This is a genomic window from Hydrogenophaga sp. GW823-FHT04C09 (genome assembly GCF_058796355.1).
Genome location: NZ_JBXAIO010000006.1, coordinates 1 through 220841 on the forward strand (window position 1 = coordinate 1; position 220841 = coordinate 220841).

217 protein-coding genes, 5 tRNA genes, 1 other RNA gene and 1 pseudogene are annotated in these 220841 nt (G+C 67.1%); 121 read left to right on the top strand and 103 right to left on the bottom strand.

The window, feature by feature from the left end:
- Positions 1-166 precede the first annotated feature (166 nt).
- A complete protein-coding gene (locus AC1Q9M_RS16995) occupies positions 167-493 on the bottom strand; it encodes a helix-turn-helix domain-containing protein (RefSeq protein WP_492434754.1) in 327 nt (108 codons plus the stop codon).
- A 94-nt stretch (positions 494-587) separates the two neighbouring features.
- On the opposite strand from AC1Q9M_RS16995, the gene AC1Q9M_RS17000 reads away from it, so the two are divergent.
- From AC1Q9M_RS17000 to AC1Q9M_RS17075, 16 genes are all read left to right on the top strand, one after another.
- A complete protein-coding gene (locus tag AC1Q9M_RS17000) occupies positions 588-860 on the top strand; it encodes a hypothetical protein (protein ID WP_492434756.1) in 273 nt (90 codons plus the stop codon).
- 244 nt (positions 861-1104) lie between these two features.
- Positions 1105-3012: a threonine--tRNA ligase gene (thrS, locus tag AC1Q9M_RS17005; protein ID WP_492434758.1), complete on the top strand. Its 1908-nt coding sequence runs from the start codon at positions 1105-1107 to the stop codon at positions 3010-3012.
- Between the two features lie 63 nt (positions 3013-3075).
- Positions 3076-3732, top strand: coding sequence for a translation initiation factor IF-3 (gene infC, locus AC1Q9M_RS17010; protein ID WP_444691250.1), 657 nt, complete (start codon positions 3076-3078; stop codon positions 3730-3732).
- Between the two features lie 185 nt (positions 3733-3917).
- On the top strand, positions 3918-4121 hold the full coding sequence (rpmI, locus tag AC1Q9M_RS17015; RefSeq protein ID WP_159596967.1) for a 50S ribosomal protein L35: 204 nt from the start codon (positions 3918-3920) through the stop codon (positions 4119-4121).
- A gap of 25 nt (positions 4122-4146) precedes the next feature.
- On the top strand, positions 4147-4506 hold the full coding sequence (gene rplT, locus AC1Q9M_RS17020) for a 50S ribosomal protein L20 (protein WP_086120609.1): 360 nt from the start codon (positions 4147-4149) through the stop codon (positions 4504-4506).
- Between the two features lie 121 nt (positions 4507-4627).
- Entirely contained in the window at positions 4628-5680 is a 1053-nt protein-coding gene (pheS, locus tag AC1Q9M_RS17025) for a phenylalanine--tRNA ligase subunit alpha (protein WP_492434760.1), read from the top strand.
- Between the two features lie 9 nt (positions 5681-5689).
- On the top strand, positions 5690-8125 hold the full coding sequence (gene pheT, locus AC1Q9M_RS17030) for a phenylalanine--tRNA ligase subunit beta (RefSeq protein ID WP_492434763.1): 2436 nt from the start codon (positions 5690-5692) through the stop codon (positions 8123-8125).
- Positions 8126-8150: 25 nt separating this feature from the next.
- Entirely contained in the window at positions 8151-8477 is a 327-nt protein-coding gene (locus AC1Q9M_RS17035; RefSeq protein WP_297402608.1) for an integration host factor subunit alpha, read from the top strand.
- Between the two features lie 191 nt (positions 8478-8668).
- Positions 8669-9121, top strand: coding sequence for a MerR family transcriptional regulator (locus AC1Q9M_RS17040; protein WP_291112894.1), 453 nt, complete (start codon positions 8669-8671; stop codon positions 9119-9121).
- A gap of 36 nt (positions 9122-9157) precedes the next feature.
- Positions 9158-9234, top strand: a tRNA-Pro gene (locus AC1Q9M_RS17045).
- 304 nt (positions 9235-9538) lie between these two features.
- Complete coding sequence (locus AC1Q9M_RS17050) at positions 9539-10126, top strand: hypothetical protein (RefSeq protein WP_291112896.1); 588 nt, start codon at positions 9539-9541, stop codon at positions 10124-10126.
- Positions 10123-10416, top strand: a complete 294-nt coding sequence (locus AC1Q9M_RS17055) for an HPr-rel-A system PqqD family peptide chaperone (RefSeq protein ID WP_291112898.1) — start codon at positions 10123-10125, stop codon at positions 10414-10416. The genes AC1Q9M_RS17050 and AC1Q9M_RS17055 overlap by 4 nt, the downstream gene beginning before the upstream one ends.
- Positions 10401-11333 (top strand): HprK-related kinase A, encoded by a 933-nt coding sequence (locus tag AC1Q9M_RS17060; protein ID WP_492434766.1) that lies wholly within the window; start codon positions 10401-10403, stop codon positions 11331-11333. The genes AC1Q9M_RS17055 and AC1Q9M_RS17060 overlap by 16 nt, the downstream gene beginning before the upstream one ends.
- Positions 11330-12436, top strand: a complete 1107-nt coding sequence (locus AC1Q9M_RS17065) for a nucleotidyltransferase domain-containing protein (protein WP_492434768.1) — start codon at positions 11330-11332, stop codon at positions 12434-12436. Before AC1Q9M_RS17060 ends, AC1Q9M_RS17065 begins: the two co-directional genes overlap by 4 nt.
- A 32-nt stretch (positions 12437-12468) precedes the next feature.
- Entirely contained in the window at positions 12469-13194 is a 726-nt protein-coding gene (locus AC1Q9M_RS17070) for a S1C family serine protease (RefSeq protein ID WP_382157355.1), read from the top strand.
- A 9-nt stretch (positions 13195-13203) separates the two neighbouring features.
- Entirely contained in the window at positions 13204-14322 is a 1119-nt protein-coding gene (locus AC1Q9M_RS17075; RefSeq protein WP_382325211.1) for an NAD(P)/FAD-dependent oxidoreductase, read from the top strand.
- Here the strand turns inward: AC1Q9M_RS17075 and AC1Q9M_RS17080 are convergent, their stop codons facing one another.
- Positions 14323-15408, bottom strand: coding sequence for a quinone-dependent dihydroorotate dehydrogenase (locus AC1Q9M_RS17080; RefSeq protein ID WP_382326549.1), 1086 nt, complete (start codon positions 15406-15408; stop codon positions 14323-14325).
- 38 nt (positions 15409-15446) lie between these two features.
- Here AC1Q9M_RS17080 and rpiA point away from each other — a divergent pair, with 38 nt between their 5' ends.
- Positions 15447-16118 carry a ribose-5-phosphate isomerase RpiA gene (rpiA, locus tag AC1Q9M_RS17085; RefSeq protein WP_382325207.1) on the top strand — a complete coding sequence of 224 codons (672 nt, stop codon included), beginning with the start codon at positions 15447-15449 and terminating at the stop codon, positions 16116-16118.
- Between the two features lie 33 nt (positions 16119-16151).
- Here rpiA and AC1Q9M_RS17090 read toward each other — a convergent pair whose 3' ends face one another.
- The 3 genes from AC1Q9M_RS17090 to AC1Q9M_RS17100 form a co-directional block, all read right to left on the bottom strand.
- Positions 16152-16811 (bottom strand): DUF4124 domain-containing protein, encoded by a 660-nt coding sequence (locus tag AC1Q9M_RS17090; RefSeq protein ID WP_492434772.1) that lies wholly within the window; start codon positions 16809-16811, stop codon positions 16152-16154.
- Between the two features lie 31 nt (positions 16812-16842).
- Entirely contained in the window at positions 16843-18924 is a 2082-nt protein-coding gene (locus AC1Q9M_RS17095; RefSeq protein ID WP_492434774.1) for a M3 family metallopeptidase, read from the bottom strand.
- 76 nt (positions 18925-19000) lie between these two features.
- Positions 19001-19477, bottom strand: a complete 477-nt coding sequence (locus AC1Q9M_RS17100) for a YhbY family RNA-binding protein (RefSeq protein WP_291112915.1) — start codon at positions 19475-19477, stop codon at positions 19001-19003.
- 44 nt (positions 19478-19521) lie between these two features.
- Between AC1Q9M_RS17100 and AC1Q9M_RS17105 the strand changes: the two genes are divergently transcribed.
- From AC1Q9M_RS17105 to AC1Q9M_RS17125, 5 genes are all read left to right on the top strand, one after another.
- The gene (locus AC1Q9M_RS17105; RefSeq protein ID WP_444686712.1) at positions 19522-20193 is read left to right on the top strand and encodes an RlmE family RNA methyltransferase; all 672 of its coding nucleotides are present in this window, start codon (positions 19522-19524) and stop codon (positions 20191-20193) included.
- Between the two features lie 144 nt (positions 20194-20337).
- Positions 20338-22257 (top strand): ATP-dependent zinc metalloprotease FtsH, encoded by a 1920-nt coding sequence (gene ftsH, locus AC1Q9M_RS17110; protein ID WP_382157368.1) that lies wholly within the window; start codon positions 20338-20340, stop codon positions 22255-22257.
- Between the two features lie 71 nt (positions 22258-22328).
- Complete coding sequence (folP, locus tag AC1Q9M_RS17115) at positions 22329-23159, top strand: dihydropteroate synthase (protein WP_492434777.1); 831 nt, start codon at positions 22329-22331, stop codon at positions 23157-23159.
- A 66-nt stretch (positions 23160-23225) separates the two neighbouring features.
- Positions 23226-24569 carry a phosphoglucosamine mutase gene (gene glmM, locus AC1Q9M_RS17120; protein WP_382157372.1) on the top strand — a complete coding sequence of 448 codons (1344 nt, stop codon included), beginning with the start codon at positions 23226-23228 and terminating at the stop codon, positions 24567-24569.
- Positions 24566-25057 carry a GNAT family N-acetyltransferase gene (locus tag AC1Q9M_RS17125; protein WP_382325195.1) on the top strand — a complete coding sequence of 164 codons (492 nt, stop codon included), beginning with the start codon at positions 24566-24568 and terminating at the stop codon, positions 25055-25057. The genes glmM and AC1Q9M_RS17125 overlap by 4 nt, the downstream gene beginning before the upstream one ends.
- Before the next feature lie 4 nt (positions 25058-25061).
- Here the strand turns inward: AC1Q9M_RS17125 and AC1Q9M_RS17130 are convergent, their stop codons facing one another.
- Positions 25062-26264, bottom strand: coding sequence for an exo-beta-N-acetylmuramidase NamZ family protein (locus AC1Q9M_RS17130; RefSeq protein WP_492434780.1), 1203 nt, complete (start codon positions 26262-26264; stop codon positions 25062-25064).
- Between the two features lie 11 nt (positions 26265-26275).
- Positions 26276-26848: a DOMON-like domain-containing protein gene (locus tag AC1Q9M_RS17135; RefSeq protein WP_492434782.1), complete on the bottom strand. Its 573-nt coding sequence runs from the start codon at positions 26846-26848 to the stop codon at positions 26276-26278.
- 161 nt (positions 26849-27009) lie between these two features.
- On the opposite strand from AC1Q9M_RS17135, the gene AC1Q9M_RS17140 reads away from it, so the two are divergent.
- The 5 genes from AC1Q9M_RS17140 to AC1Q9M_RS17160 all read left to right on the top strand — a co-directional run bounded on the left by AC1Q9M_RS17140 (position 27010) and on the right by AC1Q9M_RS17160 (position 32577).
- Positions 27010-27852: a GNAT family N-acetyltransferase gene (locus AC1Q9M_RS17140; RefSeq protein ID WP_492434784.1), complete on the top strand. Its 843-nt coding sequence runs from the start codon at positions 27010-27012 to the stop codon at positions 27850-27852.
- 1 nt (position 27853) lies between these two features.
- On the top strand, positions 27854-28789 hold the full coding sequence (locus AC1Q9M_RS17145) for a UDP-2,3-diacylglucosamine diphosphatase (RefSeq protein WP_492434786.1): 936 nt from the start codon (positions 27854-27856) through the stop codon (positions 28787-28789).
- 30 nt (positions 28790-28819) lie between these two features.
- Positions 28820-29920, top strand: a complete 1101-nt coding sequence (locus tag AC1Q9M_RS17150; protein ID WP_382157384.1) for a glycosyltransferase family 4 protein — start codon at positions 28820-28822, stop codon at positions 29918-29920.
- Between the two features lie 76 nt (positions 29921-29996).
- Positions 29997-32075: a polyphosphate kinase 1 gene (gene ppk1, locus AC1Q9M_RS17155; protein WP_382325189.1), complete on the top strand. Its 2079-nt coding sequence runs from the start codon at positions 29997-29999 to the stop codon at positions 32073-32075.
- A 19-nt stretch (positions 32076-32094) separates the two neighbouring features.
- Positions 32095-32577, top strand: a complete 483-nt coding sequence (locus tag AC1Q9M_RS17160) for a SixA phosphatase family protein (RefSeq protein WP_444686707.1) — start codon at positions 32095-32097, stop codon at positions 32575-32577.
- On the opposite strand, the gene AC1Q9M_RS17165 is transcribed toward AC1Q9M_RS17160, so the two are convergent.
- Together AC1Q9M_RS17165 and ppx are read right to left on the bottom strand one after the other, a co-directional pair.
- On the bottom strand, positions 32578-33069 hold the full coding sequence (locus AC1Q9M_RS17165; protein WP_382325186.1) for a hypothetical protein: 492 nt from the start codon (positions 33067-33069) through the stop codon (positions 32578-32580). It lies immediately after the preceding gene.
- A gap of 99 nt (positions 33070-33168) precedes the next feature.
- Positions 33169-34653, bottom strand: coding sequence for an exopolyphosphatase (gene ppx / locus AC1Q9M_RS17170; protein ID WP_382325184.1), 1485 nt, complete (start codon positions 34651-34653; stop codon positions 33169-33171).
- Between the two features lie 210 nt (positions 34654-34863).
- Between ppx and pstS the strand changes: the two genes are divergently transcribed.
- From pstS to phoR, 7 genes are all read left to right on the top strand, one after another.
- On the top strand, positions 34864-35895 hold the full coding sequence (gene pstS, locus AC1Q9M_RS17175) for a phosphate ABC transporter substrate-binding protein PstS (RefSeq protein ID WP_382157395.1): 1032 nt from the start codon (positions 34864-34866) through the stop codon (positions 35893-35895).
- Positions 35896-36003: 108 nt separating this feature from the next.
- Positions 36004-36984: a phosphate ABC transporter permease subunit PstC gene (pstC, locus tag AC1Q9M_RS17180; protein WP_382157397.1), complete on the top strand. Its 981-nt coding sequence runs from the start codon at positions 36004-36006 to the stop codon at positions 36982-36984.
- Positions 36985-36995: 11 nt separating this feature from the next.
- Positions 36996-37850: a phosphate ABC transporter permease PstA gene (gene pstA / locus AC1Q9M_RS17185; RefSeq protein ID WP_382157399.1), complete on the top strand. Its 855-nt coding sequence runs from the start codon at positions 36996-36998 to the stop codon at positions 37848-37850.
- A gap of 42 nt (positions 37851-37892) precedes the next feature.
- Entirely contained in the window at positions 37893-38687 is a 795-nt protein-coding gene (pstB, locus tag AC1Q9M_RS17190) for a phosphate ABC transporter ATP-binding protein PstB (RefSeq protein WP_382157401.1), read from the top strand.
- 33 nt (positions 38688-38720) lie between these two features.
- Entirely contained in the window at positions 38721-39422 is a 702-nt protein-coding gene (gene phoU / locus AC1Q9M_RS17195) for a phosphate signaling complex protein PhoU (RefSeq protein WP_382157403.1), read from the top strand.
- Entirely contained in the window at positions 39419-40150 is a 732-nt protein-coding gene (gene phoB / locus AC1Q9M_RS17200; protein ID WP_382157405.1) for a phosphate regulon transcriptional regulator PhoB, read from the top strand. The genes phoU and phoB overlap by 4 nt, the downstream gene beginning before the upstream one ends.
- Positions 40147-41466, top strand: coding sequence for a phosphate regulon sensor histidine kinase PhoR (gene phoR, locus AC1Q9M_RS17205; protein WP_382326557.1), 1320 nt, complete (start codon positions 40147-40149; stop codon positions 41464-41466). Before phoB ends, phoR begins: the two co-directional genes overlap by 4 nt.
- On the opposite strand, the gene AC1Q9M_RS17210 is transcribed toward phoR, so the two are convergent.
- The 4 genes from AC1Q9M_RS17210 to trxA form a co-directional block, all read right to left on the bottom strand.
- A complete protein-coding gene (locus tag AC1Q9M_RS17210) occupies positions 41456-43189 on the bottom strand; it encodes an ArnT family glycosyltransferase (RefSeq protein WP_492434792.1) in 1734 nt (577 codons plus the stop codon). The two genes, phoR and AC1Q9M_RS17210, sit on opposite strands and share 11 nt — an antisense overlap.
- A 96-nt stretch (positions 43190-43285) precedes the next feature.
- Positions 43286-43540, bottom strand: a complete 255-nt coding sequence (locus AC1Q9M_RS17215) for a type B 50S ribosomal protein L31 (protein ID WP_382157412.1) — start codon at positions 43538-43540, stop codon at positions 43286-43288.
- A gap of 86 nt (positions 43541-43626) precedes the next feature.
- The gene (gene rho / locus AC1Q9M_RS17220) at positions 43627-44889 is read right to left on the bottom strand and encodes a transcription termination factor Rho (protein ID WP_159594444.1); all 1263 of its coding nucleotides are present in this window, start codon (positions 44887-44889) and stop codon (positions 43627-43629) included.
- Between the two features lie 184 nt (positions 44890-45073).
- Positions 45074-45406: a thioredoxin TrxA gene (gene trxA / locus AC1Q9M_RS17225; protein ID WP_291120781.1), complete on the bottom strand. Its 333-nt coding sequence runs from the start codon at positions 45404-45406 to the stop codon at positions 45074-45076.
- Between the two features lie 124 nt (positions 45407-45530).
- Here trxA and AC1Q9M_RS17230 point away from each other — a divergent pair, with 124 nt between their 5' ends.
- Genes AC1Q9M_RS17230 through AC1Q9M_RS17240 form a run of 3 tightly spaced genes read left to right on the top strand, consistent with a single transcriptional unit; the run spans position 45531 to position 52764 of the window.
- On the top strand, positions 45531-48158 hold the full coding sequence (locus tag AC1Q9M_RS17230; protein WP_492434796.1) for a PD-(D/E)XK nuclease family protein: 2628 nt from the start codon (positions 45531-45533) through the stop codon (positions 48156-48158).
- A complete protein-coding gene (locus tag AC1Q9M_RS17235; RefSeq protein ID WP_492434798.1) occupies positions 48155-51505 on the top strand; it encodes a UvrD-helicase domain-containing protein in 3351 nt (1116 codons plus the stop codon). The genes AC1Q9M_RS17230 and AC1Q9M_RS17235 overlap by 4 nt, the downstream gene beginning before the upstream one ends.
- Positions 51502-52764, top strand: coding sequence for a TIGR03862 family flavoprotein (locus AC1Q9M_RS17240; protein ID WP_492434800.1), 1263 nt, complete (start codon positions 51502-51504; stop codon positions 52762-52764). The genes AC1Q9M_RS17235 and AC1Q9M_RS17240 overlap by 4 nt, the downstream gene beginning before the upstream one ends.
- Position 52765: 1 nt before the next feature.
- Here AC1Q9M_RS17240 and AC1Q9M_RS17245 read toward each other — a convergent pair whose 3' ends face one another.
- The 3 genes from AC1Q9M_RS17245 to ffs form a co-directional block, all read right to left on the bottom strand.
- On the bottom strand, positions 52766-53098 hold the full coding sequence (locus tag AC1Q9M_RS17245; protein ID WP_382157421.1) for an SMR family transporter: 333 nt from the start codon (positions 53096-53098) through the stop codon (positions 52766-52768).
- Positions 53099-53108: 10 nt separating this feature from the next.
- Complete coding sequence (locus AC1Q9M_RS17250) at positions 53109-53462, bottom strand: DOPA 4,5-dioxygenase family protein (RefSeq protein WP_382157423.1); 354 nt, start codon at positions 53460-53462, stop codon at positions 53109-53111.
- Positions 53463-53478: 16 nt separating this feature from the next.
- Positions 53479-53575: signal recognition particle sRNA small type (gene ffs / locus AC1Q9M_RS17255), an RNA gene on the bottom strand.
- Positions 53576-53649: 74 nt separating this feature from the next.
- Here ffs and dnaX point away from each other — a divergent pair.
- The 5 genes from dnaX (at position 53650) to AC1Q9M_RS17280 (ending at position 58221) form a co-directional block, all read left to right on the top strand.
- On the top strand, positions 53650-55563 hold the full coding sequence (gene dnaX / locus AC1Q9M_RS17260; RefSeq protein ID WP_444686700.1) for a DNA polymerase III subunit gamma/tau: 1914 nt from the start codon (positions 53650-53652) through the stop codon (positions 55561-55563).
- Positions 55564-55601: 38 nt separating this feature from the next.
- On the top strand, positions 55602-55934 hold the full coding sequence (locus tag AC1Q9M_RS17265) for a YbaB/EbfC family nucleoid-associated protein (protein WP_066266019.1): 333 nt from the start codon (positions 55602-55604) through the stop codon (positions 55932-55934).
- A 30-nt stretch (positions 55935-55964) separates the two neighbouring features.
- Positions 55965-56576, top strand: coding sequence for a recombination mediator RecR (recR, locus tag AC1Q9M_RS17270; RefSeq protein ID WP_291120795.1), 612 nt, complete (start codon positions 55965-55967; stop codon positions 56574-56576).
- A 32-nt stretch (positions 56577-56608) separates the two neighbouring features.
- Positions 56609-57013: an MAPEG family protein gene (locus AC1Q9M_RS17275; protein ID WP_291120797.1), complete on the top strand. Its 405-nt coding sequence runs from the start codon at positions 56609-56611 to the stop codon at positions 57011-57013.
- Between the two features lie 143 nt (positions 57014-57156).
- Complete coding sequence (locus tag AC1Q9M_RS17280; RefSeq protein WP_382157427.1) at positions 57157-58221, top strand: ABC transporter substrate-binding protein; 1065 nt, start codon at positions 57157-57159, stop codon at positions 58219-58221.
- Positions 58222-58244: 23 nt separating this feature from the next.
- On the opposite strand, the gene AC1Q9M_RS17285 is transcribed toward AC1Q9M_RS17280, so the two are convergent.
- Together AC1Q9M_RS17285 and gloB are read right to left on the bottom strand one after the other, a co-directional pair.
- Positions 58245-59912, bottom strand: coding sequence for a transglycosylase SLT domain-containing protein (locus AC1Q9M_RS17285; protein ID WP_492434804.1), 1668 nt, complete (start codon positions 59910-59912; stop codon positions 58245-58247).
- Positions 59909-60682 (bottom strand): hydroxyacylglutathione hydrolase, encoded by a 774-nt coding sequence (gene gloB / locus AC1Q9M_RS17290; RefSeq protein ID WP_492434806.1) that lies wholly within the window; start codon positions 60680-60682, stop codon positions 59909-59911. Before gloB ends, AC1Q9M_RS17285 begins: the two co-directional genes overlap by 4 nt.
- A 102-nt stretch (positions 60683-60784) precedes the next feature.
- Between gloB and AC1Q9M_RS17295 the strand changes: the two genes are divergently transcribed.
- The 4 genes from AC1Q9M_RS17295 (at position 60785) to AC1Q9M_RS17310 (ending at position 66419) form a co-directional block, all read left to right on the top strand.
- Entirely contained in the window at positions 60785-61564 is a 780-nt protein-coding gene (locus tag AC1Q9M_RS17295; protein ID WP_382325162.1) for a class I SAM-dependent methyltransferase, read from the top strand.
- 41 nt (positions 61565-61605) lie between these two features.
- On the top strand, positions 61606-62040 hold the full coding sequence (gene rnhA, locus AC1Q9M_RS17300; protein ID WP_382157435.1) for a ribonuclease HI: 435 nt from the start codon (positions 61606-61608) through the stop codon (positions 62038-62040).
- 115 nt (positions 62041-62155) lie between these two features.
- A complete protein-coding gene (locus AC1Q9M_RS17305) occupies positions 62156-63313 on the top strand; it encodes an efflux RND transporter periplasmic adaptor subunit (protein WP_492434809.1) in 1158 nt (385 codons plus the stop codon).
- 16 nt (positions 63314-63329) lie between these two features.
- Positions 63330-66419 carry an efflux RND transporter permease subunit gene (locus AC1Q9M_RS17310; protein ID WP_492434811.1) on the top strand — a complete coding sequence of 1030 codons (3090 nt, stop codon included), beginning with the start codon at positions 63330-63332 and terminating at the stop codon, positions 66417-66419.
- Positions 66420-66425: 6 nt separating this feature from the next.
- On the opposite strand, the gene moeA is transcribed toward AC1Q9M_RS17310, so the two are convergent.
- The 4 genes from moeA to AC1Q9M_RS17330 form a co-directional block, all read right to left on the bottom strand.
- Positions 66426-67703 (bottom strand): molybdopterin molybdotransferase MoeA, encoded by a 1278-nt coding sequence (gene moeA, locus AC1Q9M_RS17315; RefSeq protein WP_492434813.1) that lies wholly within the window; start codon positions 67701-67703, stop codon positions 66426-66428.
- A 26-nt stretch (positions 67704-67729) separates the two neighbouring features.
- Entirely contained in the window at positions 67730-68353 is a 624-nt protein-coding gene (gene mobA / locus AC1Q9M_RS17320) for a molybdenum cofactor guanylyltransferase MobA (protein WP_492434815.1), read from the bottom strand.
- Between the two features lie 9 nt (positions 68354-68362).
- Positions 68363-69478 (bottom strand): GTP 3',8-cyclase MoaA, encoded by a 1116-nt coding sequence (gene moaA, locus AC1Q9M_RS17325; protein ID WP_382325154.1) that lies wholly within the window; start codon positions 69476-69478, stop codon positions 68363-68365.
- 93 nt (positions 69479-69571) lie between these two features.
- Positions 69572-70402 carry a metal-dependent hydrolase gene (locus AC1Q9M_RS17330; RefSeq protein WP_492434817.1) on the bottom strand — a complete coding sequence of 277 codons (831 nt, stop codon included), beginning with the start codon at positions 70400-70402 and terminating at the stop codon, positions 69572-69574.
- 119 nt (positions 70403-70521) lie between these two features.
- Between AC1Q9M_RS17330 and AC1Q9M_RS17335 the strand changes: the two genes are divergently transcribed.
- Positions 70522-71145, top strand: coding sequence for a TetR/AcrR family transcriptional regulator (locus AC1Q9M_RS17335; RefSeq protein WP_492434819.1), 624 nt, complete (start codon positions 70522-70524; stop codon positions 71143-71145).
- A 16-nt stretch (positions 71146-71161) separates the two neighbouring features.
- Here AC1Q9M_RS17335 and AC1Q9M_RS17340 read toward each other — a convergent pair whose 3' ends face one another.
- Entirely contained in the window at positions 71162-73225 is a 2064-nt protein-coding gene (locus AC1Q9M_RS17340) for a sodium-translocating pyrophosphatase (RefSeq protein ID WP_492434820.1), read from the bottom strand.
- Positions 73226-73527: 302 nt separating this feature from the next.
- Here AC1Q9M_RS17340 and ppa point away from each other — a divergent pair, with 302 nt between their 5' ends.
- A complete protein-coding gene (gene ppa, locus AC1Q9M_RS17345; RefSeq protein ID WP_382157451.1) occupies positions 73528-74067 on the top strand; it encodes an inorganic diphosphatase in 540 nt (179 codons plus the stop codon).
- An 11-nt stretch (positions 74068-74078) separates the two neighbouring features.
- Here ppa and AC1Q9M_RS17350 read toward each other — a convergent pair whose 3' ends face one another.
- Positions 74079-75248, bottom strand: coding sequence for a GNAT family N-acetyltransferase (locus AC1Q9M_RS17350; RefSeq protein ID WP_444686693.1), 1170 nt, complete (start codon positions 75246-75248; stop codon positions 74079-74081).
- Between the two features lie 56 nt (positions 75249-75304).
- Here AC1Q9M_RS17350 and AC1Q9M_RS17355 point away from each other — a divergent pair, with 56 nt between their 5' ends.
- The gene (locus AC1Q9M_RS17355) at positions 75305-76984 is read left to right on the top strand and encodes an NAD+ synthase (protein WP_492434823.1); all 1680 of its coding nucleotides are present in this window, start codon (positions 75305-75307) and stop codon (positions 76982-76984) included.
- On the opposite strand, the gene AC1Q9M_RS17360 is transcribed toward AC1Q9M_RS17355, so the two are convergent.
- Positions 76981-78003, bottom strand: a complete 1023-nt coding sequence (locus AC1Q9M_RS17360) for an asparaginase (protein WP_444686691.1) — start codon at positions 78001-78003, stop codon at positions 76981-76983. The genes AC1Q9M_RS17355 and AC1Q9M_RS17360 overlap by 4 nt on opposite strands.
- 105 nt (positions 78004-78108) lie before the next feature.
- Between AC1Q9M_RS17360 and AC1Q9M_RS17365 the strand changes: the two genes are divergently transcribed.
- Entirely contained in the window at positions 78109-78447 is a 339-nt protein-coding gene (locus AC1Q9M_RS17365; RefSeq protein WP_066265986.1) for a P-II family nitrogen regulator, read from the top strand.
- 18 nt (positions 78448-78465) lie between these two features.
- Here AC1Q9M_RS17365 and AC1Q9M_RS17370 read toward each other — a convergent pair whose 3' ends face one another.
- Genes AC1Q9M_RS17370 through AC1Q9M_RS17380 form a run of 3 tightly spaced genes read right to left on the bottom strand, consistent with a single transcriptional unit; the run spans position 78466 to position 80029 of the window.
- A complete protein-coding gene (locus AC1Q9M_RS17370; protein ID WP_382325142.1) occupies positions 78466-79053 on the bottom strand; it encodes an LOG family protein in 588 nt (195 codons plus the stop codon).
- Between the two features lie 19 nt (positions 79054-79072).
- Positions 79073-79462 (bottom strand): diacylglycerol kinase, encoded by a 390-nt coding sequence (locus AC1Q9M_RS17375; RefSeq protein WP_382157461.1) that lies wholly within the window; start codon positions 79460-79462, stop codon positions 79073-79075.
- Positions 79463-79474: 12 nt separating this feature from the next.
- Positions 79475-80029 (bottom strand): RDD family protein, encoded by a 555-nt coding sequence (locus AC1Q9M_RS17380; RefSeq protein WP_444686690.1) that lies wholly within the window; start codon positions 80027-80029, stop codon positions 79475-79477.
- A gap of 279 nt (positions 80030-80308) precedes the next feature.
- Between AC1Q9M_RS17380 and AC1Q9M_RS17385 the strand changes: the two genes are divergently transcribed.
- The 7 genes from AC1Q9M_RS17385 (at position 80309) to AC1Q9M_RS17415 (ending at position 89617) form a co-directional block, all read left to right on the top strand.
- Positions 80309-82084 (top strand): acetolactate synthase 3 catalytic subunit, encoded by a 1776-nt coding sequence (locus AC1Q9M_RS17385; protein WP_444686689.1) that lies wholly within the window; start codon positions 80309-80311, stop codon positions 82082-82084.
- Positions 82085-82201: 117 nt separating this feature from the next.
- Positions 82202-82693, top strand: coding sequence for an acetolactate synthase small subunit (ilvN, locus tag AC1Q9M_RS17390; RefSeq protein ID WP_291118919.1), 492 nt, complete (start codon positions 82202-82204; stop codon positions 82691-82693).
- Positions 82694-82835: 142 nt separating this feature from the next.
- Positions 82836-83852 carry a ketol-acid reductoisomerase gene (gene ilvC / locus AC1Q9M_RS17395; RefSeq protein ID WP_291118923.1) on the top strand — a complete coding sequence of 339 codons (1017 nt, stop codon included), beginning with the start codon at positions 82836-82838 and terminating at the stop codon, positions 83850-83852.
- Between the two features lie 165 nt (positions 83853-84017).
- Positions 84018-84830 (top strand): CDP-diacylglycerol--serine O-phosphatidyltransferase, encoded by an 813-nt coding sequence (pssA, locus tag AC1Q9M_RS17400; protein ID WP_382157467.1) that lies wholly within the window; start codon positions 84018-84020, stop codon positions 84828-84830.
- 173 nt (positions 84831-85003) lie between these two features.
- Entirely contained in the window at positions 85004-86692 is a 1689-nt protein-coding gene (gene leuA / locus AC1Q9M_RS17405; RefSeq protein ID WP_382325139.1) for a 2-isopropylmalate synthase, read from the top strand.
- Between the two features lie 44 nt (positions 86693-86736).
- Complete coding sequence (locus tag AC1Q9M_RS17410; protein ID WP_382157471.1) at positions 86737-88278, top strand: 2-isopropylmalate synthase; 1542 nt, start codon at positions 86737-86739, stop codon at positions 88276-88278.
- Between the two features lie 178 nt (positions 88279-88456).
- Positions 88457-89617, top strand: coding sequence for a serine hydrolase (locus AC1Q9M_RS17415; protein ID WP_382157473.1), 1161 nt, complete (start codon positions 88457-88459; stop codon positions 89615-89617).
- A 62-nt stretch (positions 89618-89679) separates the two neighbouring features.
- Here the strand turns inward: AC1Q9M_RS17415 and AC1Q9M_RS17420 are convergent, their stop codons facing one another.
- The 4 genes from AC1Q9M_RS17420 to AC1Q9M_RS17435 form a co-directional block, all read right to left on the bottom strand.
- Positions 89680-90480 (bottom strand): IclR family transcriptional regulator, encoded by an 801-nt coding sequence (locus AC1Q9M_RS17420; protein ID WP_382157475.1) that lies wholly within the window; start codon positions 90478-90480, stop codon positions 89680-89682.
- A gap of 103 nt (positions 90481-90583) precedes the next feature.
- Positions 90584-91321: an arginyltransferase gene (locus tag AC1Q9M_RS17425; protein ID WP_382157477.1), complete on the bottom strand. Its 738-nt coding sequence runs from the start codon at positions 91319-91321 to the stop codon at positions 90584-90586.
- Entirely contained in the window at positions 91318-92088 is a 771-nt protein-coding gene (aat, locus tag AC1Q9M_RS17430; protein WP_382325138.1) for a leucyl/phenylalanyl-tRNA--protein transferase, read from the bottom strand. Before aat ends, AC1Q9M_RS17425 begins: the two co-directional genes overlap by 4 nt.
- A 30-nt stretch (positions 92089-92118) precedes the next feature.
- Positions 92119-92475, bottom strand: a complete 357-nt coding sequence (locus AC1Q9M_RS17435) for a VanZ family protein (protein WP_382325136.1) — start codon at positions 92473-92475, stop codon at positions 92119-92121.
- A 38-nt stretch (positions 92476-92513) separates the two neighbouring features.
- Here AC1Q9M_RS17435 and AC1Q9M_RS17440 point away from each other — a divergent pair.
- Positions 92514-92589 (top strand) — tRNA-Asn (locus tag AC1Q9M_RS17440).
- Positions 92590-92669: 80 nt separating this feature from the next.
- Here AC1Q9M_RS17440 and AC1Q9M_RS17445 read toward each other — a convergent pair.
- The 8 genes from AC1Q9M_RS17445 to AC1Q9M_RS17480 form a co-directional block, all read right to left on the bottom strand.
- On the bottom strand, positions 92670-93743 hold the full coding sequence (locus AC1Q9M_RS17445; RefSeq protein ID WP_382325134.1) for an NAD(P)/FAD-dependent oxidoreductase: 1074 nt from the start codon (positions 93741-93743) through the stop codon (positions 92670-92672).
- A gap of 7 nt (positions 93744-93750) precedes the next feature.
- Positions 93751-94080, bottom strand: coding sequence for a ferredoxin FdxA (fdxA, locus tag AC1Q9M_RS17450; protein ID WP_382157485.1), 330 nt, complete (start codon positions 94078-94080; stop codon positions 93751-93753).
- 102 nt (positions 94081-94182) lie between these two features.
- The gene (locus AC1Q9M_RS17455) at positions 94183-95493 is read right to left on the bottom strand and encodes a sulfate adenylyltransferase subunit 1 (RefSeq protein ID WP_492434831.1); all 1311 of its coding nucleotides are present in this window, start codon (positions 95491-95493) and stop codon (positions 94183-94185) included.
- A 112-nt stretch (positions 95494-95605) separates the two neighbouring features.
- Positions 95606-96565: a sulfate adenylyltransferase subunit CysD gene (cysD, locus tag AC1Q9M_RS17460; RefSeq protein WP_382325132.1), complete on the bottom strand. Its 960-nt coding sequence runs from the start codon at positions 96563-96565 to the stop codon at positions 95606-95608.
- The gene (locus AC1Q9M_RS17465; protein ID WP_382325130.1) at positions 96562-97311 is read right to left on the bottom strand and encodes a phosphoadenylyl-sulfate reductase; all 750 of its coding nucleotides are present in this window, start codon (positions 97309-97311) and stop codon (positions 96562-96564) included. Before AC1Q9M_RS17465 ends, cysD begins: the two co-directional genes overlap by 4 nt.
- A 19-nt stretch (positions 97312-97330) precedes the next feature.
- Entirely contained in the window at positions 97331-97723 is a 393-nt protein-coding gene (locus AC1Q9M_RS17470; protein ID WP_444686685.1) for a DUF934 domain-containing protein, read from the bottom strand.
- Positions 97724-97734: 11 nt separating this feature from the next.
- On the bottom strand, positions 97735-99510 hold the full coding sequence (locus AC1Q9M_RS17475; protein WP_444686684.1) for a nitrite/sulfite reductase: 1776 nt from the start codon (positions 99508-99510) through the stop codon (positions 97735-97737).
- Between the two features lie 22 nt (positions 99511-99532).
- Positions 99533-100324, bottom strand: a complete 792-nt coding sequence (locus AC1Q9M_RS17480) for a sulfite exporter TauE/SafE family protein (protein WP_382157497.1) — start codon at positions 100322-100324, stop codon at positions 99533-99535.
- A 166-nt stretch (positions 100325-100490) separates the two neighbouring features.
- Here AC1Q9M_RS17480 and AC1Q9M_RS17485 point away from each other — a divergent pair, with 166 nt between their 5' ends.
- On the top strand, positions 100491-101303 hold the full coding sequence (locus AC1Q9M_RS17485) for a hypothetical protein (protein WP_492434834.1): 813 nt from the start codon (positions 100491-100493) through the stop codon (positions 101301-101303).
- A 1-nt stretch (position 101304) separates the two neighbouring features.
- Here AC1Q9M_RS17485 and AC1Q9M_RS17490 read toward each other — a convergent pair whose 3' ends face one another.
- Both AC1Q9M_RS17490 and AC1Q9M_RS17495 read right to left on the bottom strand, forming a co-directional pair.
- Positions 101305-102465: an FAD-dependent oxidoreductase gene (locus AC1Q9M_RS17490; RefSeq protein ID WP_492434836.1), complete on the bottom strand. Its 1161-nt coding sequence runs from the start codon at positions 102463-102465 to the stop codon at positions 101305-101307.
- Positions 102466-102479: 14 nt separating this feature from the next.
- The gene (locus AC1Q9M_RS17495; RefSeq protein ID WP_291118974.1) at positions 102480-102761 is read right to left on the bottom strand and encodes an oxidative damage protection protein; all 282 of its coding nucleotides are present in this window, start codon (positions 102759-102761) and stop codon (positions 102480-102482) included.
- Between the two features lie 278 nt (positions 102762-103039).
- Between AC1Q9M_RS17495 and AC1Q9M_RS17500 the strand changes: the two genes are divergently transcribed.
- Together AC1Q9M_RS17500 and AC1Q9M_RS17505 are read left to right on the top strand one after the other, a co-directional pair.
- On the top strand, positions 103040-103810 hold the full coding sequence (locus AC1Q9M_RS17500; protein WP_492434839.1) for a ferredoxin--NADP reductase: 771 nt from the start codon (positions 103040-103042) through the stop codon (positions 103808-103810).
- 91 nt (positions 103811-103901) lie between these two features.
- Positions 103902-104417: a disulfide bond formation protein B gene (locus AC1Q9M_RS17505; protein ID WP_492434995.1), complete on the top strand. Its 516-nt coding sequence runs from the start codon at positions 103902-103904 to the stop codon at positions 104415-104417.
- Positions 104418-104441: 24 nt separating this feature from the next.
- On the opposite strand, the gene argA is transcribed toward AC1Q9M_RS17505, so the two are convergent.
- A complete protein-coding gene (gene argA, locus AC1Q9M_RS17510) occupies positions 104442-105782 on the bottom strand; it encodes an amino-acid N-acetyltransferase (RefSeq protein ID WP_492434841.1) in 1341 nt (446 codons plus the stop codon).
- Positions 105783-105802: 20 nt separating this feature from the next.
- Here argA and hrpA point away from each other — a divergent pair, with 20 nt between their 5' ends.
- Positions 105803-109735 carry an ATP-dependent RNA helicase HrpA gene (gene hrpA / locus AC1Q9M_RS17515; protein ID WP_492434843.1) on the top strand — a complete coding sequence of 1311 codons (3933 nt, stop codon included), beginning with the start codon at positions 105803-105805 and terminating at the stop codon, positions 109733-109735.
- 22 nt (positions 109736-109757) lie between these two features.
- On the opposite strand, the gene AC1Q9M_RS17520 is transcribed toward hrpA, so the two are convergent.
- A complete protein-coding gene (locus AC1Q9M_RS17520; RefSeq protein WP_492434845.1) occupies positions 109758-110699 on the bottom strand; it encodes a FecR domain-containing protein in 942 nt (313 codons plus the stop codon).
- Between the two features lie 199 nt (positions 110700-110898).
- On the opposite strand from AC1Q9M_RS17520, the gene AC1Q9M_RS17525 reads away from it, so the two are divergent.
- Complete coding sequence (locus AC1Q9M_RS17525; protein ID WP_492434847.1) at positions 110899-111615, top strand: Rieske (2Fe-2S) protein; 717 nt, start codon at positions 110899-110901, stop codon at positions 111613-111615.
- Positions 111616-111618: 3 nt separating this feature from the next.
- Here AC1Q9M_RS17525 and AC1Q9M_RS17530 read toward each other — a convergent pair whose 3' ends face one another.
- Genes AC1Q9M_RS17530 through lptF form a run of 5 tightly spaced genes read right to left on the bottom strand, consistent with a single transcriptional unit; the run spans position 111619 to position 116350 of the window.
- Complete coding sequence (locus AC1Q9M_RS17530) at positions 111619-112797, bottom strand: pyridoxal phosphate-dependent aminotransferase (protein ID WP_492434849.1); 1179 nt, start codon at positions 112795-112797, stop codon at positions 111619-111621.
- 4 nt (positions 112798-112801) lie between these two features.
- Positions 112802-113746, bottom strand: coding sequence for a CysB family HTH-type transcriptional regulator (locus AC1Q9M_RS17535; RefSeq protein ID WP_204734862.1), 945 nt, complete (start codon positions 113744-113746; stop codon positions 112802-112804).
- Entirely contained in the window at positions 113743-114108 is a 366-nt protein-coding gene (locus tag AC1Q9M_RS17540; protein ID WP_444686679.1) for a sirohydrochlorin chelatase, read from the bottom strand. The genes AC1Q9M_RS17535 and AC1Q9M_RS17540 overlap by 4 nt, the downstream gene beginning before the upstream one ends.
- Before the next feature lie 5 nt (positions 114109-114113).
- A complete protein-coding gene (lptG, locus tag AC1Q9M_RS17545; RefSeq protein WP_382157515.1) occupies positions 114114-115232 on the bottom strand; it encodes an LPS export ABC transporter permease LptG in 1119 nt (372 codons plus the stop codon).
- Complete coding sequence (gene lptF / locus AC1Q9M_RS17550; protein WP_382157517.1) at positions 115229-116350, bottom strand: LPS export ABC transporter permease LptF; 1122 nt, start codon at positions 116348-116350, stop codon at positions 115229-115231. Before lptF ends, lptG begins: the two co-directional genes overlap by 4 nt.
- 25 nt (positions 116351-116375) lie before the next feature.
- Between lptF and AC1Q9M_RS17555 the strand changes: the two genes are divergently transcribed.
- The 6 genes from AC1Q9M_RS17555 to AC1Q9M_RS17580 all read left to right on the top strand — a co-directional run bounded on the left by AC1Q9M_RS17555 (position 116376) and on the right by AC1Q9M_RS17580 (position 121981).
- A complete protein-coding gene (locus AC1Q9M_RS17555) occupies positions 116376-117866 on the top strand; it encodes a leucyl aminopeptidase (protein ID WP_382157519.1) in 1491 nt (496 codons plus the stop codon).
- 14 nt (positions 117867-117880) lie between these two features.
- The gene (locus tag AC1Q9M_RS17560) at positions 117881-118315 is read left to right on the top strand and encodes a DNA polymerase III subunit chi (protein WP_444686676.1); all 435 of its coding nucleotides are present in this window, start codon (positions 117881-117883) and stop codon (positions 118313-118315) included.
- Between the two features lie 200 nt (positions 118316-118515).
- Positions 118516-119700, top strand: coding sequence for a branched-chain amino acid ABC transporter substrate-binding protein (locus AC1Q9M_RS17565; RefSeq protein ID WP_382157523.1), 1185 nt, complete (start codon positions 118516-118518; stop codon positions 119698-119700).
- A 212-nt stretch (positions 119701-119912) separates the two neighbouring features.
- Positions 119913-120179: a hypothetical protein gene (locus tag AC1Q9M_RS17570; protein ID WP_444686675.1), complete on the top strand. Its 267-nt coding sequence runs from the start codon at positions 119913-119915 to the stop codon at positions 120177-120179.
- A 56-nt stretch (positions 120180-120235) separates the two neighbouring features.
- A complete protein-coding gene (locus AC1Q9M_RS17575) occupies positions 120236-120685 on the top strand; it encodes a hemerythrin domain-containing protein (RefSeq protein ID WP_492434854.1) in 450 nt (149 codons plus the stop codon).
- 63 nt (positions 120686-120748) lie between these two features.
- Positions 120749-121981, top strand: a complete 1233-nt coding sequence (locus AC1Q9M_RS17580; RefSeq protein ID WP_492434856.1) for an MFS transporter — start codon at positions 120749-120751, stop codon at positions 121979-121981.
- 7 nt (positions 121982-121988) lie between these two features.
- Here the strand turns inward: AC1Q9M_RS17580 and AC1Q9M_RS17585 are convergent, their stop codons facing one another.
- The 4 genes from AC1Q9M_RS17585 to AC1Q9M_RS17600 form a co-directional block, all read right to left on the bottom strand.
- Positions 121989-122336 (bottom strand): hypothetical protein, encoded by a 348-nt coding sequence (locus AC1Q9M_RS17585; RefSeq protein WP_444686672.1) that lies wholly within the window; start codon positions 122334-122336, stop codon positions 121989-121991.
- Positions 122333-123025 carry a hypothetical protein gene (locus tag AC1Q9M_RS17590; protein WP_492434858.1) on the bottom strand — a complete coding sequence of 231 codons (693 nt, stop codon included), beginning with the start codon at positions 123023-123025 and terminating at the stop codon, positions 122333-122335. Before AC1Q9M_RS17590 ends, AC1Q9M_RS17585 begins: the two co-directional genes overlap by 4 nt.
- 13 nt (positions 123026-123038) lie before the next feature.
- A complete protein-coding gene (locus tag AC1Q9M_RS17595; RefSeq protein ID WP_492434860.1) occupies positions 123039-123176 on the bottom strand; it encodes a hypothetical protein in 138 nt (45 codons plus the stop codon).
- A 437-nt stretch (positions 123177-123613) separates the two neighbouring features.
- Entirely contained in the window at positions 123614-123970 is a 357-nt protein-coding gene (locus AC1Q9M_RS17600) for a putative phage abortive infection protein (RefSeq protein ID WP_492434862.1), read from the bottom strand.
- Here AC1Q9M_RS17600 and AC1Q9M_RS17605 point away from each other — a divergent pair.
- Positions 123952-124209: pseudogene (locus AC1Q9M_RS17605) on the top strand (IS21 family transposase); the annotation flags it as partial. The gene AC1Q9M_RS17600 and the pseudogene AC1Q9M_RS17605 sit on opposite strands and share 19 nt — an antisense overlap.
- A 141-nt stretch (positions 124210-124350) precedes the next feature.
- Here AC1Q9M_RS17605 and AC1Q9M_RS17610 read toward each other — a convergent pair.
- From AC1Q9M_RS17610 to AC1Q9M_RS17625, 4 genes are all read right to left on the bottom strand, one after another.
- A tRNA-Ser gene (locus tag AC1Q9M_RS17610) sits at positions 124351-124440 on the bottom strand.
- A 35-nt stretch (positions 124441-124475) separates the two neighbouring features.
- The gene (locus AC1Q9M_RS17615) at positions 124476-124871 is read right to left on the bottom strand and encodes a DUF2237 family protein (RefSeq protein ID WP_492434864.1); all 396 of its coding nucleotides are present in this window, start codon (positions 124869-124871) and stop codon (positions 124476-124478) included.
- A gap of 32 nt (positions 124872-124903) precedes the next feature.
- A complete protein-coding gene (locus AC1Q9M_RS17620; RefSeq protein ID WP_382157551.1) occupies positions 124904-125821 on the bottom strand; it encodes an SPFH domain-containing protein in 918 nt (305 codons plus the stop codon).
- Between the two features lie 59 nt (positions 125822-125880).
- Positions 125881-126306 (bottom strand): NfeD family protein, encoded by a 426-nt coding sequence (locus AC1Q9M_RS17625; protein ID WP_382325107.1) that lies wholly within the window; start codon positions 126304-126306, stop codon positions 125881-125883.
- Between the two features lie 221 nt (positions 126307-126527).
- Here AC1Q9M_RS17625 and AC1Q9M_RS17630 point away from each other — a divergent pair, with 221 nt between their 5' ends.
- Positions 126528-128804: an Orn/Lys/Arg family decarboxylase gene (locus tag AC1Q9M_RS17630; RefSeq protein ID WP_291115727.1), complete on the top strand. Its 2277-nt coding sequence runs from the start codon at positions 126528-126530 to the stop codon at positions 128802-128804.
- A 64-nt stretch (positions 128805-128868) separates the two neighbouring features.
- Here the strand turns inward: AC1Q9M_RS17630 and fabI are convergent, their stop codons facing one another.
- Entirely contained in the window at positions 128869-129666 is a 798-nt protein-coding gene (gene fabI, locus AC1Q9M_RS17635) for an enoyl-ACP reductase FabI (protein WP_291115724.1), read from the bottom strand.
- A gap of 38 nt (positions 129667-129704) precedes the next feature.
- Between fabI and AC1Q9M_RS17640 the strand changes: the two genes are divergently transcribed.
- The 14 genes from AC1Q9M_RS17640 to AC1Q9M_RS17705 all read left to right on the top strand — a co-directional run bounded on the left by AC1Q9M_RS17640 (position 129705) and on the right by AC1Q9M_RS17705 (position 146850).
- Positions 129705-131540 carry an extracellular solute-binding protein gene (locus tag AC1Q9M_RS17640; protein WP_492434867.1) on the top strand — a complete coding sequence of 612 codons (1836 nt, stop codon included), beginning with the start codon at positions 129705-129707 and terminating at the stop codon, positions 131538-131540.
- A gap of 17 nt (positions 131541-131557) precedes the next feature.
- Positions 131558-132589, top strand: a complete 1032-nt coding sequence (locus AC1Q9M_RS17645) for a microcin C ABC transporter permease YejB (protein WP_382157557.1) — start codon at positions 131558-131560, stop codon at positions 132587-132589.
- Positions 132589-133623 carry an ABC transporter permease gene (locus AC1Q9M_RS17650; protein WP_492434869.1) on the top strand — a complete coding sequence of 345 codons (1035 nt, stop codon included), beginning with the start codon at positions 132589-132591 and terminating at the stop codon, positions 133621-133623. Before AC1Q9M_RS17645 ends, AC1Q9M_RS17650 begins: the two co-directional genes overlap by 1 nt.
- Positions 133620-135227, top strand: a complete 1608-nt coding sequence (locus AC1Q9M_RS17655; RefSeq protein WP_492434871.1) for an ABC transporter ATP-binding protein — start codon at positions 133620-133622, stop codon at positions 135225-135227. The genes AC1Q9M_RS17650 and AC1Q9M_RS17655 overlap by 4 nt, the downstream gene beginning before the upstream one ends.
- A 77-nt stretch (positions 135228-135304) precedes the next feature.
- Positions 135305-136048 (top strand): DUF2189 domain-containing protein, encoded by a 744-nt coding sequence (locus AC1Q9M_RS17660; protein ID WP_444686663.1) that lies wholly within the window; start codon positions 135305-135307, stop codon positions 136046-136048.
- A gap of 3 nt (positions 136049-136051) precedes the next feature.
- Positions 136052-136273 (top strand): DUF2788 domain-containing protein, encoded by a 222-nt coding sequence (locus AC1Q9M_RS17665; RefSeq protein WP_291115707.1) that lies wholly within the window; start codon positions 136052-136054, stop codon positions 136271-136273.
- A 146-nt stretch (positions 136274-136419) separates the two neighbouring features.
- Entirely contained in the window at positions 136420-137019 is a 600-nt protein-coding gene (gene rimP / locus AC1Q9M_RS17670) for a ribosome maturation factor RimP (protein WP_382325096.1), read from the top strand.
- Positions 137020-137070: 51 nt separating this feature from the next.
- Complete coding sequence (gene nusA / locus AC1Q9M_RS17675) at positions 137071-138570, top strand: transcription termination factor NusA (RefSeq protein WP_382157565.1); 1500 nt, start codon at positions 137071-137073, stop codon at positions 138568-138570.
- 31 nt (positions 138571-138601) lie between these two features.
- Positions 138602-141469 carry a translation initiation factor IF-2 gene (infB, locus tag AC1Q9M_RS17680; RefSeq protein ID WP_444686662.1) on the top strand — a complete coding sequence of 956 codons (2868 nt, stop codon included), beginning with the start codon at positions 138602-138604 and terminating at the stop codon, positions 141467-141469.
- 3 nt (positions 141470-141472) lie between these two features.
- Positions 141473-141844 (top strand): 30S ribosome-binding factor RbfA, encoded by a 372-nt coding sequence (rbfA, locus tag AC1Q9M_RS17685; protein ID WP_291115695.1) that lies wholly within the window; start codon positions 141473-141475, stop codon positions 141842-141844.
- 2 nt (positions 141845-141846) lie between these two features.
- On the top strand, positions 141847-142842 hold the full coding sequence (gene truB / locus AC1Q9M_RS17690; protein WP_492434875.1) for a tRNA pseudouridine(55) synthase TruB: 996 nt from the start codon (positions 141847-141849) through the stop codon (positions 142840-142842).
- A complete protein-coding gene (gene typA, locus AC1Q9M_RS17695) occupies positions 142839-144665 on the top strand; it encodes a translational GTPase TypA (RefSeq protein ID WP_382157572.1) in 1827 nt (608 codons plus the stop codon). The genes truB and typA overlap by 4 nt, the downstream gene beginning before the upstream one ends.
- 54 nt (positions 144666-144719) lie before the next feature.
- The gene (locus AC1Q9M_RS17700; RefSeq protein WP_382325088.1) at positions 144720-145727 is read left to right on the top strand and encodes a DMT family transporter; all 1008 of its coding nucleotides are present in this window, start codon (positions 144720-144722) and stop codon (positions 145725-145727) included.
- A 22-nt stretch (positions 145728-145749) separates the two neighbouring features.
- Positions 145750-146850 carry an enoyl-CoA hydratase/isomerase family protein gene (locus AC1Q9M_RS17705; RefSeq protein ID WP_382325086.1) on the top strand — a complete coding sequence of 367 codons (1101 nt, stop codon included), beginning with the start codon at positions 145750-145752 and terminating at the stop codon, positions 146848-146850.
- A gap of 9 nt (positions 146851-146859) precedes the next feature.
- Here the strand turns inward: AC1Q9M_RS17705 and AC1Q9M_RS17710 are convergent, their stop codons facing one another.
- From AC1Q9M_RS17710 to smpB, 4 genes are all read right to left on the bottom strand, one after another.
- The gene (locus AC1Q9M_RS17710) at positions 146860-147675 is read right to left on the bottom strand and encodes an anti-sigma factor family protein (protein WP_444686659.1); all 816 of its coding nucleotides are present in this window, start codon (positions 147673-147675) and stop codon (positions 146860-146862) included.
- Positions 147676-147691: 16 nt separating this feature from the next.
- Positions 147692-148225: a sigma-70 family RNA polymerase sigma factor gene (locus AC1Q9M_RS17715; protein ID WP_382325082.1), complete on the bottom strand. Its 534-nt coding sequence runs from the start codon at positions 148223-148225 to the stop codon at positions 147692-147694.
- Between the two features lie 39 nt (positions 148226-148264).
- Entirely contained in the window at positions 148265-148642 is a 378-nt protein-coding gene (locus AC1Q9M_RS17720) for a COG4315 family predicted lipoprotein (protein ID WP_444686658.1), read from the bottom strand.
- A 90-nt stretch (positions 148643-148732) separates the two neighbouring features.
- Positions 148733-149227, bottom strand: a complete 495-nt coding sequence (gene smpB / locus AC1Q9M_RS17725) for an SsrA-binding protein SmpB (protein WP_291115673.1) — start codon at positions 149225-149227, stop codon at positions 148733-148735.
- Positions 149228-149275: 48 nt separating this feature from the next.
- Here smpB and AC1Q9M_RS17730 point away from each other — a divergent pair, with 48 nt between their 5' ends.
- Positions 149276-149722 carry a type II toxin-antitoxin system RatA family toxin gene (locus AC1Q9M_RS17730; RefSeq protein WP_382325078.1) on the top strand — a complete coding sequence of 149 codons (447 nt, stop codon included), beginning with the start codon at positions 149276-149278 and terminating at the stop codon, positions 149720-149722.
- A gap of 10 nt (positions 149723-149732) precedes the next feature.
- Positions 149733-150062, top strand: coding sequence for an RnfH family protein (locus AC1Q9M_RS17735; RefSeq protein ID WP_382325076.1), 330 nt, complete (start codon positions 149733-149735; stop codon positions 150060-150062).
- On the opposite strand, the gene AC1Q9M_RS17740 is transcribed toward AC1Q9M_RS17735, so the two are convergent.
- Positions 150056-150628, bottom strand: a complete 573-nt coding sequence (locus AC1Q9M_RS17740) for a DUF4124 domain-containing protein (RefSeq protein WP_382325074.1) — start codon at positions 150626-150628, stop codon at positions 150056-150058. The genes AC1Q9M_RS17735 and AC1Q9M_RS17740 overlap by 7 nt on opposite strands.
- Before the next feature lie 172 nt (positions 150629-150800).
- Here AC1Q9M_RS17740 and guaB point away from each other — a divergent pair, with 172 nt between their 5' ends.
- Positions 150801-152270, top strand: coding sequence for an IMP dehydrogenase (gene guaB / locus AC1Q9M_RS17745; protein WP_492434880.1), 1470 nt, complete (start codon positions 150801-150803; stop codon positions 152268-152270).
- A gap of 70 nt (positions 152271-152340) precedes the next feature.
- Entirely contained in the window at positions 152341-153957 is a 1617-nt protein-coding gene (gene guaA, locus AC1Q9M_RS17750) for a glutamine-hydrolyzing GMP synthase (RefSeq protein WP_382157590.1), read from the top strand.
- 54 nt (positions 153958-154011) lie between these two features.
- On the opposite strand, the gene AC1Q9M_RS17755 is transcribed toward guaA, so the two are convergent.
- Positions 154012-155205, bottom strand: coding sequence for an FAD-dependent monooxygenase (locus AC1Q9M_RS17755; protein WP_382325072.1), 1194 nt, complete (start codon positions 155203-155205; stop codon positions 154012-154014).
- 11 nt (positions 155206-155216) lie between these two features.
- Positions 155217-156101 carry a tripartite tricarboxylate transporter substrate binding protein gene (locus AC1Q9M_RS17760; protein ID WP_382157593.1) on the bottom strand — a complete coding sequence of 295 codons (885 nt, stop codon included), beginning with the start codon at positions 156099-156101 and terminating at the stop codon, positions 155217-155219.
- A gap of 217 nt (positions 156102-156318) precedes the next feature.
- Here AC1Q9M_RS17760 and AC1Q9M_RS17765 point away from each other — a divergent pair, with 217 nt between their 5' ends.
- On the top strand, positions 156319-157098 hold the full coding sequence (locus AC1Q9M_RS17765) for an IclR family transcriptional regulator domain-containing protein (RefSeq protein WP_291117224.1): 780 nt from the start codon (positions 156319-156321) through the stop codon (positions 157096-157098).
- Between the two features lie 11 nt (positions 157099-157109).
- Here AC1Q9M_RS17765 and AC1Q9M_RS17770 read toward each other — a convergent pair whose 3' ends face one another.
- The 4 genes from AC1Q9M_RS17770 to AC1Q9M_RS17785 form a co-directional block, all read right to left on the bottom strand.
- On the bottom strand, positions 157110-157670 hold the full coding sequence (locus AC1Q9M_RS17770; protein WP_492434884.1) for a TetR/AcrR family transcriptional regulator: 561 nt from the start codon (positions 157668-157670) through the stop codon (positions 157110-157112).
- Positions 157667-158203 (bottom strand): dihydrofolate reductase family protein, encoded by a 537-nt coding sequence (locus AC1Q9M_RS17775; RefSeq protein WP_444686654.1) that lies wholly within the window; start codon positions 158201-158203, stop codon positions 157667-157669. The genes AC1Q9M_RS17770 and AC1Q9M_RS17775 overlap by 4 nt, the downstream gene beginning before the upstream one ends.
- A 64-nt stretch (positions 158204-158267) precedes the next feature.
- Entirely contained in the window at positions 158268-159557 is a 1290-nt protein-coding gene (locus AC1Q9M_RS17780; RefSeq protein ID WP_492434886.1) for a hypothetical protein, read from the bottom strand.
- On the bottom strand, positions 159554-160540 hold the full coding sequence (locus AC1Q9M_RS17785) for a Bug family tripartite tricarboxylate transporter substrate binding protein (RefSeq protein ID WP_291117212.1): 987 nt from the start codon (positions 160538-160540) through the stop codon (positions 159554-159556). Before AC1Q9M_RS17785 ends, AC1Q9M_RS17780 begins: the two co-directional genes overlap by 4 nt.
- 131 nt (positions 160541-160671) lie before the next feature.
- Between AC1Q9M_RS17785 and AC1Q9M_RS17790 the strand changes: the two genes are divergently transcribed.
- On the top strand, positions 160672-161574 hold the full coding sequence (locus tag AC1Q9M_RS17790; RefSeq protein ID WP_382157604.1) for a LysR substrate-binding domain-containing protein: 903 nt from the start codon (positions 160672-160674) through the stop codon (positions 161572-161574).
- 8 nt (positions 161575-161582) lie between these two features.
- On the opposite strand, the gene AC1Q9M_RS17795 is transcribed toward AC1Q9M_RS17790, so the two are convergent.
- Positions 161583-162629 (bottom strand): LacI family DNA-binding transcriptional regulator, encoded by a 1047-nt coding sequence (locus tag AC1Q9M_RS17795; protein WP_382325062.1) that lies wholly within the window; start codon positions 162627-162629, stop codon positions 161583-161585.
- 49 nt (positions 162630-162678) lie between these two features.
- Here AC1Q9M_RS17795 and AC1Q9M_RS17800 point away from each other — a divergent pair, with 49 nt between their 5' ends.
- From AC1Q9M_RS17800 to AC1Q9M_RS17815, 4 genes are all read left to right on the top strand, one after another.
- Positions 162679-163668 carry a Bug family tripartite tricarboxylate transporter substrate binding protein gene (locus AC1Q9M_RS17800; RefSeq protein WP_382325060.1) on the top strand — a complete coding sequence of 330 codons (990 nt, stop codon included), beginning with the start codon at positions 162679-162681 and terminating at the stop codon, positions 163666-163668.
- Between the two features lie 151 nt (positions 163669-163819).
- Positions 163820-164350: a hypothetical protein gene (locus tag AC1Q9M_RS17805; protein WP_291117183.1), complete on the top strand. Its 531-nt coding sequence runs from the start codon at positions 163820-163822 to the stop codon at positions 164348-164350.
- Between the two features lie 6 nt (positions 164351-164356).
- On the top strand, positions 164357-165406 hold the full coding sequence (locus AC1Q9M_RS17810; RefSeq protein ID WP_444686650.1) for an OmpA family protein: 1050 nt from the start codon (positions 164357-164359) through the stop codon (positions 165404-165406).
- Entirely contained in the window at positions 165403-166161 is a 759-nt protein-coding gene (locus AC1Q9M_RS17815; protein WP_492434890.1) for an FkbM family methyltransferase, read from the top strand. The genes AC1Q9M_RS17810 and AC1Q9M_RS17815 overlap by 4 nt, the downstream gene beginning before the upstream one ends.
- 6 nt (positions 166162-166167) lie before the next feature.
- Here AC1Q9M_RS17815 and AC1Q9M_RS17820 read toward each other — a convergent pair whose 3' ends face one another.
- The 7 genes from AC1Q9M_RS17820 to AC1Q9M_RS17850 form a co-directional block, all read right to left on the bottom strand.
- A complete protein-coding gene (locus tag AC1Q9M_RS17820) occupies positions 166168-167871 on the bottom strand; it encodes a sulfatase-like hydrolase/transferase (protein WP_492434892.1) in 1704 nt (567 codons plus the stop codon).
- Positions 167868-168473 carry a YceI family protein gene (locus AC1Q9M_RS17825; protein ID WP_444686647.1) on the bottom strand — a complete coding sequence of 202 codons (606 nt, stop codon included), beginning with the start codon at positions 168471-168473 and terminating at the stop codon, positions 167868-167870. The genes AC1Q9M_RS17820 and AC1Q9M_RS17825 overlap by 4 nt, the downstream gene beginning before the upstream one ends.
- 3 nt (positions 168474-168476) lie before the next feature.
- Positions 168477-169256: a CDP-alcohol phosphatidyltransferase family protein gene (locus AC1Q9M_RS17830; RefSeq protein ID WP_444686646.1), complete on the bottom strand. Its 780-nt coding sequence runs from the start codon at positions 169254-169256 to the stop codon at positions 168477-168479.
- 84 nt (positions 169257-169340) lie between these two features.
- On the bottom strand, positions 169341-170060 hold the full coding sequence (gene arsH / locus AC1Q9M_RS17835) for an arsenical resistance protein ArsH (protein WP_492434895.1): 720 nt from the start codon (positions 170058-170060) through the stop codon (positions 169341-169343).
- A gap of 16 nt (positions 170061-170076) precedes the next feature.
- Complete coding sequence (locus AC1Q9M_RS17840) at positions 170077-171363, bottom strand: arsenic transporter (protein ID WP_444686644.1); 1287 nt, start codon at positions 171361-171363, stop codon at positions 170077-170079.
- A gap of 6 nt (positions 171364-171369) precedes the next feature.
- Entirely contained in the window at positions 171370-171873 is a 504-nt protein-coding gene (locus AC1Q9M_RS17845; protein ID WP_492434898.1) for an arsenate reductase ArsC, read from the bottom strand.
- A gap of 19 nt (positions 171874-171892) precedes the next feature.
- Positions 171893-172216 (bottom strand): ArsR/SmtB family transcription factor, encoded by a 324-nt coding sequence (locus AC1Q9M_RS17850; protein ID WP_444686642.1) that lies wholly within the window; start codon positions 172214-172216, stop codon positions 171893-171895.
- A gap of 93 nt (positions 172217-172309) precedes the next feature.
- Here AC1Q9M_RS17850 and AC1Q9M_RS17855 point away from each other — a divergent pair, with 93 nt between their 5' ends.
- From AC1Q9M_RS17855 to AC1Q9M_RS17885, 7 genes are all read left to right on the top strand, one after another.
- A complete protein-coding gene (locus AC1Q9M_RS17855; protein WP_492434900.1) occupies positions 172310-173314 on the top strand; it encodes a zinc-dependent alcohol dehydrogenase in 1005 nt (334 codons plus the stop codon).
- A gap of 31 nt (positions 173315-173345) precedes the next feature.
- The gene (locus tag AC1Q9M_RS17860; RefSeq protein WP_492434902.1) at positions 173346-173768 is read left to right on the top strand and encodes a 6-pyruvoyl trahydropterin synthase family protein; all 423 of its coding nucleotides are present in this window, start codon (positions 173346-173348) and stop codon (positions 173766-173768) included.
- 3 nt (positions 173769-173771) lie between these two features.
- Complete coding sequence (locus AC1Q9M_RS17865; protein ID WP_492434904.1) at positions 173772-174827, top strand: glycosyltransferase family 4 protein; 1056 nt, start codon at positions 173772-173774, stop codon at positions 174825-174827.
- Positions 174824-175657, top strand: coding sequence for a class I SAM-dependent methyltransferase (locus AC1Q9M_RS17870; protein WP_492434906.1), 834 nt, complete (start codon positions 174824-174826; stop codon positions 175655-175657). Before AC1Q9M_RS17865 ends, AC1Q9M_RS17870 begins: the two co-directional genes overlap by 4 nt.
- A 193-nt stretch (positions 175658-175850) precedes the next feature.
- Positions 175851-176495 carry a LysE family translocator gene (locus AC1Q9M_RS17875; protein WP_382325038.1) on the top strand — a complete coding sequence of 215 codons (645 nt, stop codon included), beginning with the start codon at positions 175851-175853 and terminating at the stop codon, positions 176493-176495.
- Between the two features lie 19 nt (positions 176496-176514).
- A complete protein-coding gene (locus AC1Q9M_RS17880) occupies positions 176515-176874 on the top strand; it encodes a hypothetical protein (RefSeq protein ID WP_382325036.1) in 360 nt (119 codons plus the stop codon).
- Positions 176871-177164: a hypothetical protein gene (locus tag AC1Q9M_RS17885; RefSeq protein ID WP_382325035.1), complete on the top strand. Its 294-nt coding sequence runs from the start codon at positions 176871-176873 to the stop codon at positions 177162-177164. The genes AC1Q9M_RS17880 and AC1Q9M_RS17885 overlap by 4 nt, the downstream gene beginning before the upstream one ends.
- A 20-nt stretch (positions 177165-177184) precedes the next feature.
- On the opposite strand, the gene AC1Q9M_RS17890 is transcribed toward AC1Q9M_RS17885, so the two are convergent.
- The 14 genes from AC1Q9M_RS17890 to AC1Q9M_RS17955 form a co-directional block, all read right to left on the bottom strand.
- A complete protein-coding gene (locus AC1Q9M_RS17890) occupies positions 177185-177895 on the bottom strand; it encodes an ABC transporter ATP-binding protein (protein WP_382325033.1) in 711 nt (236 codons plus the stop codon).
- Positions 177892-178656, bottom strand: coding sequence for an ABC transporter ATP-binding protein (locus AC1Q9M_RS17895; protein WP_382157653.1), 765 nt, complete (start codon positions 178654-178656; stop codon positions 177892-177894). The genes AC1Q9M_RS17890 and AC1Q9M_RS17895 overlap by 4 nt, the downstream gene beginning before the upstream one ends.
- Positions 178653-179645, bottom strand: a complete 993-nt coding sequence (locus tag AC1Q9M_RS17900; RefSeq protein WP_444686637.1) for a branched-chain amino acid ABC transporter permease — start codon at positions 179643-179645, stop codon at positions 178653-178655. The genes AC1Q9M_RS17895 and AC1Q9M_RS17900 overlap by 4 nt, the downstream gene beginning before the upstream one ends.
- On the bottom strand, positions 179642-180505 hold the full coding sequence (locus AC1Q9M_RS17905; protein WP_382157657.1) for a branched-chain amino acid ABC transporter permease: 864 nt from the start codon (positions 180503-180505) through the stop codon (positions 179642-179644). Before AC1Q9M_RS17905 ends, AC1Q9M_RS17900 begins: the two co-directional genes overlap by 4 nt.
- Positions 180506-180602: 97 nt before the next feature.
- On the bottom strand, positions 180603-181790 hold the full coding sequence (locus tag AC1Q9M_RS17910; RefSeq protein WP_444686636.1) for an ABC transporter substrate-binding protein: 1188 nt from the start codon (positions 181788-181790) through the stop codon (positions 180603-180605).
- Positions 181791-181900: 110 nt separating this feature from the next.
- Positions 181901-182377: a flavodoxin domain-containing protein gene (locus AC1Q9M_RS17915; protein ID WP_382325027.1), complete on the bottom strand. Its 477-nt coding sequence runs from the start codon at positions 182375-182377 to the stop codon at positions 181901-181903.
- A gap of 88 nt (positions 182378-182465) precedes the next feature.
- Positions 182466-182542, bottom strand: a tRNA-Arg gene (locus tag AC1Q9M_RS17920).
- 59 nt (positions 182543-182601) lie between these two features.
- Positions 182602-182678 (bottom strand) — tRNA-Pro (locus tag AC1Q9M_RS17925).
- 47 nt (positions 182679-182725) lie between these two features.
- Positions 182726-183430 (bottom strand): glutathione binding-like protein, encoded by a 705-nt coding sequence (locus AC1Q9M_RS17930; RefSeq protein WP_444686634.1) that lies wholly within the window; start codon positions 183428-183430, stop codon positions 182726-182728.
- Between the two features lie 90 nt (positions 183431-183520).
- On the bottom strand, positions 183521-184780 hold the full coding sequence (locus AC1Q9M_RS17935) for an acyl-CoA dehydrogenase family protein (RefSeq protein WP_382157666.1): 1260 nt from the start codon (positions 184778-184780) through the stop codon (positions 183521-183523).
- A 39-nt stretch (positions 184781-184819) separates the two neighbouring features.
- Positions 184820-185905: a phosphotransferase family protein gene (locus tag AC1Q9M_RS17940; RefSeq protein ID WP_382325025.1), complete on the bottom strand. Its 1086-nt coding sequence runs from the start codon at positions 185903-185905 to the stop codon at positions 184820-184822.
- A gap of 64 nt (positions 185906-185969) precedes the next feature.
- On the bottom strand, positions 185970-186689 hold the full coding sequence (locus AC1Q9M_RS17945) for a Crp/Fnr family transcriptional regulator (RefSeq protein WP_382157670.1): 720 nt from the start codon (positions 186687-186689) through the stop codon (positions 185970-185972).
- Positions 186690-186774: 85 nt separating this feature from the next.
- Positions 186775-187554: an oxepin-CoA hydrolase, alternative type gene (locus tag AC1Q9M_RS17950; RefSeq protein ID WP_382157672.1), complete on the bottom strand. Its 780-nt coding sequence runs from the start codon at positions 187552-187554 to the stop codon at positions 186775-186777.
- Between the two features lie 26 nt (positions 187555-187580).
- Positions 187581-189101, bottom strand: a complete 1521-nt coding sequence (locus tag AC1Q9M_RS17955; RefSeq protein ID WP_444686632.1) for a 3-hydroxyacyl-CoA dehydrogenase — start codon at positions 189099-189101, stop codon at positions 187581-187583.
- Positions 189102-189177: 76 nt separating this feature from the next.
- On the opposite strand from AC1Q9M_RS17955, the gene AC1Q9M_RS17960 reads away from it, so the two are divergent.
- The gene (locus AC1Q9M_RS17960; protein WP_444686631.1) at positions 189178-191301 is read left to right on the top strand and encodes a type IV pilus assembly protein FimV; all 2124 of its coding nucleotides are present in this window, start codon (positions 189178-189180) and stop codon (positions 191299-191301) included.
- Between the two features lie 70 nt (positions 191302-191371).
- On the opposite strand, the gene AC1Q9M_RS17965 is transcribed toward AC1Q9M_RS17960, so the two are convergent.
- From AC1Q9M_RS17965 to lexA, 3 genes are all read right to left on the bottom strand, one after another.
- A complete protein-coding gene (locus AC1Q9M_RS17965) occupies positions 191372-192379 on the bottom strand; it encodes a D-2-hydroxyacid dehydrogenase family protein (protein WP_444686630.1) in 1008 nt (335 codons plus the stop codon).
- 116 nt (positions 192380-192495) lie between these two features.
- Positions 192496-192648 (bottom strand): hypothetical protein, encoded by a 153-nt coding sequence (locus tag AC1Q9M_RS17970; RefSeq protein WP_382325019.1) that lies wholly within the window; start codon positions 192646-192648, stop codon positions 192496-192498.
- 354 nt (positions 192649-193002) lie between these two features.
- Positions 193003-193680 (bottom strand): transcriptional repressor LexA, encoded by a 678-nt coding sequence (lexA, locus tag AC1Q9M_RS17975; protein ID WP_382163966.1) that lies wholly within the window; start codon positions 193678-193680, stop codon positions 193003-193005.
- A 139-nt stretch (positions 193681-193819) separates the two neighbouring features.
- Between lexA and AC1Q9M_RS17980 the strand changes: the two genes are divergently transcribed.
- The 3 genes from AC1Q9M_RS17980 to AC1Q9M_RS17990 are packed head-to-tail and all read left to right on the top strand — an operon-like array spanning position 193820 to position 195702.
- Positions 193820-194782 (top strand): asparaginase, encoded by a 963-nt coding sequence (locus tag AC1Q9M_RS17980; RefSeq protein ID WP_444686629.1) that lies wholly within the window; start codon positions 193820-193822, stop codon positions 194780-194782.
- A gap of 4 nt (positions 194783-194786) precedes the next feature.
- A complete protein-coding gene (locus AC1Q9M_RS17985; RefSeq protein WP_382325015.1) occupies positions 194787-195206 on the top strand; it encodes a hypothetical protein in 420 nt (139 codons plus the stop codon).
- Positions 195207-195222: 16 nt separating this feature from the next.
- On the top strand, positions 195223-195702 hold the full coding sequence (locus AC1Q9M_RS17990) for a DUF6152 family protein (protein ID WP_444686628.1): 480 nt from the start codon (positions 195223-195225) through the stop codon (positions 195700-195702).
- Between the two features lie 61 nt (positions 195703-195763).
- Here the strand turns inward: AC1Q9M_RS17990 and adk are convergent, their stop codons facing one another.
- The 6 genes from adk to AC1Q9M_RS18020 form a co-directional block, all read right to left on the bottom strand.
- On the bottom strand, positions 195764-196420 hold the full coding sequence (gene adk, locus AC1Q9M_RS17995; RefSeq protein ID WP_382157688.1) for an adenylate kinase: 657 nt from the start codon (positions 196418-196420) through the stop codon (positions 195764-195766).
- A 156-nt stretch (positions 196421-196576) separates the two neighbouring features.
- Positions 196577-197362 (bottom strand): 3-deoxy-manno-octulosonate cytidylyltransferase, encoded by a 786-nt coding sequence (gene kdsB / locus AC1Q9M_RS18000; protein WP_444686627.1) that lies wholly within the window; start codon positions 197360-197362, stop codon positions 196577-196579.
- Complete coding sequence (locus AC1Q9M_RS18005) at positions 197359-197565, bottom strand: Trm112 family protein (protein WP_291117088.1); 207 nt, start codon at positions 197563-197565, stop codon at positions 197359-197361. The genes kdsB and AC1Q9M_RS18005 overlap by 4 nt, the downstream gene beginning before the upstream one ends.
- 35 nt (positions 197566-197600) lie before the next feature.
- A complete protein-coding gene (gene lpxK, locus AC1Q9M_RS18010) occupies positions 197601-198671 on the bottom strand; it encodes a tetraacyldisaccharide 4'-kinase (RefSeq protein ID WP_444686626.1) in 1071 nt (356 codons plus the stop codon).
- Positions 198672-198690: 19 nt separating this feature from the next.
- On the bottom strand, positions 198691-199125 hold the full coding sequence (locus AC1Q9M_RS18015; protein WP_291117082.1) for an ExbD/TolR family protein: 435 nt from the start codon (positions 199123-199125) through the stop codon (positions 198691-198693).
- A complete protein-coding gene (locus AC1Q9M_RS18020) occupies positions 199122-199769 on the bottom strand; it encodes a MotA/TolQ/ExbB proton channel family protein (RefSeq protein WP_382157694.1) in 648 nt (215 codons plus the stop codon). The genes AC1Q9M_RS18015 and AC1Q9M_RS18020 overlap by 4 nt, the downstream gene beginning before the upstream one ends.
- Positions 199770-200127: 358 nt before the next feature.
- On the opposite strand from AC1Q9M_RS18020, the gene xseA reads away from it, so the two are divergent.
- From xseA to AC1Q9M_RS18035, 3 genes are all read left to right on the top strand, one after another.
- Positions 200128-201426, top strand: coding sequence for an exodeoxyribonuclease VII large subunit (gene xseA, locus AC1Q9M_RS18025; RefSeq protein WP_444687480.1), 1299 nt, complete (start codon positions 200128-200130; stop codon positions 201424-201426).
- Between the two features lie 134 nt (positions 201427-201560).
- Positions 201561-202142, top strand: coding sequence for a superoxide dismutase (locus tag AC1Q9M_RS18030; RefSeq protein ID WP_291117076.1), 582 nt, complete (start codon positions 201561-201563; stop codon positions 202140-202142).
- Between the two features lie 235 nt (positions 202143-202377).
- Entirely contained in the window at positions 202378-204615 is a 2238-nt protein-coding gene (locus tag AC1Q9M_RS18035; RefSeq protein ID WP_382326604.1) for an NADP-dependent isocitrate dehydrogenase, read from the top strand.
- Between the two features lie 45 nt (positions 204616-204660).
- Here the strand turns inward: AC1Q9M_RS18035 and AC1Q9M_RS18040 are convergent, their stop codons facing one another.
- Positions 204661-205110 carry a DUF192 domain-containing protein gene (locus AC1Q9M_RS18040; protein WP_492434918.1) on the bottom strand — a complete coding sequence of 150 codons (450 nt, stop codon included), beginning with the start codon at positions 205108-205110 and terminating at the stop codon, positions 204661-204663.
- 130 nt (positions 205111-205240) lie between these two features.
- Between AC1Q9M_RS18040 and icd the strand changes: the two genes are divergently transcribed.
- The 3 genes from icd (at position 205241) to clpA (ending at position 209523) form a co-directional block, all read left to right on the top strand.
- Positions 205241-206494, top strand: coding sequence for an NADP-dependent isocitrate dehydrogenase (gene icd, locus AC1Q9M_RS18045; RefSeq protein WP_492434997.1), 1254 nt, complete (start codon positions 205241-205243; stop codon positions 206492-206494).
- Positions 206495-206729: 235 nt separating this feature from the next.
- The gene (clpS, locus tag AC1Q9M_RS18050) at positions 206730-207089 is read left to right on the top strand and encodes an ATP-dependent Clp protease adapter ClpS (RefSeq protein WP_291117066.1); all 360 of its coding nucleotides are present in this window, start codon (positions 206730-206732) and stop codon (positions 207087-207089) included.
- Positions 207090-207186: 97 nt separating this feature from the next.
- Complete coding sequence (clpA, locus tag AC1Q9M_RS18055; protein ID WP_291117064.1) at positions 207187-209523, top strand: ATP-dependent Clp protease ATP-binding subunit ClpA; 2337 nt, start codon at positions 207187-207189, stop codon at positions 209521-209523.
- Between the two features lie 67 nt (positions 209524-209590).
- On the opposite strand, the gene AC1Q9M_RS18060 is transcribed toward clpA, so the two are convergent.
- Positions 209591-211141 carry a helicase HerA-like C-terminal domain-containing protein gene (locus AC1Q9M_RS18060; RefSeq protein ID WP_492434921.1) on the bottom strand — a complete coding sequence of 517 codons (1551 nt, stop codon included), beginning with the start codon at positions 211139-211141 and terminating at the stop codon, positions 209591-209593.
- 91 nt (positions 211142-211232) lie between these two features.
- Here AC1Q9M_RS18060 and AC1Q9M_RS18065 point away from each other — a divergent pair, with 91 nt between their 5' ends.
- Genes AC1Q9M_RS18065 through AC1Q9M_RS18105 form a run of 9 tightly spaced genes read left to right on the top strand, consistent with a single transcriptional unit; the run spans position 211233 to position 218805 of the window.
- A complete protein-coding gene (locus AC1Q9M_RS18065; protein WP_382324995.1) occupies positions 211233-211958 on the top strand; it encodes a YebC/PmpR family DNA-binding transcriptional regulator in 726 nt (241 codons plus the stop codon).
- 12 nt (positions 211959-211970) lie between these two features.
- The gene (gene purD, locus AC1Q9M_RS18070; RefSeq protein WP_382324993.1) at positions 211971-213245 is read left to right on the top strand and encodes a phosphoribosylamine--glycine ligase; all 1275 of its coding nucleotides are present in this window, start codon (positions 211971-211973) and stop codon (positions 213243-213245) included.
- A complete protein-coding gene (locus AC1Q9M_RS18075) occupies positions 213242-213883 on the top strand; it encodes a 1-acyl-sn-glycerol-3-phosphate acyltransferase (protein WP_382326610.1) in 642 nt (213 codons plus the stop codon). Before purD ends, AC1Q9M_RS18075 begins: the two co-directional genes overlap by 4 nt.
- A gap of 2 nt (positions 213884-213885) precedes the next feature.
- A complete protein-coding gene (gene hemF / locus AC1Q9M_RS18080; RefSeq protein ID WP_382325624.1) occupies positions 213886-214803 on the top strand; it encodes an oxygen-dependent coproporphyrinogen oxidase in 918 nt (305 codons plus the stop codon).
- Positions 214803-215447: a nicotinate (nicotinamide) nucleotide adenylyltransferase gene (nadD, locus tag AC1Q9M_RS18085; RefSeq protein ID WP_382157706.1), complete on the top strand. Its 645-nt coding sequence runs from the start codon at positions 214803-214805 to the stop codon at positions 215445-215447. Before hemF ends, nadD begins: the two co-directional genes overlap by 1 nt.
- Positions 215444-216133 carry a ribosome silencing factor gene (rsfS, locus tag AC1Q9M_RS18090; protein WP_444686624.1) on the top strand — a complete coding sequence of 230 codons (690 nt, stop codon included), beginning with the start codon at positions 215444-215446 and terminating at the stop codon, positions 216131-216133. The genes nadD and rsfS overlap by 4 nt, the downstream gene beginning before the upstream one ends.
- Entirely contained in the window at positions 216130-216597 is a 468-nt protein-coding gene (gene rlmH, locus AC1Q9M_RS18095; protein ID WP_291117046.1) for a 23S rRNA (pseudouridine(1915)-N(3))-methyltransferase RlmH, read from the top strand. Before rsfS ends, rlmH begins: the two co-directional genes overlap by 4 nt.
- On the top strand, positions 216594-217211 hold the full coding sequence (locus tag AC1Q9M_RS18100; RefSeq protein ID WP_492434925.1) for a Maf family protein: 618 nt from the start codon (positions 216594-216596) through the stop codon (positions 217209-217211). Before rlmH ends, AC1Q9M_RS18100 begins: the two co-directional genes overlap by 4 nt.
- A 28-nt stretch (positions 217212-217239) precedes the next feature.
- Positions 217240-218805 carry an Rne/Rng family ribonuclease gene (locus AC1Q9M_RS18105; protein WP_492434927.1) on the top strand — a complete coding sequence of 522 codons (1566 nt, stop codon included), beginning with the start codon at positions 217240-217242 and terminating at the stop codon, positions 218803-218805.
- Positions 218806-218909: 104 nt separating this feature from the next.
- Here AC1Q9M_RS18105 and msbA read toward each other — a convergent pair whose 3' ends face one another.
- Positions 218910-220718 (bottom strand): lipid A export permease/ATP-binding protein MsbA, encoded by a 1809-nt coding sequence (gene msbA, locus AC1Q9M_RS18110; protein WP_444687478.1) that lies wholly within the window; start codon positions 220716-220718, stop codon positions 218910-218912.
- Positions 220719-220841: the final 123 nt, after the last annotated feature.

A 220841-nucleotide genomic window follows, 5' to 3' on the forward strand; every position in this document is an offset into this window, starting at 1 on the left:
ATAGGGTTCTTACGTGGGTCAGCTTTAAATGGAAATTGCAGCTCTAACTGGGTCAGTTTTCAGCGGAAGACAACAGGCTCCACTTACGACGTGTTCGCTGGCTGCGCAAGGCCTGCCCAAGTGCCTGATCTGATTCCAATCGGCTGCTCGTGCTGTGACGCTCGGGCTAGACGAGCTCATTTATCCAAGTCGAGATCAGTGTCCCACGTTGCTTTACGGGCACTTTCTTGAGCGCCATCAGCAAGCTCGCTACATCGTTCTCCTCGCAGTAGAGATACGCCAGCGGCACACCGAGCGCCTTCGCGATATTGCGTGCAGTGTCCAACGGGGGCTCATGGTTTCCCAACTCATAGCGGCTGATCCGCGCCCGGCTCGACGACTCGTCGATGCCTATCAGCACACCTAACTTCTCTTGAGACCACCCCAATTCTTCTCGTCGAGAGCGGATGCGCTGCCCGACGAGATTTGTGGTGTGACCAGACTCTGAAACCATGTCACGAGTCTCGTAACTTGGTAATATTCTGTCGTCACGAAAAACGTGACATTTTTATGGCTTTGTTTTTTCCAAAGTGCAAGGGACCTCCAGAATGGCCATCAAACTTTTCCTCCGCAACGCATTCACGCGCCAGCGCAACCGCAAAGACTTTGCTGTTCGCATGTCCGTCCTCGCCTCTCGGGCGCTCGACCGGCTCAATCAGTTTGCCGTCTCGGTGGAGCGCCAAACGGATCAAGAGAAAGGGCTCGCGTTCAGGTCGGAGAGCCCGAAGGCGCTCCGCGACGAGGTGGAGCAGCGGTTCGAGGCGCTTTGCGAGACGCTCGGCGAGCTGCAAGCCGTGGCGAACCAGCACTGCAAGCGCTGAGCCTTGCGCCGCAAGCCTGCTCTGGCGGGCGAGGGCAGACCCTAGCCGGCGTTTTGTGGGAAAATGCCCGTTCTTCTTCTGTATCCACAAGAGCGAGAAAGGCAATCTGGTTATGACACCGCGAACTATGGAGACCACCTCCACGGCCCTCTGAGGCCTGCAGTTCGCGCCTGCCCGATTGATTTCCTTTTCACCCCACACCAGCGCGGCCCCTGCCGCGCTTTTTTGTTTTCTGGACCTCCCCATGTTGCACATCACGCTCCCCGACGGCTCCCAACGCGAATACTCCGGCCCGGTCACGGTCGCCGACGTGGCGGCCTCGATCGGCACCGGCCTGGCCAAGGCCGCCCTGGCCGGCAAGATCGGCGACAAGGTGGTGGACACCAGCTACCTCATCACGCAGGACAGCCCGCTGTCCATCGTCACGGCGAAGGACGCTGATGGCCTGGAGGTGATCCGCCACTCGACGGCGCACTTGCTGGCCTACGCCGTCAAGGAGTTGTTTCCCGATGCGCAGGTGACCATCGGCCCGGTGATCGAGCACGGCTTCTTTTACGACTTCTCGTACAAGCGCCCCTTCACGCCCGAGGATCTGGTGGCGATCGAAAAGCGCATGGCCGAGCTGGCCGCCAAGGATGAGCCAGTGGTGCGCCGCGTGCTGCCGCGCGACGAGGCCGTGGCCTACTTCAAGGGCCTGGGCGAGCACTACAAGGCGGAAATCATCGCCAGCATCCCCAGCAATGAAGACGTGTCGCTGTACCGCGAGGGCGCTTTTGAAGACCTGTGCCGAGGCCCGCACGTGCCCAGCACCGGCAAGCTCAAGCATTTCAAGCTGATGAAGGTGGCGGGCGCCTATTGGCGCGGCGACCACCGCAACGAGATGCTGCAGCGCATCTACGGCACGGCCTGGGCGACCAAGGACGAGCTGCAGCAGTACCTGACCATGCTGGAAGAGGCCGAGAAGCGCGACCACCGCAAGCTGGGCCGCGAGCTGGACCTGTTCCACATCGACGAGCACTCGCCCGGCACCGTGTTCTGGCACCCCAAGGGTTGGACGGTGTGGCAGGAGGTGGAGCAGTACATGCGCCGTGTGTACCGCGAGAACGGCTACCAGGAGGTGAAGGGGCCGCAGATCCTGGATCAGGGCCTGTGGGAGAAAACCGGCCACTGGGACAAGTACCGCGAGAACATGTTTGTCACGGAGTCGGAAAAGCGCGACTACGCGCTCAAGCCGATGAACTGCCCCGGGCACATCCTGATCTTCAAGCAAGGCATCAAGAGCTACCGCGACCTGCCGCTGCGCTTCGGTGAGTTCGGCCAGTGCCACCGCAACGAGCCTTCGGGCGGGCTGCACGGCATCATGCGGGTGCGCGCCTTCACGCAGGACGATGGCCACATCTTCTGCACGGAAGACCAGATCCAGGCGGAGGTGGTGGCCTTCACCACGCTGCTGCAGAAGGTCTACAAGGACTTCGGCTTCACCGACATCATCTACAAGCTCTCCACGCGTCCGGAAAAGCGCATTGGCACGGAAGAGAGCTGGGATCGCGCGGAAAAAGCGCTGGCCGAAGGCCTGCGCACCTCGGGCTGTGATTTCGAGTACCTGCCGGGCGAGGGCGCCTTCTACGGTCCGAAGATCGAATACACCCTCAAGGACGCGCTGGGCCGCCCCTGGCAGTGCGGAACGATGCAGGTCGATCCGAACCTGCCCGAGCGCCTGGGCGCGGAATACGTCGGGGAAGATGGCTCGCGCCACACCCCCATCGTGCTGCACCGCGCCATCGTGGGCAGCCTTGAGCGTTTCATCGGCATCCTGATCGAGCAGCACGCCGGCGCGTTGCCCACCTGGCTGGCGCCGGTGCAGGTGGCGGTGCTCAACATCACCGATTCCCAGGCCGAATACTGTCTGGAAATCGCGAAAACTCTGCAGAATCAAGGGCTTAGGGTGACGACGGACCTGCGCAACGAGAAAATTACGTATAAAATACGGGAGCACGCGTTGCAAAAGCTGCCTTTTATCCTTGTCGTGGGCGACAAAGAGAAAGAAGCTGGTGCCGTGGCTGTGCGGGCGCGAGGGAACAAAGACCTCGGTGTCATGCCGCTGGAAGCCTTTTCCAAATTGATCGCGGCTGACGTTTCATCCAAAGTTTGATTTCAAACATCTGGCTGGATGCCCCTGCTGCCATGGCGCACTTCGTGTGCGTGAGGCGGCCGGGTGGCCGCCAATTCGCCTGAACCGGCCCACACAAAGGAACTCACCATAGCTACCAACTTTCGCGACCGCCGCCAACGTGAAGAGCGCGCACACAGACTGAACCGGGAAATCATGGCCCCTGAGGTTCGCCTCAACGGCCCCGAGAACGAGCCCTTGGGCATCGTCAGTTTGCAGGAAGCGCTGCGCATGGCCGGTGAGCTGGATGTGGACCTGGTCGAAATCGCGGCCACTGCCGTCCCTCCGGTGTGTCGCCTGATGGACTACGGCAAGTTCAAGTACCAGGAGCAGAAGAAGGCGGCGGAAGCCAAGGCCAAGCAGACGGTCATCGAGATCAAGGAAATCAAGTTCCGGCCCGGTACCGACGACGGCGACTACAACATCAAGATGCGCAACATCCGGCGCTTTCTGGACGATGGTGACAAGTGCAAGATCACGCTGCGGTTCCGCGGCCGTGAGATCACCCACCAGGATCTGGGGCTGGCCCTGCTGAACCGCATTCGCGATGAGTTGGCCGATTCGATCGTGGTGGAGCAGTTTCCCAAGCTCGAAGGGCGCCAGATGATCATGATGATCGCGCCCGGCCGCAAGAAGGCCGGTGGAGCGGCCAAACCCGCCGAGGCCGCTGCAGCGCCTGCGGCAAGCCAGTCGGCCGCCTGAGGGCGGTTGGCGGCCAAGAACAGCATTGGACGGGCAGGGTAGTCTCCTGTCGGTCCGAGGCGCTGGCTGAAAAGCCGGACGCCGAATCGGGGAGCCGAAAGGCTGCCCATAAAAGTGGCTCGGGGCCAACAAGTCCGCGGAAGGTTCGCGGCGCCTCACGAGCACAAATGAAAAGGAGCATGAAGATGCCCAAAATGAAGACCAAGAGCAGCGCGAAAAAGCGTTTTCGCGTTCGTCCCGGTGGCACCGTCAAGCGCGGTCAAGCCTTCAAGCGTCACATCCTGACCAAGAAGACCACCAAGAACAAGCGCCACCTGCGTGGAGCAGTCACCGTGCATGAGACCAACATGGGTCACATGGCACAGATGCTGCCCGGCACGGGCATTTGATCAACGACGAACAAGGAGAACACACATGCCTCGCGTCAAACGTGGTGTAACGGCTCGCGCCCGACACAAAAAGGTTCTGGCTCTGGCCAAAGGTTTCCGCGGCCGCCGCGGCAACGTCTTCCGCATCGCCAAACAGGCGGTGATGAAGGCTGGGCAATATGCCTACCGCGATCGCCGCACGAAAAAGCGCGTCTTCCGTCAACTGTGGATCGCCCGTATCAACGCTGGCGCCCGTGCTTGCGGCCTGACGTACAGCCAATTCGCCAACGGCCTGAAGAAGGCTCAGATCGAAATCGACCGCAAGGTGCTGGCCGATCTGGCGGTGAACGATCCGGCTGCCTTTGGCAGCATCGTGGAGCAAGTCAAAGCCAAGCTGGCCGCTTGATTCACGGCAGGAGCGCGCCGCCTCACGGCGGTGTGCCCCGTCGCTCAAAGGGGTTGAGGCTTGAGGGATTCCCTCGCTGGCTTCAACCCCTTTTTTATTTCCCAACGATTCAAGCACACACATGAACGAGTTGGACGCATTGGTCGAGAGCGCCCGTGCCGGGTTTGTTCAAGCCGCCACGCCGGCCGATCTGGAAAACGCCAAGGCCCAGTACCTGGGCAAGTCGGGCCGCATCACCGAGCTGATGAAGGGCCTGGGCGCGCTCTCCGTGGAAGAGAAGAAGACCCGTGGCGCGGCCATCAATCAGGCCAAGCAGGCGATCGAAGGCGCCTTGGCCGAGCGGCGCCAGGCCCTGGCCGATGCCGAGTTGCAGGCGCAACTCAAGGCCGAGGCGCTCGACGTGACCTTGCCCGGTCGCCAGCGCGGCCAGGGGGGCCTTCACCCGGTGAGCCTGACGCTGGAGCGCATCGAAGCGATCTTCGGCTCGATGGGCTTCGAGGTGGCCGATGGCCCCGAGATCGAATCCGACTGGTTCAACTTCACCGCCCTGAACACGCCGGAAGACCATCCCGCGCGTTCGATGCACGACACGTTCTACGTGGAGGGGGGCAGCGAGAAGGCGCCCAACCTCCTGCGCACGCACACCAGCCCGATGCAGATCCGCCACGCGGTGCAGCACGTCAAGCGCCACCGCGCCGACCTGGATGCGGGGCGTTCCATGCCCGAGATCCGCGTGATCGCGCCCGGCCGCACCTACCGGGTGGACAGCGATGCGACGCACTCGCCGATGTTCCACCAGTGCGAAGGCCTGTGGGTCGGTGAGAACGTCAGCTTCAAGGACCTGAAGTACGTCTTCACGGATTTCTGCCGCACCTTCTTCGAGTCCGACGATCTCGTGCTGCGCTTCCGCCCCAGCTTCTTTCCGTTCACCGAGCCCAGCGCCGAGATCGACATCCAATTCCAGCACGGTCCCCTGGCGGGGCGCTGGCTGGAGGTGGCGGGCTCCGGCCAGGTGCACCCGAACGTGGTGCGCAACATGGGCCTGGATCCCGAGCGCTACATCGGCTTCGCTTTCGGCATGGGGCCGGACCGCCTGACCATGCTGCGCTACGGGGTCAACGACCTGCGTCTGTTCTTCGACGGTGACGTCCGTTTTCTCGCCCAGTTCCGCTGAGACCACGACATGCAATTTCCCGAATCCTGGCTGCGTGCCTTCTGCAATCCACCCCTGACCAGCCAGCAACTGGCCGACACCCTGACCATGGCGGGTCTGGAGGTCGAAGAGCTGGAGCCGGTGGCGCCACCGTTCACCAAGGTGGTGGTGGGCGAGATCAAGGACGCCGTGCAACACCCCAATGCCGATCGCCTGCGCGTGTGCCAGGTGGACGTGGGGCAGGGCAGTCTGCTCAACATTGTCTGTGGTGCACCCAATGCCCGCGTGGGCATCAAGGTGCCCTGCGCGCTGGTGGGGGCCGAGCTGCCACCCGGTGAAGACGGCAAGCCGTTCCAGATCAAGCTGGGCAAGCTGCGCGGCGTGGAGAGCCAGGGCATGCTGTGCTCGGCGCGCGAGCTCAAGCTGTCCGAAGACCATGGCGGTCTGCTGGAGCTGCCGGCCGACGCGCCCGTGGGGCGTGACATCCGCGAACAGCTCTCGCTGGACGACATGCTGTTCACGCTCAAGCTCACGCCCAACCTCGCGCATTGCCTGAGCGTGTACGGCATTGCCCGCGAGGTGTCGGCGCTCACCGGCTCGCCTCTGATCGAGCCGGCGTTTCCGGCGGTGGCGGCACCGCTGCAGGATCGCCTGCCGGTGCGCGTGGAAGCCCCCGACCTGTGTGGCCGTTTCACCGGGCGCATCGTGCGTGGCGTGAACACCCGCGCCACCACGCCGGCCTGGATAGTCGAGCGGCTGGCGCGTTGCGGCCAGCGCAGCGTCTCGCCGCTGGTGGACATCTCCAACTACGTGATGTTCGAACTGGGCCGCCCGTCCCACATCTTCGATCTCGACAAGATCCATGGTGGGCTGCAGGTGCGTTGGGGTCGGGAAGGCGAATCGCTCAAGCTGCTCAATGGCAACACGGTCGCGGTGGACGCGCAGGTTGGTGTGATCGCGGACGATCAAAGCGTTGAATCGCTGGCCGGCATCATGGGCGGCGACTCCACGGCGGTGTCGGACGACACGCAGAACATCTACATCGAAGCCGCCTTCTGGTGGCCCAAGTCCATTGCGGGTCGGTCACGCCGCTACAACTTCTCCACCGACGCCGGTCACCGGTTCGAGCGGGGTGTGGACCCGTCCACCACGCGCGAGCACGTGGAGCGCATCACGCAGCTGGTGCTGGACATCTGCGGTGGTCAGGCCGCTGTGCTGGACGACCACGTGGTGCAACTGCCCACGCCGCAACCCGTGAGCCTGCGGGTGGCGCGCGCGGCCAAGGTCATCGGCATGCCGGTCGACCAGGCCCAGTGCGCGGGTGCCCTGCGCCGCCTGGGCTTGCCAGTGGAAGAGGGCGATGGCGTGCTCACGGTCATGCCGCCCGCCTACCGTTTCGACCTGCAGATCGAAGAAGACCTGATCGAAGAGGTCGCCCGCATCGTCGGCTACGAGAAGTTGCCCGACACGCCGCCGCTGGCGCCCATCACGGCCAAGATCCGCACCGAGGCGCGCCGCGGTCCGTTTGCGGTTCGCCGCAGCCTGGCGCAGCTGGGCTATCAGGAAACCATCAATTTCAGCTTCGTGGAAGAGCGTTGGGAGCGCGAACTGGCCGGCAATGCCGATCCGATCCGCCTGCTGAACCCGATCGCCAGCCAGATGAGCGTGATGCGCTCGTCTTTGCTCGGCAGCTTGCTGTCGGTCCTCAAATTCAACCTGGATCGGCGGACCGATCGCGTGCGCCTGTTCGAAGTTGGGCGTGTGTTCTTCAAGGACGCCTCCATCGTCGAGAGCGACACGACCGTGGCCGGCTTCCGCCAGCCCATGCGCGTGGCTGGCCTGGCCTACGGTGCCACCGACACGCTTCAATGGGGCACCGCTGAGCGCGCCGTGGACTTCTTCGATGTGAAGGGCGACGTGCAGGCCTTGCTGGCCCCGCGCCGGCCCGAGTTCAAGGTGGCCGAACACCCGGCGATGCACCCGGGGCGCTGCGCCAGCGTCTGGCTGGACGACCGCTGCATCGGCCATGTCGGTGAACTGCACCCCCGCTGGCGCCAGGGCTACGAGGTGGCGCAGGCCCCGGTGCTGTTCGAGCTGGAGCTCGATGCCGTGCTGGACCGCCCCGTGCCGGCCTACCAGGCGGTGAGCCGCCACCAGGCGGTGGAGCGCGATCTGGCCATCGTGGTCAAGGAGTCGGTGACCCACGCCGCCGTGCTGGAGGCGATCCGCGCGCCGGCGAGCCCCTGGCTGCGCGACGTCGTGCTGTTCGACGTGTACCGGCCCAAGAAGCAGGCGTCGTCCGAGAGCACGCCCCCGGGGTCGTTGGCCGCGGATGAAAAAAGCCTGGCGGTGCGGCTGGTGCTCAACCGCGACGACGCTACACTGACCGAAGAGGACATCGACGCGACCGTCAACGCCGCCGTCGAGGCGGTGGCCCAGCGAGTGGCTGGCCGGTTGCGCGCCTGATACGAACAATATGGAGAATGCCCGCATGGAACTCGCTGTGGAAAGCCTGGAAACGCCTGCCCTGACCAAGGCACAGCTCGCGGAGCTGCTGTTCGACCAGATTGGCCTGAACAAGCGCGAATCCAAGGACATGATCGATGCCTTCTTCGATCTGATCACCGACAGCCTGGTGAACGGCACCGACGTGAAGATTTCCGGTTTCGGCAATTTCCAGATCCGCACCAAGGCGCCCAGGCCCGGGCGCAACCCGAGAACGGGTGAGCCCGTGGCCATCGAAGCGCGCCGCGTGGTGACCTTTCACGCCAGTCCCAAGCTCAAGGAACAGGTGCAGACCGCCATCATTGGTGGTTGAGCGCACCCTGGGACGGCAACGGCCGATCGGCCGCCACTGCGGTCTTCACAACACAAAACGCCCCGATTTGGGGCGTTTTTGTTGGTGGGCGCAGCCGTTGCAACATTTCACACGGAAATGTTCACCATGCCGTGCACACACGCACCAGTTAGAGTAGATTTCAAGGTTCGGTCCGTACCGCCTTGATTTTCATGGAAAAAACGCTTCCACCCATTCCCGCCAAACGCTACTTCACCATTGGTGAAGTGGGCGAGCTGTGTGGCGTCAAGCCGCACGTGCTGCGGTACTGGGAGCAGGAGTTCACGCAGCTCAGGCCCATGAAGCGGCGCGGCAATCGCCGTTATTACCAGCACCATGAGGTGTTGATGATCCGCCGCATCCGCGAGCTTCTGTACGACCAGGGCTTCACCATCAGCGGTGCACGCAACAAGCTGCAGGAAATCGTTCAGGCCGAGCGCGACAAGCGCCGCAACGAGGAAGATGAAGCCATCGATGTGATCGACCTCGATGAAGTCGTTCATGGTGACGTGGTGATCCCCTTGATCGAAGCCGAGTACCCCGTGCACACCGGTTCGGGTGGCCTCCTGCACGACGTTCGGCGTGAACTGCTTGAAATTCGTGAGCTTCTGAGGCACTCTGCCTGATTTGCCCTCATTTGGACGCTATAATTTGAGGCTTGTCGGCGTGTAGCGCAGCCTGGTAGCGCACTTGCATGGGGTGCAAGGGGTCGCGAGTTCGAATCCCGCCACGCCGACCATTTTTACGAAAGCCCGGAATCGAAAGATTCCGGGCTTTTCTGTTTTTTGTTCCTGCGGAAAAACCGAATCCCAAGAAAATCAAAACGCTTTGCGCACTTGTTGAGAAAGTGCTGTCAAATCGTCACACGGGTCTGACAGAATTCTCCCCATTTTGAGGGAGCGCCAAACCGGCAATATGTCCGCTTTTGACCCGTATTTGCTTACTTTTTGTTGCGCGTGGTCTATACTTACGCTACCAAAGGCTCAAGCACCCATTGGGCTTCCATCCGCACCTGGGCCTGTCTTGCAAGAGAGGTAAACAAGATGATCGATTCTTCCACTCCGTCTCAGCAACCCGCTTCTGGCGTGTCGCGTCGCCGTCTGGTGCGCGCAGGCCTGTCGGCTGCTCCTGTGATGGCCGCCTTGAAGAGCAACAGCGTGCTGGCTGGTGACCATACCTGCATCCGCCCGTCGTCGTTCTCGTCGCTGGCCGCCGCGCACATGAAGGTCAGCCAGGGGCGTGCGATCAAGACCGACTACGAATGCAAGTCGCATGGCTACTGGAAGAACAGCGAAGCGGGCCTGGCCACGAAGTTCAAGGAAACCAAGTTCCTGTCCACGACCACGGGCTTCACGCGCGATCCCGGCAACGTCTACGGCAAGATGACGATCCAGGAAGTGCTCGACCAGGGCGGCAACCGCAACAACGCGGCATTGGCGCGCCATGTGGCGGCCGCTTTCCTGACGGCCACCGCATTCAACAACGACTCGACGCGCGTGCTCTTGACCAAGAGCCAGTGCCGCGCGATCTGGAATGGTCAAGGTGTGTGGTCGCCCTTTGCGGGGACGACCTGGACGCTGTCGCAGACGATGGCCTACTTTGACATGATCTACGGTCCAGCCTTCCTGTGACCCTGGCTCAGGCTCAGGTCAACTTCGGTTGTGCCCGGGCCGATCATTTCGCGATTCAGCATTGGCCGGATGGTGTGGTCGTGTACGACGACGCCAGCGGCAGTCTCCACGCGCTGACGCCCATCGCTGGCGAGGCGTTTGGCCTGATCCAGGCTGGGCAGGCCCGCGATGCCCAAAGCCTCGCCCAAGCCATGGGCCTTGTCGAGCCCGCGGCCGAGGAACTGGACATGCTGCAGTCCTTGCTTGTGCAATTCGAGTCCATGGGTCTGGTCGAGTGCACGCAGGGGTAAGGTCCACGCAGGCGCTGGCCGCACTCCCTCCAGCGGAACTGGCGCACCGCCTGCGTTCCGACGGTCTCTTTCTGCGCGTCCCCCCCTTTGTCATGCACATCCGCAGCCCCATTCCGGTGGTCGCGCAGGGCTTGCAGGCGCTCTATCCCGACCATGAGGTGTTGACGGGGGAAGACGTTTTTGCCGACTTCCACGTAAAGGTGAAGCCCAAGCGCCACCTGCTCAAGACGGTCTGTGTGTTCGAGATGGACGGCTTCCAGCCGTTCACGCCCCTGGCGTACGGCGAGGCGTTCGCGTTTCTGGAGTGGGGCATGAACTGGTGCGTGACCAGCTATTGCCACACCTGGATCACGATCCATTCGGCGGTGCTGGAGCGGGGCGGGCGGGTGCTCGTCCTGCCAGCGCCACCGGGCTCGGGCAAGAGCACGCTGTGCGCGGCCCTCATGCTGAGTGGCTGGCGTCTGTTGTCCGACGAAATGGCCTTGCTCGATCCGGTGTCGGGCCTGGTGACTCCGTCGCCGCGCCCGGTGAGCCTGAAGAACGAGTCGATCGAGGTCATCCGGAAACGGGCGCCCAATGCGAACTTCGGCCCCGTGGCCCGGGACACGATGAAGGGCACGGTGGCCCACATGCGCATTTCGCCGGACAGCCTCGCGCGCGCAGACCAGCCGGCCCGGCCGGCCTGGGTGATCTTCCCCCAGTTCAAGCGAGAGGCCCCGCTGACCGTGGAAGCGCGTCCCAAGCCCAGCGCGCTGGTGGAGCTCGCGTCCAACAGTTTCAACCACCACGTGCATGGGCGTGCTGGCTTTCAAGCCTTGGCGGCGCTGGTGGACGAGTGCGGCTGCCATGACTTGCAATACGGCCACCTCGACGAGGCCATCGCCTGGTTCGAGGCCCTCGCCGCCACACCCGCATGACGCTGCCCCGCATCGATACCCTCGTGGCGGCCCTGAAACGGCCGGACAGCCTGGGCGCCTTGGGCCCAGGCGCCTGGGACCTGCTCATTCGTCAGGCCCGTCAGGCCGACGTGCTCGCCCGCATCGGCAGCGGTGCCCAGGCCACGGGCGATTGGGATGGTTTGCCAGCGGCGCCCCGACGGCATCTTGGCTCGGCCATGGCGCTGGCGGCCCGACAGCACACCGAGCTGCGCTACGAGGTGGTCGAGATTGCGCGCGCGCTGGAGCCCATGGGTTTGCCGGCGGTGCTGCTCAAGGGCGCGGCCTACACCATGGCCGGGCTGGATGCCTCGCGGGGCCGCATGGTGTCGGACGTGGACATCCTGGTGCCCAGGCAGCGCCTGGCGGAGGTGGAGTCGGCGCTGATGATGGGTGGATGGGTGTCCATGAACCGAGACGCCTACGACCAGCGCTACTACCGCACCTGGATGCACGAGCTGCCGCCGCTCAAGCACATGAAGCGTGGCACGGTGCTCGATGTCCACCACGCCATCATGCCGCTGACGGCTCGGCTCAAGCCCGACTCCGGCCTTCTGCTGGCCAGTGCCCGGCCGGTGGGTGACGATCCGCGGATCCAGGTGCTGTGCCCGGCCGACATGGTGCTGCACAGCGCGGCGCACCTGTTCCACGAGGGCGATCTGGAGCTGGGTCTTCGGGGTCTGGTCGATCTGGAGGCGTTGCTGCGTGAGTTCGCCGCGAATCCGGACTTCTGGCCCGAATTGCTTGCGCGGGCTCGCGCCTTGCAACTGGAATGGCCGCTGCACCAGGCCTTGCGCTATGTCGGCCTGCTGCTCGATGCGCCCATCCCCCCGGCGGTGACCGAGGCGCTGCGCGCCAGCCCCGGTGTGCGCATGGCGCCCTGGCGCCAGCGCATGATGGATGCGCTCTTCCTGCGCGCCTTGCGCCCCGCCCATGCGTCGGCATCGGATGCATGGACGCCCACCGCCCGGTTCGTCCTGTACCTGCGCGGTCATTGGCTGCGCATGCCGCCGGTCATGTTGATATGGCATCTGTTGCGCAAGCTGGTCAAATCGATGCGGGCCGAGCCCGTGGACGCGAAATGAAACGACGCCTTTTCCATGCTTTGGGCCTCGGGATGATCGCTCTCCTGGGCGGGGCCGGCGCCTGGGCGGGGTTGGCCGACACGGTGGTGCGCGTGAAGCCGTCGGTGGTGCTGGTCGGCACGTTCAGGACCACGGACAACCCGCGGTTTCAACTGCGGGGCGCGGGCTTTCTGGTCGCGCGCGGTGATCTGGTGGTGACCAATGCCCATGTGCTGCCGTCGGAGGCCGACGAGGCGTCGCTGGTGGTCCAGGTGCGCGTGGGGCAAGGCGATTGGCAGATGCGCACGGCCACGGTGCTGGAGACCGATGTGGCGCGCGACCTGACGCTGCTGCGCGTGTCGGGCGCGCCCGGGCCCGCGCTCAAGATCGGCGATTCCCGGCGCGTGAGAGAGGGCGATGACCTGGCCTTCATGGGTTTTCCGATTGGAGGCTCATTGGGGTTCTCGCACGTCACGCACCGCGCGACCGTGTCCACCATCACCTCGGCGGCGTTGCCCAGCCCGTCGGCAGAGCGGCTGCGCGAGCAAGCCATCCGCAGCCTGCGCAATGGCACTTTCGACATCTTCCAGCTCGACGCCACAGCCTACCCGGGCAACAGCGGCGGGCCTTTGTTCGATCCGGACACGGGCGAGGTGATGGGGGTGATGAACATGGTGCTCATCAAGAACACGCGCGAGTCGGCGCTGAGCCAGCCCTCCGGCATCTCGTATGCCATTCCCGCGCGTTATGTGCAGGAACTGGTGGATCGCCACCGCTGAGGCCTTCCCATGAGCGCTGCGATCGAACAGGTCGATGCCCTGGTGGTGGGCGCCGGTGTGGTGGGGCTCGCCGTGGCGCGTGCCCTGGCGCTGGCGGGGCGCGAGGTGATGGTGCTCGAGAGCGAGGCCGACATCGGCACGGGCACGAGTTCGCGCAACAGCGAGGTCATTCACGCCGGTATCTACTACCCGGCGGGCTCGCTCAAGGCGCAACTCTGCGTTCAGGGCAAGCAGGCCCTGTACGCCTATTGCGCGGAGCGGGGCATTGCCCATCAGCGTTGCGGAAAGCTGATCGTGGCCAACACGGCTTCGCAGCTGGCGGCGTTGCCATCGATCATCGAGAAGGCCCGCGCGAACGGGGTGCACGACCTGCGGCTGCTCAACCGCGAGCAGGCGCGTGAACTCGAACCAGAACTGGAGTGCCTGGGCGCGGTGCATTCACCTTCCACGGGCATCGTGGACAGCCATGGCCTCATGCTCTCGCTGCAAGGCGATCTGGAGCACGCGGGCGGCATGGTGGTGTGCCACGCGCAGGTGGATCTCCTTGCCGCGACCGATGTCGGCATCGACGTGCAGACCCGCGACGGCACGCGCCTGCGGGCGCGCACGGTGATCAATGCCGCCGGGCTCGGCGCCTGCGATCTGGCCCTGCGCGTCCGCGGACTGGCGGCCGACCACGTGCCCAGGGCCTGGTTCGCCAAGGGCAACTACTTCACCTTGTCGGGCCGATCCCCTTTTGAGCATCTGATCTACCCCGCGCCCGAGCCGGACAAGCACCTGGCCGGTCTGGGCGTGCACCTCACGCTGGATCTGGGTGGACAGGCCAAGTTCGGGCCGGACGTGCAGTGGGTCGATCGGGCCGACGACCTGCAGGTGGACCCGGCCCGGGGTGAGGCGTTCTATGCGGAGGTCCGCCGCTACTGGCCCGGCCTGCCCGAAGGTGCCTTGCAGCCGGGCTATGCGGGCATGCGGCCCAAGATCAGCGGGCCGCATGAGCCGGCGGCCGACTTCGTGATCCAGGGGCCGGCGGTGCATGGGGTGCCGGGGCTGGTCAACCTGTTCGGCATCGAGTCCCCGGGCCTGACCAGTTGCCTGGCCATCGCGGACCAGGTGGTTGCGTTGGCCTGATCAGCTGTCGGCCAGGGCCTGGATTGCCCGCGCCGATTCCCAGACCAGGGAGGGGCCCTGGTAGATCAGGCCGGTGTAGATCTGCACGATGTTGGCACCCGACTGGATCTTGCTCACCGCATCGTCCGCGCTCATCACGCCGCCCACGCCCACGATGGGAAAGCTCTTGCCCAGGCAGGCGCGCAGCTGGCGGATCACGCGGTTGCTGGCCTGCAGCACGGGGGCGCCCGACAGGCCCCCGGTTTCCTGGGCGTGCGGCAGGCCCGCGACCGCTTCGCGGCTCAATGTGGTGTTGGTCGCGATCACGCCGAAGGCGCTGGTGGCCACGCCATCGCTGTCGGCGCCGTAGCGCATCAGCGTGGTGGCGATGATCTCGACCTGCGTTTCGTCCAGGTCCGGCGCGATCTTCACGAACACCGGGATGCGGCGTCCATGGCGCTGTGCCAGCAGCTCGCGCCGCTCCGCGACGGCGCCGAGCAGGGCGTCCAGGGCCTCATCGCTCTGCAGGCTGCGCAGGTTCTGCGTGTTGGGGCTGGAGATGTTGACGGTGACGTAGTCGGCGTGGGGGTAGACCCCATCGAGGCAGATCAGGTAGTCGTCGATCGCGCGCTCGATCGGCGTGCTGGCGTTCTTGCCGATGTTCAGGCCCAGCAGCATGGGGCTCACGCCCTTCTGTTGGCGAAAGCGCGCCTGTTTCACGTTGGCGATGAACGCGTCCAAGCCTTCGTTGTTGAAACCCAGGCGGTTGATCAGCGCCTGGGCCTTGGGCAGGCGGAACATGCGGGGCTTGGGGTTGCCGGCCTGGGCCTTGGGCGTGACGGTGCCCACCTCCACGAAGCCGAAACCCATGGCGGCCAGGCCGTCGATGCAGCGCGCGTTCTTGTCCAGCCCGGCGGCCAGTCCCACGCGGTTGGGGAACTGCAGACCTGCCAGCGTGTACGGGTCGTGCACCCGAGGTTCGCCATACAGGCAGGTCAGCGGCGAATGCTGCAGCCGGGCGATGGAGCCCAGGGTGAGTTCGTGGGCGGCTTCGGGGTCCAGACCGAACAGAAAGGGGCGTGCGACAGCGTAGGGAAGAAGCGACATTGGATAATCCGACTTGTTGTTCCAACCGATTGTCTCAAATGACCCAAGACGAACTCAAAGCCCTGGTGGGCCAGGCCGCCCTGCAATACGTGACCCCGGGCGACATCGTGGGGGTCGGCACCGGCTCGACCGTCAACAAGTTCATCGACGCGCTGGCCGGCATGAAGGACCAGATCCCGGGCGCCGTGTCGAGCTCGGAGGCGTCCACCGCGCGCCTGAAGGCGCTGGGCATCCCGGTCTTCGAGGCCAATGCCGTGGGCGAACTCTCGGTCTACATCGACGGCGCGGACGAGATCGACGGCCAGGGCCACATGGTCAAAGGCGGCGGCGCCGCGCTCACGCGGGAGAAGATCGTGGCCGCGCAATCGCGCCGCTTCGTCTGCATCGCCGACGACTCCAAGCTGGTGAAGGTGCTGGGCCGCTTCCCCTTGCCGGTGGAGGTGATTCCCATGGCGACGGCCCGGGTGGTGCGCCAGTTCGCGCAGATGAGCGGTACCGCCCAGGTGCGGATGAAGGATGGCGCTCCCCTGGTCACCGACAACGGCCAGCACATCCTGGATGTGACCGGCCTGCAGATCACCGACCCGCTGGCGTTCGAGAGCCAGGTCAACCAATGGCCGGGCGTGGTGACGGTGGGGGTGTTCGCCCACCAGAAGGCAGGCGTGTGCCTGCTGGGCACGCCGGATGGCGTGAAGACGCTGACGTTCTGAGAGAGTGGGCCGCCGCCGAAGGCGGCCCGGTGATCAGAAACGGATGCCGGCGGGGTTCTGCGGGGGCGGCGTCACGGGCACTTCGGCCGGTGCGGAGGGCGCTGCGGGTTGCTCGCGCGTGGCAGAAGACGCACCTGCCGCTTCAGCAGGCCGCGCCGTTGCCACCAGAGGCGTGGCGGCCGGGCGGCGGTAGCTGGAGGGCAGGGCGGATTGCTTGGGGTAACCGGCGGCGTCCAGGAACTGCGACCACTCGGTGTCCGAATAGCCCTTGATCTGCTGGCTGCCGATGGTCAGGAACGGCAGAGAGGCCTCGCCGCTGAGCCGCTTGAGCGCTTCAGCATCCTGTGGCGTCTCGACCGTCTTCTCGCTGTAGGGAATGCCACGCGCATTGAGCAGGTTGCGCCCGCTGTTGCACGGTGCGCAGTCGCGACCGGTGTAGAGCGTGACCGGGTAGCGGCTGCTGGTCTGGCGCAGTTCAAAGGGCAATTGGGCGCTTGCGCCGGCGGAGGCGCCCGCCGCCGTGCCGCCCACGGGCCGTGCCGGGGTGGTCGCCGGCGGTGGTTGGTCGGAGTAGGTGACCTTGCCATCCGGCCCCACGATCCGGTAGACGCCTTGCGCGAGCACGGGTGCGGCGAGCAGGCCGTACAGCACGGCCAGGGCAAGCAGTCGGGGCGCGGGGCAACGGGCGTTCATGGCGGTTCCTATCGGCAGGCCACGGGACAAATCAAGCCATGCCCTGGTGGCGCAGCAGGGCGTCGATGCTCGGCTCGCGGCCTCGGAAGGCCTTGAACGATTCCATGGCCGGGCGGCTGCCGCCGGCTTCCAGGATCGCCTGACGATAGCGGCGCCCCGTGGCGACGTCCAGCGTGCTGTGGCCATTTTGCAGCGCCGCTTCCTCGAAGGCGGCGTAGGCATCGGCCGACAGCACTTCGGCCCATTTGTAGCTGTAGTAGCCCGCGGAGTAACCGCCGGCGAAGATGTGGCTGAAGGTGTGCGGCGTGCGGCTGTAGGCCGGCGGTTGCAGCACGGCCACTTCGTCGCGCACCTGTTGCTGCAGCGCCAGAATGGCCGCACCACTGGCGGCGGGCTCGGGCAGGCTGTGCAGCAGCATGTCGAACAGCGAGAACTCCACCTGGCGCAGCGTCTGCAGGCCGCTCTGGTAGTTCTTGGCGGCCAGCATCTTGTCGAACAGCGCGCGCGGCAGCGGCTCGCCGGTGTCCACGTGGGCCGTCATGTGCTTGAGCACATCCCACTCCCAGCAGAAGTTCTCCATGAACTGGCTGGGCAGCTCGACCGCGTCCCACTCCACGCCGCTGATGCCGGAGACATCGCGCTCGTTCACTTTCGTGAGCATGTGGTGCAGGCCGTGGCCGAACTCGTGGAACAGGGTGATGACGTCGTCGTGCGTGAGCAGCGCAGGCTTGCCGTTCACCCCCTCGGCGAAGTTGCAGACCAGGTGCGCCACCGGCGTTTGCAGCACGCCCGTGTCGGGTCGCAGCCAGCGCGCGCGCACATCGTCCATCCAGGCGCCGCCCCGCTTGCCGGTGCGGGCGGCCGGGTCCAGGTAAAACTGCCCGACCAGCTCGGTGCCCTGAGGCCCCGAGCGCTCGATGCGGTAGAACGCCACGCCCGGGTTCCACACGGGTGCCTGGTCGGGGCGGATCGCCACCTCGAACAGGGTCTCGACGATCTGGAACAGACCGGCCAGCACCTTGGGGGCGGTGAAATAGGGTTTGACTTCCTGCTCGCTGAAGGCGTAGCGCGCTTCCTTCAGCTTCTCGCCGATGTAGGGCCAGTCCCAGGCCTGGGGATCGTTCAGGCCGAGTTCGGTGGCCGCGAATTCGCGCAGGTCGGCCAGGTCTTTCTCGGCGTGGGGCCGGGCCTTGGCGGCCAGGTCGCGCAGGAAGGCGATCACCTGCTCGGGTGATTCGGCCATCTTGGGCACCAGCGACACGTCGGCGTAGTGGCGGTAGCCCAGCAGGCGGGCCTCTTCGTGGCGCAAGGCGAGCAACTCGCCCATGATCGCGGTGTTGTCGAACTTGGTCGCCTCGCCAGCGGCCTGATCGCTGGCGCGGGTGGCGTAGGCGCGGTAGAGCTTCTCGCGCAGCGGGCTGCTGTGGGCGAACTGCATCACCGGCAGGTAGCAGGGCATCTTCAGCGTGAGCTTGTGGCCGGTCTTGCCGTCGGCCTGGGCCGCCGCGGCGGTGGCCTGGAGTACGTCGTCGGGCACGCCGGCCATCTCGTCGGCCGTGGCGATCAGCGAAAAGGCGTCGGTGGCGTCCAATGCGTTTTCGCTGAACTTCTGGGCCAGTTCGGCCTGGCGTTCCTGCAGCCAGGCAAAGCGGGCCTTGGCCTCGCCTTCCAGGGCCGCGCCACCCAGCACGAAACCGCGCATGGCGTTGTGGTGGGCCTGGGCCTGTTCGGCATTGAGCGTGGCGGGGTTCATGGCCTTGTACTTGGCGTACAGGCGCTCGTCGGCACCCAGCCGCGTCCAGAACTCGGTGACCTTGGGCAGCGCCTCGTTGTAGGCCGCGCGCAGCTCGGGGGTGTCGGCCACGCTGTTGAGGTGGCTCACCGCGCCCCAGGCGCGCGACAGGCGCTCCGCAGGCACGTCCAGCGTGAGGGAAATCCGGGCCCAATCGTTGGGAAAACCGGGTGCCGTGACCTCTTCCAGCGCCGTACTCGCGGCCTGCAGCAGCAGGTCCATCGCGGGCCCCACCGCCGCGGGCGTGATCGCATCGAAGCGGGGCAGGTCGCTGAAGTCGAGCAGGGGATTGAGGGTGGCTGGGGCGGTTCGGTCGTTCATGCGTTCTCAGATGTGGCGGTATGAGGGAAGTTCAAGGCGCGGCCCTGCACGAACGGGGAGCCAGAGGCTATCGCGGCTATTGGGATTGCGCGCTCTTCTTCACGCTCTTTTTCATGACCTTGGCGCGCTTGACCTGGCCACCGGGCGTGAGGCGCTGGTTGCCCAGCACGCGCACCACCTTGACCTCGGGGCGCTGGCCGCCGCGCTTGCTGAATTTCAGCACCTTGACGTCGCGCGGGCCCGGCTTGCGGTCCTCGTCGACGACTTTTTCCTTCTCCGGCATGGGGCGCCAGAGCACCAGCAGCTTGCCGATGTGCTGGATCGGCGCAGCGTCCAGCTCGTCGGCCAGGGTCTGGAGCATGGCTTCGCGGGCGGTGCGGTCGTCGTTGAGCACCCGGATCTTGATCAGGCCGTGGGCCTTGAGCGCGGCATCGGCTTCTTTCTTCACCGAGGCGCTCAGACCGTCACCCCCGATGTGGACGACGGGATCGAGGTGGTGGGCCTCGGCTCGGTGGACTTTGCGCTGGGCGGGGGTGAGTGTGATCTGGGGCATGTGACAATTATCGTTTACACAGACCCCAGGCGTCCCTCATGGGCATGAAAGTCAAAACACAGAGCAAGAAGGTCAACAAGGCCTGGCTCAACCAGCACGTCAACGACCCGTACGTGCGCCTGGCGCAGAAGGATGGCTACCGTGCGCGGGCGGCCTACAAGCTGCAGGAAATCGATGAAACGCTGGGGCTGGTGCGGCCCGGACAGGCGGTTGTCGATCTGGGTTCCACGCCCGGGGCCTGGAGCCAGTACCTGCGCCGCCGGCTCAGCCCGAACGGGGCGGCCGTGGGCGAATTGCACGGCACCATCGTCGCGCTGGACATGCTGCCCATGGAGGCGGTGGAAGGCGTGCACTTCATCCAGGGCGATTTTCGCGAGGCGGCGGTGCTGGCTGAGCTGGAGCAGTCCCTGGTGGACCGGGGTGTGCAGCAGGTCGATCTGGTGGTGTCGGACATGGCGCCCAACCTCTCGGGCATCGGCATGACCGACGCCGCCCGGATCTCCGATCTGGTCGAACTCGCGGTGGATTTTGCCGTTCATCACCTCAAACCCGACGGTGCGCTGGTGGTCAAACTGTTCCATGGCGGGGCCTATGACCCCATGGTGGCGCTGTTTCGCGAGACCTTTCGCACGGTCAAGGCGGTCAAACCCAAGGCCTCCCGGGACAAATCCTCGGAAACCTTCCTGGTGGGACTGGGTCTCAAAAAGGTCGGTTGAGGGGCTTGACGCCCTGGCGCCATTGAAAAATGCCAACCCTTTGATTGACATTGCCACGTCATGCCCCAGGGGCATGGGGGCTTGAAAGTCCTAGAATGGGAAACATATGAGCTTGTCAGTCACTATCGTCTCCAGGAGCTGCACTTGAACAACCAGTGGTTTTCGAAAATCGCCGTGTGGATGGTCATCGCCATGGTGCTTTTCACCGTCTTCAAGCAGTTCGACACGCGCTCCGCGGCGGGTTCGGGTTACATGGGGTATTCCGAGTTCCTCGACGAGGTCAAAGCCCAGCGCATCAAGAGCGCCACCATCCAGGAAGGCCAGGGCGGCACCGAAATCGTGGCCATCACGCAGGACGACCGTCGCGTGCGCACCACCGCCACCTACCTCGACCGCGGCCTGGTGGGCGACCTGATCAACAACAACGTCAAGTTCGACGTGCGTCCGCGCGAAGAGAGTTCGCTGCTCATGACCCTGCTGGTCAGCTGGGGACCGATGCTGCTGCTGATCGGCGTCTGGATCTACTTCATGCGACAGATGCAGGGCGGCGGCAAGGGCGGGGCGTTCAGCTTCGGCAAGAGCAAGGCCCGCATGCTCGACGAGAACAACAACACCGTGACCTTCGCCGACGTGGCGGGTTGCGACGAGGCCAAGGAAGAAGTCAAGGAAGTCGTGGACTTCCTGAAAGACCCGGCCAAGTTCCAGAAGCTGGGTGGGCGCATTCCGCGTGGTCTGTTGCTGGTCGGCCCGCCGGGCACCGGCAAGACGCTGCTGGCCAAGGGCATTGCCGGTGAAGCCAAGGTGCCGTTCTTCAGCATCTCGGGTTCCGACTTCGTGGAAATGTTCGTCGGCGTGGGCGCGGCCCGCGTGCGCGACATGTTCGAGAACGCCAAGAAGAACGCGCCCTGCATCATCTTCATCGATGAAATCGACGCCGTGGGCCGCCAGCGTGGCGCGGGCCTGGGCGGTGGCAACGACGAACGCGAACAGACCCTCAACCAGATGCTGGTGGAGATGGACGGTTTCGAGACCAACCTGGGCGTGATCGTGGTCGCCGCGACCAACCGCCCGGACATTCTGGACGCCGCCTTGCTGCGCCCGGGCCGCTTCGACCGCCAGGTCTATGTGACGCTGCCCGACATCCGCGGCCGCGAGCAGATCCTGAACGTGCACATGCGCAAGGTGCCGCTGGGCACCGACGTGAACGCCAGCGTGATCGCGCGTGGCACGCCGGGCATGAGCGGTGCCGATCTGGCCAACCTCTGCAACGAAGCCGCCCTGATGGCCGCGCGCCGCAACGCGCGCGTGGTGGAGATGCAGGACTTCGAGAAGGCCAAGGACAAGATCTTCATGGGCCCCGAGCGCAAGAGCATGGTCATGCCCGAGGAAGAGCGCCGCAACACGGCGTACCACGAGTCGGGCCACGCGCTGATCGGCAAGCTGCTGCCCAAGTGCGACCCGGTGCACAAGGTCACCATCATCCCGCGCGGCCGCGCGCTGGGCGTGACCATGAGCCTGCCCGCGCAGGACCGCTACAGCTACGACAAGGACTACATGCTGAACCAGATCAGCATGCTGTTCGGTGGCCGCATCGCCGAAGAAGTGTTCATGAACCAGATGACCACCGGCGCTTCGAACGACTTCGAGCGCGCGACCACCATCGCCCGCGACATGGTGATGCGCTACGGCATGACCGACGCGCTGGGCCCGATGGTCTACGCCGAGAACGAAGGCGAAGTGTTCCTGGGCCGTTCGGTGACCAAGACCACCAACATGAGCGAGTCCACCATGCAGAAGGTGGACGCCGAGGTGCGCCGCATCATCGACGCCCAGTACAAGCTGGCGCGCGACCTGATCGAGCAGCACAGCGACAAGATGCACGCCATGGCCACCGCGCTGCTGGAATGGGAAACCATCGACGCCGACCAGATCGACGACATCATGGCCGGCAAGCCACCGCGCCCGCCGAAGGACTGGACGCCGCGCAACCCCTCGGTGGGTGGTGGTGGTGGCAGCGGAGGCACCCCGGCGGTGACCACCGACCCCACACCCTCGGCCGCCTGAGCGGCGCGGATTCTTCATGCACATACGGGGCTTCGGCCCCGTTGTCGTTTCTACCGTTCTTTTGTTTTCCCATGCGCTGGCAAACCACCCGTTTCGATATCGACCTCACGAGCCCGCGCGTCATGGGCATCGTCAACGTCACGCCCGATTCGTTTTCCGATGGCGGGCTGCATGCCGGCACAGCCGCTGCGCTGCGGCATTGCGAGCAGTTGCTGAAGGAGGGCGCCCACATCCTGGACATCGGCGGTGAATCGACGCGCCCGGGCAGCCCGGCGGTGCCGCTGGAGGAGGAACTGGCGCGCGTGCTGCCCGTGGTCCGGGAGGCGGTGCGCCTGGACGTGCCGGTCTCGGTGGACACCTACAAGCCCGAGGTGATGCGGGCGGTGCTCGACGCGGGGGCTGACATCGTCAACGACATCTGGGCCCTGCGGCGCGGTGACGCGCTGCAGGCGGTGGCGGCGCACCCGGGATGCGGCGTGTGCCTGATGCACATGCACCGCGATCCCCAGACCATGCAGGTGGCCCCCATGGAAGGCGACGTGTTGCCCGACGTGCTCGCCTTCCTGGCCGAACGAGCCGGCGCGCTGGTGGCGAACGGCGTGGCGCGCGAGCGCATCGTGCTCGACCCCGGCATCGGTTTTGGCAAGACCGTGGCCCAGAACCTGAGCCTGCTGGCCCGCCAGGCGGAGTTGTTGCCCCTGGGTTATGCCCTGCTGGCCGGCTGGTCGCGCAAGTCCACACTGGGTGCGGTCACCGGCCACGAGAGGCCCGCCGACCGCGCGGCGGCCAGTGTGGCGGCGGCCTTGCTGGCGGTGGAGCGCGGTGCGCGCGTGGTGCGTGTGCACGACGTGCGTGACACGGTGGACGCGCTCAAGGTCTGGCAGGCATTGCAAATCAGCTGACCGTCAGGGCCGCCCGCGATAATGGGGGGACCCGAATCCCACAACAAGAGAGAGGACAGGAGCAACATGGCCCGCAAATACTTTGGCACCGACGGCATCCGAGGCACCGTCGGGCAGGCCCCCATCACCCCCGATTTCGTGTTGCGCCTGGCGCATGCCGTGGGACGCGTGTTGCGGCGCACCGAGGCACACCCCACCGTGCTGATCGGCAAGGACACGCGCATTTCCGGCTACATGCTGGAGTCGGCGCTCGAATCGGGTTTCAACTCGGCGGGGGTGGACGTGGTGCTGCTCGGCCCGGTGCCCACGCCCGCGGTGGCTTACCTCACGCGGGCGCAGCGCGCCAGCCTGGGGGTGGTCATTTCGGCCAGCCACAACCCGTTTGCCGACAACGGCATCAAGTTCTTCAGCGCCCAGGGCGCCAAGCTGCCGGACGACTGGGAGCTGGCGGTCGAGGCCGCGCTGGAAGAGCCACCCGTGTGGGTGGAATCGGCCTTGCTGGGCAAGGCGCGCCGGCTGGACGACGCGGCCGGCCGCTACATCGAATTCTGCAAGAGCACCTGCGCCTACCACCTCACGCTCAAGGGCCTGAAGATCGTGGTGGATGGCGCCAATGGGGCGGCTTACCAGATCGCGCCCGCCGTGTTCCACGAGCTGGGTGCCGAGGTCATCAAGATCGGTTGTTCGCCCGATGGCCTGAACATCAACCACCACGTGGGTGCCACCCACCCGCAGGCCTTGCTGGAGGCCGTGAAGGCCCACGGCGCCGACTACGGCATCGCGCTCGATGGCGATGCCGACCGCATCCAGATGGTCGATGCCCAGGGGCGCCTCTACAACGGCGACGAACTGCTGTACCTGATCGTGGCGGACCGCATCGCGCGCGACGAAGACGTGCCGGGTGTGGTGGGCACGCTCATGACCAACATGGCGGTGGAGGTCGCGCTCAAGTCGCGCGGCGTGAAGTTCGTGCGCGCCAAGGTGGGCGACCGGTACGTGCTGGAAGAACTCGAGCGCCATGGCTGGATCCTGGGCGGCGAAGGATCCGGCCACCTGCTGGTGCTGGACCGCCACACCACCGGCGACGGCCTGGTGTCGGCCCTGCAGGTGCTGCACGCCTGCGTCGACAGCGGCAAGACCATGGCCCAGTTGCTGGCCGACGTGACGCTGTTCCCGCAGACCCTGATCAACGTGCGGCTCAAGCCCGGTCAGGACTGGAAGACCAACACCTTCCTGGACGAAGAGACGCGCGCGGTGGAGGCCGAACTGGCCGACAGCGGCCGCGTGCTGATCCGCGCCAGTGGCACCGAGCCCCTGCTGCGCGTGATGGTGGAAGCGCGCGACGCCAAGCAGGCCCAGGCCTGCGCGGAGCGTCTGGCCGCCGCGGTGCAGGCACAGGTGCCGGCGTGACCACGGCCGACATCACCACGCTGCGCGCCGACTACGCCAACCCCGCGCACGCGGCGGCGCTGGTCCTGCTGCTCGATGCCTACGCCAGCGATCCTGCGGGTGGTGGGCAGGGGTTGTCGGCCTTTGCCAAAGCGAACCTGGTGGCCAGCCTGGCGGCGCGGCCGCAGGCCTACAGCGTGCTGGCCTTTGACGGCGGGCAAGCGGTGGGCCTGGTGAATTGCATCGAAGGCTTTTCCACCTTCGCCTGCAAGCCGCTGGTGAACGTGCACGACGTGGCCGTGCTGGCCAGCCACCGGGGTCGCGGCATTGCCGAGCAGATGCTGGCCCAGGCCGAGTTGATCGCGCGCGAGCGCGGCGCGGTGAAGCTCACGCTGGAGGTGCTGTCCGGCAACCAGCCCGCCATGCGCCTCTACGAGCGCATCGGTTTTGCCGGTTACCAGCTCGACCCGGCCATGGGCAGCGCCCAGTTCCTGCAGAAATGGCTCTGAGCGCTCAGTAGAGCAGGTGGGGCCGGCGCGCGTCGGCCCAGGCGGCTTCGTCGGCCGCCGCCGTGGCGTCCAGCACATCGGGCGCTGCCGATACATCGTCCACCCACTCGCGCAACAGCGGCCCGCCGTTGATGAGGTCGATCGCCAGCCGGTCGTGCTCGTACTCGTAGGCGAAATCCCGCCACAGCGGGTAGTCCGGCGCCTGCAGCCGCAAGGCCCGGAACGCCAGCGCCTGCAGGCGCCAGGGCTTGAAGGCCGCGTGGTCGTAGTGAGTCGGGTCCTCCACATGGATCTGCACGCCCGCGCACAGCTGGCCCACGTGCTTGTGGAAGGTGGGCTCGAAGAAACACTCGCGCAAGACGCAGCCCCCGATCCACTGCGGAGCCAGGCCCTGCATGTCGGAGACCAGGCGGCGGGTGTCGATGCCGGGCGCACCGAAGAGCTCCAGGGGTCGCGTGGTGCCCCGGCCCTCGCTGAGCGTGGTGCCTTCGAGCATCACGGTGCCGGCGTAGGCGCGCGCCATCGACAGGTTGGCCGCGTTCGGGCTGGGGTTGACCCAGGTGCGGCCTTCGGGCCAGCCGAACCCCGGTGCCGCCTCGGGCTGCCAGCCGGCCATGGTGATCACGCGGTACTCCAGCTGCAGGCCGAGCGTGGCGATGAACCAGTGGCCCAGCTCGCCCATGGTCATGCCATGGCGCATGGGCATGGGACCGGCGCCCACGAAGCTTTCCCAGCCTTCGCGCAGCGTGAGGCCTTCGATGGGGCGGCCCGCCGGGTTGGGGCGGTCGAGCACCCACACCGCCTTGCCGTGCCGCGCGGCGGCCTCCAGCACATAGCGCAGCGTGGTGATGAAGGTGTAGATGCGGCAGCCGAGGTCCTGCAGGTCGACCAGCAGCACGTCGAAGCTGTCCATCATGGCGTCGGTTGGCCGCCGCACCGTGCCGTAGAGGCTGAACACCGGGATGCCCAGCCGGGGGTCGTTGAAGTCGGGCGACTCGACCATGTTGTCCTGCTTGTCGCCGCGCAGGCCGTGTTGCGGGCCGAAGGCGGCGCTGAGCCGGACGTCGGGCAGGGCGGCCAGGGCGTCCAGCGAATGCGTCAGGTCGCGCGTGACCGAGGCCGGGTGCGCGAGCAGGGCCACGCGCCGGTCTTTCAAGGGGGCGCGCAGGGCAGGGTCTTGCAGGAAACGTTCGATGCCGAATTGCATGGGGTCTTGGGTCAGGGCAGGGGTGCGGCCAGCCGCAGGGCGCGGCCGTCGGGGTGGTGGAAGTCGGGGCGTTCGTTCGGGTGGTGCAGCGCCCAGTAGCTCAGATGGCCATTGCGCTCCTCGATCACGGCGCACAGGCCCAGGCACAGCGCGGAAGGGCTGCGGGGCAGGGCGGCGGCCGGCAGGCGCGCGGTGAGCGTGAGGGCGCGCGGCGTGGTGTGGGCCAGGGGGGGGCGCAGCAACGCGCGGTCGCGGGCTTCGGCCGCCTCATCGCGCTGGCGTTCGGATGAAAACCGGTAGGCGGCCCACTCGCTCGACGGCGAGAAATTGAACTCGCGGTAGGCGGCCTCGCCGTCGGCGGCCACGAAGGCCTCCAGGCAGGTGTGCCGCCACAGGCCGTCGGTGGGCACGGGCGCGGCCGGTGCCGGGATGCGCAACGCCGTGGTGTCCCCCCGCAGCGCGTAGCGCAGCCGCAAGCCATCGGCGTGGACGCGGACCTCCACCGACACCGTCAGCACCACACCACTGGGCGTGGCGGGGTGACAGCGCAGCTGCGCACGGAGGGGGGCGGGGTTGGGATTCACAGCTTCGTATTCTGGCAGGCCCCCTGGGGGTGGGCCGTTGTCACCAAAACTTCATGCGATTGCCATGCGGGAGACACCCGTGGTTCGCACACTGCCTGTTCATGACCACAGCTTCACTCAACTCCGCGCCCCCGGTGGGCGCACTGACCCAGGAGCCCGCCATGAAAGAACTGCCCACCCCCACGCTGGACCTTTCGCCGGTCTCGTTGCCACGGGGGTCACTTCATCCCCGCCCGCTTTTCTCGCCAGCGCCGCAGCCCGTCAGCGGTGGCATCGCCGTCTCCTGGGCGCGGCATCTGGACGAGGTTCGTGAAGCGCAAAGGCTGAGGTTCGACGTGTTCGCCACCGAGATGGGCGCGCGCCTGCCGCAGCAGGTGCCCGGCCACGACGTGGACCTGTTCGACGATTTCTGCGAACACCTGCTGGTGCGCGATGCCACGAGCCAGCGCGTGATCGGCACCTACCGCGTGCTGACCCCGGCCCAGGCCAAGCGCGTGGGCAGCACCTACAGCGACACCGAATTCGACCTGACCCGCCTGCGCGCCGTGCGCGAGCGCATGGTCGAACTGGGCCGCAGCTGCGTGCACCCCGATCACCGCCACGGTGGCGTGATCATGGCGCTGTGGGGCGCGCTGGCCGAGTTCATGGTGCGCAACCAGCTCGACACCATGATCGGCTGCGCCAGCATCCCGATGCAGCACGAAGGCCCGCACGGCATGGTGGGCGGGGGCCATGCGGCGGCCAGCATCTGGCGGCAGGTGAAGGCGACGCACCTGGCCCCCATCGACTGCCACGTGCGGCCCCGCCTGCCACTGCCGATCGAGCAGCTCGACGACACACTCGACGTGGAGCCGCCCGCGCTGATCAAGGGCTACCTGCGCCTGGGCGCCAAGGTGCTGGGCCCTCCAGCCTGGGACCCGGACTTCAACGCGGCCGATCTGCCCATGCTGATGCGCATCTCGGACCTGCCGGCGCGCTACCGCAAGCATTTCCTGGGGGCGTGACATGGCCCCACCCGCTGCGCTTCGCGCGACCCCCCAGGGGGCGGCACTGGCGGCCTGGCAAAGCCAGTTCCGCGGTGCGCTGGCCGATGGAGGCGCTGCGCCGCTGCCCGACGATGAGCCCCACGGCGATGGCAGCGAACGTGCCCGCTATCGGGCCGTTTTCATTTCCGACCTGCACCTGGGCACCGCGGGTTGCCAGGCACGGCCGCTGCTCGATTTCCTGAAGCACTACCCCAGCCACACCCTGTACCTGGTGGGCGACATCATCGACGGCTGGCAACTGCGCCGCAAATGGTATTGGCCGCAGGCGCACAACGACGTGGTGCAGAAGCTGCTGCGGCGCTCGCGCAAGGGCTGCCGGGTGGTGTTCGTGCCGGGCAACCACGACGAATTCGCGCGCCAGTTCGATGGCCACAACTTCGGCGGCATCGAGGTCGCGAACGAGGCGGTGCACACCACGGCCGACGGCCAGCGCCTGTGGGTGGTGCACGGTGACCACTTCGACGGCGTGATCCAGTGCGCCAAGTGGCTGGCCTACCTGGGCGACAACGCCTACGAACTCACGCTGCGCCTGAACCGCCACCTCAATTCGCTGCGCGCGCGCCTGGGCCTGCCCTACTGGTCGCTCTCGCAGTACCTCAAGCACAAGGTCAAGAGCGCGCTGAACTACGTGACCGACTTCGAGCGCGCGGTGGCGGCCGAAGCCCGCTCGCGCGGCTACCAGGGCGTCGTCTGCGGCCACATCCACCGGGCGGAAATGCGGCACATCGACGGCACGCTGTACTGCAACGACGGTGACTGGGTGGAGAGCCTGACCGCGCTGGTGGAGCATCTGGATGGCCGCCTCGAGCTGGTGCACTGGAGCGAGCAGGCCACAACGCCGCTGTCCCACGAGGAGCGGTCGCCAGAACCGCAGACCGAGGGCCAACCGTCCTGAGTCGGCTTGCGCCAGGGGGAGACGCATCGCATGAAAATCCTGATCGTGACCGACGCCTGGCAACCCCAGGTCAACGGCGTGGTGACCACGCTTGTGGAACTGGCGCGGCAGCTGCAGGCCAGCGACCACGAGGTGGTGGTGATCCACCCGGGCCAGTTCCGCACGCGGCCTTGCCCTGGTTATGCAGGCATCGACGTCGCGCTGTTTCCCGGCCGCCGCATGCGCGAATTGATCAACGCGGCCGAACCGGACGCGATCCACATCGCCACCGAAGGCCCGCTGGGCTGGGCCGCGCGGCGCCATTGCCTGCGCCGCAAACTGGCGTTCACCACCGCCTTCCACACCAAGTTTCCCGAGATCCTGCACGCGGCCCTGGGCGTCCCCGTGTCGTGGGGGTACGCGCTGTGTCGCCGCTTTCACCGCCCCAGCAGCGGCGTGATGGTGCCCACGCAGGGCGTGCTCGACATGCTCAAGGCGCGGGGTTTTGGCCAATTGCGCGCCTGGACGCACGGCGTGGACACGCGCCTTTTTTCGCTGACGGACCCTCCCACCAGCTATGCGCCGCTGGGGCCGCTGGCGCACCCCGTCAGCCTGTTCGTGGGCCGCCTGTCCTACGAGAAGAACATCGATGCCTTCCTGCGCATGGACCTGCCGGGCAGCAAGGTGGTGTGCGGTGTGGGGCCGTTGACCTCGGCGTTGCGCCAGCGCTACCCGAATGTGCATTGGCTCGGGGTGCTGCCCCGCCATGAGCTGGCGCAGGTGTACGCCGCGGCGGACGTGTTTGTGTTTCCCAGTCGCAGCGAGACCTTTGGCCTGGTGATGCTCGAGGCCATGGCTTGTGGCGTGCCGGTGGCCGCCTACCCGGTGGACGGCCCCCTGCAGGTGATTGGCAACAGCGGGGCCGGTGCCCTGCGCGACGATCTGCGCGAGGCCTGGAAGGACGCGCTCAAGGTCAAACGCCACGAAGCGCGGGATCGCGCCCTCCAGTTCGGATGGGGGCGGGCGGCGACGCTGTTCGTGTCCCACCTCAGCGTCCTGCCCCGGCCCCGCCGACCGAGGTCCGCGGTTCGCGCCATGAAGGAGGTGGATGGCACGGTACTGTCACACAAACGTCATCCAATCGTTGAATAATCGACACATGGTGCGCCAGGGATCACCGGCCGGGAGCGGCGGGCAGCAGGCGAACCCTTCGATTCCAGCGGCATCCATGAGCGGCAACACCCTGCATCAGAAGCTACCCCTCCTCGATCGCGATCACAGCATCCTCGCCTTCAACGAACGCGTGATGGACTGGGCGCGCCGGGCCGACGTGCCGTTGCTGGAGCGCCTGCGCTACTTGAGCATCGTCTCCAGCAACCTGGACGAGTTCTTCGAAGTCCGCGTGGCGCCCCACCTGACGGCGGCCCGGGCCAACGAACAGCGCGGCCCCTTCACCTCGCTGTCCTACGAACAGCTCTCGGACAAGGTGCATTCGCTGGTCGCCCAGCAATACGCCATCTACAACGACGAGTTGCTGCCGCTGCTGGAGAAGAAGGGCATCAAGCTGATCTCGCACGGCGAGCGCAATCCGCGCCAGCGCCGCTGGGTCAAGGAGTTCTTCATCAAGGAAGTGCAGCCGCTGCTGATGCCGGTGGGGCTGGACCCGGCCCATCCGTTCCCGCAGGTGGCGAACAAGTCGCTCAACTTCATCGTGCGCCTCACGGGCAAGGACGCTTTCGGCCGCGAGAACGAGATCGCCATCGTGAAGGTGCCGCGCATCCTGCCGCGCTTCTTCCGCATGCCTCCGGTCAAGGGCTCCAAGCAGACGCACTTCGTCTCCATCTCCAGCCTGATCCGTTCGCACCTGAACGACCTGTTTCCCGGGCGCCAGGTCACCGAGTTTTCCCAGTTCCGTGTCACCCGCCATTCCGATCTGGCGGTGGACGAGGAAGAAGTGAAGAACCTGCGCACCGCTTTGCGCAAGGGCTTGCAGCAGCGCCACTATGGCCAGGCCCTGCGGCTGGAGGTCTCGGCCGGCTGCTCGATCCACCTCTCCAACTTCCTGCTGGAGCAGTTCGCGCTGACCGAGCGGGCGCTGTACCGCGTGCCCGGCCCGGTCAACCTCGTGCGGCTGAACCAGCTGATCGACCAGGTCGAAGCACCCGCGCTGCGCTTCGAGACCTACAGCGCGGGCTGGCCGGCCCAGCTCACACCCGGGCAGTCGTACTTCGAGCGCCTGCGGCAGGGCGACGTGCTCATCCACCAGCCCTTCGAGAGTTTCGATGCGGTGCTGGGCTTCCTGCGCGAAGCGGTGGAAGACCCCGACGTGCTGGCCATCAAGCAGACCATCTACCGCACGGGCGCCAAGTCGGAGCTGATGAACCTGCTGCGCGAAGCCGTGCGCCGTGGCAAGGAAGTGACGGCGGTGGTGGAACTCAAGGCGCGCTTCGACGAAGAGGCCAACATCAACTACGCCGAACGGCTGGAGTCGGTGGGTGCCCAGGTGGTCTATGGCGTGGTGGGCCTCAAGACGCACGCCAAGATGCTGCTGGTCACGCGCCGCGAGGCCACGGGCCTGCGCCGCTACGCGCACCTGTCCACCGGCAACTACAACCCCGGCACGGCGCGCCTCTACACCGACCTGAGCTACCTCACGGCCGATGACGCGCTCACCGCCGACCTGGAGCAGATCTTTCTGCACCTGGCGAGCCAGAACCGCCTGCCCAAGCTCAACAAGGCCCTGATCGCGCCGTTCCATCTTCACAAGGCCATGCTCGACAAGGTGGAGGCCGCAGGTGCCGCCGCCAAGGCCGGGCAGGACGCGCGCATCGTTCTGAAGATGAACGCCCTGACCGACGAGCCGATGGCGCGTGCGTTGGCCGTGGCCTCCCAGCAGGGTGTGAAGATCGACCTGATCGTGCGCGGCGCCTGCATCCTGCCCGCGCAGGTGCCGGGCTTCACCGACAACGTGCACGTGCGCTCGGTGATCGGGCGCCTGCTGGAGCATTCCCGGGTGTTCTACTTCCGCACCGGCGAGGTGGAGGAGCTCTGGCTCTCCAGCGCCGACTGGATGAACCGCAACATGCTGCGGCGCATCGAACTCGCGTGGCCCGTGACCGACAGCGCGCTGCGCCATCGCATCATCGACGAGTGCCTGCAGGCCTACCTGCACGACACCAAGGACGCGTGGCTGCTGCGGCCGGACGGCAGCTACGTGCCCGCCGGGGCCAACGGCAACGGCCGGGGCCGCATCACCTTGCATTCGGCGCAGGCCAGCCTGATGGCCCTGTATGGCAGCAAAGGCTGACGACATGGAAAACCGGACCATGGACCTGATTCTGTGGCGGCATGCCGAGGCGCACGACCACCCCGAGCCATTGACCGGGCGACCCGGTGATCCCCAGGATCTGGCGCGCCGGCTGACCCCGCGCGGCGAAAAACAGGCCACCCGCATGGCCGCCTGGCTGGATCGGCAACTGCCCGATGGCGCCCGCATCTGGAGCAGCCCGGCGGTGCGCTGTGAAGAGACGGTGCTGGCGCTGGGCCGCAAGTACAAGCTGCGCGACGACCTCTCACCCGACGGCGACCCGCTGGCCTTGCTGGAGCTGGTGCAATGGCCCTACGGCAAGTCGCCGGTGGTGGTGGTCGGCCATCAGCCCACGCTGGGGCGCGTGGTGGCCCGCCTGCTGGGCCTGACCGAAGAGGACTGTTCGGTGAAGAAGGGCGCCGTGTGGTGGCTGCGCCACCGCGAGCGCGATGGCGTGGGCCAGACCGTGGTGGTCACGGTGCAGACGCCCGAGCTGATCTGATCAGACGGCTTTTTTGGCGGGTGCCGCGCGGCGGACCACCGGGCGCTTGACGGCGGCCTTGGGTGCGGGGGCCGATTTTTTTGCGCTTGCTTTCTTGGCCACGGGCTTGGCGGCAGGGGATGCCGCCTTGGCCGCAGGCTGGGCGACAGCGGGTGCGGCCGGCTTGGCAATCGCCTTGGTCGCGGGTTTCGCGGCCTTTTTGGCGGTGGGCTTTGCCGCGGGCTTGGTGGCCGCCGGCTTGTCGGTCACCGTCGGGCGGCCCGTCTTGAGCGTGGGCACGGCAGCGAGGGCCACCTTGTAGGCCGCGTCGTTCAGGCCTTGCAACACCATCAACCCAGCGCGCAGCAGTTCGCTTTTCTTGACGCTGGAGCCCAGTGCGATCGCACGGGTCTTGAGCTGGTCGATGGCGGCGAACTCGGTCTTGGGGATGGTGAAGCTGTCGCGCACCAGCTTGGGTTTCTTGGGGCTGGTTTTGTTGCTCTGACTGGCCATGAATGCACTCCGGGGATGACAAAAGGGGCCGGAGTATAAACCGTATATACCGTTTCCCGTCTACCTCGGAACAGTGACAGCTGTGTGACAGTGTGGGCGCTACCGGATGTCCGCCGTGAACTTCCAGGCCGACTTCTGCCAGGCCACCACCTCTTCCCCCAGCAGCCAGGCCGACTGCGGGTAGCGTTTGGCCCATCCCGGGTTGGTCGAGAGCTTGAAGGCGCGCGACTTGTAGCTCAGCTTGACCGATTGGTACTCCGGCATCTGGCGCGCGTGGCAGAGCAGCACGGCCAGGCGCAGCGCCATGAGCTGCTTGGCGAACAGCTCGTCCATCAGGGCGTCTTCGAGTTTGCGCAGCTTGCCGCGTTGGCCCATCACCAGCTGGCTCATGCGGTGCAGTTCGGGCAGGGAAAAGCCCGGGGCATCCATGTTGTCCAGGATGTACGCGCCGTGGTGGTGGGAGCGTTCGTGCGAGATGTGCGTGCCGATCTCGTGCAGGCGTGCCGCCCACGCCAGTTTCTGCGAGTAGCGCTCGTTCTGTGCGTCGAGCGCCGCGATCTGGGCGAAGAGGGCGGTGCTGACCTCGCTGACCCGCTGGGCCTGCACATCGTCGGCCGAGAAACGGTGGGCCAGCCAGCGCACGGTGCGCTCGCGCACGTCGCCGCCGTCGGTGTCGCGATCAATCAGGTCGTAGAGCGCACCGTGGCGCAGCGCGCCCTGGGCCGGCACCATCTGCTCGATGCCGAACAGGTCGAAGATGGCGCGCAGCACGCTCACGCCGCCACCGATCACCGGGCGGCGGTCGTCTTTCAGGCCCTCCAGGCGCAACTGGTCGGCGCTGCCGGCCTTGATCATCCGCTCGGTCAGCCAGTCCAGCCCGGCGCGCGTGACCACGCCGGAGGCCCAGCCATTGGCCGCGAGCATGTCGGCCACCGCCCCCACGGTGCCCGAGGAGCCGTAGGCGATGGTCCATTCGGGCGGGGGGAATTTGTCCAGCGCCTCGTCGATCACGGCCTTGGCCGCCACTTCAGCGGTCTTGAAGGCCGATGCGGTGAACTGGCCGCGCGGAAAATAACGCGTGGACCAGGCCACGCTGCCCAGCCGGTACGACTCCATGGCGCGCGCCGTGTAGCCCTGGCCCAGGATCATCTCGGTCGAGCGCCCGCCGATGTCCACCACCAGGCGCTTTTCGTCCGAGTGGGGCAGCAGGCGGGACACGCCCTGGTAGATCAGGCGGGCTTCTTCATGGCCCGACACCACGTCGATCGAGAACCCCAGGATGGCCTGGGCGTTGCGCAGGAACTCGTCGCGGTTTTTCGCTTCGCGCAGGGTCTGAGTGGCCACGGCCCGGACCTGCTGTTTCTTGAAGCCGTGCAGCCGCTCGGCGAACCGTGCCAGGCACTCCCAGCCGCGCTCCATGGCGGCCTGGCTGAGGTTCTTTTCCTCGTCCAGCCCGGTGCCCTGGCGCACGGTTTCCTTCAGGTATTCGATGCGCTCGATGTGGCCCGAGTGGTAACGGCCGATCTCCAGCCGGAAACTGTTGGAGCCGAGGTCGATGGCGGCGAGGAGGGTTCCGTTTTGCATGCGAGACGACGGCGCGGGGCCGAGGGGTGGCCCCAGGGGCTGGATTGAGCGGGAAAACCCGGATTGTGACGCATGGCCGTGAAGCGCCGCCTGTCGGTGGTCTCAGGAATGATCGCCTGTTGTGTGACAAGCGTTCGATGTCACATGGATGTCATATTGCCTGCCTAAAGTCCTCCTTGTTCTGAATCCCCAACCGCTAGGAGTCACTTCATGATCAACAAACGAATTTTCCTCAAGACCGTGGCCGCAGCCGCCATGGCGACCGCTGGCATGGGTTCCGCACTGGCCGCCGACATCACCGGCGCAGGCGCTTCTTTCCCCTACCCGATCTATGGCAAGTGGGCTGAGGCCTACAAGAAGGAAACCAACGTTGGCCTGAACTACCAGTCCATCGGTTCTTCGGGTGGCATCCGCCAGATCAAGGCCAAAACTGTGGCCTTTGGTGCTACCGATGCCCCTGTCTCCGGTGAAGACCTCGACAAAGACGGCATGGTGCAATTCCCCGCCATCATTGGTGGCACGGTGCCCGTGATCAACCTCGAAGGCTTCAAGCCGGGCGAACTGCGCGTGACCGGCCCCGTGCTGGCCGACATGTTCCTGGGCACCATCACCAAGTGGAACGACCCCAAGCTGGCCGCCCTGAACCCCGGCAAAGCGCTGCCTGACCAGGCCATCACCGTCATCCACCGCTCGGACGGCTCGGGCACCACCTTCAACTTCACCGACTACCTGTCCACCGTCAGCAAGGACTGGGCCGACAAGGTGGGCAAGGGCGCCGCCGTGAAATGGCCGGCCGCTTCCTCCGTCGGCGGCAAGGGCAACGAAGGCGTGGCCGCCAACGTGACCCGTGTGAAGGGTTCGCTGGGTTACGTGGAATACGCGTACACCAAGAAGAACAACATGCCTTTCCTGCAACTGCAGAACAAGGACGGCAAGTACGTGAGCCCGGACGACAAGTCGTTCGCCGCCGCGGCTGCTGGCGTGAACTGGTTCAGCGTGCCGGGCATGGGCGTGTCCATGGTCGATGCCAAGGGCGCCGACAGCTGGCCCATCAGCACCGCCTCGTTCATCCTGATGTACAAGCAGCCGACCGACAAGGCCCAGTCCGCCGAAGTGCTGAAGTTCTTCGACTGGTCCTTCAAGAGCGGCAAGCAGATGGCCGCCGACCTGGACTACGTGGCCCTGCCCGACAGCCTGACGAACGAGATCCGTTCCAAGGTCTGGTCGCAGATCCAGAAGTAATCAGCAACCGACTTGTCCGATGACATCCGCCGGCTGGAAAGGGCTGGCCGGCGGATCCCGTTGTTCTCAGGATCACAATACGGAGTCAACATGAGCGTGGGAACAACCATGAGTTCGAAATCTGCGCCGGCAGCGTCCGGCAACCCCAGCATGGTGTCGATTGCCAAACGGCAACGCATCGAGGACATCTTCTTTCACCGGGTCACCCAGGGCTTCTCGCTGCTGGTGCTGGTGGCCCTGATGGGCATCATCATTTCCCTGTTTGTCAATGCCTGGCCGGCTTTCCAGAAGTTCGGCCTGGGTTTCGTCTGGCGTGTCGAATGGGACGTCGTCAACGAGGAGTTCGGCGCCGCGATCGCCATCGTGGGCACGCTGGCCAGCGCCGGCATCGCCTTGCTGATTGCCGTTCCCCTGGCCTTCGGCATCGCGCTTTTCCTGACCGAAAACTGCCCCGTCTGGCTGCGCCGCCCCCTGGGTACGGCCGTTGAGTTGCTGGCGGCCGTGCCGTCCATCATCTACGGCATGTTCGGTCTGTTCGTCTTCGCACCCCTGTTCGCCGACTACGTGCAGCCCGGCATGCAAGGCCTGCTGGGCTCGATGCCGCTGATCGGGCCCCTGTTCGGTGGTGCCACCAACGGCATCGGCATCCTGGCCGCCGGCATCGTGCTGGCCTTCATGGTGCTGCCCTTCATTGCCGCGGTGATGCGCGACGTGTTCGAGATCGTGCCGCCCATCCTGCGTGAATCGGCCTATGGCCTGGGTTGCACGACCTGGGAGGTGGTGCGCCGCGTGGTGCTGCCCTACACGCAAAAAGGCGTGATCGGCGGGATCATGCTGGGCCTGGGCCGCGCACTGGGGGAGACCATGGCCGTGACCTTCGTGATCGGCAACGCCAACCGCCTACCGACTTCGCTGTTCTCGCCCGGCACCTCGATCGCCTCGACGCTGGCCAACGAGTTCGGTGAAGCGGCCGACTTCCACCTCTCCACCCTGTTCGCCCTCGGTTTCCTGCTCTTCGTCATCACCTTCATCGTGCTGTCAGCTGCCAAGATCATGCTGCTGCGCGCTGAAAAGGCCAAAGGTCTCTGAGACACCACACCATGGAATTCAACCACCGCCTCTACAAGCGCCGCCAGCGCGCCAATGCCATCGGCCTGACCCTGTCCATGGGCGCCATGGTGCTGGGCCTGTTCGTGCTGCTCTGGATCCTTAGCGTGCTGTTCAGCAACGGCCTGGCCGCGCTGGACTGGAACATGTTCACCCAGTCCACGCCGGCGCCGGGCACGGATGGCGGCGGCCTGGCCAACGCCATCGTCGGCAGCCTGATGATGGTGGGCTTCTCGGTGCTGGTTTCCACGCCCATCGGCATCTTTGCCGGCGTGTACCTGGCCGAGTACGGCGATACCAGCAAGACCGCCGAGCTCACGCGTTTCGTGACCGACATCATGCTGTCGGCCCCTTCCATCGTGCTGGGCTTGTTCGTGTACGCCATCGCCGTGGCCACGCTGGGCAACTTCTCCGGCTGGGCCGGCAGCCTGGCGCTGTCGCTGATCGCGGTGCCTGTGGTGGTTCGCACCACCGAGAACATGCTGCGCCTGGTGCCGGGCAGCCTGCGCGAAGCGGCTTTCGCCCTGGGCGCGCCGCGCTGGAAAGTGGCCACGCTGGTGACGCTGCGCGCGGCCAAGAGCGGCGTGATGACCGGTTTGTTGCTGGCCGTGGCCCGCATCAGCGGCGAAACCGCGCCGCTGCTGTTCACCGCCCTGAACAACCAGTTCTTCAGCACCGATATGGGTGCGCCCATGGCCAACCTGCCAGTGGTGATCTTCCAGTTCGCCCTGAGCCCTTACGACAACTGGATTCGACTGGCCTGGGGGGGCGCGTTGCTGATCACCCTCTCGGTGCTGGCCCTCAACATCGTGGCGCGGGTCTTCCTGCGCGAAAAGAAGGCGGGCTGAGCCCCGTCCCCGCACAACCGAATACCCGACACGGAACCGACCATGCCCAACACCGCCACTGCCTCGGCCGCCACGGCCACCGCCAAGAATGCGCTGGAGCTGCGCAACCTGAACTTCTTCTACGGCAAGTTCCAGGGCCTGAAGAACGTCAACATGAACATCGAGGAGCGCAAGGTCACCGCCTTCATCGGCCCCTCGGGTTGCGGCAAGTCCACGCTGCTGCGCACGCTCAACCGCATGTACAGCCTGTACCCCGGCCAGCGCGCCGAGGGCGAAATCAATTTCTACGGCCAGAACATCCTGGACTCCAAGCAGGACATCAACCTGCTGCGCGCGCGCATCGGCATGGTGTTCCAGAAGCCCACGCCGTTCCCGATGTCGATCTACGACAACATCGCTTTCGGCGTGAAGCTGTACGAAGATCTCAGTCGCGGCGAGATGGACGATCGGGTGGAATGGGCGCTGTCCAAGGCGGCCCTTTGGAACGAGGTCAAGGACAAGCTCAACCAGAGCGGCCTGTCGCTCTCCGGCGGCCAGCAGCAACGCCTGTGCATCGCGCGCAGCGTGGCCGTGAAGCCCTCGGTGCTGCTGCTCGACGAACCCACGTCCGCGCTGGATCCGATCTCCACCGGCAAGGTGGAAGAATTGGTGCACGAGCTCAAGCAGGACTACACCATCGCCATCGTCACGCACAACATGCAGCAGGCTGCCCGCTGCAGCGACTACACCGCCTACATGTACCTGGGCGAGCTGATCGAATTCGGTTCGACCGAGCAGATCTTCTTCAAGCCGAACAAGACGGAGACGGAAGACTACATCACGGGCCGTTTCGGCTGAGCCCGCTCATTCAGCGACCCAAGGAGGCCCTACATGACCGACAAACACATCTCCAGCCAGTTCGACGCCGAGCTGAACTCCATTTCCACGCACGTGCTCGAAATGGGCGGCCTGGTCGAGTCCCAGCTGCACCAGGCGGTCTATGCGCTGATCCACATGAGCCTGGAATCGGCCGAGCAGGTGATGGAGAACGAAAACCGCATCAACCAGATGGAAGTGCAGATCGATCACGAGATCATCTCCACCATCGGCCGTCGCCAGCCCACCGCCCGCGACCTGCGTTTCCTGATGGCCATTTCCCGCACCACGCAGAACCTGGAGCGTGCCGGTGACGAGGTGGCCCGCATCGCCCGCATGGTCAAGTCCATCATCCAGAATGGCTCGCCGCGCAACCTGCCAAGCTCGGAGCTGCGCATGGCCGCCGACCTGGCCGCCGCGCTGCTGCGCAAGTCGCTCGATTCGTTCGCGCGCCTCGACACCGCCATGGCGGTGGCCATCATCAAGGGCGACGACGCGATCGACCACGAGTACAACGGCTTCCTGCGCAAGCTCATCACCTACATGATGGAAGACCCCCGCACCATCTCGCCCAGCCTGGATCTGCTGTTCCTGGCCAAGTCGATCGAGCGTGTGGGCGACCATGCCAAGAACATCGCGGAACAGATCATCTTCATCGTCAAGGGTGAAGACGTGCGGCACGTGCCCATGTCGGCCGTGGAGTCGGTGGTCGGATGAGAAAGCTGCCACGCGTTCTCGTGGTCGAGGACGAACCCTCCATCGCCGAACTGATCGCGGTCAACCTGCGCCACAACGGGTTCGCGCCCACTGTGGTGTTCGATGGCGCCGCTGCCCAGCGCGAGGTGGATGCGGTGCTGCCCGACGTGATCCTGCTCGACTGGATGTTGCCTGGCGAAAGCGGCGCCGTGCTGGCGCGCCAGTGGCGCAAGAACGAACGCACCAAGACCGTGCCCATCCTCATGCTCACCGCGCGCAGCGACGAGAGCGACAAGGTGCAGGGCCTGGATGCCGGTGCCGATGACTACATCACCAAGCCCTTCTCCACCCAGGAGCTGCTCGCGCGCATCCGCGCCGTGCTGCGCCGCCGGGCCCCCGAGATCGTGAACGACTCGGTGCAGGTGGGTGAACTGGCGCTGGATGCCGCCACCTACCGCGTGACCTTCCGGGGTGTGGAACTCAAGGTCGGGCCCACGGAATTCAAGCTGCTGCACTACCTGATGAAACACGCCGAGCGGGTGCACACCCGTGGTACGCTGCTCGACAAGGTCTGGGGAGACCATGTGTTCATCGAGGAGCGTACCGTGGACGTGCACGTCAAGCGATTGAGAGAGTCATTGGGTGAAGCGTCCGGCATGGTGGAAACGGTGCGCGGCGCGGGCTACCGCCTCACGGCGATGAATCACACCGGAAAACCGGCTCAAGGCGCCCCGATCCCGGCCGCATGACCCGTCGTGCCATTGAATTGCTGCTCCTGGTCGCCCTGGGAGCGGTCTGGGGCTGGGCCCATGAGTCGCCCGGTATCACCTTCGCTGGCGGCCTCGTGGGCGCTCTGGTGTGGTCTTTCGTGGATGGCCTGAGGGCACGGCGCGTGATGCGCTGGCTCAACAAGGGCGAGGCGACCCGGGCCCCCAATCTCAGCGGCGCATGGGGCGAGCTCGTGGAGCGCTGCCGCAAGGTCATCAAGAAGCTGGAGAAAAAGGCGCAGAGCAGCGACGCGCGCCTGGAAGATTTCCTGGCCGCCATCCAGGCTTCGCCCAATGGCGTGGTGCTGCTCGATTCTTCCGGACGCATCGAGTGGTCCAACCTCACCGCCGCCAACCACCTCGGCTTCGACCCCCAGCGCGATCTCGGGCAGTACGTGAGGAATCTGGTGCGCAACCCGGCCTTCACCGCTTACCTGGCGGGGGGCGATTTCGGCCACGAGATCCAGATCGACGGGCCTGGCCCACGGCCGTCGCAGCCCACCAAGATTTCGCTGCAGATCCACCCCTATGGCAAGAAGCGCAAGCTGATGATCACGCGCGATGTGACCGCCGTGCAGCTGGCCGAGACGATGCGGCGCGACTTCGTGGCGAACGTGTCGCACGAGATCCGCACGCCGCTCACGGTGCTCAGCGGCTTCGTGGAGACCATGCAGAGCATCCCGCTGGAAGAGGCGGACCGCACGCGTTACCTCGATCTCATGAGCCAGCAGGCCCACCGCATGCAGACCCTGGTGAGCGATTTGCTGACCCTCTCCCGGCTCGAAGGCAGTCCCGCACCCGGGCCGGGCGAGTGGATCGATGCCGACGAGCTGCTGAACCACGTGGTGGCCGAGGCGAGGGGGCTGACGCACGCGATTGCCGCCACGCCGCACGACATCGAACCGTTGGATGGCCCCGATCTCTGGGTCTCGGGTGCCCGCACGGAGTTGCTGAGCGCGATGTCGAACCTGATGAGCAATGCGGTGCGCTACACGCCGGGCGGCGGACGCATCCGCTCGGGCTGGCGGCGGCGTGCAGACGGTTGGGTGGAGTTCTTCGTCAACGACACGGGGCCGGGCGTGGCCGCAGAACACCTGCCGCGCCTGACCGAGCGCTTCTACCGCGTGGACCGCAGCCGTTCGAGGGAAACCGGCGGCACCGGCCTGGGGCTGGCCATCGTCAAGCACGTGGCGCAGCGCCATGGCGGCCACATCGAGGTGCAGAGTGTCCTGGGTGAAGGCTCGACTTTCGCGATTGCCTTGCCCCCTTCGCGGGTGCGCGAGCGCGTCAGCGGCTGACGCGCTGGTAGACCAGCAGGCTTTCCTTGTTGTCGGTCAGCCGACGCACCGTGGCCTTGAAAGCCCATTGTGTGAGGTCGACGCGCTGGTCCAGTGAGCGTTGGTTCTCGGGATCCACCACCAGGCTGCGGCACCGGTTTTCATCCGAGGCACCTGTGCGCACCAACTCCAGGCGGCCGTGGTACTGCAAGGCCGCGATCTGCGCCTGGCTCAGGCCATCGACCAGCACACAACTCTGGGGCGAGACCAGGCGCGCGATGCTCCGCGAGATCGGACCGTAGCTGCGGCCGAAATCCAGCAGAGGCAGCCAGAGCGTCATCAACAACAGCCAGCACAACGTGCTGCCGGCCGCGGGCAGCACCAGGCTCTTCCACAACGCCTGGCGGTGCCGGCCGACACGCCAGGCCACGAGCCAGAGCCAGGCGGCCGTCGCGATCGCGCCGACGGCGAAAAGCAGGAAGGAGAACTCGGGCACGAACCCGGGCGCCAAGCGGGCGACGTTGGCGGCGGGCTTGGCGGGAACGCCGGTCTGCATCGCCAGCCAGATGACCCAGATCACCAGCGCACAGCCCGAGAAGAACACGAGCGTGAACCAGTCCACCAGCGCGGCCACGCTGCGGCGCAGCGTGGGCAGGGCGAAGGCGGCCAGCGAAGCCAGCGCAGGAAGGCCCAGCAGCAGGGCGCGGTCGCGTTCGTCCGACAGCGCGCTGTCCGCGACGCTCACCAGCGCCGCCCACAGCGGCAGCGCCACATGGGGCCGCAGCAACTGATGGCGCCAGCGCCACAAGGTCCAGAGCACGAGCGGCCAGGCGGGCCAGGTGAACCACACCAGCAGCTTGCCCCAGCTGCGCCACTGCACTTCGGCCCAAGGCGTTTGCAGGGCAGGGGCGGGCACTTGACCGAGGTAAATCGCCACAGCGAACACCACCACCAGCAACAGCGCAGCCGACAGCAACGGGTCGCGCCCCGAGGCAGGCGTCTCCAGCAACCAATCGGTCTGCGGAACGGATGAGAGGGGCGCGCGGCGCGAGAGCCACAGGATCAGGAGCAATCCACTGGCCAGCAGCACGGCGATCCAGGGCGCACCGCTGAAGACCAGCCCGAGCACCGCGACCCCCCAGGCGAACACGCTGCGCAGCGGCCGGCGGCTGCCCGCGTGCGCGAGCCGCGACGCGGCGAACAGCAGCAGCGACACCCAGGCCAGGCGAGCCAGGTCGGGCGTGGTTTCGTGCGAAAGCTGGGCCAGGCCGAGGCAGGCCATGAGTGCCAGCAGGCCTGCATCGGCCAAGGCGCGCGCGTAGTCGGTGGGTTGTGCTTCGCCACCGAAGGCGAAGGCCACCGGTTGCGCGGCGGGTTGGCGTGCCAGGTGGTACACCGTGTACCAGGTGCAGATCAACGTGAGGGCCAGCAGCAAGGCAAACGGGATGCGGACCGCGAAATCGGGTGAGACGAAGGGCAGCAGCCGGATGAAGGCCGCGCCCAGCCAGTAGGGCAGGGGACCGGCTTCTTCGACCGCCAGACCCAGCACCTGGGGACTCCACCAGCCGCTGTGGCCGGCGGCCATTTCCAGCATCACGCCAAATGCGGATACGTCGGCGTTCTTCCAGGGCTCGCGGCCGAGGAAACCGGGCAGCACATAGGCCACGCAGAACAGAATGAGCGCGAGCCGCGGCAGACGGCGCACGGCCGACTGGGTGACGATGGCGGGGGTGGGCTGGTTCACTGCGGCGAATATACAGGGGCGAAAAAAAAGCAGCCGGATCGGGCTGCTTTTCTGAGCAAGGTGCGGACACCCGGGAAAAGCCCGGGCACACGCCGCTTACTTGGCGGTCTTGGCGTAACGGTTGCGGAAGCGCTCGACGCGGCCACCCATGTTGTCCACGCTTTTTTGCGTGCCGGTGTAGAAGGGGTGCGACTCGCTGGAGGTGTCCAGCTTGTACAGCGGCAGCTCGCGGCCGTCTTCCATCTTGATGGTCTCTTTCGTGTTCGCGCAGGAGCGGGTCACGAATTTGAAACCGTTGGAGAGGTCCTGGAAGCAGACTTCGCGGTAGTTGGGGTGGATACCGTCTTTCATGGCGTTTCTTTCAGTTCAGGTGCCGCAGCCGCAACGAAACCGTTTCGTTGTACTTGCCGCAATTAGCAAAGCCTTGGATTATAGCCTTAACCGCCCCGACGCATCATGTCGAAGAATTCGGAGTTATTCTTGGTCGATTTCATGCTCTTGAGCACCATCTCCATCGCCTCGATTTCGTCCATGTTGTACATGAATTGACGCAGGATGCGGGTTTTTTGCAGAATTTCGGGCTGAAGCAGCAATTCCTCGCGGCGCGTGCCGCTGCGGTTGAGCTGGATCGAGGGGAACACGCGTTTTTCGTACAGGCGGCGGTCCAGGTGGATTTCGCAGTTGCCGGTGCCCTTGAATTCTTCAAAGATCACTTCGTCCATCCGGCTGCCGGTGTCGACCAGGGCCGTGGCGATGATGGTCAGCGAACCACCTTCTTCGATCTTGCGGGCCGCGCCGAAGAAGCGCTTGGGCCGCTGCAGGGCGTTGGCGTCCACGCCGCCGGTGAGCACCTTGCCGCTGGAGGGCAGCACGTTGTTGTAGGCACGGGCCAGGCGGGTGATGGAGTCGAGCATGATCACGACGTCCTTGCCCAGCTCCACCAGGCGCTTGGCGCGCTCGATCACCATCTCGGCCACGTGCACGTGGCGGGCCGCCGGTTCGTCGAAGGTGGATGCGATGACCTCGCCGCGCACGGTGCGCTGCATCTCGGTCACTTCCTCGGGGCGCTCGTCGACCAGCAGCACCATGAGCACCACCTCGGGGTGGTTGGCCGTGATGGCGTGGCACAGGTGCTGCATCATCACCGTCTTGCCGCTCTTGGGCGGCGCCACGATCAGCGCGCGCTGGCCGCGGCCGATGGGGGCGATGATGTCGATCACGCGGCCGGTGATGTTCTCTTCGCTCTTGATGTCGCGTTCCAGTCGCATCTGTTCCTTGGGGAACAGGGGCGTCAGGTTCTCGAACATGATCTTGTGCTTGTTGTCCTCGGGGGGCAGGCTGTTGATCTTGTCGAGCTTGTTGAGGGCGAAGTAGCGTTCGCCGTCCTTGGGGATGCGCACCTCGCCCTCGATCATGTCGCCGGTGTGCAGGTTGAAGCGGCGGATCTGGCTGGGCGAGATGTAGATGTCGTCGGTGCTCGCCGTGTAGCTGGTGTCCGGGGCCCGCAGGAAGCCGAAACCGTCGGGCAGCACTTCCAGCACGCCGTCCGCATACACCAGTTCACCGCCCTTGGCGCGCTTTTTGATGATGGCGAACATCAGCTCCTGCTTGCGCATGCGGCCAGGGTTTTCGATCTCAAGCGCTTCGGCCTGCTTGAGGACTTCAGACACGTGCAGTGCCTTGAGTTCGTTAAGGTGCATGGAATTCACTCCGAAAGGGAGTTGAGTCAAAACCGGGGGAGGGGGCGCCGGCGTCCGGATGGCGGACGGTGCGCGGAAAGAAGGGCGGGCGTCAGTCAGGCCCGCTGAAGCAAATTATGACAGGAAATAGGGGGCCGGGGAAACCGTGCCCGGGCGTTGCACCCGGGCACCCTTCAGCAAGGCATCAGGCCAGTTGCTGGTCGATGAAGGCGGTGAGCTGCGCCTTGCTCACGGCGCCGACCTTGGTGGCGGCCAGCTGGCCATCCTTGAACAGCATCAGCGTCGGGATGCCGCGGATGCCGAACTTGGCGGGCACGTCGCGGTTGTCGTCCACGTTGAGCTTGGCGATCTTGAGCTTGCCGTTGTACGAGCCGGCCACTTCATCGAGGATCGGCGCAATCATCTTGCAAGGGCCGCACCATTCGGCCCAGAAGTCCACCAGCACCGGCGCTCCGGCCTCCAGCACATCAGCCTGGAAGCTGGCATCGGAAACGTGTTTGATCAGGTCGCTGGCCATGATTCATCCTAAAAGTCGTTGAACGGGGAGGGGTTACAGTTTGGGTCACATGCCAGCAGTTCAAGGCGTTCTCACACCCTCTGAGCGCACGGTCCGCATCATTGTGACAGAAACACCCATTTCCATGACGCCTGTAAGCTCGATCCGAGAGGCCGGTTCGCCGGCCGCGGGTGAGGGCCATCCATCGATGCGCCAATGGGCGCGCTGGATCGCGCACATCGATCAGGCCATGCAGGACCGTGCCGTGCCCGCCAGCCGTGTGGTGGTGCTGGTGCCCTATGCCCAATTGATGGACGCCGGGCGCAAGGCCTGGGCGGCGTCGCACCCGAGCGGGTTTGCCCCGCGTTTCGAATCCAGCCGCAACTGGGCCGCCAGCCTGCGGCCCTTCCTGCCGGGTCCGGGCGATCTGAGCATGGACATGGCGCGCGACAGCCTGATGGCCGCAGCCCTGATCGAACGCGTGGCACCCGCGCGTGCCGATGCCGCCTTGCGCGCCATCATGGTGGGTCGCCTCGTGGAGGCCGCGCGACAGCTGGCCCCTTTGGCCGCCGCGTTGCCGCCCGAGGAAAGGCTGGCCTGGGCTGAACCGCTGCGCGCGTCGCTGGCGCCCGCCGCTTCCTCGTTGTACTGGGAGGGGCTGTTGGCCACGCTGGCGCTGACCTGGGTGAGCGCCTCCGCCTATGCCACCGATGTGCTGTGGGCACCGATGGCGCAGCCCGGCGGCCACGCCGATCTGTTGGTGGTGCTGCAGGGCTTTCAGGAAGACCCGTTGGCCATGGCCTTGGCCGCGAGTTGGGGTGAACAATCGCTGGTGTTGTCGCTCGGCGAAATGGACGATGGCGCCAGCGGTGTGCCGGGTCTGCACGCCTGCGGCGACGCGGAAGACGAAGCCCAGCGCGCCGCGGCCTGTGTGATCGCGCAGGTCAACCACGGACACGTGCCGGTGGCGCTGGTGGCCAACGACCGACTGCTCACCCGGCGCGTCAGCGCCATGCTGCACCGTGTGGGTGTGTCGGTGCGCGACGAGACCGGTTGGAAGCTCTCCACCACCCACGCGGCCGCACAACTCATGAGCGTGCTGCGCGCGGTCGATGCGCGCGCCTCGATGGACGATGTGCTGGACCTGCTCAAGCAGGCCAAGGCCTGGCCCGAGGCGCAGGTGCAGCAACTGGAACAGCTCGCGCGCGAAGCGGGTGTGTCGCGCTGGAAGGCAGCGCTGCAGCACGAGCGGCTTGCCGCGGTGATTCCCGAAGGCCTGCCCGCCTGGCTCGAGGGCTTGCAGGTGGGAAGACCCTTGACGATGTGGCTGGGCGACCTGGCCGCGGCGCTCAAGGCCTGTGGCCTGTGGACCTCGTTCGAGAGCGATCCCGCCGGACAACAACTGGTGCAGACCTTGCGCCTGGGCGAAGGCGCGGCCATGGAGCTGGCCGGCGTGACCCAGGCGGTGGACGGGGCCACGCGCGGTGGTGCGCGCCTGTCCCTCAGCGCCTTCACCGCCTGGGTGCGCGATGTGCTGGAGGGGGCGAGCTTCATGCCCCGCAGCGCGGGCGACGCGGCCGTGGTGGTTCTGCCCATGGCGCAGCTGCTGGGGCGGTCTTTCGCCGCCACCGTGGTGCCGGGTTGCGACGAGACGCACCTGAGTCCCAGCCCAGAGCCACCCGGCGACTGGACGACGGCGCAGCGCGAGTTGCTGGGCCTGCCGTCCCGCGAGGCCTTGGCCCAGGCCGCGGCCAGTGCCTGGCGGGCCACGCTCGCCTTGCCGCATCTGGATCTGCTGTGGCGCACGCAGGAGCGCGGCGAGGCCGTGCTGCCGAGTGCCTGGGTACAGGCGTTGCCGGTGCAACCAGGGGTGGATCCACGTGACCTGCGCCCGCTCACGCCAGCGACCCAACCGAGGCCCACGCCTTCCGCCAGCGATGTGTTGCCCGAGTCGCTCTCGGCCAGCGCCTACCAGGACTTGCGCGATTGCCCCTACCGTTTCTTCGCGCTGCGCCAGCTGCGCCTGGTCGAGGCCGCCGAGCTCGAAGCCGAGCCGGATCAGCGCGACATGGGCAACTGGTTGCACGCGGTGTTGCGCGCCTTCCATGAGCAGCGCGGCGACGCCCGCCCGGGACGCGACGTGGACCAGGCCTGGCTTGACCGGCTGGCCGACGAGACCGCCACCGCCATGGGCTTGAACGCGGGCGAGGGTGGGGCCGGTTTCCTGCCTTACCAGGCGGTGTGGCCCGCGCTGCGCGAGGGCTATCTGGACTGGCTGGCCGGTTTCGAAGCCACCGACGAGCGGCCGGGCCCGCGCTTCGTCCAGGCCGAGGCCGAACGCGTCGCGAACGCAGGGCCCTGGAAGCTCTACGGCAAGCTGGACCGCATCGATGCGCAGCACAGCCCCGAAGGGCCGATTCCCTTCGTGATCGACTACAAGACCGAGAGCCGCAGCAAGACCCACGACCGCGTGAAAGAGCCACTGGAAGACACCCAGCTGGCCTTCTACGCGGCCCTGCTGCCCGACGACAACCTGCGCGCCGCCTACCTCAGCATCACCGACAAACGCGGCGACGGTGGCAAGGACGGCCCCACCTGGCTCGTGGAGCAACCGGACGTGCTGATGGCGCGTGAGCACCTGCAGGCCGGCCTTGCACACGACATGGCGCGCGTGGCCGCCGGCCAGCCCATGCCGGCGCTCGGCGAAGGCCGCGTGTGCGACTTCTGCGCCGCACGGGGCCTGTGCCGCAAAGATTTCTGGACGCCCGCATGACGGCACCCGCCTACCGCATCAACGGCGCGCCCGCCGCGCGCGAAGCCTTCTATGCGCTGGCCTGCGATCCCGCGCGCAGCATTGCCGTGGAAGCCTGTGCCGGCGCGGGCAAGACCTGGATGCTGGTCTCGCGCATCCTGCGCGCGATGCTCGACGGCTGTGCGCCGCAGGACATCCTCGCGATCACTTTCACCAAGAAGGCGGCCGGTGAAATGCGCGACCGGCTCAACGCCGAGCTGCGCCGTTGGGCCACGCTGGCCGACGACGCCTTGGCCAATGAGTTGCGCGCGCGTGGTCTGAGCGAGACCGATGCCCGGCGGCGCGTGCCCGAGGCCCGAGGCCTGTACGCGCGAGTCACCGCCATGGGTCGTCCCGTGCAGGTGCGCACCTTCCACAGCTGGTTCGCCGCGTTGCTGCGCGGAGCGCCGCTGTCGGTGCTGCAGGAACTGCAGTTGCCGGTGCAGTACGAGTTGCTCGAAGACGACGCGCGTGCGGTGGCCCAGGTCTGGCCGCGTTTCTACGCGGCGCTCGCCGCCAGTCCACTCGAGCGAGAGGACTTCATGGCCAGCGTGGCCGAGCACGGCCGCCACCAGACGCTGGTGGCACTGAAAAAGACCCTCGACAAGCGCGTGGAGTTCGCGCTGGCCGATGCGGCGGGTGTGGTCGAGGCATCGGTCGATCCGATGGCGCGGCGCTACCCGGAGTTCGCGGGTTTCGACGAGCCGGTGCAATGGCTGGTGCAGGACGCCCGTGCCGTCACGCTGCTGCGCGAAGCCGCGCAGGCCCTGGGGGGCGCGAGCGCGCCGACCTTCTCCGCCAAGGGCGTCGAGCTGGAGCAGGCGCTGGGCCAGGCCGATGGCACGGGTGCGCTCACGGCCTTGCTCACGCAGAAGGACGAGCCGCGCAAGTTCAGCGACAAGCTCGCCGGCATCGAGGCCGTGCGCGCCGCGCAGCAACTGGCGCTGCGAACGCTCGAAGCCCTGCGCCAGCACCGCGCCTGGTTGCACCACCAGCGCCTCTCGCGCCTGGCCCGCGTGTTGCTCATGAGCTTTGCCGCTTTCAAGCGCGAACGCGGCTGGGTCGACATGAACGACGTGGAAGGCGCGGCACGGCGCCTGCTGGGCGATGCCGAGCTCTCGGGCTGGCTCCAGCAGCGGCTGGACGCGCGCGTGCGCCACGTGCTGATCGACGAATTCCAGGACACCAACCCGCTGCAATGGCAGGCCCTCTACGGCTGGCTCTCGGCCTATGCGGGCGCAGGCCCAGGCGAGGCGCCCTGCGTGTTCCTGGTGGGTGACCCCAAACAATCGATCTACCGCTTCCGCCGCGCCGAGCCGCAGGTCTTCAAGGCGGCGCAGGCCTTCGTGGTGCAAGGCCTGGCCGGAGCGTTGCTCAGTTGCGATCACACGCGCCGCTGTGCGCCTGCGGTGGTGGACGCGCTCAACGCCGCCATGGGGGCGGCGGTGCAGGCCGGCGAATACGGCAGCGACTACCGTCCCCACACCACCGAAAGCACCGCGCAAGGCGAGGTGTTGTGTCTGCCGCAGCTGCCACGCAGCCTGCTGGAGCGAAGCCAGTCGGGGAACGATGGCGAGCCCGTGTGGCGCGACAGCCTGACCACGCCGCGCGTGCTGCCCGAAGACAGCCTGGCCGCGCTGGAAGCCGGGCAGGCCGCCGACTGGATCGCCACCGAGGTGGCCGACGGGCGCCTGCTGCCCGACGACATCATGGTGCTGTCGCGCCGCCGCGAGCGCCTGGCCCGGATGCACGAGGCGCTGCTCGACCGCGGCCTGGCCAGCGAACAACCCGAAAAGTTGGAGCTCGGCGAAGCGCCCGCGGTGCAGGACGTGGTGGCGTTGCTGGACGCCCTGGTCTCGACCCGGCACGACCTGAGCCTGGCGCGGGCCCTCAAGTCGCCGCTGTGTGGCTGGAGCGACGACGACCTGGCCCAGCTCGCGCGCCTGCGCCAGCGCTGGACGCCGCCGCGCACCGATGGCGCGAGCTCACCAACCCCTCGGCCTTCGTGGTGGGAGGTGCTGCAGCGTTTCGGCGCCTTGCCCTCCGATGAACAAGCGGCGGCCGCCTCCACCCCGGCGCAGGCTGCGCAGTTCCAGGACACCGCGCAGCGCCTCGCGCTCTACCGGGGTTGGCTGCTCAGCTTGCCGCCGCACGATGCGCTGTCCGCCCTCTACGACCATGGGGACGTGCTCGCGCGCTTCGCGCAAGCCGTGCCCGCGAGCCAGCGCGCCGCCGTGCTCGCCCAACTGCGCGACCTGCTGACCCAGTCGCTCGCGCAGGATGGCGGCCGCTTCCTCACCCCGTACCGCTTCGTGCGCGCGCTCAAGGCGGGTGGCATCAAGGCCACCGCGGTGCAGACGCCCGGCGCTGTGCGCCTGCTCACCATCCACGGGGCCAAGGGCCTGGAAGCCCACACCGTGCTCATGCTCGACACCGATTCCGGCTCCGCCCGGCCCGAGAGCATGGGCGTGCTGGTGGACTGGCCGGGCGAAGACCCGCTGCCGCGCCGCTTCGTGTTTCTGGCCAGCGAAAAATCGCCACCCGACTGCGCGGTGGACGCCTTACAGCAGGAGCAGCAGGCGCGCTCGCTGGAGGAGCTCAACGCCCTCTATGTGGCCCTGACGCGCGCCGAGTCGCGGCTGGTGATCTCCAGCTTCGAACCGCACAAGCGCGGCACCACCACCTGGTACGCACGCTTGCAGCCGCTGGCCGCGCCGCTGGAGGCACCGTTGCCCGCGGCCGATGCCGATGGCCCCCCTTCGGTGCAAGCCCAGGTCTTCCACTTGCCGAGCTTGCCTCCTCTGACTGTGGAGACCGCCTCCGTGGTGAATGCGGAAGTCGCACCGCCCGTGGACGACACCGCCAACCGCATCGGCCTGGCGCTGCACCGCCTGCTGGAATGGCGGCCCACGCCGGCCCAGGGTTTCGATTGGGCACCCGAACACACGCAGGCCGTGGCGCGCGAGTTCGCGCTCGACCCGGCCCAGGCGCGCGATGTGCTCGCCATGGCCCAACGCATCGTGAGCGGCGAGGCCGCCTGGGCCTGGGACGCGGAGGCGCTCAATCACTGGGGCAACGAGGTCGAGCTTTTCCACCAGGGGGAGCTGCTGCGGCTGGACCGCCTGGTGCGCCGCCGCGACAGCGGCGACTGGTGGGTGCTGGACTACAAGAGCGCTGCCCATCCCGAGCGCCAGCCCGAACTGCTCGCGCAGATGGAGGGCTACCGCCAGGCCATGGCGCAGGCCCGGCCGGGTGAAGCCGTGCGGCTCGCCTTCATCAACGCTCAGGGCCGGCTCATCGAGCTGGTCGCTGCATCAAGTTCTTCATGACCGATTCGAGTTCTTTTCTGCCTGTCGATGTGGCTGTCATCGGCGGCGGCCCCGCCGGCCTGATGGCCGCCGAAGTCATGGGCCGCGCCGGCCTCAACGTGCACCTGTTCGACGCCATGCCTTCGGTGGGCCGCAAGTTCCTGCTCGCGGGCAAGGGCGGCATGAACCTCACGCACGCCGAAACGCTGCCGGCCTTCGTGGGCCGCTACGGCGCGCAGGCAGACCACCTGCGCCCGCTGCTCGAGACCTTCGGGCCGCAGGCCGTGCGCGACTGGGCCACCGGCCTGGGCATCAGCACGTTCGTGGGCAGCTCGCAGCGCGTCTTTCCCACCGACATGAAGGCCGCGCCGCTGCTTCGGGCCTGGCTGCACCGGCTGCGCCATCCCGAGTCCGGTGGCACGCGGGTGGGCTTCCACATGCGCCACCGCTGGACGGGCTGGGACGGCACAGCCCTGGTGTTCGACACGCCGCAGGGGCCGCTGCGGGTGCAGCCCCGCGCCACCGTGCTTGCACTGGGCGGCGCGAGCTGGGCGCGCCTGGGCTCCGACGGCGCCTGGGTGCCCCGGCTGCAGGCCGAGGGCGTTGACGTGGCGCCGCTGCAGCCCAGCAACTGCGGCTTCGACGTGGCGGGCGGCTGGAGCCCTTTCTTCCTGGAGCGTTTCGCGGGCCAGCCGTTCAAGTCGGTGGCGGTGCGGTTCACGGACAGCCTGGGGAACGGTTTTCAGCGCAAGGGCGAATTCGTCGCCACGGCCACCGGTGTCGAAGGCAGCCTGATCTATGCCGTGTCGGGCCTGTTGCGCGATCAGATCGCGCGCGAGGGCCGGGCCACGTTCGAACTGGACCTGCTGCCCGACCGCACGGCCGAACAGGTGCTGGCCCAGGTGGCGCATCCGCGCGGTTCGCGCAGCCTCTCGAGCCACCTCAAGAGCCGGCTCGGGTTGGAGGGCATCAAGATGGCCATCATCAATGAATTGTTGAGCAAGGACGCGATGCACGAGCCCGCCCGACTGGCCGCCGCGCTCAAGGCCTTGCCCATCACGCTGGCCGCCGCGCGACCCATCGACGAAGCCATCAGCAGCGCCGGTGGCGTGCGCTGGGAGGGGCTGGACGATGGCCTGATGGTGCGGTCGCGACCGGGCCTGTTCTGTGCGGGTGAAATGCTCGACTGGGAAGCGCCCACCGGGGGCTATCTGCTGACGGCCTGCCTGGCCAGTGGGATGGCGGCCGGTGAGGGCGTGCGCCGCTGGCTGGCCACCTGATTCAGTGGGCCGAGCTTTTCGAGAGCAGGTTGAGCACCAGGACGCCCGCCACGATCAGGCCCATGCCCAGCATGCCGGCGGCATCGAGCTTCTGGCCGAACACCAGCCAGCCGATCAATGCGATGAGCACCACGCCCACGCCCGACCAGACGGCGTAGGCGATGCCCACGGGAATGGTGCGCAAGGTCAGGGACAGCAGGTAGAACGCCGCGCCGTAGGACACCACGACGATCGCCGAAGGCCAGAGCTTGCTGAAGCCCTCGCTGGCTTTCAGGGCGGAGGTGCCGACGACCTCGGCGGCAATGGCCAGCCCGAGCAGGATCCAGGGGTTCATCGCCGGCCGTTCAGTCCACCAGGGCCTGCAGGTTCAAGGGATAGGACTTGCCCAGCCACAGCGCGCCGTCGCGGTGATCGCTCAGCGCGTCGCCGGTGTTGGGGTGGATGAGCACATCCAGCGCAGCGTGGTTCAGGGCGAGCCAGCTCACCACGTGAGCGAACTCGGGGGCATCGAAAGCCACCTGGTAGGTCCAGGCCGGATGCGGCCCGACCGGTTTTTCGTGGAACCGCCCGATCTGCACGTGGGCGGCGAGTTCGGCGGCGATGACTTCGCGCAAAGCCCAGGCGGCATCGCGCGTGTCCGCACCAAAGTACACGTGGGCATGCCAGCTGGCAATGGAGGCGGGATCGCGCACGGACATGGTGGGATGAGAAGAAGGTGACGAGCCTTGACCCCGGCACTGGATTCACAGTTAGGGCTGCTTGGTTCCCCACCTGACCCGGTTGGCCGCTTCACCATGCGGGAAGGCCCGTCGAGGTCGATTGTAGGCGATGGGGTGTGTCGATGCCGGATCGCCTGGCAATACCCCGCCGCTTAGAATCGTCGCCATGTCCTATGTCGTCCTGGCCCGCAAATACCGCCCGCGCAATTTCACCGAAATGGTGGGGCAGGGCCATGTGGTGCAAGCGCTCTCGAATGCCTTGACGACCCAGCGCCTGCACCACGCCTACCTGTTCACCGGGACACGTGGCGTGGGCAAGACCACGGTCTCGCGCATCCTGGCCAAGTCGCTCAACTGCCTGGGTGCCGACGGGCAGGGCGGCATCACCGCGGAGCCTTGCGGCGTGTGCCAGGCCTGCACCGACATCGACAGTGGCCGTTTCGTCGACTACACCGAGCTCGATGCCGCTTCCAACCGGGGCGTGGACGAAGTCCAGGCCCTGCTGGAGCAGGCGGTCTACAAGCCGGTGCAAGGGCGCTTCAAGGTCTTCATGATCGACGAGGTGCACATGCTGACCAACACGGCGTTCAACGCCATGTTGAAGACGCTGGAGGAGCCGCCCGAGTACCTCAAGTTCGTGCTGGCCACGACGGACCCGCAGAAGGTGCCGGTGACCGTGCTGTCTCGCTGCCTGCAGTTCAACCTGCGGCCCATGGCGCCCGAGACCGTGCTGGAGCATTTGCAACAGGTGTTGCAAGCCGAAAACGTGCCTGCCGAGGTGCAGGCGCTGCGCCTGCTGTCGCGCGCCGCTCGCGGCTCCATGCGCGACGCGCTTTCGCTCACCGATCAGGCGATTGCCTTTGGCGGCGGCCAGTTGCAGGAGGCCACGGTGCGCCAGATGTTGGGCGCGGTGGACCGCTCCTATGTGCTGCGCCTGATCGATGCGCTGGCCCGCGCCGATGGCGCCACGGTGGTCGATACCGTGGACGCGCTGCGCGTGAATGGCCTGAACGCCGCGTCCACGCTGGAAGAGATGACCGGCGTGCTGCAGCGCATGGCCGTGCTGCAGGCCGTGCCCGACCGCGCCCAGGCCGAAGGCCTGGACGACCCCGATGAAGCGCAGATCGCGCGGCTGGCGCAAAGCCTGCCGGCCGACGAGACGCAACTGCTCTACAGCCTGTGCCTGCATGGGCGCGGCGAGCTGGGCCTGGCCCCCGACGAGTACGCCGCGCTCACCATGGTGCTGCTGCGGCTGATGGCCTTCAAACCCGCCAACACGGCCGCTGTCAGCGCCGCGGCGGAAAAAAAAACACTGAAAACGGCTGAAGCGCCTGTTGCGGAGGTGGCCGCACCCGCGGCTGCGTTGGCGCCCACGCCGGTGCCGATGGTGCGTTTGCCGGTGGTGAACCCGCCGCCGGCCGTCGCTCCACCCGCGCCCGTGAGGGCGCCGCAGCCCTCCGCGGTGGCTGTGTCGGCACCCGCCGCCGCGCCGCAGATGCCCGCCGAGCCGGTGGACGATGCGCCCTGGCCCGAGGACGATGGCCCTCCCTGGGAAGAGGCCGAACCGGCGCCACCCCGTGTCATGGCCATCCCGGTGCGCGATGCCGGTGAACCCGGCCCGGCGGATCAGCCTCAGGCCCGCGACGAACACGGCACACAAACGGTGTTGCCCGCCGCGCCCGGTGGCAGCGTCGAAGGCGATTTCTGGTTCGAGACCGTGATGCAGCTCGTGCGCGCGGAAGCCATCACCGCGCTGGTGCGCGAGCTGGGCTTGCAATCGCAACTGATCGCGCGCGACACGGACCAGTGGATGCTGCGCGTGGAGCGCAGCTCGCTCAACCAGGGCAATACGCGCGAACGCCTGGCCACGGCGCTGAAGACCATCGGCCACGAGGTGCGCCTCTCGGTGGAGATCGGCAGCGTTTCGGACTCGCCCGCGCGCCGCGTGGCAGCGGAAGCGGCGCGCCGCCAGCGCGAGGCTGAGGCGCACATCCTGAACGACCCCTTTGTCCAGACCATGATGCGCGACTTTGGCGGCAAAATCGTGCCCGGTACCCTCAAGGCCATCACCACGGCCTGAGCCTCTTTTCTTTTTTCACTCGGAACGTTAGGAAGACCATGTTCAACAAAGGACAACTCGCCGGCCTCATGAAGCAGGCCCAGGCCATGCAGGACAACCTGAAGAAAGCCCAGGACGAGCTGGCCTTCATCGAGGTCACGGGCGAATCGGGCGCGGGCCTGGTGAAGGTGCTTATGACCTGCAAGCACGACGTCAAGCGCGTCACCATCGACCCCAGCCTGCTGGCCGACGACAAGGACATGCTGGAAGACCTCGTGGCCGCCGCGTTCAACGCCGCGGTGCGCAAGGCCGAAGAAACCTCGGCCGAGAAAATGGGCAAGCTCACGGCCGGCATGCCCGGCCTGCCGGGCGGCATGAAGTTCCCGTTCTGATCCCCATCGCGCGGGCTCCTTCGCTCATCGATGGCTGAAAACCACTCGCTCGAACTGCTGGTGCAGGCGCTGCGCCGCCTGCCCGGCGTGGGGGTGAAGTCGGCACAGCGCATGGCCTTCCACCTGCTTCAGCATGACCGCGACGGCGCCGTGCAGCTCGCCCGCGCGCTGGAGCACGCGGCCAGCTCGGTGAAGCACTGCAGCCTGTGCCACACCTTCACCGAAGACGACATCTGCCCCACCTGCCGCGATCCCCGGCGCGACCGCAGCCAGCTCTGCGTGGTGGAGACACCCGCCGATCAGGCAGCGATGGAGCGCACCGGTGCCTACAAAGGCCTGTTCTTCGTGCTCATGGGCAAGCTCAGCCCGCTCGATGGCGTGGGCCCGCGCGACATCGGTCTGCAGAAACTCTTTGACCGCATCAGCGCGCCGGCCGAACAAGGGGAGCCCGAGGTGCGGGAAGTCATCCTGGCCACGAACTTCACCGCCGAAGGTGAGACCACGGCCCACGTGATCGCGCAGGCGCTCAAGGGCCGCACGGACGTGCAGGTGACCCGCCTGGCCCGGGGTGTGCCGGTAGGCAGCGAGCTGGAGTACGTGGACCTGGGCACGATCGCCCATGCCCTGGTGGACCGGCGCTGACCGGCGCCATTTCTTCTCGAAAGCGCTTCATCATGAAACTGGCGGGATTGACCGTGGCGTATTGGGCGGTGGTGGTGGCTTCGCTGTTGCCGATCGGCTGCGCGTGGCTCGCCAAATCGGGCACGTTCTCCAAGCCGCGCCGCGATGGTGGTTTCGACAACCAGCACCCGCGCGAATGGCTGGCGCGCCAGAGCGACTGGCGGGCCCGCGCGAACGCCGCGCAGGCCAACAGTTTCGAGGCGCTGCCGTTCTTCATTGGCGCCGTGATCATCGCGCACCAGCTCGGCGCTTCACAGGTTCGCCTGGACGTTCTCGCCTTTCTGTTTGTCGTGCTGCGGGTGCTTTACATCATGATGTACGTGGCCAACCTCGCCACGGCGCGCAGCCTCGCGTGGACCCTGGCACTGATCGTCAATCTCGCGATCCTTTTCGTTTGACGCGCGCTTGCGTTCGACGCCGTTACATCAGCTTGCAAGTGCTCGGTACAAACCCGCTCGGGATTGGTCCTGATGCGGGTTTGCGGCCCGCCCCCTAGTCTCAAGGCTCATCCAAAGAATGTGCCGAGAGAGGAAACCGGGTCATGTGGAGTCGCCGAAACTGGGGACGTGTCTGTGCGTTGAGCGTGGCGTCGGTCGCCGTACCGTCCTTGCGCGCGCAGCCGGCGCCGGCCTCTGCGGCGCCACCCACACCTCGACCCGGTGCGCCCAAACTGGCGATTGCGGTCGATAGCCGCTCCTCGTTCTGCTACCTCCCACTGACCATCGCGGAACGCCTCGGGTACTTTGCCCAGGAAGGCATCGATGTGGAGGTGCGCGAGTTTCCCGATGTGGCGCAGTCGCTGCACGCCTTGCAGAGCGGTGCGGCCCATGTGCTGTCCGGCCCGTACCCCAACACGATCGCACTGCAGGCGCGCGGCCAGAACCTCCAGTCCTTCGTGTTGCAGGGGCGAGCGCCGCAGGTGGTGGTGGGGGTGTCGCTGGAGACCATGGGCCACAACGGCGGGGTGGCCGACCTGCGCGGCCGCCGCGTGGGGGTGATGGCCACGAGTGCCGCCTCGCACCGCGTGGCGAGCCTGGTGCTGGGCAAGGTCGGGCTGCGCGCCGCCGATGTGCGCTACGTGCCATTGGCGAATGCCGCGGCGGCGGTTCAGGCGTTTCGCCGCGGTGAGCTCGATGCGATCAGCTACACCGACCCGACCGTGACGCAACTGGAGCAGATGGGTGCGCTCAAGGTGGTGGCCGACACGCGCAGCACGCGCGGCACGGCCGAGGTCTTTGGCGGTCCTTTGCCCTCCGGCTGTCTGTGCGCGCCGGGGAGCTTTCTGACGCAGTACCCCAAGGCCAGCCAGGCGATGGCCGATGCGATGGTGCACGCGCTCAAATGGCTGCAGACGGCGGGCCCATCCGACATCATCAAGGTGGTGCCCGAGCGCTACTTTCAGGGTGACCGCGCGCTGTACCTGGCGGCCTTCGCCCGCGTGCGCGAGGCCTGGACGGTCGACGGCATGATGCCCGAGACCGGGCCGGCCACGGCGGCGCGCATGTTGGCGCAGTTCGAGGAGCCCGGCTCGCTGCAGCGTGTGGATCTGGCGCTTACCTTCACCAACGACTTCGCACGCAAGGCCAAGGCCCGGTTCCGGGCCTGATTCTGGCGCGAGCGCCCGGTCGCTCAGTTCTTCTTGTCGGACTTGCCGCTGGACGCCACGCGCGTCTTGCTCGCGCTGGTGGCGGTCTTGGACTTGGTCTTCACCGGCTTGCTCGCGGTGGGCGAGGCCTTGCGCGCCGGTGTGGCCGTGGCCGGCTTCTTGGCCGGGGCCTTGCTCGGCGGGGCGGCCTTGGCGACCGCGACCCGCTGCGGCAGCATGAGCGTGATGCGCTGGCCCGGTTTGAGCGCCGCGTTCACGGCCAGCTTGTTCCAGCCCGCCACGCTCACCGGGCTCACGCCATAGCGCTGGGCCAGGCGCGTCAGGTTCTCGCCCTTGCGCGCCTTGACGGTGGTGCGCTTGAGGATGACCTCCGGCTGGAAGCTGATCTGGCCGTTGTCGGCCACGTGCACCGGCACGTCGCCGTTGCGCTTGTCGGTGCGTGGCACGAGCAGGCTGGAGCCGGCGCGCACCTGCATGCGAGGCGGAATGTTGTTGACCGCGCGCAACTCGGCTTCGCTCATGCCCGCCCGGTCGGCGGCCTGGGCCACGGACATGGTGGTGGGCACGACCCAGGCCGTCCAGCTGGCCAGGGGGCCGGTGTGGGATTGCAGGTTGCGCTGGAAGATCAACGCGTTGTCCCAGGGCAGCAGCACATGCGGCGTGCCGGCGGCCATCACGATGGGCTGGCGCAGGGAGGGGTTGAGCGCGCGGAAGTCTTTTTCCGCGACCTCGGCTAGGCGGGCGATGAGGGCGACATCCATGTCGCGCTCCAGCGCGACGGTGTCGAAGAAGGGGTGGTTGCCGATCAGGGGCAGGGTGGTGTTGTAGGCCTCGGGCCGCGCCAGGATGTTCTCCACCGCCTGCAGCTTGGGCACGTACAGGCGCGTTTCCGCCGGCATGTTGAGGTCGGTGTAACCGGTGGGCTTGCCCAGGCGCTGGTTGTTGGTGATGGCGCGGTTGACGTTGCCCTGGCCCCAGTTGTACGCCGCCAGCGCGAGGTGCCAGTCCCCGAAGCGACCGTACAGCTGCTGCAGGTAGTCGAGCGCGGCCCGCGTGGAGGCGAGCACGTCGCGCCGATCGTCGCGGAAGGCGTTCTGCTTGAGGTCGAACGACTGGCCGGTGGCGGGCATGAACTGCCACATGCCTGCGGCGCGCGCGCTGGAGACGGCCTGTGGGTTGAAGGCGCTTTCGATGAAGGGCAGCAGGGCCAGCTCCATGGGCATGTTGCGGCGCTCGATCTCCTCCACGATGTGGAACAGATAGCGGCTGGAGCGCTCCGTCATGCGCTGCATGTAGTCGGGCCGGGTGGCGTACCACTGCTCGCGGTCGCGCACCAGGTCGCCTTCGAGGTCGGGCATGGCGAAGCCACGGCGGATGCGGTCCCAGAGGTCGGCTGGGGCGTCCAGCGTCGTCACGCTGGAGAGCGCGGTTTCGGCTGTGCCGATGGTGCTCAGGGGCACATCGCTGGGCAGGCGGTACGAGGGCAGGCGCGGCGCGTTGGCGGCGACGGGTGGCGTGGCGTTGGGCGCGCCGGTGGCGCCGCTGCCGGCTTCGGGCAGCGCCGTGGTGGCGCAGCCGGACACCAGCAGCACCAAGGCCGTGCCGGCCAGCGTCAGCCAGCGGCGGGCGGGGCCGGTGGACAGGGGAGCACAGGCGGGAGCGGGAAGGGCGGTCGGGAAGGCAGGGGTCATCTGAAAACGTTTTTCCATTCGCGAAGCGTGGCGAAAACCGACACGGCATCGGTGGCAATGCCCGGCTCGTGGGCCTGGGCGGAGCGCACGACGGCGGTTTCGCCGGTGCGCAAGAAAGGATTGATCTGTTTTTCCAGCCCGATGGAGCTGGGCAGCGTGGGAAAGTTCTGCGCGCGTTGCGCCTGGCAGTGGGCGGTGTAGGCCGCCAGCTCGGCATTGCCGGGCTCCACCGCCTGCGCGAACTTGAGATTGGACAGCGTGTACTCGTGGGTGCAGCACACGCGGGTATGGGCGGGCAGGGCGGCCAGCCGGGTGAGCGAGTCCAGCATCTGGGCCGGCGTGCCCTCGAACAGGCGGCCGCAGCCGCCGGAGAACAGCGTGTCGCCACAGAACAGCAGCGGGGCGCCGTCCAGGGCGGGCGTGTAGTAGGCGATGTGGCCGGCGGTGTGCCCCGGCACCTCGATCACCTCGAAGCGCAGGCCGAGCACCTCCACCGACTCGCCTTCGCCAACGCGCTGCAGCGGCTCGGGCATGGGCTCGAAGGCCGGGCCGATCACGCGCGCGCCAGTGGCCTCGCGCAGTTCGGCCACGCCGCCGGTGTGGTCGGCGTGGTGGTGGGTGATCAGGATGGTGTCCAGCCGCAGGCCTTCCTGTGCCAGCCACCGGGCCACGCCCGCGGCTTCGCCAGGGTCCACGACCAGCGCCTGGGCGCCGTCGTGCAGGGCCCAGATGTAGTTGTCGCTGAAGGCCGGGATCGGAATGAGGTGCATGGGACGGATGTCGGGTAGGGCGTGTAGAGTGCGGGGCTGGCCTTCCCGGTGGTTTGCAGTGTCGCAGACTTCCTGCCGGAACCGGCTTCGGCCCCACCGCACATGACCGCAAAAATTATAGGGTTGACCGATTGGTTTTCGACCGCGCCCGGCCAGTACCTGCTGGCGTGGGAGCAGGCCCAGTTCGACCTGGCGGTGGCCGACCTCTTTGGCTACAACGCCTTGCAGCTCGGTTTGCCCGAGCTGGAGGGCCTGCAGGCCAACCGCATGCCGCACCGCTGGCTGGCGCTGCCCGAGGTGCTGCCGGCCAGGGCCGAGGGCCGCGCCCCGCGCGTGGCCCTGATCACCGACGCGGCCGCCCTGCCGTTCCCCGAGGCCAGCCTGGACCTGGTGGTGCTGCCCCACACGCTGGAGTTCAGCGCCGACCCGCACCACGTGCTGCGCGAGGTCGAGCGCGTGCTGGTGCCCGAAGGCCGGGTGGTGATCTCGGGCTTCAACCCCACGAGCCTGTGGGGCCTGCGCCAGGGGCGCGGCCGGTTCTGCGCCCGGGTGGGCCTCAACGCCTTCGGTGCCTCCAGCCTGTACCTGCCTGAAGCAGGGGATTTCATCGGTCCCTGGCGCCTGCGCGACTGGCTGAGGCTGCTCAGTTTTGAAGTAGAGTCGGACCGCTTTGGCTGCTACCGCCCGGCGATGCGCACCGACACCTGGTTGCAGCGCTACGCCTGGCTGGACCGCGCCGGTGCCCGCTGGTGGCCCATCTTTGGCGCGGTGTATTTCGTGGTGGCGGTCAAGCGCGTGCGCGGCATGCGCCTGCTGGGCCCGGCCTGGAAGCCCAGGCGCGCCACTTCGGCCGCCCCGGTGTCGGTGACCCACCGGCACTGAACGCCGCCGCGCCTCTCCCTTTTTGTATTCAGGAGCTTTTTTTGAACCATGTGGTGATCTACACCGACGGTGCCTGCAAGGGCAACCCTGGGCCTGGCGGCTGGGGCGTTTACCTCAAGTCAGAGGGTTTCGAGAAGGAGTTGTGGGGCGGCGAGCGCGAAACCACCAACAACCGCATGGAACTCACCGCGGTGATCGAAGGCCTGGCCGCGCTCAAGCGCCCCTGCCGGGTCTCGCTGTACCTCGACAGCCAGTACGTGCGCCAGGGCATCACCGAGTGGATCCACGGCTGGAAGCGCAAGGGCTGGGTCACGGCGGCCAAGCAGCCGGTGAAGAACGCCGACCTCTGGCGCAAGCTCGATGGCCTGGTGCACGCCGGGCCCCACCAGATCGAATGGCACTGGGTCAAAGGCCACGCCGGCGACCCTGGCAACGAACGGGCCGACGCCCTGGCCAACCGGGGCGTGCCGGCCTGAGTCCTACAGGGGAAATCCCGTCACCGGCGGCCCCCACCCACTGCTACATTTCGTTTCATCGATCTGTGCCATGCCCCACGGGGGTAGGGCGTCCTTTTCCCCGGCAGTGGAATCCATGGCGAACAAAGCGCTTTACGTGGTGGTGGCCGTCGTTGGCATCGGTCTGGCCTCCGGTGCGGCCTGGTGGCTGCAGATCCGGGATGCCATCACCCCGCCGGTGGCCGGCACCGGACCGGGCGCTTCCGGTGCAGCGGCCGGTGGCGCACCCGGTGTGGAGGTGACGCGGGTGAAGGCCATCCGGCTGCAGGACGACGCCCAGGCCGTGGGCACCCTGCGCTCCCGCCAGAGCGTGACGCTCAAGCCCGAGACCAGCGGCCGGGTGGCCCGGATCGTCTTCGCGGACGGCGCCCGGGTCAAGGCGGGCCAGTTGCTGGTGCAACTCGACGACACCTTGCAGCGCGCCGAGTTGAGCCAGGCACAGGCCCAGCTGTCCATCGCGCGCGCCAACCTCAAGCGCAACCAGGAGCTGGTGGCGCAGAACTTCGTGGCCCAGCGCGTGGTGGAGGAAAGCCAGGCCAACCTGCAGGTGGCCGAAGCCCAGGTGGCGCTGGCCGACGCGCGGCTGCAGCGCATGCGCATCACCGCCCCGTTCGCGGGCACCGTGGGCCTGCGCAGCATCAACCTGGGGGCCTACGTGAAGGACGGCGACAACCTCGTGAACCTCGAGGACACGTCCATGCTCACGGTGGACTTCCGCTTGCCGGAGCGCTACCAGACCCAGCTCGCCCCGGGCCAGGTGGTGCAGGTGCAGCTCGATGCCTTGCCGAACCGCTCGTTCGAAGCCAAGGTGCTGGCCGTGGACCCGCTGCTCGACGCCAATGGCCGCTCCATTTCCGTGCGGGCCGTCATGCCGCCCGCAGCCGACAACGTGTTGCGCCCCGGCATGTTCGCGCGCGTGCTGATCGTCTTCTCGGTCAACGAGCGCGCGTTGGTGGTGCCCGAGGAAGCCCTGGTGCCCCAGGCCGGCAAGCAGTACGCCTACGTGCTCGACGAACAGGGCGAGGGCGACGCGAAGAAGCGCCACTCGCGCCGGGTGGAAGTGGCCCTGGGCGCGCGCCGGGGTTCGGATGTCGAGGTGGTCAGCGGCCTGCGGCAGGGCGACACCGTGGTGATCGCCGGCCAGCAGCGGCTGCAGCGCGATGGCACCGCGGTGCGGGTCGTGAACATGGCTGCGCCTGCCGCCGCTGAAACGGCCCCGGCGCCGGCGCGCTGAACCCTCAGGAACTCGCATGCAACTGCCTGAGATCTCGATCCGGCGCCCGGTGTTCGCCTCGGTGCTGTCCCTGCTCATCCTGCTGGTGGGCATCGTGTCGTTCAACGGCCTGACGGTGCGCGAGTACCCCAAGATCGATGAGCCCACCGTCACGGTCTCCACGCGCTTCGGCGGGGCGTCCAGCGAGGTGATCGAGTCGCAGGTCACCAAGCCGCTGGAAGACTCGCTCGCGGGCATCGAGGGGCTGGACGTGATCACCTCGATCAGCCGCCAGGAACAGAGCCAGATCACGGTGCGCTTCAAGCTCGAGCGCGACCCCGACTCGGCCGCCGCCGATGTGCGCGACAAGGTCAGCCGCGTGCGCCAGCGCCTGCCGCAGGACGTGGACGAGCCGGTGATCGCCAAGGTGGAGGCCGACGCCTCGCCCGTGATCTGGCTGGCCCTTACCTCCGACACCCACAGCGCGCTGCAGCTCAGCGATTTCGCCAACCGCCTGGCCAAGCCCGTGCTGCAAACGGCGCCCGGCGCGGCCGAGGTGCGCGTGTACGGCGAGCGCCGCTATTCCATGCGCATCTGGATGGACCCGGACCGCCTGGCCGCTTACGCGCTGACCGTGCAGGACGTGGAAGACGCCCTGCGCCGCTCCAACCTGGAAGTGCCGGCTGGCCGCATCGAGAGCACGCTGCGTGAGTTCAACGTGACCGCCGCCACCGACCTGCAGACGCCCGAGCAGTTTTCGGCGGTGGCGATCCGCAACGTCAACGGCCAGACCATCCGCATCGCCGACGTCGCGCGCGTGGTGCAGGCGCCGCAGGACGAACGCACCTCGGTGCGGCTCAATGGCCGCGACGCGGTCTCGCTCGGCGTGATCCGGCAGGCGACCGCCAACCCGCTGGAGCTCTCGGCCGCCGTGCGGCAGATGCTGGAGAAGGTCAAGCAGGACCTGCCCGCCGGCGTGAACGTGGACATCGCCAACGACAACTCGGTCTTCATCGACCGCTCGATCAAGGCGGTCTACACCACCATCGCCGAAGCCGTGGTGCTGGTGGCGCTGGTCATCTTCGTGTTCCTGCGCACGCTGCGCGCCTCGATCATTCCGCTCATGACCATCCCGGTCAGCCTGATCGGCGCGTTCGCGCTGATGGCGATGTTCGGTTTCTCCATCAACACGCTCACGCTGCTGGCTCTGGTGCTGGCCATCGGCCTGGTGGTGGACGACGCCATCGTGATGCTGGAGAACATCTACCGGCACATCGAGGAGGGCATGAAGCCCTTCGACGCGGCGATCCAGGGCGCGCGCGAAATCGGCTTTGCCATCGTGGCGATGACGCTCACGCTGGCGGCGGTGTATGCGCCGCTGGCCTTCACGCCCGGCCGCACCGGCCGTCTGTTCGCTGAGTTCGCGCTGGCGCTGGCCGGGGCGGTGGTGGTTTCCGGCTTCGTGGCGCTCACGCTTTCGCCCATGCTGTGCTCCAAGCTGCTGCGGCACAACCCCAACCCGGGCCGGTTCGACCGCGGCATGGAGCGCGTGCTCAACGCCGTCACGCGCGGCTTCAGCCGGGTGCTGGGCGCCTCGCTGCGGGTTCGCTGGCTGGTGGTGGCGGTCATGGCCGGCAGCGCGCTGGCCAGCGCGTGGATGCTGCAGACCATGCGCCAGGAGCTCGCGCCGATCGAGGACCGCGGCGTGATCCTGGCCAACATCAACGGCCCGGATGGCGCCACGCTGGCCTACACCCGCAAGTACGCGGAGGCGATCGAGAACATCGCCCAGGACTACCCCGAATTCGACCGCATCTTCGTCAACGTGGGCAACCCCTCGGTGGCGCAGGGCGTGGTGTTCATGCGCGCGCTGCCCTGGGAAGAGCGCGAGCGCTCCACGCAGCGCATCGCGCGCGAGATCACGCCGCGCCTGGCGTCGCTGCCGGGCATCAGCGCCTTTCCCATCACGCCGCCCTCGCTCGGGCAGGGCTTTCGCGAGCGCCCGATCAACTACGTGATCGTCACCTCCGACAGCTACGAGAACCTGGCGCAAACCGTGCGCCGCTTCCAGGACGAGCTGAGCAAGAACCCGGGCCTGGTGCAGATCGACACCGACCTGCGCCTGAACAAGCCCGAGATCCGCATGGACGTGGACCGCGAGCGCGCGGCCGACATGGGTGTGAACGTGGATGCCATCGCGCGCACCGTCGAGACCATGCTGGGCGGCCGCATCGTCACGCGCTACAAGCGCGACGGTGAACAGTACGACGTGGTGGTACAGACCGTCTCGGGCAACCGCAGCACGCCCGAGGACATCGACCGCCTGTTCGTGCGCGGCCGCAACGACGCCATGATTCCCCTGGCCTCGCTGGTCAAGATCAGCGAGGTGGTGGTGCCGCGCGAGCTCAACCACTTCGGCCAGCGCCGCAGCGCGTCCCTCACGGCCAACCTGGCGCCCGACTACTCGTTGGGCGAGGCCCTGCAGTTCATGGACAAGGCCGCGCGCGAGGTGCTGCCCGCCGGCTACACCACCGATCTGAACGGCCAGAGCCGCGAGTTCCGCAACGCCTCGGGCTCGCTGGCCATCGTCTTCGCGCTCTCGCTGCTGTTCATCTACCTCGTGCTCGCGGCGCAGTTCGAGAGCTTTGTCGATCCGTTCATCATCATGCTCAGCGTGCCGCTGTCCATGATGGGCGCGCTGCTGGCGCTCAAGCTGACGGGCGGCACCATCAACGTGTTCAGCCAGATCGGGCTCATCACGCTGGTGGGGCTGATCACCAAGCACGGCATTTTGATCGTGGAGTTCTCCAACCAGCTGCGCGACCAGGGCCTGGAGAAGTTCGAGGCCGTCAGACAGTCGGCCGCGCTGCGCCTGCGGCCCATCCTGATGACCACGGGCGCCATGGTGCTGGGCGCCATTCCGCTGGCGCTGGCATCTGGCGCGGGGGCGGAGAGCCGGCAGCAGATCGGTTGGGTGATCGTGGGCGGCATGAGCGTGGGCACGCTGCTGACCATCTTCGTGGTGCCCACCATGTACACGCTGCTCTCGCGCGACAAGTCCCATTCGAAGGCGAAGGCCGCGCAGCACGATGGCGGCCACGCGGACGCCGCCATCCCGGCCAAGTGAGCCGGGTCAGATCGCGCCGTCGAACATCATCACGTCCACCGGGTCGCCCGCGGCCACGTTGCCCTGGCGGTGGTGCAGCACGATCAGGCCGTTGGCCTCCACCATCGAGCTGAGCACGCCCGAACCCTGGTTGCCCGTGGTGCGCACGCTGAGCGCGCCGTCGGGCGAGCGGGTGACGATGCCGCGCTGGTACTCGGTGCGGCCTGGCTTCTTGCGCAGGGCTTCGCCGCTGCGGGCCTGCAGCAGCACGGGTTCGCTGGGTGAAGCGCCCATGAGGCGCTGCAGGGCCGGACGCACGAAGGCCAGGAAGGTGACCATCACCGCCACCGGGTTGCCTGGCAGCCCGAACAGCACGGCGCTCTTGCCGGCCTCGTCGATGCGGCCCACCGCCATGGGGCGGCCCGGGCGCATCGCAATGCGCCAGAAGGCCACGTCGCCGAGCTGCTTCATCATGGCCTTGGTGTGGTCGGCCTCGCCCATGCTCACACCACCGCTGGTGATGATGGCGTCGGCCTTGAGCGCGGCGGTGCGGAAGGCCACTTCCAGCTCGGCGGGCTCGTCGCGCACCACGCCCATATCGACCACCTCCACGCCCAGGCGCGTGAGCAGGCCGAAGACGGTGTAGCGGTTGCTGTCGTACACCGCGCCTTCGCGCGGCGTTTCGCCCAGGCTCAGGATCTCGTCGCCGGTGGAGAAGTACGCCACCTTCACGCGGCGGAACACCTTCACGGTGGGCAGGCCCAGGCTGGCCAGCAGGCCCAGCGCCGCCGGGCCGAGTGTCTGGCCTTGGCGCAAGGCCGCTTCGCCGGCCATGAGGTCTTCGCCCAGCAGGCGGCGGTTGTCGCCCGCGCTCACCACGTTGGGCGGCACCACGACGCGATCACCTTCCGCTTTCACGAATTCGAGCGGCACCACGGTGTCCAGCCCAGGCGGCATGATGGCGCCCGTCATGATCTTCAGGCACTCGCCCGCACCCACGGTGCCGGCCCAGGCCTTGCCCGCGAAGGCCGTGCCCGCCACGCGCAGGCCCAGCGGTTCGTCCGGGCGCAGCTGCCCGCTGTCGAAGGCGAAGCCGTCCATGGCGGAGTTGTCGTGCGGCGGCACGCTGATGGGCGAGACCACGTCCTGCGCCAGCACGCGGCCCAGCGCGTCGAACACGCCCAGGTCTTCGGTGGCGGTGACCGGCTCGACCAGGCGGGCGAGGAAGTCGTTGACGCGTTCGGCGCTGATGGCCTGCGGGTCGTAGCCCTGCAATTCGGCCGCGATCTGCTCGATGGATTTCATGGACAAACGAACGGAGGGCCGAGCGCTCAGCCCTTTTCGAGGGCGTGCAGTTCGGCCAGGGTGTTGGTGTTGAAGAAGGCCTTGGGGTCGTCGCCCGGCCGGTCGAAGGGCACGATCACCGTGCGGTGCTGGTCGGTCCAGCGGTCGATCTTGCGCCCGCCGGCCTGGGTGAAGACCAGCAGGCTTTCCATGAGCTCCACCCGAATGAGGCAGAACACCGGCTGGGGCCGCAGCTGGCCGTCTTCCTCCAGGGCGCCGGCCATGGCGATTTCGGTGGTCTCGTCCTCGAACGCCTGGGCCATCCGCTGGACGAGGTCGAGCGGGAAGAGGGGCGTGTCGCAGGGCACCGTGAGCAGGTAGGGCGTTTCGCAGCGCTCCAGGCCGGTCATGAAGCCGGCCAGGGGACCCGCGTAGCCGTCCAGGGTGTCGGGCCACACCGGCACGCCGAAGGCCTCGTAGGCCGCCAGATTGCGGTTGGCGTTGACCATCTGACCGCCGACCAGCCCGCCTTCCTGCATCTGCAGGCGCAGCAAGGCGTGCAGCGCCAGCGGCGTGCCGTTGAAGTTCTGCAGGCCCTTGTCGACGCCGCCCATGCGCGAGCCGCGGCCGCCGGCGAGCACGAGGCCCGTGATTTGATGGGAATGGATCATCTGTTTTGCTTAACCGCCGATGTAGCTCATCTCGACGCGACGTGCGCCTGCACCGGCTTCGGGCGGAAGGCTGGCACGCAGTTCGGAGTACCGGTCGCTGCGGCCTTGCCAGATCGCCGCGATCGCGCTGGCGAGTTGCTCGTCGGTGGCATCGCCGCGGATCAGGTGGCGCAGGTCGTGGCCCTGGCTGGCGAAGAGGCAGAGGTAGAGCTGGCCTTCGGTGGACAGGCGGGCGCGGTTGCAGTCGCTGCAGAAGGCCTGCGTCACGCTGCTGATCACGCCGATCTCGCCCGAGCCGTCGGCATAGGCCCAGCGCTCGGCGGTTTCGCCGGGGGCCGATGCGCCGAGTTGCACCAGCGGCAGTTCGCGGTGGATGCGTTGCACCACCTCCGCGCTGGGCAGTACCTCGTCCATGCGCCAGCCGTTGGTGGCGCCCACGTCCATGTACTCGATGAAGCGCAGCACGATGCCCGTGCCCTTGAAGTGGCGCGCCATGGGCAGGATCTCGTGGTCGTTGGTGCCGCGCTTGACCACCATGTTGACCTTGATCGGGCCCAGTCCCGCGGCCTGCGCGGCGGCAATGCCGTCGAGCACATCGGCCACGGGGAAGTCCACGTCGTTCATGGCGCGGAAGATGGTGTCGTCCAGGCCGTCCAGGCTGACCGTGACACGTTGCAGGCCGGCGGCCTTGAGGGCGTGCGCCTTGCGCGCGAGCAGCGAGCCGTTGGTGGTCAGCGTGATGTCCAGCGGCTGGCCTTCCACCGTGCGCAGCGCGGCCAGCTGTTCGATCAGGATTTCGAGGTTCTTGCGAAGCAGCGGCTCGCCGCCGGTGAGGCGGATCTTCTGCACCCCGTGCGCGACGAACTGGCGCGCCACGCGCGTGATTTCCTCGAAGGTCAGCAGCGAGCTGTGCGGCAGGTAGGGGTAGTCCTTGTCGAAGATGTCCTTCGGCATGCAATAGCTGCAGCGGAAGTTGCAACGGTCGGTCACGCTGATGCGCAGATCGCGCAGCGGGCGGCCCAGCGCGTCGCCGAGCAGGCCGGTCGGGGCCGTGCCGACCTGAGGGACGCGCGCGGCCACGGAGACCAGGCGCTGGTCGATCAGGGGAATGACGCGTTCGGACATGGGCCGATTATGGGCGAGTGACCGCCGGACCGCACGGGAACACCCGGGGGTACCGGTGTTGCCGCGAGGGCATTTCCGCCTGAGCGGGCCGGGTCAGGCCGGCTCGGCGCGGCCCACCCGGGTGTATTGCGTGGCGTTGTCGCGCAGCCAGTGGGCGGAGAGCTCGCTGGACTGCTGATCCGGGTGGAAGTCGCGGCGGAAGTAGGCGCGCCAGGGCTTGAAGGTCTGGCGCAGCAGGCCGTCGCGGCCAAGCATGTGGCGGGCGGCGCTGCGCCACGTGCTCCAGCGCCAGAGCGTGCCATCGCGCCTGAGGTTGTTCACCGTCTGGCGCAAGGTGTCGGTGAGAAAGACCAGCGTGATGCGGCGCATCCAGGTCGTGCGCCAGGTGTGGCTGCCGCCCAGTGCCTGGTACAGGTCGAAAGCGGTGCACTTGTGCTCGGCCTCTTCGGCGCTGTGCCAGAGCCAAAGGGTTTTCAATCGCGGCTCGCTGCCGTCCAGCAGTTGGGGGTGAGACAGCATCCACTCGGCGAAGAGGGCGGTGAAATGTTCGTTGGCGGCGGTGATGGCCAGGCCGTGGCGCGGGTCCGTGCCCTCCAGCAGTTGGAGGCGGTCACGTGCGCGGGGTTCCCAGTCGTTCACCAGGCCGTGTTTCTCGATCTGCGCGTTGAACAGCGCGTGGATGCGCCGGTGGGTGGCTTCCTGGCCCACGAAACCCTGGACTTCGGCTTGCAGCTCGGCTTGGCGCTCGGGCGGCAGGGCCTTGAAGCCGTTGCGCACCGAGTCGATGAAGAACTGCTCGCCGATGGGAAAGCTCATCGACAGCGCGTTGAACCACGCGGTCAGAAAGGCGTCGCCGCCGCACCAGTGGCGGGCCACGGGTTGTTCCAGATCGATCAGCAGGCGGCGGACAACGAGTTCGGTCATGGTGGGGCGTGGGTGGAAAAACGGATTGGTACCGTGTCGTACCAAGTCGTGATGGTGCGTGTTTCGATTCGCCCTGTCAAGCGGAGAAGAATGGGGTGCAGGCCCTAAGATGCCCGTCCATGAAGCCGAAAAACACCCGCAGCGCCGACGCCACCGTGCCGAACGAACACCGTGGTCGCCTGCTGCAAGCCATGGCCACGGTCGCTGCGGCCCAGGGTCTGGCGGCCACGTCGATCGCGGCCGTGGTGGCCGAGGCGGGGGTGTCCAAACGCACGTTCTACGAGCATTTCGCGGACAAGGACGCCTGCTTTCTCGAGCTGTACCGGGCGGCCAGCGCCTCCGCGCTGCGCACCCTGCGCGAGGCCGTGCAGCCCGAACGCCCCTGGCAGGACCAGGTCGAACATGCCTTGGGTGCGTACCTGGCGCACCTGGCCAGCGGGCCGCAGCTGATCCGCATGCTGTTCGTGGAAGTCCACCATCTCGGGCCGGCCGGTGCCCTGGTGCGCCGCGAGGTGATGCAGCACCTGGCCGACTTCATGCTCGAGACCATCAACGCCGAGCGTGAGGTGCTCACGCCCACCATGGCGGTGGCGGCCGTGGGCGGCATCCAGGAGCTGGTGCTGCAAGCGATCGAGCGGGGCGAAGCGGCCCAGCTCGATCGCCTCACCCCCAGTGCCAGCGCGGTGGTCCGCCTGCTGGCGGGGGCGGCCCAGAAAAAAGGCCCGCCGAAGCGGGTCCTTTGAACCTTCGAGAAAGGGATCAGGCCGCCAGCGGCAGCAGCGGCACGATCAGCAGCGCCACGATGTTGATGATCTTGATCAGCGGGTTGACGGCAGGGCCTGCCGTGTCCTTGTAGGGGTCGCCCACGGTGTCGCCGGTCACGGCGGCCTTGTGCGCCTCGCTGCCCTTGCCGCCGTGGTGGCCGTCTTCGATGTACTTCTTGGCGTTGTCCCAGGCGCCACCGCCAGTGCACATGGAGATGGCCACGAACAGGCCGGTGACGATGGTGCCCATCAGCAGGCCGCCCAGCGCTTTCGGGCCCAGGAACACGCCCACCAGGATGGGGACCACCACCGGCAGCAGCGAGGGGATCACCATCTCCTTGATGGCCGCCGTGGTCAACATGTCGACCGCCTTGCCGTACTCGGGCTTGGCCGTGCCTTCCATGATGCCGGGGATCTCCTTGAACTGCCGGCGCACCTCCACGACCACCGAACCGGCGGCACGGCCCACGGCCTCCATCGCCATGGCACCGAAGAGGTAGGGGATCATGCCGCCGATGAACAGGCCGATGATCACCATCGGGTCGCTCAGATCGAACTTGATCTGGTGGCCGTAGGTTTCCAGCTTGTGGGTGTAGTCGGCGAACAGCACCAGCGCGGCCAGGCCGGCGGAGCCGATGGCGTAGCCCTTGGTCACGGCCTTGGTGGTGTTGCCCACCGCGTCCAGCGGGTCGGTGATGTCGCGCACGCTGCTGGGCAGCTCGGCCATTTCGGCGATGCCGCCGGCGTTGTCGGTGATGGGGCCGTAGGCGTCCAGCGCGACCACGATGCCGGCCATGCTCAGCATGGCGGTGGCGGCGATGGCGATGCCGTACAGGCCTGCCAGCGTGTAGGAGGCCACGATGCCGACGCAGACGAACAGCACCGGCCAGGCGGTGGAGCGCATGGACACGCCCAGGCCGGCAATGATGTTGGTGCCGTGGCCGGTGGTCGAGGCTTGTGCGATGTGCTTGACCGGCGAGTACTGCGTGCCGGTGTAGAACTCGGTGATCCAGACCAGCGCGGCGGTCAGCACCAGGCCCACGGCGCAGGCACCGAAGAGGCGCAGCTGGCTGCCTGTGGCGGTGATGGCGTTGTCCGGCATGATCCAGGCGGTGACGAACCAGAAGGCGATCAGTGAGAGCACGCCTGCGATCGCCAGGCCCTTGTACAGCGCGGGCATCACGTTCTTCATGCCCGGGCTGGCCTTCACGAAGAAGCAGCCGACGATGGACGCCAGGATGGATACGCCACCGAGCACCAGCGGATAGAGCACGGCCTGCATGGGCGCGGCCGCGACCATGAGGGCGCCCAGCACCATGGTGGCGATCAGCGTGACCGCGTAGGTCTCGAACAGGTCGGCTGCCATGCCGGCGCAGTCGCCCACGTTGTCGCCCACGTTGTCGGCGATCACCGCCGGGTTGCGCGGGTCGTCTTCCGGAATGCCAGCCTCGACCTTGCCCACCAGATCGGCGCCCACGTCGGCACCTTTGGTGAAGATGCCGCCGCCCAGGCGCGCGAAGATGGAGATCAGCGAGGAGCCGAAGGCAAAGCCGATCAGCGGGTTCAGCAGCTTGGCCAGATCGGCCGCTGGCGTGAGGTTGCCGTTGCCGACCAGGAACCAGAAGAAGCCGGACACGCCCAGCAGGCCCAGGCCCACGACCAGCATGCCGGTGATGGCGCCGCCGCGGAAGGCCACGTCCAGCGCCGGGCCGATGCCCTTGGTGGCCGCTTGCGCGGTGCGCACGTTGGCGCGCACCGAGATGTTCATGCCGATGAAGCCGCAGGCGCCCGAGAGCACGGCACCGAGCACGAAGCCGATGGCGGTGGGGCCTTCGAGGAAGACGCCGATGAGGATGGCCAGCACCACCCCGACGATGCCGATCGTCTTGTACTGCCGCGCGAGGTAGGCCGCGGCGCCGGTCTGAATGGCCCCGGCGATTTCCTGCATGCGGGCGTTGCCCGCGTCCTGAGAAAGAATCCAGCTGCGGGACCAGAAGCCGTAGATGACGGCCACCAGCCCGCAGACCAACGCAAAGATCAGCGCAGATTGTCCAACCATGAGAATTACTCCTGCTTGTTTCGACTTGGAGGGGGCAACGCCTCCGGGGCTGCCCCCGCTGCGTTGCTTCCTCGCTGCCGGTTTGCGCTGCGTTGCACAGCGTTGAAACAGGGCGATTGGCCAACCCCTTGAATTTAGCGGGGAAATGCCACTTGGCCACTCCTTGTGGCCAGGTTTGTCAGCCTGGAGTCGGTAAAATCAGGGTAAATCCTAGGCGCGCCGGGCCGAATCCAGGCGCGCCTTTGTTCGCCGGCAGGCCTGCCGGACCGAAAAGCCCCTTTTCAAACCACGACCTTATCAACATGTCCCTTGACAACGTCACCCCAGGCAAAAACGTTCCCGAATCGTTCAACGTGATCATCGAGATCCCGATGAACGCCGACCCGATCAAGTACGAGGTGGACAAGGAAACCGGCGCCATCTTCGTGGACCGCTTCATGAGCACGGCCATGCACTACCCGACCAACTACGGTTATGTGCCGCAGACGATCTCTGGCGATGGCGACCCGGTCGACGTGCTCGTGATCACGCCCGTGCCCCTCATTCCCGGTGTGGTCGTGCCCTGCCGCGCGATCGGCATCCTGAAGATGCAGGACGAGGCCGGCGAAGACGGCAAGGTGCTGGCCGTGCCGACCGACAAGATCCTGTCGATCTACACCCAGTGGCAGAAGCCCGAAGACCTGAACCCGATGCGCCTGAACACCATCCAGCACTTCTTCGAGCACTACAAGGACCTGGAGCCCGGCAAGTGGGTGAAGGTGATCGGCTGGGAAGGCAAGGACGCCGCCCACCAGGAAATCCTGGACGGCATCGCGAACTACAACAAGGCCAAGCAGGCCTGATCAACCCAGGCTCAAGGCGCTGCCTTGAGCGGATTTCGCAGGGCCAGGTGATCGAGGTACTCCCCGATCCCCTGGCCTTCGCGTTCCAGGAAGCGTTCCACCGCGTCCGCGAACGCGGGATGTGCCAGCCAGTGGGCGCTGGTCGTCTTCACCGGCAGCAGGGCGCGCGCCATCTTGTGTTCGCCCTGGGCGCCCCCTTCGAAACGGACGAAGCCGTGTGACATGCACCAGGCCAATGGCTGGTAGTAGCAGGCCTCGAAGTGCAGGCAGTCCACGCGCTCCAGTGCACCCCAGTAGCGCCCGTAGGCCACGCGGGTGTGGTCGTCGATGCCGATCAGGCTGCAGGCCATGGGCCGGCCTTCGCGTTCGGCGATGAACAGCAGCCAGTGTTGCGGCATGGTGGTCGCCATGCGGCGGAAAAAATCCCGGCTCAGGTAGGGCGCGTTGCCGTGCTCGAGGTAGGTGCGCTCGTAGCAGCGGTAGAAGAAGTCCCAGTCGGCCTCTGAAATGTCGGCGCCGCGCGACCAGCGGAAGCGCACGCCCGCATCGGCCACCTTGCGCCGCTCCTGCCGTATTTTCTTGCGTTTTTCCTGCTGCAGGCTGGCCAGGAAATGTTCGAAATCGTCAAAGGGCTGGCCCCTCGCATCCTGATTGCTCCAATGGAACTGGACGGTGTGCCTGAGCATCAGGCCGGCGGCATGGCACGCGTCGATGTCGTGGGGTTGCGCGAAGAGCAGGTGCAGCGACGACAGCTGTTCCTCTCGGGTGTGCGCGATCAAGGCCTTCACCAGCGCCGCGCGCGAGGCCGGGTCGCGGGCCAGCAGGCGCGCGCCCGGCACCGGGGTGAACGGCACGGCCACCAGTGCCTTGGGGTAGTAGTCCAGCCCATGCTGAGCGTATGCATTGGCCCAGGCCCAGTCGAACACGTACTCGCCGTAGGAGTGGCTCTTCAGGTACATCGGGCAGGCCGCGTGCAGCACATCGCCGCGCCACAGCGTCACGAACTGGGCTTGCCAGCCGGTGGCCTCTCGCGCGCTGCCGCTTTCGTGCAGCGCCGACAGGTACTCATGGCGCATGAAGGGGCTGGGGTCGGGCTCGTTGTCCAGCAACGCGTTCCAGGCGCCGGCATCGATCGCCTGCGGCGAGGCAAAGACCCGGGTGACATAATCGATTTCAGACAAACACGGCTCCCGCCCACCGCGTTTTCGCGGTCTCTCCAGCAAGGTTTCCAGACCCCATGACTCTCTCCATTTGCGTGGCCCAGCTCAACTTCGTGGTGGGCGACATGGTGGGCAACGCCCGGAAAATCGTCGACGCCGCCACCCAGGCCCATGCCCGTGGCGCGCGCCTGCTGCTCACGCCCGAGTTGGCCCTCTGCGGTTACGCGGCCGAGGACCTTTTCCTGCGGCCGGCGTTCATCGATGCGTGTGATGATGCCCTCAAAGTCATCGCGGCCGGGACGACCCACCTCAAAGGCCTGCACATCGTGGTGGGACATCCGGCGCGGGCGCCTGGGGCCACGATCGAACGGCGCGAACGCAGCGTGGCCGTGGCTTACCTGCACAACGCGGCGAGCGTGTTGCGCGAGGGCCTGGTGACCCACACCTACGCCAAGCGCGAGCTGCCCAACTACCAGGTGTTCGATGAGCGCCGCTACTTCGTGCCGGGCCACGCGCCCTGCGTGATCGAGGTGGAAGGCGTGCGCGTGGGCCTGCTGATCTGTGAAGACGCCTGGTTCGACGCCCCTGCCGCCGACGCCCGGGCCGCCGGCGCCGACCTGCTGGCTGTCATCAATGCTTCGCCGTTCCATGCCGGCAAGGGCGGCGAGCGCGAAGCCACCATGCGCGAGCGGGTGCGCTCCACCGGTCTGCCGCTGGTCTACGCGCACCTGGTGGGCGGACAGGACGAGATCGTCTTCGAGGGGCGCAGCTTCGTGCTCGGTGCCGACGGCGCCCTGGCTGGTCGCGCGGTGAGCTTCGAGGAGACGCTGTTCGATGTGGCCTTCACGCGGGATGGAGCTGGCTGGCAGATCACCGCCGAGACCGACCGCGCCCACAGCCCGGAGGCCGACCTGTGGCATGCGCTGGTGCTGGGCGTGCGCGACTACCTGGGCAAGAACGGATTCCCAGGCGCCATCCTGGGCCTGTCGGGCGGCATCGACTCGGCGCTGGTGCTGGCCATCGCGGTCGACGCGCTGGGCAAGGACCGTGTGCGCACGGTGATGATGCCGTCGCCGTACACGGCCGACATTTCCTGGATCGATGCGCGCGACATGGCTGCGCGCATGGGCGTGCGCTACGACGAGATCGCCATTGCGCCCCAGTTCGAAGCCTTCAAGGCCAGCCTGGCCAGCGAGTTCGCCGGCCTGTCCGAAGACACGACGGAAGAGAACCTGCAGGCGCGCATCCGCGGCACCCTGCTCATGGCCTTGTCCAACAAGTTCGGCAGCATCGTGCTGACCACCGGCAACAAGAGCGAGATGGCCACGGGCTATTGCACGCTGTATGGCGACATGGCCGGCGGTTTTGCCGTCATCAAGGACGTGGCCAAAACCATGGTCTTCAAGCTGGCCCGCTGGCGCAACGCGCACGATCCCTACGGCACGGGTGCGAACCCGATCCCGGAACGCATCATCACGCGCCCACCCAGCGCCGAGCTGCGACCCGATCAGAAGGACCAGGACAGCCTGCCGGAATACCCGGTCCTGGACGCGATCATCGAGCGCTACATGGAGAACGACCAGAGCCCCGAGAGCATCGTGGCCGCCGGCTTCGAGCGGGCCGACGTGGACAAGGTGGTGCGCCTGATCCGCATCAACGAATACAAGCGCCGCCAGGCACCCGTGGGCATCCGCGTGACCCACCGCAGCTTCGGCAAGGACTGGCGCTACCCGATCACCAGCAAGTACCGCGCTTAAACGCTGCGCAGCGCCAGCACCGCGCGCATCTCACCCACCTCGATGCCCGCCGCGTTCTTCAATGGCGGGGGAATCAGGCTGGCGAGGGCGGCCCGGCTGGATTCGTCGAGCCAGCCGAGTTGTTCCAGGGCCGACACGAAGGCCACCATCAACGGGGCCAACTGACCATCGCCGACTTTGGCGGCGATGCCGATGCCGCGGCTGAAACTCGCCAAGGCCTGAACGCCGTCGGCGCCGACCTTGCTCACCCAGTCGCCGCGGCCTGCCTGCATCAGGGCCAGGTCGTTGCGGCCTTGCCCGCTCACGCGTTCGGGGTGGCGGCTCATGGCGCGGGCGATGCGCTGTGGTGCCTGGCCATAGATCGGGTCGGGCTCGGCCAGCGTCAGGCGGGCAAACGCGTGCGCCAGCGAGCGCAAGGGCAGGGCGTAGTTGGGCGCGCTGCAGCCATCGGTGCCGCGCACCAGTTGGTCGACGGGCACGCCGGAAAAATGGCTCACGCTGGCCGCAATCTGCTGTTGCACCGGGTGGTCGATGTCAAGGTAGTTGCCGGACGAGGCGCCGAGCGCGTGGGCGAGCAACAGCATGCCGGTGTGCTTGCCCGAGCAGTTGTGGTGCAGCCGGGTGAAGCGCGCGCCCGGTGCCGGCGTGGCGCCCGTGGCCCCGAAGAAGAAGGGCACGTGGGTGCCGCAGGCCAGCGCCGATTCGTCTGCGCCCAGCTTGCCCAGCAGCGCGGCGACACCGTCGACGTGCAGGGATTCGCCGCTGTGGCTGGCGCAGAGCAGCGCAATGTCGGTGTCGCTCAGCCGGTAGCGCTCCGCGGCCTGGGCGATCAAGGGCATGGCCTGGAATGGCTTGAGCGAAGAGCGCGTGAACATCGGGGACGCCACGTCGCCCACGGCCGCCAGCAGCCTGCCCTGCGCATCCACCACCGCCATGGAGCCGTGGTGGACGTTCTCGGGATGGCCTCCCCGGTAGGCCACGGTGAGGGGAACGTGTCGGGGCAGGGCGTGTGCGGACATGGTGGCGCGAGAAGGGTTGAGCCCGCAGTGTACGAACGTTGCGCGATGCGTTGGGCATAATGAAATGCAGACAAGCTTTTCCCGCAACGCCCCCGGAGCCTCCGAATGAAACAAATCACCGCCGTCATCAAACCGTTCAAGCTCGAGGAAGTGCGCGAGGCCCTGGCCGAGCAGGGCGTGACCGGCTTGACCGTGACCGAGGTGAAAGGATTTGGCCGGCAGAAGGGCCACACCGAGCTCTACCGCGGTGCCGAGTACGTGGTGGACTTCCTGCCCAAGGTCAAGGTGGAAGTCGTGGTCAAGACCGACGACGTCGATCGCTGTGTGGACGCGATCATCCGCGCCGCCCGCACCGGCAAGATCGGTGACGGCAAGATCTTCGTGACCTCGGTCGAGCGCGTGGTGCGCATCCGCACCGGCGAAGAGGACGAAACCGCGGTCTGAGACCCGGTTCCGGGAGGCTCAGATGGCCTCGATGCGCGGCTCGGGCGCCAGCCCGGCGGATTGCACCAGCTCTGGCAACAGGCTGGCCGGATCGCGGCCCACGCGGATCAGGTCCATCTGCCAGGCGTTCATGAACTGCTGCTCGACACCCGTGCGCAAAAAGGTTTCCAGACCGTCGTAGTAGCCACCCACGTTGAGCAGGCCCACGGGTTTGTCGTGGTAGCCCAGCTGGCGCCAGGTCCAGACCTCGAAGAATTCCTCGAACGTGCCGATGCCGCCCGGCAAGGCCACGAAGGCATCGGCGCGCTCGGCCATCATGCGCTTGCGCTCGTGCATGGTGTCCACCACGTGCAGTTCGGTGCAGCCGTGGTGCGCCCATTCCTTTTCAACGAGAGCCTTCGGGATGATGCCCACCACGCGGCCCCCGGCGGCGAGCGTGGCTTCGGCGACCACGCCCATCAGGCCGTTGCGGCCACCCCCGTAGACGAGTTGGCCGCCCCGGCTGCCGATCCATTCGCCCACGGCGCGGGCGGTGTCGGTGAAGGCTGGGTGCGCGCCGGGGCGCGAGCCGCAGTAGACGCAGAGGGAGAAGGTGGGAGAAGTCATGAGGGTGAGGAAAAAATGGTCAGGCCCAGCGGGTCCACAGGGCGGCGATCCAGATGCCGGCGCACAGCAGCAGGCTCAGCAGCACCGCCGCGCTGCCCATGTCCTTGGCGCGTTTGGACAGGTCGTGCCACTCGGGGCCGATGCGGTCAATGGCGGTTTCGATGCCGGTGTTGAGGAGTTCGACCACCATCACCAGCAACACCGAGGCGGCGAGCAGGGCCGTCTCGACCCAGTTTCGGCCGAGCCAGAACGCTGCGGGAATCATCACCAGGGCGGCCAGGGCTTCCTGGCGAAAAGCCGTTTCGCCCCAGCCGGCGCGCAGGCCGGCCAGGGAATAGCGGAACGCATGCGCCATGCGCGTGAGGCCGGTGCGGCGCTTCTGGGCGTCAACGGGTTCTTGGTTGTTCATTGGAGACTGGTTTCAGCGCTTGGCACGAGGCGGTGTAGGGGGCGGGGCCTGGTGCACGAGGCGGGTGCCCGCGAGCGCATCGTGCAGAAACTGGCGCTGCGGATGGAAGCGCGAGAGCAGGGCCCAGACGACGATCCAGCCGCACAGCAGCACCGCCAACTCGCCCCCAGGCAAGCCCATGAGGCCGGAGACCGCCAGCGGTGGCAGCAACCAGAGCCAGGACAGCAGGTAGCGCAGCAGGGCGCGAGCCTGGGTGAGCGCGCGCCCATGGCGGTCCACGACGCGGATGTGCCAGGTCTTCATGGCCAGCGTCTGGCCCTTGGCCCAGAACCAGGCGAAGTAGATGCCGAACACCACGAACAGGAACGCCTGCTGGGCATGCCGGTTGTCAAGGGCGTGCCGGGTCTGGGTGAGCGTGGAAAACAGGTAGCCGGCGAGGAACACGACGCCGAACATCAGCATGCCCTCATACAGCCAGCAGGCCATGCGGCGGCGCAGCGAGGGCGCCATCAGGTTGGGTTCGGCGCTGGAAGGGGGCGTGGTCGAGGCAGGCGGGGAAGCGGGCATGAGGCAGGCGGCGGGCGCGAAGGCGGCAAGGAAGACGGGAATTGTCGCATTGCGGCACATGCGGGCGCCTTTTTGGGGTGGCTTCCGACGCCCCGGCTGGAAAAACCTTGTTGCAGTGCGATAATGCCGGCTGCAATTCAAAACAAGGCAAACGGATCAGGGTCCGGCGGGGTATGTGCCCGCTCATGGCCATTGGTCTCAAGTCTCGAAACCGCTCCACAAGAGTGGGTCAAGAGGCACCCAAGGTTTTTCGTCAGAGAAATTCTCGAAAGGTTCATCATGGAAATCAGCAAGGCCGAACTGGCCTCGGCTGCCGCCGCCAAAGGCGCAGCCCCTCAAGACCTCCGCGGCGCAGAAATCCTCATCAAGGCCCTCCAGGCCGAAGGTGTGAAGTACGTCTGGGGCTACCCCGGCGGTGCTGTGCTGCACATCTACGACGCTTTCTACAAGCAGAACACGATCCAGCACGTGCTGGTGCGCCATGAGCAGGCCGCCGTGCACGCGGCCGACGGCTACGCGCGCGCCACCGGTGACGTGGGCGTGGCCCTGGTCACCTCCGGCCCGGGCGTGACCAATGCCATCACGGGCATCGCCACGGCCTACATGGACAGCATCCCCATGGTCATCGTGACCGGTCAGGTGCCCACCGCCGCGATCGGCCTGGACGCCTTCCAGGAGTGCGACACCGTGGGCATCACCCGCCCCATCGTCAAGCACAACTTCCTGGTCAAGGACGCGCGCGACATGGCGATGGTCATGAAGAAGGCCTTCCACATCGCCCGCAGCGGCCGGCCCGGCCCGGTGGTGGTGGACATCCCGAAGGACGTGTCCTTCAACAAGGTGCCCTACAACGGCTACCCCGACTCGGTGGAGATGCGTTCCTACAACCCGGTGCGCAAGGGCCATGGCGGCCAGATCCGCAAGGCGCTTCAACTGCTGATGACGGCCAAGCGGCCCTACATCTACACCGGTGGCGGCGTGTTGCTGGGCAACGCCACCAACGAGCTGCGCACGCTGGTGGACATGCTGGGCTATCCGGTCACCAACACGCTGATGGGCCTGGGCGCCTACCCGGCTTCCGACCGCAAGTTCCTGGGCATGCTGGGCATGCACGGCACGATCGAGGCCAACAACGCCATGCAGAACTGCGACGTGCTGCTGGCCGTGGGGGCACGTTTCGACGACCGAGTGATCGGCAACCCCAAGCACTTCGCGCAGAACGAACGCAAGATCATCCACATCGACATCGACCCGTCGAGCATCTCCAAGCGTGTCAAGGTCGACATTCCCATCGTGGGCGACGTCAAGGACGTGCTGACCGAGCTGATCAGCATGGTGCGCGAGAGCACCGCGCGGCCCGATGACAAGGCCCTGGCCGAGTGGTGGAAGACCATCGAGACCTGGCGTGCGCGCGACTGCCTGAAGTACGACCGTGGCAACAAGGACGTGATCAAGCCGCAGTACGTGCTGGAAACGCTGTGGAACATGACCAAGGATGCCGACACCTACATCACGTCGGACGTGGGGCAGCACCAGATGTGGGCGGCCCAGTACTATCGCTTCGACGAGCCGCGCCGCTGGATCAACTCCGGTGGCCTGGGCACCATGGGTGTGGGCATTCCCTATGCCATGGGCATCAAGCTGGCCAAGCCCGACAGCGAGGTGTTCTGCGTGACGGGTGAAGGCTCGGTGCAGATGTGCATCCAGGAGCTGTCCACCTGCCTGCAGTACAACACGCCCATCAAGGTCGTGGCCTTGAACAACCGCTACCTGGGCATGGTCCGTCAGTGGCAGGAGATCGACTATGAAGGTCGCTACAGCCACAGCTACATGGACGCGTTGCCGAACTTCGTCAAGCTTGCCGAGGCCTATGGCCACGTGGGCATGCTGATCGAGCGTCCCGAGGACGTCGAACCGGCGTTGCGCGAAGCGCGCAAGCTCAAGGACCGCACGGTCTTCATGGACTTCCGCACCGACCCCACTGAGAACGTGTTCCCGATGGTTCAGGCCGGCAAGGGCATCACCGAGATGCTGCTGGGTTCCGAAGACCTGTAATCCCCGAAGCGAGGCGGCGAAAAGCCTTCGCCGCTTCATCCCCTCAGACGAATCTATTGTCCGCCAAGCCTGCGCATTACCGTGCGCAGGGGAGGGCGGCGAAAAGAGGAATCGCACATGAAACACATCATCGCTGTCCTGCTGGAAAACGAACCCGGCGCCCTCTCGCGCGTGGTGGGCCTGTTCTCGGCCCGTGGCTACAACATCGAATCGCTCACGGTGGCGCCCACCGAGGACCCCAGCCTCTCGCGCATGACGATCCAGACCACAGGGTCGGACGACGTCATCGAGCAAATCACCAAGCACCTGAACCGCCTCATCGAGGTCGTCAAGGTGGTCGACCTCACCGAGGGGGCCTACACCGAGCGCGAGCTCATGATGGTGAAGGTCCGCGCGGTGGGCAAGGAGCGCGAGGAAATGAAGCGCATGGCCGACATCTTCCGCGGCCGCATCATCGATGTGACCGAGAAGAGCTACACCATCGAACTCACCGGCGACCAGGGCAAGAACGACGCCTTCCTGGAGGCGATCGATCGCTCGTCCATTCTGGAGACCGTGCGCACGGGCGCCAGCGGCATCGGCCGGGGTGAGAGAATCCTGCGCGTCTGACTGTTTCGGGGCTCAGCCATTTGCCCGTTCGCGCTGAGCCTGTCGAAGCCCGGGCCCGCCTTTGTGGCGGGCCGGGGTACCGAGAGCCCTTCGACAGGCTCGCGAAGAACGGCACAACCCATCAAATCCATTGGAGCAAAGCATGAAAGTTTTCTACGACAAAGACTGTGACCTGTCCCTGATCAAGGGCAAGACCGTGGCCATCATCGGCTACGGCAGCCAGGGCCACGCACACGCACAGAACCTCAACGACAGCGGCGTGAAGGTCGTGGTTGGCCTGCGCAAGGGCGGTGCTTCCTGGGACAAGGTCGGCAAGGCCGGCCTGAACGTCCTGGAAGTGAACGAGGCGGTCAAGGCCGCCGACGTGGTCATGATCCTTCTGCCCGACGAGCAGATCGGCGAGGTCTACAAGAACAACGTCGAACCCAACATCAAGCAAGGCGGCTCGCTGGCCTTCGCCCACGGTTTCAACGTGCACTACAACCAGGTCGTGCCCCGCGCGGATCTGGACGTGTGGATGGTGGCGCCCAAGGCCCCCGGCCACACCGTGCGCAACACCTACACCCAGGGTGGCGGCGTGCCTCACCTCGTGGCTGTGCACCAGGACAAGAGCGGCAAGGCGCGTGATCTGGCGCTGAGCTACGCCATGGCCAACGGTGGCGGCAAGGCCGGCATCATCGAGACCAACTTCAAGGAAGAGACCGAGACCGACCTGTTCGGTGAACAGGCCGTGCTGTGCGGCGGTGCCGTCGAGCTGATCAAGATGGGCTACGAAACCCTGGTCGAAGCCGGCTACGCGCCCGAGATGGCCTACTTCGAATGCCTGCACGAGCTCAAGCTCATCGTGGACCTGATCTACGAAGGCGGCATCGCCAACATGAACTACTCGATCTCGAACAACGCCGAATATGGCGAGTACGTGACCGGTCCGGAAGTGATCAACGAGCAGTCGCGCGTGGCCATGCGCAACGCGCTCAAGCGCATCCAGAACGGCGACTACGCCAAGATGTTCATTCAGGAAGGCCGCCTGAACTACCCGTCGATGACGGCTCGCCGCCGCAACACCGCCGACCACAGCATCGAAGTGGTGGGTGCCCAGCTGCGCGCCATGATGCCCTGGATCGCCAAGAACAAGCTGGTGGACCAGACCCGCAACTGATCGTCCAGCCGCGCCGCCTGCCGGCGCGCATCGACCGCAAAGGCCACTTCGGTGGCCTTTGTCGTCTTTTCCTACAGACACACTGCTTTACACTGGGGCATTCTGTGCAGGAGGTCTGCTCCAGGAACCGAGGGTTTCTGGGCGCAGCGACGCACGGAGGCCCGAATGCACGACGGAACCGAAACCACTATGACGCCAAGCGACGAACGCCCCAGGCGCCCCAAGGGCATCTACATGGTGCCCAACATGATCACGCTTGCGGCCCTGTTCGGCGGCTTCTACTCGGTCGTCATGGCCATGAACGGCCGCTACGATCTGGCCACCGTGGGCATCTTCGTGGCCATGGTGCTGGACAGCCTGGATGGCCGCGTCGCGCGCCTCACGAACACGCAGAGCGCGTTCGGTGAGCAGATGGACTCGCTGTCCGACATGGTGTCCTTTGGTGCGGCCCCGGCGCTCATCGCCTACGAATGGACCTTGCGCGACATCGGCCGCTGGGGCTGGATCGCGGCCTTCGTGTACTGCGCGTGTGCGGCCTTGAGGCTGGCGCGTTTCAACGTCAACACCGCCGTGGTCGACAAGCGCTATTTCCAGGGCCTGCCGTCTCCCGCAGCCGCCGCGTTGGTGGCGGGGTTCATCTGGCTCATGACCGAGTTGGAGATTCCCGCGCAGGACGTGACCTGGCCCATGTTCGTCATCACGCTCTACACGGGCCTGACCATGGTGACCAACGTGCCTTTCTACAGCTTCAAGGACCTGAGCCTGAAGAAGAGCGTGCCGTTCGCGGCCATCGTGCTGGTGGCCCTGGGCATCGCGGTCATCAACATCCACCCACCGACCGTGCTGTTCGCGCTCTTCGTCGTGTACGGGCTGTCCGGGTATGCGGTGTACTTCTGGCGCAAGGCCAAGGGCCGACCGACCAGCGTGATCAGCACCTCCACCGACGAGCCCGACGAGCGCGGCCTGCACGACGATTGAGCTTTGTGATACAGTTTGAGCCATGATTTTTCGCGCTTTCGCCCTACTACTGGATGTCCGACACGGGCAGGCTTGGTAGCGCACGCGCATTCCATTCAAAACGGCCCGTTTGCACCTGCAGCGGGCCGTTTGTGTTTTGGGGCTGCGGGTTTCAGTAACATCGAAAGAGCACCATGTTGAAACACCCTGCCAGCAAGTACCCTGCCTTCAAGCCGATCGGTCTCAAGGACCGCACCTGGCCCGACGCCGTCCTCACCCAGGCCCCCATCTGGCTGAGCACCGACCTGCGCGACGGCAACCAGGCCCTGATCGAGCCCATGGATGTGGAGCGCAAGCTGCGCATGTTCGAGTTGCTGGTGAAGATCGGCTTCAAGGAGATCGAGGTCGGATTCCCATCGGCTTCGCAGACCGAATTCGATTTCCTGCGTCGCCTGATTGACGAGCGCCTCATTCCCGAGGACGTCACCATCCAGGTGCTGACCCAGGCGCGCGAACCGCTGATCCGGCGCACCTTCGAGGCCTTGCAGGGCGCGCCGCGCGCCATCGTGCATCTCTACAACGCCGTGGCCCCCGTCATGCGGCGCGTGGTGCTTGGCATGAACGAAGACGAGATCGTCGAACTGGCCACCTCACAGGCCCGCCTTTTCAGCGAGCTCGCCGCCTTGCAGCCTGCCACTCAGTGGACTTTCCAGTACTCGCCCGAAATGTTCTCCGGCACCGAGCTCGCCTTCTCCAAGCGCGTGGTGGATGCCGTCACCGAGGTCTGGCAGCCGACGGCCGAACACAAGTGCATCATCAACCTGCCGTCCACGGTGGAGCACAGCACGCCCAACATCTTTGCCGACATGATCGAGTGGATGCACCGCCATCTCGCGCGGCGCGATGCGATCGTGCTGTCCGTGCATCCGCACAACGACCGCGGCACCGGAACGGCTGCGGGTGAGTTCGCCTTGATGGCGGGCGCCGATCGCATCGAAGGCTGTCTGTTCGGCAACGGCGAGCGCACTGGCAACCTCGATCTGGTCAACGTGGCGCTCAACCTCTACACACAAGGTGTCTCGCCCGGCCTGGACTTCTCCGACATCGACGAGATCCGACGCACCGTCGAGCACTGCAACCAGTTGCCGGTGCACCCACGCCATCCTTACGTAGGCGATCTGGTCTACACCTCGTTCTCCGGCTCTCACCAGGACGCGATCCGCAAGGCATTTGCCGCGCGCCGGGAAGACGACGCCTGGAACATCCCCTACCTGCCTGTGGACCCCAAGGATCTGGGGCGCAGCTATGAGGCTGTGATCCGCGTCAACAGCCAGTCAGGCAAAGGCGGCATCGCCTACCTGCTGGAAAACGAATACGGCCTGGAATTGCCGCGCCGCTTGCAGATCGAGTTCAGCCAGGTGGTGCAGGAGGTCATGGATGCCAACGGCAAGGAGCTGGCCGCCGCCGACCTGTGGGACATCTTCGAGCGCGAGTACGGCCTGTCCCAGGCCCGCGCGCCGCTGCAGCCCGTGATGGAGGACATCTCGGGCCAGAGCGTGCGCGTGGCGGCCCAGGTGGAGATCGGCGGTGAGCCGGTGGTGGTGGACGGGCAGGGCAACGGCCCCATCGACGCCTTCGTCAACGGCCTCAACGCAGCGATCGACCGCCAGGTGCGGGTGCTTGACTACCACGAGCACGCCATCGGCTCGGGCGCGCAGGCGCGCGCAGTGGCCTATGTGGAGATGCGCATCGACGAGACGCGCACGGTGTTCGGGGTGGGCATCGACGCCAACATTGTCTCTGCGTCCTTCAAGGCCATCCTGTCCGGCCTGCACCGGGTGACGAGGCCCCACACCAGCGAATCCGAAGCCCAGGCGGTCTGATCCCGACCTGGGTGGATAAAAACAACTTTGAATGGAGTTTCCCCATGAGCGACAAACTGATCATTTTCGACACCACCCTGCGCGACGGTGAGCAATCGCCCGGTGCGTCCATGACCAAGGACGAGAAGCTGCGCATTGCGCGCCAGCTGGAGCGCCTGAAGGTGGATGTGATCGAGGCCGGCTTTGCGGCCAGCTCGAACGGGGACTTCGACTGCGTGCAGGCCATCGCCAACACCATCAAGGAGTCCACGGTGTGCTCGCTGGCGCGGGCCAACGACCGGGACATCGCGCGGGCTGCGGAAGCCCTCAAGGGCGCTCAGCGCGCGCGCATCCACACCTTCATCGCAACCAGTGCCCTGCACATGGAGAAGAAGCTGCGCATGACGCCCGAGCAGGTGCTGGAGCAGGCAGTGCAATCGGTGCGCTTCGCCCGCAACCTGGTGGACGACATCGAGTTCAGCCCGGAAGACGGCTACCGCAGCGACGTTGATTTCCTCTGCCGCGTGCTGGAGGCCGTGATCAAGGAAGGCGCGACGACGCTGAACATCCCGGACACGGTGGGCTACGCGATCCCGGAGCTCTACGGCGATTTCATCCGCACGCTGCGCGAGCGCGTGCCCAACTCCGACAAGGCCATCTGGTCAGTGCATTGCCACAACGACCTCGGCATGGCCGTGGCGAACTCGCTGGCCGGCGTGAAGATCGGTGGCGCGCGCCAGGTGGAGTGCACCATCAACGGCCTGGGCGAGCGCGCGGGCAACTGCTCGCTGGAAGAGATCGTGATGGCGGTGCGCACACGGCGCGACTACTTCGGCCTGGACGTGGGCGTGGACGCCACGCAGATCGTGCCGGCCAGCCGCATGGTGAGCCAGACCACCGGGTTCGTGGTGCAGCCCAACAAGGCGGTGGTGGGTGCCAACGCGTTTGCCCATGCCAGCGGGATTCACCAGGACGGCGTTCTCAAGGCGCGCGACACCTATGAGATCATGCGCGCGGAGGACGTGGGCTGGAGTGCCAACAAGATCGTGCTGGGCAAGCTCAGCGGCCGCAATGCGTTCAAGCAGCGCTTGCAGGATCTGGGCATCGAGATGGAGTCCGAGAGCGAGATCAACACCGCGTTTGCGGCGTTCAAGGAACTGGCCGACCGCAAGAGCGAGATCTTCGACGAGGACATCCTGGCCCTGTGCAGCGACGAAAGCGTGACCGCCGAGAAGGAGCAGTACGGCCTGGTCTCGCTGAAGCAGCGCAGCGAGACCGGCGAGCGCCCGCACGCCAGCGTGGTGTTCACCGTGGACGGCAAGGAAATTCAGGGCGAGAGCGACGGCAACGGCCCCGTGGACGCGTCCCTGAAAGCGATCGAGAACCACGTGAAGAGCGGCGCCGAGTTGCTGCTGTATTCGGTCAACGCCATCACCAGCGGCTCCACCGAGAGCCAGGGTGAGGTGACGGTGCGCCTTCAACACGGTGGCCGCGTCGTCAACGGCGTGGGTGCCGACCCAGACATCGTCGTGGCCTCGGCCAAGGCGTACCTGAGTGCCTTGAACAAACTGCACAGCAAATCGGACCGAGTCGCCGCGCAGGGATAAAACCCCAATGAAATCAAAGGCTTGATGAATTGTGTTTCGTGAGACGCAGAAAAGACACCAAAAGTAGCACTTGTTCTACCGATCACTGAAGACAGTTTCCCAAGCTTTTGATATTGCTAGTTTTTTTCCGAATGCCTATACTTCACCCCTGCGCAGTTCCTGTTGCTGGAGTGGAGTCATGGTCATCGGCGTCGATCGTTTTCGCAAAATTTTGCTGGTTGCGGCTGTTGCCGGTTGGGTAGCGCTTTCCTTCGCGCCCTTGCAAGCCCAGGCCGCCAGCAACGCGAAAACCGCCAAGAAGACGGTGACAGCCAAGGCCACTCCCAAGCGCACGGTGGCCACCTCCAAGAAGGCCCAACCCAAGGTGGCGCAGGCCCCGGCACGCAAGACCGTTCGCGTGGCCAGCAAGCCCCAGGGCCGTGTGAAGGTTCAGATGGCGGCGGGCAAGACGACCTCGCTGCACAAGGTGGCCGTTCAACGCAAACCCGCAGCCACCCAGGCGGTGATGCGCGCGGCCGTGGCGCCCCGTCTTTCCGAAGGCTCGCGCCTGGGCCTGCGTTCGATGGACGATCCGCTCGAACTCAATTCCAGCGTGGCCCTGGTGATCGATCAGGAAACCAACGAAGTGCTGTTCAGCAAGAACGACGCGGCCGTGCTGCCGATCGCCTCGCTGACCAAGCTCATGACCGGCCTGGTGGTGGCAGACGCCCACCTGAACATGCAGGAAATGATCACCATCACGCAGGACGACGTGGACACCTACAAGGGCAGCAGTTCGCGCCTGGCCGTGGGCACCACGCTCAGCCGTGGCGAGCTGATGCACCTGGCGCTGATGTCCAGCGAAAACCGGGCCGCCCATGCACTCGGTCGCACCTACCCGGGCGGTCTTGCCGAGTTCGTGCGCCTGATGAACAAGAAGGCGCTGGAGCTGGGCATGGCGGACACCCGTTACGTCGAGCCCACCGGCCTGTCCAGCTCCAACCAGTCGAGCGCGCGCGATCTCGCGACCCTGGTGTCCGTGGCCTACCAGCGCCCCATCCTGCGCGATTTGTCCACGTCGCCCAGTTACGAGGTCGACCTCGGTCGTCGCACGCTGCACTACAACAACTCGAATGGCCTGATCAAGAACCCGTCGTGGGACATCGGCCTTCAGAAGACGGGCTACATCTCCGAAGCCGGCCGTTGCCTCGTCATGCAGGCCAAGGTGGCGGGCCGCCAGTTGATCATGGTGTTTCTGGACGCCACGGGCAAAGTGGGGCGCATGCAGGACGCCGAACGCGTGCGGCGCTGGGTCGAAGTGCAGACCGATGCGCGCGTGATGCCTCGCCCTCAAGGCTGACCCTTTCCCAGCCCCCATGAAAAACGGCCCGTCAGGGCCGTTTTTCATGGGGGGTGACGCGCTCAGCGGGCGGATGCCGGCATCGGCACCTTGGGGCAGCCCAGCGCGGATGAAATCTCGGCAGCGGTGGAGCGCAGCTTGGGCACCCAGCTCTCGTCGATGCGGTCCGCGGGGGCGGAGATCGACAGCCCAGCCACCAGCTTGCTCTGGTCGTCGTAGATGCCGGCGGCCATGCACCTCACGCCCAGCTCCAGTTCCTCGTTGTCCCGTGCGAGGCCGGCTTGACGGCACTGCGCCAGTTCGCGTTCCAGGGTGGCGAGCTGGGTCAGGCTGTTGCGCGTGTTGCCGGCCAGCCCGGTGCGGGTGGCGTAGGCGCGCACCCGTTGCGGCTCGTCATCGGCCAGGAAGAGCTTGCCCACCGAGGTGAGGTGCAGGGGCGCGCGGCCACCAATGGCGCGCACCACTTGCATGCCGGAGCGTTCGCTGTACGCCCGCTCCACATAGACGATTTCGTCGCCCTGGCGCACGCTCAGGTTGACTGGCTGCTGGATCATCTTGTGCAGCTCGCGCATGGGCAGCAGGGCGGCATCCCGCACGCTCAGCCGTGCCTTGACCAAGTTGCCCAGTTCCAGCAACCGCATGCCGAGCCGGTAGCTGCCTGCCTCGGGCCGATCGACAAACCGGCCGATGGTCAGGTCGTTGAGGATGCGGTGCGCGGTCGAGGGATGCAGGCCGGTCTTCTCGCTGATTTCCTTCAGCGACACCGGTTCCTCGCGCGATGCCAGCACTTCCAGCAGGTTGAACATGCGTTCGATCACCTGGACAGTGGGCGTGCTGGGAAGGGTCTCGGAGCGTTTGGTCATGAGAGGTCAGAGGTTGTTCTTGATTTTACAAGATGAAATCCACTTCCTCCAACCGGTGCCGGAACACGCTGGCAGCGAACGCCGCCCTCGGTCAGGCCACGCCTCAGGGCGCCGTGATCCAGCGGCCCTCGAGCAGCAACTCGTGCGGCTGGAAGCCCGCCTTGTAGTTCATCTTGCTGCTCTGCCCGATCCAGTAGCCCAGGTACACATGGGGCAACTCCAGCGCGCGGGCCTGATCGATCTGCCAGAGCACGCTGTACGTGCCGTAGCTGGCCTTTTCATCGGGTTCGTAGAAGGTGTAGACCGCCGAGAGGCCATCGTTCAGCACGTCGACGATCGAGACCATCTTGAGCCGGGAAGGGCCACCGTCGGTGCCGGGCTGATGGAACTCCACCAGCCGCGAATTGACCCGGCTCTGCAGAAGGAACTGCGTGTATTGGTCGATGCTGTCGTGGTCCATGCCGCCGCCGGCGTGGCGGCTGTTCTGGTAGCGCAGGTAGAGCTGGTAGTGCTCGGGGATGAAGCAGAGCTTGAGCACGCGCGTCTGCAGCATGCCGTGCTGCTTCGCCGATCGCCGCTGGCTCCGGTTGGGTGTGAACGAAGCGACCGGCACGCGCAGCGGCACGCAGGCCTGGCAGCCATCGCAATACGGGCGGTAGGTGAACATGCCACTGCGGCGGAAGCCGTGCGTGACCAGATCCGAGTACGCATCGTTGTGGATGAGGTGGCTGGGGGTGGCGACTTGCGAGCGCGCCTGACGGTCCGGCAGGTAGCTGCACGGGTAAGGTGCCGTGGCGTAAAACTGCAGCGCCTGAAGCGGGAGTTCTTTGAGGTGGGTCACGCGCGAGGACCGTCGTCAGAGAGGATGTGCTGCCAGTATACGGGCTCGAATTCCCAGCGTGGGGCAGGGTGGGGCAGGGCCATTCGAACGTGTCGGCAGAACTCGTCGCGGGCCATGAGCTGGCCGCCCAGCGATGCCAGGTGCGTGGTGTTCTGCTGGCAGTCGATCAGGGGCATGGCGTGGGCGCGGCAGAAGGCAATCAGCGCCGCCAGGGCGATCTTGGAGGCATCGCTGCGGCGGCTGAACATCGACTCGCCGTACACCATGGCGCCGAGATTGACGCAATACAGCCCACCGGCCAGCTCGCCGTCGAACCAGGCCTCCACACTGTGTGCGAGGCCTGCGTGATGGAGCCGGACGTAGGCTTCCACCATGGCGGGCAGGATCCAGGTGCCAGTCTGGCCGTCGCGCGGCGTGTGCGCGCAGGCGCGGATGACACGTTCGAAGTCGTGGTCGAAGCGCACTTCCAGCCGCTGCTCGCGCAACAGCCGAGTGAGTGTCTTGCGCAGCGAGCGGTGCAGACGGAACTGGCGGGTCTCCAGCACCATGCGAGGGTCGGTGCTCCACCACAGGATGGGTTGGCCCGCGCTGTACCAGGGGAAGATGCCACGGGAGTACGCGGCGACCAGTGTCGGCACATCCAGCACCCCGCCTGCGGCGAGCAGACCGGGCGCGGGGTCCGTGGCACTCCAGGCCGTTTCCACGGACGGAAACGCTTGGCCGGGCTCGAGCCACGGCAATGCTCGGTTGGGCGGGGTGTGTGACATGCCACTATTGTGCGCGGCGGCCCCGCGGTTTCAAGCGGCGGGGCGGGCGATCCGACGAAGAAGCCACCAGGCCAGGGCGCCCAGCAGGATGCCCACGCCATCGGCCGCGAGATCCGACCATTCGCCGTAGCGCCACCCCGTGGCCGCCTGGGCCAGTTCGATGGCGCCGCCATAGGCCAGCAGAGACGCAGCCACCGCGTTGGGCCGACGTGGATAGGCGAGCAGGCCCAGGAACGCCAGCCAGGCGAATCCGAACGCGTGCTGGGCCTTGTCCCATATGTCGAGGCTCTGGGGTGGAAGCAGGACCACGGGCACGAGCGAGGCGACGGTGAGCACCGCGACACTGAGCCAGAAAAGCGGTTTGATGATGAAGATGAAGCGGGTCATAGAAAAACGCGAAAAACGACGCTATAATTCGAGGCTGTTCCCTGATAGCTCAGTCGGTAGAGCGACGGACTGTTAATCCGCAGGTCCCTGGTTCGAGTCCAGGTCGGGGAGCCAGACAGACAAAAGACAAAGGCCTTCTTCGGAAGGCCTTTGTCTTTTCTGCGTCTTGTCACTGCGCACAACACGGCCTGGGCTCAATCCAGCACCGGCGAGTCCACGCCCAACACCTTGTGCAGCTTGGTGCTGCTGGTGGTGTATTGCAGCGTCACCTTCTTGTCGGGAAAGATGAAGGGCGCGGCGCCGAAGGCGGCCAGAGCACACTCATGGAAACCGGAGAGGATGAGCTTCTTCTTGCCCGGGTAGGTGTTGATGTCACCCACCGCGAAGATGCCTGGCACGCTGGTGGAGAACTTTTCGGTGTCGACCACCAGCTGCTTGCGTTCGATGTCCAGGCCCCAGTCTGCGATCGGGCCGAGCTTGGGCGAGAGACCGAAGAACACCAGCAAGGCGTCCAGAGGCACGACGCGGGTCACGGCGTCGGGGCCGGTGACTTTCAGGCCTGTGAGGCGGCCATCGCTTTCCTCGAAGCCGGTGGTCTGGCCGACGATGAACTGCATCTCGTGGCGTTCGCAGAGTTCGCGCATCTTTGCCACGTTCGCGGGCGCGGCTTGAAAGCCGTCGCGGCGGTGGATGAGGATCACGCTGGCGGCCCGGTGCGGGCCCTCGGCCGCGAAGGTCAGGGCCCAGTCGAGCGCCGAATCACCTCCACCAATGATGACCAGGTGCCTGCCCGCGAAATCGGCCGGGCTCCTGACCCGGTAGAACAGCTGGGTGTCCTCGAATCGGTCCAGCCCCTCGACATTGAGCTTGCGCGGCTGGAAAGCGCCCACGCCAGCGGCGATGAACAAGGTCTTGGTGAGGAACCGCGCGCCCTTGGAGGTGGCGACGAAGAAGCGGCCATCCGCCTGCTGTTGCACGCTGGTGACTTCCTGGCCAAGGTGGAAGCTGGCACCGAAAGGCTTGATCTGCGAGAGCAGGCGATCCACGAGCTCCTGCCCGGTGCACACCGGGATGGCGGGGATGTCGTAGATGGGCTTGTCCGGGTACAGCTCGACCGGCTGACCGCCGGGGTAGGCGAGTGAGTCGATCACGTGCGCCTTGATCTCCAGCAGGCCCAGTTCAAAAACCTGAAAGAGGCCGACCGGGCCCGCGCCCACGATGACGGCATCGGTTTCGATGGGGCCGTCGGGCGTGTTGGCGAAGGTCATGCCAGGTTCAGCGAATCAGCTCCGACAACTTGTCGCTGCGGTCTTTCCACTCGTCGTGGTCGGGCAAGGGATCCTTGCGCTTGGTGATGCTCTTCCAGCCCGGCAGGCGGGCGAGCTCGGCGTTGAGCTCGGTCATGTGCTGCTGGTCCTTGGGCAGGTCTTCCTCGGCGTAGATCGCGCTCACCGGGCATTCGGGAATGCACACCGCGCAGTCGATGCACTCATCCGGGTCGATCGTCAGGAAGTTCGGGCCTTCGCGGAAACAGTCCACGGGACAGACGTCCACACAATCGGTGTATTTGCAGCGGATGCAGGCTTCGGTGACAACGTGGGTCATGGTGATGATGGGAATCGGTAGAACCCCGGATTTTAGGGTTTCCCTGAACCCCAGGCAGGCGCAAGCCCCTTGCCTGGGTACGCGTTAAGGACGGAGGGTCTTTCAGAGCACCAGCAAGGCGCCCGAGGTGCGGTGGCTGGCGGTGTCCACCAGCACCAGGGACCCGAGGGTGCGCGAGCGCTCGAAGGGCAGGGTGGCCAGCGGTTCCTGCAGCGCCAGCTCGATGTGGCCGATGGCGTTGGGCTCGAGCTGGCTGGCCTCTTCCTCGGCCAGTGTGTGGATGTCCAGGCGGTGCACGATGCGCTTGATCTTGGCCTTGACCCAGCGGTGGCCATGCAGCGCCCAGTACACGCGGCCGGGCACCAGGGTCTCGTCGTCGAGCCAGGCCACGGTGGCGCGGATCTCGCGGCTGCCGGTCAGGGTGTCCTGCGCTTCACCATCCTCGACGGCCAGCAGCCAGTCGCCGCGCGAGACATCGACCTCGCGGTCGAGCACGATGCCGGCGCTGTGGCCGGCCAGCACGGCCTGGGGCTGGCGCACGTGGTTGAGCACCTGCGCGACCACGGCGGTCTGACCGTTGGGCATGATGCGCACCGCCTGACCCGGCTGCACGCCACCCGTGGCCACACGGCCCCAGAAGACGCGGCGGCCTTGCGAGGTGTCGGACGAGCTGCTGAATTTCTCCACCCATTGCACGGCGAAGGCGAAGGGCAGCGTGTTGTCGGCCGGCGTGACGGGCAGGCCTTCGAGGATATCCAGCAGCGTCGGGCCGCTGTAGCCGCACCAGCCGGCCTGCTCGCTGGCGTCCACCACGTTCCAGCCCTTGAGAGCCGACACCGGCACGGTGGCCGTGACCGGGATGCCGGCCTGCGCGGCGAACTGCCGCAGCGCCGCGGCGATGTGGGCGAAGGCCGTGCGGCTGTCCTCGACGGCGTCGAGCTTGTTGATGGCGAACACCACCGAGGGCATGCGCAGCAGCTTGAGCAGCAGGCTGTGGCGGCGCGTCTGAGGGAGCAGTTGCAGCGCGGCGTCGGCCCAGTTCAGCTTGGTGGCGTCCACCAGCACCACGGCCGCGTCGGCGCTGGAGGCCGCCGTGACCATGTTGCGCGTGTACTGCTCATGGCCCGGGGCGTCGCCGATGATGAACTTGCGCGCTTCGGTGCTGAAGTAGCGGTAGGCCACGTCGATGGTGATGCCTTGCTCGCGCTCGGCCGACAGGCCGTCGGTCAGCAGGGCGAGGTCGGTCTGGCCGTGGCGCTGCACGCCGGCCAGGTGGTCCTGCAGCACGGCCTTGCTGTCGACCAGCAGGCGGCCGATCAGCGTGCTCTTGCCATCGTCCACGCTGCCGCAGGTGATGAGGCGCAGGGCGGAGCGGGTGTCTTGGGCAATGGGAGCGAGTTCAGCGGTGGTCATGGCGATCTTTCTGCGAGAGATATCTGTTCAAGGGTGTCGCGGGTCCGGCTTCGCCGGCCCGCAGACACCGCCCCCAGTGGGGGTGACGCGCCACGGGCGCGGCGCGGGGGCGTCAAAAGTACCCGTCTTTCTTGCGCTTCTCCATCGAGGCGTCGGACGTCTTGTCGTCCATGCGCGTGGCGCCGCGTTCGCTGACCTCGGCGGCCAGCGTCTCGATCACGATGTCGTCGGCCGTGGCGGCCAGGCTCTCCACCGGGCAGGTGCAGGTGATGTCGCCCACGGTGCGGAAGCGCACGTCGCGCACTTCCACGGTTTCGCCGTCGCGCGGCGGCGTGAGTTCGGTCACCGGCACGAGCAGGCCGCGGCGGTCCACCACTTCGCGCTGGTGCGTGTAGTAGATCGAGGGCAGGGCGATGTTTTCGCGCGCGATGTACTGCCACACGTCCAGCTCGGTCCAGTTGCTGATGGGGAACACGCGGAAGTGCTCGCCGGGCTGGATCCGGGTGTTGAACAGCGTCCAGAGCTCGGGGCGTTGCGCCTTGGGTTGCCACTGGCCGAAGCTGTCGCGGTGGCTGAAGATGCGCTCCTTGGCGCGGGCCTTCTCCTCGTCGCGCCGTGCGCCGCCGATCAGCGCATCGAAGCGGAATTCCTCGATGGCTTCCAGCAGCGTGACCGACTGGTGCACGTTGCGGCTCTCGCCTGGATGGGCCAGGCGCACGGTGCCACGCGCCATCGAGTCCTCGACGCTGCGCACGATCAGTTCGGCGCCGAGTTCCTTGGCGCGCAGGTCGCGGAAATCGGTCACTTCGGGGAAGTTGTGGCCGGTGTCGATCATCAGCAGCGGGTAGGGAATGCGGCCGGCGCCGAAGGCCTTCTCGGCGCACTTGAGCATGACCAGCGAGTCCTTGCCACCCGAGAACAGCAGCGCGGGGCGCTCGAAGGCGGCAGCCACCTCGCGCAGGATGAAGATGGTTTCCTCTTCCAGGGCATCCAGGTGGGCGTTGCTCAGGTGGTGATCGCTGGCGTGTTGCAGCGCGGTCTGGATCACGGCGGTTTCGGTGCGGGCGTTCATGCGTGGGTCCGTTCGAGAGGCGATACGAGGGGTTCGGCGGCGGGCTGCACATGCAGGCCGCATTCCTTGGCGCTTTCCTGCTCCCACCACCAGCGGCCGGCGCGGAAGTCCTCGCCGACGCTGATGGCGCGCGTGCAGGGCGCGCAGCCGATGCTGGGGAAGAACTGGTCGTGCAGCGCGTTGTAGTCGAGCTGGTGTTCGGCAATGAAGTGCCAGACATCGCCCCAGGTCCATTCGACGATGGGGCTGACCTTGATGCGCTCGGGCTCCTGCACGATCTCGCCCACTTCGGCGCGCGCGTTGGATTGTTCGCGGCGCAGGCCGGTGATCCAGCCGTCCTGGCCGGCCAGGGCGCGCGCCAGAGGCTCCATCTTGCGGATGTCGCAGCAGGCCTTGCGCAGTTCGATGCTCTGGTACATCGCCTCTTCGCCGTTCTTGCGCACGAAGTGGATGACCGATTCCTGCCTGGGCCGGAACACCTGCACGCTGATGCCGTAACGCTGCTCGATCTTCGGGATCAGCGCGAGCGTCTCGGCGTGCAGCTTGCCGGTCTCCAACACGAAGACGCTGGCCTCGATGCCGGCCAGGTGCATCAGGTGAGTGACCACCATGTCTTCCGCGCCCAGGCTGGAGGCCTGGGTGAGCCTGGGGTGGTTGGCGGCCGTCTCGCGCAGCAGTGCGATGCTGCGCTCGACCTTGGCGGCGAAGTCGGGCGAGGGGCGGTTGTAGAGAGCGATGGCGGTCATGGCTGTGGCTGTGAGACGCTCAGGCGGTGGCGGCGAAATGCGGCGCGGTGTGCACCGCATCGCCCTGGTAGAAGGCAGGGTAGTGCTTCAACAGCGCTTCACCATGGGCGAGGTTCTGGTCGGCGCGCAGCACGGCCTGGCTGAAGCCGCTGCGCTGCATCTGCACCAGCTGGTCGATCAGCACGTCGCCCGTGGCGCGGATCTGGCCCGTGAAGCCCAGGCGGCGGCGCAGCAGGAAGGCCTGGCTGAAGGCTCGGCCGTCGCTGAACTTGGGGAAGTGCAGTTCCACCACGCCGATGCCGCTCAGGTCGGCCTCGCGGGGATCGGCGTCGTTGGCGATCGAGAGGCGTTGCGACTCGGCTTCGGTGGCCGTGAACGTGTCGGCGCTGAAGAGTTGAAGGTTCTGGCTCATGCGGTCTCTCCTCAGGCGGCGGCGCGGGCCGTGCTCGTGCGCACCGCGTTGGCGGCGGTCTTGAACGGGTCGGCACCGGTGCGGCGCAGGGTGTTCACGAAGGTCTCCTGGCCCGTGCGCTGGGCGCGGTAGGTGTCGAGCAGGGCCTCGATCACGTCGGGCACTTCGCTGGCGGCGAAGGACGGGCCGATCACCTTGCCCGGCGTGGCGTCGCCGGAGAGGCGCGTGCCGTCCGAGCCGCCGAGCGTGACCTGGTACCACTCCTGGCCGTCCTTGTCGACGCCCAGGATGCCGATGTGGCCGCTGTGGTGGTGGCCGCAGGAGTTGATGCAGCCGCTGATGTGCAGGTCGATCTCGCCCAGGTCGTGCAGCTCGTCGAGGTCCTTGTAGCGGCCCAGGATGGCCTGTGCCAGCGGCAGCGAGCGCGCGTTGGCGAGGTCGCAGAAGTCGCCGCCGGGGCAGGCGATCATGTCGGTGAGCAGGCCGATGTTGGGCTTGGCCAGGCCCAGGCGGCGCGCCTCGCGCCACAGCTCGGGCAACTGGTCGCAGCGCACCCAGGGCAGCAGCAGGTTCTGTTCGTGCGTCACGCGGGCTTCGCCGGCCGAGAAGCGCTCGGCCAGTTCGGCGGCGCGCTCGAGCTGTTCGGCTGTGGCATCGCCGGGGGCCTGGCCGAAGCGCTTGAAGGACAGTGTGACGGCGCGCAGGTCGGGGTTCTGGTGCGGCTTCACGTTCTGCTGCAGCCACCGGCTGAATTCCAGGTCGTCCTCGGCCGCGGCCTTGAGGATGTGCGCGATCTTGGCGTCGGCGCTCTTGCGGTCGCAGTTGAGTTGCGGCGGCACGAAGAAGGCGCTCACGCGGTCCAGTTCGGCCTGGCTGATGGTGTGCGGCGCGCCGTCCTTCTCGAGGATGTCCTGGTACTCGGCTTCCACCTGGTCGGTGAAGGCCTGGCCTTCGGCCTTCACCAGGATCTTGATGCGGGCCTTGTAGATGTTGTCGCGGCGGCCGAAGCGGTTGTAGGCGCGCACCACGGCTTCGAGGTAGTTGAGGATCTGGTTCCAGGGCAGGAACTCGCGGACCACGCTGCCGATGATGGGCGTGCGGCCCATGCCCCCGCCCACGCGCACCTGGAAGCCCAGGTCGCCGTCGACGTTGCGCAGCAGGCGCAGGCCCACGTCGTGCCAGGGGGTGGCCGCGCGGTCTTCGCGCGCGCCGGTGATGGCCACCTTGAACTTGCGCGGCAGGAAGGCGAACTCGGGGTGCAGCGTGCTCCACTGGCGCAGGATTTCGGCGAAGGGCCGCGGATCGGCCACCTCGTCGATCGCGATGCCGGCAAGCGCGTCGGTGGTGATATTGCGGATGCAGTTGCCGCTGGTCTGGATGCCGTGCAGGCCCACGCTGGCGAGCAGGTCCATCACATCGGCCGAGCGCGAGAGCGGGATCCAGTTGTACTGCACGTTCTGGCGCGTCGTGAAGTGGCCGCAGCGGTCGGGCAGCGTGGGCACTTCGGACAGGCCGGCGTTGGCCTTGCTGACGTCGTGCTCTTCCTTGTGGTCGAAGTCGCGCGCGATCTTCGCCAGCACACGCAGTTGCGGGCTGGAGATCTCGCCGTAGGGCACCGCCACGCGCAGCATGGGCGCGAAGCGCTGCACGTACCAGCCGTTCTGCAGGCGCAGCGGCTTGAACTCGTCGTCGCCCAGCGTGCCGGCTTGCCAGCGGGTCAGCTGGTCCCGGTACTGGGCGGCGCGCAGGTGCACGAACTGGCGGTCAAAGTCGGAATATTGGTACATCGTCTTCGTGGGTCTTCAGGAATCAAAAAGCGATCAGCTTCGTGCCGGCATAGGCCAGCAGCAGCGACAGCGCCGAGCGCACCAGGCGCTCAGGGGTGTGGCGCATCAGACGCGTGCCCAGCCAGATGCCGGGCAGCGAGCCGGCGAGCAGCTTGGCCAGCAGCGGCCAGTCCACCGAGCCCAGGCTCGCGTGGCCCAGGCCGGCGACCAGCGTGAGCGGCACGGCGTAAGCGATGTCGGCGGCCACGATGCGGGGCAGCGGCAACAGGGGAAACAGCAACAGCAGCACGGAGACACCGATGGCGCCCGCACCGACCGAGGTGAGCGTGACGAGGGTGCCGATCACCGCACCGAACAGCACCGGCAGGCTCCAGTGGCGCGCATGCGTGGCCTGGGCCAGCTGGCCTTCGGGCAATTGGCGGGGCAGCTGTTTGCCGCGAGCCGCCTTGTAGAGCATGGCCACCGCCGTCAGCAACAGCGCCACGCCCAGGGTGTTCGTCATCAGCGATTGCACCGTTGCGCTCGTGGGGCCGAGCTGGCGCAGCACCAGCAACGTCAACAGCGCCGCCGGCAGGCTGCCGGCGCTCAGCTGGCCGACCACCCGCCAGGGCACCAGCTTCTGCCGCGCCAGGCTGACCGTGCCGCCCATCTTGGTGAAGGCGGCGAACAGCAGGTCGGTGCCGACCGCCAGGTACGGTTTGACGCCGAAAAAGAAGATCAGGATGGGCGTCATGAGCGAGCCGCCACCCACCCCTGTGAGACCCACGATGAGTCCCACGGCGAATCCGGCCAGGATGATGGCGATGTCAGGCATGGGCGAGACTGTAGAGAGACATCGATATATCCCAAACGATTTTTTGTTCATGGGTATATGCCACCCGGGAATAAACAAATGAGCGATGTGCCGAATCGCACACGAGATGGCCGCTCGTCGTACAACTCCGACCGCACATCGGTCTGCTGGGCGTAACATCCGCGCCATGCAAAAGCAGCGCATCCTGGTCAGCGTGGTCGGTTTTTCCGACGTGGAACGCCATGCGCTGAACACCGTGTTCCGCCTGTCGCAGGAGCGCGAGCTGTCTTACGCCCCCTGGGTGCCCATGGCCCCGCCGGGCGCGGTGATCCCTTCCGGCGTGGCCCAGGTGGCCTTGGTGGATGGCGAAAGCCTGGAGGCCGTGCTGTCGCATGCCAAGGAGATGCCACCCGGGCAGCGCCTGATCTGGGTCGGCCCGGACGCCCCCGAACACGCCTGGCGGGTGCTGGACCGGCCGATCGAATGGGCCGCCGTGCTGCACGACCTGGATCTGGTGTTCGCCGCCCGGCAGGCCGATTCGGGCCTGCTCGATCTGGACGTGACCGCGCCGGCGCCGCTGGACATCGACCTCGAGATGGACACCGGCGAACCCACCGACATGACCCGGCGCGCCCTGGTGGTGGGGGCCGAGGATCAGGAAGGCACCTACCTGCGCACCCGCCTGGCCCTGGCGGGCGTGGGCCATGTGGACGAGGTGGTCGACACCGAGACCGCGCTGGAACTCATGGAGCGCAACCGCTATGTGTGCGGCGTGTTCAACCTGGACGACCACCGCATCGACGTGTGGGCGCTGATGCGCCACTTCGTCGCCCGCAATCCCCAGGCGCTGACCTTGGCGACGACCGAGCTGGCCGGGCCGCTGGCGGGTTGGTGGCGCCGTCGCAGGGTGCGGCGCGACGCGCACCGCGTGGGCATCACGGCCCTGCTGGAGCGGCCGTTCCAGCCGCGCCAGGTGTCCGAGTGGCTGGACCTGATCTGAGCTACTGACGGCGCGCCTGTTTCCAGGCGAAGCGCGCGGGATCGATCGCCCGCAGCAGGTCCTCTTCCACGTCGGGCGTGGCCTCACCCTCCATCTGGGCGGCCAGCTGGTTCGCGCACCAGGCGGCCAAGGTGATGCCGCGCGAGCCCAGCGCGGCCAGCAGGTAGAGCCCGGGCCGGCGAGGGGTGTCTGCCAAGGGCACACGGCCCCGCCGGACACCGGCCGCTGCCATGTGGGCCTTCAGGGCCTCGCCGTCGGGCACCGCACCCACCAGCGGCAGGCGGTCCAACGAGGCGCAGCGCACCTGCGCCCAACCCAGCAGCTCGCCTCGCTGCCAGACCTGCCGCAGGTCCAGCGCCGCGCTCGGGCAGATGGCCTCCAGGCTCTCGGCGTTGCGCTCGTGCGCCTGCTCGCTCAGTTGCGTGCTGTTCTCGCCGCGTTCGTAGGTGGAGCCCATAGCCCAGACGCGCGCCGGCCAGGCGGGCGGCAACCCGGTGTCTTCATAGAGGGGCACGTACACGCCGTTGTCGCGTTGCGGCCGCTCGGCCAGCGGGTCGCCGCTCTGGGCGGCCAGGCTCATCTGGCCCTTGACCGGGCGCAGGGGCAGGGCGTCGGCGTCCATCCAACTGGCGGGGCCGGTCAGCAGGGCATGGCTGCCATAGGCCGTGGCGACCACGGCCACTGGGGCTTCGGCCACGCAGCGGCCGTGGGCATCCAGCGCCTGCCAGCCCACGGCGGAGGGGGCCAACGTCTGCACCGGGGTTTGCCACACGCACGCCAACGTGCCCAGGTTCGCCGCTTCGTCGAGCCAGGCCCGCACCAGGGCGGCCGGGCGCACCAGCGCGGCGGGCCAGCGGCCCGGATCGTGTCCCAGGTTGTCCACCTCGCAGGCTTGCCAGCCCTGGCCTGGTGAAACCAGCCGCTGCAGCTCGGCCAGGGTGGTCGCCACGCCCAGTGCGGACAGCCGCGACAGCGGGGTGGGTGCGCGGGTGACATGGGGGCTCAGCATGCCCACCGGCAGGGCCGAGGCGCCTTGCGCCGGGCCGCTGGCGGCATCGACCAGCGTGAGCCGCCAGCCGCGCCGCGCCAGCACCGCGCAGACCGCGGCGCCCGCCAGGCCGGCGCCGATCACCAGGGCATGGCGGGCTGGGGGTGGGGGCACGGCCCGTGCGGCGGTCAGTTGCCTTCGGGCGGCGGCGGCACGAAACCAGCGGCGGCGTCGGCGCCCTCGCCGAAGAAGTGCTTTTCCATCTGGCGCGCGAGGTACTGGCGCGCGCGCGCGTCGGCCAGGTTCAGGCGGTTTTCGTTGAGCAGCATGGTCTGGTGCTTGAGCCAGGCGGCCCAGGCCTCCTTGCTCACGTTCTCGTACAGGCGCTTGCCCATTTCGCCCGGGTAGGGCGGAAAGTCCAGGCCTTCGGCTTCCTTGCCGAGCTTGATGCAATGAACGGTGCGTGCCATGAGAAACGTCCTAGGAGGTGTGGGTTAGATGGATTGGTTATAACGAACTGAAGAAATAATTCGTTCCCGAACAGACCAATCGTCGGCATGATCCGGGACTCTTTGTTCGTCGGCGCAGTTCGCCGTGGTGGGCGCAAGGCCCCGGGTATCCCGGGCAGCCCGTCACTGTAGCAAGGTTTCGGTGTCCGTCCCGCGAGTGGGGCCGGCCGATCACCCCGCCAGCCGCACGGCCGGCCCGACTTTTTACAATACGGGGTTCGACCCCATCAGGATCTCTCATGAGTGCATTTCTGGAAGAGCGCGTGCTCAGCGTTCACCATTGGACCGATCGGCTGTTCAGCTTCACCACCACGCGCGACACCTCGCTGCGGTTTTCCAACGGCCACTTCACCATGATCGGCCTGCGGGTGAACGACAAGCCCTTGCTGCGCGCCTACAGCATCGTCAGCCCGAACTGGGCCGACCACCTCGAGTTCCTCAGCATCAAGGTGCAGGATGGCCCGCTCACCTCGCGCCTGCAGCACATCCAGGTGGGCGACAGCATCGTCGTGGGCCGCAAGCCCACCGGCACCCTGTTGATCGACTACCTGTTGCCGGCCAAGCGCCTGTACCTGCTGGGCACGGGCACCGGCCTGGCACCCTTCATGAGCGTCATCCGCGATCCGGAAACCTACGAGCGCTTCGAGCAGGTCGTGCTGGTGCATGGCGTGCGCCAGGTCAAGGAGTTGGCCTACCGCGAACTGATCACCGAGCAGCTCAAGCAGGACGAGTTCCTGGGCGAGGCCGTGCAGCAGAAGCTGCTGTACTACCCCACCGTCACGCGCGAGCCCTTCACGCATCAGGGCCGCATTCCGCAACTGCTGGGCGACGGCGTGATCGCCAAGGACCTGGGCATTCCGCCGCTCAACCCGGCCGAAGACCGTGTGATGATCTGCGGCAGCCCCGAGATGCTGCGCGACCTCAAGGCCCTGTGCGAGAAGCGCGGCTTCAAGGAAGGCAACACCACGACGCCGGGCGATTTCGTCATCGAACGCGCCTTCGTGAGCTGAAGCGGGGGAACTTGCGGTGGATCGCCGGGCTCAGTGATCTGTCCCGCCCGGCGGCCGCTTTCTCCCAACTTCAGGATTTCCCTTGATCGCCATCCTTTCCCCTGGCCAACCGTCTCCCCTGACCCAGCACCCCCGCCGCATCCTGGGGCTGGTGGCCGCCGCCTGCGCCGCCATGCTGGCCTTCGGCCTGTACCTGCAGCACGTCGTGGGCCTGGAGCCTTGCCCCATGTGCATCGTGCAGCGCTACGCCCTGGTGGCAGTGGCGCTGGTGGCCGGCGTCTCGGCCCTGTTGAAGGGCCGCGCGGCGCGGCAGGCCGGCATCGCGCTGATGGGCCTGCTCGCGGTCTTCGGTGCTTTCACGGCCGCGCGCCAGAGCTGGCTGCAATGGAACCCGCCCGAGATCATGAGCTGCGGGCGCGACTTCTTCGGCATGATCGAAGCCTTCCCGCTGCGCCGGGCCATTCCCATGATCTTTCGCGGCAGCGGCGACTGCTCGGTGATCGACTGGACCTTCCTCGGCCTGTCGATCGCGAACTGGTCCTTCCTGTGCTTCTCGGCCATCATCGCGCTGGCCGTGGCCCTCTGGGTGAAGCGCCCGGCCGCCTGAGGCCGTCCGGGCCGGCGCCGGCCCTCAGCTCAGCTTCTTCACCAGCACCTGGCTCTTGCGGTCCCAGTTGTACTTGCGCTTGCGCGCCTCCGGCAGCCAGTCCGCGCTGACCTGCACGAAGCCGCGCTTGACGAACCAGTGCATGGTGCGCGTGGTGAGCACGAAGATGCTTTGCAGGCCTTGCGCCTTGGCCCGGGCCTCGATGCGCTTGAGCAACCGTTCGCCGTCGCCCTGGCTCTGCGTGTGAGGTGAGACGGTGAGCGCGGCCATTTCGCCGGTGCGCTCTTCCGGGTAGGGGTAGAGCGCCGCGCAGCCGAAGATCACGCCGTCGTGCTCGATGATGGTGTAGTTGCCCGCGTCGCGTTCGATCTCGGTGCGGTCGCGCTTGACCAGGGTGCCGTCCTTCTCGAACGGTTCGATCAGCGCCACGATGCCGCTCACGTCGTCCATGGTGGCCTCGCGCACGCTCTCGAGTTTTTCGTCCACCACCATGGTGCCGATGCCGTCGTGGGTGTAGATCTCCAGCAGCAGCGCTCCGTCCACCGAGAACGGCAGGATGTGGCTGCGGTCCACGCCGCCTTCGCAGGCGCGGATGCAGTGCTGCAGATAGAACGCGGTGTCGATGGGCTGGGTGGCCGGGGGCAGGGCGGCCAGCATCTTCTTCGCGTCGGCCAGCGGCAGTTCGGTGTCGATGTCGCTTTCCGGGTCGGCCTGATCGACGCGGATGCCCGGCACCTCGGTCAGGAACATCAGCTTGTCGGCCTGCAGCGCGACGGCCACCGAGGTCGCCACGTCTTCCATGGTCAGGTTGAAGGCTTCGCCGGTGGGCGAGAAGCCGAAGGGCGAGAGCAGCACCATCGCACCCATGTCGAGCGTGCGCTGGATGCCGTCGGTGTCCACCTTGCGCACCAGGCCCGAGTGGATGAAGTCCACGCCGTCGATCAGGCCCACGGGCCGCGCGGTGATGAAGTTGCCGGAGATCACGCGCACCGTGGCGCCCGCCATGGGCGTGTTGGGCAGGCCCTGGCTGAAGGCGGCCTCGATCTCGTAGCGCAGCTGGCCGGCGGCTTCCTGGGCGCAGTCCAGCGCCACCTCGTCGGTGATGCGCATGCCGTGCGAGTACTTCGCCTCATGGCCCTTGAGCCGCAGCTGTTCGTTCACCTGCGGCCGGAAGCCGTGCACCAGCACGATGTCCACGCCCATGCTCTGGATCAGCGCCAGGTCCTGCGCCAGCTTCTCCAGTTTGCCGGCCGCGATGGCCTCGCCCGCGATGCCGACCACGATGGTGTTGCCTCGGTGCTTGTGGATGTAAGGCGCGACCGAGCGGAACCAGGGGACGAAGGTGAAGTTGAAGACAGTGGACATGGGGCGGTGGTCAGGCGGGCATGGGGCCGGGCGCGGATAATGGCCGGTTGCCCGATTTTGACCGAAGTTCCCACTTGTCCTCCACGCCGCTGCACATCGAATTCCCGGAAAGCCTGCCCGTCTCTGCGCGCCGCCATGAGATCGAGGCCGCGATGCGCGACCACCAGGTCGTCATCGTCTGCGGCGAAACAGGCTCGGGCAAGACCACGCAGCTGCCCAAGATCGCGCTGGCCATGGGGCGGGGCAAGTGCAACGCGAAACCGGGCCAGCGCGGCCAGCTGATCGGCCACACCCAGCCGCGGCGCATCGCCGCCTCCAGCGTGGCCAAGCGCATCGCCGAGGAACTCAAGACACCGCTGGGCGATGTGGTGGGCTACAAGGTGCGCTTCCAGGACCGCCTGTCCAAGGACGCCTCCGTCAAGCTGATGACCGACGGCATCCTGCTCGCCGAAACGCAGACCGATCCCGACCTGCGCGCCTACGACACCATCATCATCGACGAGGCGCACGAGCGCAGCCTCAACATCGACTTCCTGCTCGGCTACCTGCGCCAGCTGCTGCCGCGCCGGCCCGACCTCAAGGTGGTGGTGACCTCGGCCACCATCGACGCCGACCGTTTCGCGCGCTACTTCGCCTCGGCCAAGGGGCCGGCGCCGGTGCTCATGGTCTCGGGCCGCACCTTTCCGGTGGAGGTGCGCTGGCGCCCGTTCGAGGAAAGCCGCGACTACGACCTGAACAACGCCATCGCCGATGCGGTGGACGAACTCTGGCGCGGCCCGGCCGGCGGCGACATCCTGGTGTTCCTGCCGGGCGAGCGCGAGATCCGCGAGGCGGCCGACCACCTGCGCAAACACCTGAGCCACATTCCCACGCTGCGCAACGCCGAGGTGCTGCCGCTGTTCGCGCGCCTGTCGCAGGCCGAGCAGGACCGCATCTTCCAGGACCACAGCGGGCGGCGCATCGTGCTCTCGACCAACGTGGCCGAGACCTCGCTCACCGTGCCCGGCATCCGCTTCGTGATCGATGCCGGCACCGCCCGCGTGAAGCGCTACAGCTTCCGCCAAAAGGTGGAGCAACTCATGGTGGAGCCCATCAGCCAGGCCGCGGCCAACCAGCGCGCCGGCCGCTGCGGCCGTGTGGCCGACGGCATCGCGATCCGGCTCTACGATGAGGCGGGTTTCGGCGCGCGCCCGGCGTTCACCGACCCCGAGATCCTGCGCAGCTCGCTCGCGGGCGTGATCCTGCGCATGAAGGCCTTGCGCCTGGGCGCGGTGGAAGACTTCGCCTTCATCGAGGCGCCGCAGAAGCGCGCCATCGTCGACGGCTACCAGTTGCTGGCCGAACTCAACGCGGTGGACGAGGCCAACGAGCTCACACCCATCGGTCAGACGCTCTCGCGCCTCCCGCTGGACCCGCGCGTGGGCCGCATGATTCTGGAGGCGCAGCAGCGCGGTGCGCTCGACGAGGTGCTGGTGATCGCCTCGGCCCTGAGCGTGCAGGATGTGCGCGACCGCCCGCTGGACAAACAGGCGCAGGCCGACCAGGCGCACGCCAAGTTCGACGACGAGAAGAGCGAGTTCAGCGGCACGCTCAAGCTCTGGAAATGGCTGGAGGACACCAAGGGTGGCCACGGCAAGGACCACAAGCTCAGCCACCGGCAGTACGAGAGCGTGCTGCGCGAGAACTTCGTCAATGTGCGGCGCGTGCGCGAGTGGCGCGACATCCACAGCCAGCTGCACACCGTGGTGGCCGAGCACCAGTGGAGGCTCAACGACAAGCCTGCCAGCTACGAGCAACTGCACCTGGCCATGCTGGCCGGGCTGCTGGGCAACGTGGGCCAGAAGCACGAAACCGAAGACTGGTACCTGGGCGCGCGCGGCATCAAGTTCCACCGCCACCCGGGCGCGAACCTGAGCAAGCGCCCGGGGCGCTGGATCGTGTGTGCCGAACTGGTAGAGACCACGCGCCTGTTCGGGCGCGGCATCGCCGGCATCGAGCCGCTGTGGCTGGAGCAGGTGGGTGGGCACCTGATCAAGAAACAGCTGCTCGACCCGCACTGGGAGAAAAAAGCCGCGCAGGTCACGGCGCTGGAGCGCGCCACGCTGTATGGCCTGGTGATCTACAGCAACCGCCGCACCGACTACGGCAAGGTGGACCCGGCCGGCGCGCGCGAGATCTTCATTCGCGAGGCGCTGGTGGCCGGCGAGTGGGAGACGCGCCTGCCGTTCCTGGCCGCGAACCAGAAGCTGGTGCGCCAGGTGGCCGAGCTGGAGCACAAGTCGCGCCGGCAGGACGTGCTGGTGGACGACGAGCTGATCTACGCCTTCTACGACCAGCAACTGCCCGCGCACATCTGCAACGGCGCGGCCATGGAGCGCTGGTACCGCGACGCCGTGCGCGAGAACCCCAAGCTCCTGCTGCTCACGCGCGAGGAGCTGATGCGGCACGAGGCCGCCGGCATCACCACGCAGACCTTCCCCAAGACGCTGCGCCTGGGCGGTGTGGACTGCGCCTGCAGCTACCTGCACGAGCCTGGCGACCCGCGCGACGGCCTGTCGGTCACGCTGCCGATCTTCGCGCTCAACCAGGCCAGCGAAGACCGCTGCGACTGGCTGGTGCCCGGCATGCTCAAGGAAAAAGTGCTGGCCCTGCTCAAGACCCTGCACCAGCGCCCGCGCTCGCGCCTGGTGCCCTTGCCGGCGACCGCCGAGCGTTTCGCGCAGGCGCTGTGCGAGCCCGCCACCTTCGGCGCCGGCAACCTGATGGACGCGGTGCTCAAGCTGGTGCGCGAGGCCACGCAGCTCGATATCCAGCGCAACGACATCAAGGTCGACATGCTCAGCGCGCACCACTTCATGCACCTGCGCGTGGTCGACGAACACGGCCGCCAGTTGGGCCAGGGCCGCAACCTGGCGGCGCTCAAGGCCGAGCTGGGCGCGCAGGCGCGCGGTGCCTTCCAGGCCCTGGCCTCGCTCAAGATGGAAGGGTTGCGCGCGGCGCCTGCGCCCGCCGCGCCCGTCAAGGGCGGCCCGGCGCCGGTGGCGGCCAAGGCGGCCGCCGCCAAGGCCCCGGCCGTGAGCGCGGCCCAGCGCCACACCGCCTGGGATTTTGGCGAGCTGCCCGAGCTGATGGAAATCCGCCAGGGCCAGCAGACCCTGATTGGCTTCCCGGCGCTGGTGGACGACGGCGAGGCGGTGCGCATCGAGGTGTTCGACGAACCCGAGGTGGCCCAGGCGCGGCACCGCGAAGGCCTGCGCCGCCTGTGCGCGCTGCAGATCCGCGACGCGCTGAAGTACCTGGAGAAGAACCTGCCCGGCCTGCAGGCCATGGGCGTGGCCTACATGCAGGTGGGCAAGGAAGCGGGCGGTGGTGGCACGCTGGAAGAGTTGCGCTCGCAGATCCTGGAACTCGCGCTGGACCGCGCCTTCCTCGGCGACCCGCTGCCCACCGACGAAGCCGCCTTCAAGCGGCGCGTGGAAGAGGGGCGGGGGCGCCTCACGCTGATCGCCAACGAGATCGCCCGCACGGCCGGCACCGTGCTCACGGAGTACGCCGCCGCCGCGCGCAAGCTCAAGGACAGCAAACCGCCGGCGGACGTGGCCACCGACATCGCGCAGCAGCTGCAACGCCTGGTGCCCAAGCGCTTTCTCCTGCAGACGCCGTACGCGCAGTTGCAGCACCTGCCGCGGTATCTCAAGGCGGTGCAGTTGCGGCTGGACAAGCTGCGCGCCGATCCGGCGCGCGACGCCGCCAAGCTGGCCGAGCTGCGGCCGCAGGATCAGCGCTTCTGGCGGTTGGTGGCCGAGCGCAAGGGCGTGCAGGACGCCCGCCTCCAGGAGCTGCGCTGGCTGCTGGAGGAACTGCGGGTGAGTTTCTTCGCGCAGGAGCTGCGCACCCCCCAGCCGGTGAGCGTGAAGCGGCTGGAGAAGGCCTGGACCCAGCTCAACGCCTGAGCCTGGGCCTCGGGCGAACGGCTCAGTTCGCGGTGAGCGCCACGCGGCCTTCGCTCACGCCCAGGGCGGTGTCGGCGCGCAGCCGCTGCAAGACGGCTTCGGCGTCCTCGCGCGTGGCGAACTGGTTGATGCGCACCTCGTGGCGCCCATCCTTGGCCAGGGTTTGCGCCGGGTAGCCCGCGGTCTGCAGCCGGGTGCGCAGCGCGGCGGCATCGGCCGCGCTGCTGAAGGTGGCCGCCACGGTGCGCCAGCGCCCGCCTTGCAGCAGCACACCGCTGCCCGGCTGCATTTCGGCTTGGCCGATGAATTTGGCCAGCTGGGCCGGCGTGGCCTGGTCGGCCGGTTTTTCCGGCTGGCCGGTGAACACCACCCAGAACGCGCCGGGTTTGTCGAGCTCGATGCCCGGCTTGGCCTCGCGCACCACCTCGACCTTGCCCTCGAACACACATACGGCGTCGTGGGCCGCATCGGTCATGGTCCAGAAGTCGGTGCCGCGGATGCCCACCGTGGCCGTGGCCAGCTCGACGTTGAGTTCGCGCTTGTTGCCCAGGGCCTTGCTGGTGTAGTCGGTGGCGTAGCGGAACACGCCGCTCACGAGTTTGAAGGCGCTCTTCTGCTCGCTGGGCGCGGTGGCGTTGCTGCGGCTGGTGTCCAGCGACTGGATCAGGAACTCGGTCTGCTCCCCCAGCTTGATGGTGCTGCGGTCGTCCATGCGCAGCAGCATGCGCGAGCCGTTGGCGGTGATGGCCTTGTCGTTGGCGCGCAGTTGGGCCCCAGGCTCGGCCGGGCGGCGCTGGCCGTTGCGCTCCACCCAGGCGGGCAGTTGAACGGCTTCGACCACGGTCGTGCTGGGGGTGGCGTGGGCCGGGCCGCTCAAGCCCCAGGCGACAGCGGCGCAGGCCTGCCAAAGCACCGCACGGCGGCTCAGGTTCTTGAGGCGATGGAAAGGGAGGAGGAGGGTCACGGGGAAAGGTCCTTCAGCGATGCGCGAAAAAAAAGCCTGTCCGACAGGCCGCTCGGTGTCCCAAGTTACGTCCATATCGGCGTGCCGGATGCACTTCTTGACGCCGGCATGTGAGAAAAACACGGGTTGACACCGGCGGATGCATGCGTTTCACTGCCCCAAGGTGGCCGGCGCAACGGCCTTTCATCGGAGATGGGCGATGGATCGACGCGAATTCGTGGAAGTGTGCGCGCTCGGCGGTGGCTCGCTGGCGGCGGCGTTGGCGCAGACGGCCTGGGCCGCGGATGCCAAACCGCGTTCGTACGGCCGGGTTCAATTGCTCGACGATGTGGGCAAACCGCTCAAGGCGTCGAACCTGAAACCACAGACCAACTACGTTTTCCACTACCCCTTCGAAGCGACACCGGTGTTCCTGCTCGACCTGGGCAAACCGGCGGCGGCGACCCAGCTGCAGACCCGCGACAAGCAGAGCTACCAGTGGCCGGGGGGCATCGGCCCGCGCAGGAGCCTGGTCGCGTTCTCGGCCATCTGCGCGCACAAGCTGGTGTACCCGACCAAGGACCTGAGCTTCATCAGCTTCCGCAAGGGCGCGGCCACGAATCCGCAGACGCCGAGCAAGGGCAACGACCTGATCCACTGCTGCGCCGACCACAGCCAGTACGACCCGGCGCGTGGCGCCCAGGTGCTCAACGGCCCGGCCGAACAACCCCTGTGCGCGGTGCTGATCGAGCACGATGCGAAGAGCGACACGCTCACCGCCACCGGCACTCTGGGCGGCGAACTGTTCGACGACTTCTTCAAGAAGTACGAGATGAAGCTCAGCCTGGAGGTGGGGCCGAACGCGAAGCAGGCCGTGGCCCGCCAGGCCACGGTGGTCGAACTGGAGCGCTATTGCCGCAACCCCGTGCGGTGCTGAGCCTTACAGGCGCGCCAGGCGTGTGAGGGCTTCGCGCAAGGTGTCGTCCTTCTTCGCGAAGCAGAAACGCACCACGCGCTGGTCGAAACCGTCGCCATAGAAGGCCGAGAGCGGGATGGCGGCCACGCCGATCTCCTTCGTGAGCCACTGGCAGAAGTCGCCCTCGGGCAGGTCGCGCTCTGGCACGGCCAGGGCCGAAATGTCCACGCACTGGAAGTAGGTGCCTTCACCAGGCAACAGGCGAAAGCGCGTGGCGGCCAGGCCTTCGCGGAACAGGTCGCGCTTGCGCTGGTAGAACGCGGCCAGCTCCAGATAGGGCGCCGGGTTGCCCATGTAGGTGGCCAGCGCGTGCTGCACCGGGGTGTTCACCGTGAACACGTTGAACTGGTGCACCTTGCGGAACTCGGCCGTGAGCGCGGCCGGCGCCACCACCGTACCGACCTTCCAGCCGGTCACGTGGTAGGTCTTGCCGAAGCTGCTGACGATGAAGGCGCGCGCGGCCAGGCCGGGGAAGCGCGCCGCGCTCTGGTGCGCCTGGCCATCGAACACCATGTGCTCGTACACCTCGTCGCTGATCAGCAGCACGTCGGTGGGCGCGAGAAGCGCCTGCAGGCGCTGCATGTCGGCCTCGCTCCAGACCATGCCGCTGGGGTTGTGCGGGCTGTTGATGATCAGGGCGCGCGTGCGCGGCGTGATGGCGGCAGCGATGCGGTCGAAGGCGGGCCGGAAGGTGCCGGGCGTGAGCGGCACGCGCACCGCGACGCCGCCGGCCAGCTCGATGTTGGGCACGTAGCTGTCGTAGCAGGGTTCGAGCACGATCACTTCGTCGCCGGGTTGCACCACGGCGAGGATGGCGGTCAGGATGGCCTGCGTGGCGCCCGCCGTCACGGTGATCTCGGTGGCCGGGTCGCAGGCCAGGCCGTAGAGGGCCTGCATCTTGGCGGCCATGGCCTGGCGCAGCGCGAGCGCGCCAGGCATGGGCGGGTACTGGTTGTGGCCGGCCTGCATGGCCCGCGTGACCGCTTCCACCAGGGCTGGGTCGCAGTCGAAATCGGGGAAGCCCTGGCCCAGGTTCACCGCGCCGTGCTCGGCGGCGAGCGAGGACATGACGGTGAAGATGGTGGTGCCGACCTTGGGCAGGCGGGAGGCGAGGGCGGGGGTGCGGGGCGGGAGGGAACTCATGGGGTCACAGCTCGTAGTCGTCCGGGGTGCCGCTCATGGCGCGCAGGATGAGGTCGCGCGAGAGGCGGTCGCTCAGCAGTTCGGCGAAGCGCAGCACGAAGTGGCGCAGGTAGGTGCCGCGCTTGAAGGCCACGCGCGCGAGGTTGTGGCCAAACAGTTGCGCGGCGGGGCGGGCCACCAGGTCGGGGGTCTGGTTCTCGCCCTGCATGGCCATCTCGGCCACGATGCCCACGCCCATGCCCAGCTTCACATAGGTCTTGATCACGTCCGAGTCGATCGCCTCGAGCACGATGTTGGGTTGCAGGTGGCGCAGGGCGAAGGCCTGGTCGATCCGGGTGCGGCCGGTGAAGCTGGGGTGGTAGGTCACCAGCGGCACCTGGGCCAGGTCGTCGAGCGTGATGCGCTCGCGCTCCAGCAAGGGGTGGTCGAACGGCAGCACCAGCACGTGCTGCCACTCGTAGCAGGGCAGCGTGACCAGCTCGGGGTAGTTCACCAGCGATTCGGTGGCCATGCCGATCTCGGCCACTTCCTCCATCAGCATCTTGGCCACCTGGTCGGGCGAGCCCTGGTGCAGGCTGATGCCGACCTTGGGGTAGGCCTGGCGCAGCGCGGCCACCGGCCCGGGCAGCACGTAGCGCGCCTGGGTGTGGGTGGTGGCGATGGACAGCGTGCCGCTGTCCTGGGCCGAGTACTGCTCGCCGATGCGCTTGAGGTTGTTGACCTCGCGCAGGATGATGTCGATGCTCTTGAGCACCTGCTGGCCCGGCTCGGTCACGCGCTTGATGCGCTTGCCGTGGCGCGCGAAGATCTCGATGCCGAGCTCGTCTTCCAGCTCGATGATGGCCTTGGAGACGCCGGGCTGCGAGGTGTGCAGGGCCTTGGCGGCCTCGGTGAGGTTCAGGTTGCGGCGCACCGCCTCCTGCACGAAACGGAACTGGTGCAGGTTCATGCGGCGGTCTCCAGCGCGATTTGGGCGAGCAGGGCGGTCAGACGGGGGTCTTCGCCAGCGGCGGGCAATTGTTCGAAGGTCACGGTGGGGTGTGTGGCGGCCAGCTGGGCCATCAGCACCGGCAGGTCTTCACGGGCGTGCTTGCCCATGCCGAAGAAGAGGGGCAGCACGCGCACCCGCGTCACACCCTGGGCCACCAGCTGGCGCGCCGCCGTGGCGATGTCGGGTTCGCTGAGTTCGAGGTAGGCGCAGGACACCACGGCCGAAGCGTCGCGGCGCGCGATCTGCTGCGCCACCGACTCGACCGGCTGGCGCCACAGGGGGTCGCGCGACCCATGGGCGAAAACGATCACACCGAGCATGGCCGCTACCTCCGAAGCACCAGCCACCCGAAGGCGCCGAGCGAGAACACGGAGTAGATCAAGGCCGGCGAGGCCGCGGCCAGCCAGGGTTGCCACTGGTTGAGGTTGCCGATGTAGCCGAACACGTTGTTCAGCAGGAAGAAGCTGATGCCGATCATCACGCCGCCGAAGACGTAGCCGGTGATGCTGCCCGAGCGGAAGTGCAGGTAGGCGAAGGGCAGCGCGAGCACCACCATCACCAGACAGCTCAAGGGGTAGAACACCTTGCGCCAGAACTCGATCTCGTAGCGCTGCGCCGTCTGACCGTTCGCCTCCAGGTGGCGGATGTAGCCGAACAGGTCGGCCGTGCGCATGCGCTCGGGTTTGAGCAGCGCCACGGACACCATCTCGGCGTTGATGCCGCTGGGCCAGCGCAGGGTCTCGAGCGCTTCGCGCTGGATGCGGCCGGAGGCCTGCCCGGCGGTGTCGAATTCGCGGCGCTGCACCTGCCGCAGGGTCCAGGAGTCGTCCACCTCGATCTGCCCGGTCTGGGCGTGCAGCGTGGAGACCAGGAAGCCCTGGTTGTTGAACTCGAAGATGCGCACATTGCCCAGCTCGCCCTGCGGCGACATGGAGCCCACATTGACCGAGAAGTTGCTGTAGGGCTGCTTTTCCTTGAGCCAGGCGCCGGTCTGGCCCAGGCTGATGTTGCCTTGGTAACGCGCCTTGAGCAGCTGGGCCGTCTTGTCCGAAAGCGGCGCCAGGTAGTCGCCGATGGCGAAGGTGAGCACCACGAACACCGCGCCCAGGCCCAGCAGCATCCGCAGTGCCCGCCACGGGCCCAGGCCGCTGGTGCGCAGGATGGTGTATTCCGAGCCCTGGGCCAGGCGCGCGAGCACGAAGACGGAGCCGATCAACACGGCAATCGGCAGCAGCTCGTAGATCCGGCTGGGCATGAGCAACCCCACGTAGAGCAGGGCATGCGGCACTTCGTAGACCAGCGAGGGGTCGAGCGCCGAGGGCTTGCCCAGCGCGGGCAACTCGTCGACGAAGTCGAAGAAGAAGAACAGCGAGAGGAAAGCCAGCAGCACGAAAGTCACGGCCGCGAACACTTCGCCATAGATGAGACGGCGGATGGTTTTCATGCGCCCGCTCCCACGGCGGCGCTGCGCGCCGTGCGCCGGGCGCTGAGCCAGCCGCGCACGCTCAGGTTGTAGTGGCGTTTGAAGAACCACAGCACGGTCAGCACGAACACGCCGCCATGCAGGCCGACCATGTAGCCGCCCAGGCTGAAGAGGCCGCTGGCCACCCAGCTCTGGCCCAGGTTGAGCAGGTTGTAATAGAACACGAAGGCGAACAGGGTGAAGAACAGGTTGCCGCCGCGACCGGCGCGCGGGTTGCCGGTGGTGGTGGCCACGGCGATCAGCACGAAGTTCATGGCGGTCAAGGCCATGCCGATGCGCCAGCCCAGTTCGCCGAGGTTGGCGCGGGTGGGGTCGCGGATCAGGTCCCAGCTGTTGCGGGCCTTGAGGGCTTCGCCGCGCTGGCTGATGGCGGAGGAGCCGATCTGGGTGCCGTATTCCTCGAACTCGCTCACTTTCAGGCTGCTCTGGTCGGCCGGCGTTTCCAGGCGCTGGCCGTTGTTGAGCATCAGGATCTGCTGTTCGTTGAGCCACTCGATGCGGCCCGAACGCGCCGAGGTCACGGTCTCGCGGCCGTCGTTTTCGGTGCTGGAGATGAAGATGTTGCGGCCCTCGGTGCCGTCCGCCGTGTCCTTGTCGATGAAGAACACGCGACGCCCGCTCGACGACTCCTGGAACTGCCCGGGCGCCACGCGCTCCAGGTCACCCCGGCGCTCGAAGCGGTCGCGCAACTGGTCGGTCTGCGCATTGGCCCACGGCCAGACGAAGAACACCATCAGCGTGATGACCACCAGGATCGGCCACGAGAAGCGCATCACCGGCCGCAGAAAGCCCCCGAGCGAGCGGCCGCTGGAGAACCAGATGATCATTTCGCTGTCGCGGTACATGCGCGAGAGCGTGAAGACGATGGCGATGAAGAGCGCCAGCGTGAGGATGGTGGGCATGCGGCCGATGACGGTGTAGCCCAGCACCAGCGCGATCTCCTGCGGGTCGACGCTGCCTTTCGAGGCCAGGCCCAGCGTGCGGATCAGCAACATCGTCAACACGATGGTGAACAGCACCACCAGCGTGGCCCCGAAGCTGCGTGCCAGCTCTTTGCGGATGGAAGAATGGAATAACATCGATCGAGAACAGGAAAACACGATTATGGACTTCGAACTCAAATCCCTTTCGCCCACCCAGGCCGCCCAACTGAGCGCCGACGCGCTGCTGGTGCTGGTGCCCGACACCGCGGCCCCCGGCAAGGCTGCCGGCGGCGCCCTGCAGGAGCTCGTGGCCAGCGCCACGAAACTGGGCGACCTGGACGCGGGTGTGGCCAAGCAACTGGCCTGCTACCGCCCTGTGGGCATCAAGGCCCCGCGGGTGGTGCTGGTGCGGGTGGGCGACGGTTCGGCCGCCTCGGTGCGCAAGGCCGTGGGCGCGGGCATGGGCTCGCTCAAGCAGCCCGGCATCAAGAAGCTGGGCCTGGTGCTCAGCCTGTTCGATGCGAACGACGACGCCGTGCGCGCCGCCGTGCAGACCTGTGCGGACGCGACCTACACCTACACCACCACCAAGCCCTCGGCCAAGGCCCGCACGGTGCAACAGGTGGTCGTGGGTGTGGAGAACGCGGCGGCCGTGCGCGGTGGTTTCGAGACCGGCCGCGCGCTGGTGACCGGGGTGGAGTTCGCCAAGGAATGGGCCAACCGCCCGGCCAACCACGCCACGCCCACCATGTTGGCCGAGGCGGCCCGCAAGCTGGGCCGCAAGCCCGGCCTCAAGGTGGATGTGCTCGGCCCGAAACAGGTCGAAGCCCTGGGCATGGGCTCCTTTCTCGCCGTGGCCAAGGGCTCGGCCGAACCGCTGCGCTTCATCGTCCTGCACTACAACGGTGCGGCCAAGACCAGCGCCCCCGTGGTGCTGGTGGGCAAAGGCATCACCTTCGACACCGGCGGCATCTCCATCAAGCCGGCGGCGGAGATGGACGAAATGAAGTTCGACATGGGAGGCGCGGCCAGCGTGCTCGGCACCTTCGCCGCCCTTGCCGAGCTCAAGCCCGCCATCAATGTGGTGGGCCTTATCCCCAGCTGCGAGAACATGCCCGACGGCATGGCCGTGAAACCGGGCGACGTGGTCACCAGCATGAGCGGGCAGACCATCGAGATCCTCAACACCGATGCGGAAGGCCGCCTGATCCTGTGCGATGCGCTCACCTACGCCGCGCGTTTCAAGCCCCACAGCGTGATCGACATCGCCACCCTCACCGGTGCCTGCGTGATCGCCCTAGGGGGCGTGCGTTCGGGGCTGTTCTCGACCCGCGACGACCTGGCCCAGGCCCTGCAGAAGGCCGGCGACACCGCGCAGGACCTGTGCTGGCGCCTGCCGCTGGACGATGAGTACGCCGAAGGCCTCAAATCGAACTTCGCCGACATGGGCAACGTGGCCGGGCGCGCGGGTGGCGCCATCACCGCCGCCAAGTTCCTGCAGAAATTCACCGCTGAGCTGCCCTGGGCCCACCTGGACATCGCTGGCACCGCGTGGAAGAGCGGGGCGGCCAAGGGCTCCACGGGGCGGCCGGTGCCGCTGCTGTTGCAGTACCTGATCGACCAGGCCGCGGCGGTGGCGCCGAAGAAGGCCCCCAGAACCCGCAAGGCCTGAACACGGCGCGCAGCATGACCGAGGTGGCCTTCCATTTCAACGCACCCGACAAGCTGGGTTACGCCTGTCGCCTGCTGCGCAAGGCCTACCTGCGTGGCGCGCGGGTGATGGTGCTCGTGGAAGAGCGGGAGCGGGCGGCGCTGGATGTGGCGCTCTGGACCATGGCCAACGGCGAGTTCATCCCCCACAGCGGGCCGATGGACCCCGCGCATGTGAAGTCCCGCTCGCCCATCCACCTCGCCAGCGAGGTCTCGGCAGCCAACGGGGCCACGGTGCTGGTGAACCTGCGCCTGGACATGCCGGCCGGCTACGAAGGCTTTGCGCGCGTCATCGAGGTGGTGACCGGGGATCAGGAAGACCGCGGACACGCGCGCGACCGCTGGAAGCTTTACAAGGCGCAGGGCATCGAGCCCCAGCGGCACGATCTCCAGCTGGCGCCTCAGGACTGACGCCCGCGCACCTGCGCCAGAGCAGCATGCGCCGGCCTTATGGGTCATTCAACGGCGTGATGCGACTTTGGGAAAACCCTCGTTCCTTCCCACAGGCGCTGCGCGATGCGAAATCCGCTGGTTTTTTGGAGTATCTTTATGGGCGTGGAGAAAAAAAGTTCCCTCCGCATTCCAACTTCCATCCTTTTCCGAGGAAAACCATGCAACTGAACACCAAACTGGCCGTCATCGCGGCGGCTGTCGCACTTGCCGCTTGCGGCAAAAAAGAAGAGGCCGCACCCGCAGCCGCTCCTGCCGCTGCCCCCGCTGCCGCCGCTCAGGTCATCAAGATCGGTCACGTTGGTCCCACCAGCGGCGCCATCGCCCACCTCGGCAAGGACAACGAGAACGGCGCCCGCATGGCGATCGAGGAGCTCAACGCCGCTGGCCTGACCATCGGTGGCAACCCGGTCAAGTTCGAACTGCTGGCGGAAGACGACGCAGCGGATCCGAAGCAAGGCACCGCCGCCGCCACCAAGCTGGTGGATGCCAAGGTCGCTGGCGTGATCGGCCACCTGAACTCCGGCACGACCATCCCGGCCTCGCAGATCTACAACGACGCTGGCATTCCCCAGATCTCCCCCTCCGCCACCAACCCCAAGTACACCCGTCAGGGTTACGCTGGCGCGTTCCGCGTGGTGGCTGACGACGTGCACCTGGGTGGCACGCTGGGCAAGTACGCCGTGGAATCGCTCAAGGCCAAGAGCGTGGCCGTGATCGACGACCGCACCGCGTATGGCCAGGGTGTGGCCGACGAGTTCGAAAAGGGCGTGGCTGCTGCGGGCGGCAAGGTGGTAGGCCGTGAGTTCACCAACGACAAGGCGACCGACTTCAACGCCATCCTGACCACCCTGAAGGCCAAGAAGCCCGACGTGGTGTTCTTCGGCGGCATGGACGCCGTGGCCGGCCCGATGCTCAAGCAGATGAAGCAGCTCGGCATCAACGCCAAGTTCATGGGTGGCGACGGCATCTGCTCGACCGAGCTGCCGAAGCTGGCCGCCGACGGCTTGGCCGACGACCAGGTGTTCTGCGCTGAAGCCGGTGGTGTGGAAGGCGAACAGAAGGAAGGCATGGAGAAGTTCCGCGCCGACTTCAAGGCCAAGTTCAACGCCGACGTGCAGGTCTATGCCCCGTACGTGTACGACGCCACGAAGGTGCTGGTCAACGCCATGGTCACCGCCGGCTCGGCCGACCCCAAGGTCTACCTGCCCGCGCTCAAGGCCACCAACTACAAGGGCGTGACCGGCAACATCGCCTTCGACGAAAAGGGCGACATCAAGAACGGTGCCCTGACGCTCATGACCTACAAGGGCGGCAACCGCACCACCCTGGCCGTGATCCGCTGATCGGCCAGTTCCCCGGACGGGAAGGCCTCTCAGGAGGCCTCCTGTAACAAAAAAGCCACCGCACGCGGTGGCTTTTTTTCGTCTGGACCCGGCGTGGGTGCAGTCCTACAGGGAAGGGGGGCCTCAGCCGACACTCGGACCACTGAAGGATTTTTAGACTGGTTGTGCGTGGCGATCCTGCCCGCAACCCATTTCTTTTCTGGAGATTTCGCATGAGCAACCAAGGCAAGTCCAACCAGCAGCAACAGCAGAACCCGAACCAGCAACAGCCTGGCAGCCAGAACAACCCCAATCAGCAGCAACAGCAGCCGAACCCCAATCAGCAGCAACCCGGCAGCCAGAACAAGCCGGGCCAGCAGCAACAGGCACAACCCGGCCGCGATGACAGCCGCAAGTCGCCGCAGCAAGGCGGCAACCAGGCGGACAACAACGATCCGTCGCGCAAGCAACAAGGCGGCAACAACCCGCAACGCGGTTGATCGGCTGAGACGAGGAATGCCCGGCCTCGGCCGGGTTTTTTATGCAGGAGATCCCCATGGACAACATCTACGAAGCCCTCCGTGAAAGCCACGAGACGCAGCGCACGCTGTGCCGGCGGCTGGTGCGCACCAAGCCCGAGGATCCCCGCGCCCAAGAGATTTTCAAGGCACTGCGCATCGAACTGGCGGCCCACGCGGCCGCCGAAGAGCGCTATCTGTACGCCCAGATCCTGTTTGACGACATGGGGCTGGACTCGTCGCGCCACGCCTTGCACGAGCACCACGAGATCGATGAATGCGTCGAGGCCCTGGAAGACGCGCGAAATAAGCCCGAGGCCTGGCCGGAGCTGGCGAAGAAGCTGTCTCACGAAGTGCACCACCACCTGCGGGAAGAAGAGCGCAAGTTCTTCCAGCTCTCCGGCAAGATCTTGAGCGACAGGCAAAAAGTCAGCCTCGCCTCGCAGTACCGGTCCGACCTCGACCGGATGCGCGACGTGGTGGCCTGAACTGATCCCGAGGGTAAAACCCCTGGCCTGCGTGGAATGCTGCGTTGCAGCAAGATCGCGGGAATGTCCGCCACTTCCTCCCTGGCCCCCACGGGCGACGCCGCCACCCATCCTGCTTTCCGCTCCACCGTCTGGGCCCTCGGGCTCGGCGGTTTTGCCATTGGCACGGGCGAGTTCGTCATCATGGGCCTGCTGCCCGAAGTGGCCACCACGCTGCAGGTCAGCATCCCCCAAGCCGGCCATGTGATCAGCGCCTACGCGCTGGGCGTGGTCGTCGGGGCGCCTTTGCTGGCCGTCCTCACCGCCCATTGGCCCCGGCGCCTGCTGCTCGTCGTGCTGATGGTGCTGTTCGCCCTCGGCAACCTGGCCAGCGCGGCGGCGCCCGGTTACTGGAGCCTCAACCTGCTGCGCTTCATGGCGGGCATGCCGCACGGCACCTATTTCGGTGTGGCCTCCCTCGTCGCCGCCTCGCTGGTGCCGCCGGGGCGCCGGGCGCAGGCCGTGGGCCTGATGATGCTGGGCCTGACCGGCGCCACGCTCATCGGCGTGCCCGTGGCGGCCTGGCTGGGGCAGCACTGGGGCTGGCGCAGCGCCTTTGTGCTGGTGGGCGTGATCGCCTTGCTGGCCAGCGTGATGATCCACCGCGCGCTGCCGAACCTGCCGGCGCCCGAAGGGGCGAGCCCCTTGCGGGAGCTGGCCGCGCTGAGCAACCCCCAGGTCTGGCTCACGCTGGGCATCGGTGCCATCGGCTTTGGCGGCATGTTCGCGGTGTTCAGCTACATCAAGCCGACGCTGATCGAAGTGACCGGCCTCTCGCTCGGCGCCATACCCCTGGTGCTCGCGCTGTTCGGCGTCGGCATGATCGCCGGCAACCTCGTGGGCGCGCGACTGGCCGACAAGGCCTTGCTGCCCACCATCGGCGGCACCCTGGTGTGGTCGGCGCTGGTGCTGCTGCTCATGCTCGTGACCGCGCCTTACGCCGCCGCCGTGTCGCTCAACGTGCTGCTGGTGGGCACCGTGGTGGCGCTGGCACCGGCGCTGCAGATCCGCCTGATGGATGTGGCCGGTGAAGCGCAAGCACTGGCCGCCGCGCTCAACCACTCCGCCTTCAACCTGGCCAACGCCCTGGGCGCGTGGCTGGGCGGGCTGGCGATTGCCGGCGGCCTGGGCTGGACATCGACAGGCTGGGTGGGCGCCTTGCTCGCCGTGGGCGGGCTGGTGGTCTTTACCGCCTCGATCTGGCAACAGCGGCGCGGCGGCAAGCCACGCCTGCCCGTGGCGGCCTCGCAGGCCTGACCGGCCCCTAGGCCGGGTTCTCCTCCAGCACGCCGCACGCCGGGTCACGTTTCGGCCTGTCCTTCCCGGTGGATCGGGTCAGACCGTCGTCGTCATCCTTCAGGGGCTCCAGGTCTTCGTCCTCGAAAACGCAGTACATCGATGGCGGCAGGGCCTCCATGGTGTCCGCGTCTCGAATGTGAAGAGGACCACCCAGCGAGATGGTTTTCCATGGGAAGAGACCCGCGACCCACCGCCCTGAACCACCCCACTCCTCGCTGGGAAAATGCGGGCCGACGACCAGGACGATGGCGCCCTTGTTCCTGCTTTCGCCAATCACTCTGGCGCGCTGCCCCGGTTTGCAGCGGCGGCTCATGGCGCTTCTCCCGCGAAGATGGATGCATCGGGTGTGCTGAGCTTGTCGAGCTGGGCGTAGAAGGAAGGATCGGCCGCGCGGATGACCGCCCGGTGCGCCTCCACGATCTGCGCATGCCGCTCGGCGTCAAAGATCACCTCGCCCTGCACCAGCGCCTCGATGATCGCGTCCACCGCCATCAAGGCGGACTCCTTCGTCTCGGTGCTGAACCTGTAGCCGTGCCAGCTCTTTTCCTCATCCAGACGCCTGAGGAAAACGATGTCCGTCAACTCGCGGATGCTGGAGGCGGCTTCACACACGAACTGCCGCTCTGAGCCGGGCATCCGCTCGAGTTCGCGCCTGGCGAGTTCGGCCTTGCATCTGGCGACGCTCCGCGCCTGCTCCACGCGGCGCTTCTCGCGGGCCTCAGCCCTGCGCTGCAGAAGCTCGCCACGCGGCAGGCCGACACACACCAACCATGGCATGTCGGCATCGTTGCGTCGGCACACGCGGAGGTAGGTCTCATCCATCCGGCAGTGGCGAGACATCACCACGCCGCCCAGGTAGGACACGCTCCGTTTGCCCTCAGGCGGGAACTGCTCGGGCCTGACCAGACCGGCCGCCATCAGATCCTCGGCCTTGCCGATGTACACGTCGAAATTTGTCTCCTCGATCTTCTGGATGGAGGAGAGGAGTTGGCTGACTGACATGTCGCATCCCCCCTCACAGCGCCGCACGGGCGGCTTTGCGAATCGGGTCGCGGTGGATGCAGCGCGCGGGGCGGGCGCGACGGATGCGCGCTGCGCGGGTTTGGGCAATGTCGACGACATTGCTCGCGGTCTTAGAATCGGTCTTAGCCATGATGTGCGGTCCTTCCAAGGTTGTTGCACGTTGTGGTCAGACGGTCCTTGGTGTTAGCGCACCTTGGGCCGTCGCTTCTTGTGCCGCTGATTTGCTTCTCCTGCATCGCAGGAAACTCCGCCCAGCGGCGCTGGCGCTATTCCTTGGGTAGTTTCGCCTTATCGATGCGATCGCGTACCCACGGCGCACCGCCCAGTTTGGCCAGCTTGGTGCGTTGCAGATCGGACATCTTGATGGTGACAGGTTGCATCGCGTCGCTAACTTCCTTTGGCTTGCGGCCACTGCCTTCACGGGCGCCGCCTCTACTTGGTTTGCTGCTTCCCATTTTGATTAATGGTATTCCTAAAAATCAAATAATGCAAGATGTTTGAGTAAGCTTCGATGATCGATACGGAAACCCTGAACCCGGTTCTGGGTGGTGCGTTCGGTCGTAGGGCCTACGCAGGTAAGAAGGCCATCTTGTCGTAGAGGTCCGCATGTCCGGGTTTCAGTAGGATATGAAGTGGGAGATGCTTCAACATTCTGTAGCGTTCAACAAGCGGCTTTGTGTTTTCGCCATGAACTGTGAGGCAGTTGTAGAACATCAGAGTGAGCTCTTGAGTGGATAGCTGTGCTCGCAGGAATGCTCGATACCTCATCTGATCCACATGCGGACTTTCGTCAACAAATGTTGTCTTCCGCTGAAAACTGACCCAGTTAGAGCTGCAATTTCCATTTAAAGCTGACCCACGTAAGAACCCTATCCTGCTGCTTTTGGCAGCAGGAGATTTCAGGAGTGATAGACGTGGCGACACTGAGTGTCATAAGACGCTGGGCACTGCGCGAGCAGATGTCCATCCGCGAGATCTCCAGGCGTACAGGCCTGGCTCGCAACACCGTTAAGAAGTACCTGCGGGCGGGCGATGAAGAACCCCGCTACGCCAGGCGTGCGAGCTCCAGCAAGCTCGATCCATTCGCCGACAAACTTTCAACCTGGCTGTCGATCGAGGCAACAAAGTCGCGCAAACAGCGGCGCACTTTGCTGCAGCTCCACACACTCAGAGATACCAACAGGAAAATCTGGCTGTCAGCGAACGAAAAGAACCCTGAAAAACAAAAAGCCCCGCTCTCCAATGAAGAACGGGGCTTTTAGGGTGTTGCCTGAGATCCTTTGAAAGGGTCCGAGACTCATTAATGGCGGAGAGGGCGGGATTCGAACCCGCGGTGGGGATTAGCCCACACACGCTTTCCAGGCGTGCGACTTAAACCACTCATCCACCTCTCCGCGAAGCCTGCGATTGTAGCAGGCCATTGCGCCCTTTATCCCGCCCGGCTGCCGTCGGCGGTCTTGTTGTGCCAGGCGTGCTGCAGCAACACCTCCAGCGACACATATTCCAGGGCCGCCGCGTGCGTGCTGTCCAGCACCACGGGCGGGGCGACGCCCGCGCGCAGGGCCTCCAGCCAGCGTTGCACACAGAGGCACCAGCGGTCGCCGGGCTTGAGGCCGGCGAAGCGCCATTGCGGGCGCGGGGTGCTCAGGTCGTTGCCGTGCTCTCGCGAGAAGTCCAGAAACGCCGCCGTGACACGGGCGCACACCACGTGCGTGCCGTGGTCTTCGGCGTCGGTCTCGCAGCAGCCGTCGCGGTAGAAGCCGGTGAGCGGGTCGTAGGAGCAGGGCACCAGCGGGCCGCCCAGCACGTTGCGCGACAAGGTCATGGTGGCGGCTCCGTGGTGAGGCTGGCGTTGCGTCAGGCGTTGGTCTTGCCCACGCCGACCATCTTCATGGCCGAGGTGATCAGCGCCGACACCTCGGTCATGTTGCTGGGCACGATGAGCGTGGTGGTGGCGTCGGCGGCGACCTTGCCGTAGGCCTCCACGGCTTTCTCGGCCACCTTGAGCTGCACGGCTTCCTGGCCGCCCGGCTGGCGGATGGCTTCGGCCACCTTGCGAATGGCTTCGGCGTTGGCCTCGGCCACCGCGAGGATGGCGGCGGCTTCACCTTGGGCGTTGTTGATCTCGGCCTGCTTTTCGCCTTCGGAGCGGGCAATGAAGGCTTCGCGCTCGCCGGTGGCGATGTTGATCTGTTCCTGGCGGCGGCCTTCGGACGCCGCGATCAGGGCGCGCTTCTCACGCTCGGCGGTGATCTGCGACTGCATGGCGCGCAGGATGGCCTCGGGCGGCGTGAGGTCCTTGATTTCGTAGCGCAGCACCTTCACGCCCCAGTTAAGCGCGGCTTCGTCGATGGCCGAGACCACCTGCGCATTGATCATGTCGCGCTCTTCGAAGGTCTTGTCGAGTTCCAGCTTGCCGATGACCGAGCGCAGCGAGGTCTGGGCCAGTTGCGTGACGGCGACGATGTAGTTGGACGAGCCGTAGCTCGCGCGCATCGGGTCGGTGACCTGGAAGTACAGGATGCCGTCCACTTGCAGCTGGGTGTTGTCGCGCGTGATGCAGACCTGGCTGGGCACGTCCAGCGGGATTTCCTTCAGGCTGTGTTTGTAGGCCACCTTGTCGATGAAGGGCACCAGGAAGTTCAGGCCCGGCGCGAGCGAGGCGTGGTACTTGCCCAGGCGCTCCACCACCCACGCGTTCTGCTGCGGCACGACCTTGATGGACCGTGTGATGAAGATGACGGCGATGATGAAGAGGAGGATGGCAATTTCCATGGCAATGGCTTCTCAGAAAGGTTTCAGGAGGGGCGAGGGTAGCGCATGCGTGTTCGCGCTCAGACCTTGTCGACCAGCAGGCGGTTGCCCACGAGCTCGGCCACGCGGTAGGCGCCTGGGGTGGGCGGGTTGCCCGGGCGCTGGATCACGGTCCATTGCGCGCCACGGTATTTCACGCTCGCGGTGCCGTCGGCGTGCCATTCGTCGATCTGCAGCACCTCGCCGATGTCGAGGTTGACGCTGCGCATGGCGCGCACCGAGGGGTCGCCGGCACCGCGTTTCTTGATGAAGTACCAGCCCACCACGGCGGCAGAGCCGACCACCGCCGCCGCGATCAGCTCCATGGTGGTGCCCAGGCCTGCGTGTGCCGCGAGCGCGCCTGCAGCCAGGCCCACGGCGAGCATCAGCAGGTAAAAGGTGCCTGTGAAAAGCTCCAGCGCGACAGCAGCGCCGGCCAGCAGCCACCACACGGTTGAGTCCGACATGAATACTCCTGTCTTCAGAATGCCAAGGGAACCCGGGCGCGGCCCAAGGGTCTGGCCAGAAGGAATGTCTGGCTTGCGCCACATTCTGCGACAAAAGGCCGGCGCGTTCCGCAGGGAGACACGCGATTTCCGTACACTTCGCGCCTGCTTTGCCACCGTTGGGGTCCCCGCCGATGGTGCCCTTCCCCCGTAGCCGGCTGAACACGGCTGGAGAATCTCACATGAAATTCCGCTTTCCCATCGTCATCATCGATGAGGACTTCCGCTCGGAGAACACTTCGGGCCTGGGCATCCGCGCGCTGGCACAGGCCATCGAAGTCGAAGGCTTCGAGGTGGTGGGCGTGACGAGCTATGGCGACATGAGCCAGTTCGCGCAGCAGCAGAGCCGGGCGAGTGCCTTCATCCTGTCGATCGACGACGAGGAGTTCAGCCACGGCGACGACATCGACCCCGTGGTGCTGAACCTGCGCAGCTTCATCGACGAGGTGCGCCGCAAGAACGCCGACGTGCCGATCTACATCTACGGCGAGACCAAGACCAGCCGGCACCTGCCCAACGACGTGCTGCGCGAGCTGCATGGCTTCATCCACATGTTCGAGGACACGCCGGAGTTCGTGGCGCGCCACATCATCCGCGAGGCCAAGAGCTACCTCGAAGGCATTCAGCCGCCGTTCTTCAAGGCTTTGCTGGACTACGCGGAAGACGGTTCTTACTCGTGGCACTGCCCGGGGCACTCGGGTGGCGTGGCCTTCCTGAAGAGCCCGGTGGGCCAGATGTTCCACCAGTTCTTCGGCGAGAACATGCTGCGCGCCGACGTGTGCAATGCGGTGGAAGAACTGGGCCAGCTGCTGGACCACAACGGCGCGATCGGCGCGAGCGAGCGCAACGCGGCGCGCATCTTCAACGCCGACCATTGCTTCTTCGTCACCAACGGCACGTCCACCTCCAACAAGATGGTGTGGCACCACACGGTGGCGCCGGGTGACGTGGTGGTGGTGGACCGCAATTGCCACAAGTCCATCCTGCACAGCATCATCATGACGGGCGCGATCCCCGTCTTCCTCAAGCCCACGCGCAACCACTACGGCATCATCGGCCCGATCCCGCAGAGCGAGTTCGAGATCGAGGCGATCCAGGCCAAGATCCGCGCCAACCCGCTGCTGGCCGGCGTGGACGCCGAGACCGTGAAGCCGCGCGTGCTCACGCTGACGCAGTCCACCTACGACGGCGTGCTCTACAACACCGAGGCCATCAAGCAGATGCTGGACGGCTACGTGGCCAACCTGCATTTCGACGAAGCCTGGCTGCCGCACGCGGCCTTCCACCCGTTCTACGGCAACTTCCACGCCATGGGCAAGAAGCGCGCGCGGCCGATGGAGTCGGTGGTGTACGCGACGCAGTCCATTCACAAGCTGCTCGCCGGCATCAGCCAGGCCAGCCACGTGCTGGTGCAGGACTCGCAGAACGTCAAGCTGGACCGTCACCTCTTCAACGAGGCTTACCTGATGCACACCAGCACCAGCCCGCAGTACGCGATCATCGCGAGCTGCGACGTGGCCGCGGCCATGATGGAGCCGCCCGGCGGCCGTGCGCTGGTGGAAGAGAGCATATTCGAAGCGCTCGATTTCCGCCGCGCCATGCGCAAGGTGGAAGCCGAGTTCGGCGAGGACGACTGGTGGTTCAAGGTCTGGGGGCCGGACGACCTGGCCGACGAAGGCATGGGCGAGACCGGCGACTGGGTGCTCAAGCAGAAGGACGTGTCTTTCAGCGAGAAGGACTGGCATGGCTTCGGCGACATGGCGCCCGGTTTCAACATGCTGGACCCGATCAAGGCGACCATCGTCACCCCGGGCCTGAACCTGGACGGCCGTTTCGAAACCAACGGCATTCCGGCGTCCATCGTCACCAAGTTCCTGGCCGAGCACGGCGTGGTGGTGGAGAAGACGGGCCTGTACAGCTTCTTCATCATGTTCACCATCGGCATCACCAAGGGCCGCTGGAACACGCTGCTGACGGCGCTGCAGCAGTTCAAGGACGACTACGCCAAGAACCAGCCGATGTGGCGCATCCTGCCGGAGTTCTGCCAGAAGCACCCGCGCTACGAACAGATGGGCCTGCGCGACCTGTGCCAGCACGTGCACGAGCTGTACGCCCGCTACGACATCGCGCGCCTCACGACCGAGATGTATTTGAGCGACCTCACGCCGGCGATGAAGCCCACCGATGCCTTCGCGCACATCGCGCAACGCACCACCGAGCGGGTGCCGATCGACGCGCTGGAAGGCCGCATCACGACCAGCCTGGTGACGCCGTACCCACCGGGCATCCCGTTGTTGATCCCGGGTGAGGTGTTCAACAAGAAGATCGTGGACTACCTGAAGTTCGCGCGCGAGTTCAACCTGCAGTGCCCGGGCTTCGAGACCGACATCCACGGCCTGGTGGAAGTGGTGGGCGACGACGGCCGCAAGAGCTATTTCGCGGACTGCGTGAAGGCCTGAGGCCTGCGGGCCTCCGTGCCGCAAGGCGCCCCGGCCACGTCAGTGGCGTGGGGCGTTTTCCATATCAGAGCATGGCCTGGCTGTCACGGCTCACGCCCGTGGTCTGGGCGTAGCCGCCGTCCACGTAGGTGATCTCGGCCGACACGCCCGAGGCGAGGTCGGACAGCAGGAACGCGGCCACGTTGCCCACTTCCTCGATGGTGATGTTGCGGCGGATCGGCGCGGCGGAGGCCACCAGGTTGAGCAGCTTGCCGAAGTCCTTGATGCCGCTGGCCGCCAGCGTCTTGATCGGGCCGGCGCTGATGCCGTTGACGCGCATGCCCTTGGGGCCGAGCGATTCGGCGAGGTAGCGCACGGATGCTTCCAGACTGGCCTTGGCCAGGCCCATGGTGTTGTAGTTGGGCACCGCGCGGATCGCGCCCATGTAGCTCAGCGTGAGCAGCGAGGCCTTGTCGTTCAGGTAGGGCAGGGCCGCCTTGGCCATGCCGGGGAAGCTGTAGGCGCTGATGTCGTGAGCGATGCGGAAGGCTTCGCGCGAGAGGCCTTCGAGGAAGTCGCCGGTGATGGCCTCGCGCGGGGCGAAGCCGATGCTGTGCACGAAGCCGTCGAACTTGGGCCAGGCCTGCGACAGGTCGGCGAACATCTTGTCGATCTGGGCGTCGTCGCTCACGTCGCAATCGAAGATGAGCTTGGAATCGAAGTCGGCCGCGAACTCGGTGATGCGGTCCTTGAAACGGTCACCGACGTAGCTGAACGCCAGCTCGGCGCCTTGTTGGTGGCAGGCCTTGGCAATGCCGTAGGCGATGGATCGGTTGGACAGCACGCCCGTGATCAGCAGTTTCTTGCCAGCGAGAAAACCCATTTTTCAGTCTCCAGAGAAAAATCCTTCAGAATTGTCTCATGCGTCGTTCCGCCCCTTGCCTCCACAGCCGTCTCGCGACGCTGTGCGCGGCCGTGGCCCTGGTGGCGTGGAGCCCGGCCAGTTGGGCGGCCCATGGCTATGCGCTGTGGGGCGACCTGAAGTACCCGGCAGGTTTCACGAACTTCGACTACGTGAACCCGAACGCGCCGCAGGGTGGCGAGCTGCGGCTGGTGAGCAACCAGCGGGTGTCCACCTTCGACAAGTACAACCCGTTCACCATCCGGGGTTCGGCACCGGCCTACCTCGCCGCCTTGGTGTTCGACACCTTGCTCACACCCTCGCTGGACGAGACCGCGTCGGCCTACGGGCTGCTCGCCAGCGATGTCTCGGTGGCCGACGATGGCCTGTCGGCCACGTTCAAGCTGCGTGCCGAGGCGCGCTTTCACAACGGCGACCCCGTGCTGGCCGCCGACGTGCGCCACAGCTACGACACGCTGATGAGCCCGCAGACCATGCCGGCCTACAAGACGCTGCTGGAGGAGGTGGCGGGGCTGGACGTGATCGACGAACGCACGGTGCGCTTCCGCTTCAAGCGGCCGAACCGCGAACTGCCGCTGACGGTGGGCACCATTCCCGTCTTCAGCCGCAAGTGGGGCATGGTGGACGGCAAGGCCAAGCCGTTCGATCAGGTGGTCATGGACGTGCCGATCGGCAGCGGGCGCTACAAGATCGGCCCCGTGGTGTTCGGGCGCGACATCACCTACGTGCGCGACCCGAACTACTGGGCCCGCGATCTCAACGTCAAGCGCGGCACGGACAACTTCGACCGCATCACGGTCAAGATCTACAAGGACAACACGGCCCGCCTCGAGGGCTTCAAGGCCGGCGAATACGACCTGCTGCAGGTGTTTTCCGCGGGAGACTGGGCCCGCCGCGTGAATGGGCGCCGCTTTGACAGCGGTGAGCTGGTCAAGGGCGAATTCGCCCATCGGCTGCCCTCGGGTTTCCAGAGCTACGTGCTCAACACGCGCAACCCCAAGCTGGCCGATGTGCGGGTGCGCGAGGCGCTGGGCCTGGCCATTGACTACGAGTGGATGAACCGCCAGATGTTCTACAGCTCGTACCACCGTGTGAATGGCTTGTTCGGCAACACCGATTGCGAAACCACGGGCCTGCCCACGGCGGAGGAACTGGCGCTGCTGGAGCCCTGGCGCGGCAAGGTGCCTGACGCGGTCTTCGGCCCCATGACCGTGCCCCCGCGCACCGATGGGGACTCCTCGCTGCGGGCGAACCTGCGCAAGGCCCGCACCCTCCTGAGCGAGGCGGGGTGGGAGGTGCGCGACGGCGCGCTGCGCAATGCCAAGGGCGAGCCCATGGTGCTGGAGTACCTGGACAGCCGCGAGGGCGGCGTGCGAACCGTCGGCCCGTGGATCCGCAACCTGGAGAAATTGGGCATTCGCCTGAACTTCCGTTCCGTGGACTACGCCCTCTACCAGCAACGGGTCGATCGTTTCGAGTACGAGATGATTTCGATCGCCTTTCCCGGCACCAACAACCCGGGGCAGGAGTACGTCGAGATCTTCGGCAGCAAGGCGGCAGACATGCCGAGTTCGGGCAATTTCGCGGGCGTCAAGAGCCCGGCGGTCGATGCCCTGTTGCGCCGCATGACCAGTTCCCGGACCAAGGCCGAGCTGCTGCCGGCCTGCCATGCGCTGGAGCGCGTGATCGCGCACAGCCACTACCTGATCCCGCAATGGACGGTCAACGAACACCGCATGGCCTACAACGCCACGCGGCTGGACAAGCCGGCCAGCATGCCGCCCTACACCCAGGCCGAGACCTGGGCCATGAGCACCTGGTGGGCCAGAAAATGACCTGCCGCTGACGCCCTATGTTGTCTTACATCCTCAAACGCCTGCTGCTCATGCTGCCCACGTTGTTCGGCGTGCTGCTGCTGACGTTTGTGGTGATCCAGTTCGTGCCCGGTGGCCCGGTGGAACAGTACCTGGCCGACGCGCGCGCGGCGGGCGGGCCCGGCGGCGCGGAGGGCAGCGGCATGACCTACCGGGGCGCGCAGGGCGTGGACCCGCAGCGCCTGGAGCAGATCAAGGCGCTCTACGGTTTCGACAAACCCGCGCACACGCGTTTCGTCGAGATGCTGGGCCGTTTCGCGCGCTTCGACCTGGGCAACAGCTTCTTCCAGAACAAGCCGGTGAGCCAGCTCATTGCCGAGAAGCTGCCGGTGTCCATCAGCCTGGGTTTGTGGACCTTTCTCATCAGCTACGGCGTGGCCGTGCCGCTGGGCGTGGCCAAGGCTGTGCGGGCCGGCACGCGCTTCGACCTGGTCAGCACCTTGCTCGTGCTCGTGGGCTATGCCATTCCGGGCTTCGTGCTGGGCGTCGCGCTGCTGGTGATCTTCGGCGGGCAGCTGCAGTGGTTCCCGTTGCGTGGGCTTACCTCCGCCAACTGGGAGGAGCTGAGCTGGGGCGCGCGCATCATCGACTACCTCTGGCACATCACGCTGCCCGTCACGGCCATGGTGCTGGGCAGCTTCGCCGTCACGTCCATGCTGACGAAGAACGCCTTCCTGGAGGAGATCCGCAAGCAGTATGTGATGACGGCGCTGGCCAAGGGGCTGTCGGAGCGGCAGGTGCTGTGGAAACACGTGTTCCGCAACGCGCTCATCCCCATCGTCACCGGTTTTCCGGCGGCCTTCATCGGCGCCTTCTTCACGGGGGCGCTGCTCATTGAAACCCTGTTCTCGCTGGATGGCCTGGGTCTGCTGAGCTACGAGAGCGTGATCCGGCGCGACTACCCGGTCGTCATGGGCACGCTGTTCCTGTTCACCCTGATCGGACTGGTCACCAAGCTGATCTCCGACCTTTGCTACGTGTGGGTGGACCCCCGCGTGAAGTTCGACTGATGGCCACGGTGTCCATGAGCCCCAGCCGGCGCGCCTGGCTGCGCTTCAAGCGCAACCGGCTCGGCTACTGGAGCCTGGTGATTTTCTGTGCGCTGGTGGTGGCTAGCCTCTTCGCCGAGGTGCTGTCCAACGACCGGCCGCTGATCGTGCGCTACGAGGGCAAGACCTATTTCCCGGTGGTGCAGGACCATGCGGAGACCGTCTTCGGGGGCGACTTCGAGACGCCCACCGACTACCTCGACCCCTTCATCCGCGAGCAGATCACCCGGGGCGACAACTGGGCCCTCTACGCACCCAACCCCTATGGTGCGCAGACCATCAACTACTTCGCCAAATCGCCCAATCCGTCGGCGCCCACGTGGGACAACTGGCTGGGCACCGACGACCGGGGGCGCGACCTGCTGGCGCAGCTGATCTACGGCTTTCGCGTGAGCGTGCTGTTCGCGCTGGCGCTCACCGCCATCGGTGTGGTGCTGGGCGTCATCACCGGCGCCATCCAGGGCTTTTTCGGCGGAAAGACCGACCTGGCCTTCCAGCGCTTCATCGAGATCTGGGGCTCCATGCCGGAGCTGTACCTGCTCATCATCTTCTCGGCCGTGTTCTCGCCCAGCCTGGGCTTGCTGCTGATCCTGCTCAGCCTGTTCGGCTGGATGGGCCTGTCCGACTATGTGCGCGCTGAGTTCCTGCGCAACCGCCAGCTCGACTACGTGCGCGCGGCGCGCGCCATGGGCCTGTCGAACGGGCAGATCATCTGGCGCCACGTGCTGCCCAACAGCCTGACGCCCGTGGTCACCTTCCTGCCGTTCCGCATGAGCGCGGCCATCCTGGCGCTGACCTCGCTGGACTTCCTCGGCCTGGGTGTGCCGCCGGGCACGCCGTCATTGGGCGAGTTGCTCAGCCAGGGCAAGAACAGCATCGACGCCTGGTGGATTTCCCTTTCCACGTTCGCCGTGCTGGTGATCACGCTGCTGCTGCTCACCTTCATGGGCGATGCGCTGCGCGACGCGCTGGACCCCAGAAAGGCCGACAAATGACAGCGCCCATACTGCTCGAAGTCAGCGATCTGCGCGTGGCGTTCGCCGGCCAGGAGGTCGTGCATGGCATCGATTTCTCGATCCGGGCCGGCGAGAAGCTCGCGCTTGTGGGCGAATCGGGTTCGGGCAAGACGGTGTCGGCGCTCTCGCTGCTGCGACTGGTGCACAACGCGGACGTGTCCGGCCGTGCGCTGCTGCAGGGCAAGGACCTGCTCGCCATGACCGAGCGCCAGCTGCGTGGCGTTCGGGGCGACGAGGTGGCGGTCGTGTTCCAGGAGCCGATGAGTGCGCTCAACCCGCTCTACACCGTGGGCGATCAGATCCGCGAGGTGCTGCAGCTCAAGAAGGGCCTCACGCTCCGCCAGGCGGTGGCGGCGTCCCACGAGCTGCTGGCCTCCACCGGCATTCCCGAGCCGGCGCGCCGCGCCAACGCCTTTCCGCACCAGCTCAGCGGCGGCCAGCGCCAGCGCGCGATGATCGCCATGGCCCTGGCCAGCGCGCCCAAGCTCCTGCTGGCCGACGAACCCACCACCGCGCTGGACGTGACCCTGCGCGTGCAGATCCTCGACCTGCTCGCGGACCTGCAGCGGCAGCACGGCATGGCGGTGCTGCTGATCACGCACGACCTGAACCTCGTGCGCCGCTTCGCCGACCGCGTGGCCGTGATGGAGCGTGGTCACCTGGTGGAGCAGGGCGGGGTGGGCGACGTGTTCGCCGCGCCCCAGCACCCCTACACGCGCAAGCTGCTGGCCAGCAAGCCCGAGCGCGACGTGGCCGAGCCGGTGGTGCGGGCCGATGCGGCGCCTGTGTTGAAGTCCCAGCGTCTGCGCGTGAGCTATCCCGTGCGGCTGCCAGGTTTCAAGGGGTGGTTCAGAAAGGGCGAGTTCGTGGCGGTGCACGGCGCCGACATGGTGATCGCCCCGGGGCAGACGCTGGGCGTGATCGGCGAGTCCGGCTCGGGCAAGTCCACCCTGGCGCTGGCAGCGCTCGGCCTGCTGCCGCACCAGGGCAGCCTGCAGATCGATGGCACCGACTGGACGCAGGCGAAAAAGGCCGGCCGGGACCGCGCCCTGCGCCAGCGCGTCCAGGTGGTGTTCCAGGACCCGTTTTCCTCGCTCTCGCCGCGCCTGACCGTCGAGCAGATCGTGGGCGAGGGCCTGCAGGTGCACCAGCCAGGGCTGTCGGTGGCTCAGCGGCGCGAGCGGGTGGTGACCGCGCTGGCCGACGTGGGGCTGGTTGACGACCCCGAGCACGGCAGCGACTGGCTGCAGCGGTACCCGCACGAATTCTCGGGCGGTCAGCGGCAGCGGCTGGCGATCGCCCGTGCCTTGATCGTCGATCCGCAACTGCTGGTGCTCGACGAGCCCACCAGCGCACTCGACGTGACGGTGCAGAAGCAGGTGCTGTCGCTGCTGCAGCGCCTGCAGCGAGAGCGGGGCCTGAGCTACCTGCTGATCACCCACGACGTGGACGTGATCCACGCCATGGCGCACGACGTGATGGTGATGAAGGACGGTGTGGTGGTGGAGCATGGGCCGGTGGACCGGGTTCTGCAGGCGCCCGAGCACCCCTACACGCGCGCGCTGGTGCAGGCCGCCGCCTGAACCCACACCGTTCTTGATCTGCGTCAGTCGCTGGCGCGGGCGCTGAGGCTATAACGCGCTCAATGGATGTGGATCGCATGCCTTCGTCGCCAGTCACGCTGACCTCGCCCGCGCGCTGGGTGGCGGCGGGCTGGGCCGACCTCTGTCGCAACCCCGTGCCGGGTCTGGTGCATGGCCTGCTGGTCACCGCCTTCGGCGCCTGGCTGCTGTGGATCGCGCGCGATCGCTTCTGGCTGCTGGCCGGCGCCTTCTCGGGTTTTCTCATCGTCGCGCCCATCCTGGCCACCGGCCTGTACGCGGTCAGCCGGGGGCTGGAACGCGGGCAGCGCATCGGCATGGCCGAGGTGTGGGCGCTCTGGCGCTCGGGCGACGCCCGGCTGGTGCGCTTTGGTCTGCTGCTGGGGCTGGCGGGCACCGGCTGGGTGCTGACTTCGGCGGCGCTGATCACCCTGTGGTCGCCCGTGCCCATTCACAAGCCGATGGATTTTCTGCGCCACGTGGTGCTGGTGCGCGAGATCGGCCTGTTCGAGGTCTGGCTGCTGCTGGGCGCGCTGCTGGCCGCCCCGGTCTTCGCGTCCACCCTGGTGGCGCTGCCCATGCTGGTGGATCGGCCGGTGGCGGTGAGCGCGGCGGTGTTCCGCAGCTGGCGCGCCGTGGCCAGCCACCCGGGCCCGGCCACGCTGTGGGCGGTGTGCATCGCGCTGCTCGCCGGCCTGGGCATGGCGTCGGGCCTGCTGGGCCTGATCGTGCTCATTCCACTGATGGGCCACGCCAGCTGGCACGCCTACCGCGATCTGACCGCCGGGGACGGGCAGGGCTGAGCGATGGAAGCCACCGTCCTGGGCTTCACCGAGGGCCAGATCGCGCAGTTCGGGCTGACCTTCGGTGTCGGTGCCTTCATCCTCTACATGCTGTTCATCGTGCTCAACCTCGCGCGCGAGTCCAAGGCGGGGAAATTTGGTACTTTTGTCCTCTTCCTGGTGCTTTCTTTCGGCATGTTGGGCTTTCTGGCCAAGAACCTCATCCAATGGGTGCTGGGCATCTGAGCGAGGTTGCCAGATAGCGCACAGAAGCGTTACAATGCTGGCTTCACGACCAAATGGGCGGGTAACTACCGGCCCATTTTTTTTGGCCGAACGCTTTTGGCCCCACGGACCGCCGGGGGGCGAACCCTGGGCAGACACCACACGCAATGGCTTGGCAAGACACCGTAGAGCAGACCGTCACCGGACTGGGCTTTGACCTGGTGGAACTCGAACGCTCCGCTGGCGGTCTGTTGCGCGTGACGATCGACTGGCCCTGGCAGGCGCCCGTGGAGGGGCAGCCGATGCCCGCCGAGCGCTTTGTGACGGTGGAAGATTGCGAGAAGGTCACGCGCCAGCTGCAGTACCTGCTGGAAGTGGAAGGTCTGGAGTACCGGCGCCTCGAAGTGGGTTCGCCGGGCATCGATCGCCCGCTCAAGCGCGAGATCGATTACGTGCGGTTTGAAGGCCACGTGGTGGACCTGACCCTAAAGGCGCCGATCGGCGCCACGGGGACCGATGTGGCGGCGAACCGCAAGAAATTTCGCGGCACGCTCGAACGTGCCGACGACGGTGTGCAGTGGCAGGTGGTCTGGAGCGATGCGCCCGAACCCAAGCCGGGGCAGCGCGTGAGCAAGAAGCGCGCGCCCGTGCCGCTGCAGGCCCTGGCTTTTGGGCTGGCGGATGTCCAGCAGGCGCGGCTCGCGCCGATCGTGAATTTCAAGGGCCGGCAGGCCCCTGGCGCGGCCGCTGCGCCGGGCGATGAATGAGAGAAAACGTTGTGATTACGGAAAAGCTATTCGGAAAGGTGGGCGAGTGAAATGAACCGCGAAATGTTGATGCTGATCGATGCGATCTCCCGCGAGAAGAACGTCGAGCGCGACGTGGTGCTCGGCGCCGTGGAGCTCGCACTGGCCTCGGCCACCAAGAAACTCTACAAAGGCGATGTCGACATCCGCGTCGCGATGGACCCGGACACCGGCGCCTACGAAACTTTCCGCCGCTGGCTGGTCGTGCCCGATGAGGCCGGCCTGCAGAACCCGGATGCCGAAGAAATGCTCAGCGATGCGCGCGATGAACTCGCCGACATCGAGGAGGGCGACTACATCGAGAAGCCGGTGGAAAGCGTGCCGATCGGACGCATCGGCGCAATGGCCGCCAAGCAGGTGATCCTGCAGAAGATCCGCGACGCCGAGCGCGAGATGCTGCTCAACGACTTCATGTCGCGCGGCGACAAGATCTTCGTGGGCACCGTCAAGCGCATGGACAAGGGCGACCTGATCGTCGAGAGCGGCCGGGTTGAAGGCCGCCTCAAGCGCGGCGAGATGATCCCCAAGGAAAACTTCCGCACCGGCGACCGCGTGCGCGCCATGATCATGGAAGTGGACCTGACGCTGCGCGGCGCGCCCATCCTGCTGTCGCGCTCGGCACCTTCCTTCATGATCGAGCTCTTCCGCCAGGAAGTGCCCGAGATCGAGCAAGGCCTGCTGGAGATCAAGACCTGCGCCCGCGACCCGGGTTCGCGCGCCAAGATCGCCGTGCACAGCTTCGACAAGCGCATCGACCCCATCGGCACCTGCGTCGGTGTGCGCGGTTCGCGCGTCAACGGCGTGACCAACGAGCTCGCCGGCGAGCGCGTGGACATCGTGCTGTGGTCGGAAGACCCGGCGCAGTTCGTGATCGGCGCGCTGGCCCCGGCCAACGTGGTCTCTATCGTAGTGGACGAAGAGCGCCACGCGATGGACGTGGTGGTCGACGAGGAAAACCTCGCGATCGCGATCGGCCGTGGCGGCCAGAACGTGCGCCTGGCTTCGGAACTGACCGGCTGGCGCATCAACATCATGACCGCCGACGAATCGGCGCAAAAGCAGGCCGAAGAGGCCGACGGCATCCGCAAGGTGTTCATGGCCAAGCTGGACGTGGACCAGGAAATTGCCGACATCCTGATCGAGGAAGGTTTCACCAGCCTCGAGGAAGTGGCCTACGTGCCGCTGCAGGAAATGCTTGAGATCGAGTCTTTCGACGAAGACACCGTCAACGAGTTGCGCACGCGCGCCAAGGACGCCCTGCTGACGATGGAAATCGCGCGGGAAGAAAGCGTCGAGGAAGTCTCGCAGGACCTGCGCGACCTCGAAGGCGTGACGCCCGAGCTGATCGCCAAGTTGGCCGACGCCGGTGTCCACACCCGCGACGAGCTGGCCGACCTGGCCACCGACGAACTCACCGACATCACCGCACAGACGCCTGAAGAGGCCACGGCGCTGATCATGCTGGCACGCGCGCACTGGTTCACCGGTGACGAAGCGCAATCCACGAACTGACCAGCGGAGGCCCCAGCGGAGAAAAGAACCCATGACCAGTACCACCGTCGCCGAATTGGCTGCCGAGCTGAACAAGCCCACTTCCGTCCTGCTGGAGCAACTCACAGCAGCCGGAGTGCCCAAGACTTCCGGGACCGATGCGGTCACCGAATCCGACAAGCAGTCGCTGCTCGGCCACCTCAAGGCCAGCCACGGCACGGCGGGCGGTGAACGCAAGAAGATCACCCTCGTCAAGAAATCGACCTCCGAGATCAAGCAGGCCGATGCGACCGGGCGCGCCCGCACCATCCAGGTGGAAGTGCGCAAGAAGCGCACCTTCATCAAGCGCGACGACGAGGTCGCGGTGCCCGAGGCCGTGGCCGAAGCCGCGCCGGCCGCACCCGCGATCGACACCGAGGAACTGGCCCGGCGCGAGGAAGACGCGCGCCGCCAGGCCGAGTTGCTGCGCCGCCAGGAAGAAGAACTGACGCAGAAGCGCCAGGCCCGCGAGGCCGAGGAAGCCCGCCAGGCCAAGGCCGAGCAGGAGCGTGCCGCCGCGGCCGAAGCCGCTGAGGCGGCCGCGCGCGTCGCCGCCGAGGCCGCCGCGCCGGTGTCGGTGGACGAGGCTGCCGCCGCCAAAGCGAGCAAGGACGCCCAGGCCAAGACGGCTTCGCTGGAGCGCGAGTCCGCTGCCCGCGTGCTGGCCGACAAGAACGCCGAGGCCAAGAAGGCCGAGGAACTGCGCGCACAAGATTTGCTGGAGCGCCGCCGCAAGGCCGAGGCCGAAGCCGCGAACATCCGCGCGATGATGTCCGCTCCCGCCAGGACCCTGGTGGCCAAGAAGCCGGAGCCGGCGCCTGTCGCCGACCCGAAGGCGGGCATCAAGGGCACGCTGCACAAGCCAGCCGGTACGCCGGGCAAGGCACCCGCCACGGCCGGCGCCACGGCGGCCGCTCCGGGCGGTGCCGCGGGCAAGAAGGAAGTCAAGTCCGAGAACCTGTCCTCCACCTGGAAGGACGACGCGGCCAAGAAGAAGGAAATCAAGACCCGTGGCGACACCAGCGCCGGGCGTTCCAACTGGCGTGGCGGCCCGCGTGGCCGCCGCAACGACCGCGATTCGCGCGATGCCGGCCAGAGCAGCTTCGTGGCACCGACCGAGTTCAAGGTGATCGAAGTGCACGTGCCCGAGACCATCACCGTGGCCGAGCTCGCGCACAAGATGAGCCTGAAGTCGTCCGAGGTCATCAAGCAGTTGATGAAGCTGGGCCAGATGGTCACCATCAACCAGCCGCTGGATCAGGACACCGCCATGATCGTGGTGGAAGAGCTGGGTCACAAGGCCGTCGTGGCCGCGTTGGACGATCCAGAGGCCTTCACCGACGAGGAAGCCACGCAACAGGACGCCGAGGCCTTGCCTCGCGCGCCGGTGGTCACCGTCATGGGCCACGTCGACCACGGCAAGACCTCGCTGCTCGACTACATCCGCCGTGCGAAGGTGGCTGCGGGCGAAGCCGGCGGTATCACGCAGCACATTGGTGCGTACCACGTGGAAACCGAGCGCGGCATGATCTCGTTCCTCGACACCCCGGGCCACGAGGCGTTCACCGCCATGCGTGCCCGTGGTGCCCAGGCCACCGACATCGTGATCCTGGTCTGCGCGGCCGACGACGGCGTCATGCCGCAGACCAAGGAAGCCATCAAGCACGCGAAAGCGGCGGGTGTGCCGATGGTCGTGGCCTTGACCAAGATCGACAAGCCGGGCATCAACCTCGAGAAGGTGCGCTCGGAACTGATCGCCGAAGAAGTGGTGCCGGAAGAGTTTGGCGGTGACACGCCGTTCGTGGGCGTGTCGGCCAAGACCGGTGCGGGCGTGGACGCGCTGCTTGAACAGGTGCTGTTGCAGGCTGAAGTGCTGGAGCTCAAGGCGCCGGTGGACACCATGGCCAAGGGCCTGGTGATCGAAGCGCGCCTGGACAAGGGCCGCGGCGCGGTGGCCACGGTGCTGGTGCAGAGCGGCACGCTCAAGACCGGCGACGTGATCCTGGTCGGTCAGACCTCGGGCCGCGTGCGCGCCATGCTCGACGAGAACGGCAAGCCCATCAAGGCGGCCGGCCCGTCGATTCCGGTGGAAATCCAGGGCCTGTCCGAAGTGCCTCAGGCTGGCGACGACTTCATGGTGATGACCGACGAGCGCCGTGCGCGCGAAATCGCCACCTACCGCGCCGGCAAGTTCCGCAACACCAAGCTGGCCAAGCAACAGGCCGCCAAGCTGGAGAACATGTTCTCCGACATGACGGCGGGCGAGGTCAAGCTGCTGCCCATCATCGTCAAGGCCGATGTGCAGGGTTCGCAGGAAGCGCTGTCGGCCTCGCTGCTCAAGCTCTCGACCGAAGAGGTCAAGGTGCAGCTGGTGTTCGCCGGGGTCGGTGGCATCAGCGAATCGGACGTCAACCTGGCCATCGCCTCCAAGGCGGTGATCATCGGCTTCAACGTGCGTGCCGACGTGGGCGCGCGCAAGCTGGCCGAAGGCAACGACGTGGACCTGCGCTACTACAACATCATCTACGACGCCGTGGACGATCTGAAGGCGGCCATGTCCGGCATGCTGGCGCCCGAGAAGCGCGAAGAGGTCATCGGCTCGGCCGAGATCCGCACCGTGTTCGTGGCCTCCAAGATCGGCACGGTCGCTGGCTGTATGGTCACTTCCGGCATGGTCACCCGCAGCGCGCATTTCCGCCTGCTGCGCGACAACGTGGTGGTCTACACCGGCGAGATCGACACGCTCAAGCGCCTCAAGGACGATGTGCGCGAAGTCAAGGAAGGCTTCGAGTGCGGTATCAAGCTGAAGAACTACAACGACATCAAGGAAGGCGACCAGCTCGAATTCTTCGAAGTCAAGGAAGTGGCTCGCACGCTGTAAACCATGCCCCGCAAAGCATCATCCACCCCCAACCGCGGTTTCCGCGTGGCCGACCAGATCCAGCGGGATCTGGCCGAGCTGATCGCGCGCGAGCTCAAGGACCCGCGGGTGGGCATGGTCACGATCAATGCGGTGGAGGTCACGCCCGACTACGCGCACGCCAAGGTGTTCTTCAGCCTGTTGACCGGCAACCCCGATGAGACCCTGCAAGGCCTCAACGCGGCGGCCGGTTTCCTGCGCAATGGCCTGTTCAAGCGCCTGCACATCCACACCGTGCCGACGCTGCATTTCGTGTTCGACCGCACCACCGAGCGCGCGGCCGACATGAACGCCTTGATTTCCAAGGCCGTTTCTTCTCGTTCAAAGGAAGAATGAGCATGCACGCGCCACGCACACGGGTGCAGCGGCGCCCTGTGCATGGGGTGCTGCTGCTCGACAAACCGCTGGGTCTCTCCAGCAACCAGGCTTTGCAGAAGGCCAAGTGGTTGCTGCGCGCGGAAAAAGCGGGCCACACCGGCACGCTCGACCCGCTGGCCAGCGGGGTGTTGCCGCTGTGTTTCGGTGCCGCCACCAAATTCAGCCAGATCCACCTGGACGCGGACAAGACCTACGAGACCACCGTGCGCCTGGGCGTGAAGACCCGCACCGGCGATGCCGAGGGCGACGTCATCGAGTCGCGCCCCGTGACGTGCACGGCGGGGCAGGTGGTCGAGGTGCTCGACCGCTTCACAGGCCCCATTGCCCAGGTGCCGCCCATGCACAGTGCCTTGAAGAAGGATGGCAAGGCGCTCTACGAGTACGCGCGGGACGGCGAGACGGTGGAGCGCGAAGCGCGCCACGTCGTCATCCGCGATCTGGAGCTGCTGGACATGCAGCTGCAGGGCGAGGCCCCGCAATTGCGCCTGCAGGTGCGCTGCAGCAAGGGCACCTACATCCGCACCTTGGGTGAAGACATTGGCGAAGCCCTGGGTTGCGGCGGCCATCTCATCGCGCTGCGGCGCATCGCCACCGGCCCATTCGACGTCTCGCAGTGCATCGCACTGGATGCGCTGGAAGCCTTGAGCGAAGAGGACCGGCTGGCGCGGCTGCTGCCGGTGCAGTCCCTGCTGGAAGGTCATGACCCTGTCACGCTCGGCGCCGACGATGCCGGGCGCTTTCTCAGCGGCGTGCGCCGCCGGGGCGGGTGGGCTGACAGCGCCCGCGTGGCGGTCTTCGGTCCCGTGCCCCACACGACTTCCGACCCATCCTCCCTCCCATCTTCCGTGCTGCTGGGCAGTGCCCACACCCAGGCCGGGGAGTTGATCCCGGGGCGACTGCTGAGCCCCTCCGAAATACAGCAAATCCTGGAAACCTCACCGGAACTCACATCATGAGCAAACAAATCCGCAACATCGCCATCATTGCCCACGTTGACCATGGCAAGACCACCATGGTGGACCAACTGCTGCGCCAGTCGGGCACCTTCGCCGAGCACGAGAAGGTGGTCGACACGGTGATGGACAACAACGCCATCGAGCGCGAGCGCGGCATCACCATCCTGGCCAAGAACTGCGCGGTGAGCTGGGAAGGCACGCACATCAACATCGTCGACACCCCCGGCCACGCGGACTTCGGTGGTGAGGTGGAGCGCGCCCTGTCCATGGTGGACGGTGTGGTGCTGCTGATCGACGCGCAGGAAGGCCCGATGCCGCAGACGCGCTTCGTGACCAAGAAAGCGCTGGCCCTGGGCCTCAAGCCCATCGTGGTGGTCAACAAGGTGGACAAGCCGGGTGCCAACCCCGACAAGGTGATCAACGCCGCCTTCGACCTGTTCGACAAGCTGGGCGCCAACGACGAGCAGCTCGACTTCCCCGTGGTCTACGCCTCGGGCATCAACGGCTGGACCTCGCTGGTCGAGGGCGCGCCCGGCGAGCAGTGGGGCCCGGACATGTCGGCCCTGTTCAACACCGTGCTCAAGCACGTGCCGTCGCAGAAGGGTGACCCGAGCGCACCGCTGCAGCTGCAGATTTCCGCACTCGACTTCTCGACCTTCGTGGGCCGCATCGGCGTGGGCCGCGTCAGCGCCGGTATCGTCAAGCCCGGCATGGACGTGGCGGTGATGGAAGGCCCCGATGGCAAGACCATCAAGGGCCGCGTCAACCAGGTGCTGACCTTCCAGGGTCTGGACCGCGTGCAGGTGACCGAAGCCGGCCCGGGCGACATCGTGCTGATCAACGGCATTGCCGACATCGGCATCGGCGTGACCATCACCGACCCGCTCAACCCGGCGCCGCTGCCCATGCTCAAGATCGACGAGCCGACGCTGACCATGAACTTCTGCGTCAACACCAGCCCGCTGGCCGGCCGCGAAGGCAAGTACGTGACCAGCCGCCAGGTCTGGGACCGCCTGCAGAAGGAACTGCAAAGCAACGTCGCGCTGCGCGTCAAGGAAACCAGCGAAGACGGCATTTTCGAAGTGATGGGCCGGGGCGAACTGCACCTGACCATCCTGCTGGAGAACATGCGCCGCGAAGGCTACGAACTGGCCGTGTCCAAGCCGCGCGTGGTGTTCCGCGAGATCAACGGCGAGCGCCACGAGCCGATCGAAATGGTGACGGCCGACATCGAAGAGCAGCACCAGGGCGGCGTGATGCAGGCCCTGGGCGAGCGCAAGGGCGAGCTGGTGAACATGGAACCCGATGGCCGCGGCCGCGTGCGCCTGGAGTACCGCATCCCGGCCCGTGGCCTGATCGGTTTCACCAACGAGTTCCTGAACCTGACGCGCGGTTCGGGCCTGATCGCCAACATCTTCGACGGCTACGAGCCGCACAAGGGCGACATCGCCAGCCGCAAGAACGGCGTGCTGATCTCCATGGACGACGGTGAAATCTTCACCTACGCCCTGGGCAAGCTGGACGACCGCGGCCGCATGTTCGTGCGCGCTGGCGACCCGGTGTACGAAGGCATGATCGTCGGCATCCACAACCGCGACAACGACCTGGTGGTGAATGCCACGCGCACCAAGCAGCTGACCAACTTCCGTGTCAGCGGCAAGGAAGACGCGATCAAGATCACGCCGCCCATCGAGTGCACGCTGGAGTACGGCGTGGAGTTCATCGAGGACGACGAGCTGGTGGAGATCACGCCCAAGAGCATCCGCCTGCGCAAGCGCCACCTGAAGGAGCACGACCGCAAGCGCGCCAGCCGCGAAGGCTGATCGCTCCGCACAGGCCGTTGTCTCCCGGGACGCGGCCTTTTTTACGAACAGACCATGCCCTTTCGTGCCCTCAGTCGCCTGACGCACACCCAGGCGGTGTTCATGATGATCGTGGTGACCCTGATGTGGTCGATCGCGGGGGTGGTCTCGCGCCAGCTCGAATCGGCGGCGCGCTTCGAGGTCACGTTCTGGCGCAGCGCCTTCACCACGCTGTCGCTGCTGGTGATCCTGCCCTGGTGGCGCGCCGCCGACCGCGCGGCGGGGCAGATCGCCGACGACCCCGGGCAGGGAATGCTCGAGCGCCATTGGGGCGTGCTGGCGCGCTCCAAGGCGTTCTGGATTTCGGGCGTCTGCTGGAGCGTGATGTTCACCGCCTTCATGCTGGCGCTGACCTTCACCACCGTGGCCAACGTGCTCATCATCATGTCGGTGGGCCCGCTGTTCACCGCGCTGGTGGCGCGCGCGGTGCTCGGCCAGCGGCTCGCGCTGCGCACCTGGCTGGCCATCGTGGCGGCCGGCGCGGGCATCGTGTACATGTACGGCAGCCAGTTCCTGCAAGCCTTCAGCGACCCCGCCACGCAGACCGGTGGCCTGGTGGCCGGCTCGCTGGCGGCACTGTGCGTGCCGGTGGCCGCTGCCATCAACTGGACCGTGGTGCAACGCGGCCAGACCCATGGCGAAAAGATCGACCTCGTGCCCTCGGTGCTGCTGGGTGGCCTCCTGTCCTCGCTGGCGACGCTGCCCCTGGCGCTGCCATTCGAGGCCACGGGCACCGACGTGGCCTGGCTGGCCCTGCTTGGCCTGGTGCAGCTGGCCATTCCCTGCGCGCTGGCCGTTGTGTGCGCCCGTTCGCTCAAGGCGCCCGAGGTGTCGTTGCTCGCGCTGCTGGAGGTGATCTTCGGCATCCTGCTGGCCTGGGCCGGCGCGGGCGAAGTGCCCGGCCCGGAGGTGCTGACCGGCGGCTCGCTGGTCATTGGCGCGCTGGTGCTCAACGAACTGCTTGGCTGGCGTTCGCGCGCTGGCACCCCGCGTATCCAGACGGTGGACAAACAGCCACAATGATCGACTGACCGGAAGAACAAAGATGACTTCTCTGACACCCGAAACCCATGTCGTTGCCGAAATCCGGGGGCGCGTGGGCTGCATCACCCTGAACCGCCCCAAGGCCCTCAACGCGCTCTCGCTCGACATGCTTCGCAGCCTCACGCAGACCTTGCAGGCCTGGCGCGACGATGACGCGGTGCTCGCGGTGGTGGTGCGCGGGGTCAACAAGGAAGGCCCGTTCGGCGCGTTCTGCGCGGGCGGCGACATCCGCTTCTTCCACCAGGCGGCCCTGGCCGGTGATGCAGCGCTGGAAGACTTCTTCACCGAGGAGTACGCGCTCAACCACCTGATCCACACCTACCCCAAGCCCTACATCGCGCTGATGGACGGCATCGTGATGGGCGGTGGCATGGGCATCAGCCAGGGCGCGAGCCTGCGCATCGTCACCGAGCGCAGCAAGCTGGCCATGCCCGAAACCAACATCGGCCTGTTTCCTGATGTGGGCGGGGGCTACTTCCTGAGCCGCTGCGCGGGCCGCCTGGGCGAGTACCTGGCGCTCACGGGCCTGGTGCTGACCGGCCGCGAGGCCATCACGGCGGGCCTGGCCGATGGCTTCATCGACGCCGGCCGCTTGCCCGGCCTGTGGGCCTCGCTCGAGCGCACGCCGTTCGAAAACGGCGCGTCGGTGGAACGCTGGTGCACGAGCCACCTCAGCACCACCGCAGCGCCCGCCCCGTGGCCGGCGAAAGAGGTGGACCGGATCTTCGGCCTGCCCGATGTCCCGAAGATCATCGCCGCGCTCGAAGCGACCGACAGCGACTGGGCCCGCCAGACCGCCACCACCCTGCGCCAGCGCTCGCCCTTGATGCTGCACGTGGTGCTCGACCAGATCCGACGCGCGCGTGGCATGGGCCTGGCCGACGACCTGCGCATGGAGCGCGACATGGTGCATCGCTGTTTCCACCTGCGCCCCGGCGCCGCCAGCGAAACGGTGGAAGGCATCCGCGCCCTGGCGGTGGACAAGGACCATGCGCCTCGGTGGAACCCGGCCCGCATCGAAGACGTGACGCCAGCGGAGGTCGCGGCTTTCTTCGAGAGCCCCTGGCCGGTGGACGAGCACCCGCTGCGGCGGTTGGGCTGAGGCCGCAGCTTAGAGCTGGCGGTACACCGCCTCGGCCAAGGCCATGAGTGCGTCGCGGCTCAGCGGCCCACTCAGGGCGTAGCCGAACCCCTGGTCCACCCAGTAGAAGCCGGGCACCGGGCCCTCCTGCGCGAAGCGGAAGGCGGTTTCGCCGCTGGCCTCGGCAGGTTCCGTGGTGGGGGCGAGGGCGCCAAGATACAAGGTGATGCGCACGCCCTGGGCGTTCTGGAACATGAACTGCGCGCGCGCACCCACGTCGCCCGGCAGCAGGCGGCCACCCACGAGTTCGTAGCCCAAGGCATCGAGGCGCGGCACCTTGAGCGCCTTGCCGGTGCGGCGCGACAGCCATTGCACCAGGTGCTCCTGATCCACCGCGCCCACCTCCACAGGGTGCCGCTTCTCGGGGGAGTACACCGCGTGGGCGACCGATGCGTCGCGCGCGAAGGCGGGCAGGGTGGCCAAGGGGGCAGAACCTGGCGCGGGCCCGCTCGGCCATTCGTGGTTCGACAAACGACCGACGCCGAAGGCCAGCACGATGCCGGCCGCCATGCCGCCCCAGCGCCACCAGCCTGACACGCGGGCCTGTGCATCGCTGGCGCGGTGCGCGGCTTCCCGCATGCCGGGCGGCACGGGTGCCTGCAGCAGGTCGGTATGCAACTGTCGGATGGCGTCGCGCTGGGTCTGCCAGTGGGCCAGGCGCTCGCGGCCGTGCGGATCGCCCTGCAGCCGTTGCAACAGCGCGTCCCGCTCGGCACCCTGCACCTCGCCATCGAGCAGGCGATTGATCTCGGCGTCGGTCAGCGGCTGGGTGAGGGGGGTGTCCATGGCTTTGCGGGCGGTGCTATTTCAGCCGCCTCAGATGGGGAAGAGCGTAGGCATCGGGCGGCACGCTCTGGGCCGCCGCGTTCATCAGCGCCTGCAGGCGGGTGCGGGCGCGCGAGAGCCGCGACATGACGGTGCCGATCGGGCTCCCGGTGATGCGGGCCACCTGCTCGTAGCTCATGTCCTCCAGGCTCACCAGCAGCAACACCACGCGCTGTTCTTCGGGCAGGCGCAGCAGGCAGCGCTGCAGGTCCATGGCCAGGTCCTGCGCGGCGTCGGGCGCCACCAGCTCGGCCGCCACGTCGTCCGGGTCCACCGGCAGGCCGCTGCCTTCGCGGCGTTGCACCCGGCGCAGGCCGCTGACGTGCAGGTTGTGCATGAGCGTGAAGAGCCAGGCCCGCAGATCCGTACCGGCCGTCCAGAGCCGCCACTTGGCGCAGGCCCGCTCCAGCGTGTCCTGCACCAGGTCATCGGCCGCCCAGGGGTCGCCGGTGAGCGCGCGCGCATAGCGGCGCAGACCGGGAATCTGGTCGATCAGCTCGGCGCGTCTCATGTCTCGGCGTGGCAGTGGCCGTGGTGGGCTGGGGGCGGCTCAGGGCTTGGCCACGCGCCAGACGTTGTTGAAGCCGTCACCGGTCTTGTCGCCGGGCTTGGTGTCCTTGGCCCAGTAGTACAGCGGCTTGCCCTTCAGGGCCCACTGCTTCTGGCCGTCGTCGCGCGTGATGACGGTGTAGTCGCCGTTGCCCTTGTCGTTTCCACCGGCCATCAGCGGCGGCCAGTTGGTGGCGCAGGGCCCGTTGCAGACCGACTTGCCACTGCCCGCCACGTCGCGGTCGAAGGTGTAGAGGGTCATGCGGTTGGGGCCGACCAGCACGCCATCGCTGGCCATGGCAGGGGCCGGGGCGGACGACATCGAGGCGCAGCCACCCAGCAGGGCCGCTGCCAGGGTCAGGGGAATCAGGAATTTCATGGCGTTCTCCGTTGAAGGTATGGGCAGACAGGCTCTGCACAGGGATGAACGCCGGCTGTGGCGGGTTTATTCCCGCGCCACGAAAAAACCTCAGCGGCTGCGCGACTTCATCGCACGCTCGACCTCGCGCTTGCCTTCGCGGTCCTTGATGGTGTCGCGTTTGTCGTGTTCGGCCTTGCCCCTGCCCAGCGCGATCTCGCATTTCACCTTGCCGGTCTTCCAGTGCAGGTTCAACGGCACCAGGGCATAGCCCTTCTGTTCGACCTTGCCGACCAGGCGGCGGATCTGCTCCTTGTGCAGCAGCAGCTTCTTGGTCCGCACCGAGTCCGGGCTCACGTGGGAGGAGGCGGTGTGCAGCGGGTTGATCTGGCAGCCGATGAGGAACATCTCGCCCTCGCGGATCACCACATAACCGTCGGTGAGCTGCACCTTGCCCTCGCGCAGGGCCTTGACCTCCCAGCCTTCCAGCACCATGCCCGCTTCGAAGCGTTCTTCGATCGCGTAGTTGAAGAGCGCCTTGCGGTTCTCGGCGATGCGGCTGTCAACGCCTTTGGTGGAAGATTCTTTGCTGCTTTTGGTGGACATGAAGCGGAAGGTGCGGCCGTTTCAGGCCAATACAATGAGTTGGATTGTATGAAAACCATTCACAAGTCCGTTTTGCTCTGGCACAGCGCACACGAAATGTTCGCGCTGGTCACCGACATCGAGCGTTACCCCGAGTTCCTGCCCTGGTGCGATCAGGGCCAGGTGCTGGAAAAAAACGAGGCGGGCATGGTGGCCCGCGTGGGCATCGCCATCAGCGGCCTGCGCCAGAGCTTCACCACCCGCAACACGCACGAGGCCGACCGCAGGGTGCACATGGAGCTGGTCGACGGGCCATTCTCCCAGCTTGATGGCGTGTGGGAGTTCACCCCTCTGGGTGAGGGTGACCAGCGTGCCTGCAAGGTCGATTTCAAGCTGAGCTACGGCTTCGCCAGTTCGGCCCTGGCGGCCCTGGTCGGCCCGGTGTTCGACAAGATCGCCGGCAGCCTGGTGGACGCTTTCGTGAAGCGGGCCGACCAGGTGTACGGCGCGGACTGATCACCACCCCATGAAGATCACACTGATGCACGCTCCGGCACCCCGCGAGGTGGTGGAAGAGGTGCTCGATGTGCCCGAGGGGTGCACGCTGCGCCAGGCGCTCGATCAGGCGGGTTGGCTGCGGCGCTTTCCCGACATCGAGGCCGAACCGCTGGCGCTCGGCATCTGGGGGCGCAAGGCCGGTTGGGACCGGATGTTGCGCGAGGGTGATCGGGTGGAGGTGGTGCGTGGGTTGCGGGTGGACCCGAAGGTGGCGCGCCGCGAACGCTTCATGGGGCAGGGCGCGCGCTCCACGGGGCTGTTCGCCCGCCGGCGCCCGGGGTCGAAGGCCGGTTACTGAGGGCCGGACTTGGGCATCGGCCCGCAGTTGCCGCGCATCACGTCATCCAGCCGCTTGGCCTCGGCGGTGCGGGCCTTGTCGTCCATGATCTCGCGCTCGCCCTTGGCGTTGGTGGTGGCCAGGCGCACGCCGGAATCCAGGGTGGCCTTGGCCTGTTTGGCGCGGTTGCAACTCTCGGTGCGCGCCTGCGCGACGCGCTGCTCCTCGGCCTTCTGGCGAGCGGCCTCGGTCTGTTCGGTCTGTTTCTTCTTGGCCTCGAGTTCCTTGTCGACCGTGGGCAGTTGAGGGGCTGCCGCCTGAGGCGCCGCACCCGCGGGGGACGCTGCGCCGGTCTCGGTGCTGGCGGGCGCGACCGCGGCCGGCGCGGGCATCGGGGCGCTGCCGCCGCCGGGGCGCTTGAGGATGTTCTTGTCGGGCACGCTGGCGGGGGGCGCGGTGTCGCTGAACACCTTGCGATCACCTTCCTTCCAGACCCATTGCGCGGAGGCGATCGAGCAGGCCAGCAGCAGGAATCCCGCCGCCAGAGGGGCTCGCCAGGACGGCTTCGAAGGGCGTTTTTGAGGCATTGGCGGAGTTTAGCGGCGGGCCCCTGCGCGCATGGTGGCATCTGCGGTTTTATCGGCCACAAGCCGCAGGAGCGGTAGCTTTTCGAGCCTGAGCGGTACCCGGGGTGGGACGGGGTGTGCGGGTTTGCCCGAAGGTCGGCCGGCTACAATCGACGCTTTTGGAGCTTTACCCATGCGCCTCCTCGGCAAAGCGCTCACCTTCGACGACGTGTTGCTGGTGCCAGCGTACTCCCAGGTCCTGCCCAAGGACGCCTCGCTTGCCACCCAGTTCTCCCGCAACATCCAGCTGAACCTGCCCCTGGTCTCCGCGGCCATGGACACCGTCACCGAAGCCCGTCTGGCGATCGCGATCGCCCAGGAAGGCGGCATCGGCATCGTGCACAAGAACCTCACGGCGCAGGAACAAGCGGCCCACGTGGCCAAGGTCAAGCGCTACGAATCGGGCGTGCTGCGCGACCCGGTGGTGATTTCTCCCCAGACCACGATCCGCCAGGTCATGAAGCTCTCGGACGACCTGGGCGTCTCCGGCTTCCCGGTGATCGACGCCGGCAAGGTGGTGGGCATCGTCACCGGCCGTGACCTGCGCTTCGAGACCCGCTACGACCTGCCGGTGAGCGAGATCATGACGCCGCGCGAGCGCCTGGTCACCATGCCCGACGGCACCACGCCCGCCGAGGCCAAGAAACTGCTCAACAAGCACAAGCTGGAACGCCTGCTGCTGGTGAACGACGCCTTCGAGCTCAAGGGCCTGATCACGGTGAAGGACATCACCAAGCAGCTCAACTTCCCCAACGCCGCGCGCGACGCCGCCGGCCGCCTGCGCGTGGGCGCGGCGGTGGGCGTGGGCGAGGGCACCGAGGAACGTGTGGAAGCGCTGGTCAAGGCCGGCGTGGACGCCATCGTGGTCGACACCGCCCACGGCCACAGCAAGGGCGTGCTCGACCGCGTGCGCTGGGTCAAGCAGAACTACCCGCAGATCGACGTGATCGGCGGCAACATCGCCACCGGCGCCGCCGCGCTGGCCCTGGTGGAAGCCGGTGCCGACGCGGTCAAGGTCGGCATCGGCCCGGGCTCGATCTGCACTACCCGCATCGTGGCCGGCGTGGGCGTGCCGCAGATCATGGCGATCGACAACGTGGCCACCGCGTTGCGGGGCACTGGCGTGCCGATGATCGCCGACGGCGGCATCCGCTACAGCGGTGACATCGCCAAGGCCATCGCGGCCGGCGCCAACACCGTGATGATGGGCGGCATGTTCGCCGGCACCGAAGAGGCGCCGGGCGAGATCGTGCTGTACCAGGGCCGCAGCTACAAGAGCTACCGAGGCATGGGCTCGATCGGCGCCATGCAGCAGGGCAGCGCCGACCGCTACTTCCAGGAAAGCAGCACCGGCAACCCCAATGCCGACAAGCTGGTGCCCGAGGGCATCGAAGGCCGTGTGCCCTACAAGGGCTCGGTGGTCTCCATCATCTTCCAGATGGCCGGCGGCCTGCGCGCGGCCATGGGCTACTGCGGTTGCCCGAGCATCGAGGACATGCGCGACAAGGCCGAATTCGTCGAGATCACCTCGGCCGGCATCCGCGAAAGCCACGTGCACGACGTGCAGATCACCAAGGAAGCCCCGAACTACCGGGCGGAGTGAAACCCACCGCCCAGCAGGCCGTCCAGCGAGACGGCCTTTTTCTTTTTCTCGCCGCACCCACTTACACCCCATGCAGCACCAGAAAATCCTCATCCTCGATTTCGGTTCCCAGGTCACCCAGCTGATTGCCCGCCGCGTGCGCGAAGCCCACGTGTACTGCGAAGTGCACCCCTGCGACGTCAGCAGCGAGTGGGTGCGCGAGTTCGCCGCCGACGGCCAGCTCAAGGGCGTGATCCTCTCCGGCAGCCACGCCAGCGTGTACGAGGTGGACGACAAGGCGCCCGAGGCGGTGTACGAGCTGGGCATTCCCGTGCTGGGCATCTGCTACGGCATGCAGACCATGGCGCAGCAGCTGGGTGGCAAGGTGGAAGGCTCGCACACGCGCGAGTTCGGCTACGCCGAAGTGCGCGCCCGGGGCCACACGGCGCTGCTCAAGAACATCGCCGACTTCACCACCCCCGAAGGCCACGGCATGCTCAAGGTGTGGATGAGCCACGGCGACAAGGTCACCGAGCTGCCCCCGGGCTTCAAGCTCATGGCCAGCACGGCGAGCTGCCCGATCGCCGGCATGGCCGACGAGGAGCGCCGCTTCTACGCGGTGCAGTTCCACCCCGAGGTCACGCACACCGTGCAGGGCCGGGCGCTGCTGGAGCGCTTCGTGCTCGAGATCTGCGGCACCAACCCCGACTGGGTGATGCGCGACCACATCGCCGAGGCGGTGGAGAAAATCCGCCAGCAGGTGGGCGACGAAGAGGTCATTCTGGGCCTGTCCGGCGGCGTCGATTCCTCCGTGGCGGCTGCGCTGATCCACCGCGCCATCGGCGACCAGCTCACCTGCGTCTTCGTCGACCACGGCCTGCTGCGCCTGAACGAAGGGGACATGGTGATGGACATGTTCGTCGGCAAGCTGCACGCCAAGGTGATCCGGGTGGACGCGGCCGACCAGTTCCTCGGCCACCTCGCCGGCGTGAGCGATCCGGAGGCCAAGCGCAAGATCATCGGCCGCGAATTCGTCGAGGTGTTCAAGGCGGAAGCCGCCAAACTCATTTCAAGTGGTGCTTCAACAAAAGGCGCCAAGTGGTTGGCACAAGGCACTATTTACCCGGATGTGATCGAATCCGGTGGGGCCAAGAGCAAGAAGGCCGTGACCATCAAGAGCCACCACAACGTGGGTGGCCTGCCCGAGCAACTGGGCCTGAAACTGCTCGAACCCCTGCGCGACCTGTTCAAGGACGAGGTGCGCGAATTGGGCGTGGCGCTGGGCCTGCCGCACGACATGGTCTACCGCCACCCGTTCCCGGGGCCGGGCCTGGGCGTGCGCATCCTGGGCGAAGTCAAGAAGGATTACGCCGACCTGCTGCGCCGGGCCGACGCCATCTTCATCGAGGAACTGCGCTCCACCGTCGACCCGCACAGCGGCAAGACCTGGTACGAGCTCACCAGCCAGGCCTTCACCGTGTTCCTGCCGGTCAAGAGCGTGGGCGTGATGGGCGATGGCCGCACCTACGACTACGTGGTGGCGCTGCGCGCGGTGCAGACCAGCGACTTCATGACCGCCGACTGGGCCGAGCTGCCCTACGCGCTGCTCAAGAAGGTCAGCGGCCGCATCATCAACGAGGTGCGCGGCATCAACCGCGTGACCTACGACGTGAGCTCCAAACCGCCAGCGACCATCGAGTGGGAGTAAGCGTCGTCGCCAACGCCGCCCCCGAATGGAGGCGGCGATGCGACGCCTGGGTGCTCAGGCCGACACCCCATCGAGGCTCAGGGACTCGAGGGCTTCCTTCTCGATGTCGTGGTCGTAGAGCGATTTGCGCAGCGTGGCGGAGTTCGCGATCTCCCGATCGCGCTGGCCCAGGTCCGCGTACTTGGAGTCGTAGCGCATGCCGTTCTTGCGGGCCTCCGCCTGCACCATGGACGTGCGCGGGCGGCGCAGCGCCTCGTAGCGCTTGAGCGCGTCCTTCACGGAGCGGCCTTCGGCGCAGGTCTGCAGCAGAACGGCCAAGGCCGTGCCGTCTTCGATGGCCTGGTTCGCGCCCTGGCCCAGGTGGGGCAGCATGGGGTGGGCGGCATCGCCCAGCAGTGCCAGGCGTCCGTTCACCCATTGGCCTAGCGGCTTGCGGTCGTAGAGGCCCCACCAGAAGCAGGTCTCCACCTTGTCCAGCAGGCCGGTCACGCGGGGATCCCAGCCGGTGAACGAGGCGGCGAGTTCGTCGCGGTCGCCGATGGCGGACCAGGACTCGGCGGTCTCGCTGGTCGTCGGCACGAAGCCGACGTAGTTCACCAGTTCGCCACCGCGGACGGGAAACACCATGAAGTGCTTGCCATCGCCCATCCAGACCTGGTGCGCCTCGCGCCGCCACTCGGGGAGCTTGTCCGCGGAGATCAGGCCCCGGTACGCCCGGAAGCCGGCGTACTCTGGGGCGGACGGCTCGACGACGTGCTTCTGCAAGACCGAGTTGATGCCGTCGGCGGCGATCACCACATCGGCGTTCGCCACATGGCCGTTCTCGAAGACCAGGCGGGCGCCGTGCTCGTCCTGGCTGAAGTCGACGCACCGATGGCCGGTGTGGATCGAGCTGGGTGGGAGCGCGTCCGCCAGCACCTTCAGGATGTCGGCCCTGTGCATGCCGTACATGCCGCTCCAGCCACTGGAGTCGGTGGTCAGGATCTTGCCCACGACCGTGCCGTCCATGCGGTAGTACTCGGACCCGGCGCCGACCTTGGCGCCCACGCGGGCGAGGGCATCGCCCAGGCCCATGCGCTCCAGTTGCCTCAGGCTGTTGGGGTAGACGAAGATGCCCGCACCGACCTCTCGCAACACGCCCGACTGTTCGTACACCGCGACGCTGATCCCCCGATGGCGCAACGCGACCGCGGCGGCGAGACCGCCGATGCCACCGCCCACGATGGCCACATGAATACCCTTTGACATCACAACCGCTTTCATTTGGTGTTCTTGGACGCCGGGCCGAGCAACTCGCTGACGGCCCGGTACTCGTTGGTGATTTCTTCGGAAAGGGCCCTGGCGGAGCCCCATTCCTGCACGATCCCCGCCGGCAGCAGCTGCGCCGAGATGCTGGCGTTGCGGGCGACCTCTTCCAGGGCGGGGACGATCTTGTCGAGCACGTCCTTGGGAACACCGGCGGGCATGAAGAAGCCGAACCACACGCCCAGAAGGTCGGCCTTGTAGCCCGCCTGGCGCAGCGTGGGCACGTTGGGGAACTCGGGGAAGGGCGAAGAGATGGCCAGGGCGCGCAACGCGCCGGTGCGCATGTGGGCGCTGACCGCCCCCAGCGCGAGAACGACGGCATCGATGTGGCCGCCGAGCAGGTCGGTGACGGCGGGTGCCGCGCCCTTGTAGTTCACGGAGCTCAACGAGGCGCCGGTGGCCGCGTTCATCAACTGCACGCTGATTTCGCCGACGGAGCCGGGACCGGCGTTGCCGATGCGGATGCCGTGGGCGCTCTTGGGCGCCTGCTCGATCATTTCCTTCACGGTCTTGAAGGGCGCGTCCTTGTAGGTCACCAGCACCGAAGGGCTTCGGGTGGTCAAGGCCAGAGGCACGAGGTCCTTCAAGGGATCGTAGTTGGCGGCATCCGGTTCGATCACGCGCCGGATGGTCAGCGGGCTGTTCTGCGCGTAGAGCAGGGTGTAGCCGTCCTTGGGCGCGCGGATGACGGATTGGGTGCCCAGGGAGCCACCGGCACCGGGGCGGTTCGCCACCGTCACGGCGGTGCCCAGCAACCTCGAAAGCTCCTGCCCCATCAGGCGCGCGGCCCGGTCCGCCGCATCGCCCGCGGCCAGCGGCGTCACCAGGTTGATGGGCATGCGGGGATAGTCGTTCGCACGCGCGAGGAGGGGGACCGCCAGCAGCGGTGCGATGCCTAGAAGTTGTCGTCTCTTGATCATGGTTGGGCGCTCTGAAAGTTGGGGGAGCCTGCCCCGTGCCCACCTGGTCGGGCGAGGCATCGGAACAGCCAGCGAATTCTGTCGACAGGGCCGTTCCGAAGCAATGCGGTTTTGCGCATTGCGCAATAATGCGACCATGACCGACGCCCAACGATCGCACCCGCGCGATTTCATCGCGTCCCTGGAGAAGGGGCTGAAGGTCCTGCTCTGCTTCGAGCGCAAGCACGCCAAGCTGAACCTGTCCGAAGTGGCGCGCCTGACGGGTTACACACCGGCCACGGCGCGCCGGCTTCTGCTGACGCTGCACGAACTCGACTACCTGCACAGCGATGGCAAGCGCTTCTGGGTGGCGCCGCGCACCTTGCTGCTGGCCAGGTCGTACCTCATGTCGAGACCGGCGCCCCAGGTGGCGCAGCCAGTGCTCGACAAGCTGGCCGATCGCACGCGCCAGTCCGCCTCGCTGGGCTTGCTGCTGGACCACGAGGTCCTCATCATTGCCAGGTCCACGGGCCGGCGCACGCTGTCGACCGGGCTGGGCATCGGGTCGCGCCTGCCGGCTTTCTGCTCCGCGCTGGGCCGGGCGGTGCTGTCGACGCTGCCCCGCGAGGACGTGGTGAGCTACCTCGCGACCACCCCCCTGGACCCCTGGACGCCGAAGACGGTGCAGGACATCGCCTCCGCGACGGGCCAGGTGGAGCATTGCCGGACCTTCGGATGGGCCGAGTGCGACGAAGAGCTGGAGCTGGGCGTGCGCTCCATCGCGGTGCCGATCTCCAGCATCTCGGACAAGACGATCGCCGCGGTGAGCCTGTCGGTGCGCGCGGAGCGGATGTCGATGGAAGCCTTTCGGGCCGCGCACCTGGCCGCGATCCGGGAAGCCAGGGACGAGCTGAGGGCGACGGTGACCTTCGATTGAGCCCGGCGCCGTCAGGGCGCCGTCAAACGGTCCAGCAGGCGGTCGAGGGCCAGTTGGTAGTCCGCCTGCAGGGCCTGGGCCCGCTTCGGATCGCCGTGGGCCGAGGCCAGGGCCAGGCCGCTGCCGTGGGCATGGTCCACCAGCACGTCGCGCCACAGGTCGGGCTCGGCCGTGATCTGCGCCAGCAGCAGGCCCAGGCGATCGGTGATCTGGCGCGTCACCCCGGCAAAGGCCTCCGGTGTGGCGAAGATGGCCAGCGTCAGTTGCGGATGGCGGCCCACGGCGCCGTGGTAGCGGGTCAGGATCGCCTGCAGGTCTGCCCGAGGGGCGGCCAGCCCTGGCGCACCCTCCAGCACCTCGGCATACACGCGATCCGACAGCGCCCGCAGCAGCCCGGCGTGGTTCTCCACGTGGTGGTAGAGGCTCATCGGCGTGACGCCCAGCCGCGTGGCCAGGGCGCGCATCGTCAAGCCTTGCCCACCGCTTTCATCCAGCAGCGCCAGCGCCGCCGTCAGGATGTCGTCGCGGGCCACCCCCGTCCCCTGGGCCGGGCGCCCCCGTGGTCGGTTCATGGGGCGAGCCGGTAGGTGGATTGCACCAGGCCGGAAGGAAAGCTGCGGCTGGCCACCAGGCGCCAGGCCACGTCCTGTGCCAACGCGCCGAACAGCGGCCTTCCCGACCCGATCAGCACAGGGACCGTGGTGACCACCATGTCGGCGATCAAACCCTCGCGCAGGAAGGACTGCACCACCTGCCCTCCATCCACATAGACCCGGCGCACGTTCTGTTCGGCCAGGTGCTCCATCGCGTCCCGGGGCGCGAGGCTGGAGAAGCGGACCTTGCCCTTCAGCGCTTCGGGCACGGGCGCGTCGGCCAACTGCCTGGAGAGCACCATGACGGGCCGGTCGTAGGGCCAGGTGTCGAAGCTCAGTGCCTTTTCGAAGCTGCCCCGGCCCATCACGATCATCTCCTTGTCGGCGATGAACGCGGTGTAGCCGTGGTCCTCGGCGGGATCGTCGCGTTGCAGCAGCCAGTCGATGTCGCCGTCCTGGCGCGCGATGAAGCCGTCCAGGCTGGTGGCGATGAAAACGTGTGCGGTGGTCATTCGGTGTCCTTATTTATACGTCGTATATTATTGTCCGGACACGGATCGGACACAAGGCACACCCTTACCGGTCTGGGCCCACCCCCGTCAGGTGACCGACGTCCACGATGTACATCTGCCGGCCTTCCCCGTGCACCGAGTCGATGCAGACCTGGCGGCCGTCCCGGCTCCAGCGCGGATGCAGGTCGCAGCGGTTCTCCTTGCTCAGGGCCGGATCCGCGTGGAAGGAGCCCAGGTCGTGGCGGGCGCCGGTCCGCATGTCGTAGAGGAACAGGATCCGCTCGTGCGTGCGCGCGTCCGGGTAGGTGTCGCTCAACAACCAGCGGTCGTCCACCGGCGAGAAGGTCATGTGGCCGTTCTCCGTCAGCACGTGGCGCCCGACCACCTGCACCGCACCGCCGTCGGCGTCGTCGTACAGGTGGTAGTGGATCTCGCCGGCATGCGGCCCCCACACGATGACCTGGCGGTCGTTGCGCCACAGCGGGTGCGAGATCTGGTACTCGGATTTTTCGTAGTCGAAGGTGCCCACGGCGCTGGGGTCGAAGGCTTCGTCCAGTTGCGGCAGCGGGTGGTCCGAGCACTCCAGCAGCCGCATGCCGCTGCCATCGGGGTTCATGGTGATCAGGCGGTGGAGGAAGCAGGTCTCGTCCTTGATCCGCTCGGTCCAGCGGTGCAGGAAAAGCACGCGCGTGGACGAGGGATTGACCTCGATGTGGCTGACCCAGTGGATGGCCTTGTCCATCGATGGCTTCGGATGGAAGTCGCGCAGCTGCCGGTAGCTCACCAGCAGGCGCGATTCGCCCGTCGCCAGATCCATGCGGTGGATGCCATCCTCGGCCGGGGCCCGTGGCAGGTCGAAGGGGGCGCCCGGCTCGCTGTAGCCGATGGTCTCGTGGGTGAGGTAGAGCCGGCGGTAGTCCACGCACAGGGCGTAGCGGCTGTCCGGCGCCACGACGTAGACCGGCAGCGGCAGGCTGCGCCGCTCGCCGGTGTCGGCATCGAGGATGATGGCGCCGAAGTGGGGGTAGCGGGCGTCAGCGTCGGTGGTCCTCACGTTGTAGATCAGCTGGCGCCCGCCCAGGCCATCCAGCCATTGCAGCTGGCTGCCCATCTGCCAGTTCCAGGCGCGGGTGCGATCGAGCTCGCGGAATCGCGCCCCCTCCTGCAGATCGAAATAGCCGATCCCGGCCTCCAGCGTGGGCGTGAGCGGTGCGTCCTTGAACGGCACCTGCTGCGCCAGCAGGTAGCGGCCGCCGCGGTGCCAGTTGCTCTTGTTGTAGTAGCCGAAAAAGTAATGCTGGTCGGTCGATCCGACCCGGCGCACCGCGCAGGGTGCCTGCGGATGGCTCGTCATTCGGCCACCAGCTTCGCTTTGTCGATGATGCCGTCCCAGCGCTGTTTCTCGGCCGCGACGAAGCGGGTGGCCGCCTCGCGGGTGTTGGCCACGGGCGTCATGCCTTGCGCGGCCAGCGCCTGCGTGAACGCCGGCGAGGAGACGATGGCCCGGATGTCGTTGCTCAGCTTGTTCGCCAGCGCATCCGGCACCTGGGCACCGACGGCCACCGTGGTCCAGGAGGTCGCGAGAAACCCCGGGATGGCGGCTTCCGCCACGGTGGGCACGTCGGGCAGGGCCGGGGAACGGGTCTTGCCCGTGACAGCCAGCGCCTTCAGCCGGCCGTTGCGCACATGGGCCAGCACGGTGGGCGGGTTTTCGAACATGAGCTGGATCTGCCCGCCCATCAGGTCGTTCAACGCGGCGGAACTCCCCTTGTAGGCGACGTGGGTCATGGGCACCTCGGCCGAGGCCTTGAACAGCTCGCCGATCATGTGCACGGACGACCCCACGCCCGCCGAGCCGAAGTTGAGCGCGTCGGGCGACTTGCGGCCCAGGGCGATCAGCGACTTCAGGTCCGTCACGGCCAGCGCTTCATTGGCCACCACCACATGCGGCATTTCCGCCAGGATGGTCAGCACCTTGAAGTCGGTGGCGGGGTTGTAGGGCAGCTTCCTGTACACGCCATAGGTGGCATGCAGGCCAATGGAGCCGAGCATCAGCGTGTAGCCATCGGGGGGCGCGTCGACCACCGCCTTGCCGCCGATGTGTCCGCCGGCACCGGGCCGGTTTTCCACGACCACGGACTGCTTGTAGAGCTTGCCCAGGTGGTCGGCTAGCAGCCGCCCCTGCACGTCGGAACTGCCGCCGGCCGTGAACGGCACGATGATGCGGATGGGGCGGTTCGGGAAGTCCTGTGCCCCGGCGGTGCCGGCCAGCGGGCCGAGGGCCAGGGCCGCCAGGCCGGCGGCGGCGAGGGTGCGGCGGGGGATGCGGGTGGTCATGGATGGTGCTCCTGTGAGGGCCCTCGGGGTGGGGCCTGGGAGAAAGTCTAGGGATCGGGCATCATTCCGAATAATTCATTCTTGCGAGCACCCTATGCACTGCTGGTATAGGGTGGATCTGACGCCCCGCCATGCCAAGACCCCTCAATTTCCGCGAAATCGAAGCCTTCCGCGCCGTCATGCAGACCGGCACCACCACGGCCGCGGCCGCCGTGCTCAACACCACCCAGCCCTCGGTCAGCCGCCTGTTGTCCCAGGTCGGCATGGCCACCGGCCTCAAGCTGTTCGACCACACCAAGGGCCGGCTGGTGCCCACCAAGGAGGCGAGGGAGCTGTTCGACTTCGTGCAGCGCCAGTTCCTGGGCCTGGACCGGGTGGAGCAGCATGTGGCCCAGCTGCGCAAGTCCGGCTCCGGTTCGCTGCGCATCGGCTGCACGCCCGCGCTGGGCCTCAGCGTTCTGCCGCGCGTCATCGGCGAGTTCTGCCGGCGCCACCCGCACGCGCATGTGGACCTGCAGACCACCAGCGCCCACCAGCTGCGCGAGGGCCTGCTGCACGGGAATTTCGATGCCGTGCTGTCCACGGCCGCCCAGGCCCACCCCGAGCTGGACGGCACCGTGCTGCATCAGGCCCCGATGGTGTGCGTGATGCCGCCGGGCCATGCGCTGGCCCAGCGGCCGCGCGTGCATGTGCGCGACCTGAAAGGGCAATCCTTGCTCACCCTGAACGCCGACGACGAATCGCAGGTCCAGGTCCAGCGCCTGCTGCAGGCGCACGGGGTGGACGTCGCCGCGCGGGTGGCCACCAGCTACTCGTTCACCATCTGCCTGATGGCCGCCGAGGGGGCGGGCATCGGCATCGTGAACCCCTATGTGGCTTCGGTGTTCGCGCGGGACTTGCACGTGGCGCCCCTCGCGCCGCGTTGCCCTGTGCAGGTGCTCATGGCTTACCCGCAGCACGTCAGCCGCTCTCGGATGACCGAAGAGTTCACGGGCCTGATGGTGGCCGATCTGCAGAAATTTCCTCGTGGTTGATGCCGGCCTCAGGCCGAGTCGCGCAGCACGAGTTCGAAAGGCAATTCGACATTGCGGCCCCCCTCGGCCGCCTCGGCACCGTTCAGCCGGCCGATGAGCAGCTCGGCGGCCATGCGGCCGATCGACAGCTCGGATCGGCGCACCGTGGTCAAGGGCGGCTGCAGCAACTGGGCCGCGGGAATGTCATCGAAGCCCGCCACGGCCACGTCCTCGGGAATGCGCCGCCCCGCCGCGCGCAGGGCCGACATGGCGCCGATGGCCAGCAGGTCGTTGGCGGCGAAGACGGCGCTGCAGCGGAAGTCGCCGCCCGCCAGTTCGGCCACCATCGCGCGCGCACCGGCGGCCTGGGTGAAGTCGTCGGCGGCGATGGTGCGGGCCGTCAGCCCCGCCTGCCGCATGGCGGCCCGAAAGCCGCGCTGCCGCTGCGCGCCCGGGCCCAGCGGGGCGGACAGCAGGGCGATGCGCCGGTGGCCCTTGTCGATCAGGGTCTGCGTCATGGCCTGCGCCGCCGCCGCGTTGTTGATGTAGAGCTTGTCGATGGTGCGCGATGGTTTGTGCGCCTGGCTTTCGATCTGCACCACGGCCAGGCGTCCCCGCGTGGCCTTCAGCAGCTCGGTTTCCTGCACGTGGAAGAACACTGCCATCACGCCGTCCACATGCCCCTGCGACAGCCATTGCAGCGCCCGCTGCTCGCGCTCGGGCGTGCCGTCGGTGTCGAAGATCATGGTGTCGTAGCCCGCCGCATCGGCGGCGGACTGGAAGCCGCGGATCAGGGCCGGATAGGTCGGGTTCGTGATGTCGGGAACGATGCAGGCCAGCGTGAGCGTGCGCGCGGACTGCAGGTTGCGGGCCATGCGGTTGGGCACGTAGCCGAGCCGCCTGGCCGCTTCCTGGATGCGTTCGCGCGCCTCCGCCGACACGGTGGACGGCTCCACGCCGTTGAGCACCAGGGACACGGAGGTTTGCGACAGGCCGGTGGCCTGCGCAATGTCGCGCTGCGTCGGCCGTTTCTGGGGAGCCGCAGGCGCTGACGGGCCGTTCTTGGGCTTCTTCATGTTGGGTTGCCATCCATAATGCTCGTAGCCATTTTTGCACGCCATTCCCATGAACCTTTCGCGCCGCGCATTCGCTCTTTCGGGCATGGGGGCGGCTTCGCTCGCCGCGATGCCGCGCGGGGTGGCTCAGGCGCGCGCGCACCCGCTCTCCGTGCTGGTGGCGCAACCCGCCGGCGGCGTGACCGATGCCTTCGCCCGCGCCGTGGCCCCCGCGCTGGGCCGGGGGCTCGGGCGCGCCGCGGTGGTAGAGAACGTCACCGGCGCCAGTGGCTCCATCGCCGCCAACCGCCTGCTGGCGGCCGCGCGCGACGGCTCCACGCTCTTCATCGGGTCGCCCTCCGAGACCGTGCTGGCGCCGCTCACGCTGCGCGCCGTCCGCTACAAGCCTTCGGACTTTCGCCTGCTGGGCCTGGTCAACGATTCGCCGCTGGCGCTGTACGCGCGCACCGACCTGCCGGCCAGCAACCTGGACGAGCTCGTGGCCCTGGCGCGCCAGGGTGGCGAGCGGCCCATGAGCTATGGCAGCACGGGGCAGGGCTCGCTGTTCCACCTCGTGACGGAGCGGCTGTTGTCCAGCGCTGGCATCCAGGCCACGCACGTGCCTTACCGCGGCGGCATGCCCATGCTGGCCGATCTGCGCAGCGGCGCCATCGATTTCACGGTGCTGCCCGTGGACGCCTTGCTGGGCAGCCTGGTGGCCGATGGCCGCATGAAGGTGCTGGGTGTGTTGTCCGCGCAGCGGCTGGACCGGTTCCCCACCGCCGCGACCTTCGACGAAAGCCGGCTGGCGCCCGACGTGGGCCACCCCAGCATCTGGGTGGGCGTGCTCGTGCCCGCCGCGATGGATGAAGACCTCAGCGCGCGCCTGCACCGCGTCGTCGTGGAGGCGCTGGGCAGCGCGGACGTGGGCCAGGCCGTGCGGGCCGTCGGCGGGCGTGTGCCACCCCGCATGTCGCTGCCGGAGGCCGCGCGCTTCTACGCGGCCGACACCGTGAAGTTGCAGGCCCTGGCCCAGGCCGCGCGCGTGAAACCCCTGTAACGGTCGAGAACCCGCTTCCGTTGGCTGGGGGGGCCGCCGGCCGCCCTGGATGGGCATTTGCAAACGAAGGTGATATTCTGCGACAGGCTGTGTCAGGGGACCCCGGCGGCCGGGATCCCCGTGACTTCCAGTGCCTGAGGAGGGACGCGGAATGTCGATCGAATACACCTTCACACCGTACGGCACGATCCAGATCCAGTGTGGACGGGACTGGATCGAAGTGAAGCTCCCCGGTGGCGGCGATGGCGGGGGCAGCGCCAAACCCAGCCCTGCCGCCAGCCCGGCCCCCGCGCCCTCGCCGGTGGCATCCCCCTCGCCACCACCGCCCCGACCGCCCGCACCCGAACCGGCCACGCCGCCGGGGGTGATGTTCATCGAATCCAGCACGCAAGAGCCGTTTGACGCCCGCGAACTCTTCGTGGTCGAGGTCGCCGGCATCGAGCGCTGGAAGCTCGCCGAATTCAAGGGCCTGGACCCGGAGAGCCTGCAGCGCCTGGTGCGCCAGCGGGTGACGCGCGTGAAGCCCCTGCGCTTCGGCGCGATCACGGTGCTGGACGTGGACGTCGGCACCCTGTCGTCGCCCGACGCCAGCCATGAACTGGGCCGGCTGCAGAAGCTGCTGAAGGAGCCGGACCTGGGCCTGGACGTGCTGCGCTTCTGGCACAACGATCCGCTGGAGTAGGGCGCCATGGCCGCCGCCGATCCCTATGTCGTCGCCAAGGCCAGCCTGCGCGACAACGTCAAGACGCTGATCGCGGTGTTCGGCGGCATCGCCGGCGTGCTGCTGGCCGGTGCGCCGTTTTCCGGCTACGGCTCGCTCGAACTGTTCAGCCCGCGCTGGATCGTGGCCTCGCTGGCCTTGCTCGTGTCGCTGCTGCTGCTGGGCTGGTCCGTGCGCCGCCTGCTGTTCGTGCTCACGCCCGATCTGGCGTACACCAACCTGCTGATCGACACCACCCAGGACGCCGAGATCCTCGCCGTGCAGGCCGAGTTCGCGCGGCGCAAGGACGAGCTGCTGCCCAAGCGCAACCCCAACGACCCGAACAGCCCGCGCATCGATTCGGTGAGCCGCCTGATCGAAGAGAAGCGCCTGGCCTGGGAGCACTACCAGGCCGACACCACGAAGGTCGATCGCAAGGAGGAGTACGACCGCCTGGCCGACGCGCTGGCGGCCGTCAACCACTGGAGCGCGTTCACGCGCCTGCACGTGCGCGTGTCCAGAGGCACGGACACCGTCTTCTGGGCCGGCCTGGCGGCGATCATCTCCATCGCCGTGTTCGCGGTGGCCTCCAACGCGCCGAAGAAGGAGACGGCCAGCGCGCCCACGGTCTACGTGGTGCTGCCGTCGAGCCCCTCGCCGGTGGCGGCGGCCGACCCCTTGCCGGTGCTGCCGCCGGTGCTCTTCGCGACCGGCAAGGCCGAGCTCTCGCGGCAGGCCGTGGCGGACATCGACAAGGCCCGCGACCACCTGCGCGCGCACCCCGACGTGGGCATCCTGATCGTGGCCCACACCGACACGGTCGGGGGCGATGCGCTCAACGACGCGCTCGCGATGCGCCGCGCCCGCAGCGTGGCCGAGCTGCTGCGCGAGCAGGGCGGCATTGGCGCGGCCCGCATCTTCGTGGCCCCGCTGGCGAAGAAGGACCTGCCGGCGCTGACGGCGCAGGACACCGAGAACCCGGCCAACCGGACCGTCCAGATGATCCTCATCCCCTTGCCCCCCCAGCGCCCGCGATGAGCCGCGCGATCGACCGTCCGCTCGGCCTGCTGCGCTCCTTCCTCGTGTACCGCGCCATCCCCTGGCGCGGCGCGCAGCTGCGGCGCTTCTACCGCCGCTTCCTGCCGGTGGGTGGTCTGGCGTTCGACGTCGGCGCCCACGCCGGCAACCGCGTGGCGGCGTTCCGCCAGCTCGGCGCGCGCGTGGTCGCGCTGGAGCCGCAGCCCGATTTCGTGCGGCTGCTGGGGCGCCGCTTCGGCCACGATGCGCAGGTGGCGCTGCTGCCGCAGGCCCTGGGCCGCGCGCCCGGCGAAGCCCGCCTGATGGCCAGCCCGCGCACGCCCACCGTGGCCACGCTCTCCACCGATTTCGTGCAGCGCGCGGGCGCGGCACCGTCGTTCCGCGGTGTGCGCTGGGAAGCCGGGCCGCTGGTGCCCGTGACCACGCTGGACGCGCTGATCGCCACGCACGGGCGGCCCGATTTCGTGAAGATCGATGTGGAGGGTTTCGAGCTGGAGGTGCTCATGGGCCTGAGCCAGCCCCTGCCGGCGCTGTCCTTCGAGTTCGTGCCGGCCGTGCGCGACGTGGCGCTGGGTTGCATCGACCGGCTCGAAGCCCTGGCCGGGCCCGGGCGTTACCGTTATGCGGTGTCGCTGGGCGAGCGGCAGCACCTGCTCCAGCCCGAAGGCGAGGGCGCCGAGGCGATGCGCGGCTGGCTGCGCGCCTTGCCGGCGGAGGCGCCCTCGGGCGACGTGCACGCCTGGCTCGTGGCCTGAACCGCCTCAGGACCCGGTGTGCGGCGGGCTGCTCGCGGGCGCGCCCACGTGCTCGAAGCCCTGCACCTCGTGCGCGCCGGGCGCGTTGAACACCGCCAGCAGCACCTCGGTCAGCCGCTGCATCGGCCCCAGCGCCTCCGCCGGTGGCGTGAGCCCGGGCGCGAAGCCGCTGCCCAGCAGGCGCTGCAGCAGGGCGCGGTCCTCGCTGATCACGTGCACCGGCACGTCCCACGACACCGCGGGCCCGCTCACCAGCGCGGGCGGCTGATGATCGCCCACCACCACCATCACCAGCGGTCGGGCCGAGCGCTGTTTCAGGTAGTCCGCCAGCCAGGCGTGCTGGTAGCGCAGGCTCTCCAGGTAGGGCGGCAGGGGCTCGCGCACCGCCAGCGGAGCCGCCTGCGCGGCCGTGGCCTGCGCTGCGCTGTAGGTCTGGGGGCCGGTGCGCAGCGAGCCGCCCGGCACGAAGGGCGCGAGCGGGTGAAAGGGGGCGTGCGTGCTGGTGGTCGGGAACACCACGAAGCGCGGCGCGCGATCCGTGGTGGGCGCGAGTTCCTGCGTGTGCAGCAGCGCCAGCGCCGCCTGGTCGGGGATGCGCCAGTAACCGAAGTTGGGCCCGGTGTAGCCCATGTCGGCGTCCTTCGCGAGGCGGTCGAAGCCGTAGAAGGCGCCTTCGGGCCAGGGGCGCTTGAGGCCCGGCATCCAGCCCACGGTGCGGTAGCCATGGCGCGCGAAATGGCGCACCAGCGTGGGCCGGTCGCTGGCGAGCAGCAGGTCGTGGTCGCCCGGGTCGCTGGTGTCCACGCCGGCCAGCAGCGCGGCGTGCGACAGCCACGAGGCACCGCCGAAGGTGGGCGCGGTGACGCGCGCGCTGACCACGGTGCGGCCACCGGCGTGGATGGCCTCGTCCAGCGCCGCGCGCGCCGCCACCAGCCCGACGGCCTGCTCGGGCCGGTCGAAGCTCACCGTGCCGTAAGACTCGGCGAACACCAGCAGCACGTCCGCCGGGCCCCGTGGCCCGATCAGGCCGGAGAGATCGCCGTCGAAGGCCGGGCCCGCGCCCAGCACCGACTCGGCCGAGGCCGGCCAGGCCACGCGCGCCAGCAACTGGCCCTGGTGCACCAGCGTGGGTGTGAGCGGCAGCGAGAAGAACCAGCGCGTGTCGCGCTCACCGGGCACGTAGGCGGCGAAGCTGAGCGTGCACGCGGCCACTGCGGCCAGCAGCCAGGGCTGGGGGCGCTCCCAGGCCAGGCACCGCGCCAGTACGACGATCGCGCGGCGCACCAGGCCCACCAGCAGCACCGCGCCCAGCAGCAGCGCCAGCGCCAGGCCCAGCAACTGCCAGGCGGGCAGGGTCTGGGCGGCCAGCCGCAGCAGTTCGGCGGCGTGGCGCCCGTCCCAATACACATTGACCGGCCGGCCCAGCACGGCCGGGGCCGTCACGTCCGCGTAACGCACGAACACGAGGAAGACGAAGCCGAGGGACCACGCGGTGGCCGCGCGCGCCGAGAGCCGGCCGCGCCAGCGCACCCAGCCCATCAGCGCCACCACGGCCAGGCACAGCTCGAACGACAGGCGCGGCATGGTGCGCACGCCGAAACCCGGCCAGCGGTTCTCGAAGGTCCACAGCGCGTTGAGCAGCGCGAACGCCAGGCCGAAGCGCAGCAGCCACGGCAGCCACCGAGGCGGCGCGGCGCGCGCGTCGCTCACTGGCGCACCGCTTCGAACTCGATGATCAGCGGCACCTCGTCACCGACCCAGCCGTTGGACACCGCGTAGTTCATGCCGTAGGCGCTGCGCTTGAAGCTGCCGCGCGCGGACACGCCCATGGTGTAGGGCTTGCGCAGCGGCCCGCCCATGGGCGACTCGGCGCTCTTGTTCCAGGTGGCCTGCAGCGTGAGCGGTTGCGACTTGCCCAGCAGCTCCAGCTGGCCGCTGATCTCGAAGTTGCGCTCGCTGGTGCGCTTGGCGCTGCTGGCGGTGAACACCATGCGCGGGAACTCGCCGCTGTTCAGGAAGTCGGGGCCCTTCAGGTGCTCGTCGCGCTTGCGCTGGTTGCTGAAGACGCTGGCCGTCTCCACCTCGATGCGCACGTCCGACAGCGTGGCCGTGGCCTCGTCGAAGCGGTAGCTGCCGCGAGCCGAGCGGAACAGGCCCAGCACCTTGGCGTAGCCGATGTGGTCCACCAGAAACGCGATGGTGATGTGGTCCGGGTCCAGCTCGTACTTGGCTGCCTGGGCGTGCGCGGGCGAGCTGGCCAGCAGGTGGGCGCAAAGCGCCAGTGGCAGGAGTAGGGCGGTGGAAGTGCGCATGGCTCAGGTCTCCGTGAGGGTGGGGCGCTGCCGCGCCAGGGTCCGGATGTCGACGGCGAACGAAAGGCTCAGCAGGGCCAGGCTGAAGGCGGCCAGCGAGGCCGCCAGCCAGGGCGGCACGATGGGCCCCAGGCAGATGATGAGCGCGGTGATCTGCACCACGCACACCGTCTGGCGGCGCTTGCTCGGTGGCAGGGCGCCGGCCAGCCAGGGCCAGGGCTTGGAGGCGGCCACGAAGGCGTAGCGCATCAGCCCCGACGCCAGCACCCAGGGGCCGGCCTGGCCGGCCTGCAGCACCAGCGCGCACAGCACCAGGGTGAAGGCCGCGTCGGTCTCCATGTCGAAACGGGCGCCGAAGGCGCTGGCCAGGCCGCTGCGCCGGGCCAGCGCGCCGTCCACCGCGTCGAGCAGGGCCGTGGCGGTGGCGATCACCACCAGCCACCAGGCCGCCGGGGTCATCGAAGCCAGGGGCGGGCGGGGCAGGGCCTCACCCACCAGGGCCGCGAGCAGGGCCATCGAGCCCAGCCGCACCAGGGTCACGCGGTTGGCGGGGCCGAAGCGCGGATGCGGGTGGTGGGCCAGGGCGCGCCACACCAGCCAGGCGCCCAGGCCATACACCAGCCAGGTCTTGGCCATGTAGTCCAGGCCCAGGTCGCCTGCCGCGCCCAGCGCGCTGGCGAGCACGCCCACCAGGGCCGCCACCACCGCCAGATCGCGCGCGGCGTCACGCCGCAGGCCGGCAAGGCCCGGGGCTGAGGCGAGGGGGGCTCCGGTGGTCTTCATGGTGGGCGGTTCCGGCGATCATGGCACGCGCCTCCTTCCGACACCACATCCGCCGATTCGTTCACCGGCGCCGGGTGGCCGCTTTCAGATGCTGCGCAGCTGGACCCGCCGGGACAGGGCTTCGGCGCTCTCCCGCCGCTCGCTGTAGCGGTCCACCAGGTAGGGCGCGCTGTCGCGGGTGAGCACGGTGAACTTCACCAGTTCCTCCATCACGTCCACCACGCGCTCGTGGTACGACGACGGTTTCATGCGGCCGTTCTCCTCGAACTCCTGGTAGGCCTTGGCGACGGAAGACTGGTTCGGAATCGTCAGCATGCGCATCCAGCGGCCCAGCACGCGCAACTGGTTCACCGCGTTGAAGGACTGCGAGCCGCCCGAGACCTGCATCACCGCCAGGGTCTTGCCCTGCGTCGGCCGCACCGAGCCCTCCGACAGCGGAATCCAGTCGATCTGCGCCTTGAGGATGCCGGTCATGGCGCCGTGGCGCTCCGGCGAACACCAGACCATGCCCTCGGACCACCGGGCCAGGTCGCGCAGCTCGCGCACCTTCGGGTGGTCCTCCGGCACCGCGTCGGGCAGCGGCAAGTCCCTGGGGTCGAAGATGCGTGTGTCGGCTCCCATGGCTTGCAGGAGGCGGGCGGCCTCCTCGGTGAGCAGGCGGCTGTAGGACCGCTCTCGGAGCGAGCCGTACAGCAGCAGGATGCGCGGCGCATGGGTCGCCCGCTCCTGGGGAAACAGGCGCTCGACATCCAGCGGCTGAAACGCGGCAGGGTCGAGCGGGGGCAGATCGATTTCGAGGGTCATGTGAAGGGGCGGGTTGTCAGGTCGCGCCCAGGCGGAGGGCCAGGGCCGCCAGCGTGACCGCGAGAACGGGCAGCGTCAGCACGACGCCGACCCGGAAGTAATAGCCCCAGGCGATGGTGGTGCCCTTGCGGGCCAGCACGTGGAGCCACAGCAGCGTGGCCAGGCTGCCGATGGGCGTGATCTTGGGGCCCAGGTCGCAGCCGATGAGGTTGGCGTAGACCATGGCCTCCTTCACCACGCCGGTGGCCGTGGACTGCTCGATCGACAGCGCACCGACCAGCACCGTGGGCATGTTGTTCATCACCGACGACAGCGCGGCCGCCAGGAAACCCGTGCCCATGGCCGCGCCCCAGACGCCGCCCTGGGCGAACCGGTCCAGCAGCGCGGCGAGGTGGCCCGTCAGCCCGGCGTTGCGCAGGCCGTAGACCACCAGGTACATGCCCAGCGAGAAGACCACGATCTGCCAGGGTGCTTCCTTCAGCACCTTGCGGGTGCCGATGACGTGGCCCCGGGCCGCGACGGCGAGGAGCAGGACCGCGCCCGCCGCCGCCACCGCGCTCACGGGAACGCCCAGCGGCTCCAGCCCGAAGAAGCCCACCAGCAGCAGGCCCAGCACCGCCCAGCCGGCGCGGAAGGTGTTCAGGTCGCGGATGGCGGCGGCGGGCGCCTTCAGCTGGCGCAGGTCGTAGGTCGCCGGCAGGTCGCGGCGGAAGTACAGGTAGAGCACCACCAGGCTGGCGGCCACCGACGCGAGGTTCACCGGCACCATGACGGCGGCGTAGCGGTTGAAGCCGATGCCGAAGAAATCGGCCGAGACGATGTTCACGAGGTTGGACACCACCAGGGGCAGGCTGGCGGTGTCGGCGATGAAACCGGCCGCCATGACGAAGGCCAGCGTGGTGGCGGGCGAGAAGCCCAGCGCGACCAGCATGGCCATGACGATGGGCGTGAGGATGAGGGCCGCCCCGTCGTTGGCGAAGAGTGCGGCGACCACCGCGCCCAGCAGTACGATGAGGGCGAACAGCCGGGGACCGTGGCCACCGCCCCAGCGCGCGAAGTGCAGGGCGGCCCACTCGAAGAAGCCCGCCTCGTCCAGCACCAGGCTGATGACGATGACCGCCACGAAGGTGGCGGTGGCGTTCCAGACGATGTGCCAGACCACCGGGATGTCGGACAGCTGGACCACACCCGCCAGCAGCGCCACCACCGCGCCGAGCAGCGCGCTCCAGCCGATCCCCAGCCCCCGGGGTTGCCAGATGACGAGCAGCAGCGTGAACGCAAAGATCAGGACGGCCGCGAACATGCCGGCTCAGCGCTGGGCCAGTTCGCGTGCCGTGTTCTGGAGCGCCAGCCGATCCACGCTGGCCGGCGGCAGGCTGACCAGGAACTCCAGGCGCCGGCGGATGGCGAGCAGGGTTTCGCGGAAAGCCTCCAGCTGTTGCTCGGCCGTGCCCTTGACCTCGGACGGGTCGGCATAGCCCCAATGCGCCGTGGCGGGCTGGCCGGGCCAGTAGGGGCAGGTCTCACCGGCGGCGTTGTCGCACACCGTGATGACCAGGTCCATGTGGGGCGCGTCCGGCTGGCCGAATTCGTCCCAGTTCTTGCTGCGCAGTCCCTCGGTGGCCATGCCGGCGCGCTGCAGCACCTCCAGAGCCAGCGGGTGGGGCTGCTGGTTCTCGCGCGGGCTGCTGCCGGCGGAGAAGGCCTTGAAGCGGCCTCGGCCCAGGTGGTTCAGCGTGGCTTCGGCCAGGATGCTGCGGGCCGAGTTGTGGGTGCAGAGGAAGAGCACGTTCAGGGGCGTTGGGGTGGTCATGGTGGCGGGCAATGAAGGGTCAGCATTGGCAGGAGGAGCTGCTGTCCACGGCGCATTCCGCACCCTGGCAGCAGTTGTCGGTGAGGTAACCGAGCAGCCCGTTCATCTGCTCGTAGGCGGCGCGGTAGACCAGGTGCCGGCTGGACCGCTCCTGCGTCACCAGGCCCGCCGAAGCCAGCTCCTTCAAGTGGAACGACAGGGTGGTGTTGGGGATCTCCAGGGCCTCGCTCATCACGCCGGGTGTGAGGCCGGCCTGGCCATTGACGACCAGGGCGCGGAACACCCGCAGGCGAAGGGGGTGGGCCAGGGCGCCGAGCGCGCGGACGACATCGGTTTCGTTCATGCGTTGAATCATACGATATTTCGATTAATGTGGAAATATTGGCCATGGGTCAAACTACGCCCACCCCGCCGACACCGCTTTCCCCCTTCGCCCATGCCCATCGCCTCCGATCCGTCCGCCGCCGTTTCCGCCCAGGCTTGCTGGGTGGTCAGCCCCGGCCTCGCCGAGATTCGCGACGAAACCCTGCCACCGCTTCCCGATGGCTTCGCCCGCGTGCGCACCCTGCACACCGGCGTGAGCCGGGGCACCGAGGGCCTGGTGTTCCGGGGCGAGGTGCCCGCCAGTGAGGCGCAGCGCATGCGCGCGCCGTTCCAGGCGGGCGACTTCCCCGGCCCGGTGAAGTATGGTTACGTGAACGTGGGTGTGGTCGAAGCCGGGCCACCCGAGCTGCTCGGGCGCGAGGTGTTCTGCCTTTATCCGCACCAGACGGTGTTCCAGGTGCCCGCGTCCGTGCTGGTGCCGCTGCCCGCCGGGGTGCCCGCCTCGCGCGCCGTGCTGGCCGCGAACCTGGAAACCGCCATCAACGCCCTGTGGGACGGCCAGCCCAACCCAGGCGACCGCATCGCCGTGGTGGGCGGGGGCACGCTCGGCCTGCTGGTGGCCTGGCTCGCGGCGCGCCTGCCCGAAGGCAGCGTCCAGGTGGTGGACACGAACCCCGCGCGCGCGGGCATCGCGGCCACGCTCGGTGCCGGTTTTGCCCTGCCCGAAGCGGCGCAGGCCCAGGCCGATCTGGTCATCCACACCAGCGGCCAGTCGGCCGGGCTGGCCACCGCGCTGCGGCTTGCGGCCTTCGAAGCCACGGTGCTCGAACTCAGCTGGTACGGCAGCCGCCCGGTCAGCGTGCCACTGGGCGAGGCCTTCCATTCGCAGCGGCTCACGCTCAAGAGCTCGCAGGTGGGCCATGTGGCCAAGCGCCAGCGCGACCGCTGGAGCCACCGCCAGCGCCTGGAGCTCGCGCTCTCGCTGCTCACCGAGCCGGTGCTGGACGCGCTGGTCACCCACAGCGCGCCCTTTGCCGAGCTGCCGCAGGTGCTCGCGCGTCTCGCCGGTGCCGATGCGCCCGACACCCTGTGCCAGCGCATCGACTACCCTGCGTGATCCTTCCCGCCATTCAAAGGACCCCCGACCGATGTACGCCGTCAACGTCAGAGACCATTTCATGATCGCCCACAGCTTCCAGGGCGCGGTGTTCGGGCCGGCCCAGCGCATGCACGGCGCCACCTATGTGGTGGACCTCGAACTGCGCCGCGAGGCACTGGATGCCGACGGCATCGTGGTCGACATCGGCCTGGCCACGCAGGTGCTGCGCGAGACACTGGCCGTGCTCAACTTCCAGAACCTGGACGAGATGCCCGAGTTCAAGGGCCGCAACACGACCACCGAGTTCCTGGCGCGCGTGATCTTCGACCACATCGCCGTGCGCATCGCGGCCGGTGCACTCGGTGCGCAGGCGCTGCCCACCGCGCAGTCGGCCGGCCTGCGGCAGATGAAGGTGACCCTGCACGAGTCGCACGTGGCCTGGGCCTCGTACGAAGGCCTCCTGCCGGTCTGAACCATGCCCGGCCAGCGCGTCTGCCACTTCCTGCTGCCGGGCGACTGGCACATCCCCACGGGAGGCTACACCTACGACCGCCGGCTCTCGCTCGCCCTGCGCGAGCAGGGATGGACGGTTTTGCCCGAGGTGCTCGAAGGCGCGTGGCCCTGGCCCGACGACAGCGACCTCTCGGCCGCCCTGGCCCGCATCGCGGCCCTGCCCGATGGCGCGCTGGTGATCGCCGACGGCCTGGCCTTCGGCGCCCTGGCGCGCGTGGTCCGGCCGCATGCCCAGCGCCTGCGCTGGGTTGCCCATGTGCACCACCCCCTTCACCTGGAAACGGGCCTGAGCGCCGCAGACAGCGCACATCTGCGCACGACCGAAGCGCAAGCCCTGCGACTGGCGCGGCAGGTGGTGGTGCCCAGCCGCCGCACGCTCGACGACGTGGCCGCCCTGGGCGTCCCGCCCGAGCGCATCGCCGTGGTGGAGCCGGGCACCGACCCGTCGCTCCCTCCGCCGTCCGCCCCCCGGCGCGATGGCGCGGTGCAACTGCTCTGCGTGGCCACGCTCACGCCGCGCAAGGGCCATGCCCTGCTGCTGCAAGCGCTGGCCAGCCTCACGCAACTGCCGTGGGTGCTGCACCTGGTGGGCAGCGCCGAACGCGACCCCGGCACCGCCGTGCGCCTGCAGGCCCTGGCCGCGCCTCTGGGCGAGCGCGTCGTCTGGCACGGCGAGTTGCCGGGTGCCGCGCTGCACGCGCACTACCTGGCGGCCGATGTCTTCGTGTTGCCCTCGCTCTACGAGGGCTATGGCATGGTGATCGCCGAGGCCGTCGCCCACGGCCTGCCGGTGGTCACCACCGACGGTGGGGCCCTGGCCCACACGCTGCCACCCGGCGCCGGTCTGCAGGTGCCTGCCGGTGACGGGCCCGCCCTGAAGGCCGCGCTGGAGCGCTTGCTGGCCGATGTCGGGCTGCGCGAGCGCCTGCGCGCTGGCGCGCGCGAAGCCGCCGCGGCGTTGCCCACCTGGCCGCAGCAGGCCGCGCGCTACGCGGCGGTGCTGGAATCCATCGCATGAGCGGCGCCCACTTCAGCGCCGACTGGCTGCAACAGCGCGAACCCTTCGACACGGCCGCGCGCGACGAGGCCGCCCGGCACCTGCAACTGGCCGCGCGGTTCCATGCCATGGCCCCACCGGCGGGCACACCCTGGCGCGTGATCGACTTGGGCTGCGGCACGGGCGCGAACCAGCGCTGGCTCGCGCCCCGGCTGGGCGGACCGCAGCAATGGCTGGTGGTGGACCACGATGCCGCGTTGCTGCGCGGCTGGCCACCCAGCGCCAGAGGCCCGGGTTTCGAGGCGGCCATCGTCTGCCGGCAACTGGACCTTGCGCGGCATCTGGACACGCTGCCCTGGCACGCGGCCCACCTCGTCACCGCGTCGGCCTTGCTTGATCTCGTGAGCGCCGACTGGTTGCACCGTCTGGTGTCGCACGCCGTGGCCGCGCGCGCGGCCATGCTCTTCACGCTCAGCGTGGACGGCCGCCATGACTGGGAGCCGGGCGACCCGCTGGACTCGACCGTGGGCCGGCTCTTCGGTCGGCACCAGCGGCGCGACAAGGGCTTTGGCCCCGCGCTCGGCGCGGCTGCCTTGCCGGCCTTGCGCCGCGCGCTGCAGGGCAGCGGCTACCGCGTGTTCAGCGCGGCCAGCGACTGGCGCATCCACAGCCTGGAAAGCGCACAGGCCGGCGCGCTGCACCACGCGCTGGTCGACGGCATCGCCCACGCCGCGTGCGAGCAGGAGCCCGCGTCCCTCGCCGCGCTGGAAGCGTGGCGGCAACGGCGGCACGCGAATGCCACTGCGGGCAGCCTGCGCGTGGGCCATGTGGACCTGCTCGCCTTGCCCTGACCGGCCCTCAACCCGCCGCTGCGCGCGCGAGCCCCTGGCCTCGATCGGGCGAGCGTTCAAAAGCGGTGATGGTGGGGTCCATGAGAAAGTTTTCTGCTTTCACGGTCCCGACGTTCGAGGCCGGCGTCCATCGACATCCTCGAGTTTTTTCCGGGCTGCGGCGATACTGGCGATCCCGATTTCTGGAGTTCCCATGCTTCCCGACACGCCTTTGCTTCTGGCTTTCGTGGGCGCCAGCCTGGTGCTGGCCCTGACCCCCGGTCCCGCCGTCGTCTACATCGTGGCCCGCACCCTGGCGCAAGGGCGCGCCTGCGGTCTTTCGTCCGTGCTGGGCGTGGCCCTCGGCAACCTCGCCAACGCCCTCGGCGCCGCGCTCGGGTTGGCCGCCTTGTTCGCAGTGTCGTCGGTGGCCTTCACGGTGGTGAAGTGGGCCGGCGCGGCCTACCTCGTGTACCTGGGCATCCGCCTGTGGATGGCGGCGTCGCCACTGGCCGACGGCGCCGCGCCCCAGGTGCCGGCGCAGTCCTTGCGGCGCGTCTTCCGCGATGGCTTCCTGGTGGCGCTGCTGAACCCGAAAACCACCCTGTTCTTCGCCGCCTTCCTGCCGCAGTTCATGGACGCGCACGGCGCCAACCCCTTGCTGCAGACCCTGGCGCTCGGCGGTGTGTTCGTGGCCATTGCGTGCTGCACCGACATCCTCTACGTGCTCACCGCCAGCCTGGTCGCACCGCGCCTGGGCCGCGCGGCACGGCACGGTGTCTGGGGCAACCGGCTCGCCGGCACGTCCTTCATCGGCCTGGGCGTGCTCACGGCGATGGGGTCGCGGCCTTCGCGTTGATGAGGGACCGACGCGCTGCATGATGAACCTCTACGAAGTCATCCGCTGGGGCAACGACTCGGACGACGTCTTCACCGGCGGTCCCAACGGCCCCGACACCTGCTTCCTCGTTCGCGCCGGCTCGGTGGAGCAGGCGGCCAGCCTGGCCGACGCCGAGTTGGCCAGGCGACCATCGCAGGTGGTTGAAAACTGGGCCGGCGCCGTCCACCTCCTGGGCGTCGAGCAGGCGAGGGAAGACGTCCCTCGGGTGCTGCGAGGACCCTACATTCAGCACGCCTACACCCATGGCTGGCGCTGCTGGCACCGGGACGCTCCCTCGGACCCCTGGGTCGAACACCAGGTCGCTGCCGCTGACGTGGCGCCCACCGGGCCCACATGAAGCGCTTGTCGTGCAGCCGCTGCCAGCGGCCAGTTTCTTTCACGCCCACCAGACAGGAGGAGCTGCGGCGGTGCCGGCAGTTCCTGGCATTCGCCGCGGTCCTGGCCGCCGTTGCCGTTGGGCTGTCCCTGGCCGGCGTGCCGCTGTGGCCCTGGTGGGTCGGTGGGATGGCGGTCTTTGTGTTGAGCCAGGCTGCGCTCAAATGGCAGGCCAGCCGATGGGCCTTCTGCGATCCCTGCCAGCACGGCCGTTATGTCTACCGGCGCGCGGCGAGCCCGGACGATGAATAGGGCCGGGTCGTTGCCGCGTCTCAGACGCCCAGGTACTGTTCCAGCAACTCCGGCTGCGCGTGCAGCTGTTCCGAGCTGCCTTCGAAGACCACCTCACCTTTGACGAGGATCACGTTGCGGTCGGTGATCTGGGTGACGTGCTTCCAGTTCTTGTCCACGATCACGCTGCTGATGCCGCTCTCCCGGATCAGGCCGCAGATGCGCCAGATCTCGCGCGCGATCAGGGGCGCCAGGCCCTCGGTGGCCTCGTCGAGGATGAGCAGGTCGGGGTTGGTCATGAGCGCGCGGCCGATGGTGAGCATCTGCTGCTCGCCGCCGCTGAGCTGCTGCCCGCCGTGGTTCAGGCGCTCGGCCAAGCGCGGGAAGGTGTCGAGCACACGCTCGTAGGTCCAGTCGCGCTGGCCCTGTGTGCCGGCGCGCGCCGACATCACCAGGTTCTCGCGCACGCTCAGGTTGCCGAAGATGCCGCGGCCTTCGGGCACATAGGCGATGCCCAGGCGGGCGATCTCGAAGGTGGGGGCGCCGGTCATGTCCTGGCCCTTCACATGCACCTTGCCACCGCTGGGTTTGACGATGCCCATGATCGACTTGAGCAAGGTCGTCTTGCCCATGCCGTTGCGGCCCATCAGGCCGATGGTCTGGCCCTTGTCGACGGTGAAGTCCACGCCGCGCAGGATGTGGCTGGCGCCGTAGTGGGTGTGAAGGCCTCTGGCCTGGATCAGCGCGCTCATTCGTGCTCCTCGCCGAGGTAGGCCGCCTGCACGCCTGCGTCGGCGCGGACTTCGGCCGGCGTGCCGCTGGCGATCACCTGGCCGTTGACCATGACGGTGAGCCGGTCGGCCAGGGTGAACACGGCATCCATGTCGTGCTCCACGAGCATCATGGCGTGGTCCTTCTTGATTTTGAGCAGCAGCTCGACCATGCGCTCGGCCTCGGCGTGGCCCATGCCGGCCAGAGGCTCGTCGAGCAGCAGCACGGTGGGTTCGGTGGCCAGGGTCATGGCAATCTCCAGCTGGCGCTGCTCGCCGTGGCTGGTGGTGCCCGCGATGGTGCCCACGCGGGCCGTGAGGCCGGCGAGTTCGATGGCGCGTTCGCAGCGGCGGTTGACTTCGGTCATCGCACTGGCCGCCGAGAGCCAGCGCAGCGGGTTCCACGGGCCATGCCGTTCACGCGACTGGGCGGCCAGGCGCACGTTGTCCCACACGCTGAAGGGCAGGAAGATGTTGGTCTTCTGGTAGCTGCGGCCCAGGCCCAGGCGCGAGATGCGTTCGGGGTTCTTGCCGGCCGTTTCGGTGCCGTTGAGCGTGATGCGACCGGAGGTGGGGGGCAGGTCGCCCGAGAGCAGGTTGGTCAAGGTGGACTTGCCCGCGCCGTTGGGGCCGATCACCGCGTGGATGCGGTCGCGGTGCAGATCCACCGACACGTCGTTGACGGCGGCCAGGCCGCCGAAGCGCTTGGTGAGGCTTTTCGCCGAGAGCAGGAGCTCGCTCATGGGGCACCCCGCTTGCGGGAGAACTGCGCCACCAGGCCCAGCAAGCCGCGCGGCGCGAACACCACGATCAGCACGATGAAGCTGCCCATCAGCAACTGCCAGTGCTTGGTGAGGTCCTTGAAGAAGTGCATGACGTACTCGAACGCGAAGGCCCCCACGATGGCGCCCGCGAAGTTGCCCATGCCGCCGAGGATGACCATCATGATGGCGTGCGCGCTCATGTGAAAGCCCATGAGTTCGGGGTTCACGTAGCCGGTCTGCGCGGCCCACAGGAAGCCCGCCACGCCGGCCAGCGCGCCGGCCAGGGTGAAGGCGGCGAGCTTGTAGCCGAAGGTGCCGTAGCCCACCGCGCGCATGCGGTGCTCGTTCACGCGGATGCCGGCGAGCACGCGGCCGAAGGGCGAGAACAGCAGGCGCCGCAGGAAGGCGTAGACCAGCACCAGCACCAGCAGGGTGAAGTAGTAGAAGGTGGTCTTGTTGTCCAGGTCGATGCCGGTCCAGCCGAACAGCGAGGCGTCGGGCCGGAAGTTCACGTACAGGCCGTCGGAACCGCCGAGCGCCTTGTTGTCGAAGAACAGGAAGAACACCATCTGCGCGAAGGCCATGGTGACCATGATGAAGTAGATGCCGTGCGTGCGCACCACGAAGAAGCCGATGATCAGCGCCGCCAGGCCCGCGCCCAGGGCCGAGACGGGCAGCGCCCACCACAGGCTGATGGGCGTGTCGGCCGGCGTGAGGAAGGCCAGGGCGTAACCCGCCAGACCGAAGTAGGCGGCGTGGCCGAGCGAGACCAGGCCGGTCACGCCCTGCAGCAGATCGAGGCTCATCGCGAAGATGGCCAGGATCATCATCTGCGAGAGCATCTGCAGATAGAAGTCGACACCCGTCAGGGGCATGAGCGGGAAGGCGGCGAGGGCGATGGCGCCCAGCAGCAGGATCACCTGCATGCTGCGCGGCAGCTTTTCCAGCTGGGCTTTGGGCGAACTCATTGTTTGAACAGCCCTTCAGGCTTGTAAAGCAGCACGGCGGCCATGAGCATGTAGACGGCCATGCCGGCGATCTGCGGCACCAGCACCTTGCCGAAGGTGTCGACCAGGCCCACCAGCAGCGCGGCCACGAGGGCCCCGCGCACCGAGCCGATGCCACCGATGACGACCACCACGAAGCACATGATCAGCACCGAGCTGCCCATGCCGGGGTACACGCTGGAAACGGGCGAGGCGATCATGCCGGCGATGGCCGCCAGGGCCACGCCCAGCGCGAACACCACGCCATGGATGAGCCGGATGTTGATGCCGAGCGACTCGGTCATCTCGCGGTTGAAGGCGCCCGCGCGGATCTTCATGCCCAGGCGGGTCCTGGAGATGAGCAGGTACAGGCCGAGGGCGAGCGCGATGCACACGCCCGACATTACCAGCCGGTAGACCGGGTAGGACAGGTTGTCCGTAAGCGGGATCGACCAGTTCAGCATCTCCGGCACCTGCACCGAGTGCACGTCGTCGCCCCAGAGAATGGAGCGCACTTCCTCGAAGATGTAGATCAGGCCGAAGGTCAGCAGCACCTGGTCCAGGTGGTCGCGGCGGTAGAAGTGGCGGAACAGCAGCCATTCCAGCAGCCAGCCCAGCACGACGGCGATGACCGTGCCCAGCACGATGGCCAGCACCAGGCTGTCGAGCTGCGACACCAGGAACCAGGCCAGGTAGGCGCCCAGCATGTAGAAGCTGCCATGCGCGAGGTTGACCACGCCCATGATGCCGAAGATCAGGGTGAGCCCGGCCGCCAGCATGAACAGCAACAGGCCGTACTGCAGGCTGTTGAGCAACTGGATCAGGAAGTTGGCGAAGTCCATGAAGCGGGGCGGTGAGGATCAGGCCAGGAAGGCGAGCAAAAACCAGACCAGCGCCTGTGGGCGCCGGTCTGTGGAGGCACGAGTGAGGCGGGGGCGATCAGCCCATGCGGCAGCCGGTGGCCGGGTCGGCCACGGCTTTCTGCGCGATGCCGATCACCTTGTTTTCCTTGTTCTCGACCTTGCGCATGTAGATGTCCTGGATCGGGTTGTGGGCCTTGCTCATGGTCCACTTGCCGCGCGGGCTGTCGATGGTGGCGCCTTCCATGGCGGCGTACAGCGCCTTCTTGTTGTTGAGGTCGCCCTTGACGGCGTTGGCGCCCTTGATCAGCAGCAGGCCGGTGTCGTAGCCCTGCACGGCGTACACATCGGGTTGCAGGCGGAAGGCCTTGGCGTACTCCAGGCGGAACTGCTTGTCGCGCGGCGTGTTCAGCGAGTCGCCGTAGTGCATGGTGGTGAGCACGCCGTTGGCCGCAGGACCGGCCGCTTCCAGCACGCCCTCGGTCAGGAAGCCCGAGCCATAGAGCTGGATGGTTTTGTTCAGGCCCGCCGCGGCGTAGTCGCTCATGAACTTGGCCGCGCCGCCGCCGGCGAAGAAGCAGGCCACGGCATCGGGCTTGAGCGAGGCGATCTCGGTCAGCAGCGCCTGGAATTCCACGTTCGGGAAGGGCAGGCCCAGCTTCTTCATGATGGTGCCGCCGGCCGCGGTGTAGCTCTGCTCGAAGCCTTCGAAGGCTTCGTCGCCGGCCGCGTAGTTCCAGGTGATCCACACCGCCTTCTTGTGGCCGTTGGCCACCATGGCCTTGCCCAGCGCCAGCGTGGGCTGCGAGTTGGTGAACGAGGTGCGGAACACGTTGGGGGCGCACTGGGCGCGGGTGGCCACGTGCACGCCTGCGTTGGGGATCAGGTTGAGCACGCCGGTGTCGCGTGCCACCTTGTGGATGCCCATCTGCACGCCCGAGTGCACGGTGCCCACGAGCACGTCCACCTTGTCGCGCTGCACCAGGCGGGTCGCGTTCTCGATGCCCTTGGCCGGGTTGGATTCGTCGTCCACCTTGAAGTACTCGACTTCACGGCCACCGAGCTTGCCGCCTTGCTCGTTGAGGGCCATGCGGAAACCGTTCTCGATCGCCACGCCGAGCTGGGCGAAGGTGCCGGTGTACGGCAGCATGAAACCCACGCGCACCTTGTCCGACTGCGCACGTGCCAACTCGGGCAGCAGCAGGCCGGTGGATGCGGCGCCGATCACGGCGGCGCTGCGGGTCAGGACGATTCGGCGGGTGGTCATGGAGTTCTCCTGTGGGTGGTTGCCGGAATGCGGTTCACTGTAGACGCGGGGTAGGGGATTGACGATCCAGAATTACCCGTACTTGAGGTCTAAAACATTTATGTCTGAATTTAAGAGGCGGGTTGCATGGCCAGCGCGAGCCACTCGCGGCACCAAGCCGCGCCGACCACCTCGGCCTCGGTGCCCGCCGACGCGTCATGGCAGAACACGTCTCCCACACGCACGGCGCCCAGATCGGCGAGACGCTCGTCGAACCGCCGACCACCCTGGCAGAACGTCTGCGGATGGGTGCCGTGGTCGCCCAGTGCGATCACGCCGTAGCGCACGTGGCCCAGAAACTTGGGCTCGTTGCCCAGGGATTCGTACAGCGCCCGGGCGTTGTCCGGCACGTCACCCGAGCCGTAGGTGGATGTGCATATGAGATATAGTGCATCCCCGTCAAAAACTCGGATGTCCAATCCGTCCATCATGCGCACCTCGATCTCGGGGATCAGGTCGGCGCAATCCATCTCGATGGCCTGAGCCACGTACTCGGCGGTGTTGGTCATCGTGCCAACGAGGATGAGGAGTCTGGAGGGTGGGTTCATGATTCAGAAGCTGCAATATACTTCATGAATTCCCGATGAATCATCGGGTAAACCCTCGTTGATGCGCTGGGTCGCGTGGCCCCTTGGGTGGCCTGCCCGGAGGGACTCGAACCCCCGACCTGCTGCTTAGAAGGCAGCTGCTCTATCCGGTTGAGCTACGGGCAGACAGGGCGACTGGCGATGCAAAAAAGGCCCACACTGTGGGCCTTTTTGTTCTTGATGAATGGTCGGAGCGGCGGGATTCGAACTCGCGACCCTCTGCTCCCAAAGCAGATGCGCTACCAGGCTGCGCTACGCTCCGACTAAGCGGCGAATTGTACCTGCTGAAATGAGGTGTTCCGGTCGGGCTCAGCGTTTTTCGTACTGCGTCTTGCCAAACAGCACTTCGCGCGACTTGTCATCGGTGATCGGTTTGCGCGCGTCGGCCAGCACCGCCACGCCGCGTTGCACCGCGGGGCGGGCGGCAATGGCGTCGAACCACTGTTTCAGGTGCGGGAAGTCGGCCCAGTCGATGCCCTGGTTCTGCCAGTTGCGCAGCCAGGGGAAGATCGCGATGTCGGCGATGCTGTACTGGTTGCCCGCGATGAACTTCTGCGCCTCGAGTTGCCGGTCCATGACGCCGTAGAGCCGCCTGGCTTCGTTGGTGTAGCGATCGATGGCATAGCCGATCTTCTCGGGCGCGTACTGCCGGAAGTGGTGGTTCTGGCCGAGCATGGGGCCCACGCCGCCCATCTGGAACATCAACCACTCCAGCACCTTGAATTTGGCGCGGTCGCTTTTGGGCAGGAACTTGCCGGTCTTGGCCGCGAGGTAGAGCAGGATCGCGCCCGACTCGAACAGGCTGATGGGCTGGCCATCGGGACCGTCGGGGTCGACCAGTGCCGGAATCTTGTTGTTTGGGCTGATCTTGAGAAAGGCCGGTTCGAACTGATCGCCCTTGCCGATGTTGACGGGATGGACCCGCCAGTCCCGGCCGAGCCGCAGTCCACACTCCTCCAGCATGATGTGGACCTTGTGTCCATTGGGGGTTGGCCAGGAGTGGACGTCGATCATGGGACTTGCCTTTCTTGCGGGAGGGTGGCTGAGGAGCTGGCCACTCTACGGGAATTCAAAAACCCGTGCTCACCCTCCCGGCATGCCGGCTCAGAAGCCGCGCGTGACAGGCATGTCCACCTCGGTCTTCACCAGCATGTGCTTGGCCAGTTCCAGCTTGGCGATGGACTGGCGGTGCACCTCGTCGGGGCCATCGGCCAGGCGCAGGGTGCGCTGGCCGGCGTAGGCGTAGGCCAGTGGGAAATCGTCGCTCACGCCGCCGCCGCCATGGGCCTGAATGGCCATGTCGATGATGTCGCAGGCCATGTTGGGTGCCACCACCTTGATCATGGCGATCTCGGCCTTGGCGACCTTGTTGCCGACGGTGTCCATCATGTAGGCCGCCTTGAGCGTGAGCAGGCGCGCCATCTCGATGCGGCAGCGCGCATCGGCGATGCGCTCGTGCCAGACCGATTGGGCCGACACCGGCTTGCCGAAGGCCACGCGGCTGTTCAGGCGCTTGCACATCAGCTCCAGCGCGCGCTCGGCCGCGCCGATGGAGCGCATGCAGTGGTGGATGCGGCCCGGGCCCAAGCGGCCCTGCGCGATCTCGAACCCCCGGCCTTCGCCGAGCAGGATGTTGCCCACCGGCACGCGCACGTCCTTGAGCACCACTTCCATGTGGCCGTGCGGCGCGTCGTCGTAGCCGAACACCGACAGCGGTCGCACCACGGTGATGCCCTTGCTGTTGGCCGGCACGATGATCATGGACTGCTGCGAGTGGCGCGGCGCATCGGGGTTGGTCTTGCCCATCACGATGTAGACCGCGCAGCGCGGGTCACCGGCGCCGGAGGACCACCACTTGCGGCCGTTGATGACGTAGTGGTCGCCGTCGCGCTCGATGCGGCACTGGATGTTGGTGGCGTCCGACGAGGCGACCTCGGGTTCGGTCATCAGGAAGGCCGAGCGGATCTCGCCGCGCAGCAGCGGCTCGAGCCACTCGTCCTTGAGTTCCTCGCTGGCGTAGCGCTCGAAGGTTTCCATGTTGCCGGTGTCGGGGGCCGAGCAGTTGAAGACCTCGGCCGCGAACGGCACGCGGCCCATGATTTCGCACATGGGTGCGTACTCGAGGTTGGACAGACCCTGCGGCGCGCGCGGGCTGCGCGGCAGGAACAGGTTCCACAGGCCGGCCTTGAGCGCCTTGGGCTTGAGTTCCTCGATGATCGTGGTGGGCAGCCAGGGGTTGCCCTTGGCGCGGTTGGCGGCGATCTCGGCGAAGAAGCGCGCTTCGTTGGGGTAGATGTGCTCGTCCATGAACGCCAGCAAACGCTCGCGCATGTCCTTGACCTTGTCGGTGTAGTCGAAATTCATCTTGGCTCCAGTGGAAAAAGGGTGTGGGTGTGAAGAGGGTCAGCGGGCGCTGGCGAAGCCCCAGGCCATCTCGGCCAGGGGGCGGGCGCCGGCGGCGGATTTCACCGCCTGTTCGTTGGACGCGGTGCCGGTTTCCACCCGCTTGGCAATGCCCTGCAGGATGGCCGCGAGGCGGAACATGTTGTAGGCGAGGTAGAAGTTCCAGTCCGCTTTGAGTTGCTCGGGGCTGGCGATGCCGGTGCGTTCGCAGTAGCGCGAGATGTAGGCGTCTTCGGAAGGGATGCCCAGCTCGGCCAGGTCCAGTCCCTGGATGCCGCGGAACATGCCGGGCGGGATGTGCCAGGACATGCAGTGGTAGCTGAAATCGGCCAGCGGGTGGCCCAGCGTCGAGAGTTCCCAGTCGAGCACGGCGAGCACGCGCGGCTCGGTGGCGTGGAACATCAGGTTGTCGAGGCGGAAGTCGCCATGTACCACCGACACCATGGACTCGTCGCGCGCCATGGCCGGGATGTTCTGCGGCAGCCATTCCATGAGGCGGTCCATCTCCGGGATGGGCTGCGTGATGGAGGCCTGGTACTGCTTGCTCCAGCGGCCGATCTGGCGCTCGAAATAGTTGCCGGGCTTGCCATAGTCGGTCAGGCCGATCGCGTCGGGCTTGACGGTGTGCAGCGCCGCCATGACGCGGTTCATCTCGTCGTAGAGGGCGGCGCGTTGCGCGCGGTCCATGCCGGGCAGCGACTGTTCCCAGAGCACGCGCCCATCCACGCACTCCATGACATAGAAGGCCCGGCCGATCACCGATTCGTCTTCGCACAGCACGTGCATCCGCGCCACCGGCACACCCGTGCCGTGCAGCGCGCTCATCACACGGAACTCACGCTCGATCGCATGGGCCGAGGGCAGCAGCTTGGCCACGGGCCCGGGCTTGGCCCGCATCACGTAGGCGCGTTGCGGCGTGATGAGCTTGTAGGTGGGGTTGGACTGGCCGCCCTTGAACATCTCCACCGAGAGCGGGCCGGCGAAGCCCGGCAGCCGGTCTGTCAGCCAGCGTTCGAGGGCCGGGATGTCGAAGGTGTGTTGTGCCGCAACGGGCCGGGTGCCGACGAAATTCTGGGTGTCGCTCATGGTGTGCGGCTCAAGGCCGTTGTGGGTTGACGGGCCTGAAGCAGCAGTGGCGACAACGCCGGGGTCAGGACTCGGCTTCGGCGATGCGCATGAGCATGTCGCGGTTGCGCACCACCACACCGCCTTGTTCGATGCGGATCGCGTCCTCGCGCTCCATCGACTTGAGCTCCTGGTTCACGCGCTGCCGCGACGCGCCCAGCAGCTGCGCCAGTTCCTCCTGCGCGAGCTGCAGGCCGATGCGCATTTCGCTGCCGTCGGCCAGGCAGGGCACGCCGTAGCTGCGCACCAGGTGCAGCAGCTGTTTGGCCAGCCGCGCGCGCAGGGGCAAGGTGTTGAGGTCTTCCACCAGGCCGAACAGCGTGCGGATGCGCCGTGCCTGCAGTCGCATGAGCGCTTCGTACAGCTCCACGTGCGAGGCCAGGATCTTCTGGAAATCGGTGCGCGCCACGCACAGCAAGGTGGTGGCGCCATGCGCGTAGGCATCGTGCGTGCGCTGGTCGCCGTCGAACATCGCCACATCGCCGAACCACACCCCGGGCTCCACATAGGTCAGCGTGATCTGCTTGCCCGAGAGCGAGGTCGAGCTCACGCGCACCGCCCCACGGGCGACCGCCGACCATTCGGTCGGTGGGTCGCCGCGTGCGACGATGAGATCGCCGTCCTTGAATCGCTTGACGTGGGCGCATCGGAGGATGTCGTGACGCAGGGAAGGTGAAAGGCTGCTGAACCAGCGACCGTTGTTGATCGCCTCGCGTTCTTCCATTGTCAGAATCGGTTCGTCCATGGGCTGTCTTTTGAGTGACTGAGGGTGGCCTTCATTGTCGCCACTGGGACGCGGCGGACAGATCAGGGTATGCGCGCAGACCGCGTCAACGGTAGTTGGCGGCCCGCTTTTCCATGAAGGCCGTGATACCTTCGCCCGCGTTGGCGTGATGCAGGTTGCGCACGAAATGATCGCGCTCGGCCGACAGCTGCGCGTGCAGTGTGACCGTCGGGGCGTCGTTGGCGAGTTCCTTGATGCTGCTGAGCGCGTTGGGCGCGCGCGCATTGAGGCGTTCGCACAGCGTCAGCGCGTCGTGCAGCGCTTCTCCCGGCGTGCTGGTCTGGGTGATGACGCCCAGTTGCTGCAGCCGCTCGGCGCCGATGCGTTCACCGCACAACAGCAACTGCAGCGCCGTGGCCCGGGGCAGGGCGCGCATCAGGCTCCAGGTGGCCCCGCCGTCGGGCGACAGGCCCACGCTGCTGTACGACATCGCGAACACGCTGTTCTGCGCGGCGATCACCAGGTCGCAAGCCAGCGCCAGCGAAAAACCGGCACCGGCGCACGCGCCTTCCACGGCCGCCACCACGGGCTTGGGGAAGGCGCGGATGGTCTCGATCCAGTTGTGCAAACCCTCGATGCTCTGCGCCTGCACCTCGGGCGGCTGCTGCCGGTTGGCCAGCAGCCGCTGCAGGTTGCCGCCGGCACAGAAGTGCGCGCCTTCGCCCGTGAGCACCACGCTGCGCACTTCGGGGCTGCTTTCGGCCACGTTGAGCGCTTCCACGCCAGCGGCGTACATGTCGGGGCCGAGGGCGTTGCGGTGTTCCGGGTTGCTGATGGTCAGCACCATGGTCTGACCATGGCTGTGGCTCTTGAGGCTGGCGGTCATGCGGTGTCGGTCCTTGCGGTCGGGAATCAGGCTTCTTCGTGCGTCAGGCTCAGGCCCAGCGCGCCACGGCGGCGCAGCCAGGGGGAAGGGCGGTAACGCGGGTCGCCGTAAACCGTCTGCAGGTTGAACAGGATCTCCAGCAGGTTGGTGGGACCAATGCGGTCGCCCATGGCCAGCGGCCCCATCGGGTAGCCCAGGCCGAGGGTGACCGCCACGTCCAGGTCGGCCGGCGAGCAGATGCCCTGCTGGCACATGTCGGTCGCGATGTTGACGATGGTGGCCACCACGCGCTGCGTGACGAAACCACCGCTGTCGCGCACCACGCTCACGGCCTTGCCGTCGCTGGCGAACAGGGCGTGAGCGGCGTCGCGCATGTCGGCCCGGGTGGCGGGGTTGGTGGCCAGCACGCGGCGGCGGGTGGAGGCGTCGTCGAGCATCATGTCGATGCCCACGGTGCGCGACGCGTCCAGGCGTTCCACGGCGGCCAGCGTGGTCACGTCCAGACCCAGCGGCGCCACCAGAATGAGCGCGGCGGCCGACGGTGCGGCGGCGGTCTCGATGTGCGCGCCCAGGTCCTTGAGCAACTGATAGAGCTCGGCCCGGCGGGCTGCCTTGGGCGAGACCCAGACCGGTGGCAGCTCCGCGACGGTCGGCGCGGCCACGTCGGCCGGCACCTGGGCCACGCCCTTGTCGTAGGCATAGAAACCTTCACCGACCTTCTTGCCCACCACGCCCCCAGCCAGGCGCTGGGCGGTGATCACGCTGGGGCGGTAGCGCGGCTCCTCGAAATACTGGTGGTAGATCGACTCCATCACGGGGTGCGAGACGTCCAGCGCCGTCAGGTCCATCAGCTCGAACGGGCCGAGCTTGAAGCCCATCTGGTCCTTGAGGATGCGGTCGATGGTGGCGAAATCGGCCACGCGTTCGCCCACCACGCGCAGGGCTTCGGTGCCGTAGCCGCGGCCGGCGTGGTTGACGATGAAGCCCGGCGTGTCCTGTGCCGAGACCGGCGTGTGGCCGAACTGGCGGGTGTAGTCCGTCAGGCGCTGGCAGACCGTGGCGCTGGTCTTGAGGCCGGCAATGACCTCGACCACCTTCATCAGGGGCACCGGGTTGAAGAAGTGGTAGCCAGCGAGTTGGGCCGGGCGCTTGAGCGCGGCACCGATCGAGGTGACCGAGAGCGACGAGGTGTTGGTGGCCAGCACCGCATCGGGTTGGACGATGGCTTCGAGATCGGCAAACAGGCGTTGCTTGACGTCGAGCCGTTCGACGATGGCTTCCACCACCAGATCGCAGGGCGCGAGGTCGGTCAGCGCACCGGCCAAATGCACCCGTGCCAGGCAGTCTTCCATCTGGCTGGCCTCCATGCGGTTCTTGCCCACCAGCGTCTGCCAGGTGCCTTGAAGGGCGGCGCGGGCGGCCTCCGCCGCGCCGGCCTGCACGTCGAAGAGCCAGACCTGGCTGCCGGCCTGGGCCGCCATCTGGGCAATGCCGCGGCCCATGGCACCGGTCCCGACGATGCCCGTATGAAGAAATATGGGTTGCATAAGTGTGTTGTATTTGGAATGAGGGTGCCTGGAGCTATGACAAAATGATCCAACGAAAGAACGAAGGGCTTCCAACGTGCGCCAGACATGGACAGGCTGTATTTTGCTATTAACTGCGCTGGGCAGTTCGGCGGCCACGCTGGGGCGGCACAGTGGTGCAGCTGTCATCGGACAACCTCTCGATGTCCGGGTTCAGGTTCTTCTCGCTCCGGGTGAGGATCTCACCAACCAGTGCCTCAATGCGGATGTCTTTTTTGGCGATACGCAAGTGTCGCCCGGTCTGGTTCGCAGCACGCCCCAGAAAGCCGAGGCCGAGTCCTCGGTGCGTATCCAGACTCGGCAGCCCATCAACGAACCCATCGTCACCTTGTACGTGCGTGCCGGCTGCGGCACCGCGTTCACCCGCCGCTTCGTGCTGCTGGCCGACCCGCTCAACGAGCCGATGGCGCCGGTCGACCGATCCAACAACCCGGTGGCCGTGGCGCCCCCGGCGGTGGCGCAGGCGCCTTCCACGCCTGCGGGTCCCGGTGTCGCGGGCGGCAGCCTGGTAGAGAGTGGCACCGCCAGCGCTCGGCCGCCCGTTGCGGCTGGCCCTGTGGCTTCGCCATCGGCACGGCCTGCGCCCAAGCCCGCCGCGAAACCGGGTGCCACCGCGTCGCCCCGTGCGAGCAGTGTGGTGCGCCGTCCACCGGCACCCCCTGCGGCGCCCCGCCTGCAGCTGGACCCGATCGATCTGGATGCGGGCATCGAGCGCGATCCGACGCTCAAGCTCTCGCCCTTCTTGCTGAGTGAGCCCGCCACCTCCGAAGAAGCCCGCGCCGCCGCCGGCCTGCTCTGGAAGTCTCTCAGCGCGTCGCCGGAAGACATCCTGCGGGACGCCCAGAAACTCGCGGCGCTGGAGGCGGAAGCCGAGCAACTGCGCAACGCCCGGGCCCAGAGCCAGAACAGCATTGGCGAGCTGAACGCCCAACTGAATGAGGCGCGTGACCAGCGCTACCGCAACTGGCTGGTGTACCTGCTGGGCGCACTGCTGTTGCTGACGCTTCTGGCGCTGCTGATGGCGTCGCGCCGCCGTCCAGCGCAGGCCGGGTCCGAGGCGTCCCGTGCGTGGTGGTCCTCGACGCCTGAAGACAAAACCATGCCGGCACAGCTCCGCAAGCCCGTGCGCCAGGGCGCCCCGACGGTGGCGGCCCCCGCGCCCGGCGGCGTGGAACTCGATCTTCACCTGGATCAGGATTCGTCGCTGGACGATTTGCAGGCCCTCGATGGCGCCGCTGCGCGCGAGAGCGATCCACAGCCGGAATCGGCGGTTGCGCTGCCATCGCGCGACCGTCGGGATTTTTCACCGAGCGCCTTGGGCATCTCCCGTTCGGTGGCCACGGAAGAGTTGTTCGACATTCAGCAGCAGGCCGACTTTTTCGTGTCGCTGGGTGAAGACGAGCAGGCCATCCAAGTGCTGCGCAACCACCTGGCCGAGAGCCATGAGCCCAGCCCCCTGGCTTACCTGGATCTGTTCAAGCTCTATCACCGCCTGGGGCGCCGCGAAGACTACGACGCCCTGCGCGACGAGTTCAACCACGTCTTCAATGCCGGCGCGCCGCCCTTCAACCGCTACACCGACGGTGGTCGAGGCCTTGAAGCCTACGAAACGGCCTTCAGCCGCATTCAGTCGCTGTGGCCGGAGCCCCGGGTGCTGGACCTGATCGAGGAGTCGATCTTCCGGGACGCCAGCGACGACGAAGTCGAGGTGTTCGATCTCGAGGCGTACCGCGAGCTCTTGCTGTTGCACGCGATGGCCAAGGAGCTGATCAAGCGAGACGAGCCGTCCGCGGCAAAGCACAGCGAATTCCGGCACACGAACATGCAACCGCTGAAAGCCGACGGCCGGCGTCCGAGCGCGCCAGCCGGCAAGAAGCCCCCCGTCGCTGAAGAGCCTGCTGGCGGTCGCAACACCCAGCCGATGGACCTGGGTGTGCTGGTGCCTGCGTCGTCCCACCTGGGCCTGGACATCAACCTGAACGACCTCTCCGAGTTCTCTGCCTTCGAGGCCTTGTTGCCAGAGGTGTCGCCGCCCGTGGAGCCGACCGCCAAGGCAGGTGACGCCCAGGACCTGCCGCTGAGCAACCTGATCGATTTCGAGGTGTTGGACTTCATGCCGCCGGACGACGAGCCAGGCTCGAAGCCGGATGGCAAACGCTGACGCCCTTGGTACCCAGAAAAAACGCCGGTGACAACCGGCGTTTTTTCTGGGGTGAGGTCGATCGCAGCCATCAGCGTCGAACCTGCAGCGCGCCTGGATTGACGATATTGGTCGGTGTGCCCTTGATGTAGTTGACCACGTTGTCGAACGCAGAGGAGAAGTACATCTCGTAGCTGTCCTGCTCGACATAGCCGATGTGGGGCGTGCAGATGCAGTTTTCGAGCCGCAGCAGGGCATGGCCTTGCAGGATGGGCTCGGATTCGAACACGTCGATCGCGGCCATGCCCGGGCGACCCCGGTTCAGCGCGGCGATCAGCGCCTCGGGCTGGATGAGCTCGGCGCGGGAGGTGTTGACCAACAGCGCGGAGGTCTTCATGGCGGCGAGGTCTTCGGGTGTCACACAGCCCGCGTTGCTCTCGCTCAGCCGCAAGTGCAGGCTCAGCACGTCGGCCGTTTCAAACAGGGCTGCCTTGCTGGGGGCCACATCGAAACCATCGGACGCGGCGCGGGCACAGCTTTCTTCGCTGCCCCACACGATCACGCGCATGCCGAAGGCCCGCCCGTAACCTGCCACCATCTGCCCGATGCGGCCGTAGCTCCAGATGCCCAGCGTCTTGCCACGCAGCACCATGCCCACGCCGAAGTTGGCGGGCATGGCCGCGGCCTTCAGCCCAGCCTGTTGCCAGGCGCCATGCTTGAGGTTGGAGACGTATTGCGGGATGCGGCGCATGGCCGCAAGCATCAGGGCCCAGGTGAGCTCGGCGGTGGAGACGGGTGAACCCACGCCCTCGGCCACCGCGATGCCACGCTCGGTGCAGGCATTGACGTCCACATGCTCACCCACGCGCCCGGTCTGGGCGATGAGTTTGAGCCGGGGGAGTTTTTCAACCAGTTGACGGGTGATGGCGGTGCGTTCCCGGATCAGGACCAGCACATCGGCATCGCGCAATCGGATGGACAGCTGGCCCACGCCCTTGACCGTGTTGGTGAAGACTTTGGCCGGGTAAGGCTCCAGTTTCTCGGCACACCGCAGTTTGCGCACAGCGTCCTGATAGTCATCAAGGATCACAATATTCATGACCCTATTGTGCCTTCACCTCCCAGGCCTTCCGGGCCGCTGACCCCTGGTTACAAGCAGGCACGGCGCGCCGGGAGCCTGGAGGATGGCCGTGTGCTCGCTGGCGGCGGCCGAGTTCAGGCCGCGCGCGTGGACAGCTGGCGTTCCTGGTCGGCCAGTCGATCGAGTTCGGCGCACACATCGTTGATGCGGCCCGAGATCACCAGCCTGACACCGGCCCGGTGCGCCGCCGCGGGGCCGGTCTGCTGCAGCACGCGCACGCGAGGCACAGGGTCCGCTGCCGGTGGCACGGCCCGCAAGACAAGTGGACTGCGGGTTGTGCTGGCGCGCTTGAGCCACCCGGCACGCGCAAAGCGCTGTACAACCTGCGTGGCCACGGGCTCGTTGGCGGCCGTTGCCCGGCGAAGGGCGGGAGAGGGCAACCAGCAGTCGATCAACTGCAAAGGGGCGCGCCACGTGTTGGTGTTGAAAATTTTTCCCATGCGAAACTCCATTGGGTGGGGTTGAACACAGGCAGGATTGCAAAATCAAACGCCTTCGCAGGGATGTGTCCTTGTGGTGGGTTGTGCACCCACCGGGACCAAACGCCCGCCACCTGCTGAGGCGACACGGACCGGGATCGGTCAGAGCTGGAAGCTGTTGCGGATCAGGCCCACGGCGAGTCCTTCGATTTCGAATGGCTCGCCCGGTTCGACGACGATGGTCTTGTAGTCGGGGTTTTCCGCGTGCAATTCAATCAGGTGCTGGCGCCGCATGAAGCGTTTGACGGTGACGTCGTCACCCAGGCGGGCCACCACGATCTGGCCGTTCTTGGCTTCCTTCGTGGCCTGCACGGCGAGCAGATCGCCGTCCATGATGCCGATGTCGCGCATGGACATGCCACGCACCTTGAGCAGGTAGTCGGGCGTGCGCTGGAACAGGCTGCGCTCGACCTGGTAGGTCTGGTCCACATGCTCCTGCGCCAGGATGGGCGAACCGGCTGCGACGCGACCGATCAGGGGGAGCACCAGCTGGGCCAGGCTGGGGATCGGCAGTGTAAGCTGGCGCCCGCGCGAATCGTTGATGGACTGCAGGTCTTCGCTGCGCAGGCGGATGCCTCGCGAAGTGCCACTGACCAGTTCGATCACGCCCTTGCGCGCCAGCGCTTGCAGATGCTCTTCGGCGGCATTGGCCGACTTGAACCCGAGTTCGCTGGCGATTTCGGCACGGGTGGGCGGTGCGCCGGTGCGTGCGATCGCCGTCTGGATCAATTCCAGAATCTGTTGCTGCCGGGCGGTGAGCTTCGGTGCGGTATGGGGCATGTCGAGCATGAGGACCTCGTCGGGAACGTGGTGGCCAAGGGGAACGCCATCTGGGAAGGCAGGAACAACGCGGGAAGTGGCTGATACCTGTTTTCTTATCCAGTATCTGTATTTTTAACCAGTTTTCAAGGATTGGCAAGTGGTGGACACAAATCAGGGCCGGCGGCTCGTGATCCTGGGCACGGGCGGCACCATCGCCGGGCGTGCGGCGCAGGCGGGCGACAACGTGGGCTACGTGGCGGGGCAGGTCGGCGTGGCCGATCTGGTGGCGGCCGTTCCGGCTTTGGCCGGCGTGCCGTTGGAGGTGGAGCAGGTCGCCCAGATCGACAGCAAGGACATGGGCCTGCCGGTGTGGCAGGCGCTGGCGGCACGGCTCCAGGCGCATCTGGACGATCCCCAGGTGTCGGCGGTGATCGTGACGCACGGCACCGACACCCTGGAGGAAACGGCGTTCGTGCTGCAGCGCCTGCTCCAACCCACCAAGCCTGTGGTGCTGACCTGCGCGATGCGCCCGGCTTCCGCGCTGGTGCCGGATGGGCCGCAGAACCTTGCCGACGCGCTGGCCGTGGTGCGGCATGGGGAGGCCGGCGTGGTGGTGGTGTGTGCCGGACAGGTGCACGGCGCGCTGGAGGTGGCGAAGGTGCACACCTACCGCCTGGACGCTTTTGACTCTGGAGACGCGGGGCCGCTGGCTTGTGTGGAGGAGGGGGAGGTGCGCCGTTTCCGATCCCGGGGCGCCTCCGTTGCTTCCCACGATCCAGCCCCGCTGGCCCGCTTCCTGGCGGCCGACGCCCTGCCTCGGGTCGAACTGGTGACCAGCCATGCCGACGCGGACGGCAGCCTGGTGCGGGCCTTGATGGCGCCAGGCGCCGCCCGTCCCTTGCGGGGCATCGTGGTGGCCGGCACGGGCAACGGTACCGTTCACCAGGCGCTGACCGATGCGCTGAATGCCGCGCAGGCACAACGGGTGCGGGTGGTGCTGGCGACGCGTTGTGCGCGCGGAAGGGTGGTGCCGCACGCTGGCCTGCCATTCGCGCACTCGGCCGGGCTCTCGCCGGTCAAGGCCCGGTTGGCGCTGGCGCTGGACCTGCTGATGGAATGACGCGATGTTCGCCGCGCTCGGTGCCCACGCCTGGGCGTACCCCATGCTGGAAGTGGCCCATCTGCTGGGCGTGGCGCTGTTGCTCGGCAACCTGACGCTGCTGGAACTGCGGGTGTTCGGCTGGGGCCAGAGCCTGCCTGTGGAGCCCCTGGCGAAACTGAGCCTGGGCCTGGTGGCGGTGGGTTTCGCACTGGCCGCCGTGTCGGGCCTCCTGATGTTCGGTACCCAGGCCGGGGAACTGCTGGCCAATCGCGTGTTCACAGCCAAGATGGTGTTGATCATGCTGGCGGGGTGCAACGCCGGCTGGTTCCACGCCCGCCGATCGCTGCAGCGCCAGGACCGCACTGCGCGCCTCTTGATGCTGCTGTCGTCGGCCTTGTGGCTGCTGGTGCTGACCTGCGGCCGTTGGATCGGTTACGTGTGATGGGAAGGAGATCTCCATGCAACGACGTGATGTGATTCGGACCGGGGCCTGGCTGGGCCTGGGGGGTTGGGGCGGTGGGGCGCTGGCCCACCATGGCTGGAGCAGCTTCGACCAGGACCGTCCGCTCTACCTGGAGGGGCGGGTGGTCGAGGTGAAGTGGCGCAACCCGCACGCCGAGCTGGTGCTGGAGCTGCCCGAGGCCCTGCGCCTGCCGGCCGACCTCGGCCAACGCCCTTTGCCCGCCCAGACGGCGGGCATCGACGGGCCCGCGCTGCTGGCCAAGACCGTGTTGCCCACGCGCCGCGACCGGCGCTGGGAGATCGAACTGGCGCCGCTGTTCCGGTTGGGGCAATGGCAGATGCCTGAGGTCAAGACCGGGGCCTCCCTGTCCACCGTGGGCTTCGCGTTCAAGGACGAGAAGGGCGAAGCGATCCTGCGCGCCGAGTACGTGTTTCTGGAGGGCAAGGCCTACGGCCTGCGCTCCAGCCCGGCTTGAGCCCTCCTGAAAGCGGAACACCCGGCACGTGGCCGGGTGTTCTGCGGGAAGCCGGGGTGGCTTACTTCGACAGCGCCTCGAAGGCGCGCGCCGTGATGTCCTCGACCGAGCCCATGCCGCTGATGGCGCGGTACTTGGGCGCGGCGGCCGCGTCCGAGCGCGCCCAGCTGCTGTAGTAGTCCACGAGGGGACGGGTCTGTGCGCTGTAGACCTCGAGCCGCTTCTTCACGGTCTCTTCCTTGTCGTCTTCGCGCTGGATCAACGGCTCGCCGGTCACGTCGTCCTTGCCTTCCACCTTGGGCGGGTTGAACTTGACGTGGTAGGTGCGGCCCGAGGCGGGGTGCGAACGGCGGCCGCTCATGCGTTCGATGATGGCGTCGAACGGCACGTCAATTTCCAGCACGTAGTCCAGCTTCACGCCGGCGGACTTCATGGCATCGGCCTGCGGAATGGTGCGCGGGAAGCCGTCGAACAGGAAGCCGTTGGCGCAATCGGACTGGGCAATGCGTTCCTTGACCAGGTTGATGATGAGGTCGTCGCTGACCAGACCGCCGGATTCCATCACGGCCTTGGCTTGCAGCCCCAGGGGGGTGCCGGCCTTCACCGCCGCGCGCAGCATGTCGCCGGTGGAGATCTGGGGGATGCCGTATTTTTGGCAAATGAACGTGGCTTGCGTTCCTTTGCCGGCACCCGGGGCGCCCAACAGAATCAGTCTCATCGCTTTCCTTTTTTCAGAGTTTCAATGGCGTGGCCGCTTGTCTCGAGCGGCGGCCCCAGGGCGTGGGAGCCGGGGCGACCGGTCGAGGATAGCACGGGCACCCTTCGCTCTGGCTGACAGGAAAAGGGCTCCGACGCCCACCGCAAGGCCCGTAATTCAGGCCTTGGCGAGCAGCTCGCGCACCCGTTGAAGATCTTGCGGCGTGTCCACGCCGGGGCCCGGTGCATGGGCCGTCACGTGCACCGCGATGCGGTGGCCGTGCCAGAGCACGCGCAATTGCTCCAGCGACTCGATTGCTTCCAGCGACGAAGGCTCCAGCTGGGGAAACTGCCGCAGGAAGCCGGCGCGATAGGCGTAGATGCCGACGTGGCGCAGTGGCGCAGGGGTCGGCAGCGCGCTCATGGGCTGGCCGGGTGCCATGCCATCGCGCCACCAGGCGATGGGTGCGCGGCTGAAGTACAGCGCGGTGCCCATGCGGTCGAGCACCACCTTCACCACGTTGGGATTGAGGAAGTCGCTCGTGCTGTCGAGGGCGTGGGCGGCGGTGCTCATCACGCAATCGTCGCGGCGCCGCAGTTCGGCCGCCACGGCGTCGATCAGCGTCGGCTCGATCAGAGGTTCGTCGCCTTGCACATTGACCACCAATGCCTCATCCGCCAGGCCGAGCAGGGCGCAGGCTTCGGCCAGGCGGTCGCTGCCGGAGCGGTGGTCGGTTCGCGTGAGCAGGGCTTGCACGCCGTGGGCGGCGCAGGCGTCGACGATGCGCGGATCGTCGGCCGCCACCACGCAGCGCGAGGCGCCGCTCTGCATCGCGCGCTGCGCCACGCGCACCACCATGGGCACGCCGGCGATGTCGGCCAGGGGTTTGTCGGGCAGGCGGGTGGAGGCCAGCCGGGCGGGAATGAGGACGGTGAAGTCGGCCGCCGCGGTGGGCAGGCTCATGCGAGCGGGGCGGGGGCCGATGGGCGCGCCGCTTCCTCTTCGCTGATCGTGCGGGCCTCGTGTTCGAGCAGGATGGGAATGCCGTCGCGCACCGGGTAGGCCAGGCGCGCGCTGCGCGAGAGCAGTTCCTGCTTGTCGCGGTCGAAGATCAGAGGGCCCTTGGTGACCGGGCAGACCAGCAGTTCGAGCAGTTTGGTGTCCATGGCGGAATGATAGTCGCGCCGGCTGGATCCGGGTTTCAAGGCGCGGGGCGCCAGGCGGTCAGATGGGCGTCGACCGCCTCGAAAAATGCCGGGTCGGGCGTGAGTTCGAGCGGGACGGCCCAGGCTTGCACGGAGCCGTCTGCCGGCAAAAGGGCAAAGAGTTTGGTCGCGTCCTTCTCGGTGCAGACCAAGGGGTGCCGCGCGCCGTGCACCAGCTCCGCGTAGGCCGCCGGGTCGGCGTGATCCGGCAGGGCCACCTGCTGCGTGGGGGCGAGGCCGGCCTCCCGCAGCATGTCAAAGAACACCTCGGGCCGGGCGATGCCGGCCACCGCGGTCAGCGGCTCGCCCTTCAATCGCGACAGTTCGATGCGCTGGCCCCGGGGGCCGACGGCATGGGCGGCCAGTTGCCGCACCGCCCCGAACGCGGGCATGTCCGGCGCCGCCACACCCGTGGCGGCCGGCGCACCCGCGCGGCCTTGCCGCAGGAGAAGGTCGGGCCTGAACGGCGCGTGGCGCGCGGGCGGCCAGGGTTCGCGCAGCAGGCCGGCGGGCAGCAGCCAACCGTTGCCCACGCCGCGGTCGTCAAACACCGCGATGGCCAGTTGCCTCGCCAACGCGAGGTGCTGCAGCCCGTCGTCGCACACCAGCACATCCACGTCGGGGTGGGTGGCGCGCAGCGCGCGCGCGGCATCGACCCGGCGAGCCGCCACGCAGACGGGGACGCCGGTGCGCTGGTGGATCAAGAGGGGCTCGTCCCCGGCTTCGCTGGCTGGCGTGTCGGCGTGCACATGGGTCACGCCGATGGCGTGCCGGCCATGACCCCGCGAGACCACACCGGGATGCCAGCCCTGCGCCTGAAGGTGCTTGACCAGCGCGATGGTGCAGGGCGTCTTTCCCGCACCGCCGACCACCACGTTGCCGACCACGACGACCGGCACATCCATCTGGTGAACCTTCAGCAGCCCACGGGCATACAGCCAGCGGCGCAGGGCCATGAGCGAGCGGTACAGCAGGGAGACGGGCCAGAGCAGGCAGGACAGCGGGCCGCGTTGCTGGGCGCGCCGCAGCCAGGCGGCTTCCTGCGTCTGCCCCTGGGCCTGGCTCATGGCGGGCACCCGTGGCGCGTCAGGGTTTGCCGCGGGCGGGGGCACCCGTCTGCTGGGTGGCGAACGTGATCTGCACCAGGCCGGCCCGGCGGGCGGCGTCCATCACATTGATGACCGACTGGTGGGTGGCGGCGGCGTCCGCGCTGATGACGATGACTGTGTCGCGGTTGTCCTGCGAGGCTTCCGAGAGCACGCGCGTGAGGACCTCGACGCCCGCGCCCTCGAGCACCTGCCGGTTGATGGAGTAGCGGCCGTCGCTGCCCACCGCCACCACGATCTCGCGCGGATTCTGCTTGGGCGCCTGCGCGTCGGCCACCGGAAGGTTCACCTTCAGTTCGGTGAACTTGCTGTAGGTGGTGGTGAGCATCAGGAAGATCAGCACCACCAGCAGGATGTCGATGAACGGGATCAGGTTGATCTCGGGCTCATCGTGCTCACCGGTGCGGAAGTTCATAGCGTGGGCTTCCGCAGGCTCAGCAGGTGCCGGGCGAAGCGCTCCGCCGCGAGTTCCATGGACAGCAGGTAGCTGTCCACCCGGGCGCGGAAGTAGCGCCAGAAGATCAGCGCGGGGATGGCGATGATCAGGCCGAACGCGGTGTTGTAGAGGGCGATCGAGATGCCGTGCGCGAGCTGGCCGGGGTTGCCCATGCCGGGCACGGCGCCAACGGTGTCCACCGCCTGCGAGCCGAAGATCTCGATCATGCCGATGACGGTGCCGAGCAGGCCGAGCAGGGGCGCGGCCGACGCGATCGTGGCCAGCGCGCCCAGGTAGCGCTGCAGCTTGGCGGCGGCTTCGCGGCCCGCGCCTTCCAGGCTGGCGCGCAGGTCGTCTTCGGTGGCGCGCGGGTTGACGTTGTAGGTGCGGAAACCGGTGGCGAGCACCGTGCCCAGCACGGAGTTCTGTTCAAGCTGCTTGACCACGTCCGGGCCCGGGATGCCGTTGCGCGAGACCATGATGGCTTCGTCGAGCAGCTTGGGCGGGAAGATCTTGCGCGTTTTGAGGCTGACGAAGCGTTCGATGACCAGGGCCATGCCGAGCACGGAACAGGCGATCAGGGGCCAGATGGGCCAGCCAGCGGCTTGTATGATGGAAAACAAATCAGAACTCCAGGCTAGTGCCACCGGACGCGGGTGGCCTTGAGGGTGCGAACGATTATGTCTCAGGCCCATGTGCGGCCCTCTGAAGGGACCGACCATTCGGCCCCTGCCCATGCCGTCCAGCCAGTCGGGCCCGATTCCTCTCCCTGATGCACAAATTCTGTGGATAACTTTGTGAAAAACTCACCCGCGATGCGCACGAAACCCCGGCCTGGAAGGGCCGGCGACACGTCGATCACAAAACAGGCACTGCAAATGTCTTTGGAATCAAGGCTCTTGGCGGCATCGCGCGGCGCCATTGAAGGGTGTTTCAGCATCGCCAGCAACGGCGCGGCTTGTGGACACATTTGCCCCGGAGATGCGCGTGGCTGAATCCTTGTTCGATGCCGATCAGCCGTCCGCGCGGCGTGTGTGGGCAGTTGGCCCGCTGATGCGAGCCGTGGCCGACACCGTCTCGGCCCGATTCAATCCGGTGGCGGTTCGGGGGGAGCTTTCGGGCTTTTCGAGGGCGGCCAGCGGCCATTGTTATTTTTCGCTCAAGGACGAGATCGGCCAGGTGCGTTGCGCCATGTTCAGGCGCTCGGCCGAGCAGTTGAGTTTTGCCCCGCGCGATGGCCAGCTGGTCGAGGCGCGTGGCAAGCTCGATGTCTACGGTGCGCGCGGCGATCTGCAGCTCATTGTCGAGTCGCTGCAGCCCGCGGGGCAGGGCGCGCTGTTCGAACAATTCCTCAAGCTCAAGGCCCAGCTGGAGGCCGAGGGCCTGTTCGAGGAGGCCCGCAAACGTCCGCTGCCCGTGCAGCCGCGCAGCATCGGCATCGTCACGTCCCTGGGTGCGGCGGCCTTGCGCGATGTGGTCACGGCGTTGAAGCGGCGGGTGCCCCATATTCCGGTGGTCATCTACCCGGCGGCCGTGCAGGGCGCGCAGGCGCCTGCCGAGCTGTGCGCCGCGCTGCAAACCGCTTACCAGCGGCATGCGGACACCGGCGAGAGCGAGGTGCTGCTGCTCGTGCGCGGAGGCGGGTCGCTGGAAGACCTGTGGTCGTTCAACGACCCGGTGCTGGTGCGCACCATCGCGCAGGCCCCGATGCCCGTGGTGTGCGGCGTCGGACACGAGACCGACTTCACTTTGGCCGATTTCGTGGCCGACCTGCGCGCGCCCACGCCGACCGCGGCGGCCGAGCTGTGCGCACCCACGAAAGTGCAGCGCCTAGGCGAACTGGCCTACCTGCAGGAGCGCCTGAACGATGGCGCCTATTCGGACATCGATCAGCGCGGTCAGCGGCTTGACCGCCTGGCCCAGCGCCTGGGGCGGCCCTCCGGGCGCATCCACGACAGCCTGCAGCACCTGGCCAGTCTGGAGCACGGCTTGCAGCGCAGTGGTTCGCTGGCGATCCAGCGCCAGCACAACCGCCTGCAGACCTTGCAGACCCAGTTGCCGCCATCCTTGCAGCGCGCGCTGCAAGCGCAGCGGCAGCGGTTGCAGCGCGGCCAGACCGCGCTGGGCCTGCTCGATCCGCAACTCGTGCTGCAGCGGGGCTATGCCTTTCTCACCGACGAGCATGGTGCTGCGCTCACGCGCGCCGCTCAGGCCCGGCCCGGGCAGCCGCTGCGCGCGACGCTGGCCGATGGCTCGCTGGACGTGAGGGTGGAAGGCTGAATCCCTGAGGGCCGAGAAACCCTGATCGCTCTGCCGTCACTGGCCTTGCCTACAATGCGGAGGCCCGATTGCCTTGTGCTCCGCTTCCCGCGGCCAAGCGCGCCATTTCACAACACCAACGCAAGAGGAACCCCATGGAACACACCCTGCCCAAACTGCCTTACGACCTGGACGCCCTGGCCCCGCACTACAGCCGCGAGACGCTCGAGTACCACCACGGCAAGCACCACAACGCGTATGTGGTCAACCTGAACAACCTGCAAAAGGGCACGGAGTTCGAGAACATGGACCTCGAGTCCATCATCAAGAAGTCCAGCGGCGGCATCTACAACAACTCGGCCCAGATCTGGAACCACACCTTCTTCTGGAACTGCATGAAGCCCAACGGTGGCGGTGAGCCTTCCGGCGCGCTGGCCGCGGCCATCACGGCCAAGTGGGGCAGCTATGCCGCCTTCAAGGAAGCCTTCGTCAAGTCCGCCGTGGGCAACTTCGGCTCGGGCTGGACCTGGCTGGTGAAGAAGGCTGACGGCTCGGTCGACATCGTCAACATGGGCGCCGCCGGCACCCCGCTGACCACGGGCGACAAGGCCCTGCTGACCGTGGACGTGTGGGAACACGCCTACTACATCGACTACCGCAACCTGCGTCCCAAGTTCGTCGAGACCTTCCTCGACAAACTGGTGAACTGGTCGTTTGCCGAAGCCAACTTCGCCTGATCGCATGCGCCAGCATCAAGGGCTCGGAGGGTGACCTTCGGGCCCTTTTTGCTGTCTGGCGGCATGAAAGCATGCAAATTTTTTTGCGCGTGTTTTGTATTGTGGGAATGTGATCCCAAAAACGAAGGCCTGGCCCTTGCGCTGAAAGCACAATCACGGGATACCGGTCACCGTGTCCGCGCCACCGGCCTGGATGCCGATCGGCATCGCACCCTACAACCTCTGGAGATAAGCAATGAGCAGCCAGCAACCCACCATCATCTACACCCTGACGGACGAGGCCCCCTTGCTGGCCACCAGTGCGTTTCTCCCTGTCATCCGCACCTTCGCAGCGCCCGCAGGCATCAACGTCACCACCGCCGACATCTCCGTGGCGGGGCGCGTGCTGGCGGCTTTCCCTGAGTGCCTGACCGAGGAACAGCGCGTCAGCGACGACCTCGCCGCGCTGGGCAAGCTCACGCTCAAGCCCGAGGCCAACATCATCAAGCTGCCCAACATCAGCGCGTCGGTGGCCCAGCTCATGTCGTGCATCAAGGAGCTGCAGGCCAAGGGCTACAAGATTCCGGACTACCCCGAGAATCCCAAGACCGACGAAGAAAAGGACATCCGCGCGCGCTACTCCAAGTGCACCGGCAGCGCAGTGAACCCGGTGCTGCGCGAAGGCAACTCGGACCGGCGCGCCCCCCGCGCGGTGAAGGAATACGCCCGCAAGAACCCGCACAGCATGGGTGAGTGGAGCCAGGCTTCACGCTCGCACGTCTCGCACATGCACCACGGCGACTTCTACCACGGTGAGAAGTCCATGACCCTGGACAAGGCGCGCGACGTCAAGATGGAGCTGATCACCAAGAGCGGCAAGACCATCGTGCTCAAGCCCAAGGTCTCGCTGCTGGATCGCGAGGTGATCGACTCGATGTTCATGAGCAAGAAGGCGCTGCTGGCCTTCTACGAAAAGGAGATCGAGGACGCGCGCAAGACCGGCGTGATGTTCTCGCTGCACGTCAAGGCCACCATGATGAAGGTGTCGCACCCCATCGTGTTCGGCCATTGCGTGCGCATCTTCTACCGCGACGCCTTCGAGAAACACGGCAAGCTGTTCGATGAACTGGGCGTGAACGTCAACAACGGCATGGTGGATCTGTACAACAAGATCGCCACGCTGCCGCAGAGCAAGCAGGACGAGATCAAGCGCGACCTGCACGCCTGCCACGAAGGCCGCCCCGAGCTGGCCATGGTCGATTCGGCCAAGGGCATCACCAACTTCCATTCGCCCAACGACGTGATCGTCGACGCTTCCATGCCGGCGATGATCCGCAACAGCGGCAAGATGTGGGGCGCTGATGGCCGCCTGAAGGACGTCAAGGCCGTGATGCCCGAATCGACCTTCGCCCGCATCTACCAGGAGATGATCAACTTCTGCAAGTGGCACGGCGCGTTCGATCCCAAGACCATGGGTACCGTGCCCAACGTGGGCCTGATGGCCCAGCAGGCCGAGGAGTACGGTTCGCACGACAAGACCTTCGAGATCCCCGAAGACGGCGTGGCCAACATCACCGACCTGGCCACCGGCGAGGTGCTGATGAGCCAGGACGTGGAGCAGGGCGACATCTGGCGCATGTGCCAGGTCAAGGACGCTGCCATCCGCGACTGGGTCAAGCTGGCCGTGACCCGCGCGCGCAACTCGGGCATGCCCGTGGTGTTCTGGCTCGACGCCTACCGCCCGCACGAAGCCCAGCTGATCACCAAGGTCAAGATGTACCTGCACGAGCACAACACGGCAGGTCTGGACATCCAGATCATGAGCCAGGTGCGCGCCATGCGCTACACGCTGGAGCGCGTGATCCGCGGGCAGGACACCATCAGCGCCACCGGCAACATCCTGCGCGACTACCTGACCGACCTGTTCCCCATCATGGAACTGGGCACCAGCGCCAAGATGCTGTCCATCGTGCCCCTGATGGCCGGTGGCGGCATGTACGAGACCGGTGCAGGCGGCTCCGCGCCCAAGCACGTGCAACAGCTGGTGGAAGAGAACCACCTGCGCTGGGATTCGCTGGGTGAGTTCCTGGCCCTGGCCGTGAGCTTCGAAGACCTGGGCCTCAAGAACAACAATGCCCAGGCCAAACTGCTGGCCAAGACCCTGGACGCGGCCACCGGCAAGCTGCTGGACAACAACAAGAACCCGTCGCCCAAGACCGGTCAGCTCGACAACCGCGGCAGCCAGTTCTACCTGGCGCTGTACTGGGCGCAGGAGCTGGCTGCGCAGACCGAGGACAAGGCGCTGGCGGAGAAGTTCGCACCGCTGGCCAAGGCGCTGGCCGACAACGAGAAGACCATCGTCAAGGAACTGGCCGACGTGCAGGGCAAGCCGGTCGACATCGGCGGCTACTACAAGCCCGATTTCGCCAAGCTGGAAGCCATCATGCGCCCCAGCAAGACGTTCAACGCGGCGCTGGCTTTGCTGAAGTCCTGACGCAAAAAAGGCCACCGGAAACGGTGGCCTTTTTCTTTTCGGGGGTTACTTGATGAACGGGGCGCCGCTCAGGCGCGAGCCGGCCTTGATGCCGCGCTTGTCGAACCAGCCCTGGTGCATCTCGAGCACGTAGCGCACCGGCTTGGCCGAGCAGTGCGAGTCCAGGCTCTGGGGCTGCATGTTCGCCAGGTTGACGATGGTGCCGTCGTCGGCCACGAAGGCGGCGGTCAGCGGCAGCAGCGTGTTCTTCATCCAGAAGCACTGACCGGAGGGCTGTTCAAACACGAACAGCATGCCCTCGTTGACCGGCATGTCCTTGCGGAACATGAGGCCCACGGCACGTTCCTGAGGGGTGGCGGCCACCTGGGCGTGGATCAGGTGCATGCCGGCCGACAGGCCGACGCGCGGCAGCTGAAGCTGAGGACCTTCCTGGGACCAGGCTGGCCCCGACAGCAGGAAGAACAGGCAGATCAGGGGCGTGAGCAGGCGTTTCATGCGGTGAGGCGGGTGAGTCGGGTCAGGCCCGCATTGTCCGCCATCGTGGCACGGCCGGGCGGGGGCTGAAGCTCCGAGTCTAGAATTCGCGCTCTTGTTCCCTTCCTCAGCCCTCTGGATTCCCATCGACATGTACCAGCACATCCGCGTGCCCGCCCAAGGTCAGAAGATCGCCGTCAATGCCGACATGTCGCTCCAGGTGCCTGACGAACCCATCGTGCCTTACATCGAAGGCGACGGCACCGGCCTGGACATCACGCCGGTGATGCTCAAGGTGGTGGACGCCGCCGTGGCCAAGGCCTATGGTGGCCGCCGGAAAATCCACTGGATGGAGGTCTATGTCGGCCAGAAGGCCACCCAGGTCTACGGGCCGGACGTCTGGCTGCCGGAGGAAACCCTGGACGCCTTGCGCGCCCACGTGGTGTCCATCAAAGGGCCCTTGTCCACGCCTGCCGGTGGGCCGTTCCGCTCGCTGAACGTGGCGCTGCGCCAGGCGCTCGACCTCTATGTCTGCCTGCGTCCTGTGCAGTACTTCGAGGGCGTTCCGTCGCCGCTGAAGGAGCCCGAGAAAACCAACATGGTGGTGTTCCGCGAGAACTCGGAAGACATCTATGCGGGGATCGAGTACGAGGCGGGCTCTCCCCAGGCGCAAAGCCTGATCCGCCTGCTTCAGGTCGAAATGGGCGTGACCACCATCCGTTTCCCGGCCACGTCGGGCATCGGCATCAAGACGGTGTCCAAGGAGGGCACCGAGCGCCTGATGCGCAAGGCGATCCAGTACGCCATCGACCACGACAAGCCCAGTGTGACCATCGTGCACAAGGGCAACATCATGCGCTACACGGAAGGCGGCTTCCGCGACTGGGCCTACGCGCTGGCCCAGAAGGAATTCGGTGCGGCCTTGCTCGACGGCGGGCCGTGGTGCCAGTTCCGCAACCCGAAGACCGGCCGGGACATCCTCATCAAGGATTGTTTCGCCGACGACTTCCTTCAGCAGATCCTGCTGCGCCCGCTGGACTTCTCGGTGGTGGCCACGCTCAACCTCAACGGCGACTACATCGCCGACGCGCTGGCGGCGCAGGTGGGCGGCATCGGCATCGCGCCGGGTGCCAACCTGTCCGATTCCCTGGCGTGCTTCGAGCCCACCCACGGCCCCGTGCCCAGGTTCGCGGGCAAGGACTACGCCAACCCATGCGCCGAAATCCTCGCCGCCGAGATGATGCTTCGGCACCTGGGCTGGAAGGAGGCCGCCGACGTGGTCATCGCCGCCCTGCGCAGCGCCATCGGCAGCAAGCAGGTCACCCACGACTTCGCCCGGCTGATGTCCGGCGCCACCCAGGTCAGCTGCTCCGGTTTTGGCGACGTGATGATCGAGAGCATGTAAATCGCGCCTGGTTGGCCAAATCCATTCCCCCGCCCGGGCGTGCGGTGGGAAGAAGCGCACGAATGCCGCCCAACTCGGTGGTTTTCAAGCCAGCTTTCGCTTCACAATGAGGCATGGCTGATGCAGGTTGCCACTCCCCCCGCCGACCCGAAGGCAATGCTGTTTCGGGCCGTCGGGAGGCTGTTGTATTCCCGCACGATGCGGCGGTGCAATGCGCACCGCTAGAATCATTTTCATGGCCACCCAGAACCCCAAGAAACCGCCCAACCCTGTTGTCTCGCCCCCCAGCACGGGCAGCGACGACTCGGTGGTGCTGGAGCGGCGCGCGCAACGCACCCAACCCCCCCAGATGTTCCAGGTGGTGCTGCTCAACGACGATTTCACGCCAATGGAATTCGTGGTGCATGTCATCCAGGAGTTTTTCAGCAAGGACCGGGAGACCGCCACCCAGATCATGCTCAAGATCCATCTGGAAGGAAAAGGCATCTGCGGCGTGTATTCGCGCGATGTCGCCAGCACCAAAGTGGATCAGGTGCTCCAGGCCGCCCGGGCGGCGGGGCATCCATTGCAATGTCTGAGTGAACCGGTTGAATAAATCCGAATCCACCCCATCTGAGCCCTAGTCAGCCCCTTTTGACCTTTTTGAACCAGACGATTGCCTCTTCGATCACCCAGCCCAAAGGACGTGCCCAATGATTGCCCAGGAACTTGAAGTCAGCTTGCATATGGCCTTTGTCGAGGCCCGGCAGCAGCGGCACGAATTCATCACGGTGGAGCACCTGTTGCTCGCGCTGCTGGACAACCCCAGCGCCGCCGAGGTGTTGCGCGCCTGCTCGGCCAACATCGACGACCTTCGCAAATCCTTGACGAACTTCATCAAGGACAACACCCCGCAGGTGGCCGGCACCGACGAGGTGGACACCCAGCCCACGCTGGGCTTCCAGCGCGTCATCCAGCGCGCCATCATGCACGTGCAGTCCACCGGCAACGGCAAGAAGGAAGTCACCGGCGCCAACGTGCTGGTGGCGATCTTTGGCGAGAAGGACTCGCATGCCGTGTACTACCTGCACCAGCAGGGTGTGACGCGCCTGGATGTGGTGAACTTCATCGCCCACGGCATCCGCAAGAGCGACCCGCCGGAGCCCACCAAGTCGGGCGAAAGCGCGGCCGAGAACGAGGAAGCCAGCGAAGCCAAGGGGAATGAGAAAGCCTCGCCCCTGGAGCAGTTCACCCAGAACCTGAACCAGATGGCCAAGGACGGCAAGATCGATCCGCTGATCGGCCGCGAGTACGAGGTCGAGCGCGTGATCCAGATCCTGTGCCGCCGCCGCAAGAACAACCCGCTGCTGGTGGGTGAAGCCGGTGTGGGCAAGACCGCCATCGCCGAGGGCCTGGCTTGGCGCATCACCCAGGGCGACGTGCCCGAGATCCTCGCCGAGTCGGCCGTCTACTCGCTCGACATGGGCGCTTTGCTGGCCGGTACCAAGTACCGCGGTGATTTCGAACAACGCCTCAAGGGCGTGCTCAAGTCGCTCAAGGACAAGCCCAACGCCATCCTGTTCATCGACGAGATCCACACGCTGATCGGTGCGGGTGCCGCCTCGGGTGGCACGCTGGACGCGTCCAACCTGCTCAAGCCGGCGCTCTCCAGCGGCCAGCTCAAGTGCATCGGCGCCACCACCTTCAGCGAGTACCGCGGCATCTTCGAAAAAGACGCGGCCTTGTCGCGCCGTTTCCAGAAGGTGGACGTGGTCGAGCCGACGGTGGCCGAGACGGTGGACATCCTCAAGGGGCTGAAGTCGCGCTTTGAAGAGCACCATGGCGTGAAATACGCCGTGGCCGCCCTGCAGGCCGCCGCCGAGCTCAGCGCGAAGTACATCAACGACCGCCACCTGCCCGACAAGGCCATCGACGTGATCGACGAGGCCGGCGCCGCCCAGCGCATCCTGCCGGTGTCCAAGCGCAAGAAGACCATCAGCAAGGCCGAGGTCGAGGAAATCGTGGCCAAGATCGCCCGCATTCCCCCGGCGAACGTGTCCAACGACGACCGCAGCAAGCTGCAGACGCTGGAGCGCGACCTCAAGAGCGTGGTGTTCGGCCAGGACAAGGCACTGGAAGTGCTGGCATCGTCGGTCAAGATGGCGCGTTCGGGCCTGGGCAAGGCGGACAAGCCGATTGGTGCCTTCCTGTTCAGCGGCCCCACCGGCGTCGGCAAGACCGAAGCCGCCAAGCAGCTGGCCTACATCATGGGCATCGACCTGATCCGCTTCGACATGTCGGAGTACATGGAGCGCCATGCCGTGAGCCGCCTGATCGGCGCGCCTCCGGGCTATGTGGGCTTCGACCAGGGTGGCCTGCTGACCGAGGCCATCACCAAGAAGCCGCACTGCGTGCTGCTGCTCGACGAGATCGAGAAGGCGCACCCGGACATCTTCAACGTGTTGCTGCAGGTGATGGACCACGGCACCCTGACCGACAACAACGGGCGCAAGGCCGACTTCCGCAACGTCATCATCATCATGACGACGAACGCGGGTGCCGAGACCATGAACAAGGCGACCATCGGCTTCACGAACCCGCGCGAAGCGGGCGACGAGATGGCCGACATCAAGCGCCTGTTCACGCCTGAGTTCCGCAACCGCCTGGATGCGACCGTCAGCTTCAAGGCGCTGGATGAGAACATCATCATGCGCGTGGTCGACAAGTTCCTGCTCCAGCTGGAAACGCAACTGGCCGAGAAGAAGGTCGAGGTCACGTTCACCGACGGGCTGCGCAAGCACCTGGCGAAGAAGGGCTTCGACCCGCTGATGGGCGCGCGCCCGATGCAGCGCCTGATTCAGGACACGATCCGCCGTGCCCTGGCCGACGAACTGCTGTTCGGTCGCCTCACCGAAGGTGGGCGCCTGACGGTGGACATCGAGACCAAGCAGGACGAAGCGGGCAAGGAAACGCAGGAAGTCATGCTCGACATCCAGCCTTTGTCGAAGAAGGAAGGCAAGGCCAAGCCCGAGGAAGCCACGGCGGGCTGAGTTCCGTCGACGTCTGAATGAAAAAGGCCCGGTATGACCGGGCCTTTTTTCTTGGGCGATCGCCGGATCAGCGCTTCTTGCTGCCGCCCAGCAGGCCCCCGAGCATGCCGCGCACGATCTGGCGGCCCAGGCCACTGGCCACGCTGCGGGCCGCGGTTTTGGCCATCGTCTGCACCAGGCCGTCGTATTGCCCGCCACGGGGGCCGGTGCGGCCGAACAGCGCTTCGTTGACCATGTTGCCGAAGCCGCCGCTCTCGGCCGGTGCCTGCTGCTTGTCCGCGCCCGGAATGCGGGGCGTCTTCGCGGCCGAGGACGCTTCGGTGGGTTCCTCCGCGCCGCGTTTTCCGGCGTGGTTGGCAAACATCTCGTAGGCGCTTTCGCGGTCCACCACCTTTTCGTACACGCCCGCCACCAGCGAGTTCTGGCGCAGTTGCTGGCGCTGGGTGTCGGTGATGGGGCCCAGCTGGCTGCCTGGCGGCACCACGAAGACGCGCTCGGTCTCGGTCGGGCGGCCCTTGGGGTCGAGCAGGCTGACCAGGGCTTCGCCCACGGCCAGCTCAGTGATCGCGGCTTCGATGTCCAGCCCCGCCTTGGGGCGCATCGTCTGGGCGGTGGATTTCACGGCCTTCTGGTCGCGGGGCGTGAAGGCGCGCAGCGCGTGCTGCACGCGGTTGCCCAGCTGGCCGAGCACGCTGTCGGGGATGTCCAGCGGGTTCTGTGTGACGAAATAGACCCCCACACCCTTGGAGCGCACCAGCCGCACCACGAGCTCGATGCGCTCGATCAGCACCTTGGGTGCTTCGTTGAACAGCAGGTGGGCCTCGTCGAAGAAGAAGACCAGCTTGGGCTTGTCCGGGTCGCCGATCTCGGGCAGGGTCTCGAACAGCTCGGACAGCATCCACAGCAGGAAGGTGGCGTACAGGCGCGGCGCGTTCATCAGCTTGTCGGCCGCCAGCACGTTGATCACGCCCTTGCCGTCCACCGTCTGCATGAAGTCGGTGATGTCGAGCATGGGCTCGCCGAAGAACTTGTCGCCCCCTTGCTGCTCCACCTGCATCAGCCCGCGCTGGATGGCGCCGATGCTGGCGGCGCTGATGTTGCCGTATTCGGTGGTGAACTGCTTGGCGTTGTCGCCGATGTGCTGCAGCATGGCCCGCAGGTCTTTCATGTCGAGCAGCAGCAGGCCGTTGTCGTCGGCGATCTTGAACACCAGGTTGAGCACGCCGGCCTGGGTGTCGTTGAGGTTGAGCATGCGCGCGAGCAGCAGCGGACCCATGTCGCTGATGGTGGCGCGCACCGGGTGGCCCAGCTCGCCGAACACGTCCCACAGCGTGGTGGGGCAGGCGTGGGAGGCGGGTGGCGTGATGCCCCGGTCTTTCAGGATGGCGCTCATCTTCTCGCCGAAGCTGCCCGGCTGGCTGATGCCGGAGAGGTCGCCCTTGACGTCGGCCATGAACACCGGCACGCCGATGTTCGAGAACTGCTCGGCCAGCGTCTGCAGGGTCACGGTCTTGCCCGTGCCGGTGGCGCCGGTGATCAGGCCATGGCGGTTCGCGAGCCCGGGCAACAGCTGGCAGGTGGTGGTGGCGTTCTGGGCGATCAGCATCGGTTCGGCCATGGCAAGGGTTCCTCAGGGAAGGCGGTTCGGGTGAAAACGTAAAATCGCAGGCTTATTAGATCAAAGCCAGAACGGGCAAAAGGACAATTTCGTGGCCGGACACAGCAAATGGGCAAATATTCAGCACCGCAAGGGTCGCCAGGATGAAAAGCGCGGAAAGATCTGGACGCGCGTGATCCGCGAGATCACCGTGGCGGCCCGCCAGGGCGGCGGGGACCCGGCGATGAACCCGCGGCTGCGGCTGGCCATCGACAAGGCCAAGGCCGCCAACATGCCGGCCGACCGCATCAAATACAACGTGGACAAGGCCTCGGGCAACCTGGAAGGCCAGGCCCTGGAAGAAATCCGCTACGAAGGCTACGGCATCGGCGGTGCGGCCGTGATCGTCGACACCATGACCGACAACCGCGTGCGCACGGTGGCCGAGGTGCGTCACGCTTTCAGCAAGTACGGCGGCAACCTGGGCACCGATGGCTCGGTGTCGTTCCAGTTCAAGCACTGCGGCCAGCTGGTGTTCGCGCCCGGCACCTCCGAGGACAGGGTCATGGAAATCGCGCTGGAGGCGGGTGCCGACGACGTGATCAGCGACGGCGACGGCGCCATCGAGGTGCTGACCTCGCCGGTGACGTTCGAGGCGGTCCGCAACGCGCTGGAGGCCGCTGGCCTCAAGCCCGAGGTGGCCGAGGTCACCATGCGGGCCGAAAACACCATCGAGCTGACGGGCGACGACGCCGCGCGCATGCAGAAGCTGCTGGACGTGCTGGAGGACCTGGACGACGTGCAGGACGTGTTCCACAACGCCGAAATCGGCGAATAAAGGTCGGCCCGGATGAAAGTACTCGTGATTGGCGGCGGTGGCCGCGAACATGCGCTGGCCTGGAAGCTGGCCCAGGCCGAAGGTGTGCAACAGGTTTTCGTGGCGCCCGGCAATGCCGGCACCGCGCGCGACCCGGCGCTGACGAACCTCGATATCACCGACAAGGCGGCGCTGCGTGCCTGGGCGCAAGGGCAGGGCGTCGCCCTCACGGTGGTGGGCCCGGAGGCGCCCCTGGCGGCTGGCGTGGTGGATGAATTCCGCGCCCATGGCATGCCGATCTTCGGCCCCACCAAGGCCGCCGCGCAGCTAGAGAGCTCCAAGGCGTTCTCCAAGGCCTTCATGCAGCGCCATGGCATTCCCACGGCGAAGTACCAGACCTTCACCGATCCGGCTGCGGCGCACGCCTACGTGGACACCGAGGGCGCGCCCATCGTGATCAAGGCCGATGGCCTGGCCGCCGGCAAGGGCGTGGTGGTGGCGATGACGGCGGCCGAGGCGCACGAGGCGATCGACTTCATGCTGGTCGACAACACCCTGGGCGTGGCCCACAACGAGGGTGGCGCGCGCGTCGTGATCGAGGAATTCCTCGTGGGTGAGGAAGCCAGCTTCATCGTGCTGTGCGACGGCGAGCACGCCTTGGCCCTGGCGACCAGCCAGGACCACAAGCGCCTGATGGACGCCGACCAGGGCCCCAACACCGGTGGCATGGGGGCGTACTCCCCCGCACCGGTGGTCACGCCGGCGGTGCACGAGCGCGCCATGAACGAGGTGATCCTGCCCACGCTGCGGGGCATGAAGGCCGATGGCATTCCCTACACAGGTTTCCTCTACGCGGGTCTGATGATCACGCCCGACGGGCAGGTCAAGACGCTGGAGTTCAACTGCCGCATGGGCGACCCGGAGACGCAGCCCATCATGATGCGGCTGCGCAGCAACCTGGCCCAGGTCCTGTTGTCCGCCACCCGTGGCGAGCTCGATCATGTGGCGCTGGACTGGGACCCCCGTGTGGCGCTGGGCGTGGTGCTGGCCGCCGCCGGTTACCCGCTGAGCCCGCGCAAGGGCGATGCCATCACCGGCCTGCCGGCCGACGAAGCCGATCGCATGGTCTTCCATGCCGGCACCAGCGGCGCGCCGGGCGCGGTGCAGGTGTCGGGCGGGCGCGTGCTCTGCGTGACGGCGCTGGCGGGCTCCGTGGCCGATGCCCGGCAACGCGCCTACGAGGTGGTGGACGCCATCCACTTCGACGGCATGCAGTGCCGCCGCGACATCGGGTACCGCGCACTTTGAACCCCTCCGCCGACTACCCCGGGCCGCACGCGGTCCGGTTTCGTGGTTCTTCGCTGTCGCGCTGGCTGCTGTCCCGTCTGGGTTGGCAGCTGCGCTTTGATGGTTTTCCGCGCCTGCAGGGCGTGGCCATCGTCTATCCCCACACCAGCAACTGGGACTTCGTCGTGATGCTGCTGGCCAAGTGGGCCATTGGCGTGCCGGCGCGCTTCTGGGGCAAGGACACGCTGTTCCGCGTGCCCGTGCTGGGTGCCTGGATGCGGTGGCTGGGTGGCATCCCGCTCGATCGCCAGTCGCCTCGCGGCGTGGTGGGGGAGATGGTCGCCTTGATGACCCGGCATCGGCAGGAGGGACGCCTGCTGTGGCTGGCGCTCTCGCCCGAAGGCACGCGCCGGCGCGCGCCAGGATGGCGCAGCGGCTTCTACCAGGTGGCGGTGGGGGCGGACGTGCCCGTGGCCCTGATCCAGCTCGATTACAGTCGCAAGCAGGTGAACGTCACCGACTTCATTCGCCTGAGCGGCGACGAGGCGGCGGACTACGCCCGCATGGCCGCGTCGTACGAGAGCGTGCGCGGCCTGCATCCCGAACTCGCCAGCCCCGTGCAACCTTTGTCCAGGCCCCTTTCCGTCGATCCGGCATGAGCATGCAACAGACCCCCACGTCCTTTGTGCGTGAGTACCTCACCGACCTGCAGGACCGCATCGTCTCCACCGTGGCGCTGGTCGATGGGGGCAGTTTCGTGGTGGACCGCTGGACCAAGCCGGCCGGCGAGCCGCTGCAGGGCAGTGGGGTCACGCAGATCCTCGAGGACGGTGCCGTCTTCGAGCGCGCGGGCTGCGGTTTTTCCCATGTCACCGGGCCCCGCCTGCCACCTTCGGCCACGCAGCACCGGCCCGAGCTGAGCGGTGCACCCTTCGAGGCCATGGGTGTTTCGCTGGTGTTCCACCCGCGCAATCCTTATGTGCCCACGGTGCACATGAACGTGCGCATGATCGCTGCCACGCCCGAGGGTGGCGAGCCCGTGTGCTGGTTCGGCGGCGGGATGGACCTGACGCCGTACTACGGTTTTGAAGAGGACGCGGTGCATTTCCATCGCTCGGCGAAAAACGCGCTCGATCCCTTCGGCGTGGACAAGTACCCGCGCTTCAAGACCTGGTGCGACGAGTATTTCTATCTCAAGCACCGCGATGAGCAGCGCGGCATCGGCGGGGTGTTCTTCGACGATTTCTCCGAGTTGGGCTTCGATGGCAGCTTCGCCATGATGAGTTCGGTGGGTGACGCCTTCCTGGACGCCTATCTGCCCATCGTCGACCGCCGCAAGAACACGCCCTACGGCGAGCGCGAGCGCAGCTTCCAGCTGTACCGGCGCGGCCGCTACGTGGAGTTCAACCTCGTCTGGGATCGGGGCACGCATTTCGGGCTGCAGTCCGGCGGACGGGCCGAATCGATCCTGCTGTCCATGCCGCCGCTGGTGAGCTGGGCCTACAACCGCAAGACGAAAAAAGGCACGCCGGAAGACCGGTTGTACAAGGAGTTCCTGGTGCGCAAGGACTGGATCTGATGGCTTCTACCTCGCCACCCCGGCGCGTGGGCATGTTCGGTGGGGCGTTCGACCCCCCGCATTGGGCGCACCGTGCGCTGGCCGAAACCGCGCTCAACCAACTTGGCCTCGATGCGCTGCACATCCTGCCCACGGGCCATGCCTGGCACAAGTCGCGCGTGCTGTCGCCCGCCGATGACCGCGTGGCCATGTGCGAACTCGCCTTTGGCGATCTGCCGCACGTGCAGCTGGACCAGCGCGAAATCCACCGCGAAGGCCCGAGCTACACCGCCGACACCTTGCGCGAACTCAAGCGCGAGTACCCGCAGGCCCAGCTGTTCCTGATCCTCGGCGCCGACCAGTTGCTGGCGTTCAAGAACTGGGTGCGCTGGCAGGAGGTGCTCGATCTGGCCACGCTGGCCGTGGCCAACCGGGCCACCAACATCGGTGCCGACGCCCCCCTGGACCAGGCCACCGAAACCGACCTCTCCAGCGTCGATCTTCCCTTCGAGCTGCTCAACATGCCCCTGAAGAACATCAGCGCGACGGCCGTGCGCGCCCGCGTGGGCCAACCCGCGCAGAGCACCGGCGCGCTGGATGTTCTGGTGCCCGAGCCCGTCGCACGCTATATTTCACAACACCACCTCTACCAGCCTCCTACATGACCAGCGAAACCACAGCCAAGAAAGACATCCAGCGACTCCAGAGGGCCATCGTCGATGGGCTCGAGGACGTCAAGGGTCAGGACATCGTGGTTTTCAACACCGAGCACCTCTCCCCCTTGTTCGAGCGGGTCATCGTGGCCAGCGGCACGTCCAACCGCCAGACCAAGGCACTCGCCGCCAGCGTGCGCGATGCCGTGCGTGAAGCGGGTTTCGACAAGCCGCGCATCGAGGGCGAAGACAACGGCGAATGGATCATTGTGGACTGCGGCGCCGCCGTGGCGCATGTGATGCAGCCCGTGATCCGCCAGTACTACCGCCTGGAAGAGATCTGGGGCGCCAAGCCCGTGCGCCTCAAGCACGGCACGGAAAAGCCTGCCGCGCCGGCCAAGCCCGCCGCGAAGAAGAAGGCCGCCAAGGCGCCTGAGGCCGCCCCCGTTGCGGCCAGGAAGGTGGTGCGCAAGACGGCCGCCAAGGCCGCGCCGCCTGCGCCCGCGAAGAAGAGCCCGGCCAGCACCAGCAAGGCCGCCGCACCCAAGCGCGGCGCCACCGCTGCCAAGAAGGCGCCCCTGCCCAAGGTGGTGGTTGGCAAACCCGTGGCCAAGAAGACCGCGAAACCCGCCGCCAAGTCGGTGGCCAAACCCGCGGCCAGGAAAACCAGCCAGCCGGCCGCCAAGAAGAAGGCATGAGGCTGCTGATCGTCGCGGTCGGGCAGCGGGTGCCTGACTGGGCCCAGACCGCCTACGACGATTACGCCAAACGCTTTCCACCCGAGCTGCGGGTGGAACTCAAGTCCGTCAAGACCGAGCCGCGCGGCTCCAAGACCCTGGAGACGCTGCTCGCGGCCGAGCGCGAGCGCATCGAGGCCGCCATTCCCCGTGGCAGCCGCGTGGTCGCGCTCGATGAACGCGGCACCACGCTCACCACCAAGGCCCTGGCGCAACAACTGCAGCAGTGGCAGCTGGAGGGCGACGACGTTGCCCTGGTGATCGGTGGGCCCGACGGCCTGGAGCCGGCTTTCCGCGCCGCGGCCCACCAGCGCATCCGACTGTCCGACCTGACCCTGCCGCACGCCATGGTGCGGGTGCTGCTGATCGAGCAGCTGTACCGGGCCTGGTCGGTCAACGCCAACCATCCCTATCACCGCGAATGACCGATTTCATCTACCTGGCGTCCCAGAGCCCGCGCCGCCGGCAGCTGCTGGAACAGTGGGGCGTGCGCTGCGAGCTGCTGTTGCCCGATGCCGAGGAAGACGTGGAGTCGCTGGAAGCCGTACTGCCCGGTGAAGCACCCACCGCCTATGTGCGGCGGGTCACCGCGCTCAAGCTGGAAGCCTCGCTGGCGCGTCTGAAGCGCCGCCGCCTGCCGAGTGCGCCCGTGCTGTGCGCGGACACCACCGTGGCACTGGGCCGCCGCATTCTTGGCAAACCCGCCGATGAAGCCGAGGCCGCCCGCATGCTGGCCGATCTGGCTGGCCGGCAGCACCGGGTGTTGACGGCGGTCGCCGTGGGCAAGCCGGGTGCCCGGGGCGATCGCACCTGGGCGGCCTTGTCCACGTCCCGGGTCACGTTCGAACCGCTGAGCGCCGCGCAGATCCGCCGCTACGTGGCCACCGGCGAGCCCATGGGCAAGGCCGGCGCCTACGGCATCCAGGGGCGCGCGGGTTTGTGGGTCAGCCACATCAGCGGCAGTTATTCGGGCATCATGGGCTTGCCTGCGCACGAGACAGCGCAGGTGCTGCACGCCGCGGGCGTGCGGTTGATCTGAGACACCACACGCCACGGAGAAGGGCTTCATGAGCCAGGACATTCTGATCAATTGGTCTCCCCAGGAGACGCGCGTGGCCGTGGTGGAGCAGGGGGCCGTGCAGGAGGTGCACCTGGAGCGCACCCTGGAACGCGGCCTCGTGGGCAACATCTACCTGGGCAAGGTGTCGCGCGTGCTGCCCGGCATGCAGTCGGCCTTCATCGACATCGGCCTGGACCGGGCGGCCTTTCTCCATGTGGCCGATCTGATGCCCAACATCGCGGCCAAACACGCCACGCCGCGCGAACGTCCCCTGACGCCGTCGGCCAGCGAAGTGGATCCGGCGGCGGCCGGGGCACCCCCCGTCAATGCCGGCGCCAAGCTGCTCGCGCCCAATCCCGTGCTGCCCATCGAGCGCCAGATCTTCGAGGGCCAGGCCCTGATGGTGCAGGTGCTCAAGGACCCGATCGGCACCAAGGGCGCGCGCCTCACGGCCCAGATCAGCATCGCCGGCCGCCTGCTGGTGTTCCTGCCGCAGGACAACCACATCGGTGTGTCGCAGAAGATCCCGCCCGCCCAGCGCGAGGCCTTGCGCCAGCGGCTCGTGCGGTTGACCGCCACCACCGACGGCAGCCCAGCGGGCGGCTTCATCCTGCGCACCAACGCCGAGGACGCCACCGACGAGGAACTGGTGGACGACACCGCCTACCTGCGCAAGACCTGGCTGCGCATCAAGGAAGCCGCCACGCGCCAGCCGCCGGCCACCTTGCTGCACGAAGACCTGAACCTGATGCAACGCGTGCTGCGCGACCTGGTGGGCGCCGACACGCAATCGATTCGCATCGATTCGCGCGAGCAGCACGGGCTGCTGGTGGGTTTCGCGGCCGAGTTCATGCCCGACACCGTCGGCAAGCTGCAGCACTACAGCGGCGAGCGCCCGATCTTCGACCTGTTCAACATCGACGAGGACATCGCCCGCGCGCTCAGCCGCCGGGTGGACCTGAAGTCGGGCGGCTACCTGGTGATCGACCAGACCGAGGCCCTGACCACGGTGGACGTGAACACCGGTGGTTTCGTGGGCGCGCGCAATTTCGACGACACCGTGTTCCGCACCAACCTGGAAGCGGCCCAGGCCATCGCGCGCCAGCTGCGCCTGCGCAACCTGGGCGGCATCGTGATCGTGGATTTCATCGACATGGTGCGCGACGACCACCGCGAGGCGGTCCTCACGGAGTTCCGCAAGCAGCTCGCGCGCGACCGCGTGAAGACCATGACGGGGGGCTTTTCTCAGCTCGGCCTGGTGGAGATGACGCGCAAGCGCACGCGCGAATCCCTGGCCCACATGCTGAGCGAGTCCTGCGAGGCCTGCAGCGGGCGGGGCGCGGTGAAGACGGCGCGCAGCGTCTGCTACGACATCCTGCGCGAGATCCTGCGCGAGGCGCGTGCCTTCAACCCGCGCGAATTCCGGGTGGTGGGGTCGCCCAAGGTGATCGAGCTGTTCCTGGACGAGGAGCGTGCCCACCTGGCGGGCCTGTCGGACTTCATCGGCAAGCCGATCTCCCTGCAGAGCGAGAGCTCGATGACGCAGGAGCAGTACGACATCGTGCTGCTATAGGAATCCCCCTGCGCCGCCTTCGGCGTCACCCCCCCCAGGGGGCAACACCTGCGGCCCGGCAAAGCCGGTTCCGCGGTGTTTCTGGAAGGGGGGCTTTCTCCGGCCTACACCTCTGGCCGAAAACTTTGCGCGTGCAGGCGCGCGTACAGCCCGTCGGCCTGCAGCAGCTCGCGGTGCGAGCCCTGTTCCCGGATGCGGCCGTCGGCCAGCACGATCACGCGGTCCGCGTGCTCGATGGTGGAGAGGCGGTGCGCGATCACCAGGGTGGTGCGGCCCTTCATGAGGCGGGCCAGGGCGTCCTGCACCAGCCGTTCCGACTCGTTGTCCAGTGCCGAGGTGGCTTCGTCCAGGATCAGTACGGGCGCGTCCTTGTAGATCGCGCGGGCGATCGCCAGGCGCTGGCGCTGGCCGCCCGAGAGCTCGGCCGCGTTGTGGCCCACGGTGCTGTGGATGCCCTGGGGCAGGCGCTGGATGAGCTCGCCGAGGTTGGCCGAGACGAGCGCCGCGCGCACGCGCATTTCATCGATCTGATCGTCCGCCGCCCCCAGCGCCACGTTGGCGGCCAGCGTGTCGTTGAGCATCACCACGTCCTGGCTCACCATGGCGTACTGGCGGCGCAGGCTGCGCAGCTCCCATTCGGGAAGCGGCACGCCGTCGAGCAGCACCTCGCCGCGCTCGATTTCGACGAAGCGCGGCAGCAGGTTCACCAGCGTGGTCTTGCCCGAACCCGAGGGGCCCACGAAGGCCACCACCTCGCCGGGCCGGATGTCCAGCGACACCCCCCTGAGGGCGATCAGGCTGTCGTCGTCCCCACGGGCGGGGCCGCCGTCTTTCGCGGGGTAACGCACCCAGACGTCGCGCAGCGAAATCGAGCCCGAGACCCGGTCGGCGGCGTGCCTGCCACCGGTCTGCTCGGGCGTGTGCTCGATGAGTTCCAGGCCCCGTTCGAGCGCGGCCAGCCCGCGCGTGATGGGCGCGGCGATCTCGGCGAGGTGCCGGATGGGGGTGATCAGCATCAGCATCGCGGTGACGAAGGCCACGAAGTTGCCCACCGTCACGCCGCTGGTGCTGCTCTGCCAGAGCGCCACCGCGATCACGGCCGACAGCGCGGCAGACGCCAGCAGCTGGGTCAGGGGGGTCATGGCGGCCGAGGAGATGGTGGACTTGAGCGCCAGGCGCCGCAGGGCCATGCTCAGGCGGTCGAACCGCTGGCTCTGCCGTGCCTGGGCGCCGTGCAGGCGCACCATGCGGTGGGCGAGCACGTTTTCTTCCACCACATACGCCAGTTCGTCGGTGGCCTGCTGGCTGTCGCGGGTCAGCTTGTAGAAGCGGCGCGAGAGCACCCGCATGATCAGGATCAGACCTGGAAAGACCATCAGCACGATGAGCGTGAGTTTCCAGTTCAGGTAGAGCAGGTAGCCCATGAGGGCCACCACGGCCAGGCTGTCCTTGGTGAGCGTGAGGAAGGCCGTCACCAGCAACTGCGAGCCGGTCTGCACCTCGTACACCAGGGTGTTGGAGAGCTTGCTGGCGTTTTGCCGTGCAAACAGGGTCATCTGGGCGTCGTTGAGCTTGACGAACATGGCGCGGCGCAGGTTCAGCAGGCCCAGGCTGGCCGTGTACGACAGCGCGTACTGGGCGGTGAAGCCGGCCACGCCCCGAATGCCGAACAGCCCCATCAGCGCCACCGGCACCATCCACAGCTCGACATTGCCCTGGGCGAAGCCGCGGTCCAGCAGGGTCTTCAGCAGGGCGGGGATCAGGGGCTCGGTCAGCGCCCCGATCAGGGTGGCCACGGCCGCGAGGACAATGCCGGTCTTGGCCGAGCGGAAGTAGGGCCACAGGCGCAACAGGCGCTGCGTGAGGGTGCCGTCCAGGGGCTTTTGCGGTTGGGCGGTATCGGTCAAGGGCAGGTCGCTTCAGGAAATCTTGCAGATCGGCGGAACAATGTGGCGCCACGGGAATCAAGCATCGGATGCATGCCGGGCAGGCAGCGGCGTGCACACATCTTGTCACGGAAGGCCCAGTGCCCTCCG

Excerpts from the sequence above, each read along its gene's own strand:
- AC1Q9M_RS16995 (WP_492434754.1), bottom strand. The coding sequence starts at position 493 with ATGGTTTCAGAGTCTGGTCACACCACAAATCTCGTCGGGCAGCGCATC.
- AC1Q9M_RS17000 (WP_492434756.1), top strand. The coding sequence starts at position 588 with ATGGCCATCAAACTTTTCCTCCGCAACGCATTCACGCGCCAGCGCAAC.
- thrS (WP_492434758.1), top strand. The coding sequence starts at position 1,105 with ATGTTGCACATCACGCTCCCCGACGGCTCCCAACGCGAATACTCCGGC.
- rpmI (WP_159596967.1), top strand. The coding sequence starts at position 3,918 with ATGCCCAAAATGAAGACCAAGAGCAGCGCGAAAAAGCGTTTTCGCGTT.
- rplT (WP_086120609.1), top strand. The coding sequence starts at position 4,147 with ATGCCTCGCGTCAAACGTGGTGTAACGGCTCGCGCCCGACACAAAAAG.
- pheS (WP_492434760.1), top strand. The coding sequence starts at position 4,628 with ATGAACGAGTTGGACGCATTGGTCGAGAGCGCCCGTGCCGGGTTTGTT.
- pheT (WP_492434763.1), top strand. The coding sequence starts at position 5,690 with ATGCAATTTCCCGAATCCTGGCTGCGTGCCTTCTGCAATCCACCCCTG.
- AC1Q9M_RS17035 (WP_297402608.1), top strand. The coding sequence starts at position 8,151 with ATGGAACTCGCTGTGGAAAGCCTGGAAACGCCTGCCCTGACCAAGGCA.
- AC1Q9M_RS17040 (WP_291112894.1), top strand. The coding sequence starts at position 8,669 with ATGGAAAAAACGCTTCCACCCATTCCCGCCAAACGCTACTTCACCATT.
- AC1Q9M_RS17050 (WP_291112896.1), top strand. The coding sequence starts at position 9,539 with ATGATCGATTCTTCCACTCCGTCTCAGCAACCCGCTTCTGGCGTGTCG.
- AC1Q9M_RS17065 (WP_492434768.1), top strand. The coding sequence starts at position 11,330 with ATGACGCTGCCCCGCATCGATACCCTCGTGGCGGCCCTGAAACGGCCG.
- AC1Q9M_RS17070 (WP_382157355.1), top strand. The coding sequence starts at position 12,469 with ATGATCGCTCTCCTGGGCGGGGCCGGCGCCTGGGCGGGGTTGGCCGAC.
- AC1Q9M_RS17075 (WP_382325211.1), top strand. The coding sequence starts at position 13,204 with ATGAGCGCTGCGATCGAACAGGTCGATGCCCTGGTGGTGGGCGCCGGT.
- AC1Q9M_RS17080 (WP_382326549.1), bottom strand. The coding sequence starts at position 15,408 with ATGTCGCTTCTTCCCTACGCTGTCGCACGCCCCTTTCTGTTCGGTCTG.
- rpiA (WP_382325207.1), top strand. The coding sequence starts at position 15,447 with ATGACCCAAGACGAACTCAAAGCCCTGGTGGGCCAGGCCGCCCTGCAA.
- AC1Q9M_RS17090 (WP_492434772.1), bottom strand. The coding sequence starts at position 16,811 with ATGAACGCCCGTTGCCCCGCGCCCCGACTGCTTGCCCTGGCCGTGCTG.
- AC1Q9M_RS17095 (WP_492434774.1), bottom strand. The coding sequence starts at position 18,924 with ATGAACGACCGAACCGCCCCAGCCACCCTCAATCCCCTGCTCGACTTC.
- AC1Q9M_RS17100 (WP_291112915.1), bottom strand. The coding sequence starts at position 19,477 with ATGCCCCAGATCACACTCACCCCCGCCCAGCGCAAAGTCCACCGAGCC.
- AC1Q9M_RS17105 (WP_444686712.1), top strand. The coding sequence starts at position 19,522 with ATGAAAGTCAAAACACAGAGCAAGAAGGTCAACAAGGCCTGGCTCAAC.
- folP (WP_492434777.1), top strand. The coding sequence starts at position 22,329 with ATGCGCTGGCAAACCACCCGTTTCGATATCGACCTCACGAGCCCGCGC.
- glmM (WP_382157372.1), top strand. The coding sequence starts at position 23,226 with ATGGCCCGCAAATACTTTGGCACCGACGGCATCCGAGGCACCGTCGGG.
- AC1Q9M_RS17130 (WP_492434780.1), bottom strand. The coding sequence starts at position 26,264 with ATGCAATTCGGCATCGAACGTTTCCTGCAAGACCCTGCCCTGCGCGCC.
- AC1Q9M_RS17140 (WP_492434784.1), top strand. The coding sequence starts at position 27,010 with ATGAAAGAACTGCCCACCCCCACGCTGGACCTTTCGCCGGTCTCGTTG.
- AC1Q9M_RS17145 (WP_492434786.1), top strand. The coding sequence starts at position 27,854 with ATGGCCCCACCCGCTGCGCTTCGCGCGACCCCCCAGGGGGCGGCACTG.
- AC1Q9M_RS17150 (WP_382157384.1), top strand. The coding sequence starts at position 28,820 with ATGAAAATCCTGATCGTGACCGACGCCTGGCAACCCCAGGTCAACGGC.
- ppk1 (WP_382325189.1), top strand. The coding sequence starts at position 29,997 with ATGAGCGGCAACACCCTGCATCAGAAGCTACCCCTCCTCGATCGCGAT.
- AC1Q9M_RS17160 (WP_444686707.1), top strand. The coding sequence starts at position 32,095 with ATGGACCTGATTCTGTGGCGGCATGCCGAGGCGCACGACCACCCCGAG.
- AC1Q9M_RS17165 (WP_382325186.1), bottom strand. The coding sequence starts at position 33,069 with ATGGCCAGTCAGAGCAACAAAACCAGCCCCAAGAAACCCAAGCTGGTG.
- ppx (WP_382325184.1), bottom strand. The coding sequence starts at position 34,653 with ATGCAAAACGGAACCCTCCTCGCCGCCATCGACCTCGGCTCCAACAGT.
- pstS (WP_382157395.1), top strand. The coding sequence starts at position 34,864 with ATGATCAACAAACGAATTTTCCTCAAGACCGTGGCCGCAGCCGCCATG.
- pstC (WP_382157397.1), top strand. The coding sequence starts at position 36,004 with ATGAGTTCGAAATCTGCGCCGGCAGCGTCCGGCAACCCCAGCATGGTG.
- pstA (WP_382157399.1), top strand. The coding sequence starts at position 36,996 with ATGGAATTCAACCACCGCCTCTACAAGCGCCGCCAGCGCGCCAATGCC.
- pstB (WP_382157401.1), top strand. The coding sequence starts at position 37,893 with ATGCCCAACACCGCCACTGCCTCGGCCGCCACGGCCACCGCCAAGAAT.
- phoU (WP_382157403.1), top strand. The coding sequence starts at position 38,721 with ATGACCGACAAACACATCTCCAGCCAGTTCGACGCCGAGCTGAACTCC.
- phoB (WP_382157405.1), top strand. The coding sequence starts at position 39,419 with ATGAGAAAGCTGCCACGCGTTCTCGTGGTCGAGGACGAACCCTCCATC.
- phoR (WP_382326557.1), top strand. The coding sequence starts at position 40,147 with ATGACCCGTCGTGCCATTGAATTGCTGCTCCTGGTCGCCCTGGGAGCG.
- AC1Q9M_RS17215 (WP_382157412.1), bottom strand. The coding sequence starts at position 43,540 with ATGAAAGACGGTATCCACCCCAACTACCGCGAAGTCTGCTTCCAGGAC.
- rho (WP_159594444.1), bottom strand. The coding sequence starts at position 44,889 with ATGCACCTTAACGAACTCAAGGCACTGCACGTGTCTGAAGTCCTCAAG.
- trxA (WP_291120781.1), bottom strand. The coding sequence starts at position 45,406 with ATGGCCAGCGACCTGATCAAACACGTTTCCGATGCCAGCTTCCAGGCT.
- AC1Q9M_RS17230 (WP_492434796.1), top strand. The coding sequence starts at position 45,531 with ATGACGCCTGTAAGCTCGATCCGAGAGGCCGGTTCGCCGGCCGCGGGT.
- AC1Q9M_RS17235 (WP_492434798.1), top strand. The coding sequence starts at position 48,155 with ATGACGGCACCCGCCTACCGCATCAACGGCGCGCCCGCCGCGCGCGAA.
- AC1Q9M_RS17240 (WP_492434800.1), top strand. The coding sequence starts at position 51,502 with ATGACCGATTCGAGTTCTTTTCTGCCTGTCGATGTGGCTGTCATCGGC.
- AC1Q9M_RS17245 (WP_382157421.1), bottom strand. The coding sequence starts at position 53,098 with ATGAACCCCTGGATCCTGCTCGGGCTGGCCATTGCCGCCGAGGTCGTC.
- AC1Q9M_RS17250 (WP_382157423.1), bottom strand. The coding sequence starts at position 53,462 with ATGTCCGTGCGCGATCCCGCCTCCATTGCCAGCTGGCATGCCCACGTG.
- dnaX (WP_444686700.1), top strand. The coding sequence starts at position 53,650 with ATGTCCTATGTCGTCCTGGCCCGCAAATACCGCCCGCGCAATTTCACC.
- AC1Q9M_RS17265 (WP_066266019.1), top strand. The coding sequence starts at position 55,602 with ATGTTCAACAAAGGACAACTCGCCGGCCTCATGAAGCAGGCCCAGGCC.
- recR (WP_291120795.1), top strand. The coding sequence starts at position 55,965 with ATGGCTGAAAACCACTCGCTCGAACTGCTGGTGCAGGCGCTGCGCCGC.
- AC1Q9M_RS17275 (WP_291120797.1), top strand. The coding sequence starts at position 56,609 with ATGAAACTGGCGGGATTGACCGTGGCGTATTGGGCGGTGGTGGTGGCT.
- AC1Q9M_RS17280 (WP_382157427.1), top strand. The coding sequence starts at position 57,157 with ATGTGGAGTCGCCGAAACTGGGGACGTGTCTGTGCGTTGAGCGTGGCG.
- AC1Q9M_RS17285 (WP_492434804.1), bottom strand. The coding sequence starts at position 59,912 with ATGACCCCTGCCTTCCCGACCGCCCTTCCCGCTCCCGCCTGTGCTCCC.
- gloB (WP_492434806.1), bottom strand. The coding sequence starts at position 60,682 with ATGCACCTCATTCCGATCCCGGCCTTCAGCGACAACTACATCTGGGCC.
- AC1Q9M_RS17295 (WP_382325162.1), top strand. The coding sequence starts at position 60,785 with ATGACCGCAAAAATTATAGGGTTGACCGATTGGTTTTCGACCGCGCCC.
- AC1Q9M_RS17305 (WP_492434809.1), top strand. The coding sequence starts at position 62,156 with ATGGCGAACAAAGCGCTTTACGTGGTGGTGGCCGTCGTTGGCATCGGT.
- AC1Q9M_RS17310 (WP_492434811.1), top strand. The coding sequence starts at position 63,330 with ATGCAACTGCCTGAGATCTCGATCCGGCGCCCGGTGTTCGCCTCGGTG.
- moeA (WP_492434813.1), bottom strand. The coding sequence starts at position 67,703 with ATGAAATCCATCGAGCAGATCGCGGCCGAATTGCAGGGCTACGACCCG.
- mobA (WP_492434815.1), bottom strand. The coding sequence starts at position 68,353 with ATGATCCATTCCCATCAAATCACGGGCCTCGTGCTCGCCGGCGGCCGC.
- moaA (WP_382325154.1), bottom strand. The coding sequence starts at position 69,478 with ATGTCCGAACGCGTCATTCCCCTGATCGACCAGCGCCTGGTCTCCGTG.
- AC1Q9M_RS17330 (WP_492434817.1), bottom strand. The coding sequence starts at position 70,402 with ATGACCGAACTCGTTGTCCGCCGCCTGCTGATCGATCTGGAACAACCC.
- AC1Q9M_RS17335 (WP_492434819.1), top strand. The coding sequence starts at position 70,522 with ATGAAGCCGAAAAACACCCGCAGCGCCGACGCCACCGTGCCGAACGAA.
- AC1Q9M_RS17340 (WP_492434820.1), bottom strand. The coding sequence starts at position 73,225 with ATGGTTGGACAATCTGCGCTGATCTTTGCGTTGGTCTGCGGGCTGGTG.
- ppa (WP_382157451.1), top strand. The coding sequence starts at position 73,528 with ATGTCCCTTGACAACGTCACCCCAGGCAAAAACGTTCCCGAATCGTTC.
- AC1Q9M_RS17355 (WP_492434823.1), top strand. The coding sequence starts at position 75,305 with ATGACTCTCTCCATTTGCGTGGCCCAGCTCAACTTCGTGGTGGGCGAC.
- AC1Q9M_RS17360 (WP_444686691.1), bottom strand. The coding sequence starts at position 78,003 with ATGTCCGCACACGCCCTGCCCCGACACGTTCCCCTCACCGTGGCCTAC.
- AC1Q9M_RS17365 (WP_066265986.1), top strand. The coding sequence starts at position 78,109 with ATGAAACAAATCACCGCCGTCATCAAACCGTTCAAGCTCGAGGAAGTG.
- AC1Q9M_RS17370 (WP_382325142.1), bottom strand. The coding sequence starts at position 79,053 with ATGACTTCTCCCACCTTCTCCCTCTGCGTCTACTGCGGCTCGCGCCCC.
- AC1Q9M_RS17375 (WP_382157461.1), bottom strand. The coding sequence starts at position 79,462 with ATGAACAACCAAGAACCCGTTGACGCCCAGAAGCGCCGCACCGGCCTC.
- AC1Q9M_RS17380 (WP_444686690.1), bottom strand. The coding sequence starts at position 80,029 with ATGCCCGCTTCCCCGCCTGCCTCGACCACGCCCCCTTCCAGCGCCGAA.
- AC1Q9M_RS17385 (WP_444686689.1), top strand. The coding sequence starts at position 80,309 with ATGGAAATCAGCAAGGCCGAACTGGCCTCGGCTGCCGCCGCCAAAGGC.
- ilvN (WP_291118919.1), top strand. The coding sequence starts at position 82,202 with ATGAAACACATCATCGCTGTCCTGCTGGAAAACGAACCCGGCGCCCTC.
- ilvC (WP_291118923.1), top strand. The coding sequence starts at position 82,836 with ATGAAAGTTTTCTACGACAAAGACTGTGACCTGTCCCTGATCAAGGGC.
- pssA (WP_382157467.1), top strand. The coding sequence starts at position 84,018 with ATGCACGACGGAACCGAAACCACTATGACGCCAAGCGACGAACGCCCC.
- leuA (WP_382325139.1), top strand. The coding sequence starts at position 85,004 with ATGTTGAAACACCCTGCCAGCAAGTACCCTGCCTTCAAGCCGATCGGT.
- AC1Q9M_RS17410 (WP_382157471.1), top strand. The coding sequence starts at position 86,737 with ATGAGCGACAAACTGATCATTTTCGACACCACCCTGCGCGACGGTGAG.
- AC1Q9M_RS17415 (WP_382157473.1), top strand. The coding sequence starts at position 88,457 with ATGGTCATCGGCGTCGATCGTTTTCGCAAAATTTTGCTGGTTGCGGCT.
- AC1Q9M_RS17420 (WP_382157475.1), bottom strand. The coding sequence starts at position 90,480 with ATGACCAAACGCTCCGAGACCCTTCCCAGCACGCCCACTGTCCAGGTG.
- aat (WP_382325138.1), bottom strand. The coding sequence starts at position 92,088 with ATGTCACACACCCCGCCCAACCGAGCATTGCCGTGGCTCGAGCCCGGC.
- AC1Q9M_RS17435 (WP_382325136.1), bottom strand. The coding sequence starts at position 92,475 with ATGACCCGCTTCATCTTCATCATCAAACCGCTTTTCTGGCTCAGTGTC.
- AC1Q9M_RS17445 (WP_382325134.1), bottom strand. The coding sequence starts at position 93,743 with ATGACCTTCGCCAACACGCCCGACGGCCCCATCGAAACCGATGCCGTC.
- fdxA (WP_382157485.1), bottom strand. The coding sequence starts at position 94,080 with ATGACCCACGTTGTCACCGAAGCCTGCATCCGCTGCAAATACACCGAT.
- AC1Q9M_RS17455 (WP_492434831.1), bottom strand. The coding sequence starts at position 95,493 with ATGACCACCGCTGAACTCGCTCCCATTGCCCAAGACACCCGCTCCGCC.
- cysD (WP_382325132.1), bottom strand. The coding sequence starts at position 96,565 with ATGAACGCCCGCACCGAAACCGCCGTGATCCAGACCGCGCTGCAACAC.
- AC1Q9M_RS17465 (WP_382325130.1), bottom strand. The coding sequence starts at position 97,311 with ATGACCGCCATCGCTCTCTACAACCGCCCCTCGCCCGACTTCGCCGCC.
- AC1Q9M_RS17470 (WP_444686685.1), bottom strand. The coding sequence starts at position 97,723 with ATGAGCCAGAACCTTCAACTCTTCAGCGCCGACACGTTCACGGCCACC.
- AC1Q9M_RS17475 (WP_444686684.1), bottom strand. The coding sequence starts at position 99,510 with ATGTACCAATATTCCGACTTTGACCGCCAGTTCGTGCACCTGCGCGCC.
- AC1Q9M_RS17480 (WP_382157497.1), bottom strand. The coding sequence starts at position 100,324 with ATGCCTGACATCGCCATCATCCTGGCCGGATTCGCCGTGGGACTCATC.
- AC1Q9M_RS17485 (WP_492434834.1), top strand. The coding sequence starts at position 100,491 with ATGCAAAAGCAGCGCATCCTGGTCAGCGTGGTCGGTTTTTCCGACGTG.
- AC1Q9M_RS17495 (WP_291118974.1), bottom strand. The coding sequence starts at position 102,761 with ATGGCACGCACCGTTCATTGCATCAAGCTCGGCAAGGAAGCCGAAGGC.
- AC1Q9M_RS17500 (WP_492434839.1), top strand. The coding sequence starts at position 103,040 with ATGAGTGCATTTCTGGAAGAGCGCGTGCTCAGCGTTCACCATTGGACC.
- argA (WP_492434841.1), bottom strand. The coding sequence starts at position 105,782 with ATGTCCACTGTCTTCAACTTCACCTTCGTCCCCTGGTTCCGCTCGGTC.
- hrpA (WP_492434843.1), top strand. The coding sequence starts at position 105,803 with ATGGGGCCGGGCGCGGATAATGGCCGGTTGCCCGATTTTGACCGAAGT.
- AC1Q9M_RS17525 (WP_492434847.1), top strand. The coding sequence starts at position 110,899 with ATGGATCGACGCGAATTCGTGGAAGTGTGCGCGCTCGGCGGTGGCTCG.
- AC1Q9M_RS17530 (WP_492434849.1), bottom strand. The coding sequence starts at position 112,797 with ATGAGTTCCCTCCCGCCCCGCACCCCCGCCCTCGCCTCCCGCCTGCCC.
- AC1Q9M_RS17535 (WP_204734862.1), bottom strand. The coding sequence starts at position 113,746 with ATGAACCTGCACCAGTTCCGTTTCGTGCAGGAGGCGGTGCGCCGCAAC.
- AC1Q9M_RS17540 (WP_444686679.1), bottom strand. The coding sequence starts at position 114,108 with ATGCTCGGTGTGATCGTTTTCGCCCATGGGTCGCGCGACCCCCTGTGG.
- lptG (WP_382157515.1), bottom strand. The coding sequence starts at position 115,232 with ATGAAAACCATCCGCCGTCTCATCTATGGCGAAGTGTTCGCGGCCGTG.
- lptF (WP_382157517.1), bottom strand. The coding sequence starts at position 116,350 with ATGTTATTCCATTCTTCCATCCGCAAAGAGCTGGCACGCAGCTTCGGG.
- AC1Q9M_RS17555 (WP_382157519.1), top strand. The coding sequence starts at position 116,376 with ATGGACTTCGAACTCAAATCCCTTTCGCCCACCCAGGCCGCCCAACTG.
- AC1Q9M_RS17560 (WP_444686676.1), top strand. The coding sequence starts at position 117,881 with ATGACCGAGGTGGCCTTCCATTTCAACGCACCCGACAAGCTGGGTTAC.
- AC1Q9M_RS17565 (WP_382157523.1), top strand. The coding sequence starts at position 118,516 with ATGCAACTGAACACCAAACTGGCCGTCATCGCGGCGGCTGTCGCACTT.
- AC1Q9M_RS17570 (WP_444686675.1), top strand. The coding sequence starts at position 119,913 with ATGAGCAACCAAGGCAAGTCCAACCAGCAGCAACAGCAGAACCCGAAC.
- AC1Q9M_RS17575 (WP_492434854.1), top strand. The coding sequence starts at position 120,236 with ATGGACAACATCTACGAAGCCCTCCGTGAAAGCCACGAGACGCAGCGC.
- AC1Q9M_RS17580 (WP_492434856.1), top strand. The coding sequence starts at position 120,749 with ATGTCCGCCACTTCCTCCCTGGCCCCCACGGGCGACGCCGCCACCCAT.
- AC1Q9M_RS17585 (WP_444686672.1), bottom strand. The coding sequence starts at position 122,336 with ATGAGCCGCCGCTGCAAACCGGGGCAGCGCGCCAGAGTGATTGGCGAA.
- AC1Q9M_RS17590 (WP_492434858.1), bottom strand. The coding sequence starts at position 123,025 with ATGTCAGTCAGCCAACTCCTCTCCTCCATCCAGAAGATCGAGGAGACA.
- AC1Q9M_RS17595 (WP_492434860.1), bottom strand. The coding sequence starts at position 123,176 with ATGGCTAAGACCGATTCTAAGACCGCGAGCAATGTCGTCGACATTGCC.
- AC1Q9M_RS17615 (WP_492434864.1), bottom strand. The coding sequence starts at position 124,871 with ATGACCTTGTCGCGCAACGTGCTGGGCGGCCCGCTGGTGCCCTGCTCC.
- AC1Q9M_RS17620 (WP_382157551.1), bottom strand. The coding sequence starts at position 125,821 with ATGGAAATTGCCATCCTCCTCTTCATCATCGCCGTCATCTTCATCACA.
- AC1Q9M_RS17625 (WP_382325107.1), bottom strand. The coding sequence starts at position 126,306 with ATGTCGGACTCAACCGTGTGGTGGCTGCTGGCCGGCGCTGCTGTCGCG.
- AC1Q9M_RS17630 (WP_291115727.1), top strand. The coding sequence starts at position 126,528 with ATGAAATTCCGCTTTCCCATCGTCATCATCGATGAGGACTTCCGCTCG.
- fabI (WP_291115724.1), bottom strand. The coding sequence starts at position 129,666 with ATGGGTTTTCTCGCTGGCAAGAAACTGCTGATCACGGGCGTGCTGTCC.
- AC1Q9M_RS17640 (WP_492434867.1), top strand. The coding sequence starts at position 129,705 with ATGCGTCGTTCCGCCCCTTGCCTCCACAGCCGTCTCGCGACGCTGTGC.
- AC1Q9M_RS17645 (WP_382157557.1), top strand. The coding sequence starts at position 131,558 with ATGTTGTCTTACATCCTCAAACGCCTGCTGCTCATGCTGCCCACGTTG.
- AC1Q9M_RS17650 (WP_492434869.1), top strand. The coding sequence starts at position 132,589 with ATGGCCACGGTGTCCATGAGCCCCAGCCGGCGCGCCTGGCTGCGCTTC.
- AC1Q9M_RS17655 (WP_492434871.1), top strand. The coding sequence starts at position 133,620 with ATGACAGCGCCCATACTGCTCGAAGTCAGCGATCTGCGCGTGGCGTTC.
- AC1Q9M_RS17660 (WP_444686663.1), top strand. The coding sequence starts at position 135,305 with ATGCCTTCGTCGCCAGTCACGCTGACCTCGCCCGCGCGCTGGGTGGCG.
- AC1Q9M_RS17665 (WP_291115707.1), top strand. The coding sequence starts at position 136,052 with ATGGAAGCCACCGTCCTGGGCTTCACCGAGGGCCAGATCGCGCAGTTC.
- rimP (WP_382325096.1), top strand. The coding sequence starts at position 136,420 with ATGGCTTGGCAAGACACCGTAGAGCAGACCGTCACCGGACTGGGCTTT.
- nusA (WP_382157565.1), top strand. The coding sequence starts at position 137,071 with ATGAACCGCGAAATGTTGATGCTGATCGATGCGATCTCCCGCGAGAAG.
- infB (WP_444686662.1), top strand. The coding sequence starts at position 138,602 with ATGACCAGTACCACCGTCGCCGAATTGGCTGCCGAGCTGAACAAGCCC.
- rbfA (WP_291115695.1), top strand. The coding sequence starts at position 141,473 with ATGCCCCGCAAAGCATCATCCACCCCCAACCGCGGTTTCCGCGTGGCC.
- truB (WP_492434875.1), top strand. The coding sequence starts at position 141,847 with ATGCACGCGCCACGCACACGGGTGCAGCGGCGCCCTGTGCATGGGGTG.
- typA (WP_382157572.1), top strand. The coding sequence starts at position 142,839 with ATGAGCAAACAAATCCGCAACATCGCCATCATTGCCCACGTTGACCAT.
- AC1Q9M_RS17700 (WP_382325088.1), top strand. The coding sequence starts at position 144,720 with ATGCCCTTTCGTGCCCTCAGTCGCCTGACGCACACCCAGGCGGTGTTC.
- AC1Q9M_RS17705 (WP_382325086.1), top strand. The coding sequence starts at position 145,750 with ATGACTTCTCTGACACCCGAAACCCATGTCGTTGCCGAAATCCGGGGG.
- AC1Q9M_RS17710 (WP_444686659.1), bottom strand. The coding sequence starts at position 147,675 with ATGGACACCCCCCTCACCCAGCCGCTGACCGACGCCGAGATCAATCGC.
- AC1Q9M_RS17715 (WP_382325082.1), bottom strand. The coding sequence starts at position 148,225 with ATGAGACGCGCCGAGCTGATCGACCAGATTCCCGGTCTGCGCCGCTAT.
- AC1Q9M_RS17720 (WP_444686658.1), bottom strand. The coding sequence starts at position 148,642 with ATGAAATTCCTGATTCCCCTGACCCTGGCAGCGGCCCTGCTGGGTGGC.
- smpB (WP_291115673.1), bottom strand. The coding sequence starts at position 149,227 with ATGTCCACCAAAAGCAGCAAAGAATCTTCCACCAAAGGCGTTGACAGC.
- AC1Q9M_RS17730 (WP_382325078.1), top strand. The coding sequence starts at position 149,276 with ATGAAAACCATTCACAAGTCCGTTTTGCTCTGGCACAGCGCACACGAA.
- AC1Q9M_RS17735 (WP_382325076.1), top strand. The coding sequence starts at position 149,733 with ATGAAGATCACACTGATGCACGCTCCGGCACCCCGCGAGGTGGTGGAA.
- AC1Q9M_RS17740 (WP_382325074.1), bottom strand. The coding sequence starts at position 150,628 with ATGCCTCAAAAACGCCCTTCGAAGCCGTCCTGGCGAGCCCCTCTGGCG.
- guaB (WP_492434880.1), top strand. The coding sequence starts at position 150,801 with ATGCGCCTCCTCGGCAAAGCGCTCACCTTCGACGACGTGTTGCTGGTG.
- guaA (WP_382157590.1), top strand. The coding sequence starts at position 152,341 with ATGCAGCACCAGAAAATCCTCATCCTCGATTTCGGTTCCCAGGTCACC.
- AC1Q9M_RS17755 (WP_382325072.1), bottom strand. The coding sequence starts at position 155,205 with ATGTCAAAGGGTATTCATGTGGCCATCGTGGGCGGTGGCATCGGCGGT.
- AC1Q9M_RS17760 (WP_382157593.1), bottom strand. The coding sequence starts at position 156,101 with ATGCCCATCAACCTGGTGACGCCGCTGGCCGCGGGCGATGCGGCGGAC.
- AC1Q9M_RS17765 (WP_291117224.1), top strand. The coding sequence starts at position 156,319 with ATGACCGACGCCCAACGATCGCACCCGCGCGATTTCATCGCGTCCCTG.
- AC1Q9M_RS17770 (WP_492434884.1), bottom strand. The coding sequence starts at position 157,670 with ATGAACCGACCACGGGGGCGCCCGGCCCAGGGGACGGGGGTGGCCCGC.
- AC1Q9M_RS17775 (WP_444686654.1), bottom strand. The coding sequence starts at position 158,203 with ATGACCACCGCACACGTTTTCATCGCCACCAGCCTGGACGGCTTCATC.
- AC1Q9M_RS17780 (WP_492434886.1), bottom strand. The coding sequence starts at position 159,557 with ATGACGAGCCATCCGCAGGCACCCTGCGCGGTGCGCCGGGTCGGATCG.
- AC1Q9M_RS17785 (WP_291117212.1), bottom strand. The coding sequence starts at position 160,540 with ATGACCACCCGCATCCCCCGCCGCACCCTCGCCGCCGCCGGCCTGGCG.
- AC1Q9M_RS17790 (WP_382157604.1), top strand. The coding sequence starts at position 160,672 with ATGCCAAGACCCCTCAATTTCCGCGAAATCGAAGCCTTCCGCGCCGTC.
- AC1Q9M_RS17795 (WP_382325062.1), bottom strand. The coding sequence starts at position 162,629 with ATGAAGAAGCCCAAGAACGGCCCGTCAGCGCCTGCGGCTCCCCAGAAA.
- AC1Q9M_RS17800 (WP_382325060.1), top strand. The coding sequence starts at position 162,679 with ATGAACCTTTCGCGCCGCGCATTCGCTCTTTCGGGCATGGGGGCGGCT.
- AC1Q9M_RS17805 (WP_291117183.1), top strand. The coding sequence starts at position 163,820 with ATGTCGATCGAATACACCTTCACACCGTACGGCACGATCCAGATCCAG.
- AC1Q9M_RS17810 (WP_444686650.1), top strand. The coding sequence starts at position 164,357 with ATGGCCGCCGCCGATCCCTATGTCGTCGCCAAGGCCAGCCTGCGCGAC.
- AC1Q9M_RS17815 (WP_492434890.1), top strand. The coding sequence starts at position 165,403 with ATGAGCCGCGCGATCGACCGTCCGCTCGGCCTGCTGCGCTCCTTCCTC.
- AC1Q9M_RS17825 (WP_444686647.1), bottom strand. The coding sequence starts at position 168,473 with ATGCGCACTTCCACCGCCCTACTCCTGCCACTGGCGCTTTGCGCCCAC.
- AC1Q9M_RS17830 (WP_444686646.1), bottom strand. The coding sequence starts at position 169,256 with ATGAAGACCACCGGAGCCCCCCTCGCCTCAGCCCCGGGCCTTGCCGGC.
- arsH (WP_492434895.1), bottom strand. The coding sequence starts at position 170,060 with ATGACCCTCGAAATCGATCTGCCCCCGCTCGACCCTGCCGCGTTTCAG.
- AC1Q9M_RS17840 (WP_444686644.1), bottom strand. The coding sequence starts at position 171,363 with ATGTTCGCGGCCGTCCTGATCTTTGCGTTCACGCTGCTGCTCGTCATC.
- AC1Q9M_RS17845 (WP_492434898.1), bottom strand. The coding sequence starts at position 171,873 with ATGACCACCCCAACGCCCCTGAACGTGCTCTTCCTCTGCACCCACAAC.
- AC1Q9M_RS17850 (WP_444686642.1), bottom strand. The coding sequence starts at position 172,216 with ATGAACGAAACCGATGTCGTCCGCGCGCTCGGCGCCCTGGCCCACCCC.
- AC1Q9M_RS17855 (WP_492434900.1), top strand. The coding sequence starts at position 172,310 with ATGCCCATCGCCTCCGATCCGTCCGCCGCCGTTTCCGCCCAGGCTTGC.
- AC1Q9M_RS17860 (WP_492434902.1), top strand. The coding sequence starts at position 173,346 with ATGTACGCCGTCAACGTCAGAGACCATTTCATGATCGCCCACAGCTTC.
- AC1Q9M_RS17865 (WP_492434904.1), top strand. The coding sequence starts at position 173,772 with ATGCCCGGCCAGCGCGTCTGCCACTTCCTGCTGCCGGGCGACTGGCAC.
- AC1Q9M_RS17870 (WP_492434906.1), top strand. The coding sequence starts at position 174,824 with ATGAGCGGCGCCCACTTCAGCGCCGACTGGCTGCAACAGCGCGAACCC.
- AC1Q9M_RS17875 (WP_382325038.1), top strand. The coding sequence starts at position 175,851 with ATGCTTCCCGACACGCCTTTGCTTCTGGCTTTCGTGGGCGCCAGCCTG.
- AC1Q9M_RS17880 (WP_382325036.1), top strand. The coding sequence starts at position 176,515 with ATGATGAACCTCTACGAAGTCATCCGCTGGGGCAACGACTCGGACGAC.
- AC1Q9M_RS17885 (WP_382325035.1), top strand. The coding sequence starts at position 176,871 with ATGAAGCGCTTGTCGTGCAGCCGCTGCCAGCGGCCAGTTTCTTTCACG.
- AC1Q9M_RS17890 (WP_382325033.1), bottom strand. The coding sequence starts at position 177,895 with ATGAGCGCGCTGATCCAGGCCAGAGGCCTTCACACCCACTACGGCGCC.
- AC1Q9M_RS17895 (WP_382157653.1), bottom strand. The coding sequence starts at position 178,656 with ATGAGCGAGCTCCTGCTCTCGGCGAAAAGCCTCACCAAGCGCTTCGGC.
- AC1Q9M_RS17900 (WP_444686637.1), bottom strand. The coding sequence starts at position 179,645 with ATGAGTTCGCCCAAAGCCCAGCTGGAAAAGCTGCCGCGCAGCATGCAG.
- AC1Q9M_RS17905 (WP_382157657.1), bottom strand. The coding sequence starts at position 180,505 with ATGGACTTCGCCAACTTCCTGATCCAGTTGCTCAACAGCCTGCAGTAC.
- AC1Q9M_RS17910 (WP_444686636.1), bottom strand. The coding sequence starts at position 181,790 with ATGACCACCCGCCGAATCGTCCTGACCCGCAGCGCCGCCGTGATCGGC.
- AC1Q9M_RS17915 (WP_382325027.1), bottom strand. The coding sequence starts at position 182,377 with ATGAACCCACCCTCCAGACTCCTCATCCTCGTTGGCACGATGACCAAC.
- AC1Q9M_RS17930 (WP_444686634.1), bottom strand. The coding sequence starts at position 183,430 with ATGATCGACGTCCACTCCTGGCCAACCCCCAATGGACACAAGGTCCAC.
- AC1Q9M_RS17935 (WP_382157666.1), bottom strand. The coding sequence starts at position 184,780 with ATGAATTTCGACTACACCGACAAGGTCAAGGACATGCGCGAGCGTTTG.
- AC1Q9M_RS17940 (WP_382325025.1), bottom strand. The coding sequence starts at position 185,905 with ATGAGCGACACCCAGAATTTCGTCGGCACCCGGCCCGTTGCGGCACAA.
- AC1Q9M_RS17945 (WP_382157670.1), bottom strand. The coding sequence starts at position 186,689 with ATGGACGAACCGATTCTGACAATGGAAGAACGCGAGGCGATCAACAAC.
- AC1Q9M_RS17950 (WP_382157672.1), bottom strand. The coding sequence starts at position 187,554 with ATGACCGCCAGCCTCAAGAGCCACAGCCATGGTCAGACCATGGTGCTG.
- AC1Q9M_RS17955 (WP_444686632.1), bottom strand. The coding sequence starts at position 189,101 with ATGCAACCCATATTTCTTCATACGGGCATCGTCGGGACCGGTGCCATG.
- AC1Q9M_RS17965 (WP_444686630.1), bottom strand. The coding sequence starts at position 192,379 with ATGAATATTGTGATCCTTGATGACTATCAGGACGCTGTGCGCAAACTG.
- lexA (WP_382163966.1), bottom strand. The coding sequence starts at position 193,680 with ATGCCCCATACCGCACCGAAGCTCACCGCCCGGCAGCAACAGATTCTG.
- AC1Q9M_RS17985 (WP_382325015.1), top strand. The coding sequence starts at position 194,787 with ATGTTCGCCGCGCTCGGTGCCCACGCCTGGGCGTACCCCATGCTGGAA.
- AC1Q9M_RS17990 (WP_444686628.1), top strand. The coding sequence starts at position 195,223 with ATGCAACGACGTGATGTGATTCGGACCGGGGCCTGGCTGGGCCTGGGG.
- adk (WP_382157688.1), bottom strand. The coding sequence starts at position 196,420 with ATGAGACTGATTCTGTTGGGCGCCCCGGGTGCCGGCAAAGGAACGCAA.
- kdsB (WP_444686627.1), bottom strand. The coding sequence starts at position 197,362 with ATGAGCCTGCCCACCGCGGCGGCCGACTTCACCGTCCTCATTCCCGCC.
- AC1Q9M_RS18005 (WP_291117088.1), bottom strand. The coding sequence starts at position 197,565 with ATGGACACCAAACTGCTCGAACTGCTGGTCTGCCCGGTCACCAAGGGC.
- lpxK (WP_444686626.1), bottom strand. The coding sequence starts at position 198,671 with ATGAGCCAGGCCCAGGGGCAGACGCAGGAAGCCGCCTGGCTGCGGCGC.
- AC1Q9M_RS18015 (WP_291117082.1), bottom strand. The coding sequence starts at position 199,125 with ATGAACTTCCGCACCGGTGAGCACGATGAGCCCGAGATCAACCTGATC.
- xseA (WP_444687480.1), top strand. The coding sequence starts at position 200,128 with ATGCGCGTGGCTGAATCCTTGTTCGATGCCGATCAGCCGTCCGCGCGG.
- AC1Q9M_RS18030 (WP_291117076.1), top strand. The coding sequence starts at position 201,561 with ATGGAACACACCCTGCCCAAACTGCCTTACGACCTGGACGCCCTGGCC.
- AC1Q9M_RS18035 (WP_382326604.1), top strand. The coding sequence starts at position 202,378 with ATGAGCAGCCAGCAACCCACCATCATCTACACCCTGACGGACGAGGCC.
- AC1Q9M_RS18040 (WP_492434918.1), bottom strand. The coding sequence starts at position 205,110 with ATGAAACGCCTGCTCACGCCCCTGATCTGCCTGTTCTTCCTGCTGTCG.
- icd (WP_492434997.1), top strand. The coding sequence starts at position 205,241 with ATGTACCAGCACATCCGCGTGCCCGCCCAAGGTCAGAAGATCGCCGTC.
- clpS (WP_291117066.1), top strand. The coding sequence starts at position 206,730 with ATGGCCACCCAGAACCCCAAGAAACCGCCCAACCCTGTTGTCTCGCCC.
- clpA (WP_291117064.1), top strand. The coding sequence starts at position 207,187 with ATGATTGCCCAGGAACTTGAAGTCAGCTTGCATATGGCCTTTGTCGAG.
- AC1Q9M_RS18060 (WP_492434921.1), bottom strand. The coding sequence starts at position 211,141 with ATGGCCGAACCGATGCTGATCGCCCAGAACGCCACCACCACCTGCCAG.
- purD (WP_382324993.1), top strand. The coding sequence starts at position 211,971 with ATGAAAGTACTCGTGATTGGCGGCGGTGGCCGCGAACATGCGCTGGCC.
- hemF (WP_382325624.1), top strand. The coding sequence starts at position 213,886 with ATGCAACAGACCCCCACGTCCTTTGTGCGTGAGTACCTCACCGACCTG.
- nadD (WP_382157706.1), top strand. The coding sequence starts at position 214,803 with ATGGCTTCTACCTCGCCACCCCGGCGCGTGGGCATGTTCGGTGGGGCG.
- rsfS (WP_444686624.1), top strand. The coding sequence starts at position 215,444 with ATGACCAGCGAAACCACAGCCAAGAAAGACATCCAGCGACTCCAGAGG.
- rlmH (WP_291117046.1), top strand. The coding sequence starts at position 216,130 with ATGAGGCTGCTGATCGTCGCGGTCGGGCAGCGGGTGCCTGACTGGGCC.
- AC1Q9M_RS18100 (WP_492434925.1), top strand. The coding sequence starts at position 216,594 with ATGACCGATTTCATCTACCTGGCGTCCCAGAGCCCGCGCCGCCGGCAG.
- AC1Q9M_RS18105 (WP_492434927.1), top strand. The coding sequence starts at position 217,240 with ATGAGCCAGGACATTCTGATCAATTGGTCTCCCCAGGAGACGCGCGTG.